174 protein-coding genes and 49 pseudogenes (2 of these 223 cut by a window edge) are annotated in these 230,686 nt (G+C 66.9%); 113 read left to right on the top strand and 110 right to left on the bottom strand.

Going from position 1 to position 230,686, the window contains the following annotated elements; genetic code table 11:
* From OG331_RS02895 to OG331_RS02885, 3 genes and pseudogenes are all read left to right on the top strand, one after another.
* On the top strand, positions 1-34 hold the end of the coding sequence (locus OG331_RS02895; RefSeq protein WP_406191283.1) for a hypothetical protein. Its footprint begins 695 nt before the window's first position; the window shows 34 of its 729 coding nt (coding positions 696-729); the start codon falls outside the window, past its left edge; the stop codon is at positions 32-34.
* Positions 31-1,350: a helicase-associated domain-containing protein gene (locus OG331_RS02890; protein ID WP_406191281.1), complete on the top strand. Its 1,320-nt coding sequence runs from the start codon at positions 31-33 to the stop codon at positions 1,348-1,350. The genes OG331_RS02895 and OG331_RS02890 overlap by 4 nt, the downstream gene beginning before the upstream one ends.
* 233 nt (positions 1,351-1,583) lie before the next feature.
* Positions 1,584-1,970 (top strand): annotated as a pseudogene (locus tag OG331_RS02885) (dihydrofolate reductase family protein); the annotation flags it as partial.
* A 235-nt stretch (positions 1,971-2,205) separates the two neighbouring features.
* On the opposite strand, the pseudogene OG331_RS02880 reads toward OG331_RS02885, so the two are convergent.
* Positions 2,206-2,397: pseudogene (locus OG331_RS02880) on the bottom strand (hypothetical protein); the annotation flags it as partial.
* Positions 2,398-2,619: 222 nt separating this feature from the next.
* On the opposite strand from OG331_RS02880, the gene OG331_RS02875 reads away from it, so the two are divergent.
* Positions 2,620-5,475 (top strand): LuxR C-terminal-related transcriptional regulator, encoded by a 2,856-nt coding sequence (locus tag OG331_RS02875; RefSeq protein WP_406191279.1) that lies wholly within the window; start codon positions 2,620-2,622, stop codon positions 5,473-5,475.
* 30 nt (positions 5,476-5,505) lie between these two features.
* Here OG331_RS02875 and tnpB read toward each other — a convergent pair whose 3' ends face one another.
* Both tnpB and OG331_RS02865 read right to left on the bottom strand, forming a co-directional pair.
* Positions 5,506-6,882, bottom strand: a complete 1,377-nt coding sequence (tnpB, locus tag OG331_RS02870; protein ID WP_406191277.1) for an IS607 family element RNA-guided endonuclease TnpB — start codon at positions 6,880-6,882, stop codon at positions 5,506-5,508.
* Positions 6,883-6,972: 90 nt separating this feature from the next.
* Positions 6,973-7,824, bottom strand: coding sequence for an SDR family NAD(P)-dependent oxidoreductase (locus tag OG331_RS02865; RefSeq protein ID WP_406191275.1), 852 nt, complete (start codon positions 7,822-7,824; stop codon positions 6,973-6,975).
* A 653-nt stretch (positions 7,825-8,477) separates the two neighbouring features.
* Between OG331_RS02865 and OG331_RS02860 the strand changes: the two genes are divergently transcribed.
* Positions 8,478-9,320: an endonuclease I family protein gene (locus OG331_RS02860; RefSeq protein ID WP_406191273.1), complete on the top strand. Its 843-nt coding sequence runs from the start codon at positions 8,478-8,480 to the stop codon at positions 9,318-9,320.
* A gap of 427 nt (positions 9,321-9,747) precedes the next feature.
* Here OG331_RS02860 and OG331_RS02855 read toward each other — a convergent pair whose 3' ends face one another.
* The gene (locus tag OG331_RS02855; protein ID WP_406191271.1) at positions 9,748-10,374 is read right to left on the bottom strand and encodes a hypothetical protein; all 627 of its coding nucleotides are present in this window, start codon (positions 10,372-10,374) and stop codon (positions 9,748-9,750) included.
* Positions 10,375-10,864: 490 nt separating this feature from the next.
* Here OG331_RS02855 and OG331_RS02850 point away from each other — a divergent pair, with 490 nt between their 5' ends.
* The 9 genes from OG331_RS02850 (at position 10,865) to OG331_RS02810 (ending at position 24,559) form a co-directional block, all read left to right on the top strand.
* On the top strand, positions 10,865-11,266 hold the full coding sequence (locus OG331_RS02850) for a hypothetical protein (protein WP_406191269.1): 402 nt from the start codon (positions 10,865-10,867) through the stop codon (positions 11,264-11,266).
* The gene (locus OG331_RS02845; RefSeq protein WP_406191267.1) at positions 11,263-13,383 is read left to right on the top strand and encodes a bifunctional polysaccharide deacetylase/glycosyltransferase family 2 protein; all 2,121 of its coding nucleotides are present in this window, start codon (positions 11,263-11,265) and stop codon (positions 13,381-13,383) included. The genes OG331_RS02850 and OG331_RS02845 overlap by 4 nt, the downstream gene beginning before the upstream one ends.
* A gap of 80 nt (positions 13,384-13,463) precedes the next feature.
* A complete protein-coding gene (locus tag OG331_RS02840) occupies positions 13,464-14,798 on the top strand; it encodes an LCP family protein (RefSeq protein WP_406191265.1) in 1,335 nt (444 codons plus the stop codon).
* Positions 14,799-15,558: 760 nt separating this feature from the next.
* On the top strand, positions 15,559-15,744 hold the full coding sequence (locus OG331_RS02835; protein WP_406191263.1) for a hypothetical protein: 186 nt from the start codon (positions 15,559-15,561) through the stop codon (positions 15,742-15,744).
* Between the two features lie 478 nt (positions 15,745-16,222).
* Entirely contained in the window at positions 16,223-20,701 is a 4,479-nt protein-coding gene (locus OG331_RS02830) for a putative Ig domain-containing protein (protein WP_406191261.1), read from the top strand.
* A gap of 225 nt (positions 20,702-20,926) precedes the next feature.
* Positions 20,927-21,115: a hypothetical protein gene (locus OG331_RS02825; RefSeq protein ID WP_406191259.1), complete on the top strand. Its 189-nt coding sequence runs from the start codon at positions 20,927-20,929 to the stop codon at positions 21,113-21,115.
* A complete protein-coding gene (locus tag OG331_RS02820) occupies positions 21,051-21,278 on the top strand; it encodes a hypothetical protein (RefSeq protein ID WP_406191257.1) in 228 nt (75 codons plus the stop codon). Before OG331_RS02825 ends, OG331_RS02820 begins: the two co-directional genes overlap by 65 nt.
* A 140-nt stretch (positions 21,279-21,418) precedes the next feature.
* Complete coding sequence (locus tag OG331_RS02815; protein ID WP_406191255.1) at positions 21,419-22,126, top strand: transposase; 708 nt, start codon at positions 21,419-21,421, stop codon at positions 22,124-22,126.
* A 1,173-nt stretch (positions 22,127-23,299) separates the two neighbouring features.
* The gene (locus OG331_RS02810) at positions 23,300-24,559 is read left to right on the top strand and encodes an ABC transporter substrate-binding protein (protein ID WP_406191253.1); all 1,260 of its coding nucleotides are present in this window, start codon (positions 23,300-23,302) and stop codon (positions 24,557-24,559) included.
* A gap of 159 nt (positions 24,560-24,718) precedes the next feature.
* On the opposite strand, the pseudogene OG331_RS02805 reads toward OG331_RS02810, so the two are convergent.
* From OG331_RS02805 to OG331_RS02790, 4 genes and pseudogenes are all read right to left on the bottom strand, one after another.
* A pseudogene (locus tag OG331_RS02805) lies at positions 24,719-25,109 on the bottom strand (transposase); the annotation flags it as partial.
* A gap of 444 nt (positions 25,110-25,553) precedes the next feature.
* Positions 25,554-25,982, bottom strand: a complete 429-nt coding sequence (locus OG331_RS02800) for a subtilase-type protease inhibitor (protein ID WP_406191251.1) — start codon at positions 25,980-25,982, stop codon at positions 25,554-25,556.
* A gap of 364 nt (positions 25,983-26,346) precedes the next feature.
* Positions 26,347-26,547, bottom strand: a complete 201-nt coding sequence (locus OG331_RS02795; protein ID WP_406191249.1) for a hypothetical protein — start codon at positions 26,545-26,547, stop codon at positions 26,347-26,349.
* Between the two features lie 67 nt (positions 26,548-26,614).
* A complete protein-coding gene (locus OG331_RS02790; protein ID WP_406191247.1) occupies positions 26,615-27,520 on the bottom strand; it encodes a Fic family protein in 906 nt (301 codons plus the stop codon).
* Between the two features lie 250 nt (positions 27,521-27,770).
* Here OG331_RS02790 and OG331_RS02785 point away from each other — a divergent pair, with 250 nt between their 5' ends.
* Positions 27,771-28,592 (top strand): transposase family protein, encoded by an 822-nt coding sequence (locus OG331_RS02785; protein WP_406209652.1) that lies wholly within the window; start codon positions 27,771-27,773, stop codon positions 28,590-28,592.
* Between the two features lie 17 nt (positions 28,593-28,609).
* On the opposite strand, the gene OG331_RS02780 is transcribed toward OG331_RS02785, so the two are convergent.
* The gene (locus OG331_RS02780) at positions 28,610-31,405 is read right to left on the bottom strand and encodes a helix-turn-helix transcriptional regulator (protein WP_406209650.1); all 2,796 of its coding nucleotides are present in this window, start codon (positions 31,403-31,405) and stop codon (positions 28,610-28,612) included.
* 37 nt (positions 31,406-31,442) lie between these two features.
* On the opposite strand from OG331_RS02780, the pseudogene OG331_RS02775 reads away from it, so the two are divergent.
* Positions 31,443-31,932, top strand: a pseudogene (locus tag OG331_RS02775) (IS6 family transposase); the annotation flags it as partial.
* Here OG331_RS02775 and OG331_RS02770 read toward each other — a convergent pair.
* The 4 genes from OG331_RS02770 to OG331_RS02755 form a co-directional block, all read right to left on the bottom strand.
* Positions 31,918-32,019, bottom strand: a complete 102-nt coding sequence (locus OG331_RS02770; RefSeq protein WP_406209647.1) for a transposase — start codon at positions 32,017-32,019, stop codon at positions 31,918-31,920. The pseudogene OG331_RS02775 and the gene OG331_RS02770 sit on opposite strands and share 15 nt — an antisense overlap.
* A 65-nt stretch (positions 32,020-32,084) precedes the next feature.
* On the bottom strand, positions 32,085-32,504 hold the full coding sequence (locus OG331_RS02765) for a transposase family protein (RefSeq protein ID WP_406191246.1): 420 nt from the start codon (positions 32,502-32,504) through the stop codon (positions 32,085-32,087).
* A gap of 425 nt (positions 32,505-32,929) precedes the next feature.
* The gene (locus tag OG331_RS02760) at positions 32,930-33,271 is read right to left on the bottom strand and encodes a hypothetical protein (RefSeq protein WP_406191244.1); all 342 of its coding nucleotides are present in this window, start codon (positions 33,269-33,271) and stop codon (positions 32,930-32,932) included.
* Positions 33,272-33,856: 585 nt separating this feature from the next.
* Positions 33,857-34,105 (bottom strand): hypothetical protein, encoded by a 249-nt coding sequence (locus tag OG331_RS02755; protein ID WP_406191242.1) that lies wholly within the window; start codon positions 34,103-34,105, stop codon positions 33,857-33,859.
* Positions 34,106-35,086: 981 nt separating this feature from the next.
* Here OG331_RS02755 and OG331_RS02750 point away from each other — a divergent pair.
* On the top strand, positions 35,087-35,272 hold the full coding sequence (locus tag OG331_RS02750; RefSeq protein ID WP_406191240.1) for a hypothetical protein: 186 nt from the start codon (positions 35,087-35,089) through the stop codon (positions 35,270-35,272).
* Positions 35,273-35,467: 195 nt separating this feature from the next.
* Here the strand turns inward: OG331_RS02750 and OG331_RS02745 are convergent.
* The 4 genes and pseudogenes from OG331_RS02745 to OG331_RS02730 all read right to left on the bottom strand — a co-directional run.
* A pseudogene (locus tag OG331_RS02745) lies at positions 35,468-35,588 on the bottom strand (IS3 family transposase); the annotation flags it as partial.
* Between the two features lie 93 nt (positions 35,589-35,681).
* A complete protein-coding gene (locus tag OG331_RS02740; protein ID WP_406191238.1) occupies positions 35,682-36,680 on the bottom strand; it encodes a hypothetical protein in 999 nt (332 codons plus the stop codon).
* 511 nt (positions 36,681-37,191) lie between these two features.
* Positions 37,192-39,168 carry a TIGR00730 family Rossman fold protein gene (locus OG331_RS02735; protein WP_406209645.1) on the bottom strand — a complete coding sequence of 659 codons (1,977 nt, stop codon included), beginning with the start codon at positions 39,166-39,168 and terminating at the stop codon, positions 37,192-37,194.
* Between the two features lie 96 nt (positions 39,169-39,264).
* Entirely contained in the window at positions 39,265-40,011 is a 747-nt protein-coding gene (locus OG331_RS02730) for an isopentenyl transferase family protein (RefSeq protein WP_406191236.1), read from the bottom strand.
* A gap of 575 nt (positions 40,012-40,586) precedes the next feature.
* On the opposite strand from OG331_RS02730, the gene OG331_RS02725 reads away from it, so the two are divergent.
* From OG331_RS02725 to OG331_RS02715, 3 genes are all read left to right on the top strand, one after another.
* The gene (locus tag OG331_RS02725; protein WP_406191234.1) at positions 40,587-40,865 is read left to right on the top strand and encodes a hypothetical protein; all 279 of its coding nucleotides are present in this window, start codon (positions 40,587-40,589) and stop codon (positions 40,863-40,865) included.
* Complete coding sequence (locus OG331_RS02720) at positions 40,862-41,182, top strand: hypothetical protein (protein ID WP_406191232.1); 321 nt, start codon at positions 40,862-40,864, stop codon at positions 41,180-41,182. Before OG331_RS02725 ends, OG331_RS02720 begins: the two co-directional genes overlap by 4 nt.
* 447 nt (positions 41,183-41,629) lie before the next feature.
* Entirely contained in the window at positions 41,630-42,256 is a 627-nt protein-coding gene (locus OG331_RS02715) for a methyltransferase domain-containing protein (RefSeq protein WP_406191230.1), read from the top strand.
* A gap of 136 nt (positions 42,257-42,392) precedes the next feature.
* Here the strand turns inward: OG331_RS02715 and OG331_RS02710 are convergent.
* A pseudogene (locus tag OG331_RS02710) lies at positions 42,393-42,673 on the bottom strand (transposase); the annotation flags it as partial.
* Between the two features lie 42 nt (positions 42,674-42,715).
* Positions 42,716-42,895 (bottom strand): hypothetical protein, encoded by a 180-nt coding sequence (locus OG331_RS02705; protein ID WP_406191228.1) that lies wholly within the window; start codon positions 42,893-42,895, stop codon positions 42,716-42,718.
* On the opposite strand from OG331_RS02705, the gene OG331_RS02700 reads away from it, so the two are divergent.
* Positions 42,894-43,106, top strand: a complete 213-nt coding sequence (locus OG331_RS02700; protein ID WP_406191226.1) for a hypothetical protein — start codon at positions 42,894-42,896, stop codon at positions 43,104-43,106. The two genes, OG331_RS02705 and OG331_RS02700, sit on opposite strands and share 2 nt — an antisense overlap.
* A gap of 27 nt (positions 43,107-43,133) precedes the next feature.
* Here the strand turns inward: OG331_RS02700 and OG331_RS02695 are convergent, their stop codons facing one another.
* On the bottom strand, positions 43,134-43,331 hold the full coding sequence (locus OG331_RS02695) for a hypothetical protein (protein ID WP_406191224.1): 198 nt from the start codon (positions 43,329-43,331) through the stop codon (positions 43,134-43,136).
* A gap of 231 nt (positions 43,332-43,562) precedes the next feature.
* Here OG331_RS02695 and OG331_RS02690 point away from each other — a divergent pair.
* A pseudogene (locus tag OG331_RS02690) lies at positions 43,563-43,694 on the top strand (IS30 family transposase); the annotation flags it as partial.
* A gap of 98 nt (positions 43,695-43,792) precedes the next feature.
* On the opposite strand, the gene OG331_RS02685 reads toward OG331_RS02690, so the two are convergent.
* From OG331_RS02685 to OG331_RS02660, 6 genes and pseudogenes are all read right to left on the bottom strand, one after another.
* Positions 43,793-44,626, bottom strand: a complete 834-nt coding sequence (locus OG331_RS02685) for a methyltransferase domain-containing protein (protein WP_406191222.1) — start codon at positions 44,624-44,626, stop codon at positions 43,793-43,795.
* Between the two features lie 1,050 nt (positions 44,627-45,676).
* Positions 45,677-45,817: a hypothetical protein gene (locus OG331_RS02680; RefSeq protein ID WP_406210898.1), complete on the bottom strand. Its 141-nt coding sequence runs from the start codon at positions 45,815-45,817 to the stop codon at positions 45,677-45,679.
* A gap of 84 nt (positions 45,818-45,901) precedes the next feature.
* Positions 45,902-45,976, bottom strand: a pseudogene (locus tag OG331_RS02675) (hypothetical protein); the annotation flags it as partial.
* A 99-nt stretch (positions 45,977-46,075) separates the two neighbouring features.
* Positions 46,076-46,466 (bottom strand): annotated as a pseudogene (locus tag OG331_RS02670) (transposase); the annotation flags it as partial.
* A gap of 89 nt (positions 46,467-46,555) precedes the next feature.
* On the bottom strand, positions 46,556-49,306 hold the full coding sequence (locus OG331_RS02665; protein ID WP_406191220.1) for a hypothetical protein: 2,751 nt from the start codon (positions 49,304-49,306) through the stop codon (positions 46,556-46,558).
* Between the two features lie 1,777 nt (positions 49,307-51,083).
* Positions 51,084-52,382, bottom strand: coding sequence for an IS701 family transposase (locus OG331_RS02660; protein ID WP_406191218.1), 1,299 nt, complete (start codon positions 52,380-52,382; stop codon positions 51,084-51,086).
* 454 nt (positions 52,383-52,836) lie between these two features.
* Between OG331_RS02660 and OG331_RS02655 the strand changes: the two genes are divergently transcribed.
* From OG331_RS02655 to OG331_RS02575, 17 genes and pseudogenes are all read left to right on the top strand, one after another.
* Complete coding sequence (locus OG331_RS02655; protein ID WP_406191216.1) at positions 52,837-53,583, top strand: DUF642 domain-containing protein; 747 nt, start codon at positions 52,837-52,839, stop codon at positions 53,581-53,583.
* Between the two features lie 395 nt (positions 53,584-53,978).
* Positions 53,979-54,134 (top strand): annotated as a pseudogene (locus OG331_RS02650) (IS6 family transposase); the annotation flags it as partial.
* Positions 54,135-54,330: 196 nt separating this feature from the next.
* Positions 54,331-55,608 (top strand): ABC transporter substrate-binding protein, encoded by a 1,278-nt coding sequence (locus OG331_RS02645; RefSeq protein ID WP_406191214.1) that lies wholly within the window; start codon positions 54,331-54,333, stop codon positions 55,606-55,608.
* A 360-nt stretch (positions 55,609-55,968) separates the two neighbouring features.
* A complete protein-coding gene (locus tag OG331_RS02640; protein WP_406191212.1) occupies positions 55,969-56,133 on the top strand; it encodes a hypothetical protein in 165 nt (54 codons plus the stop codon).
* Positions 56,134-56,191: 58 nt separating this feature from the next.
* Positions 56,192-56,758 (top strand): Uma2 family endonuclease, encoded by a 567-nt coding sequence (locus tag OG331_RS02635; protein ID WP_406191210.1) that lies wholly within the window; start codon positions 56,192-56,194, stop codon positions 56,756-56,758.
* A 142-nt stretch (positions 56,759-56,900) separates the two neighbouring features.
* Positions 56,901-57,115, top strand: a pseudogene (locus tag OG331_RS02630) (IS5/IS1182 family transposase); the annotation flags it as partial.
* Positions 57,116-57,351: 236 nt separating this feature from the next.
* A pseudogene (locus OG331_RS02625) lies at positions 57,352-57,745 on the top strand (transposase); the annotation flags it as partial.
* 117 nt (positions 57,746-57,862) lie between these two features.
* Positions 57,863-58,981 (top strand): tyrosine-type recombinase/integrase, encoded by a 1,119-nt coding sequence (locus OG331_RS02620; RefSeq protein ID WP_406190526.1) that lies wholly within the window; start codon positions 57,863-57,865, stop codon positions 58,979-58,981.
* Positions 58,978-61,230 carry a tyrosine-type recombinase/integrase gene (locus tag OG331_RS02615; RefSeq protein ID WP_406190529.1) on the top strand — a complete coding sequence of 751 codons (2,253 nt, stop codon included), beginning with the start codon at positions 58,978-58,980 and terminating at the stop codon, positions 61,228-61,230. Before OG331_RS02620 ends, OG331_RS02615 begins: the two co-directional genes overlap by 4 nt.
* Positions 61,220-61,660 carry a DUF6262 family protein gene (locus OG331_RS02610; RefSeq protein WP_406191208.1) on the top strand — a complete coding sequence of 147 codons (441 nt, stop codon included), beginning with the start codon at positions 61,220-61,222 and terminating at the stop codon, positions 61,658-61,660. Before OG331_RS02615 ends, OG331_RS02610 begins: the two co-directional genes overlap by 11 nt.
* Positions 61,661-61,736: 76 nt before the next feature.
* A pseudogene (locus OG331_RS02605) lies at positions 61,737-62,081 on the top strand (transposase); the annotation flags it as partial.
* Positions 62,082-62,230: 149 nt separating this feature from the next.
* Positions 62,231-63,439, top strand: a complete 1,209-nt coding sequence (locus OG331_RS02600) for a site-specific integrase (protein ID WP_406191206.1) — start codon at positions 62,231-62,233, stop codon at positions 63,437-63,439.
* On the top strand, positions 63,436-64,365 hold the full coding sequence (locus OG331_RS02595) for a tyrosine-type recombinase/integrase (protein WP_406190751.1): 930 nt from the start codon (positions 63,436-63,438) through the stop codon (positions 64,363-64,365). The genes OG331_RS02600 and OG331_RS02595 overlap by 4 nt, the downstream gene beginning before the upstream one ends.
* On the top strand, positions 64,362-65,351 hold the full coding sequence (locus OG331_RS02590; protein ID WP_406191204.1) for a tyrosine-type recombinase/integrase: 990 nt from the start codon (positions 64,362-64,364) through the stop codon (positions 65,349-65,351). Before OG331_RS02595 ends, OG331_RS02590 begins: the two co-directional genes overlap by 4 nt.
* Positions 65,352-65,441: 90 nt before the next feature.
* A pseudogene (locus OG331_RS02585) lies at positions 65,442-65,580 on the top strand (IS5/IS1182 family transposase); the annotation flags it as partial.
* A 396-nt stretch (positions 65,581-65,976) separates the two neighbouring features.
* Positions 65,977-66,138: a hypothetical protein gene (locus OG331_RS02580; RefSeq protein ID WP_406191202.1), complete on the top strand. Its 162-nt coding sequence runs from the start codon at positions 65,977-65,979 to the stop codon at positions 66,136-66,138.
* A 450-nt stretch (positions 66,139-66,588) separates the two neighbouring features.
* The gene (locus tag OG331_RS02575; RefSeq protein WP_406209641.1) at positions 66,589-67,782 is read left to right on the top strand and encodes a glycosyltransferase; all 1,194 of its coding nucleotides are present in this window, start codon (positions 66,589-66,591) and stop codon (positions 67,780-67,782) included.
* 641 nt (positions 67,783-68,423) lie between these two features.
* Here the strand turns inward: OG331_RS02575 and OG331_RS02570 are convergent.
* From OG331_RS02570 to tnpA (OG331_RS02560), 3 genes and pseudogenes are all read right to left on the bottom strand, one after another.
* A pseudogene (locus tag OG331_RS02570) lies at positions 68,424-68,826 on the bottom strand (IS5/IS1182 family transposase); the annotation flags it as partial.
* A 196-nt stretch (positions 68,827-69,022) separates the two neighbouring features.
* Positions 69,023-69,292, bottom strand: coding sequence for a hypothetical protein (locus OG331_RS02565; RefSeq protein WP_406191200.1), 270 nt, complete (start codon positions 69,290-69,292; stop codon positions 69,023-69,025).
* 287 nt (positions 69,293-69,579) lie between these two features.
* A complete protein-coding gene (gene tnpA, locus OG331_RS02560; RefSeq protein ID WP_406209638.1) occupies positions 69,580-70,047 on the bottom strand; it encodes an IS200/IS605 family transposase in 468 nt (155 codons plus the stop codon).
* A 34-nt stretch (positions 70,048-70,081) separates the two neighbouring features.
* Here tnpA (OG331_RS02560) and OG331_RS02555 point away from each other — a divergent pair.
* Positions 70,082-70,210, top strand: a pseudogene (locus OG331_RS02555) (helix-turn-helix domain-containing protein); the annotation flags it as partial.
* A gap of 9 nt (positions 70,211-70,219) precedes the next feature.
* On the opposite strand, the gene OG331_RS02550 reads toward OG331_RS02555, so the two are convergent.
* Positions 70,220-71,464 carry an ISAs1 family transposase gene (locus tag OG331_RS02550; protein ID WP_406191198.1) on the bottom strand — a complete coding sequence of 415 codons (1,245 nt, stop codon included), beginning with the start codon at positions 71,462-71,464 and terminating at the stop codon, positions 70,220-70,222.
* A 95-nt stretch (positions 71,465-71,559) separates the two neighbouring features.
* On the opposite strand from OG331_RS02550, the pseudogene OG331_RS02545 reads away from it, so the two are divergent.
* Positions 71,560-72,657, top strand: a pseudogene (locus tag OG331_RS02545) (RNA-guided endonuclease InsQ/TnpB family protein); the annotation flags it as partial.
* Between the two features lie 126 nt (positions 72,658-72,783).
* Here the strand turns inward: OG331_RS02545 and OG331_RS02540 are convergent.
* A complete protein-coding gene (locus tag OG331_RS02540) occupies positions 72,784-73,224 on the bottom strand; it encodes a hypothetical protein (RefSeq protein WP_406191196.1) in 441 nt (146 codons plus the stop codon).
* Between the two features lie 518 nt (positions 73,225-73,742).
* Here OG331_RS02540 and OG331_RS02535 point away from each other — a divergent pair.
* The 3 genes and pseudogenes from OG331_RS02535 to OG331_RS02525 form a co-directional block, all read left to right on the top strand.
* A pseudogene (locus OG331_RS02535) lies at positions 73,743-74,161 on the top strand (transposase); the annotation flags it as partial.
* Positions 74,110-74,413: pseudogene (locus OG331_RS02530) on the top strand (integrase core domain-containing protein); the annotation flags it as partial. The pseudogenes OG331_RS02535 and OG331_RS02530, both read left to right, overlap by 52 nt.
* A gap of 66 nt (positions 74,414-74,479) precedes the next feature.
* Entirely contained in the window at positions 74,480-75,397 is a 918-nt protein-coding gene (locus tag OG331_RS02525) for an IS3 family transposase (protein WP_406191194.1), read from the top strand.
* Positions 75,398-76,055: 658 nt separating this feature from the next.
* Here the strand turns inward: OG331_RS02525 and OG331_RS02520 are convergent.
* Complete coding sequence (locus OG331_RS02520) at positions 76,056-77,201, bottom strand: acyl-CoA dehydrogenase family protein (RefSeq protein WP_406191192.1); 1,146 nt, start codon at positions 77,199-77,201, stop codon at positions 76,056-76,058.
* Between the two features lie 862 nt (positions 77,202-78,063).
* On the opposite strand from OG331_RS02520, the pseudogene OG331_RS02515 reads away from it, so the two are divergent.
* Positions 78,064-78,251, top strand: a pseudogene (locus tag OG331_RS02515) (IS5/IS1182 family transposase); the annotation flags it as partial.
* Between the two features lie 402 nt (positions 78,252-78,653).
* Here OG331_RS02515 and OG331_RS02510 read toward each other — a convergent pair.
* A complete protein-coding gene (locus tag OG331_RS02510; RefSeq protein WP_406191190.1) occupies positions 78,654-78,797 on the bottom strand; it encodes a hypothetical protein in 144 nt (47 codons plus the stop codon).
* 336 nt (positions 78,798-79,133) lie between these two features.
* Positions 79,134-79,796 (bottom strand): LuxR C-terminal-related transcriptional regulator, encoded by a 663-nt coding sequence (locus OG331_RS02505; protein WP_406191188.1) that lies wholly within the window; start codon positions 79,794-79,796, stop codon positions 79,134-79,136.
* A gap of 161 nt (positions 79,797-79,957) precedes the next feature.
* On the opposite strand from OG331_RS02505, the gene OG331_RS02500 reads away from it, so the two are divergent.
* Positions 79,958-80,188: a hypothetical protein gene (locus tag OG331_RS02500; RefSeq protein ID WP_406191186.1), complete on the top strand. Its 231-nt coding sequence runs from the start codon at positions 79,958-79,960 to the stop codon at positions 80,186-80,188.
* Positions 80,189-80,299: 111 nt separating this feature from the next.
* Positions 80,300-80,554: pseudogene (locus OG331_RS02495) on the top strand (transposase); the annotation flags it as partial.
* Positions 80,555-80,616: 62 nt separating this feature from the next.
* Here OG331_RS02495 and OG331_RS02490 read toward each other — a convergent pair.
* Positions 80,617-81,039, bottom strand: a pseudogene (locus tag OG331_RS02490) (RNA-guided endonuclease InsQ/TnpB family protein); the annotation flags it as partial.
* Between the two features lie 134 nt (positions 81,040-81,173).
* On the opposite strand from OG331_RS02490, the gene OG331_RS02485 reads away from it, so the two are divergent.
* From OG331_RS02485 to OG331_RS02475, 3 genes are all read left to right on the top strand, one after another.
* Positions 81,174-82,817: an IS4 family transposase gene (locus tag OG331_RS02485; protein WP_406191184.1), complete on the top strand. Its 1,644-nt coding sequence runs from the start codon at positions 81,174-81,176 to the stop codon at positions 82,815-82,817.
* Positions 82,818-82,897: 80 nt separating this feature from the next.
* Positions 82,898-83,206 carry a transposase gene (locus tag OG331_RS02480; protein WP_406191182.1) on the top strand — a complete coding sequence of 103 codons (309 nt, stop codon included), beginning with the start codon at positions 82,898-82,900 and terminating at the stop codon, positions 83,204-83,206.
* A gap of 80 nt (positions 83,207-83,286) precedes the next feature.
* Positions 83,287-84,114 (top strand): IS3 family transposase, encoded by an 828-nt coding sequence (locus OG331_RS02475; protein ID WP_406191180.1) that lies wholly within the window; start codon positions 83,287-83,289, stop codon positions 84,112-84,114.
* On the opposite strand, the gene OG331_RS02470 is transcribed toward OG331_RS02475, so the two are convergent.
* Positions 84,059-84,886, bottom strand: a complete 828-nt coding sequence (locus OG331_RS02470; protein WP_406191178.1) for a hypothetical protein — start codon at positions 84,884-84,886, stop codon at positions 84,059-84,061. The genes OG331_RS02475 and OG331_RS02470 overlap by 56 nt on opposite strands.
* Before the next feature lie 25 nt (positions 84,887-84,911).
* On the opposite strand from OG331_RS02470, the gene tnpA (OG331_RS02465) reads away from it, so the two are divergent.
* The 5 genes and pseudogenes from tnpA (OG331_RS02465) to OG331_RS02445 all read left to right on the top strand — a co-directional run.
* The gene (gene tnpA / locus OG331_RS02465; RefSeq protein ID WP_406191176.1) at positions 84,912-85,340 is read left to right on the top strand and encodes an IS200/IS605 family transposase; all 429 of its coding nucleotides are present in this window, start codon (positions 84,912-84,914) and stop codon (positions 85,338-85,340) included.
* A gap of 533 nt (positions 85,341-85,873) precedes the next feature.
* Entirely contained in the window at positions 85,874-87,031 is a 1,158-nt protein-coding gene (locus tag OG331_RS02460) for a serine hydrolase domain-containing protein (protein WP_406191174.1), read from the top strand.
* Between the two features lie 908 nt (positions 87,032-87,939).
* The gene (locus OG331_RS02455; protein WP_406191172.1) at positions 87,940-88,386 is read left to right on the top strand and encodes a hypothetical protein; all 447 of its coding nucleotides are present in this window, start codon (positions 87,940-87,942) and stop codon (positions 88,384-88,386) included.
* 416 nt (positions 88,387-88,802) lie between these two features.
* The gene (locus tag OG331_RS02450; RefSeq protein WP_406191170.1) at positions 88,803-89,615 is read left to right on the top strand and encodes an alpha/beta fold hydrolase; all 813 of its coding nucleotides are present in this window, start codon (positions 88,803-88,805) and stop codon (positions 89,613-89,615) included.
* A gap of 53 nt (positions 89,616-89,668) precedes the next feature.
* Positions 89,669-89,825 (top strand): annotated as a pseudogene (locus OG331_RS02445) (AAA family ATPase); the annotation flags it as partial.
* Positions 89,826-90,431: 606 nt separating this feature from the next.
* Here the strand turns inward: OG331_RS02445 and OG331_RS02440 are convergent.
* The 6 genes from OG331_RS02440 to OG331_RS02415 all read right to left on the bottom strand — a co-directional run bounded on the left by OG331_RS02440 (position 90,432) and on the right by OG331_RS02415 (position 98,542).
* Positions 90,432-91,151 carry a hypothetical protein gene (locus tag OG331_RS02440; RefSeq protein WP_406191167.1) on the bottom strand — a complete coding sequence of 240 codons (720 nt, stop codon included), beginning with the start codon at positions 91,149-91,151 and terminating at the stop codon, positions 90,432-90,434.
* 316 nt (positions 91,152-91,467) lie between these two features.
* The gene (locus tag OG331_RS02435; RefSeq protein WP_406191164.1) at positions 91,468-91,647 is read right to left on the bottom strand and encodes a zinc ribbon domain-containing protein; all 180 of its coding nucleotides are present in this window, start codon (positions 91,645-91,647) and stop codon (positions 91,468-91,470) included.
* A gap of 367 nt (positions 91,648-92,014) precedes the next feature.
* Positions 92,015-94,171, bottom strand: a complete 2,157-nt coding sequence (locus OG331_RS02430; protein WP_406191162.1) for an ABC transporter substrate-binding protein — start codon at positions 94,169-94,171, stop codon at positions 92,015-92,017.
* 10 nt (positions 94,172-94,181) lie between these two features.
* Positions 94,182-96,467, bottom strand: a complete 2,286-nt coding sequence (locus OG331_RS02425; RefSeq protein WP_406191160.1) for a bifunctional serine/threonine-protein kinase/ABC transporter substrate-binding protein — start codon at positions 96,465-96,467, stop codon at positions 94,182-94,184.
* A complete protein-coding gene (locus OG331_RS02420; RefSeq protein ID WP_406191158.1) occupies positions 96,467-96,958 on the bottom strand; it encodes a hypothetical protein in 492 nt (163 codons plus the stop codon). The genes OG331_RS02425 and OG331_RS02420 overlap by 1 nt, the downstream gene beginning before the upstream one ends.
* A 363-nt stretch (positions 96,959-97,321) precedes the next feature.
* Complete coding sequence (locus OG331_RS02415; protein ID WP_406191102.1) at positions 97,322-98,542, bottom strand: ISAs1 family transposase; 1,221 nt, start codon at positions 98,540-98,542, stop codon at positions 97,322-97,324.
* A gap of 502 nt (positions 98,543-99,044) precedes the next feature.
* Here OG331_RS02415 and OG331_RS02410 point away from each other — a divergent pair.
* Positions 99,045-100,016: an endonuclease/exonuclease/phosphatase family protein gene (locus OG331_RS02410; protein WP_406191156.1), complete on the top strand. Its 972-nt coding sequence runs from the start codon at positions 99,045-99,047 to the stop codon at positions 100,014-100,016.
* A gap of 75 nt (positions 100,017-100,091) precedes the next feature.
* Entirely contained in the window at positions 100,092-100,235 is a 144-nt protein-coding gene (locus OG331_RS02405) for a hypothetical protein (protein WP_406210895.1), read from the top strand.
* Between the two features lie 209 nt (positions 100,236-100,444).
* On the opposite strand, the pseudogene OG331_RS02400 reads toward OG331_RS02405, so the two are convergent.
* The 3 genes and pseudogenes from OG331_RS02400 to OG331_RS02390 all read right to left on the bottom strand — a co-directional run bounded on the left by OG331_RS02400 (position 100,445) and on the right by OG331_RS02390 (position 103,379).
* Positions 100,445-101,105 (bottom strand): annotated as a pseudogene (locus OG331_RS02400) (IS6 family transposase).
* 184 nt (positions 101,106-101,289) lie between these two features.
* Positions 101,290-101,640: a hypothetical protein gene (locus tag OG331_RS02395; protein ID WP_406210893.1), complete on the bottom strand. Its 351-nt coding sequence runs from the start codon at positions 101,638-101,640 to the stop codon at positions 101,290-101,292.
* A 620-nt stretch (positions 101,641-102,260) separates the two neighbouring features.
* Positions 102,261-103,379 (bottom strand): hypothetical protein, encoded by a 1,119-nt coding sequence (locus OG331_RS02390; RefSeq protein ID WP_406191154.1) that lies wholly within the window; start codon positions 103,377-103,379, stop codon positions 102,261-102,263.
* A gap of 95 nt (positions 103,380-103,474) precedes the next feature.
* Here OG331_RS02390 and OG331_RS02385 point away from each other — a divergent pair, with 95 nt between their 5' ends.
* From OG331_RS02385 to OG331_RS02375, 3 genes are all read left to right on the top strand, one after another.
* Positions 103,475-103,723 (top strand): transposase, encoded by a 249-nt coding sequence (locus OG331_RS02385; protein ID WP_406191152.1) that lies wholly within the window; start codon positions 103,475-103,477, stop codon positions 103,721-103,723.
* Between the two features lie 132 nt (positions 103,724-103,855).
* The gene (locus OG331_RS02380; protein WP_406191150.1) at positions 103,856-104,164 is read left to right on the top strand and encodes a transposase; all 309 of its coding nucleotides are present in this window, start codon (positions 103,856-103,858) and stop codon (positions 104,162-104,164) included.
* A gap of 372 nt (positions 104,165-104,536) precedes the next feature.
* Positions 104,537-108,100: an Ig-like domain repeat protein gene (locus tag OG331_RS02375; RefSeq protein ID WP_406209635.1), complete on the top strand. Its 3,564-nt coding sequence runs from the start codon at positions 104,537-104,539 to the stop codon at positions 108,098-108,100.
* 112 nt (positions 108,101-108,212) lie between these two features.
* Here OG331_RS02375 and OG331_RS02370 read toward each other — a convergent pair whose 3' ends face one another.
* The 6 genes and pseudogenes from OG331_RS02370 to OG331_RS02345 form a co-directional block, all read right to left on the bottom strand.
* Entirely contained in the window at positions 108,213-108,635 is a 423-nt protein-coding gene (locus OG331_RS02370; RefSeq protein ID WP_406191148.1) for a type II toxin-antitoxin system VapC family toxin, read from the bottom strand.
* Positions 108,632-108,862, bottom strand: a complete 231-nt coding sequence (locus OG331_RS02365; protein WP_128127157.1) for a FitA-like ribbon-helix-helix domain-containing protein — start codon at positions 108,860-108,862, stop codon at positions 108,632-108,634. The genes OG331_RS02370 and OG331_RS02365 overlap by 4 nt, the downstream gene beginning before the upstream one ends.
* A gap of 314 nt (positions 108,863-109,176) precedes the next feature.
* Positions 109,177-109,703 (bottom strand): annotated as a pseudogene (locus tag OG331_RS02360) (transposase); the annotation flags it as partial.
* Positions 109,642-109,938 (bottom strand): hypothetical protein, encoded by a 297-nt coding sequence (locus OG331_RS02355; protein ID WP_406191146.1) that lies wholly within the window; start codon positions 109,936-109,938, stop codon positions 109,642-109,644. The pseudogene OG331_RS02360 and the gene OG331_RS02355, both read right to left, overlap by 62 nt.
* Before the next feature lie 77 nt (positions 109,939-110,015).
* Entirely contained in the window at positions 110,016-110,375 is a 360-nt protein-coding gene (locus OG331_RS02350; protein WP_406209633.1) for a group II intron maturase-specific domain-containing protein, read from the bottom strand.
* Between the two features lie 99 nt (positions 110,376-110,474).
* A pseudogene (locus OG331_RS02345) lies at positions 110,475-110,732 on the bottom strand (transposase); the annotation flags it as partial.
* Between the two features lie 290 nt (positions 110,733-111,022).
* Between OG331_RS02345 and OG331_RS02340 the strand changes: the two are divergent.
* Positions 111,023-111,478 carry a hypothetical protein gene (locus OG331_RS02340; RefSeq protein WP_406191144.1) on the top strand — a complete coding sequence of 152 codons (456 nt, stop codon included), beginning with the start codon at positions 111,023-111,025 and terminating at the stop codon, positions 111,476-111,478.
* A gap of 128 nt (positions 111,479-111,606) precedes the next feature.
* Here OG331_RS02340 and OG331_RS02335 read toward each other — a convergent pair whose 3' ends face one another.
* Positions 111,607-111,747, bottom strand: coding sequence for a hypothetical protein (locus OG331_RS02335; RefSeq protein ID WP_406191142.1), 141 nt, complete (start codon positions 111,745-111,747; stop codon positions 111,607-111,609).
* A 568-nt stretch (positions 111,748-112,315) separates the two neighbouring features.
* Here OG331_RS02335 and OG331_RS02330 point away from each other — a divergent pair.
* The gene (locus OG331_RS02330) at positions 112,316-112,780 is read left to right on the top strand and encodes a hypothetical protein (protein ID WP_406191139.1); all 465 of its coding nucleotides are present in this window, start codon (positions 112,316-112,318) and stop codon (positions 112,778-112,780) included.
* Positions 112,781-113,461: 681 nt separating this feature from the next.
* Here the strand turns inward: OG331_RS02330 and OG331_RS02325 are convergent.
* A pseudogene (locus OG331_RS02325) lies at positions 113,462-113,597 on the bottom strand (IS6 family transposase); the annotation flags it as partial.
* 164 nt (positions 113,598-113,761) lie between these two features.
* On the opposite strand from OG331_RS02325, the gene OG331_RS02320 reads away from it, so the two are divergent.
* From OG331_RS02320 to OG331_RS02310, 3 genes are all read left to right on the top strand, one after another.
* A complete protein-coding gene (locus OG331_RS02320; RefSeq protein ID WP_406191137.1) occupies positions 113,762-114,139 on the top strand; it encodes an IS3 family transposase in 378 nt (125 codons plus the stop codon).
* Positions 114,136-114,363, top strand: coding sequence for a hypothetical protein (locus tag OG331_RS02315; protein ID WP_406191134.1), 228 nt, complete (start codon positions 114,136-114,138; stop codon positions 114,361-114,363). Before OG331_RS02320 ends, OG331_RS02315 begins: the two co-directional genes overlap by 4 nt.
* Positions 114,364-114,573: 210 nt before the next feature.
* Positions 114,574-114,891, top strand: a complete 318-nt coding sequence (locus OG331_RS02310) for a transposase (RefSeq protein WP_406191131.1) — start codon at positions 114,574-114,576, stop codon at positions 114,889-114,891.
* Between the two features lie 166 nt (positions 114,892-115,057).
* Here OG331_RS02310 and idi read toward each other — a convergent pair.
* Positions 115,058-115,568: pseudogene (gene idi / locus OG331_RS02305) on the bottom strand (isopentenyl-diphosphate Delta-isomerase).
* 663 nt (positions 115,569-116,231) lie between these two features.
* Between idi and leuA the strand changes: the two are divergent.
* The 8 genes and pseudogenes from leuA to OG331_RS02265 form a co-directional block, all read left to right on the top strand.
* Positions 116,232-118,016, top strand: a pseudogene (gene leuA, locus OG331_RS02300) (2-isopropylmalate synthase); the annotation flags it as partial.
* A gap of 192 nt (positions 118,017-118,208) precedes the next feature.
* Positions 118,209-119,429 carry a hydroxymethylglutaryl-CoA reductase, degradative gene (locus OG331_RS02295; protein ID WP_406209630.1) on the top strand — a complete coding sequence of 407 codons (1,221 nt, stop codon included), beginning with the start codon at positions 118,209-118,211 and terminating at the stop codon, positions 119,427-119,429.
* A gap of 11 nt (positions 119,430-119,440) precedes the next feature.
* On the top strand, positions 119,441-120,616 hold the full coding sequence (gene mvk, locus OG331_RS02290; protein WP_406191129.1) for a mevalonate kinase: 1,176 nt from the start codon (positions 119,441-119,443) through the stop codon (positions 120,614-120,616).
* Between the two features lie 20 nt (positions 120,617-120,636).
* Positions 120,637-120,939, top strand: a complete 303-nt coding sequence (locus tag OG331_RS02285; protein WP_406191126.1) for a hypothetical protein — start codon at positions 120,637-120,639, stop codon at positions 120,937-120,939.
* Positions 120,939-121,928, top strand: coding sequence for a diphosphomevalonate decarboxylase (gene mvaD, locus OG331_RS02280; protein ID WP_406191124.1), 990 nt, complete (start codon positions 120,939-120,941; stop codon positions 121,926-121,928). The genes OG331_RS02285 and mvaD overlap by 1 nt, the downstream gene beginning before the upstream one ends.
* Positions 121,925-122,950 carry a mevalonate kinase gene (locus OG331_RS02275; RefSeq protein WP_406191121.1) on the top strand — a complete coding sequence of 342 codons (1,026 nt, stop codon included), beginning with the start codon at positions 121,925-121,927 and terminating at the stop codon, positions 122,948-122,950. Before mvaD ends, OG331_RS02275 begins: the two co-directional genes overlap by 4 nt.
* A gap of 324 nt (positions 122,951-123,274) precedes the next feature.
* A complete protein-coding gene (locus OG331_RS02270) occupies positions 123,275-124,516 on the top strand; it encodes a glycosyltransferase (RefSeq protein WP_406191119.1) in 1,242 nt (413 codons plus the stop codon).
* Positions 124,517-124,646: 130 nt separating this feature from the next.
* Entirely contained in the window at positions 124,647-126,035 is a 1,389-nt protein-coding gene (locus OG331_RS02265) for an IS1380 family transposase (protein WP_406191117.1), read from the top strand.
* Positions 126,036-126,423: 388 nt separating this feature from the next.
* On the opposite strand, the gene OG331_RS02260 is transcribed toward OG331_RS02265, so the two are convergent.
* Together OG331_RS02260 and OG331_RS02255 are read right to left on the bottom strand one after the other, a co-directional pair.
* Positions 126,424-126,735 carry a winged helix-turn-helix domain-containing protein gene (locus tag OG331_RS02260; protein WP_406191114.1) on the bottom strand — a complete coding sequence of 104 codons (312 nt, stop codon included), beginning with the start codon at positions 126,733-126,735 and terminating at the stop codon, positions 126,424-126,426.
* Between the two features lie 290 nt (positions 126,736-127,025).
* A pseudogene (locus tag OG331_RS02255) lies at positions 127,026-127,776 on the bottom strand (transposase family protein).
* A gap of 200 nt (positions 127,777-127,976) precedes the next feature.
* On the opposite strand from OG331_RS02255, the pseudogene OG331_RS02250 reads away from it, so the two are divergent.
* Positions 127,977-128,432: pseudogene (locus tag OG331_RS02250) on the top strand (transposase family protein); the annotation flags it as partial.
* Positions 128,433-128,474: 42 nt separating this feature from the next.
* On the opposite strand, the gene OG331_RS02245 reads toward OG331_RS02250, so the two are convergent.
* Positions 128,475-129,655 (bottom strand): IS3 family transposase gene (locus OG331_RS02245; RefSeq protein ID WP_406191112.1). Its coding sequence is split into 2 segments (ribosomal slippage): positions 128,475-129,391 and positions 129,391-129,655, totalling 1,182 coding nucleotides; the frame shifts between segments, so codons are not numbered across the junction.
* Here OG331_RS02245 and OG331_RS02240 point away from each other — a divergent pair.
* Positions 129,633-130,076 carry a transposase family protein gene (locus OG331_RS02240; RefSeq protein WP_406191110.1) on the top strand — a complete coding sequence of 148 codons (444 nt, stop codon included), beginning with the start codon at positions 129,633-129,635 and terminating at the stop codon, positions 130,074-130,076. The genes OG331_RS02245 and OG331_RS02240 overlap by 23 nt on opposite strands.
* Here OG331_RS02240 and OG331_RS02235 read toward each other — a convergent pair.
* Positions 130,064-131,315: pseudogene (locus tag OG331_RS02235) on the bottom strand (IS256 family transposase). The gene OG331_RS02240 and the pseudogene OG331_RS02235 overlap by 13 nt on opposite strands.
* Positions 131,316-131,580: 265 nt before the next feature.
* Here OG331_RS02235 and OG331_RS02230 point away from each other — a divergent pair.
* Entirely contained in the window at positions 131,581-132,657 is a 1,077-nt protein-coding gene (locus OG331_RS02230; RefSeq protein ID WP_406191107.1) for a family 2 encapsulin nanocompartment cargo protein polyprenyl transferase, read from the top strand.
* A gap of 6 nt (positions 132,658-132,663) precedes the next feature.
* Here the strand turns inward: OG331_RS02230 and OG331_RS02225 are convergent.
* Both OG331_RS02225 and OG331_RS02220 read right to left on the bottom strand, forming a co-directional pair.
* Positions 132,664-132,846: pseudogene (locus tag OG331_RS02225) on the bottom strand (transposase family protein); the annotation flags it as partial.
* Between the two features lie 64 nt (positions 132,847-132,910).
* Positions 132,911-133,378 (bottom strand): annotated as a pseudogene (locus OG331_RS02220) (transposase); the annotation flags it as partial.
* A 106-nt stretch (positions 133,379-133,484) separates the two neighbouring features.
* Between OG331_RS02220 and OG331_RS02215 the strand changes: the two are divergent.
* Positions 133,485-133,661 carry a transposase gene (locus OG331_RS02215; protein ID WP_406191104.1) on the top strand — a complete coding sequence of 59 codons (177 nt, stop codon included), beginning with the start codon at positions 133,485-133,487 and terminating at the stop codon, positions 133,659-133,661.
* Between the two features lie 221 nt (positions 133,662-133,882).
* On the top strand, positions 133,883-135,103 hold the full coding sequence (locus OG331_RS02210; protein ID WP_406191102.1) for an ISAs1 family transposase: 1,221 nt from the start codon (positions 133,883-133,885) through the stop codon (positions 135,101-135,103).
* Here the strand turns inward: OG331_RS02210 and OG331_RS02205 are convergent.
* Complete coding sequence (locus tag OG331_RS02205) at positions 135,075-135,779, bottom strand: IS3 family transposase (protein WP_406191100.1); 705 nt, start codon at positions 135,777-135,779, stop codon at positions 135,075-135,077. The genes OG331_RS02210 and OG331_RS02205 overlap by 29 nt on opposite strands.
* 87 nt (positions 135,780-135,866) lie before the next feature.
* Between OG331_RS02205 and OG331_RS02200 the strand changes: the two are divergent.
* Together OG331_RS02200 and OG331_RS02195 are read left to right on the top strand one after the other, a co-directional pair.
* A pseudogene (locus OG331_RS02200) lies at positions 135,867-136,199 on the top strand (transposase); the annotation flags it as partial.
* 121 nt (positions 136,200-136,320) lie between these two features.
* On the top strand, positions 136,321-136,839 hold the full coding sequence (locus OG331_RS02195) for a transposase (RefSeq protein ID WP_406191097.1): 519 nt from the start codon (positions 136,321-136,323) through the stop codon (positions 136,837-136,839).
* A 223-nt stretch (positions 136,840-137,062) separates the two neighbouring features.
* Here OG331_RS02195 and OG331_RS02190 read toward each other — a convergent pair whose 3' ends face one another.
* From OG331_RS02190 to OG331_RS02145, 10 genes and pseudogenes are all read right to left on the bottom strand, one after another.
* Positions 137,063-138,049 (bottom strand): terpene synthase family protein, encoded by a 987-nt coding sequence (locus tag OG331_RS02190; protein ID WP_406191094.1) that lies wholly within the window; start codon positions 138,047-138,049, stop codon positions 137,063-137,065.
* The gene (locus OG331_RS02185) at positions 137,982-138,428 is read right to left on the bottom strand and encodes a polyprenyl synthetase family protein (RefSeq protein ID WP_406209627.1); all 447 of its coding nucleotides are present in this window, start codon (positions 138,426-138,428) and stop codon (positions 137,982-137,984) included. The genes OG331_RS02190 and OG331_RS02185 overlap by 68 nt, the downstream gene beginning before the upstream one ends.
* Positions 138,429-138,545: 117 nt before the next feature.
* Positions 138,546-138,857 carry a polyprenyl synthetase family protein gene (locus OG331_RS02180; protein ID WP_406191092.1) on the bottom strand — a complete coding sequence of 104 codons (312 nt, stop codon included), beginning with the start codon at positions 138,855-138,857 and terminating at the stop codon, positions 138,546-138,548.
* A gap of 343 nt (positions 138,858-139,200) precedes the next feature.
* Positions 139,201-139,582 (bottom strand): annotated as a pseudogene (locus OG331_RS02175) (IS110 family transposase); the annotation flags it as partial.
* Positions 139,583-139,898: 316 nt separating this feature from the next.
* Positions 139,899-141,113: an IS110 family transposase gene (locus OG331_RS02170; RefSeq protein WP_406209625.1), complete on the bottom strand. Its 1,215-nt coding sequence runs from the start codon at positions 141,111-141,113 to the stop codon at positions 139,899-139,901.
* Positions 141,114-141,498: 385 nt separating this feature from the next.
* Positions 141,499-141,729: pseudogene (locus tag OG331_RS02165) on the bottom strand (IS6 family transposase); the annotation flags it as partial.
* A gap of 188 nt (positions 141,730-141,917) precedes the next feature.
* Positions 141,918-142,666: pseudogene (locus OG331_RS02160) on the bottom strand (transposase family protein).
* A gap of 157 nt (positions 142,667-142,823) precedes the next feature.
* Complete coding sequence (locus tag OG331_RS02155) at positions 142,824-144,266, bottom strand: cytochrome P450 (RefSeq protein WP_406191090.1); 1,443 nt, start codon at positions 144,264-144,266, stop codon at positions 142,824-142,826.
* A 437-nt stretch (positions 144,267-144,703) separates the two neighbouring features.
* The gene (locus OG331_RS02150; RefSeq protein WP_406209622.1) at positions 144,704-144,925 is read right to left on the bottom strand and encodes a hypothetical protein; all 222 of its coding nucleotides are present in this window, start codon (positions 144,923-144,925) and stop codon (positions 144,704-144,706) included.
* 410 nt (positions 144,926-145,335) lie between these two features.
* Positions 145,336-145,548: a winged helix-turn-helix domain-containing protein gene (locus tag OG331_RS02145; RefSeq protein WP_406191088.1), complete on the bottom strand. Its 213-nt coding sequence runs from the start codon at positions 145,546-145,548 to the stop codon at positions 145,336-145,338.
* Positions 145,549-145,915: 367 nt separating this feature from the next.
* Here OG331_RS02145 and OG331_RS02140 point away from each other — a divergent pair, with 367 nt between their 5' ends.
* Positions 145,916-146,146 (top strand): hypothetical protein, encoded by a 231-nt coding sequence (locus OG331_RS02140; protein ID WP_406191086.1) that lies wholly within the window; start codon positions 145,916-145,918, stop codon positions 146,144-146,146.
* Positions 146,147-146,152: 6 nt separating this feature from the next.
* Here the strand turns inward: OG331_RS02140 and OG331_RS02135 are convergent, their stop codons facing one another.
* Positions 146,153-146,359 carry a hypothetical protein gene (locus tag OG331_RS02135; RefSeq protein WP_406210890.1) on the bottom strand — a complete coding sequence of 69 codons (207 nt, stop codon included), beginning with the start codon at positions 146,357-146,359 and terminating at the stop codon, positions 146,153-146,155.
* On the opposite strand from OG331_RS02135, the gene OG331_RS02130 reads away from it, so the two are divergent.
* Complete coding sequence (locus OG331_RS02130; protein WP_406209620.1) at positions 146,264-147,589, top strand: protoporphyrinogen/coproporphyrinogen oxidase; 1,326 nt, start codon at positions 146,264-146,266, stop codon at positions 147,587-147,589. The genes OG331_RS02135 and OG331_RS02130 overlap by 96 nt on opposite strands.
* An 854-nt stretch (positions 147,590-148,443) precedes the next feature.
* On the opposite strand, the pseudogene OG331_RS02125 reads toward OG331_RS02130, so the two are convergent.
* From OG331_RS02125 to OG331_RS02115, 3 genes and pseudogenes are all read right to left on the bottom strand, one after another.
* Positions 148,444-149,040: pseudogene (locus tag OG331_RS02125) on the bottom strand (transposase); the annotation flags it as partial.
* Positions 149,041-149,115: 75 nt separating this feature from the next.
* Positions 149,116-150,873 (bottom strand): transposase, encoded by a 1,758-nt coding sequence (locus OG331_RS02120; protein ID WP_406191083.1) that lies wholly within the window; start codon positions 150,871-150,873, stop codon positions 149,116-149,118.
* A 49-nt stretch (positions 150,874-150,922) separates the two neighbouring features.
* Positions 150,923-151,489, bottom strand: coding sequence for an IS5 family transposase (locus tag OG331_RS02115; RefSeq protein WP_406191081.1), 567 nt, complete (start codon positions 151,487-151,489; stop codon positions 150,923-150,925).
* 125 nt (positions 151,490-151,614) lie between these two features.
* On the opposite strand from OG331_RS02115, the gene OG331_RS02110 reads away from it, so the two are divergent.
* Both OG331_RS02110 and OG331_RS02105 read left to right on the top strand, forming a co-directional pair.
* Positions 151,615-152,058 (top strand): helix-turn-helix domain-containing protein, encoded by a 444-nt coding sequence (locus OG331_RS02110; protein ID WP_406191079.1) that lies wholly within the window; start codon positions 151,615-151,617, stop codon positions 152,056-152,058.
* Positions 152,059-152,190: 132 nt separating this feature from the next.
* The gene (locus tag OG331_RS02105; protein WP_406191077.1) at positions 152,191-152,754 is read left to right on the top strand and encodes a transposase; all 564 of its coding nucleotides are present in this window, start codon (positions 152,191-152,193) and stop codon (positions 152,752-152,754) included.
* A 14-nt stretch (positions 152,755-152,768) separates the two neighbouring features.
* Here the strand turns inward: OG331_RS02105 and OG331_RS02100 are convergent.
* Positions 152,769-152,945, bottom strand: a pseudogene (locus OG331_RS02100) (SpoIIE family protein phosphatase); the annotation flags it as partial.
* On the opposite strand from OG331_RS02100, the gene OG331_RS02095 reads away from it, so the two are divergent.
* From OG331_RS02095 to OG331_RS02080, 4 genes are all read left to right on the top strand, one after another.
* Positions 152,865-153,119, top strand: a complete 255-nt coding sequence (locus OG331_RS02095; protein WP_406209618.1) for a hypothetical protein — start codon at positions 152,865-152,867, stop codon at positions 153,117-153,119. The pseudogene OG331_RS02100 and the gene OG331_RS02095 sit on opposite strands and share 81 nt — an antisense overlap.
* Positions 153,116-153,832, top strand: coding sequence for a transposase (locus OG331_RS02090; protein ID WP_406191074.1), 717 nt, complete (start codon positions 153,116-153,118; stop codon positions 153,830-153,832). Before OG331_RS02095 ends, OG331_RS02090 begins: the two co-directional genes overlap by 4 nt.
* A 345-nt stretch (positions 153,833-154,177) precedes the next feature.
* Positions 154,178-155,470, top strand: a complete 1,293-nt coding sequence (locus OG331_RS02085) for an IS701 family transposase (RefSeq protein WP_406191072.1) — start codon at positions 154,178-154,180, stop codon at positions 155,468-155,470.
* A gap of 193 nt (positions 155,471-155,663) precedes the next feature.
* A complete protein-coding gene (locus OG331_RS02080) occupies positions 155,664-155,807 on the top strand; it encodes a hypothetical protein (protein WP_406191070.1) in 144 nt (47 codons plus the stop codon).
* Positions 155,808-155,811: 4 nt separating this feature from the next.
* On the opposite strand, the gene carB is transcribed toward OG331_RS02080, so the two are convergent.
* The 3 genes and pseudogenes from carB to OG331_RS02065 all read right to left on the bottom strand — a co-directional run.
* Positions 155,812-159,120, bottom strand: a complete 3,309-nt coding sequence (gene carB, locus OG331_RS02075) for a carbamoyl-phosphate synthase large subunit (RefSeq protein WP_406191067.1) — start codon at positions 159,118-159,120, stop codon at positions 155,812-155,814.
* A 265-nt stretch (positions 159,121-159,385) separates the two neighbouring features.
* Positions 159,386-161,116: a carbamoyltransferase N-terminal domain-containing protein gene (locus OG331_RS02070; RefSeq protein WP_406191064.1), complete on the bottom strand. Its 1,731-nt coding sequence runs from the start codon at positions 161,114-161,116 to the stop codon at positions 159,386-159,388.
* 356 nt (positions 161,117-161,472) lie between these two features.
* Positions 161,473-161,700, bottom strand: a pseudogene (locus OG331_RS02065) (IS6 family transposase); the annotation flags it as partial.
* A 232-nt stretch (positions 161,701-161,932) separates the two neighbouring features.
* Here OG331_RS02065 and OG331_RS02060 point away from each other — a divergent pair.
* Together OG331_RS02060 and OG331_RS02055 are read left to right on the top strand one after the other, a co-directional pair.
* Positions 161,933-162,238: pseudogene (locus OG331_RS02060) on the top strand (transposase family protein); the annotation flags it as partial.
* Positions 162,132-162,602, top strand: coding sequence for an ISAs1 family transposase (locus OG331_RS02055; protein ID WP_406209615.1), 471 nt, complete (start codon positions 162,132-162,134; stop codon positions 162,600-162,602). The pseudogene OG331_RS02060 and the gene OG331_RS02055, both read left to right, overlap by 107 nt.
* Before the next feature lie 194 nt (positions 162,603-162,796).
* Here the strand turns inward: OG331_RS02055 and OG331_RS02050 are convergent, their stop codons facing one another.
* Both OG331_RS02050 and OG331_RS02045 read right to left on the bottom strand, forming a co-directional pair.
* Entirely contained in the window at positions 162,797-163,642 is an 846-nt protein-coding gene (locus tag OG331_RS02050; RefSeq protein WP_406191061.1) for a transposase, read from the bottom strand.
* Between the two features lie 119 nt (positions 163,643-163,761).
* Positions 163,762-164,358, bottom strand: coding sequence for a transposase family protein (locus tag OG331_RS02045; RefSeq protein WP_406209613.1), 597 nt, complete (start codon positions 164,356-164,358; stop codon positions 163,762-163,764).
* 117 nt (positions 164,359-164,475) lie between these two features.
* Here OG331_RS02045 and OG331_RS02040 point away from each other — a divergent pair, with 117 nt between their 5' ends.
* A complete protein-coding gene (locus OG331_RS02040; RefSeq protein ID WP_406191059.1) occupies positions 164,476-164,679 on the top strand; it encodes a hypothetical protein in 204 nt (67 codons plus the stop codon).
* Positions 164,680-164,926: 247 nt separating this feature from the next.
* On the opposite strand, the gene OG331_RS02035 is transcribed toward OG331_RS02040, so the two are convergent.
* The 4 genes from OG331_RS02035 to OG331_RS02020 form a co-directional block, all read right to left on the bottom strand.
* On the bottom strand, positions 164,927-166,231 hold the full coding sequence (locus OG331_RS02035; RefSeq protein WP_406191056.1) for a glutamyl-tRNA reductase: 1,305 nt from the start codon (positions 166,229-166,231) through the stop codon (positions 164,927-164,929).
* Positions 166,232-166,417: 186 nt separating this feature from the next.
* Entirely contained in the window at positions 166,418-167,329 is a 912-nt protein-coding gene (locus OG331_RS02030; protein WP_406209611.1) for an oxidoreductase, read from the bottom strand.
* 101 nt (positions 167,330-167,430) lie between these two features.
* Positions 167,431-168,222, bottom strand: a complete 792-nt coding sequence (locus OG331_RS02025; protein WP_406191054.1) for a UbiA family prenyltransferase — start codon at positions 168,220-168,222, stop codon at positions 167,431-167,433.
* 233 nt (positions 168,223-168,455) lie between these two features.
* Positions 168,456-169,706 carry a cytochrome P450 gene (locus OG331_RS02020; protein WP_406191052.1) on the bottom strand — a complete coding sequence of 417 codons (1,251 nt, stop codon included), beginning with the start codon at positions 169,704-169,706 and terminating at the stop codon, positions 168,456-168,458.
* Between the two features lie 234 nt (positions 169,707-169,940).
* Here OG331_RS02020 and OG331_RS02015 point away from each other — a divergent pair, with 234 nt between their 5' ends.
* The 4 genes from OG331_RS02015 (at position 169,941) to OG331_RS02000 (ending at position 173,939) form a co-directional block, all read left to right on the top strand.
* Positions 169,941-171,302 carry a cytochrome P450 gene (locus tag OG331_RS02015; RefSeq protein WP_406191049.1) on the top strand — a complete coding sequence of 454 codons (1,362 nt, stop codon included), beginning with the start codon at positions 169,941-169,943 and terminating at the stop codon, positions 171,300-171,302.
* Positions 171,299-172,234, top strand: a complete 936-nt coding sequence (locus OG331_RS02010) for a terpene synthase family protein (RefSeq protein WP_406191045.1) — start codon at positions 171,299-171,301, stop codon at positions 172,232-172,234. The genes OG331_RS02015 and OG331_RS02010 overlap by 4 nt, the downstream gene beginning before the upstream one ends.
* A 235-nt stretch (positions 172,235-172,469) precedes the next feature.
* Positions 172,470-173,039 carry a hypothetical protein gene (locus tag OG331_RS02005; RefSeq protein ID WP_406191042.1) on the top strand — a complete coding sequence of 190 codons (570 nt, stop codon included), beginning with the start codon at positions 172,470-172,472 and terminating at the stop codon, positions 173,037-173,039.
* Positions 173,040-173,210: 171 nt separating this feature from the next.
* On the top strand, positions 173,211-173,939 hold the full coding sequence (locus tag OG331_RS02000) for a hypothetical protein (protein WP_406191039.1): 729 nt from the start codon (positions 173,211-173,213) through the stop codon (positions 173,937-173,939).
* A gap of 21 nt (positions 173,940-173,960) precedes the next feature.
* Here OG331_RS02000 and OG331_RS01995 read toward each other — a convergent pair whose 3' ends face one another.
* Genes OG331_RS01995 through OG331_RS01980 form a run of 4 tightly spaced genes read right to left on the bottom strand, consistent with a single transcriptional unit; the run spans position 173,961 to position 175,604 of the window.
* Positions 173,961-174,263 (bottom strand): hypothetical protein, encoded by a 303-nt coding sequence (locus tag OG331_RS01995; RefSeq protein WP_406191036.1) that lies wholly within the window; start codon positions 174,261-174,263, stop codon positions 173,961-173,963.
* On the bottom strand, positions 174,260-174,538 hold the full coding sequence (locus OG331_RS01990; protein ID WP_406209608.1) for a TnsA-like heteromeric transposase endonuclease subunit: 279 nt from the start codon (positions 174,536-174,538) through the stop codon (positions 174,260-174,262). The genes OG331_RS01995 and OG331_RS01990 overlap by 4 nt, the downstream gene beginning before the upstream one ends.
* A 17-nt stretch (positions 174,539-174,555) precedes the next feature.
* Positions 174,556-175,212 (bottom strand): IS630 family transposase, encoded by a 657-nt coding sequence (locus OG331_RS01985; RefSeq protein WP_406209605.1) that lies wholly within the window; start codon positions 175,210-175,212, stop codon positions 174,556-174,558.
* A 14-nt stretch (positions 175,213-175,226) separates the two neighbouring features.
* Entirely contained in the window at positions 175,227-175,604 is a 378-nt protein-coding gene (locus tag OG331_RS01980; RefSeq protein ID WP_406191034.1) for a helix-turn-helix domain-containing protein, read from the bottom strand.
* 269 nt (positions 175,605-175,873) lie between these two features.
* Here OG331_RS01980 and OG331_RS01975 point away from each other — a divergent pair, with 269 nt between their 5' ends.
* Positions 175,874-177,007, top strand: a complete 1,134-nt coding sequence (locus tag OG331_RS01975) for an IS630 family transposase (RefSeq protein WP_406191032.1) — start codon at positions 175,874-175,876, stop codon at positions 177,005-177,007.
* A gap of 63 nt (positions 177,008-177,070) precedes the next feature.
* Positions 177,071-178,348: an IS701 family transposase gene (locus OG331_RS01970; RefSeq protein ID WP_406190343.1), complete on the top strand. Its 1,278-nt coding sequence runs from the start codon at positions 177,071-177,073 to the stop codon at positions 178,346-178,348.
* Between the two features lie 99 nt (positions 178,349-178,447).
* On the opposite strand, the gene OG331_RS01965 is transcribed toward OG331_RS01970, so the two are convergent.
* The 9 genes from OG331_RS01965 to OG331_RS01925 all read right to left on the bottom strand — a co-directional run bounded on the left by OG331_RS01965 (position 178,448) and on the right by OG331_RS01925 (position 187,306).
* The gene (locus OG331_RS01965) at positions 178,448-178,663 is read right to left on the bottom strand and encodes a hypothetical protein (RefSeq protein ID WP_406191029.1); all 216 of its coding nucleotides are present in this window, start codon (positions 178,661-178,663) and stop codon (positions 178,448-178,450) included.
* A gap of 191 nt (positions 178,664-178,854) precedes the next feature.
* Positions 178,855-180,090 carry a TniQ family protein gene (locus OG331_RS01960; RefSeq protein WP_406191026.1) on the bottom strand — a complete coding sequence of 412 codons (1,236 nt, stop codon included), beginning with the start codon at positions 180,088-180,090 and terminating at the stop codon, positions 178,855-178,857.
* Between the two features lie 9 nt (positions 180,091-180,099).
* The gene (locus tag OG331_RS01955) at positions 180,100-181,125 is read right to left on the bottom strand and encodes a TniB family NTP-binding protein (protein ID WP_406191024.1); all 1,026 of its coding nucleotides are present in this window, start codon (positions 181,123-181,125) and stop codon (positions 180,100-180,102) included.
* Complete coding sequence (locus tag OG331_RS01950) at positions 181,119-182,669, bottom strand: Mu transposase C-terminal domain-containing protein (protein ID WP_406209602.1); 1,551 nt, start codon at positions 182,667-182,669, stop codon at positions 181,119-181,121. Before OG331_RS01950 ends, OG331_RS01955 begins: the two co-directional genes overlap by 7 nt.
* Positions 182,670-183,211: 542 nt before the next feature.
* Complete coding sequence (locus tag OG331_RS01945; RefSeq protein WP_406209599.1) at positions 183,212-183,883, bottom strand: TnsA-like heteromeric transposase endonuclease subunit; 672 nt, start codon at positions 183,881-183,883, stop codon at positions 183,212-183,214.
* 607 nt (positions 183,884-184,490) lie between these two features.
* On the bottom strand, positions 184,491-185,462 hold the full coding sequence (locus OG331_RS01940) for a hypothetical protein (protein WP_406191023.1): 972 nt from the start codon (positions 185,460-185,462) through the stop codon (positions 184,491-184,493).
* Positions 185,459-186,124 (bottom strand): TniB family NTP-binding protein, encoded by a 666-nt coding sequence (locus tag OG331_RS01935; RefSeq protein ID WP_406209596.1) that lies wholly within the window; start codon positions 186,122-186,124, stop codon positions 185,459-185,461. Before OG331_RS01935 ends, OG331_RS01940 begins: the two co-directional genes overlap by 4 nt.
* Positions 186,125-186,136: 12 nt before the next feature.
* On the bottom strand, positions 186,137-186,289 hold the full coding sequence (locus OG331_RS01930; protein WP_406191022.1) for a hypothetical protein: 153 nt from the start codon (positions 186,287-186,289) through the stop codon (positions 186,137-186,139).
* A gap of 321 nt (positions 186,290-186,610) precedes the next feature.
* Positions 186,611-187,306, bottom strand: a complete 696-nt coding sequence (locus OG331_RS01925) for a TnsA-like heteromeric transposase endonuclease subunit (protein ID WP_406191019.1) — start codon at positions 187,304-187,306, stop codon at positions 186,611-186,613.
* Positions 187,307-187,572: 266 nt separating this feature from the next.
* Here OG331_RS01925 and tap point away from each other — a divergent pair, with 266 nt between their 5' ends.
* Positions 187,573-189,693, top strand: a complete 2,121-nt coding sequence (gene tap / locus OG331_RS01920; RefSeq protein ID WP_406191017.1) for a telomere-associated protein Tap — start codon at positions 187,573-187,575, stop codon at positions 189,691-189,693.
* A 7-nt stretch (positions 189,694-189,700) separates the two neighbouring features.
* Complete coding sequence (tpg, locus tag OG331_RS01915) at positions 189,701-190,258, top strand: telomere-protecting terminal protein Tpg (protein WP_406191014.1); 558 nt, start codon at positions 189,701-189,703, stop codon at positions 190,256-190,258.
* A 167-nt stretch (positions 190,259-190,425) separates the two neighbouring features.
* Here tpg and OG331_RS01910 read toward each other — a convergent pair.
* Positions 190,426-190,557, bottom strand: a pseudogene (locus tag OG331_RS01910) (IS5/IS1182 family transposase); the annotation flags it as partial.
* Between the two features lie 75 nt (positions 190,558-190,632).
* Here OG331_RS01910 and OG331_RS01905 point away from each other — a divergent pair.
* Complete coding sequence (locus OG331_RS01905) at positions 190,633-191,958, top strand: IS4 family transposase (protein ID WP_406191011.1); 1,326 nt, start codon at positions 190,633-190,635, stop codon at positions 191,956-191,958.
* 36 nt (positions 191,959-191,994) lie between these two features.
* Here the strand turns inward: OG331_RS01905 and OG331_RS01900 are convergent.
* Positions 191,995-192,116: pseudogene (locus OG331_RS01900) on the bottom strand (IS5/IS1182 family transposase); the annotation flags it as partial.
* A 178-nt stretch (positions 192,117-192,294) separates the two neighbouring features.
* On the opposite strand from OG331_RS01900, the gene OG331_RS01895 reads away from it, so the two are divergent.
* Positions 192,295-193,278 (top strand): transposase, encoded by a 984-nt coding sequence (locus OG331_RS01895; protein WP_406191008.1) that lies wholly within the window; start codon positions 192,295-192,297, stop codon positions 193,276-193,278.
* Here the strand turns inward: OG331_RS01895 and OG331_RS01890 are convergent.
* Positions 193,226-193,590, bottom strand: a pseudogene (locus OG331_RS01890) (transposase family protein); the annotation flags it as partial. The gene OG331_RS01895 and the pseudogene OG331_RS01890 overlap by 53 nt on opposite strands.
* Between OG331_RS01890 and OG331_RS01885 the strand changes: the two are divergent.
* On the top strand, positions 193,481-194,119 hold the full coding sequence (locus tag OG331_RS01885) for a transposase (protein WP_406209593.1): 639 nt from the start codon (positions 193,481-193,483) through the stop codon (positions 194,117-194,119). The pseudogene OG331_RS01890 and the gene OG331_RS01885 overlap by 110 nt on opposite strands.
* Positions 194,120-194,352: 233 nt before the next feature.
* Here the strand turns inward: OG331_RS01885 and OG331_RS01880 are convergent, their stop codons facing one another.
* From OG331_RS01880 to OG331_RS01870, 3 genes are all read right to left on the bottom strand, one after another.
* Complete coding sequence (locus tag OG331_RS01880) at positions 194,353-194,694, bottom strand: helicase associated domain-containing protein (protein WP_406191006.1); 342 nt, start codon at positions 194,692-194,694, stop codon at positions 194,353-194,355.
* 113 nt (positions 194,695-194,807) lie between these two features.
* Entirely contained in the window at positions 194,808-195,494 is a 687-nt protein-coding gene (locus tag OG331_RS01875; RefSeq protein ID WP_406190792.1) for a transposase family protein, read from the bottom strand.
* Positions 195,495-195,741: 247 nt separating this feature from the next.
* Positions 195,742-196,968, bottom strand: a complete 1,227-nt coding sequence (locus tag OG331_RS01870; protein WP_406191004.1) for a PP2C family protein-serine/threonine phosphatase — start codon at positions 196,966-196,968, stop codon at positions 195,742-195,744.
* Here OG331_RS01870 and OG331_RS01865 point away from each other — a divergent pair.
* The 3 genes and pseudogenes from OG331_RS01865 (at position 196,967) to OG331_RS01855 (ending at position 198,468) form a co-directional block, all read left to right on the top strand.
* Entirely contained in the window at positions 196,967-197,749 is a 783-nt protein-coding gene (locus OG331_RS01865) for a transposase (RefSeq protein ID WP_406191002.1), read from the top strand. The genes OG331_RS01870 and OG331_RS01865 overlap by 2 nt on opposite strands.
* Positions 197,706-197,963: pseudogene (locus tag OG331_RS01860) on the top strand (hypothetical protein); the annotation flags it as partial. The gene OG331_RS01865 and the pseudogene OG331_RS01860, both read left to right, overlap by 44 nt.
* 181 nt (positions 197,964-198,144) lie before the next feature.
* Entirely contained in the window at positions 198,145-198,468 is a 324-nt protein-coding gene (locus tag OG331_RS01855; RefSeq protein ID WP_406191000.1) for a nitronate monooxygenase, read from the top strand.
* Positions 198,469-198,858: 390 nt separating this feature from the next.
* Here OG331_RS01855 and OG331_RS01850 read toward each other — a convergent pair whose 3' ends face one another.
* The 4 genes and pseudogenes from OG331_RS01850 to OG331_RS01835 form a co-directional block, all read right to left on the bottom strand.
* Complete coding sequence (locus OG331_RS01850; protein ID WP_406209590.1) at positions 198,859-211,938, bottom strand: SDR family NAD(P)-dependent oxidoreductase; 13,080 nt, start codon at positions 211,936-211,938, stop codon at positions 198,859-198,861.
* Positions 211,939-212,037: 99 nt separating this feature from the next.
* Positions 212,038-216,027, bottom strand: coding sequence for a type I polyketide synthase (locus OG331_RS01845; protein WP_406190999.1), 3,990 nt, complete (start codon positions 216,025-216,027; stop codon positions 212,038-212,040).
* A 147-nt stretch (positions 216,028-216,174) separates the two neighbouring features.
* Positions 216,175-222,789, bottom strand: a pseudogene (locus tag OG331_RS01840) (SDR family NAD(P)-dependent oxidoreductase); the annotation flags it as partial.
* 167 nt (positions 222,790-222,956) lie between these two features.
* Positions 222,957-224,210 carry a cytochrome P450 gene (locus OG331_RS01835; RefSeq protein WP_406190998.1) on the bottom strand — a complete coding sequence of 418 codons (1,254 nt, stop codon included), beginning with the start codon at positions 224,208-224,210 and terminating at the stop codon, positions 222,957-222,959.
* Between the two features lie 447 nt (positions 224,211-224,657).
* Here OG331_RS01835 and OG331_RS01830 point away from each other — a divergent pair.
* The 3 genes and pseudogenes from OG331_RS01830 to OG331_RS01820 all read left to right on the top strand — a co-directional run.
* Positions 224,658-224,870 (top strand): annotated as a pseudogene (locus tag OG331_RS01830) (IS5/IS1182 family transposase); the annotation flags it as partial.
* Entirely contained in the window at positions 224,859-225,200 is a 342-nt protein-coding gene (locus OG331_RS01825) for a transposase (protein WP_406209587.1), read from the top strand. The pseudogene OG331_RS01830 and the gene OG331_RS01825, both read left to right, overlap by 12 nt.
* Before the next feature lie 32 nt (positions 225,201-225,232).
* Positions 225,233-225,355, top strand: a pseudogene (locus tag OG331_RS01820) (IS701 family transposase); the annotation flags it as partial.
* Positions 225,356-225,443: 88 nt separating this feature from the next.
* Here the strand turns inward: OG331_RS01820 and OG331_RS01815 are convergent.
* Positions 225,444-226,208, bottom strand: a complete 765-nt coding sequence (locus OG331_RS01815; protein WP_406190996.1) for a hypothetical protein — start codon at positions 226,206-226,208, stop codon at positions 225,444-225,446.
* A 590-nt stretch (positions 226,209-226,798) separates the two neighbouring features.
* On the opposite strand from OG331_RS01815, the gene OG331_RS01810 reads away from it, so the two are divergent.
* From OG331_RS01810 to OG331_RS01795, 4 genes are all read left to right on the top strand, one after another.
* On the top strand, positions 226,799-227,131 hold the full coding sequence (locus OG331_RS01810) for a helix-turn-helix domain-containing protein (RefSeq protein WP_406190994.1): 333 nt from the start codon (positions 226,799-226,801) through the stop codon (positions 227,129-227,131).
* A gap of 509 nt (positions 227,132-227,640) precedes the next feature.
* The gene (locus OG331_RS01805; protein WP_406190992.1) at positions 227,641-228,024 is read left to right on the top strand and encodes a hypothetical protein; all 384 of its coding nucleotides are present in this window, start codon (positions 227,641-227,643) and stop codon (positions 228,022-228,024) included.
* 3 nt (positions 228,025-228,027) lie between these two features.
* Positions 228,028-228,231: a hypothetical protein gene (locus OG331_RS01800; protein ID WP_406190990.1), complete on the top strand. Its 204-nt coding sequence runs from the start codon at positions 228,028-228,030 to the stop codon at positions 228,229-228,231.
* Positions 228,210-228,488 carry a hypothetical protein gene (locus OG331_RS01795; RefSeq protein ID WP_406190988.1) on the top strand — a complete coding sequence of 93 codons (279 nt, stop codon included), beginning with the start codon at positions 228,210-228,212 and terminating at the stop codon, positions 228,486-228,488. The genes OG331_RS01800 and OG331_RS01795 overlap by 22 nt, the downstream gene beginning before the upstream one ends.
* Positions 228,489-228,587: 99 nt before the next feature.
* Here the strand turns inward: OG331_RS01795 and OG331_RS01790 are convergent, their stop codons facing one another.
* Positions 228,588-229,217 (bottom strand): TetR/AcrR family transcriptional regulator, encoded by a 630-nt coding sequence (locus OG331_RS01790; RefSeq protein ID WP_406190986.1) that lies wholly within the window; start codon positions 229,215-229,217, stop codon positions 228,588-228,590.
* Between the two features lie 64 nt (positions 229,218-229,281).
* Here OG331_RS01790 and OG331_RS01785 point away from each other — a divergent pair, with 64 nt between their 5' ends.
* Positions 229,282-230,686 carry the 5' portion of an amidase gene (locus OG331_RS01785; protein ID WP_406190984.1) on the top strand. 59 nt of this gene lie beyond the right edge of the window, so 1,405 of the gene's 1,464 nt are visible here — the first part of the coding sequence; its start codon is at positions 229,282-229,284; the stop codon falls past the right edge of the window.

The following is a 230,686-nucleotide window of genomic DNA, read 5'->3' as shown; positions in this document are numbered from 1 at the left end:
CTACCACTACATCCTCGCCTCGGGGCCGATGTGACCCACCCGCACAACACCGAGACATCGCAGATCCGCCTGACCGAACACCGCGCCCAGGCCGATCTGCGGACACTGCTGCAACTGTGCGCCGCAGGCCGGGTGAAGTGCAGTGCCAAGACACTGCGCCCGTCCGCCGCAACCCTCGTCCAGGTGGCCGAGATGCTGGACGCAGGCGACTTCTATCCCGATGAGCCGATAGCCGCCTTCGCCTGGCCCCTGCTCCTGCAGGCCGGCGGCCTGGCCCAGCTGGCTGCCGGTAAGCTCGCGCTGACCGCGCGCGGCCGGCAGGCCCTCACTCAACCCGCAAACCAGGTGCTGGCCGGCCTGTGGCAACGCTGGCTTTCCAGCACGATCCTGGACGAGTTCTCCCGCATCGAAGCAATCAAAGGGCAGCGCGCCGCGAACGTGCTCAGCGCACTCAAGCCGCGGCGCGGCCACGTCGGCGCCGCGCTGGCTGCCCTGATCGCCGGCGAGTGGACCACCGTCGACCAGCTCTTCACCACCATGCGCAAGGCGGGGCACAATCCCTCGGTCGCACGCTCCGAACGCGCCCTGTGGAAGCTCTACCTGGAAGACCCCGAGTACGGCAGCCTCGGCTACGACAGCCACCACCCCTGGACGCTGCTCCAAGGCCGCTACACCATGGCCGTGCTGTTCGAGTACGCCGCACCGCTGGGACTGATCGACGTCGAGTACGTGGACCCGGCCGGGGCACGCGACGACTACCAGCACAACTGGGGCGGCGACTGGCTGGAGCGCCTCAGCCGCTACGACGGCCTGCAAGCCATCCGCCTCACCCCCCTCGGCGCCTACGCCACCGGCCAGACGCCCGCCTACCTCCCCGGGCCGGCCCCCGAACCGGCCACCGCCGGAGGCGCCACAGGGCTGAAGGTCCTAGCCAACCACGACCTGGTCGCCCTCGACGGCCTCCCCCCGGCCCAGGCCCTGCTCCTGGACGCCTTCGCCACCCGCACCGGCGACTGGACCTGGACCGTGAGCCCCGCCTCCCTCCTGGCCGCTGTGCACGCCGGACGCAACCTCGCCGAACTACGCACCTACCTCAACCACGTCACCGCCCTACCGGACACAGTCGCCACGCTCCTGGCCGACGCCGAGCGGCGCGTCGGCCAGGCCCGCGATCTCGGACCCGTCCACCTCATCGAGTGCGCAGACGTCGCCACCTGCGCGCTGCTGGCCAGCGACCGGCGCATCCGCGCGCTCGCCACCCGCCTCGGCGGCCGCCACCTTTCCGTCCCCGTCGACAAACTCGACCGCTTCCGCAAAGCCGCCCTCAGCCTCGGACACCCCGTCACCTGAAAGCCACTCACCCCGCCAACTCCCCAGCCATTCCTCCCACAAGCGACCTCACTCATCGCCGGGAGTGTCATGATTCGTGATAGACCCGCCCCGCCGGATCGGCGGGGCCGCATTGTCTGCTGTTGTGGTCAGGGAGTGAGGTCCAGTACACGGACGGGCTCTCCTGCCCAGCGGTGCGGGGCGGTGGTGGCGATGAGCGCGCCGTCGGGACGGTCCGGGGTGGGCTGCGCCGTGAGGCGTCCGTCGACGAGCTCACGCAGGCGTCCAAGGTGGTGTTCTCCTCCTCACTCGAGGAGCCACTGACGTGGGCCAACTCCACGCTCGTCCGCGACGACGCCGTCGAGGCGGTCCGCGCCATGAAGTCGAGTGGCTCGGGGCTCCTCAGCACGATCGGCAGCCTCAGCCTGTGCCGGTCCCTGCTACGAGCCGGACTCGTCGACCGCTTCCGGGTCGTGATGTTCCCGGTGATCACCGGGGCCACGGGCGAGGAACGCATCTACGACGGCTATCCGGACGTTGCCCTCGAGATGATCGAGCACCGCACCTTCGACGGCCGCATCCAGCTGGTCGAGTACAAGCCCCGCGTGCTCGAGCACCCGCCGCTTCACGTCCCTGCGTGACGTCGCCCCGTCCGCCGGTCTGGACGGGCCGCCAGGCCGGCGCCAGCGGGCGCGGAGCAAGACCTAATAGAGGGCGAACGGCCAACGTCAGGGCGCCCGGTCCAGGTCGTGGCGCGGTGGAGGGCGACAGGGTTCCTCTCGCACCCGGAGGCGGTCCCGGCCTCAGCCGACACGGTCATGTCTGTCATCAGGTGGTACTCCGTTTCGAAGATCCACCGTTGACCGTACAGACCCCCTTGTAGGACTTGCCCTGCGGGCGCTCCCGCAGCTTCCCGAGGCCGCCCTTCACTGTTGCCTTGATGGCGGCGAGCACGGCGGCCATTGCCGGGTCGACCTGCTTGTGCTGCTCCATTGCCGGGTCGACCTGCTTGTGCTGCTCCATCGCCGTGAGGAACTGCTGGTCGTCCAAGAGCGGCATCGCACCGACCCGTCGGCATCGCCCGCGCTAGGCACTGCCCGCTGTGCAACGGCTGGGGAACCGTCGCCGACGGCAGCTGCCTCGTGGCGTGCCCCCACTGCCAACGGCCACAGCCCGGACGGTAGGCGCGCCGCCGCTCACGACGTTCTGGCGGTCGCGGTGATCTCGCCGTCGGTAGGACGTACCCTGGAAAAGCGAGTTGCGGCAGGTGGCGGAAGCTGGTGGCCAGGCATGAATACCGAGTCGCGGGATATGTCCTACGCGGCGGCGGGTGCCTGGGAGCCGGCGGTTGTGCCGGGGGCGGAGGGGGATTTCGCGGGCCGGGCACAGGAGCTTGCGGCGATCGGACAGTGCCGGGCCGAGGCGGTGGCGGGGGCGCCGTGGGTGGTGGTGATCGAGGGCGAGCCGGGGATCGGGAAGACCGCGCTTGCGCGGCGTGCGCTGGCGGCGGGACCGGACGGGATGCGGGTGTGCTGGTGTACGTGCGACCTCTTCGAGCAGGACTACCCCTACGGGGTCGTCGAGCAGCTGCTACGCCGACTGCCTGCGACGAAGTCCGGGATCGGGGAGCCGGTGGCGGCGCCCACGGGGTCCCCGCTCGCTGTAGGCGCGGATCTGCTGGCGGCTCTGGCCGTCGCTGCCGAGTCCGGCGCGCTGGCGGTGGTGATCGACGACATTCCCTGGGCGGACGACGAGTCCCTCAAGGCGCTGTCGTTCGTGCTGCGCCGCCTGTACAGCGAACCCGTTCTGACGGTACTCACGGCCCGGATCCACGACGCCGAGACCTCTGACGGCGTGGCGGCCGCGGCGGGGGATTGGCACACGGTTGTCCGGGGTGCGGCCCGGGTGCTGCCGCTGAAGCTGACGGGCCTGAGCGTGGAGGAGACGGCCCAGATGATTGCCGTCGCCGGCGCCGGGACACTGAGCCGCCAGGCTGTTGACAGGCTGTGGGAACACACCGCCGGGCATCCCTTGTATCTGCGGTCGCTGCTTGGCGAGGCCGGTCCCGGGGCGCTGGCGGACCTGGCTGTGCCGCTGCCGGTGCCGTCCACCCTGGACGAGCTGGTCCGCCACATCCTGGACCGCCTGCCGGCGCAGGCCCGCCGCCTTACTGAGGCTCTCGCTGTCCTGGACGCCGCCACCCCGCTGGCCACCGCCGCCCGGCTGGCCGGCCTGTCCGATGCTGCCGCCGCCCTGGATGCGGCTCTGGCCGGAGGCCTGGTGCAGTGGCAGCCGGACGAGCCCACCACCCCGCTGCGTATGCACCACCAGCTCCAGCGCGACGCCGTCTACCAGGCCATCACTCCCAGCCGCCGCCACGCCCTGCACGCCGCCGCTGCCACCCTGGTCGGCCCGGACCGGGCCTGGGACCACCGGGTGGCCGCCGCCGTCACCACCGACCCGGAACTGGCGGGCCGGCTGGCCGACGAGGCCACCCGGCAGGCAGGAGAGGGCCGTCACCACCGCGCCGCCACGCTCCAGCTGTGGGCCGCCGACCTCGCCCCCACCCGCGAACAGCACGAACACCACCTGATCACTGCCGTCACCCACCTCCTCGCCAGCTGGGCCATCGCCCGCGCCCGTACCCTGCACCCGGCCCTCGAACACTGCGCCCCCAGCCCGGCCCGCGACGCCGCCCTCGGCTCCCTGGCCGGCCTCGGCGGCGACCTCGGCGCCGCCGAGCGGCTCCTCGCGCCCCTCACGGCCTCGGCCGGCGACCTGGCCACCCGCCTGAGGGCCGCCACCTGGCTCGGCGTCATGCACCTCCTGCGGGCCGACGGCCCCCGGGCGGTTGCCGTCCTGCGCCCGGTCGTGGACCGGATGCCGCCGAGCCCGGCGACCTACGAGGTCTACGGCGACCTCGCATGGGCGGTCGGGTATGCCGACGGGGCCCCGGCCGGGCTGGCAGTGATGGCCGAGACCGGCCTGCCCGAGCACGCCGACCGGGTCGCCCACAAAGACAGCTTCTTGCTGAACCACCGGGGCGGCTTGCGGGTGCTGGCCGGACAGCTCGGGGCCGGGGTCGACGACCTGGCCACCCTCGCCGCCCGCATGCGCGCCGACGGCAATCTCGCCGTCACGCCCTCCGTCCACTACATGCTCGGCTTCGGCCGCTACCTCACCGGCCAATGGCCGGATGCCGCCATCAGCGCCGGCCACGCCCTGCTGGTCGCCGACACCCTGGCACTGCCCTACGGCCTAGCTGCCGGCCACACGGTCGCCGCCATGGTGCACGCGCAGCAGGGCCACCGCGGCCAGGCCGAAACCGACCTGGCCGCCTGCCGCGAGGCGGCCGCGCTCTTCCCGGAGCGGAACTGCATCTTCCCGGTGCTAGCCACGGCGGTACTGGCACAGGCCCACGCCGACCGGCCGGCCATCCGCGAGGCCATCCGGCTGCTGGACGACCCCAACGCCATCACCCCTGGAGCGCGCACCGCCCTGCTGGTGCTGTGGGCTCCGCTGTACATCGAGGCCCTCACCGCCCCCGACCACCGACCCACCGCCGACGACCTCCGCCATGCCGAGGACGCCCTGCACGCCTTCGACCGACTCGCCGAGCACGTGCCCGCCCTCACCGCCACCAGCCACTGGCTGCACGGCCGCCTCGCCACCGCCCACGGCGACACCCACACCGCCCTGCACCACTACCGCGAGGGTCTGGCCACTCCGGCTCGCGACGGCGACGACATTCCCCTGCACCGCGCCTTCCTCCACCACCACCTCGCCCGCCACCTCCAGGCCACCGGCCGGCCCGACGAGGCTGCCCACCACCTCCAGCAGGCCCACCACACCTACACCACCCTCGGCGCCACCCCTCACGCCCGGCGCGCCGCCCACGACCTCGCTCCGCTCCACCCCGCCGGCATACCGGCCGATGTACCCGGCCCGGCCGACACCCTGACCGAACGCGAACACGAAGTCGCCCACCTTGCCAGCCGGGGCCTGACCAACCAGGAGATCGCCCGCGAGCTCTTCGTCAGCCCCAAGACCGTCGAGTATCACCTCGGCAACGTCTACACCAAGCTTCACCTCACCGGCCGCCGCCAGCTCCGCACCGCCCTGCAATCCGCCGCCGTCGGAGGGTGAGACCGGAGTGGCAATCCGTTCGCTGGATTCTCAGTGAATCGCAGTGATTCGCCCATTGCTGGACGAAGGTCCCCGTCTTACCCGGGCAGGGGTCGCCCGGTGCGGGGTAGACGCTTCATGGCCACCTGCCCGGCCAGGCGGGGTCTTACGGTCGGCTCCACGTCCGTTTACTGTCTCCGGGCCACTCCCGGCGACGTGCCGCTTCACGAGTGCGGCGAGGTTGAGTGCGGCATTCTCATCCCGGTCCAGGACCAGTCCGCAGTCTTCGCAGATGTAGGTGCGTACCCGCAGCGGCAGCTTGGGTTTCACGTTGCCGCAGGCACTGCACGTTTTCGAGCTGGGGAACCAGCGGTCGGCGACTTCGAGCCGTCCGCTGTTCCAGGCGGTCTTGTAGGCGAGTTGCGGGCGGATCTCACCGAACCCGGTATCCGCGATCGAGCGGGCCGGCTTCCGGTTCTTCACCATGCCGGCGACGTTGAGGTCTTCCACCACCACGGTGCCGTACTCCCCAGCCAGGGAGGTGGTGAGCTTGTGTATGCCGTCCCGGCGCAGCGCGGTGACGCGGTGGTGCACGCGGTTGCGCTGGGCGTCGGCGCGCTTCCACCGGTTCGAGGGCTGCTGTCCGGTGCGCCGGTCGGGCCCTCGGCGGCGGGAGACCGTACGGGACAGGCGGCCCAGCTTCCGCTGTGCTTCGGCCAGGTGCTTCGGGTTCTCGGTGGCCGGGCGCCCGTCGGAGAACACCGCGAGGGTCTTCACCCCGAGATCGACGCCGATCACCGCATCCGGCCGGGTGGGCGTACGCTCCGCGCGCTGGACTTCCACGATGAAGGAGACGAACCAGCGTTCGGCCTCCTGCCCGACGGTCGCGGACTTGATCCGCGCGCTCCCCGCCTCGATGAGGCGGCCGAGCTTGCATGTGGACTCGTGTGTCCTGATCCGCCCCAGCACGGGCAGCACCACATGCATACGCCCGTCCAGCCGGATCACACCCGTGGTGAACCTGACCGAAGGCGTGGCCTTCCGCTTCGACTTGAAGCGCGGGAAACCCATCCGCGGGCCCCTGCGCCTGCCCCGCTTGGAATCGGCCCAGTTCTTCAACGCAGACGCGAGCCGGTCAAGACCGGTGGCGTACGCCTCCTTCGAGCACACCGCCCACCAGGGGGCAACGGCGTCCTTTGCCTGGTTCCACGCCTTGCGCAGCCAGTACATCGACCACGACACCGTAGGCGTCAACTCCGCCTCGGCAATGCCGTAGGAGCGTTCCGCCTCACGCCGGGACAAGTTCGCCTTCACCACGGCCAGACCCCAGTTGTAGGCGACACGAGCCGCGCCGGCATGCCGGAACATCGCACCGGCCTGACGCGGCGTCGGGTCCAGCGCAAACCGGTAGGCGTGCGTCGTGATCACCCCAAGAACCGTACCTGCCCCCGCTGACAACCCGACACCAGCAACCCCAACGATCAAGAGAACCTGACGAAGCTTGCTGCCGTTCGGCGGTCAGCCGACCCAGGCATCGGTGACTCCGTGAACTGCGGAGCCGTCGAGGTCCGCCAGCTTGGTGCTGACGAAGGTGCGAGCCCAGTCGGAGGTCTGGACCCTGAACTTGGGCCGGTCGGCGTTGAGAACCTCCATCACGGCCTCGGCCGCTGCCGCCGGTGTCTGGGCGCTTCCGTCCAGGAACTGGTCTGCGGTGCGGTTGATGTAATGGCGCAGCGTGTCAGAGTAGGGATCGGCGGCGACGGAAACGTCGGCATCGAGGTCGATGCCGATATTGCTCACGAACTTGCTGTCCACAGCTCCGGGTTCCACGACGGACACATGTACGCCTTGTGTCCGCGCGACGGGTGCCAGGCTCTCCATGTAGCCTTCGACGGCGAACTTCGCGGCACAATATGCCTCGTTGAAGGGCTGTCCGACGACACCCCCGACGCTGGTGACAGTGATCAAGCGGCCGCCGGTGGTCCGCAGGTGGGGAAGCGCGGCCTTGGAGACGCTCAGCACACCGAAGAAGTTGACTTCCATCACGTCGCGAATGTCTGCGAGGGAGTCGTTCTCCAGAGTGCCCAAATGTCCGGCCCCCGCGTTGTTCACGACGGCGTCCAGGCGGCCATGATCGGCGATCACCCCGTCAACAGCGGCAGCGACGGACGTCTCGTCGGTTACATCAAGTGCACGGATGTCGAGCTCGATGCCTGCTTCTGCAGCGGCTTCACGCAGCGCGTCGGCGCGGGTGGTGTCGCGAAGGGTGGCAATCGAACGCCAGCCAGCTCGGGCGGCGGCGACGGCGACGGCGAGGCCGATTCCGGAAGAGGTTCCGGTGATGAGAACGGTGCGAGTGGTGGCGGACATGGTGAGCCTTCCCAAGTTGGTGTTCCTGAGCGCAACTTAACTACAGGTGATCATTTTTGACGGAACATCAGATCATCGTTTCGGGCTCGCGGCGTGGCGCCTGTGGGGCTGCTTCCTTCCCTTCTGCCTCTTAGGGCGGAAATGCAGGCAGAGGTTGAGGCTGGAGGGTTGAGCAGCAACTGGCGGATGAGGCCGCGTAGATGGACTGCCATCGGCGAGCCAAGGCGGCCAGTTTTTGTGGTTCATCTCACCTGCCCGGTACTGCAGCCGGAGATGTCCGGTGCATCAACACCGCCCGGCAGTGCCGGTGATGTGGACGGCCCGTCAGGTGCCGGGTGAAGTCCGGGCAGGTCGGGACCTTCCAGCCGGCGTCCCGGGCGACCGTCAGGGGGCAGGGCTTAACGCTGATGGGGGCCTGCCGGCGGTCGTAGGGCTTGCTGAGCCTACGCCGAGCTGCGGCCTTCACCGTCTCGGTACCAGACGGGCGCAGGGTATCCACTTACCGCTCTCTGGTTGGTGGCAAGCTCCTTGCTTCGAACTACCCACCAGTATCCGCCTGTTGGGCACCCGCCCCGCCGTCGGCCGGGCGGGACTGAAGCCGCAGCGATCCTGCGGCGGGCCCGCCCACGTAAGAGAGGACACCCCCCCACTTCATGTCCGCTCACCGTCTGCGCCACCCGTGGCGCCGCCCCGTCCTGGCCGCCGTAGCAGCGGCTGCCGTTGCCGCCCCGGCCGCAGCGTTCGCCACCGACAGCGCCCCGTTTGACGCTCGCGGAGCCGGTCGCCCGGCTGCCCCGGCGGACAGGCCCCAGGGCGACGCCTACTACAAGGACGCCGTCGGCAAGACCGGCGACGAACTCAAATCAGCACTGCACCCGATCATCAGCGAACAGACCAAGCTCTCCTACGACGAGGTATGGGATGCGCTGGAGACCACCGACGAGGACCCGGACAACCCGAACAACGTCATTCTGATCTACAGCGGCCGCTCCCAGGCCAAGGGCGCACACGGCTCGGGTGCCAACGACTGGAACCGCGAGCACGTATGGGCCAAGAGCCACGGCGACTTCGGCACCAGCACCGGACCGGGCACCGACATCCACCACCTGCGGCCGGAGGACTCCTCCGTCAACTCCACCCGCGGAAACCTCGACTTCGACAACGGCGGCGACCCCGTCGACCAAGCCCCCGGCAGCCGCTCCGACAGCGACTCCTTCGAACCCCGGGACGCCGTCAAGGGCGATGTCGCCCGCATGATCCTCTACATGGCCGTCCGCTACGACGGTACAGACAGCTTCCCGAACCTGGAGCCCAACGACCAGGTCGGCAACGGCAGTGCCCCGGCCATGGGCCGGCTGTCCGTGCTGAAGCAGTGGCATAAGGCCGACCCGCCCGACGCGTTCGAGAAGGCCCGCAACGACAAGATCTACGGCATACAGAAGAACCGGAACCCGTTCATAGACCACCCTGAATGGGTCACCGCGATCTGGAAGTAACGTATCTGCGGCCCACGGTGAGAAGGCGCGAGCGCTCACTGGTGGCGGGGAACTCCTCCCGGCGGGCGACGCGCCCGCCGGGAACCGACCATGCTGGTCCGCAGTCACCATGCATGACTGCGACCAGCCCCGGCCACCGTCGTGTACGGAGGCCAGTCCAGCCAGCCGCGCCCCGGGCCCTGTCCGTTACCCGGCTGTGGTGCAGGGGCCGGCCTCCCGTCGGACGACCGGGCCCCGGGTGCGGTGTGACTGCCCGTTGCGGTCAGCGCAGGTTCAGGCTGAAGAAGACACGGGGTTGCATGCACGAAAGCCGGAGGATGCCGTCGGCTGCTGCCACAGCAGCATGCAGGCCGTCGCTGGCGGGCGGTGCCCTGCCGGGCGCCCACCGTCGCGCGCCGATCGCCGATGCTCCCCGGGGCCCCTACTCCTACAGCCACCCGAGCAGGCCGAACGTCGCCAGGCATACCGCGTCGAAGGCGAAGAGGGCGGCGACGACCACGGCCTTGGTGCGCACGCGGGGCAGGTCGTGGACCAGAGCGACGACGACGAAGAACGGGGCATAGCCCAACAGCAGGATCAGGAGGGGGAAGTCGGCCTGCCACCAGGACCAGTCCCAGGTCAGCACGCCCATCCGATGCAGCAGGAGCTCCACACCCACACAGGCGAGCGAGTTCGCCAGCACGAACACTGGTCTGTTGGGCATCCCCAGGATGCGTGTCTGCTTCGGAGGGAGAAGCTTGGCAGCCACTACCCCCATGACCGCGAACATCAGGCAGATCTCGATGTTGAGCCCGACAAGGATCTGATACGCGCTCGGTCCGGTCGCTCCCCAGACCGGCGCCCGGCCGGTGAAGTGGAGCACGAGGGCATTCCAGGTTTCGTTGAACCAGTCCATGCCCCACAGCGCAAGGCCGGCAAAGAAGACGTTCCAGTTCCGGCGCTCTACCTCGGCGGCGTAGACATAGATGACCAGCAGCAGGAGGGCAATGACGTACCACTGAAACTGACTCGCGTCCCGCAGGTGTTCAAGCGCTGAGCGGGCGTGCTCGGTCATGCGGACCCCCTTCGGCCGGTGCGGGCACCGACATCGCTACCGACCGGCAACTATGTGGATCAAGCCCTGCCCCATCAAGGGGCAGACGCCTCAACTGCCCTTTTGTGCAACAAGCGGCCTGTTGCCGTGCCACCCGGGTGCCCGAGTAGGGTCGAGGGGCTGCATGTCGGCTGACGGCTGCACCCCGGGCCTGCCGGCCCTTGTGAGGGCGCATGCGTACGTGCCTTCCTGGCGCAACCCAGGACAGGCGCAGGGCATGTGCGTGTACGGGAACCCTTCGTGCCCGCCGGCACCGGGATGGGGCCTGGACGTCTCACGGGCAGCACAGCGGACCTCCGGGCCCGTACCCCCCACCCACAAAGAGTCGCGCGTGCGCGGCCTCAGATCAGGAGCATCAGTGCAGGGCATCCCCCACATAGCCAGCACTCCGCATGACGGGCGATTGCCGTCCATGCCCCCTGCACGCAGGGCGCAGCACCCAGGGCGGGACATGCCGCAGCGCATGCCGCACCGGGGGGCCGTGCCTCCCGTGACCCCGCAGGCACGGCGTCCCCAGGCCGCCGCCTCCCAACTGCCCGTCTTCATCGACGAGTCGGGCTGGCGCCGGCGGACGCTGCAAGGCGTGGCGCTGGTCTTGGGCTGCGCCTGCCTCGGGTACTTACTGTTCGTCGGCATGCTGATCAGCGGACTTAGGCAGCCCGTCGGCACACATCCGCCGAGTACTGGAGGGCGGGCGGCTTCCGGCCCGGACCGCGGCGAGGAGCTGCACGGTCGCGGCGCACCGGCCCGAGCCGAGGCCTCCCGGCCGCCGGGCAGTGTCCACGCGGACCGCGGCGACCATGACCCGCCGGCCGGTAGATCCGCCCCGTCGGCCGGAGGCCTTGAGCAGTGAGCCGGCACGCCGATGTCCGCCGCCCGCCGCGCGGACACTGGCTCGTCCTCCTGCTGGTCCTCCTGGTGGTCGCCGTCACCCTCCTCTTCGAGGGCTGGACGACCCACCAAGTCGACGCCGCGCGCGCCAAGCCGCCGTGCACCCAGCCCATCCCGCGCGAGGCGGACGACGGGAAGCCGCTGCTGCGGTTCGGTCCGACGGGGGTCGCCACCGCGGCCATGCCGCCGGGGACCGTCGCGCTCACCTTCGACGGCGGGCCCGACCCGGTGTGGACGCCGCGCCTGCTCGACCTTCTGCGCAGGCACCACGCGCGGGCGACCTTCTTCGTCTACGGGAAGGACGCGGCCCGGCACCCGAAGCTGATGCGGCGGATCCTGCGCGAGGGCCACGAGATCGGCTCGTACACCTACAGCGGCGGCGACCTCGGTGTCGCCTCGCCGCTGCGCGCGCGGCTGGAGCTGTCGCTCACCCAGAGCGCTCTCGCCGGTGCGGCCGGCATTCACACCACCTTGCTGCGGCTGCCGCACACCACGGCCGCGGACACGCTCTGCGGCGCCCAGTGGCCGGCCGCGCAGCGCGCGGCGGCGCAGGGGTACCTGGTGGTCGCCTCGGACCACAAGGCCCGCAAGCCGTGGCGGGGAGTGGTGACGCAGCACAGCCAGACCGACCTGGGCTACCACGAGGCCAAGGATCTTCTGCAAGACCGCCGGGTGAAACGGTTCACCACCGTCAGCGGCGGGCTGGAACGTCCCTCCTTCCTTGATGAGGTCACGGTCGCCCAGGAGCTCAAGGGCGAGGGCCTGATCTGGTCGCAGCGGCTCGGGCACGCCTTCCTCACCGTGATGGTGTGGACGCTGACCCTCACGGGCGCGCTCGGCGTCCTGCGGATGCTCCTGTTCGCGATGTTCGCCCGGATTCACGTGCGCAGGCTGCACCGGTACCGGCCCGGCACCCCACGGCTGCGCGAGGTGCGGGACCCGGTGACGGTCCTGGTGCCCGCGTACAACGAGGAGGCAGGCATCGCCTCCACCGTGTACTCGCTGCTCGCCTCCACCCACCCGCATGTGCAGATCATCGTGATCGACGACGGCTCGAGCGACGCCACCGCCGACATCGCCGAGGACATCGACGACCCGCGGGTGACGGTGATCCGGCAGCCCAACGGCGGCAAGCCCAGCGCCCTCAACACCGGCCTGGCACACGCCCGGCACGACATCGTCGTCATGGTCGACGCGGACACCATCTTCGAACCCGAGGCGCTGGCCCGGCTGGTCCAGCCGCTCGCCCATCCGGCGGTCGGCGCGGTCAGCGGCAACACCAAGGTCGGCAACCGGCGCCGCCTGCTGGGTAAATGGCAGCACCTGGAGTACGTCCTCGGCTTCAACCTCGACCGGCGGATGTTCGAGGTCCTGGAGTGCATGCCGACGGTGCCGGGGGCGATCGGCGCCTTCCGCAGGGACGCGCTGATGGGCGTCGGCGGCGTCAGCGACGAAACCCTGGCCGAGGACACCGACCTCACGATGGCGCTCTGGCGGGCCGGCTGGCGCGTCGTCTACGAGGAGTCGGCAGTTGCCTGGACCGAAGTGCCCAGCACCGTGCGGCAGTTGTGGCACCAGCGCTACCGCTGGTGCTACGGCACCCTCCAGTCGATGTGGAAGCACCGTCACGCGGTGACGGAGGTCGGCCCCGCCGGACGCTTCGGCCGTCGCGTGCTGCTCTACGTCACGCTGTTCCAGATCGTGCTGCCGCTGTGCGCACCGGTCGTGGACATGTTCGCCCTGTTCGGGGCACTGTTCCGGGACCCCGTGGAGGCCGCCCTCGTCTGGTTCGCCTTCCTCGCCGTGCAGTTGGTCACCGCCGCGTACGCGCTGCGGCTGGACCGCGAACGGCTGCGCGTGCTGTGGGTGCTGCCGCTCCAGCAGTTCGTCTACCGGCAGTTGATGTACCTGGTGGTCATCCACTCCGTGACCACGGCGCTGCTCGGCACCCGCCTGAAGTGGCACAGCATGCAGCGCACCGGAACCGCAGACCCGTATCTGCTCCAAGCGCCGCCCGCACACAGGCCCGCAGAGCCGCTCGACGAGCCGCCCCCGCGAGGGAGCCTGTCGCCGAAGTGATCCAGGGGCGGCAAGGGACGGACGGGAACCGGCGAGCGGCCGCGCGAGTCGGACCTGGAAGGTGACCAAGGGAGTTGACCATGACAGACCCGCTTGACCAGCGGGCCGGACGCACCATGCCCACGGGGGAGCACGGCTGGAACGGCGACGCCGGGAGCCGTCCCCTGCACCGGGAGCCGGTCCAGATGACGGGCGAACTGTGGCGCTCGGAACCGAGGTCTGGCCGGGAGCCGACACCCGGCCAGACCTCGGCTCCGTACGCCGGCCGGTGGCCGCACCTCGCCCCGGAGCCGTACGCCGATCTGGAACCGTACGCCGGCCAGGGCCCCTACGCGGCACCGGAAGCCTCCGCCGTGCGTGGGCGGTTCGCCCAACGCCCCAGCTCCCGCTACGGACCCCGGCGCGCCCACGCCCGGCAGCCGAAGAAACGCAGGAAACTGCGGCGGGCGATGCTCGCCCTGATAGCCGTTGCGGTCGTCGCGGCAGGCGGCACGTACGGCTGGGCCGACACACAGCTCCAGCGTGACGTCGACCTCGGCGCGTACGGGGACCGCCCGCCGCCCGGCGAGGGCACCAACTACCTCATCGTGGGCTCGGACAGCCGCGACGGGCTTTCCCTGGACGACGTGAAGAACCTGCACGCCGGCGGAGGCGGCGGGCGGCGCACCGACTCGATGATGCTGCTGCACACGGGGGCCCACGGCACCAGCCTGGTCAGCCTGCCGCGCGACTCCTGGATCACCGTGCCCGGCCGCCTCGACACCACGACGGGCAAGACCAAGCAGCCCGAGGGAGACAAACTGAACGCCGCATTCTCCTACGGCGGCCCCGAACTGCTGGTGCACACCGTCGAGAAGAACACCAAGCTGCGCATCGACCACTATGCGGAGATCGGCTTCGCCGGATTCGTGAACATCGTCAACGCAATCGGCGGCGTTCGGATGTGCCTGGACCGGGACATCAAGGACAAGAAGTCAGGCGCCGACCTGCGCAAGGGCTGTCACACCCTGAACGGCAAGCAGGCGCTCGCCTTCGTCCGCCAGCGGCACCAGGAGAAGGAGGGCGATCTGGGCCGGTCAAGGAACCAGCAGAAGTTCCTGTCGACCCTCGCCCACCAGGCCGCCCGGCCCGGCACCCTCTTCGACCCGCGGGAAGTCGGTCCGGCCATACAGGCCGGGCTCGATACGCTCATCGTCGACAAGGACATGAGCCTGCGCGATCTCAGCAGGATGTTCCGCGCCGTGCAGAGCGTTTCGGGCGGACACGGCAAGCAGATCAACGTGCCGGTGTCCGGCTTCGGCGTCCCCACGCCAAAGGGCAACGTACTGAAGTGGGACGCCAAGAAGTCGGCCGAACTCTTCGACGATCTGCGCCACGACCGACCGGTGAAGGCGACGGGGAAGACGTCCCGATAGCAGGACGACTCGCGCGCCATCAGCCCGCAAAAATCGGTCGAGGTCCGGGCTGCTGACCGCAGCCCGCAGTTCGGAGAAGACAAGGCCGACAGGAGACGCGACTCCTGCTGCGGATCTCCCCGCCGACCGTCTCGTACGTCTCTACCACGAATCCGAGGTGGGGCGCGGCGATCAAATTGGGAGCCGTCCGCAGCTTTGCGAGAGAAACGGGGGCTCACGATGCCCACGGAGAAGGATCGGGCCCGAACTGGCGGGAGCAAGAGAGCGCCTACTACACCTTACGGCACACCATCCTGCACGGACGTGTCCTGCGCTCGCACGACCCGGTCGGCGTCGAGCAGGAGATTGTGGGCCCTGCTCACCCCTTCTCCCGGCTCCTGCGCCGCACCATGGTCGAGGCGGCGGAGCCCGTGCCGGGCACCGCCGGCCGCTCCCGGCTTCACCCTCGCCCTCCAAACCACACGTGACCTGCTGGGTATGTGCGCAAGGACTCTTCGAGTAGGGCATCGGGGAGATCGGCCGCCGAGTCCTGTCGGCCCTTGCGCCTGCACGGCGGAGACCCGCGTCAGCACCCGCAAAGTGAAGTCACCCGTCTCCCGCTACGCGGAAAGGAAACCTGACGGCCGCCCCGACGGCAGCCAGGGCGTGACCTCGACGACGATCACTCTCCTGCCGCCCCCCGTCGCCGGAGCCCGCGCTGCCCGCGCTGCCCGCGACGACCGTCCGGGAGAACACCGGCAACGGCAGGACCGGCAGCCGCATGGCACGAGTCCTGGCCATCCTGCCGGCAGACCCCGAACGCCAGTGGCGCTCAAGGGAGATCGCCGCACTCCTCGACGACATCACCTTCGTCGCCGCCTATCGGCAACTCGCTCGCCGCCGGGAGAGGAATCGTCCGCATGGGCCGCTCCACAGCCAACACCCAGATGGCGAAACCATGGCGTGACCTGCGGAAACGCTAACCACCCGGCCTTGGGGAAACGTCACCCCCCGGTCACCCGAGCCGTAACCACTCACGCCCGGGCGAGTGGGCGGGCAGCAAGTGTGCCTGGCGTGTGGGCCGGGAGGGCAGATGCAGGGGGAGGGCGGTAGGGAATTCTGGGGGCCCGGAGTGATCGAGCATCGCCTGGGGAGTTCCGTTGCACGAGCGCGGTCCTGCGGCATGGCCAGTCAGGTCAATTTGCAAGAAAGTTTGGCTGACAATGATGAAAACCGGCTGGACATCCAGAGAAGGCCGTGGGGCGTCGCAGCGCCGTGGGGTTTCGGCCGCACGCACTGGCGTGATGTGTCCTGGGTCTTCCTCTCCGGACAGGGCGCCGGGCCGGTCTCGCGGTCCTCAGCTCCGACCCCCGCCCGTCCCCGCGGGGCCGGGAAGGCTTCTTGCTCTGTTCCTGGCCGTTGTCCTGTCCGTGTCCGGCTTGGTCGTGGGCGCAGCCCCCGTCGCCTCGGCTGCACCGGCCAGCCCTGTCGTCGCCTGGGGCCTCAACGACAAGGGGCAGACGGATGTGCTGGCGGGGCTGAGCGATGCCACGACCATCGCGGCCGGCGTGCACCACAGTTTGGCGTTGAAGGCGGATGGCACCGTCGTCGCTTGGGGCTGGAACGACCAGGGGCAGTCGGCTGTGCCGGCCGACCTGAAGAATGCCGCGACTGCGAAGGTCACCGCCATCGCCGCCGGCTACGACCACAGTTTGGCGTTGAAGGCGGATGGCACCGTCGTCGCCTGGGGCTACGACAATCACGGGCAGTGGGCCGTGCCGGCCGACCTGAAGAATGCCGCGACTGCGAAGGTCACCGCCATCGCCGCCGGCGTAGAGCACAGTTTGGCGTTGAAGGCGGACGGCACCGTCGTCGCCTGGGGCGATGGCAGCGATGTGCCGGCCGACCTCAAGGACGCCGGCACCGCAAAGGTCATCGCCATTGCCGCCGGCGTGCACCACAGTTTGGCGTTGAAGGCGGATGGCACCGTCGTCGCCTGGGGCGACAACGGTAGCGGGCAGTCGGCTGTGCCGGATGGCCTGAAGAATGCCGCGACTGCGAAGGTCACCGCCATCGCCGCCGGCCTTGACCACAGTTTGGCGTTGAAGGCGGATGGCACCGTCGTCCCCTGGGGGAACGACAATGACGGGCAGTGGGCCGTGCCGGCCGACCTGAAGAATGCCGCGACTGCGAAGGTCACCGCCATCGCCGCCGGCGCACAGCACAGTTTGGCGTTGAAGTCGGACGGCACCGTCGTCGCCTGGGGGAACGACGTCTATGGGCGGACGGCTGTGCCAGAGCGGTTGAGTGGGGTCACGGCCATCGCCGCCGGCGGCGGACACAGCCTGGCGCTGAAAGCCAGCACGAAGGTCGCCGCCTGGGGCAGCAACAGCGCCGGGCAGGCGACCGTGCCGGAGGAAGCCGCGAGCGGGGTCACCGCCATCGCCGCCGGCAGCACCCACAGTTTGGCGTTGAAGGCGGATGGCACCGTCGCCGCCTGGGGCTACGACAATGACGGGCAGTGGGCCATGCCAGCAGGGCTGAGCAGGGTCACCGCCATCGCCGCCAGCATCAACCACAGTCTGGCGTTGAAGTCGGACGGCACCGTCGTCGCGTGGGGTGACAACATTGGCCATCAGGCGGATGTGCCTGGGGGACTGAGTGGGGCCACCGCCATCGCCGCTGGTCTCTACATCAGTATGGCGTTGAAGGTGGACGGCACCATCGCCAGTTGGGGCGCCAACGGCGCCCAGGATGAGGTCCCGGAGGAAGCCGCAAGTGGGGTCGTCGCTATCGCCGCCGGCACAAAGCACAGTTTGGCGTTGAAGGCGGATGGCACCGTCGTCGCCTGGGGCGACAACGGTAGCGGGCAGTCGGATGTGCCGGATGGCCTGAAGAATGCCGCGACTGCGAAGGTCACAGCCATCGCCGCCGGCCGTTTCCTCAGTGTGGCGTTGAAGGCGGATGGCACCGTCGTCACCTGGGGCGACAACGACAGTGTCCCAGAGGGGCTGAGCGGGGTCACCGCCATCGCCGCCGGCGAGAACCAAATTCTGGCGTTGAGGGCGGATGGCACCGTCGTCCCCTGGGGCGACAACGACAGTGTCCCAGAGGGGCTGAGCAGGGTCACGGCTCTGGCCGCCTCCAGCCATAATCTGGTGCTCGTGGCGGGGCCGCTGGCGGTGTCGTTTCCGGATTCGCTGCCCGATGCAGTGGTGGGGCAGGACTACCCTGCCACCGAAGTGGCTTCCCCTGGAGGGGGCAGCCCTGACTACACGTACAGGGTCACCAAGGGCAGTCTGCCGGAAGGGCTGTCCCTGAACGAGAGCACCGGGAAGCTCACCGGCATGCCCCCCACCGTGGGTAACGGCCCCTTCACCTTCACCATTACGGTCACCGACTCCGGCTCCGGCACCCTGAAGGATTCCGAAAGCAAGGAGTTCACGCTCCAGGTTTTTGCGAAAATCAAGATCACCAGCGGGAGGGATCTCCCTGCGGGCACGGTGAACAGCCCTTACGCAGACGGGAGCGGAGTCACTCTTGCCGCCGCGGGCGGGAGCGGGTCTTACAAGTACAGCGTCCCCCCGGGCAGTCTGCCGGCGGGGCTGTCCCTGAGCGAGGCAGGGGAGTTGACCGGCACGCCCACCGCCGCCACTGCCGCGGGTGGTAGCACTTTCACCATTACAGTCACGGACTCCGGCCTCGGCGCCCCGCAGCAGTCCGCAAGCAAGGAGTTCAGCCTTACTGTGAACAAGGCCGTCACGACGACGAAGGTCTTGCCCATAGACAGTCCGGTGCTGCCCGGAGCCGATGTGACACTCGTTGCCGAGGTGTCTGGCTACAATCCCGGCGAGAGTGTCACCTTCTTCGACCTCTTCGACGGCGAGACCACCGCCCTGGGCACGGCCGATGTGAACGATGAGGGCCGGGCCTCCCTGACCTGGTCCGCCGGCAGCCCTGGCGAACACTCCATCACCGCCACATACGGCGGCGACCCCAACAACCTGGAAAGCCCCGCCGAGGCCGTAACACTCCAAGTCCTGAAGCAACTCGCGATCACCAGCGGGAGGGATCTCCCTGCGGGCACGGTGAACAGCCCTTACGCAGACGGGAACGGAGTCACCCTTGCCGCCGCGGGCGGGAGCGGGCCTTACAAGTACAGCGTCCCCCCGGGCAGTCTGCCGGCGGGGCTGTCCCTGAGCGAGGCAGGGGAGTTGACCGGCACGCCCACCGCCGCCACTGCCGCGGGTGGCAGCACTTTCACCATTACAGTCACGGACTCCGGCTCCGGCGCCCTGCAGCAGTCCGCAAGCAAGGAGTTCAGCCTTACTGTGAACAAGGCCGTCACGACGACGAAGGTCTTGCCCATAGACAGTCCGGTGCTGCCCGGAGCCGATGTGACACTCGTTGCCGAGGTGTCTGGCTACAATCCCGGCGAGAGTGTCACCTTCTTCGACCTCTTCGACGGCGAGACCACCGCCCTGGGCACGGCCGATGTGAACGACGAGGGCCAGGCCTCCCTGACCTGGTCCGCCGGCAGCCCTGGCGAACACTCCATCACCGCCACATACGGCGGCGACCCCAACAACCTGGAAAGCAGCACCGCCGAGGCCGTAACACTCCAGGTCGTAGCGCCGATCCCGCTCACGGTCGTCACCACCTCGGTCGACGCCGTCGCCGGCCAGCCGTTCACCGCGATGCTGGAGGCTTCCGGCGGCACCCCCGACTACCACTGGGAGATTGTCGAGCCCAGCGAGAGTGCCACGCCCGAGGTTGTTGGTGCCCAGGCGGCGACCTGGGCAGCAGTGGCTGACGATGGCACGATCTCGGGTACGCCTCCCGCGGGCACGGAGCCCGGCTCCTACACGGTCAGCGTGCAGGCAACCGACAGCGCTGTACCCAGCCAGCAGATTACCGCCGACATTGCTATAGACGTCCACGAGCCCGGCACGGTCTTCGTCTCCACGAACAATCTCGATCCGGCCGTCGTCGGTGTTGCGTACAAGCAGACTCTCACCGCCGAGGGCGGTACCGCCCCCTACACGTGGGCGGTCGAGGGTGACCTGCCCGCCGGTCTGAACCTCGACCCCGAGACCGGCATCATCAGCGGAACCCCCGAGAAGGCGGGGGATGCCACCTTCACGGTGACCGCCACCGATGGCTCCGAGCCCGCCCTCAGTGGCAGCGCCGGGCTGGGTATTACCGTCACCGATGCCCCGCCTCAACCCAGCATCACCACTACCACTCTCACCGGCGCCACCACGGGCACCGCCTATCAGCAGACTCTCACTGCCAAGGGCGGTACTCCCCCCTACACCTGGGAGATCACCACAGGTGCACTCCCCGACGGACTGTCCCTGGACACCGGTAGCGGCAACATCACCGGCACCCCCACCACCGCGGGAACCACCGACTTCACCGCAACAGTCACCGACTCCGCCGGACAGACCGACACCCACGACTACACCCTCACCACCAGCACCCCGACCACCAGCACCCCGACCACCAGCGAAAGCCCCACACCCAGCCCCTCCACCTCCGACTCCGCACAAGTCAGTGAAATACCCAAAGGCGCACCCAACACAGGACTCGGGGCGAACAGCTCGGGCTCACTTCCGGCAATAGCAGCGTTGGACGGTTACCACGTGACACTCCCGAAGAGCCCCGCGATCGCTGATCTGAGCGGCGGACGCCAGCACGTCACGGCTGCCGACTGGCAACGCGGACTCACAAGCCCGTGGCCAGCACAGTCCTCATCACCATCAGCGCCGCGCCCACTCGACTCCGAGTCCGGCGAGTGCGGTGAGCTGTGCTCGGGCGAGGCGTTCGCGGCGTTGTCTATGGTTGGCGATCCACACCCCAGTCCGGTGTTCGGTGCCGTCGGGCAGCCGCTCCACACGCCACTCCTTCGCACCGCTGGTTGACGGTGCCCTCAACTCCCGCGCGCAGGGCGTACTTCGTCTGCCACGTCTGTGTCTTCTCCTCGGCCGTGTCCCCGAGTTCATCAGTTGACGGGCACATGAGCCGTTCCGAGGCGGTGTCGTAACAAGTCAGCGCGGCACGGCCCGCTGGGAAGCCGTGGAAGCGCGGGCACACGATATTTTGCTCTGGTCCAGCCGTGGACTGCTTGTCTGTGTAAGTGTGCGGGCGTGTACTTGCGGAAGACCCGCCGCCGGAACAAGGACGCCAGCGTCGTGCGGTACGTCCAACTCGCCAACAACCGGCGGATGGACGGGCAGACGCAGGCCGAGGTACTGGTCAACCTGGGCCGCCATGACCGCCTCGACCTGGACGCTCTGCGTCGGCTGGTCGCCTCGATCGAACCGCTACCTCGGTGAGGACGACGATGTCGCGGCGCCGCTGGGCGCCGAGGCCGGCCCGCTGCAGGTGGAGTCCTCCCGTCCGATCGGCGCGGTCTGGGTGCTGGATCAGCTGTGGAAGCTGCTCGGCATTGATACCGCGCTCGCCCCAGGCGCTGGATGGACGCCGATTCCGCACTGACGTCGAGCGATGCTGTTCACTCCGGTCGCTAACCGCGCGATCACTCCGGGCTCGAAACTCGCCGCCGGCGAAAGGGCCGGCCGCGACGTCGCCACACGGGCCTGCCCGAACTCGACGGCAACAACCAGGCCCTGCGCGCGATGGACCTGCCCATCGAGGGCGACGCGCAAGGCGCCGTGCAGGAAGCGGTGTTCTTCGCCGCCGCCCACCTGCTCAACCCCGAAGTCGACTTGATCTTCTCCGACACCACCAGCACCTGTTCGAGCGCGACCGCGAGGACGCAGAGGCGGGTGATGAGGCGCTTCGCCGGTCCGGGGCACTCCAAGGACCACCGCAAGGACCTGCCGCAGATCGACATCGAGTTCACGGTCACCCGCGAGAGCATCCGGGTCCGCTGCTGGGTCTGGCCCGGCAACACCTCCGACACCACCGTGATCGGGCAGGGCAAGGACGATCTGCTGTCCTGGCGGCTGGGCCGCGTGGTGACCGTCGCCGACTCCGGATACTCCTCCGAGGCCAACCTGGCCTACCTCACCCGCGCCGGCGGCCACTACATCACCGGCCTGAAGATACGCGAGACCAGCAAGAAGGCGGCCGCCGCCCTGGCCCGGCAGGGCCGCTACCAGGAGCTGCGCGACAACCTGCGGGTCAAGGAGGTCCAACTCGACGACGACCCCGGCCGCCGCTGGATCATCTACCACAACCCCGTCGAGGCCGCCCGCGAACAAGCCCGCCGCGATGAACAACTCAGCGTGATAGTCGATGAGTTGGAGAGGATTCCTCAGGCCCGGTCCTCGGATGCGAAGAAGGCCAGGACAAGGCGGCCAAGGCCGCCAAGCGCGCCGTGAAGCCGAACGACGCCGTCCACCGCAAGGCCGAGTGCACACTGCGTGACCATCCCACCCTGAGGCGATGGCTCACGCAGCCCCCGGCCACCGGGCGGCTGTCCGCCGACCGGTCCCAGGTCGCAGCCGAGGCCAGGCGCGACGCCAAGTACCTACTAGCCACCTCCGACCCGGACCTGCCCGCCGAGGACGCCGCACCTGGGTACAAGAACGTGCTGGAACGGAGCGTTCCCTTGCACGATGAAGTCCACGCTCTACCTGCGGCCTGTCTACCACCGCCTGGACGAGCGGATACGCGCCCACGCGCTGCTGTGCCGGCCGGCCCCTGCTGCCGATCCGCGTCGCCGAACGCCGCGCCCGTACCACCTGGCACACCATCAGGAACGAAATCGGCCGCATCCACCAGGCCACCCTCGCCGGGCCCCGCCGGCCGCCTGCAGCAGACCACCCGCATCACCGACGCCCAGGCGAAACTCTTCAAGGACTGCGGCGTGCCGCCTCCACCAAAGATGAGCGGCGTCCAGACCTCCGAATTGCCCCTGAGCTGGGAAAACAGCCGCCGGAGCCGTGGACACACGCCTCCGGCAACTCCGCATGCCATTCTCCCAGGTCACCCCGCGAATCCGCCGATCACGTGTGCCTGCCTCTGATGAAGCCGGGAGCCGGGAGTGCAAAGAATCGAACGAGCGATGCCAGGCCCGGACCCGCAGCACTGTCTCGCGTTGCGGCGTGCCAGGCAGCAGACCGTCACCCGCCTTCGGCATGAGGAGATTGACGAAGCTGTTCTGGAGCCGGTGAGGACCGTCCATCGGCGGGATGGGGCTGACTGGGCACGCCGGTCAGCCCTGGCAGATCGTTCCGAAGCGTTCGCCGCCTCCTTTGCCGAGCCTGCCACCTCGGAAGGCCGCGCCACTGAGCCTTTTCAACTCGGAACTTCGAGGAGGAAGGAAGCCGCCGCCGACCTGGGCAAATCGGTCAGGCATGTCACCCGATTGGTGGCCGCTCTGAAGAGGCTCACTGAGGCAGTCGATGCAGGCGCCGGAACGCTTGGTGGCGACCGCGGGTTGAGCGAAGCCGCGTCCCACGCTGTGGAAGCCGCCCGAACCAGACGGACATGCTGACGAATCTATCCAGGGCTAGACTGACAGACGCACCGGCAAGGGGGTCTTGACCTTCATGAACAGACGTCGGAGAGTGTCCGCGGTGCTGGTCGCGTTCGCTCTGACCGTGGCGGGGTGCAGCGCCGGCGCCGGCGAACGGCCGACCCCCGGCGTGACCGCCGCCACCATCACCATCGGCAGTCACGCTGACTTGACCGGCGTGAGTTCCCCTGGACTTAAAGAGATCCCGCCTGCGGCCAAGGCTTACTTCGACTACGTCAACGATCACGGCGGGGTCTACGGACGCAAGATCATCTACGACTACCGGGACGACAATTACAGACCCGCCAACGCCCTCACGGTGGTGCAGCAGCTCGTCGAGCAGAACAAGGTCTTTGCCATCTTCAATGGTGCCGGCACCGCTCCCCACCAGGCCGTCGCCGGCTACCTCAACGCCCAGAAAGTCCCCGACCTCTTCCCGAGTACGGGCTGGTCCGGCTGGAACGACCCCGCCAAGCTCCCATATACCTTCGCCTGGGCGCTCTCCTACCGCGCCGAAGCCAAGATCCTCGCGACGTACGTCGAAAAGACGTTCCCCGGGAAGAAGATCGCCTACTTCTACCAGGGCACAGCCTCCGGCAAGGACTTTGTCGCGGGCCTGGACACGGTCATTCCAGCCTCCCAGGTCGTCGCGCGCGAGGCAGCCCAGCCCACCTACGACGGCATCAACGCCCAGGTAAGAGCCATCGCCCAAGCCAAGGCCGACGTGATCATCGGGGCCATCGTCCCGGCCTACTGGGCCCTGCTGCGTAGGGCCCAGGAGCAGATCGGCAACACTGCCCAGTTGGTCATCAACTCCAACGCCTCCGACCCCACGAATCTCTCCCGCTTGATGGGGCCCGCACTGATGCAGGGCATCATCACTGACGTCTACCTGCCGCAGGTCACCGACACCTCCAACAGCTGGGTGGCCCTGGCGAAGAGGATCCACGACCGCTACCTGCCGAACGCCCCCTTCGGCCAGAACTTCCTGTACGGCGTGGCCAACGCCTACTCCTTCGTGGAAGCTCTGCAGCGTGCCGGGAAGAACCTGACCCGCCAGTCACTTGTCACCGCATTGGAACAAGGCGGCCCCGTCCCCGGCTTCGGGCTGGTCCCCCTGGACTACAGCCGCACCTCGCACGCCGGCTACAGCGGCGCCCAGATCGGTGTCATCAAAGGAAACACCATCGCCCTCGAGGGCCGACCGATGACCACCGACGACGGCAACGGGCCCGTCGTCCCCTACACCGCACCACAGCCCCCAGCCCCCGCCGACGGAATCCCCGCACCCTAGATGAATGAGTCCAAGGGATTGTTATTGCGGTCAGTAGTCGTAAGCGATCAGTGATCGCTTCACTGACTGGTCGGCCTGGTCGTTGCGCCAGATCGCCGCAGGTAGCGGGTCTGTCAAACGACGGCCCTGTCTCAGTTTCGGTGATAACGGAGAGTGCCGTTATCCGGGGAGGATGCGGTGGCGGAGGAGGGTGAGGCCTGCTCGTCCGTGCAGTTGGCGGGCGATCCGCTTGGTCTTGGTGTTGACTCCCTCGGTGGGGGCCGCTGCTGTACGGAAGCGGGAGCGCGGCGTTCACGCCATCGCAGTCTCCTCCACGCCTCGGGTGACGGCATACAGGTGGGGCAGGTCCACTGCGCGGACCTGGGGCATCCAGGCCGAGAGCACGTCCTGCACTTCCTGCGCGAGGCCTCAGGAGCCGGGCGAGGCCACCGATACCGACGGCCAGTTGGGGCACCTCAGGGCAAGCGGCGGTGAGCTTGGTCAAGAGGTCGTGATATTCGGTCGTGAGGGTGTCGGGTCTGGTGAGGAGCATCCGGGCGAGCGGCGCGGGGACGCCCCGGCCCTGGCACGTCCTGATGCATCCTCAGACGACCACGCCTCCGGCAACATGACAGCACCAACAGAAGGGCTTGGCTCCTCCCGGAACAGGGAGGAGCCAAGCCCTTGCATCGCTGACTGAGGGGGCGGGACCATCAGCGACGAGGATGGTGCGCCGCCACCGAAGGCGGAGCCATCCCGGATTGCTGGGACGTACGTGCTGCGTTGCGGGTCCACCCACGTTTGTTGCCCGCGGACAACAAACGTGTCTGCACCCCAAACTCCGTAACGCCTTAGGGATCTTGGGGCATCCGCCCTGGCTCTCGCAATCTCGCGCAAGTCCTGGCTGATGACACCCCTCAGGGCGCCGCGCTCGGACGCGCTGTCAGGCGACGAGGGCACCGGCCCCGGCTGCGGGGCTCTTCAGGTGCGCAGGGAAACTACACGTCCCGGTCCGTCAGAACCCGAAGACGCTCGTTGCAGAGGCCGTCTTCACGCACTCATTGGCAAAGGTGTGTTCGTAGGAGACGCGCTTGCCCTGCCAGACGCCCTGGGCGGTGACCACGACGGGCTTCCAGATCTTGGCGCACAGCACGTCGTTCCCAGCTGTCAGGGCAGCGAAGTCACCGCTGACACCACGCAGTTCAGCGCACGCCTCGGCAACGGCAGGATGGGTGCCGGTGGGCGTCGTGGCACAGTCGAGGGTGACGGCACGTTCCGGGGTGGCACTGGCAAGACTGTCTCCGTGACCCACAGTCAGGACCAGGGCAGACGGGGCGACGAGCGAGGCGGGGGCCGCCGGAGCGGCGAGGGCGGCCCCAGAGAGGGGTGCGCAGGTGGCGACGGTCAGGCCGAGGATTGCCGACCAGCGAGCGGTGTTCCGCATTGTGTGCTTCTTTCCGTGTGATTCAAGGACGCCGCCCGGTCAGATCGTGACTGGGTCGGCGGGCGAAAGTCTGCCGATGCCGCCGCGGAATCTCACATCGATGCCACCGGTTCCAGAAAGCCTTGTGTGTCGAATCTTTGGCCTGAACTGTCAGATTCCGAATGATCCAACAACAAACCGCCTGTTCTCCAGACGTAAGATCACTTCATCTGGCTAGATTCCCCATGCTCCTCAATTGGCCTAAACCTTCCGATCCCACCCACAGGTGCTGTCACGTTGTCGGTGGCGTGATCGGGTGATGATGGGTCAGGACGTGGCGAGGCCGCGAGTGATCCGTGGTTCAGACACCCCATGTCGTTTGAGGTCACGCGGCGTGGGGGTGAGCGTGGTGTGACCAGGCGATCGCTTCATCGTTGTGGGCGCGGGTCTTGAGGCATCCGTGGAGGATGCCGACGAGCCGGTTGCCGGCCTGGCGGAGGGCGGGGTCCTCACGGTCTCGTTGCTTGTCGTAGTAGCGGCGGGCGCCGGGGGAGACGCGCAGGGCGGCGAACGCTTGGTTCTGCAAGGCGTCGGCCAGGCGGTTGTCGCGGATGAAGCGGGACTGGACGGTGGGGCTGTCAGCGAGACGCCTTTCAGCGGATGTACGGATCGGTCAGCGGCAGCGGCGTCCGAGCCGCTTCCAGAGCTGACTCGGGAAAGGCGGGGCCGGCGGTGTAGAAGCGGGCACGGGTACGGCCGATTGGTGTCAGAACGTCAACCGCGCCTAGGTCCCGCAGGTCGCGTTGGGCCCGCTGCAGGCTCAGGTCCTCCGCTCGTTCGTAGCGTGTACGACGCACCCTCCCGGACATCGCCACGTCATGCAGAGCGGAAACCACCCTCTCCTCTAGCCCCCGGGCCTCTGCGAACTCACCGAGCAGAAGCCACACCCGACTCGAACGGTCCAGGCGGCTGCGTACGGTCTGCGCCTGCTGGTGGTATGCGGTGAGGTTGAAACGGACCCATTCGGAGACGTCCTGGTCGGGGCGGTAGGTGGCTCCTCGACGCTGCAGCTCGCGGTAGTACTCCCAGGTGTTACCGGGGCGCCCCAGCCATGCCTCGATCGAGGAGAACTCGGGGGCCAGTTCTCCCTCTCGCGCGATCATGAGTGTTTGGAGGGACCGGGACATGCGGCCGTTTCCATCCGCCCACGGGTGGATGGAAACGAGGTGCAGATGCGCCATGGCAGCCCGCACTAGCGGGTGGCTGCCGTCGTCCGTGTTCAGCCACTCGACAAGTTCACCCGTCAACGCAGGCACATCAGCCGCGTCCGGCGCCGTGTACGCCGCGATACTGGGGTCGCGGGCATTCGTCACGTACACGGCTCCGCGTCGCCACTGCCCCGCCGGCTGCTGCGGGGTGTTGCGGTGCCCCTGCAGCATCCAGTGGAGCGCATTGAGAAACCCCTTGCCGTAACGGAAGTCCGGGACATCGTGCAGCGTCTGGATGTACGTCATCATCCGCTGGTAGGCAAGCGTCTCCTCACGGTCCTCCTCGGACACATCGACATCCCGCTCGCCCTCTAGAAGATCCTCGACGTCGACCTATGTGAATGCTTACTGAGGTTTTCTCAACGAAATGATCTCGCCGTCGCCGTCGCCGTCGCCGTCGCCGTCGCCGTCGCCGTCGCCGTCGCCGTCGCCGTCGCCGTCGCCGTCGCCGTGGCGTGAGGGCGGCTGCGAACAGGCGTGAAGCCCCTGGTAGGACAGGTCTCACCACAAGATCTTGTCCGTGACTTCCAGAGGCTTCACGTTGGTTTCCTATGCTGCCATGCTCGATGTCCCGCGCCACGTCGTGGAGTTCCTCGCCCGCTTGCCGGCCGGTCACCGCCGCCGGATCGGCACGCCGAAAAGCTCGCGGGCACTGGGACCGTTCCGCCAGGCGGTACTGGTCTTGCGCTGGTTCCGCGAGGGGTCGTGCGTGCACTGCCTGGCGCGCGATGCGGGCATCTCGCAGGCCACCGGTTACCGCTACCTGCACGAAGGAGTGGACGTCCTGGCCGGGCAGGCCCCGGATCTGCATCGAGTTCTCGCCGAGTGCCGGCAGCAGGGCATGAACCACTTGATCCTGGACGGCACGCTGATTGAGTCCGACCGCGTCGCCGGTGTCCACCTGAACGCCGCGGGCAAGGAAGTGGACACCTGGTACTCCGCGAAGCACAAGGCATTCGGGGCGAACGTGCAGTTCGTGTCCGCTCCGGACGGCACTCCGTTATGGGTGTCGGATGGGGAGCCCGGTTCGGTACCGGACATCACTGCTGCCCGCTCGCATTGCCTGCCCGCCCTGTACAAGGCGGCCGCCGACGGCCTTCCCACCCTCGCTGACGCCGGCTACCAGGGCGCCGGCATCGGCATCCACCACCCGTTCAAGAAGCCTCGTGGCAGCTCCCACCTGCGGATTCATCCCGACACTCGCACTCGCAACGCCCTCCTGCGTAGCGTGCGCGCGTTGGGCGAACGAGCCGCGGCCGAGCTCAAAGAACGATGGCGCACGCTCAAGCGCATCACGCTCAGCCCCGGTCGGATCGGCGCAATCGCCAAGGCCGCCCTCGTCCTCAACAACGCATGGCGATGAGTTTCGTTGAGAAAACCTCACTGCTGTATAGCCTCGTGATGGCGGAGCTCTCGACGACCTGTGATGCCGAGTTTGGCGAAAACGTGACTGAGGTGGAATTCAACGGTTTTAGTGCTGACGAAAAGGCGACTGGCGATCTCCCTGTTGGTCAGACCGTCGGCGGCAAGTCGGGCGATATCGTGTTCGCGATCCGTCAGTGGATTGGGAGCAGTGGCCCTCGGCGAGAAGCCGGCATCGGTCCCATTATTCAGTGAGCCTTCGCATCGCTGCAGGAACGGTTTCGCGCCCAGCTTGGCGAACAGCCTGGTGGCGCTCGACCGCAAGGCCTCGGCCGCTTGGTCCTTCCCAAGATTCATAAGCAGACGACTGTATGCATGCTCGAGACGGCTGCGGTGGAAGGGGATATTGGTCGTCGTGGCGGAGAGCATAACTCCATGATCGTAGCTGATTTGCGCTGTATCGGTGTCACTTCGAGCCTCGGCGAGTTGCCCACGCAGGAATGCGCATACGACTTGCAGGCAGGGCGCATTTTCGGCAAGTTTCACCAGGCGGGCAAGTGCTGTTTCTGCGGAATCGAAATCGCCTATGCCGATCAACGCCTCAGTGAGCAGTGGCTGCCAGTACATTGAGGACATCTCGACGATTCCCTGGCCCGGGAGTCGGAACATTGGCTCGAGTGCCGTATACATAGCCGCGTAGTCGCCGCGAGCCTGAGCCAATGTGGCACGGCCGATGGACTGCCAGGGAATCGAGTAATTCGGTATGAATTGGGCCAGCTCTTCGCCCTGACGTAGCAGCTCGTCGGCTGTTTCCCATTCGCCGCGTCCAGCAGGGACAAGACTCCCGAAAGCGCAAGCCATCGCAATGCCCCAAGGCTTGTCCTCCATCACGGAGATGGTGCGGCCACGCTCTACCTGAAGCAAGGAATCGTCCCACGCGCCGAGCAGGTATTGATCCATGGCGAGCACGAGATGTGCATCCTGCGCCCAGATGGGAATGGAATGCTCCCGTGCGAGTTGCAGGGCAACCCAAAGATCATCGGATCCCTGAGTGAGCTTCCCGCCGTAGGACCGAAAGAGGCCACGATATGAGAGAATGAAGGCGTCGGAGGGTGCCACGCTCCCAGCTTCCGGCAGCGGTGCTATCTCTTGCAGGGCACGCTCGGCTGCCGCCGCTCCACCTGTCATTCCGCAGCCGTAGGCGAAATATGACTTATGCTGGGATCCGTAGTCCGCGGCTGACGCTTTGAAGTCCAATGCTCGCTTTTGCGAGTCTACGCACTTCGGGCCATCTGCTGTTGCGATGTATGAAATACCCAGCCAGTAGCTTGCCATTGAAGCGATCCATTGCTGGCTAGGTAGCCTTTCAGTGGCCTGCACTGCTCGGATCAGCAGAGATTCTCCCTCGGTCAATTCTCCCTGCAAGAGTTTGCTTGATCCTAGGACAAGATCACGGGTAGGCGTGGGCTCACACAGCGCGGCTTTCTCCAGTAGTGGCCGGAAGCGGGCGAGTCTCTCGGCCCAGATCAGGTGTGCACCAGCGAGGAGAAGGAGCCGTTCTCGTTCGGCCTGCCCGCTCGCCAAGTCCGATGCCCAGAGCAAAAGCGTTGCCGCCCGTTCGGCCTGGCGGTCGGTGAGCAGCTGTGCGGCTTCGTCCTCCAGGGAGCTCGCGAGCTTGGGGTCGAAGCCGTCTACGGCGGCCACCCTGTGCCGCCAAGAGGCATCCCGAGCCACCAATGGCACCGCATTGGCGTGTAGTTCGCGGCGACGAGTGGGGCTGATCGCCCCCAGGATCGCGTCGCGTTGGAGAGCGTGCGAGACCGTCACAGGGGTGGTGGGCTCGTCGGGCCACCAACGCAGCAGTCCCGCGGCCAGGCACGGCTCCAGGGCCGCTGCAGGATCGCTCAGGCGGGCGACGGCGGCAGCAAGTGCCAAGGGCAGACGGGCATCAAGGATCGCAGCGGCCTCGGCCAGGAATCGAGCGGGTTCGGGCAGGCCGCTCAGCTGCAAGCGGATCGCCGAATCCAGACCGGGCGGGACGGGCAGCGCCTCGTGCTCGTTAGCCAACTGCTCGACCGATAGCTCGGCCAGCAGTGTCTGCAGATACAACGGGTTTCCAGCGGTGTGGCGGTACAGGCGCTCCGCGACAATCTGTGTTATCTCGCGCCCCCCGGTCATCTGGGTCGCGAGCTGCCTCACCTCCGATCGGCCCAGTCCGTCGAGCCGCAGGTGGCACCCTTGCTGAGCGCCGGCCAGGCGCCGGACCTGATCCACGCGTTCTTCAGCGTCTCGCTCGCCCGAACGAAGCACCATCACGGTCAGCACTGCATCGGCTTCCAACCGCCGGAGCACGTATCCCAGTGCTTTTAGCGATTCCTCGTCCGCCCACTGCGAATCCTCGATCACCATCGCCACCGGGCCGGCACTCTGAAGATCATCCAGCGCGGTCAGCAACTGTGCGCCAATCTCCACGGGTGATGCCCCGGCCATGCCGCCCGCTAGGAACGGAATTTTTTGCCGGACGTATGGTTCAATCCTCCGGGCTAGCTGATCGGCCACCCCGAATGCCCAGTCTTGTTCAGTTGTGTCGCAAAATGCGCGGATCGACGAAAATTGCTCGACAGTCGGGTCCGAGAGCCACTGCTGCACCAACGCGCTTTTGCCCACGCCGGCGAGTCCCTCCAGCAGCACCGTCTGCTTCCGACCTGCGGCCACTTCTCGCACACAGTTACTCAGCTGGGCGAGCGGATCTGCACGGCCGACGAACACTCTGCAATCACCTCCTCGTTCCATCAAACTCCCGCTTTCGAGCACCTGCAAGCAAGGATGCTGTCCGGGCGGGGCTGGGACGATCTTTGGGCTGTCCGTCCGGGGAGGGGGTCGTCGTGTGGTGTGGTTGTACTTCCGCTTCTCCCTTAGCTTCCGCGAGGCCGAGGAGCTGATGCTGGCGCGCGACGTAGTCGTCTCCTATGAAACGGTCCGGCGGTGGTGCCCGAAGTTCGGCCAGGCCTATGCCAACGCGCTACGCCAACGACGCCCGCAGCCCGGCGGATAAGGGTCACTTGGACGAGGACGTCATCAAGACCAACGGCGTGCAGAAGTACCTGTGACGGGCCGTTGACCAGGGACGGGATGGTTCTCGACGTCCTGGTCCCCAACCGGCGTGACAAGGCTGCGGCCATGCATTTCTTCCGCCGGCTCCTGAAGACAGGTGCCCAGGGTGATCGTCACCGACAAGCGCCCGCTCCTACGATGCCGCGCACCGTGAGGTGATGCCCTCGGTCGAGCACTGCTCCCACAAAGGGATCAACAACCGGGCCGAGAATTCACACCAGCCGCTCGGGCACATCCCGCCAGGCCACCCCGGCCCGGAACTTCCACACGATCCCGTTGAGCATCGTCCGGTCATCCAGCCGAGGCCGCCCCATCGACGTCCGGGGCAGCAACGGCCGCACGAAGTCCCACTCGGCATCGGTCAGTTCATGGCGACGTATCACCCGACCATGATCCACCAATCAAGATCACATTGACGACAGACCCTAGCGCTCTTGCCGTCCGCCACCAGTCGCACAGGACGGTCACGATCTGTACTGGCAGGCCGCAACAGCACGGCGAGGCCGGCGGGATGCAACTGCTCGATCACCCGGCGGACTGTGTCCATCGACGCGGCCGGCCGCACCCCCAGCGCACCACGGACCGGAAACCCCAGCCGGGCCAGAGCGTCCTGGGGCGCCCGACGCAGCCAGTGACCCACCGCCGCATAAGAACGTGCTCCGGCCGCCACCGCGCAGGCCGCCGCCCTGACCAACGCGACCAGCGGATACCGCAGCCCACGGCGATCGCGCGGATCAACGCTCTCCGCCTCACCATCACCCGACGGGGCGACAGAACACGACAGCACGGACGCGGGCATGGCAGACTCACGAATCACCGAAGCTCCGTTGTTTATAGGCGAGTTGGTAGCTCACCTACATCAACGGAGCTTCGGCGCTTCCGGTCACACCCCAGCCGACCAGCACAATCACAAGATCAAACCGACCTTGCAAGAGCCCTGACTGAGAAGGGCCCCTGAACTGGGTTTTTGGTCAGGGGCCCTTCTCATGTCCGGCAACCGCAACTGCCCGGTGTTCCCACGGCAGGGGCACGGGCAACTTCGGATCCGTAGCTCTACATAGATCGGTCAACGGGGGTCATATAGGCTGCCGTTCGACCCCTGAGAGTGGCCATGAGTCATTGACGGTTGCTGTACCTCGTTGCGGTACTGCCTTCGTCTTCGCCAGCCTTATGATCGGCATATCCCGGTTTCGGGGGTAACGACGGCCGCGACGGGTGCGATGGTCAGGTCGTGCCGTGTGGTGCGGCGTGGCCAGCCGATTCGAGGATGCCCAATATACCCTGCAGGCAGGAGATCAAGCGCGCTTCACGGCCGGGGTCGTCCGTTTGGTTCGGCGTGTCAAAAGTGGGATTCCCCAGGAACGCCTTGAAGTTGTCTATGTCAGACGCCATAAGATTCCCGTTCTGCGGGAGATTCCGGTAAGCGGTAGCCTGCTGAAGGTAAGCCCACCAATAGGCTTGGTCGTGGCCGTTGCCGGGAACGTAATCGTAGGCGCCGGGGATGCCGGTGCCGTCGCCGCAAATCTGCAGACAGTTATCTGCCTCATTGGTAAGGGCAGTGGCCATGGGGATGCTGAAGGTGTATATATATGGCATTTTGCCTCCGCGTGTCATTCATGCGGCCCTGGTGCCTTCGGCTCAGTCGCCGCGGAATTGTACTGCCAAGTCAGCCTTGCAAAAGGACAGTAGCCCGTATGCCTCGGCCGCCCGAAGTCCGCCAGGGCAGCGCACTGGCCTCACTCGTCGGCCCTTCGTGCAACGGCCGGCCCGTTCACGGTCCATGAGGCCGGCCTCAGTTCCCCCCTCTGCGCCTACCTGCCCGGACGGCCTGAGCGCAGCGCCCACCCGGCTCCCGTCCCGTACGCCGTCGACCCACACGTATGTGGAGCCATGGCGTCCAGGTGGAGCGCCCTGCCGGACGTACGACCTGGACGCCATGGGCTGTGTCTGCTCGGCTTGGCCTGGGTCGATGGCATACGGGACGGGAGCGCCCCGCCCGCACCCCGTGAACCCGCGGCCGGCAGCGGCCCCCTGGATCCTGGCGCCGGCCGATCCCCCGCCGGAAGCATCGCCGTGACCGGAGGCTGCGCTCTGTGGTGATCGACCCCTGGCTACCGGTGCTGTCCACCAGCGGGCGCGCTTTCCGGGCAGCTACCATTGCCCAAACTGGACCCACCGGTCCTGTATTTGGAGCACGGCAAGACCCATGCGCAATGTTCCATTGTCGTCCGTGCTGCGAATATCGTATGTTATTTCATTGGACTCTTCCATGAAACTCGCAATTGCATCAGGAAGAGACTCGTCGAATTGCACCCAGGTTCCGTCGGATGCGTTCGGATCCATCTCGCCCTGCCAGCCAGTATGGCCAGGATCGTCATTGCGTATAACCGTCACTCGCATGCTTTCGTCCTTTTCTCGCTGATATTTTCTGCTGTTCGGAGCGCCGAGGTGTGATGAGTATCCCGGCCAGCGCCTATCTCACTCTTGGATCAAAGGCCAGTCATGAAACCAAAGGGTTCTGACCGCAGCGCTTTCTATCCATCGATGCCGGTCGACCAGGACACTTCAGGAGGTCCACGAAAACTTTCTCCACGTTGCACCTCTCGCGCTCTTTGCATCCTCAGCCGGCCGGATGAGCCGTTTCCCCGTAACCTAATGCGGCGCAGCCCCGCCCCCGCGTTCCGGGCGGACAGCATGTCGGGCACAGATCGCGTCGCTCCCGGGCGGCGGTGCGGACGTGGGCTCAGCCAGGATTTCCGTGAAGCCGTTCGTGACGTGCTGATCAACGCAGGGTCTTTGAGGGGTGATCTTGTGTCCGGGTTCGTCAAGTCAGTCCGAGGTCTCGACATGCCCCTCTAGAAACGCCTCCTGCGAGGCCGTCGCATAGACCCGGAGCACAGTCCTGCCCGAGTAGGACATCTGCACGTGAACAGCACGCACTTGCGACACTGCCCGGCCGGATCCAGCCACACGTCCGCGCAGTCGACCTCCGCCTCCTCGCCGGGCCGTTTCTCCTGCGGCACCATCCCTTCGAGATGCCGGCGTCCTTCCTTGGACTCCAGCTCCAGCTGCGGGCGGCGCCTGCGGACATAGTCCCGAGCCGTGGAGTACGACGCCTGCTCGAAGTCATGCTCACCCGCGAGCGGCTCAAGAATCCGGTCGAGAAGGGCGGGGGCTCCGGCGAGGGTCGAGGGCTTCCAGGTGGGTTACATGGGAGGTGACGGGGTGGAACGCCGGGTGCCGTTGGGTCAGGGCCGAAGCCGCCGCCAAGGCAGAGCGTGTTGGGGCCGGTGAAGGGCTTCATCGAGGCGATGCTGCGGAAGGACCAGAAGGCGCCGAGGAACCAAAAAGCACACCGTCCGCTGCCTGAAGGCCGTCACCGTGCCCAGGCTGCCGTTCCCGCACGTCGACCAGGCGCTGCAGATCGTCCGCCGGCGGCGCACGGCGCGCAGCGGGACGGTGACGCTCCAGCGCGTCCACGCGGTCACCAGCCTGGCGGTTCACCAGGCAACAGCCGCTGACCCGGCGGAAACGCGTCCGCCGGCACTGGGCAATCGAGAATCGTGAGCACCACGTCAGCAACGTCACGTTTGGGGAGGACACCGCGTGTGTGCGGACCGGCAGTGAGCTGCGGGCGACGGCTTCCCTGCGGAACCCGGCGATCGGCACGCTCCGCCCGGGCGGAACGGGACAACATCGCCGAGGGCCTGCGCCATCACGGGCGAGACACGGCTCGGCCGCTGGCGCCCCTCGGACTCACGTCACGGCCTTGGTGTAGCAGTCGATGACGGCGGCAAGGAGTACCCAGCCCTCCCAGGTGGGAATGTAGGTGATGTCGCCGACCATTTTTCGCCGGGGGCGCGTCGGTGGTGAAGTCGCGTTTGCCGCCCTGGCCGGGTTTAACGAACTACCGATAGAACTCAAGAGATCCAACGGACCGTCATGAAGTGCCGAGGCTAATGGGACGCGACCGCGATCAGGATTCGCTGACGATCATGCTAAACATCGTTACACTTCGATCGAATGCGAAGAATGCGCCTGGGATGGCAACTCGCCTCACGACCGAACAGGAAACGTCACCCTCGTTCCATTGATCACCCGCGAGTTGGCTGATCATATTTGTGTAACCGCGTAGGAGTATGCCGAGGTCTACAACCTCAAGCGCGGCATGTTGATCAAAAGTTATCCCCTCCGAACTGGCCCGTGGAGCCACATAACGTAGCAAAATATCCGCCACCCTAGCCGGAATCTTGGCTAGCTGGACCAGCAGCGTGAGGGCTTCCAGATCGAGTGACCGTGGGTAGACCTGACCCGTGCTGGTTAGCACCCTTGTAAAGCCCAGAAAGGCGGCCAAGCGGTTCTCCATATTTGTTAGCTTGCCTCTGTCTCCGCCGAGGAGATCCAGCATGTCTTGCGAAGTCCCTGCAGGTCCTTTGATTCCACGCAATGGGTATCTGGTGAGAAAATTATCGATTCGCAGTTGCGCCTGAGCCACTTCACTCTGTATGCCGCGAATCCTTGACTCATCAAGGGAATTCGGCCAATTTTCGGAACCCGCCGAGTGAAGGCACGCGTCGAGTATGCGACATATATCAGCACTTCGCGTGCGAGATATCTGCAAACTCGAGCGAATCTGAGCTTGCTCGATATTATCGTCCAGATCACGTCCTGTAAGACCGTTATGGATGTACTCGTGGCCAGCAAGAGCGTTGAACTCTTCAATGCGAGCCTTGACATCATGCCGGCAGATACGCTCACGCCTGTCAATTGAGTCAAGATCGACCTGGAAGATGTTTTTCTCGTACTCACGTATGACGGCATTTGGAACCAGAAGACCTGCTTCCTGCTGGGCACGCAGAAGTTCGACCCAGAAGAGCCTCTCTGCTATCACTTTATGCTGTGGTGACCATAGGCGGGCAAGACTTCGTGATATCCCGTCGACGGCCAAAACGTGAGCAAAAGCCGGTTTCTCCACTAGTGCGACATTAGTTTCCCGTGATTCGTTGGTGTCAGCTGAAGCTCTTCGTCTCATTGAGCCTGACATGGATGACCTCTCCTCTGAACAGGCCGTGGATGCGGAAGTTGGAGGCGGATCGGCATGCTTGGACCGATGTGGCCCTTCGGGCCCGCATTATGTTGTGGCTGGCGAGGGCGTCGCCGCAAGGGCATTGCCGAACCGGCCGACCTGCGGCAGCGGGAAGGCACATGATGCCGCTGCGGACACTTCGCCCCCATCGCTGAACCAGAATGAGATTCAATTCGAGATCATCACTCGACAGGTAATCCGCCGCGGGACCTTCTCCAGCGTCCATGTTCTGAACAAAGATCCGCGATTATATCGACTCGTGGAACGTGAACGCCAAACCCTTCATCTGGACCGTGACTGCCGGCCCGGCGAGATCCTCGTCAGGGTCTGCGTCGTCCAGACGAACTAAGGAAACTCGTCAACAATAGCGCGAGCCAGCATAAACCGGATCACGGGGCCACTAGGAGTTACTAGATTGACAGGCAATACGCAGAGCGTCCTTCACTGTCGTCGCACGGACCGCCAATTGACTGCCTGCGTCAATGAAACCATTGCAGCGAACATGCTCGAGGAGGGCGAAGAATGGTTCAAAATAACCGGTATCATCCAAGAGCACGATAGGCTTTCTATGCAGACCTAGCTGGGCCGATGTTATGGTGTAGAGAAGTTCCTGAAATGTACCGTAGCCTCCCGGAAGCACGATAAATGCATCTGCCAGACTCTGCATACGAAGGCCGCGGTCGTGCATATCGGGGACACTTATCAGCTCACTTAGGCCCGACCGTGTAAGCTCTCGAACTATGGGCTCATCCAAAGTCACTCCAATGATCTCCCCTTCTGCTGCCAGGACAGCGTCGGCCAAAGATCCCATGATCCCCGAACCACCTCCGCCGTACACGACTGATATTCCTTGCTTCGCACACTCGATACCCAGCTCAGCCGCCATCTGCTGGAACTCAGGACGCCCGCCTTCGGCCGCTCCGCAAAAAACTACTACTCGTTCCTTCACCGGGATATCTCTCCGGGAACTTCTGGAGGAGTAGATGGTCTCAATTTCTCCCCCAGGCCGAACAAGTATATCCTGATCTCGTGGACCTGTAGTGACCGAACTGACAGGCAAATTCAGGTAGTCCGAGATATAGTCAACTAGATTCTGTGCTTGCACCGGCAACTCGCTATACCGGGCTACACCGTTTGTCGAAGTGAGCCATCCGGGAAAGAATCGATAGATCGGAGTGCATTCACTTAGGTACTTTTCGTCCGGCCTGAATTCCAGATCCTCTTCCCCGTGGTAAGCGTAGCCAGTACAAACTCCAATGCTGGAGAATTCATCCAGCACGTCGAGCTTTGTCAGGGCGACACTTGTACACTTATTGCGTCTGGAGGCCCAGAGCGCATGGGGGAGATCGAGCCATCCGCAGCGGCGCGGCCGGCCTGTGGTCGTCCCGCTCTCCTTGCCTACCGTCCGTAGCCTGTCACCTAGGGCTCCGGTGTCCTCAGTTACGAACGCGCCATTCCCCACCATCGTTTGATACGTCTTGAGGACCCCTATCCTGTGATGGATTTGCGAGGAGTCGATTCCCGTGCTGCTCCCTACGGCATGAAATGTGGTTGGACACGTAGTCACAAAGGGGTAGTTTCCGTGGTCTATGTCAATAAGCGGACCCTGCGCACCCTCAAATAGAATCGAATATCCTTCTTCTGTGGCGACTTCCAGAAGGCGGACCGAGTCGACGGCGATCGCGAGCACTTTATCCCGAAACGTCGACAACCATGCGTAATTTTCATGCACAGAGCCGGACGGCAGCCCAAAAAGACGGGCATTTTCTTGCAATCGGAGACGGACAGTTTCCATGTCCTCAAGATCGCAAACCCGTACCCCAGTCCGATTGGCCCTGCTGACGTTCGCCGGGCCGATTCCCCGTTTGGTGGTCCCGATTGCCCCTTCTTGACCCCGATTTGCCTCTTGCAGATGGTCAACAAGACGGTGCATTGGAAGGACCAGGTGAGCGCGGTCGCTAAGAAAAATTCTACCCGAAACATCAAACCCTTCGGAGTCCATTTCATCAATCTCGGTGAGGAGCTTCTCGGGATTAACGAGGACGCCCCCGGTAATGACTCCCACCGTTCCAGGGTGTCGGAGACCGGAAGGGATGAGATGGTTTTTCAGTACAACAGTCTCATTCTTCTCGTTGATGAACGAGGTTGTGTGCCCTGCATTTTCTCCTCCCTGAACGCGCACGATGATGTGATGAAAGGGCGCTAGCCGATCTACCATGGCGCCCTTACCCCCATCCCCCTGTTGCAGATCCCCGATCCAGGTGAGATTGGGAATTTGCGGTACCACGGCATCGCACGCAGACAAGAGCGCCAGCAGATCTTCTTGGCGACTTACCCGTCGGTGGCGAGCCGAGCTGCCGTCGGATACCGAGCACATTACTTCGGAATCTAGAGGGACAATCCCATTTCCGCAATCGTTCATCGGTGGCTCTCTTTCGGAATCGGCGAAATCTGCAATCATCAAATTTCTCAGCTACATAAGGATGTTATCCACACCGCATCCACGTTCGGCGAATGTGTCCAAAACTGCAGCTATCTCGCAGCGCTGCCGTTCAGCATGGTTCATGAATTCGCGATAAATGATCCGGAAGAAGGTAAAGCGAAATGCAGCCTCGGCTGTGCTGTTCATCTCAGTAAGGTCCAATCCTTCCCTCTCGCAGAAATCAATGATTGCGCTATACGTCATTAGTTTTCTCAGTACCGACATGGCTGCAGAGTCGAGCCACAGCGCTCGCAGCTCTCCAATAAGGGTGGGTGCATCGCCTGTATACCCAAGCATTTCTCCGATGCGCGTCTGCATATTTCTGTCATATTCTATGTAGCTCTTCTCCAGGAGTAGTGAAACATGAAGGTCTATTCCAGCTGACCAATCATCACGCTTGGCGAGTTCCTGCAATATCGATATTGAGCCTCCCTCGAAGATCAGATGTTCACCCCCAGAGCTGCGATGGTGATGCACCAGGGCCGCAACTCGTTCTACTGCTGCCTCGGGAGGAAGGAGTCCGACACCTACCGGACGATTGTCGTCCAGGTAGATGCGTTCAGTCCCCGCCAGGCCGGCGGCTTCTGGTCGACCGGATCCCACCGCCAAGTCCGGGTGGCACTGCAGGCGATCAAGCGCTACGACTGGCGAACGGTGTTGCTGCCCAAGGGCTACGGAGCGCCGCGTTTTCCCTACTCCCGTTGGTCCGATCAGCATAAAGACGCGAAAGTTGGACATGTTAGAGATGCCTTTCGGTCGATCCAGTTTTATCGATTATTAGTGCTGGGTCCTGCGAGAGATGCGGGAGCAGATGTCGATTGGCGCCTAGTTGATCACATGGGAAAAGCTTAGATAATCCCCTTAGGCCGCTCTTCAGGGCAGCCGATATTGCACAGAGAGGTACGTGCCGGTAGTTCATCGAACTCGTCGGTATTTGGGTTGACGACAGTGCGGGTTGGCCGTAGGGCCGGTTCCAGGACGGCCTGGCCGGCTGGGCTTACCGGTCCGCGGCGCTGGGGGGTGCGGCCGGCCGCGTCGATGGACATTGTCCGCCGCATCATCGGGCAGCTTCACTCCGGCGGTGTGGCCGCGCTGTCGCGGCCCGCCGATGCGGAGCAGGCCCGCCCCGTGCGGTTGCGGCGGACGGCAAGAGTGCCCGGGGCTCGCGCACCCGGGCCCGGACCGCGGCTCATCTGCTGGCTGTCATCGACCAGGATGACCAGGTCAGCGCCCGGCTGCGGATCCATGACAAGACCAACGGGATTCCCTGCCTGCGCGACGTGCTCGGCATCGCTCGACATGAAGGCGTGTGCGTGGGCGTGGACGCACTGCACACCCAGACGGACACCGTGCGGTTCCCGGTCCAGGACAAGAAGACCCGCTACCTGCTCACCGTCAAGCTCAACCAGCGCATTTTCTGCGCCAGTTGCCGCCGCCTGCCCTGGGACAAGGCCACCGCGAAGTACTGTGACCGCACCGAGGGCCACGGCCGGAAGGAGACCCGGGTCGTGCAGGTACTTTCCGTCTCCCACCTGGACTTCCCCGATGCCCGCCAGGCCGCCCGGATCACCCGGCACCGGATGGACACGTGACGGGCAGGCGCACCCACGAGACCTTCCACGTCATCACTGGCCTGTCCGCACGCCGGGCGAAACCCTACGACATCGCCCTGGGCCTGCGCGGCCACCGGCACATCGAAAACAAGATCCACTATGTGCGCGACACTCTCTGTCGCGAAGACCGTTCCCAGATCCGCACCGGCCACAGCCCCGAGAACATGGCGACCCTGCGCAACACCACCCTCGAACGGCTACGTGCCGCCGGTGCCACGAGCACGACCGGAGCCGTCCGTGACCTGTCCTACGAGCCCTTCAGCGCCCCGCTCGACCTCCTCGGCATCCCCCGATGACCAGCGGAAACGTCAGAGAGAGTCTACTTTGGAGTGGAACTGGTGGTAGCGAGTCAATTGCCATGATGGGGGCTGAAGATGACTACCCGCCGTCCGTGTCCGCCTGCACCGGGACCGTCCGGTGAAGGGGCACGCGGCCCGGTTCGATGACCTCTTCGTCAGCCTGGCCCAGCGCGGGGGCTTCGTGAGTATCTGACCGGGCTGCTGGCGCCGCGGGACCGGAATAAGACGTTGACTTCCTCCCCCTGCCCTTCAGGATGGGGAGAAAGCCAACTCTACTGCCGGGTTAAACGAACTACCGGTACCAACTCACAGCCTAAGCACACGAATTATGCAACGGAGTCGCCCTGACCTCCTGAACCTCACCTGATCATGACAATCCGAGATCAGGTGACTTCGGGAACCCCTGACGTGGCTGATGCGGCGGAACAACCGTATACTGCAATCATGCAAGAAAAGAAATTCTCTAAGACAATGTTGGGCGACAACGTTGCTCTCTATATGAGTGTTCAAGAAGTTGCTGCCCTTCACATAGCCAAGCGCCTCGCACGTTATCAATCATGCGTGGAGCTGTGTACAGCCGTAGGCGCATTGGCAATCCAGGTCGCACGATTCATTCCAAGAGTCACAGGCGTAGACATTGACCCTCGCCGCCTGGAATGCGCCAAGCGAAACGCCGAGACGTATGGTGTAGAAGATAGAATTGAATTCATAGCCGGAGACGTGCTGGACGAAGAATTGCTGAATTCCATCACGGCCGATATTGCCATTCTTGATCCGGACTGGTCGACGGAGGTGGTCGAGAAATCCGCTCATGCGATAGATATCGACAAAATGCAGCCTAGCCTGCGGCAAATGGTACTGCTGACCCGTAAGAGGGTTACGTCTAACATCGTCATGCGCATTCCGAGGTATTTCGACATTGAGACGCTTGGCGAGTTCGGTCCTCACGAACTTGAAAGTATTTTCATTGATGGTCGACTCAGGTTCAAGGTCGCGTACTTCTTGCCGGAAATTCAGTCCGCTCGGGAGACGTCGATCTATTTGAATGGGTTGGGGTGGATATTTCATTAGTGGTGTCCTTGGCTCGATATGTTCCTGTAGTTGGCCTCGAATTCTTGAGCAGGATTCGATTGTGTGTAATTCAGATGGAATGTGACTGTTGGTGAGGGTCTGTCCCGTGAACGGTGTTTCTGGAGTTGTTGGGGATTCAGAGGCAGGCGAGGGAGAGCCGACCGTCGAAGGTGATCTCGAAGGCGTTGAGAGCGGCCTTCCAGCGCTGTGACCAGCGCTTGCGTCCCTGCCTGGTGGGGTCCAGGCTCATGATGGCCATGTAGATGCACTTGATCGCTGTCTGCTTGTTCGGAAGTGCCCACGAGCGAGGACAGCCGTGCGGATGGGCGCGTTCACCGGCTCGATGGCGTTGGTCGCGCATATAGCTCGCCTTATTTCGGTGTCGAATTGAAGGAAGGGGATGAACTGGGCCCAGGCGCAGGGCTTCGGCGTAGTTGCGTGATGACGTCCGGTTCGTGATCATCCGAGGCCCGGTAGTGCGAGGGTGCGGCGGGTGTTGCGGCGGAGGCCGGCCGTGATGTTCTCCACTCCGGCCGTGCGGAGGGCTCCGATGGTGAGGTTGCGCCAGGTGGCCATCGCGCGGGGCGTGTTGCCGGTCCGTAGCTGGGAGGCGTCCAGCGACGGTGGTGTCGCGGGCATGGTGCAGGGCCTCGATCTTCCAGTGGTCGCGGACGAGTTCGGCGACCTGGGACGTGGTGGCCTGCTCGGCGGTCAGGTTGGTGACGGCGTAGACCGTCTTGACGGCGGTCTTGCCGGTCTTGAGGTCGGTGCGCCGGCGCTTGATCTGGACGGCCCGCCGGGCCCCCGGGGAGCTGTTCACGGTGGCGACCTTGATCCGGCGGATCCCTGAGTGGCCGTGGCCGATGCCCCGGGTGCGTCACTGAAGCGGGATGTCCTTCCAGGGAAGGGACTTGAGGCGGCGGTGCAGCTTCTTCTGGTTGCCTTTGACGATCGCGATGTAGTGGGCGCCCTTGGCGAGGAGGTAGTCGGCATGCTCGCGCTGGGGGTGCATCGCGTCGCTGGTGACTACGGCGCCGGCCAGGTCGGCGACGGTGTCCAGCAGCGGCTGGAGCACATGATCTCGTTGGTCTTCTCGCCGACGTCCAGCGGGCGGGCAGGTGGCGCGAGCCTGCCGCAGCAGCGGCAAAGAGAAACGGGAGACCTTCGTCAGGACACCGAAGCGCACCCCACGCAGGGGTGACACCGACACGGACCTTCCAGACGGAAGCGTCTGGAAAGCTGAGAGTCACTGAAACTTTAAGCAACGGAAGTGCCCAAGATCATGGGCCGGGTCACCGGCCGTCGCAAGAGCACCGACCTGAGCGTTCACACCCCAGAGCATCTTGATGCCGTGACTGCCGAGATCAACGGCCGCCCACGCAAAACGCTCGACTGGGAAACCCCGGCCGAGCGCCTGCATAAACTGATCACAGCTTGATCAACACGATACGTGTTGCAACGACCCCTGGAATCTGCCGTTCAGCGAAGGATCGCGGCCAAGCGGCTATATGGGGCGGCCACCGCGGGCGCGAGAGGTCATGCCTCCAGCACGAACAAATTGTACGTCAGCAGGCTCGACGAGAACGCCGGCAGCATGAACTTCTCGCTCCCGGTCGCCTTGTCTGACGTCGACCGCACTTGCCAATAGGGCACGCATGGCGCCGTCAGGTCGACCTCGTTGGTCACCGTCAGCCCGGCCGCCGTAGCAGCGCGCCGGTACTCCGCCGGTGGGCTGATGTTCGTCAGGTAGTGCCGGTCGACCGTCTCCTTCATTTTGTCGGCTTCGGCTCCGCTCCCCGCGCACCACGCGATCACCACGATGCGGCCGCGCGGCTTCAGTGCGCGGCGGAACGACCGGAACAGCTTCTCCAGGTCATCGACATGTTCGGTTGACTCGCACGCCCACACGGCATCGAACGGTCCCGCCGCTTCGGCGTACCCGCCCATGTCGCCGACCGTGAACTGGACGTGGGCGCTAACCCCATGCGCGGCCGCCGCCTCCTGGCCGAACCGCGCTTGCTCGAGGGACAGCGTCACGCCCTCGACGGCGCACCCGTAGTTCTTGTGCATGACGATCGCGCCGCCGCCGGCGCCGCACCCTGCGTCGAGCACGACCGCGCCCGGCCCTATATCGCCTAGGTATTCCTGGCCGACGCGCACCAACTCGAGCTCCATTGCATGTACCAGCTGCAGCCGCCCTTCGTCGTCAGCGATCTTGGGTACGTCACCGATCTCCCCGCCATGCAGCCCGTTGTGGTTGAAGAACAGTCCATCCTGGGAGGCAAGCGCCAGGTTCATCGCGCTGTTGGAGCCGCGGGTTTTCTCGTCGTACAGCTGTGCAACATCGCGCAAATCGTTAAACTGTCCCACAATCAGATTCCCTACTTTTCGGTGCACCGTCACTTGCGGTGCGCTTATCAGTGCGTGGCGCCAGGCGATCCACACACCAGCGGGCGGCTGGGGAGGCGTCTGGCGCTCCTGCAGTGGATGGCGACCCGCATCGGTACGGACACAGGCGTGATTAAATCCGAGGATGTTTCAAGGTCCGGCGCGACCCCTTACCAAGAATGGCGATGAAGCGCGCGATAATATGAGCGCCACCTCTTTCTGCGAGATGCGGCCGTAGTCCTTTGTTGTTAAACCGTTTGACGTTTCCCCGTGCACTGGTACCGGCTTGGCTTTTCCGCGGCAATCTCTTTCGCTTCGGACAACGGGACCGCCCGGACCGGTCCTGCCATTACACTTCCGGAGGCGTGCGGGTGTCACTCCCAGTTCGAGCAGGCGATCGGGCACTCGGAAGTGCACGAACGCGGTACGTTCAGCCTTGATCTTGGACGGCGATTTTCTATGCTTGAACGTACTCAGGTTGAACTCGCTGAGTCGCGGCTGCTGATCTTTAAGGCTGTTCTTGACGATCTGTCAGGGCGCATGAGGGCGGTATGGGGAAATCGAATGCAGCGCGTTGCGGGCCGGCTGAGCGAGAGGCGCGGCGGATGCAGGCTGCCGCTGCTCGGACAGGGGGTGAGGCAGGTGCAGGTCAGAGCTCTTGTAAAGGTCGTCGTGATCTTGTGAACGTGCTGGTCGACGGGGGAGTGACCGGGTACGCCGAAGCTCCGTTGGTGTAGGTGAGCTACCAACTCGCCTGCAAACAACGGAGCTTCGATGATCGGTTTTCTTGAGCGCAGGCCCCGTCCTTCAGGGGGGCTCATTCTTGTAACGGAGCCGCGCAGAGGCGGAGTTCACTGAGTTGTCAGTGGCCTCCCACTATGGTGATCACGTTGTTTCGAGAGGGGGTGTCCTGGTGCCTTCCAGCCGCAGGTACCGGCACGAGCTCACTGCCGAGCAGCTGCAATGTGTGAGGAGTTTGGGAACATCTGCCGTGCGGTGTGGAATACCGGACTCGTGCGCAACGAGGCACCACTACATAACCGGGCAGGGGTGGAGACCCCTGCCGCCGATGGCGTCCCACTTCGTGGTGTAGGTCTGCTGGGAAACGTCGGCTCCGTACACCTCGGCCAGATATGCGGATATCTCACCGTGGGTGAGGCCCTTCGCGGACATTGAGCTTCTTCAGCGTTGCTTCTCCAGGGTGAGGACGGCTTTGACCCTTGACGTGAGGTGGTTGGGGCTGACGCGGGCTATGCGGAAGATCCGCCAGGTCTTGAGTCTCGCGAAGGATCGCTCTGCTGGTGAGCGCAGTCGGGCGTGTGCCCGGTTGACGGGCTTCTGCTTGATGGTGAGTTCACGGCGCGGCCGGCGTTTGACTGGTGTCGCGACGTTGCACCGGCTCCCTGGTAGGCCTTGTCCGCGAGAACGGGGATCCTCCCCGGTTAGGCAGCGTTGCCGCTTGTTGACGATCTGCGGCTCGAACGGGCCAGCCACGTCCCGCGGCTCCTTCAGCTCGACCGGGCCGAAGTCGGTGAGCACGGTCTTCGTCCGCGTGCTCTTGCGGCTGTTTGCCAGTGTTCCGGTCCGTCGCGTCGGGCTTGTCGCTCCGCGCTTGGCCGGTGACCTCGCCCTCCAGGGCGGACTCCGGGACCGCTTGGTCAGCTGCTGCTGCAGCCCACCCTCACCGGTCAGCGGCAGCCCGTCACTGCGGGCTCGGTCGACCGGCATCGCGACCAACCAACTGCTCGTGCGACACCGCCTCCGCAGCCGACTCGACGACCGGCTCCTCGATGGCCTCGTTTTCCACAATGGTCTCGCTCACGAGGCGTCTTCTTGATCATCGGATCCGCCGTTGATTAGACACCCCCGCAAAGGCGCCTGGGGTCGAGCACCGGGCGAGCCATGTGCGGGTCACATGAAGTCGATCCGGACGTCGGGGGCGTAGTTCGTCATATGGTCCGTCATGTAGTCCCGGAAGGTCTGCTCATGCTCGGCGGGTAGGTCGCCGACCATGAGTCTGTAGCCTGCCTGGTTTTCGTCCGCCACCTTGTAGAGGAAAACTTGGACCCACTGGCCGTTGCTGTTCTGGAAGCGACTGTACAGATCCGCGCTGTTGTAGAAACTGGTGTCTCCGTACATCACCAACATGGTTCCGGTGAAGTAGGCCCACAGAGGGTTTCCTGAAGGGCTGCCCCCATCGTCCACTCCGTTGAAGGGCGCATCCTGCAGGAGAGCGTCGTTGTGCAGGGAGACATGCGTCATGCTCAGGCTGTCGCCGGTTCCGTCCGCGGGGAGCGTGAGGTTCTGCTGGTTGAGTTCCCGCTGCTCCCTCACGTAGGCGTGGGTCTCCTCGGAGAACAGGCTGTCGCCGGTTCCGTCCGTGGGGAGCGTGAAGCCCTGCCGGTTGAGTTCCCGCTGCTCCCTCACATAGGCATGGGACTCCTCGGAGAACATCGACATGCGCTCCCGGATTGCCGGGAGGCTCGTCAGCTCCCTGGAAGCCGGATCCAGCTCTCTCGCAAACGCGGCACGCTTCGAGACGGGACGGGGATTGTCTTCGGAGCCCACGACGAAGCAGTCGACCGAACCGCATGGGGGCTCCTTGTACAGCGACATGTCGACTTCGAACACCTGCGTCGCCGGTCCGTGACCGACAGCGTAGATACACAGATCGCCCGAGATGGAGTTGATCATTTCGGCCCTCGGTAGTCCCGTGACCCATGCATTCCAGGCGGCCGACGACACCAGCAAGGGATTGCGTCGGTTGACGGCGAGCCCTGTCATCACGCCTTTCACTGTCACTACGAAGCATCCCGGAGTGCCTACCGCGATTACCTCGGCCTCGGACTGCCTGGCTATCTTTATCCAGGTAGCCTCGGTCATCGTGTATGAAATGGTTTCGGAGCCGAACCGTACGGTGGCCGTTCGCGATGAGTATGCGGCACGCGGAAGACCTTCGATCCACTTCTTCACTTTCGGTGAGGTCAATATGAAGCTCACTCCGAATTCCTTTTTCTGGCTGCGCGGATCGACGATCAGAGTTTCCCCTCCCTTTTTCATGGTGTAGCACTCTGACAAATTCCGCGTCAGGTCGTGCTCGGGTAGTTTTTTTGGTAGTGCAAAATGCATCTCGCAGCCTTCGGATCCGAGATTTATGGAGATGGATGTATTGTCCATTTTCACGGACGGGATACTTTTAAGGATTTCTTCCCATCTCGTCTTTGTTCTCAGCAGATCGGGGTGCGCGGCAGGATCGATGGCCACCGGGGGCAGACTGACGCCTATGTTCGATGGGTCGAACTTGAAACATCCCGGGGTTCCCGGAAGGGTGCGCTGTGACAGCTGCAGGAGTTTTTCGTGATAACCTCGGGCGACCACGTACATCTCTTTACCCTCGCCGACGTTCAGGGTCAGCGTGCCGTGGGGAAGCAGCCTTCCGACCGCCTTGGGTAGCGTGTCCATCCAGGTGTGAGCCAGCCCCTTTTTCGGGTGCACCTTGATGAAAAAGTCGGGTTTGTCGATTTGGGCAATGAAGACGCCGTCGGATGCAAGGATTCTGTGGTATCCGGGCCCCTTCTCGGTGGGCTCGTCCGGCCATACCCCCTTCCAAATGTATTGTTGCCCGCTCGGCAGGGTTACGACCTCGCCTTTCAGTTCGGCCTCGGGAAGACTCTTGATCCAGTCATTCCATTGTGCTTCGGTCTGAAGCCCAAGTTTTGGATGCGTGGGCTGCACCACGTATGTTTTGTTTCGTATCTCGACCCTGAAGACCGCCGGTGTCTGGGCGGGATCGAAATTCCGTGAAATCTCCCGCGAAATACTGATGAGTATTTTCTTCTGCATGGGTGTGACTCTGTAGTTCTGTCCGGGTGTGCGCAGCATGCCGTAGGAAAGTTCCGCCTCGGGTAGCTCCAGTATTCGCTGGAGGATTTCATCGACAATCAGTTCTTTTTTCAGTCGCCGTTTCGCGACAATGAACGGCACGGTGTGCCGTTTGATGACGATGAAATCTCCGTGCGCCGCCATGGAGAACGCCTTTTCTGTCCACTTCCCTTTGATCATGGCGGTGTTGATTGCTGAAGCAGGAAGCGCGTACAGGTGCTCCCCATACCTGACCATCCAGGCGGTGGGGGTCACTCTCTCGACCTGCCCCACCTCCGATGTATTCTTTAGAATTCTTGCCAGGCTTCTCCTCCTCTCGCTCTCCTTCAGCGCCTCCGCCGCTTCCTCTTCTTTCGTCTTGGGCCAGTTATTCTTCTGTTCGGTCAGCCACTCGTTGTACTGTTGAAGCTCGGTCTGGTGTGTGGCATGCATCTTTTCCATGGCGTCCGGCCATTCCTCCCGGAAAAGCCTGCAGATTTTGCGCATCTCGTCTTCATCGGCCAGCCACTCGCCAACCTGCTCCTGCAGCCCTGTGGCCACATAATTCACCACCGGCCCGGCCTCGTAAACGTGCAGAGTCTTGCCCGACAGGACGTTGTCGATCCCATCAGGAGAAGCGTGCGCTTTCCCGGATTTATTTTCGACGGAGATGTGAAAAGGTTTGTTCTCCGCCTTGTAAAAACTCCATGTCTTGTTTTCGGTTTCCGCTCTGATCCACTCCTGATTGTCTACGGTGATTTTTGGCGGGCTGGATTGGCGGACCGGTTTGATCATCTCCATGGTGGAACCTCCTGGGTTCGGCTGCCCTCGACCGTGGTCGGCTCAAGTCTGTTCCCGGACGGCCGAGGTGAGCAGTCTTGAAAGGGCAGCCTTCGGGGCTGAGGGGGTGGTTGCGATGTCTCGGTTAGAGGGTGGTGGTGTACGAGACAGTGGGCTCTGGCGTGTTCTGGCCGGGCAGGTTTTTTTTCGGGTCTGGGATCACCGTCTTGGTCTTGAGAGATCGGTAGAGGATCGCTGTCTCGGGGGTGTGTGACGCTGTCAGTTTCGTGAGTTCTGATCCATGGGCCGGGTGGGGATTGGTGTGATCGTGGGGGTGGACCAGGAAGCGTGGGACCCGGCTGTGGCGGGTGCTGGTGCCCAAGCCGCTTTGCCGGCTGTGTCGGTCCGGGCGTTGCGGGGACAGGCGGTACGCCTCTCGACGCCTGCTGGCTCTGCGCCGGGAGGGGAAGCTCACCACCACGTGAGAGGGTGGCGGCGGACGCCTTGAGTGTGCGAGAGCGGGCAGTGTGGCGGTGGCTGGCCGCGGCTGAACAGGACGAGGGTGTAGTCCGGGCACCGGGGGAGCGGTCTGCGTATCCAGGGCGGTTCACCGTCACCGTGGAAGTGAGGGCTCTGCTCGGGCTGGGGAAGGGGAAAATTTGCCGCTGTCCACCGTGAGCTGACCGCTCACGCGGCGAGGGTGGTCCGCCCCCGTCGATCCCGACGCTGCGCTGCGCGCTGCGGTGGCGCGCCAGGAGCCGTTCCGGCCCCCGGGCGGCCTGCCCGAAAAGGTCCGCATGGACCAGGGCAAGGACTTCCTACCGAGGACGGTGACCGCCGCGTTCAACGCTCTCGACGTCACCGTCGAGGACCTGCCCCCGTACACGCCGCACCTGAAAGGCGCGGTGGAGGGGCTGAACCGGGCGGTGGAGTCGATGTTCCTTGCCGCGCTGCCCGGCTGTGTACGCCAGCCCCGGTCGGGCCGGCGCCGGGCGCGGCGGCGGACGAAGTGCTCCTGGACGACTTCGAGGACTTCACCACCCGCCTGTCGGACTGGGTGGCCTGGTGGAACACCTCCCACCACCCTGGGCCCTTGCAGGGCCGGTCCCCGCTTCAGTTTCGCGCGGTGGCCGCTCGATGCCCCGTCGAGCCCCCGGCCTGGTCACGTCGGCAAACGACCGACGCTGCCGCGGCGACAACCGTAAAGGCAGCCAGCACGACCATCGCCGTTCTCGCTGCTATCACCGGCCGGGCCTCGGCCTGACGAGCGCTCAGCCCACACGGCACCCTCCCCGGTGAGGGCGAACGTTTCCCCTCCACTTCCAACGCTGGTGCCTGCGCGTCCCCTCCCACCAGTGGCACACCATGCGCACGTGTCCTGTTCCAAGGTGGCCGATCGAGAATTGGGGTCCGGATTCGCGTAGTTTCCGCAGGCTTCCACAACTCGCTCAACGACCCAAGCCCGGCTGGGCAGTCGGCACATCACTCATTCGCCGCACTGCTCCGTGCACCGCGGAGCACACCACGAGGGCCTGGCGCGATGGCGGGGAGCCAGGCCCTCGGTGCGCCGGGGATGGCTCATGCACCATGGCACTGGACGAGCTGGCTGGCCTACGGCGCGCGGAGGCCGTTCCTCCTCGTCCCCCGGTTGGAGGACAGCACCGTCCAGCCGTGACCGACGTACTCGGCTCGAACGCGGCAGCCTCGTAGCTGAAGTCGCAGGAGCCCGGCCGCCTCGTCCACACCAAGGGCCGGGCCGCACGCGCCGCGAATCAGCCACGGCAGCTGTAGTTCTTGATCACGGCTGGTCGTGGCAGCGGTGTCGTTGCTGGTGGCAGGCGGTTGCGACGGCTTGGTGACGGCGCCTCCAGGCGATCCAGCGCAGGACATGATCACGGTCGCGGGCGGCTGGGGGCAGCACGATGGCCCGCAGGAGACGGATGAGCTCGGGACAGGTCGGCGGGACGAGTCCGGGTTGCCGCTCGGAGCCCTCATGGATGGCTGCGGCCGTGAGAGCGAGGACGACGGCGGCGAACAGGGAGAACAGTGACCAGCGCATCCAGGAGTTCCAGCAGGTCACCTGACCCTGGTCGAGCCCGGTGAAGCCCTTTGTGAGCTGGAACGTTTCCTCGATCCGCCACCTGCGCGAGATCACTTCCATCAGTGTGGCGAGGGCGACGTCGCCGGGTGCCCAGCAGCGGAAGTAGGACACCTCGCCGGTGTAGCGGTGCCGCCGCGCGACCAGCACGCTCGTCCCCGCCCCGGCCGCGTTCTCGTTCTCGTTCTCGTTCTCGTTCTCGTTCTCGTCGGGAGTGTCGTCGGGGCGGACGTCGAGCCAGGCCCAGTCGTACTCGCGGGTGCCCTTGGTGCCGTGTCCGGTCTGCCGGCGCATCCACTGCTCGGGACGCACCTTGTTGATCAGTTTGCGGGCCTCCCACCGGCGGCCGCCCCCGTCGGTGACCTGGTACGTAGCGGCGATGCCGACCGTGTAGCCCAGACCCAGTGAGCGTATGCCCCGGCGCAGTTCACGCCCGCAGTACACCTCGTCGCCCGCGAACCAGCGTGCCTCGATCCCCGTGGCGAGTGCGCCGGTGACCATGGACAGCGCCTGCTGCGGCTTCGTCGCGAACCCGACCTCCTCCGGCACCCCGGCGACCTCGCGGCGTTCCTCGTCCGCGGCCCAGTCCGCCGGGAGATACAGGGCCCGGTCGATGATCACCTTCGTGGTCGCGGAGACCGCCGCCAGATGCACCGCCACCTGACACAGACCGACACCGCCGATCGCACCCGAGTACTGCCGTCCGGCTCCCACACACTCCGTCGAGGACTTCGCATCGCCCGTCTCGTCCACCACCAACACCACGTCCTGCCCGGCGAGTTCACCGGCCACCAGGCGGACGATCTCCTTCCCCGCCCGATCGTGATCGAACCGGGCACGGGACAACAGGTGCTGCAGCCGGTGAGGGCCCGGATGTCCCAACGCCTGCCCGAGCGTCCAGCAGTTCCGCGTGTCCACCTCCAGCAACAGTCCGGCGACCAACTCGGCGGCTGTCGCCCGCGTTTCACGCCGTGTGAAACAGCCCGCGACGGTTGCCATGACCCTCCCGAATGTCTCGCCCCACGTCTGCTCCGCTATCGTGGCCTCCGCGGCCACCGTGTCTTGATACGTCGTCACAAACGTTCATGATCGCGGTGGCCGTCCTCATGCCCGCACGCACCCCCGACAAGACACTGACCAGCCCAGACGCTGGAACTACAGCTGCCGTGTCAGCTCCTCGACCTCGCGGAAGCTGAGAGGGGTACAGCCGCCACACGCAGTGCGAGATGATCTCCACCGGATACAGGTGGTTCCTGTACGACGCACCCCGGACTGCGCCACCGGCGCTCCCCTCCCACACGATCAACCTGAAGACATCCCACTCGGGCACCGACAACGTGACAGTCCCTATGGCGCACATTGAGCCGCCCCAAAGCCGGCCCTGGCGGTTATGGGTGGGGGAACCGGGCCCACGCGAGGATGGAGGCAGACCAACTGGCTTGTTCGCCAGGCGATGGAAGTGCAGCCGCGCCCGATCGGCGTGGTCGCCTGTCTGAAAGGGTATAGCGTGACATCACCTATTCGTGTCGGCATCATTTCCGCGGCCGTTCTTCTGTGCGCAGCTTCCACTACAGCAGCTGCATCCGGCGTTGGTGCGCATAATTCGATCTGGAACTGGCGGACTCAGGCCAAGGCATTTTCAAACGGCAGCTTCGAGAGTCCGCAACTGCTCGCCTCCGAGACCTTTGTGGACGCGGACCTGGAGTTCAACAATTGCGCGAGCCCCAGCAACCCGTGTCGAAATTCGATCGGGCCATGGGAAGTGACGCAAAGGACGGTTGACCTGGTCCACGACGGATGGCCGGCTCCCGACGGATCCCATCAAATTGTGGATCTGAACGGAACCAACCCAGACGACCTTAACAAGACTCAGCCAGGGGCAATATCGCAGCGGTTCGCCACAAAGACGGGAGCCGCGTATTCGGTGACATTCAAACTTGCTGCGAACTTCCAGCGCGGACCGACTGTCAAGACCGGAGAAGTGCTCATCAATAATCAGAAGGTGCAGACCTTCGCCGTTGACGCGACTGGGAAGAGCGCCACCAACATGGGGTGGGAGGAACAGCGCGTCACCTTTGTAGCCGTTGGCAAGGCCACGACTCTGACATTGGCCAGCACGACCGGAGATGCGGTGCATCCCACACCCAGTGGTCCCCTCGTCGACGATGTGAAGGTCCAGCGCCTCCATCTCAAGAAGTGACGTTTTGCCACGACGTGAGAACTCCACCAGAGCAGGGTCGTTGAGCTGGAGCCCTGCGCCAGGGCTGGACGACGTCAATGACGGCCTGGTGGTGCGGGGCCACCAGGAGCCTCTTTCACTTGTACGGCTGGCGGGTGGGGCGCCGGCGGCGTGCTGACGGTGGCGTGTCGAACGGGGCATCCCGCTGGTTCGGAGGGCAAACAAGCCTCACCTGCGGAGATGTCCCGTGTTCTCCTATCCTGCAGGATGCGATGTCGACGACGATGTCCTGGAACTGGTCACGATGGTGCTTGCCTCGAGTGTCAACCCCCAGAAACCAGGGCTGGGACTGCCACGTTGTCGGTGCCGCAGTGGGATGATCTTCAGGTTGATCGTGTGGGACGGGAGCCGGTGGCTCGGCCGGCGGGGCGCAGCGGTTCCTGTCCACGTTCACCGGGATCTCACCCCACTTCCGGCCCGGACGCCCCCTTATGACCGCCGGCCGTCACCGCCTCGAGATGATCATCCGCCTCGCCATCTGGAGCCGGATCACCGGCAACACCGACCCGCCCGGTCACGGCCTGAATTACAGACCACCCCGGCCCTGGCACGTCCTGATGCATCCTCAGGCGACCATGCCTCCGCTAACGTGGCAGCTCCCGCCCCGGTTCACAACGTGACAGCTTCCCTGGACTACTGCTCATTGGAACGACACGCCAGACCGCCGAAGCCGATCATGGCCCTGATGAAGATCGGAGCCCGCTCGTCATGAACAAGGCCTTTCGCTTCATCGCAGCACTGGCCGCCCTGGTCTTCGCAGCAGCGGGCTGCAGCACCGACACAGACAGCACCACCGTGCCGGGGGTGACGGACACTACGGTCACCATCGGCAGCCACCAGCCTCTGACCGGGCCGGCTGCCGCATACAGCGGGAGTGCACCCGCAGCAGAGGCGTACTTCGACTACGTCAACGACCATGGCGGCGTTCATGGCCGTAAGATCATCTATTCCTACAGGGACGACGCCTTCATCCCCTCCAATACCGTCAAGATCGTCCGCCGGCTGGTTGAGCAGGACAAGGTGTTTGCCATCTTCAACGGCTTCGGCACTCACACCCATCAGGCCGTCGTTGGCTACCTCAACGCTCAGAAAGTTCCGGACCTGTTCCCCTCGTCCGGATGCCCCTGCTGGAACAACCCGACCAAACTGCCTTACACCTTTGGCTGGCAGACCGACTACATCCGTGAGGGCAAGATCCTTGGCGCCTATGTCGCCAAGTCCTTCCCCGACAAGAAAGTCGCGTACTTCTACCAAGACGACATCGGCGAGGACGCTGTCATCGGCCTGGACAAGCAGATCCCGGCCTCCCAAGTGGTGGCCCGGCAGTCGTACCAACCAGGCTACAACGACGTCGTCCCGCAGATGGAGGCCATCGCCAGAGCCAAGGCCGACGTCATCGTCTCCTTCGCGCCGGCCGCGTACACGGCACTTCTTCGGCTGGCCCAGCAGAAGACCGGCAACGCCGCGAAACTGGTCGTCTACGTTGGTGGATCCGATCCGCCGACACTGTCCGGCTTGCTGCCGCCCCCCGGCACAAGCGGTCAGGGAAACCCGCTGATCCAAGGCATCATCGCCAGTACCTACTTGACGCCGCTCACCGCGACCTCGAACGGCTGGGTCGCTCTGGCGAAGAAGATTCATGACCGATACCTGCGGTCCCGGCCGCTGAATTTTTCTGTCATGTACGGAGTGGCCACGGCCTACACATTCGTCCAGGCGCTTCAGCGCGCCGGGAAGCACCCGACCCGCGAATCCCTGGTCGAAGCCTTGGAGCGGGGGAAATTCTCACCTGGCCCCGGACTGACGCCGCTCGAGTACAGTCCCACCTCACACGCGGGCTACACCGGTGCCCAGATCGGAATCATCAAGGGCAATGGCCTCGTCCTGGAGGGTCCGCCGATGACCACCGACGCCGGTGACGGGCCCATCGTTCCCTACACCTCCCCGCCTGCCCAGGCACCTGCCAATGGCCTCCCGCCCCCCTGACCCAGCGGATATGGACGCCCGCCGGAACACCCTCAGCTTGGCGTTTAGCGTGGGCGGGCTTGGTGTTCCTTGATCGACTCGGCGCGTTTGGCCGTCTTACCGACGTCGTGGTGCCTGGCCCGGTGTGTGTTTCATCGAGCCGACAAGCCGTCCAAGCCCTGGCCGGGACGGTCTCGGTGCGGCCGCCGGACGGGCCGGAGGCTGTCGCACGGCTCCTGCCGGGTGAAGGGCAAGAGCGATTCGTTGTTCGGTTCCGAGGATCAGGGAGGCATCGCAAGCTTGGCTGGTGGGGCCGAACCGCGAACCGCCGAGTGGACCACTCCCACCGTTGCGCCGTTCGTACGACGCCACCGTGCCGCCTTGAACTCGCTGTTCGTGCAGGTGTTGTCGCTGTGCGGCCGACGTGGCCTGGTCGATCCTTCGGCGGTGGCCGTGGACGGCTCACCGATGGAGGCGAACGCCTCACGCGACGCCAACCAGCGGCTCGGGCGCCTGGAGGAGACCATGAAGATCGAGGTCAGCTGAAAGCCAGTGTGAGGCAGTAGGCTGCACTTCAGCTTGAGCAGACTCGGGGAGGTATGCCATGACCGCCGAGATGGTCACGCCCGCGTGGATGCATGCGCAGGTTTCTGCGGAAGAGTACAACTCCTGGTCCGAGGAGCAGTGCGCGGGTATCGAGATCGTGGACGGGATGGTCGTTGTGAGCCCCAGCGCGTCCAAGCGGCACAATCGCCTGGCCCGGATCCTGGCGAATGCTCTCGACACCGCCGCCGGCCCGGAGTGGAATGCAGATACAGACTTCGATGTCCGTCTGCAGGATGTACCGCTCACCAACCGCCGTCCAGACGTGATCGTCTACCGTGCCGACACGATCGACATCATGCCCACCCGTCCCGAGCATGTGTTGCTGGTCGTCGAGGTCGTCTCACCGGGCTCGGAGACCACCGACCGAATCGTAAAGGTGGACCAGTACGCCAAAGCCGGGATCTCCTTCTACTGGCGGGTTGAACAAGCCGCTACCGGAGTCCCCCTCGTGTACACCTATATCCTCGATCCTGCGAACAGGGTCTACCGCGGCGGAGACATCTTCCCTGGCGTGGTGAAGTCTGCCGTGCCATTCCCTGTTGAGATCGACCTCAGCGCGAACTGACCGGCGCCGTTACGCTGCGCGGGGATGGGCATCAGCAAGAAGGACGCCAAGGCATGCGTCCAGGGTGCTGTCAGTTGTCGGAGGCGTGGTCGTCTGAGGATGCATCAGGACGTGCCAGGGCCGGGGCGGTCCGTTGGGGAATCGGAAAGGGCTCCGCGAGCGAGACGTCACACCCCGCATCGCCCGCCGCGGCACCGACACCTCACAAAGACTGGGCCGACACCGCTGGGTGGTCGAGCGTCCTGGCTCGCCGGCTGCCGCCGCCTGCACCGCCGCTACGAATGCAAGCCCGAGCACTTCCTCGCGTTCACCGCCATCGCCACCAGCCTCATCAACTACCGACGACTCACCAAGTGAAGCGGTGTCTTATTGGTCCGGCTGGCGGTCTGGTGTTGCTGGGGCTAGCGGGCCGAGAATTAATGCTGAGGCAGGAGGTAGTGTGGCGTCTGGGGCAGAGGTCGGCTTGCGCCTGTCTCATTCCAGGACGTCCGGTTCCGTCCCGTGCCTCGACCGGCCGAACGCGCGCCTGGGCGCACGCCCCCGCACGGCGGTATCCCCAGGTCATGACCGACTGACGTGCGTATCCGAGTGATCTGTCGGATGCCCGCTGGGAGTTGGTCGAGCCTGTGCTGTCCGCGTGGCGCTATGAGCGCCACGGCCGGGCCCTGGGGTTTGGCCGACCGCCCGAGCATGACCTGCGCGAGATCATGAATGCGATTTTGTATGTGGACCGCACCGGGGTGCAGTGGCGCTACCTGCCGCATGACTTCCCGAACTGGAACACGGTCTACGGCTACTTCGCCAAGTGGCAGTCCGACGGCATCTTTACCCAGCTCAACGGCCTGCTGCGGGAGTTGGTGCGACAACAGGAGGGGCGGAACGCGAAGCCGTCGGCCTGCGTGATCGACGCGCAGAGCGTGAAGACCTCCACCAGCGTTCCCGCCACGAGGCAGGGGCACGGACAACGCCAAGAAGATCGTGGGCCGTTATCTTGAGCCAGTACGAGCGTGTCCTTCATGTGTGTGAAGCACTCTGAAGTTCCCCCAACTTCCGTCGTGGATGCGGTTATCTGCCGCCGTCCAACACGGAAGGGCCGGATGCGTAGTGCGTGTACAGAGGGTGCTGGCACCCGGGTCGGCGGCGGAGTCGTGGACGCTGCTGGGGGATGATCTGCGGCCGGTCGATCCGGTCGAGTCGTTCCTGGCCTACCTGACGGCGATCGAGCGGTCACCGAACACCATCAAGGCGTACGCCCACGACCTCAAGGACTGGTGGACCTACCTCAACGGCCGCAGCCTCGACTGGAAGACGATCGATCTGGAGGCGGCGGCCGCGTTCGTGGCCTGGCTGCGGCTGCCGCCCATGGCCCGGAACGGGGTGGTGGCCGTGCTGCCGACGGCCGAGCACCACTGCACGGCCTCCAGCGTGAACCGCAAGCTTGCCGCGGTCAGTACGTTCTACGAGTTCCACGCCCGCAGCGGTGTTGAGGTCGCCGGCCTGCTGGTGACGATGCGTCCGGCCGGGCGGCACTGCGCGTCGGCCACCTCCTACAAGCCGTTCCTGCAGCACATCGCCTCTGGCAGGCCCGAGCGGACCAGGACCATCAAGCTCAAGTCCGGGCGGAAACGTCCCCGTGTCCTGACCGCCGTCCAGGCCCAGAAGATTCTGGATGCCTGCAAGCATCTGCGGGACCGGCTGCTGTTCGCCCTGCTGCTGGACACGGGGGTCCGTATCGGTGAGGCCCTGGGGATGCGGCATGACGACATCGAGATCGCCGAGAAGCAGGTGACGGTGGTGCCACGGCAGAACGACAACCGTGCCCGCGCTAAGGCCGGCCGCACGCGGGCCGTCCCGGCGAGTGCGGAGTTGATGCGGTTGTACTCCGACTACCTGCACCGCGAATACGGCGCCCTGGACTCCGACTACGTCTTCGTGAACCTCTTCGCCGAACCGCACGGCCGTCCCTGGGCCTATCCGGCCGTCTATGACCTGGTCAGACGGCTGCGGAAGACCACCGGGATCGCGTTCGAGCCCCACCAGTACCGGCACACCTACGCGACCTGGCTGCTGCGTCGCGGGGCGGGCATGGAGAACGTCAAGGAACTCCTGGGACATGCCTCGATCAGCACCACGATCGACACCTACGGTCACCTGACCGTCGAGGACGCCCGCCGCACCCTGGAGGACGCGGGTTGGTTCACCGGACGGGAGGTCCGGCTGTGACACCTCATGCCCTGCCTGCCGGACACGGCCGAGCCGGACTGCTGGAGAAGCTCCTGGCCACGGTCCGGGCCGAGTTCCGCACCGAGATCTACCGCCCGGCCCCCGACGACCCGGTGTTCGTCGCCCCGGCCTGCGCCGTTGCCGACTGCGACCGCATCGTCAGCATGCGGGGGCTCTGCAACGGACACGTGATCCGCTGGCGCCACCGCGGACGCCCGGCGATGGAGGAGTTCCTCGCGGATCCCGGCCTGCCCGTTCGCGGGCGCCAGGCCCTGACGGTCTGCACGATCACCGGTTGCCGCTACGGGAACTCCGGGAAGGGCTTGTGCGCCAAGCACTACGACCGGTGGGTCCGGGCCGGACGGCCCGGCCTGGACCTTTGGGATGCGCCGAATCTGGTGCAGCCCGGTGACGACCAGGCCGAGTGCCGACTGTCGTTCTGCACCCTGCGGGCGGAGGGCCCGCAGATGTTGTTCTGCCGCAGCCACCATGAGCGGTGGGCGAACGCCGGCCGCCCGGATGCCGAACGGTTCGCCCTGGACGCCGAGTTGACCGGCACCGCCCACATAGATCTGCGTGACCTGCCCCGTCAGCTGACGCTGGAATTCCAGTACGGGCTACAGTGCCGGTCCGATGCCCACCGCCGCACGACGCCGCCTCGCGTCGTGGCGCAAGCTGTCCGGCTCACCCGGGCCCTCGGGGTGTCCTCCCTGCTCGACCTCACCGAAGAGCAGTGGCGGCACGACGCGTCCTCGGGCCGCGTCCGTGAGCCGGGGCTCTTCCTGATCGAGGTCCGGGACGCCGTCGAGGTCCTGCGCGACGGCGCGGGCTGGGAGAGCGAATACCCGCGGGACGTGTGGCGGCTGGAGCGGCTGCCGGGCATCACCACCCCGGCCACCGCCACCGTCCCCCGACCCCGCGTTCGCCTCCATCTTGAGCGGATCACTCAACCGTGGCTGCGTGACCTGGCCAAACGATGGCTGCGGCTGAGGCTGACCAGCGGGCTGAGCATCACCGCGGCCCACACCGGCCTGGACGCGCTGGTCTGCTTCGGCGACTTCCTCGTGCACGTCGGCGTCGACCGGCTCGCCGACATCGACCGTCCGCTCCTGGAACGGCACCTCGCCCACGTCGCCTCAGTGCCTGGCGGGCACGGACTGAAGAAGGGCCGGATCAGCAACCTGAACCTGTTCTTCCAGGCCATCCGGCAACACCGCTGGGACGACTCCCTGTCGGGCACCGCCGCGTTCTACCCCGGCGACATCCCGCCGGAGCCGGCCGCCACGGTCTCCCGGCGGCTGGCCGAGCACGTCATGGCCCAGGTCGAGTCCGAGGCGAACCTGGACCGCTGGGACAACCCGTCCGGCCGCCTGATCACGCTCATCCTCATCCGCGGCGGACTGCGGATCTCCAGCGTCATCTGCCTGGATTTCGACTGCCTCCTCCACGACGGCCAAAAAGCCCCCTACCTGCGGTATTTCAACACCAAGATGAAACGTGAGGCGGCCGTCCCGATCGACGAAGAACTCGAACAGGCCATCCGCGACCACCAGCAGCGCGTCCTTGAACGCTGGCCCCAGGGCACCGGCGTCCTCTTCCCGCGACCGCACGCGAACGCGTCGGGACGGCTGCGGATCGCCGACGGCAGCTACCGGCAGATGCTCCGCCGCTGGCTGGCGACCTGCGACATCCGCGACGAACACGGCCAGCCCGTCCGTTTGACGCCCCATCAGTGGAGACACACCTTCGCCTGCCGGCTGATCAACCGCGACGTCCCGCAGGAAGTCGTACGCGTTCTCCTCGACCACGAATCGTCCCGGATGACCGCCCATTACGCGCGGATCACCGATCAGACCGTCCGGCGCCGCTGGGAAGCGGCGATGAAGGTCAACATCAAGGGCGAGCGCGTCACGCTCGACGCCGACGGGCCGCTCGGGCAGGCCCAATGGGCCAAGACCCGCTACGGCCTCGCCACCCAGACCCTGCCCAACGGCTACTGCGGGCTGCCCGTCCAGAAGACCTGCCCTCACGCGAATGCCTGCCTGACCTGCCCGGTCTTCCTGACCGGACCCGAGTTCCTGCCCGAGCTGCGGGAACAGCACACCCGCACCCTGACGTTGATCGACAATGCGAAGGGCTGCGGCCACACCCGTATTGCCGAGATGAACCAGCAGGTCGCCGACAACCTCGACCGCATGATCGGCGAGCTGGGAGACTGCCAGGACGAGGGGGCCGCAGATGCCGGCTGACAACTCCCACCTGATCGTCACTGCGGCCCGTCGACGGGCCGCAGCAACCCGCCGACGCGCGGTCTCCGCCTTGCGGCGGCTGGACACCACCGGCGGCGCGATCACATTCGAGACCGTCGCCCGCGAAGCGGGCGTCTCCCGGTCCTGGCTCTACAACCAGCCCGACCTCAGAGCCGAGATCGAACGCCTCCGGGCCCGCCACCGTGTTCCTGGGGCCCGGTCCGTTCCTGACCGGCAGCGGGCATCCGACGCCTCCCTGCTGCGACGTCTCGAAGCAGCCACCCAGCGCAACCGTCAACTGGAGGAAGAGAACCGGGAGTTGCGGCAGGCGCTCGCCCTCGCGCTCGGGGAACGACGCACCGCCGACCTGCCAGACCGCCGCGGCGACACACCGAGGAAGAAATCTTCCGCCGTCATCGGACCATGCTGACGAACACGTTGAGGACACCGTCCACCACACATCACGCCAGGTCAGCAGCACGCGAGTCGAGCGAGCTCAAGATAACGGCCGCAAGCGGAGCATCGTGACCGACACACTCGGCCTCTCCTCGCGGTGCTGGTCACCGCCGCCGGCGTGCAGGACTCCGTGGCCGGCGCCCAACTGCTCGACCAGGTGGCCGCCGACCAGCCCGGCATCCGCAAGGGCCTGGGTCGATGGCGGCTACCGCAAACACTTCGTCGAGCATGCCGCCACCCTCGGCATCGACATGGAAATCACCGTCCGCACTCCCGGGACCAGGGGATTCACCCCGATCCCGAAACGCTGGGTAGTGGAGCGGAGTATCGGCTGGATCATGATGCACCGCCGACTGGCCCGCGACTACGAGTTACTCCGAGCTCGGAGTAATTCGTACTATTCCGCGCTTCGCGTTATCCCGACCTGACACGAACCGCGCAGGCTGAGGCGGTGAACGGGTACGGGGCGGTCGGAATAATGCAGGGGTCGCGTTCTGCGGCTTGGACTGCCTGACTGGTTGGGAGCCCAGTCTGGAGGGCGGTCATGTATGAGCGTGATCCGTCGCGAGTAGTGGTGACGGGGCCGCTGGCTCCGTACGCGGTCGGCTTGTGTGCCGCGGTGCTGCACCAGGGCTACACCCCCAAGTCTTCCTGTGAGCTGATGCAACTCACGGCCCACTTGAGCCGGTGGATGGGTGCCCGGGGCGTGGAGCCGGAAGCCTTGGCAGGGCCGGTGATCGCGGAGTTCCTCGCCGTTCGTCGGCGGGACTACCGGAAGCGAACGAGCTCGCGTGCTCTCGTTCCTCTCCTCGCCCATCTGCGCTCGGTCGGGGCAGTGCCGGAGGCCCTGGTGCCCGTCGACGACAGCGAGGTGGGGGTGTTGCTGAGCGAGTACCGGCAGTACCTGCGGGACGAGCGTGGGGTGGTTGAGGTTTCGGTCCGCCGCTATCTGCCGCCGGTACGGGCGTTCTTGTCCACGGTGCCGCTGGCGCAGGGCCTGGCCGGTCTGACCGCCGAGCACGTCACCCGGTTCGTCCTGGAGGGGGCTGCGTGCCGCAGCACCGCCGATGCCAAGAAGATGGTGACCGGTCTGCGGTCACTGCTGCGGTTCTTGTTCGTCACGGGCCGCATCAGCAGGCCGCTGGCGGGGGCGGTGCCCACGGTGGCGAACCGGAGACTCGCCACGTTGCCGGGCCGCTTGACAGCCGACGAGGTGAACACGCTTTTGTCCGGATGCGACCGGAGCACCCCTGCCGGGCGGCGCGACTTCGCGGTCCTGACCGTCCTGTCGCGGCTCGGGCTGCGTGCCTGCGAGGCCGCCGCGATCGAGATCAACGATGTCGACTGGCGGTCCGGTGAACTGACCATCCGCGGCAAGGGCGGGCTCACCGACCGCCTCCCGCTGCCGGCCGACGTCGGCGAGGCCCTGGCTGACTACCTGATGCACGGCCGTCCCTCCGACTCTTCCACCAGCCGCCTGTTTCTCTCCGGGCGTGCCCCTCGCCAGTCCGTCACCGCCAGCGGCATCCGTGCCCTCGTCGCCCGTGGCTGCAAGCGGACCGGCCTGCCGCGGCTGGGCGCCCATCGGCTGCGGCACACGGTGGCCAGTGACTTGCTGGCCGCCGGAGCACCCCTGCCCGAAGTCGGCCAAGTCCTGCGGCACCGGTCCCAGTTGTCCACGGCGATCTACGTCAAGGTCGACCGAGTACGGCTGCGGGAATTGGCCCGGCCCTGGCCCGGGGAGGCGTCATGACCAGTCTGCGCGAGCACGCGGGGGACTACCTGACCATGCGGCGGAACCTGGGGTTCACGCTGGAGGGCCACGGCAGGATGCTGATGGACTTCATCAGCTACCTCGAAGGCGTCGGCGCCATCACCATCACCACCGACCTGGCGGTGGCCTGGGCTACGCGGACCGCGCCCGGCGTGAACCCGGCTTCCTGGAACAAGCGACTCACCGTGGCACGGATCTTCGCCCGGCATCTGCAGGCCCTCGACCCGGCCACCGAGATTCCGCACCCGGATCTGATGCCCCTGCGCTATCGCCGCATCGCCCCGCACCTGTTCGCCCCGGACGAGATCGTCGCACTGATGGCGGCCGCCACCGGGCTCCGCCATCCGCTGCGGGCGCTCAACTACGCCACCCTGATCGGTCTGCTGGCCGCCACTGGCATGCGCGTCGGTGAAGCCTGCGGACTCGACCGCTCCGACGTCGACTGGGACGCCGGGGTGCTCACTATCCGGGCGGGGAAACTCGGCAAGGCCCGCGAGGTCCCCGTGCACCCCAGCACGATGCAGGCGCTGCACGTCCACGACCAGCGGCGCGACCTGCTCCAGCCCGTGGTGTCGACCCCGGCGTTCTTCGTCAACACCCGCGGGGATCGCCTGGACGCCCATCACGTCCCCGAGACCTTCGCCCGGCTCCGCGACGCTGCCGGCATCCGTCCAGCGGCGGGCGGCCGGAAGCCCCGCATCCACGACCTGCGGCACACCTTCTGCATCGCCACAATGCTCAACTGGTACCGCACCGGCACGGACGTCCAGGCACAACTTCCACTGCTGTCCACCTACTTGGGCCATGTCGATCCGGTCTCGACCTACTGGTATCTCCAGGCGGCCCCCGAACTGCTCGCCCTGGCCGCAGGCCGGCTCGACGCCTTCCTCGGAGATCTCCCATGAGCTCACCGGCACCCCTCGTCCAGGGCTTCTTCACCGACCGGCTCGCCCACCAGCGCCAGGCAAGCGGCCACACCGTCGTCGCCTACCGCGACACCATCCGTCTGCTGTTTCGCTATGCGAGCCAGCAGACCGGCAAACAGCCCACCGACCTCGACCTCGCCGACCTCGACGCCGCCCTGATCGGCGCGTTCCTCACACACCTGGAGAACACGCGGGGCAACGGCACCACCACCCGCAACGCGCGACCGGCCGCGATCCACTCGCTGTTCCGATACGCGGCCTTCCGGTCCCCTGAGTACTCCGCCCTGATCCAGCAGGTGCTGGCCATCCCCTCCAAACGCACCGAGCGACGCGACGTCTGCTACCTCACCCGGGACGAGATCGAGGCCCTGCCGGCCGCACCCGACCTCAGCACCTGGTGGGGGCGCCGCGACCACACCCTTTTGCACCTGGCCGTCCAGACCGGTCTGCGCGTTTGCGAACTCACCGGCGTCCAACTCCAGGACATCTACCTGGGACGCGGCCCGCGCGTCCTTTGCCACGGCAAGGGCCGCAAGGACCGCGCCACCCCGCTCACTCGCCACACGGTCACCGTCCTGCGCGGCTGGCTCGCCGAACGCGGCGGAGACCCCACCGACCCGCTGTTCTGCACCCACCGCGGTGGCCGGCTCAGCCCGGATGCCGTCGCCCGCCTCGTCGCCAAGCACACCGCCGCCGCGTCCGTGGCCTGCGCGTCTCTCCGCACCAAGAACGTCACGCCCCACACCCTTCGGCACACCGCGGCGATGTCCCTGCTGCACGCAGGGGCCGACACCTCCGTGATCGCCCTCTGGCTCGGCCACGAGTCGCAGGAAACCTCGATGATCTACCTCCACGCCGACATGACGCTCAAGGAACGAGCCCTCGCCCGCACCACACCACCCGACAGCAAGCCGGGCCGCTACACCGCCCCCGACCCCGTCCTCGCCTTCCTCGACAGCCTCTGACCGCGCCCGTTATGCCGAGCACCAGCACCTCGCAACTCCGCTGACCTGCACGGTCGGTGTCAGCTCGGGATAACTCAAAGCGCGGAATAGTACGAAACCCTGCCCGCCCGATCCGAAAGCCATGATCCACCTGGCCATGACCGACCTCATGGCCCGCCGCCTCACCGGCGAGAGCACCGTCTCCTGGCGCGACCCGGCAAATGCGAATCAACTACCCATCACTGGATGAAACAGTGGGAGAAAGCGATCTTAAGGAAGTCAAGCTTTCGCCATACCGCACGGGTCCCCCGGCGCACCGCCCCAGGCGCGGACCCAGCAGACCTCCCTGCGGTGCAGATCGCGGTGACCGACCGCACCGGCGGCGTCGTGTTCAACGAATTTCTGCGCCGCACGCGGCCATCGAGCCGTGGGCTGTAGCCGTACACGGCATCACCCTCACCGCGTCGCGCAGGCGGCCGTCTTCGGCCCGGCTGCTGCCGCGGCTGGCTGTGTTCCTGCACGGCCGTGCCGTGGTGGCCTACGACGCCGCCCTCGGCGGGGGCGTGTTCGAGAGGGAACTGCACCGCCCCTCGCCGACAGGTGTGCCGCACGGGACTGGCTCGGCCGCATCCGCTGGCACGATGCCATGACGCCCTGTGCGGCATGGCACGGCCTGTGGTCGGCCCGGCTCGGCACCTGGTACAGCCGGCCGCTGGGTGAGCCTCATGACGCCCTTGCCGGCTGCCGCCTTCTCCTCCTGGACGAACTGCAGGCCATGGCCCAGTCCGCCTCCGCCGCCCGCTGGTGACAGAACCGACGGCTCACTCAGGCGTACAGGCGTGACTGCCTGACCGCCTCGCTCGTTCACGTCGCGAGGTCCGGCAGGGCTGCCAGTGCCGGCCCCACTCGCCCCGCCGGAACCTCCCAGCTGCTGTTCCAGGGCCCCGGGCTCCTTTCCTGGAACGCAGCCGGGCCGGCCTGCACCTTCTCCACTCCGGTGCGGGCCGGCCGCCAGCGAAACGACAGGTACAGGCCGCGCCGCGGGCCGGCGTGTCCGTGCGGCTGCCGGCTTCTCACGCGCTGCCCGGGATCCGTGCCGGGCCCGGGACTGCTGTCAGCCCGATGAGGCAGAGCAAAACACGCAGTTCATTGCGCGAAGCAGCTGTATAGCCTCATGTCCGCTAATCCGGATTTCTCCGGTGCGAATGGCTATGGGCGTAAAGCGAGTGATGGAGTGGGTATGGGGCGCGGGCTTCGAGTGCTGTCGGTCTATGAGGGGTTCTTCTGCGGAGGGGCCCGGATCCTGCACAGTGATGTGGTGCTGGGACTGCGGGAGGGCGGCCAGCAGCACCAGGTGCTGAGCGTGCACAGGGAGGTGTACCGGGAGGCCGCCCGCCAGCGGATGGAGGACGACACCTGCTACCGGACGCTGACCGCGGCGGGCGTGAGCGTCACCTCACTCGGCCGCACGTTCGACACCGGGGGCATGGGGCCAGCTGCCTTCACCGGCCGCGAGCTGGCCGACACTGCCCGCGCGATGGCCGGCGCGGACGTCGTCCTCTCCCTCAAGGAACAGCCCCTGGCCCTCCTCTCCCAGCCGGGACTGCCGCGCCGCCCGGTCGTGGTCTGTCTGCACCGCTCCGACCCGCACAACCAGCCCCGCGCCCTGGAGGATCTCAAGTCGGCGATCGCCGCCGGCACGGTCGTGGCCTGCGTGTGCTGCGCCGAGTCCACCCGGGCCGCCTACGAGAACGCCGGGATACCCCCAGCTCTCCTGCACGACATCCCCAACGGCGTCGACCTGGCCCGTTTCCGCCCCGATGCGGCCGGGCGTCTGGCCCTGCGCACCTGCCTCGGCATCACCCCGCCCGCCCCGGTGGTCGTCTTCGCGGCCCGCTACGACGGCATGAAGAACGTGCCGCTGTTCCTGCGGGCGGCCCGGGCCTGGCTCGCCGGGGTGCCGGACAGCCACGTCCTGATGTGCGGCGCGGGCATGACACCGGCGAACCCAGGCCTGGACGCGGACATCACGGCCGCGTTCGGTCATCACCGCGGCGATCTGTCCTCCCGTCTGCATCTGCTCGGGGTGCGCCGCGACATGGAGACGGTGTACGCGGCCGCCGATGTCGTCGCTCTCACCTCCTCCTGGGGCGAGGCGGCCCCCCTCTGCCTCATCGAGGGCATGATGTGCGGCGCGGTCCCGGTGGCCACCGACGTCGGCGACAGCGCGGCGATCGTCCGCGGCAGCGGCATCGTCACCCCGCCCGACCCGCAGGCCATAGCCAGGGCCTGGACCACGGCGACGGCAGCCCGCGACACCCTCACCCCGGCCCTCACCGCAAGCCGCGAACGCTTCAGCCGCACCCGCATGACCGCCTCCTACGCAGCCCTCCTCGACCAGGTCGCCGCAGCCGCCGACCGGCCGGTACGATCCCAGCCACTCGGCCGATGACAGACCCGCCCGGCACAGGACCAGGCGGCAAGTTGGGGACAGCAGGCCGGCGACGGCGGCGCTGGCCGCCCCGGCCAGGGGTCGTGCTGCGGCCTGAGGTGAGCCGTGATCCTCAACCCGCCCGGGCTCGGGGCCGGTTCGGCACAGCGGCTGCCGCACTGGCCCTATGCCCAGGCCGTCGACGAAGCCCTCATCGGGCGGGGCATCCCTCCCGGCGCCGTCCGCACCGACCGCACCTACCCCCGACACGGCGACACGATGTACCTCGTGCTCGGTGGGACGTCAGCGGCACCGGCGCGTGGGCGGCCTCCGCTTCAACTAGGAGGAAGACAGCGGCTGGTCCTACGCGCTGCTCGGGGCCAGCCCGTCCATCGCGACCCCGACCCAGCCGCTCCCCGCGCTGCACCGGGTCTTCGCAGCCCCGGACGACGTCGCCGCGGTGGCCGAACACCTCGTACGCCCACCGACGCGTACGGTGCGGAATGAGACCAGGCAACACACGTGCGCGCTTGCGGCCCTGCGCCGCGACCTTGCTGCTCACTTTGTTGGTCGATCTTGGACGGGGTGCACGGTGACCTAGGTGGACAGGCAGCCACGGGGACCGCCATGAGACCGTCAGACCACCGTCATGGGGCCGCCACCGAGTGGTACGGCTCGTCCGTCTCGCTCCGGTCGGTAGGGATCAGCGTCCCGTCGACGATGACGAAGTCGCCCTCGCTCAACCCGACGAGGGTCTCGTGCGGGCCAGGCACCCAGGAAGCCAGGGCCTCGAGGGTCTCGTCCATATACCGTCAGGCCGTGGCCTGTGACCCCGAACCCGCCCTCACCTGCGCGAACGTCTCATTCTTGGGTAGATGCGCGAGCGTGAGGAGGGCTTGCCAAAAACAACCCGGGCGGCGCCAAGGCGAGTTGATCTCTTGTCGCCGGGCGTAGAGCAGCCAGGCGACATGCTCAACAAGCTCATACGGGACATCGAGCATGCAGAATGCGGAACCAACAGGACAGGGCCCCTCCGGTCACCGGTGTGATGAGTGGTATCACCACGCCAACGATGAGGGGCCCTGCCTTGTCACCACACGCTCTGACCAGGCCCTTTCACTCCCACGAGACAGGATGAAAGAGGTTCAGTGGGTTTGTGGACGTAGAGTAGGGAACCGAGCTTAGCCGTCCATTCGTAGACGGCGTTCACCTTTCCCCTTTGAGGTGCGACCCCATAGACTCTGGCGGCCTGCCTACCTGTTCAGAAGCGTAGGAACACTACGTTACTATTCTCCCAATCGCAAGCATGGCATGCCGCCCCGATAAAGCTACTCAAATCGTCATTCAAATAGATGCTGAAGTTGCTATTCAGATTCGCAATTTGCGAAGGAATCCCCTCCGGGAAGTGCACCCAGACCTCGTCTTCCCCTCCTGCATCGGGATCGCAAAATCCAGTCCAGGACATGTTCCCAGCTTCTGTAGGGCTGGCGTTAAAAAACATGACGGTCGCCTTGACGGTGTTGTTTTCCATACGTTCATCCCTAGCAGTGCCATAGTATCGAGTGGGCGGTGAGGGACAAGTATCGCGAGTCAGCTGAAGTCTTTGACGGGTCAAAAGGCCAGAGCGCCACACCAGGAGTCCCTCCCTTTGGGGCAAGGCCGTGAAGTTATGGGTTGATGGGTCGGTGTCTACAGAACCGGATCTGCGGGATCGGGCCGGATAGAAGCGGAGCCCCGGTAGAACTGGCAGTTGACCAAGACAGCCGTTCATAGCACCGGAGGCTCCGCTGTCCGATCAGGGTGTCATCACGAGTGAAATCACGGTAGCCAAGGGCCTGTTCGCCCCCGGGCTTCTCGGGAACTCACCCGGATCGTCCCGTTCGAGATGGTCGATGCGGGCCTAAGTGGTCTGCGTCGTAAGTCCTTCGGGGGTTGACTTCGAAGCTGATTGTCGGAGGAGCCGGACCAGAGCCGTTGCGCCCGCCAGTAGTGCCGCACCAGCTCCGGGTATTCCTGGCGGAGTCGGCGTGAGCTGACGCCCTTGAGCGAGTTGACCAGCTTGGACAGGGCGACCTTCGGAGGGAAGTTCACGAGCAGGTGGACGTGGTTGTTCTCGCCGTTGAACTCCACGATCTTGCACTCGAAGTCCTTCGCCACGTCCCGCATAATCTCCTCCATCCGGCGGAGGTGGGCGTCAGTGAAGACCTTGTGACGGAACTTCGTCACGAAAACCAAGTGGGCATGGAGGGCGAAGGTGCAGTGCCTGCCTGTACGAATCTGCTGCATGTCGGCCATAAACCAACATGGTACGGTGCTGATCATGCAGCTCAGGTACTCCTTCCGGATGTACCCGAACGGTCCCCAGCGTTCCGCGCTGGCCAGGGCGTTCGGGTGCTCGCGGGTCGTCTACAACGATGCGCTCCGCGCTCGTGAGACCGCCCGCACGGCCAGGGCGGCTTCAGGTTCCCGGTAGGAGTGGGCTGTCGGTGATGCCCCAGATCCAGATGGCGTGTTCGGGTGCGTCCCGGATCGCTCGGGTGGTCTTGGCGATGTTGTCCGCTCCCAGCAGCCGCAGCCTGCCGATGGCCAGATTCCGCAAGGCCGCCATCGCTCGCGGCGCGCTGCCGGTGTGGACGGTGGAGGCGTCCTCGACGAACACCACATCTCTGACATGGTGGCTGGAATTCTCGATTCCCCCAGTGCCCGCGGACGTATCCGCCCAGGTCAGCAGGGCTGGCCTGGTGGGTATCGAGGCTGGTGACGGCGTAGACCGTCTCCCGGGTCTGCCGCTTGCCGCTGTCCCGGCGGCGCCCGTGGATACACAAGGCCAGCCGTGCTTCCGGAAAAGCGATCCCGCCCAGGTTCGCCGCGATAGCCATCGCCTCGACCGAGCGGGACTCCCGCCGCCCGTGCCCGTCCCGGAGACGGTGTGCGCTATCGGCACCTGCTCCCATGGCAGGGCTTTGACCTGGGCGGACGCGGTCGGCTGGTTTCCTTTGATCACGGCGATGCAGTGGGCTTTCTTCTCCTCCACCAGCCAGCGCACCTGGTCCTTGACACTGTGCAGGGCGTCGAAGGTGACCACGGCACCGGCCAGATCGAGGGTTCCAGCAGCGGCCGTCTCGTTGGTCTTGGCCCCCACCTCCCGCTGGGCCAGGGTGACGGTGGGGGCGTGGGTGACGGCGGACAACAGGGGCCGGTGGCGCTGCTGTCGGTGCGCGGAGCCGGACAGCGCCTTGCCGTCCACCGCGATCGCCGGCCGCGGCACCGAGCCGGTGCCGCCGACATCGGTGTGGTCGTGTTCGGCCAGGTAGGCGCCGATCACGGCGTCCAGGGCATCGCCGTCGAGGGCGGCCAGGAGCCGGGTGAGGGTGGCATGGGATGGGGCGCGTCGACGTCCGGGCAGGTGGCGGCGGATGCCGAGCTGTTCCAGCACCGTGGTGCTGGCGCGCTGTCCCCACTCGGTGATCTCGGTGATGGTCCGGGCGCCGGAGACGACTGCGCAGGCGCAGATCAGCAGCAAGCCGGCCAGGGGATACCACCGCCCGCGACGCGAACGGGGGTCGGGGAGGCGCTGGAGGTGGGTGCGCAGACGGCCGGTGTCGCACTGGTGAAAGGGGGCCCAGTTTCGCCAGGACGGCAGGGATCGTGGAGGACGGAGCGGCAGGCACGGGACCTTGATGTGATCAGCAGGCGTAGACACCCTGATGATCACCGGTCTCGTGCCTATGCTGTTGCCCCGTCAACTCCCGCTGGGGCGGACGATCCACTCGATCCCGGAACTTGCAACCGCCCTGCCGCACGGCAGGGCTGCCGTTCGTGACCTCGGCCGAGTTGTCGAAGCAGGTCACGGCCGCGAAGAAGACCGAGGAACGAGCCTGGCTCGGTGAAGTCTCGGCGGTCGTACTCCAGCAGTCCCTTCGCGACCTGGACACCGCCTATCGGAACTTCTTCGACGGGTTGAAGGGAAAGCGCCCGCGCATGGGTGCGCCCCGGTTCAAGAGCCGCAAGGACAACCGGCAGTCCGTCCGGTTCACCGCGAACGCGCGGTGGAAGATCACGCCCGGCAGGGATCTGTCGTTGCCGAAGATCGGTGACGTGCGGGTCAAGTGGTCCCGCACCCTGCCGTCTGTACCGTCCACCGGCACGGTCGTCAAGGACGCCGCCGGCCGGTACTTCGCCTCGTTCGTGGTGGAGACCAGCGAGGACGAGACGCTGCCCAAGGCGGCCGGACAGGTCGGGATCGACCTGGGGGTGACGCATTTCGCGATCCTTTCCGACGGCACGAAGATCGACAGCCCCCGCTTTCTGCGCCGGGCCGAGAAGAAGCTGAAGCGGGAACAGCGCCGCCTGTCCCGTAAGGCGAAAGGCTCCAGCAACAGGACGAAGGCCCGGCTCAAGGTCGCCCGCGCTCACGCGCAGGTCGCCGACGCGCGGCGCGAGTTCCACCACCAGCTCTCCACCAAGCTGATCCGCGAAAACCAAGCGGTCGCAGTGGAAGACCTGTCGGTCAAGGGACTCGCCCGTACGCGCCTCGCGAAGTCCGTCCACGACGCCGGATGGTCAGCGTTCGTCACGATGCTGGAGTACAAGGCCGCCCGGTACGGGCGCACCCTCGTACGCATCGGGCGCTTCGAGCCAACCTCACAGGCGTGCTCGCAGTGCGGCGTCAAGGACGGACCCAAGCCCCTCCACGTCCGCGTATGGGAATGCGGAGCGTGTGGGGCCTGGGTCGATCGGGACATCAACGCGGCGGTCAACATCGCCAAGGCCGCAGGACTTGCGGTATCAGCCTGTCGAGCGCGGGTAAGACCGGGACGTGTCCCGGCACAGCGCGAAGAAGCAGGAACCCACCGAGACGGTCAGCCGACCGTGGTAGGAATCCCCTCCCTTTAGTCTTTAGGGAGGGGAGCGGAAGTCAACCGGGCCGAGACCGTCCGAACACACCGTCGGGCCATCGCGGTGGACGGCAAGTGCCTGCGCGGCGCCTGCCGCGTAGACGGCAGCCGTCTCTCCGCAGAATCAGCAGGTCAAATGCGGCGGGCACGTAGTCGAGCTGGCGACCACTGCGGCTTCTTCGGGCTTGGTGACGTTGCCGTAGCGGACCTCGATGTGTTGCGCGGCCAGGTCAGGAGAGAAGATGGCCCCCCTCCAGCTGCTGACGGTGCTCACCTGGACATCGTCTCCCACCGAGAAGCGCCCGGCGGGGGAAGCAGTGTCGGGGTTCCACAGGAAGTAGACCCCGCCCGGCTCGACGGCCGGCTCTTCCTGCATACGCAGCATCCAGATGGTCGTGCCGCTCATGGACAGCGTCGGTGTCCACATGAGGTTGTTCAGCTGCCGCCCGGTGGCGCTCTGCCTCGGCGTCGAGATTCCAGGCGAGTCGGCGGAAGCAGCAGGCGCAGATATTCCAGTCAGAACGGCTGCGGCGGCCAGTACGGCCGTAACGTAACGCTTCATCATTTTCCTTTGCCTTTTTGTTTGGTGTGCTTTCACTTGGTGCCGACACGGGTGCCGCGTCTGGACAAAGGCGGCGCATTCCACTCGTGAAAGGCGTGATCAGTCCCGCTTCGGGAAACGAGCCATGGACGATTCGGTGGCTGGAGGCGCAGGTCATCGAAGGCTGCAGCCCACAGGACGGGGCACCATGACGGACCTACCGGCGCTGGTCGAGTGCCAGCTACCTGAATGCGCGATCGCATAAGAGTCAAGACACCGTATGAGGGTGCTCCACCTATCAACCCTTCAATCCTCGCGGTTCGTTGAACTCAGAACCCTCCGCCGCCACTGATCGCCACCAGAGTGGCACGCGCTACGTGAGACGCCAAACCATCATGATCTAATTCAGCCAGTCGAAGAATGTTCAACCGACTTGCGACCGTTGGTGAGGCAGTCAGGGGTCCATAACGAATTAGGCGTGGTTCGTCTGTTTGAACCGCTCCGGATTCGGTAGAGACTCGATCGTTTGAGAGGATCGAGTTATGGCACGTCCTTCCCAGTACCCGCTTGAGCTGCGCCGTCGTGCGGTGCGGATGGTCGCCGAGGTGCGGCCGGAGTACGACACCGAGTGGGCCGCGATGAAAGCGGTCGCCCAGAAGCTGGGCATCGGCACGACCGAGACGCTGCGCAAGTGGGTGCGGCAGGGCCAGATCGACACCGGCTCCCGGCCAGGAACGACGAGCGAGGAGTCGGCCGAGCTGAAGCGGCTGAAGAAGGAGAACGCCGAGCTGAAACGGGCCAACGACATCCTCAAAGCCGCGGCGTCTTTCTTCGCGGCCGAGCTCGACCGGCCACACACACGCTCGTAGCGTTCATCGACGAGCACAAGGACCGCTTCGGCGGCGTCGAGCCGATGCCGGATCGCAGTACACGTCGTTCGCGCTCGCCGAGCACCTCGACCGGGCAGGCATCGCCGCGTCGATCGGATCGGTCGGCGACGCCTACGACAACTCCCTGATGGAATCCACGATCGGCCTGTTCAAAACTGAGCTGATCAAGCCCCGCCGCCCCCTGGAAGACGCTGTCCGAGGTCGAGCTGGCCACCGCCGAGTGGGTCGACTGGTACTGCCACCGCCGACTCCACGGTGAGATCGGGCACATCCCACCCGTCGAATACGAGACCAACTACTACAACGAGACCGCAAAACACTAGGTCACAGTCAAGATCTAGAGTCTCGATCAAACCCGGAGCGGTTCAGCTCGACCCGACCCGGCCCAGGTGACGGCGCTCGTCGACGAGCATCCCCGCCTGGGAGTCGAGTGCGTCCTGCGGGAACTGCACATCGCCTCCTCCACCTACTACCGCTGGCGCCGCGCGGAGAAGGAGCCGTGCGAACGGCGGCGCCGCGACGTCGAGCTGACCGAGCGGATCAAGGAGATCCACGCGGAGTCCGGCGGCAATTACGGCTCGCCGCGCGTGCACGCCGTCCTCAGACGCGAGGGCACGCGGGTGGGCCGCAAGCGGGTCGAGCGGCTGATGCGCGAGGCCGACATCGCGGGCGTCGGCCCGCGGCGGAAGGGCTTCACGCGCCGCGATCCCAAGGCCACGCTCGCCCCGGACCTGGTCAACCGGGACTTCACCGCACCGGCGCCGAACCGGCTGTGGGTCACCGACCTGACGATGATCTCCACCGGCGAGGGACCGTTGTGGCTCTCGGCGATCCGTGACGCCTTCTCCCGCCGGGTGGTCGCGTGGGAGACCTCTGCCCACGCGGACGCCGACCTGGTCCTGACCACCCTGGAGTACGCGCTCGCGTCCCGTGAGGTCGAGCCCGGCAAGCTCATCCATCACGCCGACCACGGCTGGCAGTACACATCCATCAAGCTCACAACTCGGCTGCTGCGAGCGGGAGGTGAAGCATCCATGGGGTCCGTCGGGGACTCGTACGACAACGCCCTCGCGGAGAACCTCTGGATGCTCATCAAAACCGAATGCATCCGCGGCCGCACCTTCACCACGAGGGCCGAGGCCAACCTCGCGCTCTTCGAATACATCGACGGCTTCTATAACTCCCGCCGCATCCAGGAACGGCTCGGCTTCCTCAGCCCGATCGAGTTCGAGGAGAAGCACTACGCCGAGCAGGCGACGGCCGAACCAACGAATCTGAACACCCATCAACCCCTGCTGACCAGCTGATCAGCACCTCCCACATGACGGGGGAACCTCAATGATCCGCACACGCACGCCGTTGGTGGCGGTGGTCGAGAGCACGGCTAGGACACGTGGACGCCGGAGCGATCATGGCAGCCTGGCTGATGGAACACTTCCTCCCATTCGCCGCACCGTTCGTGCACTGCGAGGGCCTGGCACTGACGGCTGGGAAGCCAGGCCCTCGGCGCGCCGGGGAGGCTCATGCACCATTGCATTGGATGGGCTGGCCGGCCATTTGGGCGCGCGGACACGCTTCCTCCTCGTCCCTCGGCTGGCGGACAGCACAGGCCAGCCGGGGCCGGGCTGCCGGCCCCGCCCGGAGCCGCCGTGGTGCGTAGGAATGTTGACGCTGACCTCCACCTCGTTCTTCGGGATCGCCAGCACATAGCGGACCTGGTGTTTCTCCAGCCAGCATCCGCGTCCCAGGACGCCCCAGGTCGCGGAGTCGGCCGGGCATGCCTCGCCGGGGGAGGGATCACCCCGGCTCGGTGTCTACCGCTTTACCGGAAACGTACGCAGGGCGACAGCGCATGCCAGTCGGTGAAGGGTATCGGAAAGCCGTGTGCGGCAGAATTGCGCGCACGGCTTGAAGCGGCGGGGACTGGAAACGGAGCGTCAGCAACCGCGCCGGTCCCCGACCCTATTAGGGACGGGGCGAGGCGAGGGCCTGCGAGCCGCGCTTGAGTAGCTCGCTCGCGGTGATCAGGCGTTGGATGGCGCAGGCGCCCTCCCAAATACGGTCGACGCGTAGTTCGTGAGCAAGACACTCGTCGCGCACGGTGCGCTCATGGCCGCGGCCGGAGACGATCTGACTGCCCGCCGTGTTCGTCCAGGGCTTTCCCATCACCTGCCTGGCGGGCAGATCGGGGCGGTCATAAGCGCGTGACTGATCGGCCTCCCAAGCAATTTTGCGGGTATATGCGCGGTTGGCGGCGACGTCGACGGCGCAGTCGGCGAGCATGGCCTGCACACGGCGAAGGTCCGCGGCGGAGCCAGATTGGCCTCGTTCGCCAGCCCAGGTACGGGCATGCTCCAACGCACGTTGTGCACCGCCGGTGGCTCGGGCTGCGATCATCAGTCGCTCGGCGGTAAGCCATTCTTGGATGAGGTCGTTGCCGTTGCCGATGCCGCCGAGCACGTCATCGTCGGACACGAAAACTTCGGTGAAGCAAAACTCACTCGTCCCGTTGGCTGTCGCGTGCGGCGAGCGGGGCATGCGCTCGCTCTGAACACCCGGTGCGTGGATATCCACGAAGAACAGAGCCGACGTCCGCTGCGGTCCCGCATCGGCCTGCACGATCAGGAAGTCGGCGACGTGGCCGCGCGTCACGAACCACTTCTTTCCCTTCAGCAGCCAGCCACCCGCCGTGCGTTCCGCGGTGGTGGCTGAGCCAGAGTTGCGCCGTGCGCCTGGTTCAGCCGCCGCGAACGCCTCGAAGCGCTCACCACGGATCACGGGCAACAGGTACTTCTCCCGCTGCGCCTTCGTGCAGTACGCCAGAACGCTGGCGGGCCGCCAGCACAAGTCCCATAGGCCGCTGTGCACCGTTCCGAATTCCTCTTCGACTATGACCTGGTCCAGGAGAGATAGGCCTAGCCCGCCCCACTCGGCGGGCATATTGATCGCGTAGAGGCTGGCGCCGATGGCAGCGCGCGCTAGTTCACGAAGGGGGGCAGGAAGCAATCCGCCCGCTTGTGCAGCTTGGTCCTCGTACTGCATCAACTGTTGGACGTAGGTGGCTGCCCTGGCTTTGAGGGCTGCCTGCTCAGGTGTGCAGGGAAAGTCCATGACGATCCTCCAGGATCGAGGGAAGAGAGAAAAGGAGAGGGACATCTAACGGCTGCGGGCAGCACAGCCTCCGTTGGAGGCGGTACACCGCTGGGACAGGGGCTGGCCCTGGCACGTGACGTGGTATCGGAGTCGTCGGGACAGCAATCACCGACGACACTGCATGGCGCCTGCACCGCATTCAGGGCCCGATGGCCGCCCGCTGCTGCACCATGCCCGCCTGCCGGTCACCCGGCACCGGAGCTGTTAGCCGCAGCCATCCCCCAAGCAGCAACCGTGGCGAAGAGACCCAACCGAACGGCCGCGCTCGTGCCCCAACATGCTGCGTTCAGTGGCCGCACATACGGAGGGGCGGTTACCACGAGCTGCACACCAGCGATGCGACCCGCGGGCGACGTGCATACCCCGGCTGTGGGGGGCGGACCCGGTCCGTACCAGACTCCGACGACCGCTCATGCGTGCCTCCGGCAGACAAGGGGGATGTGGCCGGCATAGCTTGCCCGGTCACCGCATACCAGCCGACAAACGGCACACCGTCCAGCACTCCGCTGCCGGGGTGACGTCGCGAGACATCCGGGAGAGGGTGGTCCCGCCCCGGCGTCAATCAGCGTCGTGGAGCCGTACGGCGCATCACCGTGACGCTGACGCAACTCCAGACTAACTAACTAATTAGTCAGTCCACAAGATGGTCGGCAGAAAAGGTCCGCCGCAGGCCGCCCACCCCAGCCCAACGCCAGCACAGAGCAGGACGCAGGGGACCAGCCGGCCCAGTCGAAAGCCTCCCAGACACCGCTCGCGTGGCGACACTGCGCACCCCGCACCCTCTGAATGCGGGGTGGGGGCCTTGATGTCAGACGGCGGGAGCGAACGAGCCTACGCAGGCAAGCTCGTGACCTGGGCAAAGAAGCCCCTGAAGCTCACGAGCAAGACGGTCGCCCGTCCCAAGGACACTTCCGGCTTCGTCCTCTGCCCCGCCGCCGGGGCGTGGAACGAACGGCCTGGATGATGAACGTCCGCCGGCATACCCGCGGGTACGAGAGGCTGGTCCAGTAACTCCGAAACCCGGACTGGGGGACTGTGGGGCTGGCAGCTGTTGAGTAATCCATCAGTGTGTCTCGGTCTCTGTTGTCTTGTGCCGTGACGGTGTGCGGTTCTCCGAGTGGGGATCGGTTCACCTCGCCCCGCGCCGCTGGTGTGGGGCGGAGACTGGGCCGCACCGGGGCGGTGGCAGAGGTGTTCGGTATCGAGCCGGCTCTGCTCAACGACGACCGCCCGGCCCGGGCCCTGGACACGATCGCGCCGGCATTGGAGAGGATCGCGGGGACGGTCGGCGCGCGGGCGATCACCGAGTTCGGGGATCGACGTGTCCAGGCTGCACTGGGACATGACCAGCATGTCTGTCCATGGTTCCTTCCCCGTCGAGGACCAGGACGAGCAGTATCCGGTCATCAGTTACGGACGTCCCAGGACCGGCGGGTGGACCTGAAGCAGGTCCAGGCTGGGCTTGCGGTGTCCGGCGACGGCGCCGTCCCCGTCCACTGCCGTGTCTTCGACGGGGGTGCGGCCGAGGTCAGCGGCGCGATGAAAGAAGCTCATCGAGCGACAGGTCAGACGCGCTCTGGGGGCCGAACAGACCATGGTCGGCCTCTACCCGGACCAGCGCCGGGTCCGCCCCACCGATCGCATGATCTTCTACCACCTCAGCGAACTCACTCTGCGGATCGGTAGCTCCACCGATCCGCCCACCTGCAGATCACCCGCGGCATCCAACTCCGCCTCCTCGACCTTCTTGGAACAGACATCACGAGAACCTGCCGGCCACAGACCTGAAGCGACGACCTGCGAAGTCCGGGTGTATAGGCAGCCGTGTCCGCGCCCGGTGGGTGGGCGTCGTGGGAGCGACGCTCATTTGACTGACTCGGTGTCAGCCCGTCAGGAGTTCAAGTACGTGAGAACCGCGAGAACGCGCCGGTGATCGCCACCGCTCCGGGACAGCCCGAGCCTGAGGAAGATGTTGCTGATGTGCTTCTCGACGGCGCCGTTGCTCACCACCAGCTGACGGGCGATCGCGGAGTTGGTCCGCCCCTCGGCCATCAGTCCCAGCACCTCCCGCTCCCGCGGAGTGAGCCCCGCCAGCACGTCCTGCTTGCGGCTGCGGCCCAGCAGCTGGGCCACGACCTCCGGGTCGAGGGCCGTGCCGCCCTGGGTCACCCGTACCACCGCATTCACGAATTCGCTGACCTCCGCGACGCGGTCCTTGAGCAGATAGCCGACCCCGCGGCTGGAGCCGGCCAGCAGCTCCGTGGCGTACCGCTCCTCCACGTAATGCGAGAGGACGAGGACCCCGAGTCCGGGGTGTGATTTACGCAGCTGCACGGCCGCGCGCACGCCTTCGTCGGTGTGCGTCGGCGGCATCCGAACGTCCGTCACCACCACGTCCGGCAGCTCGCCCTGTGAGTCCAGGTCCGTGACGGTCTTGATCAGCGCCTCGCCGTCCCCGACCCCCGCCACGACTTCGTGCCCACGGTCGGTCAGCAGCCGGGTCAGCCCCTCCCTGAGCAGCACCGAGTCCTCGGCAATGACCACCCGCACCATCCCCGGCGCCACCTCTCGTCCAAGCTCTTCGGGCCCGCTGCCCTCGCTGCAGTCATAACTGTGGACCCCTCGACGCGCCGGCGAAAAAGATGAGAATTGCCCGTTTCGCCCCCTCCGCCTTCACGTAGCAGGACCCCAGCATTCCCGCGAGCCAGCCTCAAATGACGGCCCCATCGGCCCTACATCCGGGCACACGACTGTCGACCGGGGCCGGGGCGGACACCGCGAGTGACCACATCGACATCCACGGCGGCAGCGCGGCAGCCGTCCACCCGCCGCAGACGCAAGGCCCCCTTCCGCGCCAACAGGGCCGGCTCACGAAGGAGTGGCTGGCCTGGATCACCAGCGGCGGCGGGAACAAGGCCAACAGATGGGAGTACCCGGTCGGCTGAGACGTTCCGTCACGCGCGTGTGTCTCAGGCGGTGTTGGGCGCGAATCGTGTCGGCCCGGTCGGCCCACCGCAGGTCAGCGACCAAGTCGGTATCTACGCGTCAGCTGGTCGCACCCCGGCCGCTTTCGCTCCGAGGCCGCCTTCGCATCCTTCGCCGGTGTCTCGCCGATCCCGGCCTCTTCCGGGCCCACGAACCGCCACCGGATCAACCGCAGCGGTGACCGGCAGCTGAACCGAGCTCTGCACACCAACACGCACATCCACATGCGGCTGGACCCCGCCACGAAGACATACATCGCCCGCAGGATCAGCGAGGGCAAGACCTCCCACGACGCACAGCGTTGCGTCAACTTGACCCGGGCCTAAAGGGCCGGGCTTGGAGGTAGCGCCCAACTGGCTGCTGGGTTGGCTCCTCCGTCCGGACACCCTTACTGGGTGGCAGGGACGCGTGACTCACGCCCCGCATTCCACACGCTCTCGCCACGTGCGGCGATGTTGTGGGAAGCGTTCCGGTCGGCGTGGGCAACGACCCCGCACCCCCGGCAGATGAAAAGCCCCTGGTCGACACGGTTGCGCTTGTCGACGTGGCCGCACTCGGCGCACGTCTGCGACGTGTACGCGGGATCGACGAAGACCAGGGGCACCCCGGCCCGCCTGGCCTTGTAGACGATGAAGTCTCCGAGCTGGGCGAAGGCCCAGGAATGGAGTGCGACCCGTTGGGGCTTGCGGAGCCGTACCCTCTGCCGGATTCCCTTGAGTTCTTCCAGGCAGAGTCCGGCAAAGGTGCGTTCAGCCTGGGTCACGATCGTCTTCGCGATGATGTGGTTGGTGTTCTTGACGTGCCGCTGTTGTGAAGTTCCCCCAAGGCCGGGTAGTTAGCGTTTTTGCAGGTCACGCAAGGGAGTTGAGGAAGTCCTGACACGGAGCAACGGAGCTCGTTGGTACAGGCAGTCGTCCAAGACAGCTTGTTCCCGAAGGAGCTCCGTTGCCCGGTCATTGTGTCCTGCCGTCGCCACTGGCGACCATCACCCGTACGGTCACTGTGGCCGCGGGCCGGTTCGCGCCGGGTCATCTGGGGGAGCTGACGGCGATCGTGCCGTTCGAGCTGGTTGACGCGGTCTTGTCGGAGACGAGGGTCGTGCAGCGGCGGCTGCGTGATCTGCCCTCGCGGGTCGGGGTCTACTTCTTGTTCGCGATGTGCATGTTCCCCGAAGTCGGCTACCGGCTCGTGTGGGCCAAGCTGACAGCCGGCCTGTCCGGGATGGCGGTGGTCTGCCCGACCGGGAAGGCATTGCGTGACCTGCGCCGGCGGCTCGGAGTCGCGCCGGTGCGTGCGTTGTTCGAGGTGTTGGCCGGGCCATTGGCCCGGCCGACCATGCCGGGGGTGCGGTTCGGCCCGTATCGGACGGTGTCGTTCGACGGCTGCAGCTCGATCAAGGTGCCTGACAGCGAACGCAACCGGGGCTGGCTGGGGCGGTGCCCGCACGGTGGGTATCCCCAGGTCGAGCTGATGACGCTCGTCGAGACCGGCACCCGGGCCGTCATCGCGGCGGTCTTCGGTCCCACCCGGGAGGGCGAAACCTCCTACGCCACCAGGCTGTTGCACCATCTGGGCCCCGAGATGCTGGTGCTGTGGGACCGGGGCTTCGACGGCAACGACTTCCTCTCCGCCGTGCACGCCACCGGCGCACAGGTCCTGGGCCGCATCCGCCGGCGCCGCCGCCCACCAGTCCTTCAAACTCTCGCCGACTTCTCCTATCTCTCGGTCATCGGCGGCGTCCCGGTGCGCATCATCGAAGCCCAGGTGAGTATCACCTGCACCGATGGCAGCAACTTCGAGGGCTCTTACCGTCTGGTGACCACGCTCCTGGACGCCCGCCGCCACCCCGCCGACCGCCTCGTGCACCTGTATCACGAGCGTTGGGAGCACGAGAGCGCCTACTACGCCTTGCGCCACACCATCCTGCACGGACGTGTCCTGCGCTCGCACGACCCGGCCGGCGTCGAGCAGGAGATGTGGGCCCTGCTCACCCTCTACCAACTCCTGCGCCGCACCATGGTCCAGGCGGCGGAGTCCCGGCCGGGTACCGATCCCGACCGCTGCGGCTTCACCGTCGCCCTCCAGACCGCCCGTGACCTGCTGGTAGGTGCAGAAGGAGTCTTCGAGCAGGGCATTGGAGAGATCGGCCGGCGCGTCCTGTCAGCGCTGTCGCCCGCACGCCGGGGCCGCGTCAGTACCCGCAAGGTGAAGTCCCCCATCTCCCGCTACGCGGAAAGGAAACTGGACGGCCGCCCCGACGCCGGCAAGGCCGTGACCTCGACGGTGATCACTCTCCTGCCGCCGCCGACGCCGGAGCCCACACTGCCCACGACCACGGTCCCCCAGTACGTCGGCCCCGGCCAGACCAGCAACCGAATGACACGCGTCCTGGCCATCCTGCAGGCAGAACCCGAACGGCTCTGGCGCTCAAGGGAGATCGCCGAACTACTCGGCGACGTCACCCTCGTCGCCACCTACCGACAACTCGCCCGCTGGACCGAGAAGGGAATGATCAAGAGGGTTCGCACGGGACGCTACACGGCAGTCGCACCGGAAAGGACCCCCTTGCGTGACCTGCAAAAACGCTAACTACCCGGCCTTGGAAGTTCCCCCGTTGATCTGGACAGGTTGATACTGGGACGGTTGGGTCCCGGAGGAAGCAGTTCAGGTTGAGTGGCAAGAGCAATATGAGCAAGCGGTATACGGCCGAGTTCAAGCGCGACGCGATCGCGCTCGTCCGTTCGTCGCCGCATCGGAACGTCACCGAGATCGCCCGGGAACTGGGGGTCAGCCCCGAAGGACTTCGCGGCTGGGTCAAGCAGGCAGAGATCGATCGGGGTGAGGGGCCCGCGGGCGCCCTGACCAGCGATGAGCGCGACGAGCTTCGGCGCCTGCGCCGCGAGCTGGCCGAGGTCAAGAAGGCGAACGAGATCTTGGTAAAAGCCGCGGCCTTCTTCGCGAAGGAGATCGTGAAGTAGGTGATGCCTGCCTCTTCATCGATGCGGAGAAGGCCACCGAGGACAACCCCGATGGCTACAGCGTGGCGCGGTTGTGCCGCGTGCTGGGCATCAACCGCTCCACCTACTACGCGTGGCTCGCGTCGCGGCCCGACGCCGTCGAACGGCAGTGTGCCGAGGAGGAGTTGGCCGGACGGATCCGCGCCATCCACGCGAAGTCCCGGGGCGCCTACGGGGCCCCGCGCGTGCATGCCGAGCTCCGCCGCAAGGGGCATGCGATCAACCGGAAGAAGGTCGAGCGGATCATGCGGGAACGCGACATCCGCGGTATCACCCGCCGCAAGCGCCGCCATCTCACGAAGCAGGACACCAAGGCCGCCCCGGCCCCGGACCTGGTCGGCCGCGACTTCACCGCCGACAGGCCGGGCACGAAACTCGTCGGGGACATCACGTATCTGCCGACCCTCGAGGGCTGGTGGTACCTCGCGACCGTTATAGACCTGGCCACCCGCGAGGTGATCGGTTACGCGATGGCCGAACATCACCGCGCCGAACTGGTCACCGACGCCCTGCGGATGGCCGCCGGCCGTGGGGACCTGCAGCCCGGCTGCATCATGCACACCGACCGCGGCAGCGAGTACACGAGCGCCGAATTCCGCTGGGAGACAAGGAAGTTGAACCTGAGGCAGAGCATGGGGCGAACCGGTATATGTTACGATAACGCCGCGGCCGAGAGCTTCTTCGGCCTGCTGAAAGCAGAGATCGGCACTACCGTCTGGGAGAGCCGCGAAGCGGCCCGTGCCGACATCTTCCGCTTCATCGAGGTCGAGTACAACCGCACCAGGCTCCGCAAGCACCCCGAGTTCGGGTACCTCACCCCACTCGAAACACGAGCCAGGCTACGACAAGACTTCGCCCCTGCAGCGTAAGCACCCGCTGTCCAAGATCAGGGGGGAACTTCAGTTCACGGCGAGAACGCTCCTTGAGCCTGCGCTTGGCGGACTTGGTGCGCTTGGTCTGGAGCTTGGCCCGCAGGGCAAGTTGACGCTTGCGGTACCGATTCAGGCCGCGCCCGGCGGCCATGTAGCCGGTGGACGTGGTGGCGACGTTGACGATGCCGAGATCCACGCCGATGAAGCCGCCCGGCTCGTAGGTCTCCGCTTCGACAACGTCGCACGTGGCGATCGGATAGAAGTCGCCGTCACGTTCGATCAGATCCGCCTCGCCCTTGCGGTACTCGCGCAGTGTCCTGAGCGCGTCGGTGGAGCAGGCGAAGCGGACGTTCTTGATGCGTCCGGCGGTGGTCCAGATGGACACGGTCTGTGCGTCGTACTGCCATGACAGGCAGCGATCGTCATACGGCTGCGCGGCAGTGGGACGGAACGTGATCGGCTTCGAGACGGCCTTGGTCCGGCGCTTCGACTTCGGCTTGCCCAGGTTTCCGGCGCGAATGTTGGCATGCAGCGTCGTGTACGCGTCGCGCACCTTCTTGATCACGTGCTGCGCTGCCTGCGCTCCGAGCCCTTCGGCCTTGAGGTGCGCGTAGGTGTGCTTGCGCAGTTCGTACTCACGCGGCACACCGTTGGCGAACGCCACCTCGGACACCCAGCACGCCGGCTCATTGACCGTACGCAGCGTGGAGCGCAGCGCGGCGGCCTGGTCGGCCTCCGGCATCAGCTTCACCTGCGTCACGATCTTCATGCGCTCATCGTACTACAGTTGATCTATGTCACCACGCTGGGAGCCAAACCCCAATATTCGCAGGGGTCGTACGGTCGTCCACACCCTCCACACCCATTTGGTCTTCACGCCCAAGTACCGGCGCGGACCGTTCACCGACGAGATCCTCACGCGCTGCGAAGAGATCATGCGGGCCGTGTGCGCGGACTTCGAAACCGAGTTGGTGGAGTTCAACGGCGAACGCGATCACGTACACCTGCTGGTGCACTACCCGCCCAAGGTCGCCGTCTCCCGGCTGGTCGGCTCCCTCAAAGGCGTGTCCGCCCGCAGGCTGCGCCAGGAGTTCCCCGGCCACATTCGCACGTACCTGTGGGGTGATCACTTCTGGTCCCCGTCCTACTTCGCAGCATCCTGCGGCGGAGCGCCGTTGGCGATCATCAAGGAGTACATCGAGAACCAGAAGCGTCCCGACTGAGGTCAACAGCGCAGACCCGTGCGCCTGTGCGGGTCACACCTATCTTGAGAAGCGATTCCTCCCGGGCGTGAACGCACGGGGTTCCTCGCTAGATCATGCTGAAACGAGCCGTCGCCCGTCAGCGTTTCAAGATCCTTGAACGCTCAGATCGAACCCCGGCGAAATCCTCCGAACAGCTTGACGCGAAATAGCAGCCTCGGGGGGGCTGGCCCCACCCCCGATCAACCGGGCAGCCGGATGGCCGGGGAAATGCCGTGTCGGCGACAGTTGGGCTGCCCGAGCAAGTCGCCCGACAGAGAAAACAAGATCGTGCACATTGTCACGGCGACCGACGTCACGCTCGGGCCCTCGCCGGCCAAGCCAGCACTGGCGACATACCGGCGGCTGCCGCCGGCGCTGCGCCGAGTCGTCCCACAGGGGGTTGGCGACACCGCACCATCGCATGTGGGCTGTCGACCGCCCTGTGTGGAGCCGCGGCGATCCCCGTCCCTGGACCGGCTCAACAGTGAGCACACCGAAGAAAGTAGGAAGCCATGACTGTACGTACATCCCGTGTGGTCGCGACCCTGGTGGCGACGGCGGCCCTAACGCTGTCCGCCGTTGTGGCGGTCCCGGCGTCCGCGGCGGCCCGGGCCGAGAAAGGCACCCACGACGCGACCCGCCGGGCGATCGCGGCCGCCATCGAAGACGGCGTGCCCGGAGTGACCGCCACGGCCAAGGACAGACGCGGCACGTGGTCGACGACCACGGGAGTCGGAAACATCAGGACGGACGAGCCGCGTTCGCCTCACGACCGTTACCGCGCGGGCAGCATCACCAAGACCTTCGTGGCCACGGTGCTGCTCCAGCTGGAGGCGGAGGACCGACTGTCTCTCGACGACACCGTGGAGAAGTGGCTGCCGGGTGCCGTCCGCGGCCACGGCCATGACGGCCGCCGCGTCACCGTCCGCCAGCTCCTCAACCACACCAGCGGCATCCACAACTTCACCGACGACGAGACCTACGTTCAAACGTACCTTCTCAAAGACGGCTTCTTCGAGCACCGCTACGACCGGCTGACGCCCGACCAGCTCGTCGCGATCTCCATGTCCCACGAACCAGACTTCGCGCCAGGCACATCCTGGAACTACTCCAACACCAATTACATCCTGGCTGGCATGGTGATCAAGAGCGTCACGGGCCGTTCGTTCGCCACCGAGATCCGCCAGAGAATCATAGAACCCCTGCACCTGACCGCCACGTCGGTCCCCGGCAACCGTGTCACCATGCCACAACCCAGCAGCCGCGCCTACTCCAAGTTGGCGGAGACGACCACGGGTCCCACGTACGACGTCACGAACTGGACCCCAGGGCTCGCCTCCTCCGCAGGCGAGATGATCTCCAGCTCGGCCGATCTGAACCGCTTCTACACCGCACTGCTCCGCGGCATACTGCTCCCGGCCGAACAGCTCAAGGAGATGAAGACCACGGTGACAGTCGAGGCCATGCCCAATGCCGGCTACGGCCTGGGCCTGATCGACCGCAAGCTTTCCTGCGGCGTACACGTCTGGGGCCACAGCGGCGGCGTCCCCGGCTCCATATCGGAGGCCGTCACGACAGCGGACGGCCGTCACTCCCTCGCCTTCAACTTCAACGGGGACTGGTCGGGAGACACCGACACAGTGATCGAAGGGGAGTTCTGCAGGAATTGACGTACTCCCCGCCCTAAAGTTATCGGCGGGTTCAGCTAGATCGATCGTGTCTTTGCTGCTCAGATCGATGGGGCGAATCTCGTCGGAGCGTTGTTCACTGCGCTTCGGTTGGGCCGGTCCGTCCTCGGCGAGTGAGTTCGCGGCGGAGTTCGAGGTTCTCGCAGTGGGCCTGTGAGCCGCACCGGCTTGGTGCCTAAGGTGTTGCCCTTGCGCTGGAGAATTAGGTGGCGCGGCTGGATGCTGGGGAACTGCTCGGTGAGCCAGCGTTCCACTTCCGACCCCACCGCCACCTGATGACCGCCGGATGCCACCGCCTCGACATGACCATCAGATTCACGATCTGGAACCAGATCCCGGGAGCACCAGCCTGCCCGTCACGGCCTGAATAACAAACCGCCCCGGCCCTGGCACGTCCTGATGCACCCTCAGACGACCACGCCTCCGACAACGTGACAGCACCCCCCACGATCAAAATTGAGTCAAGTGTGATCACTGGCGTGCCCGGTGAGGCGGCAGGTGCCGCTTAACTGGCGGGAGCGCCGTACCACTTCGCTCGCGGCCCGAACGGGGTGCGCTCGGGGTGCGCGCTGTTACAGCTGGGGACGCGTTCCCGTCGGTGGAGCCCCCGGGCGCGGTCGCCGGTCCCTCACGCCGAGACCTCGGCAAGCCGTACCGGTTGCCGGTACCGGTGCGGAACCGCTTCTTCCGTATTGAGGCAGGCCGGAGCAGTCTTCCCCCCTCGACGGCCTCTCAGCTGCCCTGTGGCCAGATCCCGCCGATGGAACTGGCGTGCGGGGGGTTACTCGCTGCACGGTAGGCGGGACAGAGGATCAGCAGGTTGGATCACCGGGTCGCTGCAGACTCTCCGCTGGAACAGGCAAACAGGCAACGATTCGAAAGAGACTGACATGGCTTTACCCAAGCGATACATCATGGCGGCAGCGGCTGCCGCGTTCATTGCCGGCGGCATCTCCGCTCCTGCCGCGCTCGCCGCACCGGACGCCGCCCACGCCTCCGCGCCCGCAGCCGCCGCCCAGGGAGCCGAGCTCGACAACCTCCGCTGGACCCCGGTGCGCACCATGGGCGGCGGGACCACCTGGATGCTCCGCGTCAGCAGCGACCCGGACGTCGAGCCCGGCGGCGTCTACTTCCTGTACGACCCCGATGCGTCGTCCGTTTCGGGCAAGTTTTCCGTCGGTGACGACGTCCATGTCAGCACCGTGAGCGAGTGGCCTGGCGCCATCTTCGCGCCCGCCCTGGACCACCGCCGCACCGAGGTGCGGTACGGGAGCCTTCAGGACCCCGCCGCAGCCCAGGTCGTCGGCAGTGTTACCAACGGCTGGATCAGCCAGTAAAGAGCGTCCGCCGGTAGGTCATCGGACGCGGGGGCGTGCGGGGGCGGGTGTCCGCGGCAAGTTCAGGTGCGGCGCGCGGGGCAGCGGACGTTGAGGGCGATGGTTTCCCATCGCCGTTCGGTCCCGAATTCCACGGTCGAGGATCGCGTCTGGTACTCGCAAAATGCTGGCTGAACTGCGCACACGCCGGCGTGCTTGGCCTGGAAGGCCGTCGGGCCGAGGTCACCACCGGCGATGTCTTCGTCTGTCCCTGCTCCAAGGCCACCCGCGGCAACATCCTCGTCGAGCCTGTCGTCGAGTTCCGGCCCGACCGCGCCGCGGCAGCCCGGGCGCTCCCTGCAACACCCTTCCCGAGGTGTCGCCTCAGAACCGGACAAGCCGGACGGCGCCCTCCTTATCGAATCGAGCAACACACCGTGAAGAAGACCGCCCTGGCCTTGTCGGCACTCACCGTCGCCGTGGCCGCCGTCACGACCTCCGCCTCCGCCTCCGCCCAGGCCTCCAAGGACACTGCAAAGCCCACGATCGTCCTGGTACACGGTGCCTTCGCCGACGGATCCAGCTGGACCCTGGTGACGAAGAAGCTCCAAGCCTCCGGCTACCGAGTCGTGGTCCCGGCCAACCCGCTGCGCGGCCTGGAGAGCGACTCCGCCTACCTCGCCCACGTCCTCAAGACCATCCAGGGCCCCGTCGTCCTGGTCGGCCACTCCTACGGTGGCGAGGTCATCACCAACGCAGCAGCATCGAACCCGCAGGTCAAGGCACTTGTCTACGCGGCCGCCATTGCCCCGGAGAAGGGCGAGAGCGCCAATGACATCCTCAGTAAATTCCCCGGCAGCCGGCTCCCCGAGGCGCTCAACCCCGTCACCTACCCCGCGCCCAGCGGTGGCGAGGGCACTGACCTCTACGTCAAGCCCGACAAGTTTCGCGCCGTGTTCGCCGCCGACGTCCCCTCCTCCGACACCGCCGTCATGGCCGCGGCCCAGCGCCCCATCGACGCCTCCAGCCTGGAAGCCAAGTCCGAGAACGCAGCCTGGCACTCCGTCCCGTCCTGGTACCTGGTCGCCGCCGACGACCAGACCATCCCCCCGGCCGCCCAGCGCCACATGGCCGACCGCGCAGGCGCCCGCACCACCGAGGTGGGCTCCTCCCACGCTGTAGCCGTCTCCCACCCGGTCGAAGTCACCCGCGTCATCACCAACGCCGCCCAGGCCACTGCCGGAAAGTAACGACCCGAGGGAAATGATCGGGAGACGCGGCTGACGTGCCGGACTGCGCCGGCGCCTCCAACGAGTCGTTCGGCGGGTGGGCCAGGACGTTCACCGATCCGCGGCTCTGCGCGACCGCCTCACCTTCGGCGGAACATCATCGAGACCGGTACCGAGTCCTACCGACTCGCCGGCACCCGGGTCGCCCGGGTGCCGCAGGCTGACCACTGACCACCAGCGTTCCCGCTGCCCTCACGACGATGTCCGTCCTGGAGTACCGTGGCAGCCCGGCGTCGTGGACAAGACCACGAACAAGAGCAGAGGAAGAGACCCGTCTTGTCAAAGATAGCCGGATGGGCCATCGGTGTCGGCGCAGTCCTCGTGTCAGCCGGGGTGGTGTTTGTCTGTGTGGTGTTCAACCTCATACGGACGCGTGCCGCCGATGAAGTGGCATGGAGCCAAAGAGACATGGTGCTGCCTCCAGGTGACCAGGACCACGAAGAGCCGCCGAAGTAAGCGAAGTAAGCATGGGTGGAGGGCACCGCCACCGAGTTCGCTCACGAACACGGCAAGCGCCGCTGCCGCTACCGGGGCAGTCGAAGACCCACCGCAATGCGTCTGCACGGCCATCGCCGTGAACATCGTGCGCCTCAGCTGTCTGTGCCGACCGGCGAAGCAACCCCGCCCCAGCCACCGACCGTCTTCCAGGACTTCCTGGACCGGCACGGGATCCCTCAGCTGAAGCCCTGACGGCCACTGGCGGCGCACCTCGACGACTGCAGATACCCGGCAGTCAGGTTGATGCCGTGACCGGGCCGCTTGCATGCGCGGGATCGCTCAGCTCTCGTCAGGGGGAAGGAGGCGGGTGCGGTCGGTGTTCGGGATCCATCGGCGGTCCATGGGTCCGTCGAAGACCTCACGGGGCAGGAGCAAGGCGGTACCTCCCAAGGTTTCGAAGATGTGCAGGGAGCGAGAGCCGCCCTGCGGGGCTTCAAGAATCTCCGCCACCATGGCGTCCATCCCTTCCCGGGTCGAATCGAAACTCTCCGGACGGGCCTCGAACCGGTCTCGAAGCCACTGGTGGGCATGGCTGTTGTGGACCACCACCGCGACCGCACTGATGTGGGGGTGGGCGTCCACCAGCCTTCGCTCCGGCCGCTCGTCACCGCGGGGCGACCAAGGACTTTGGGGCGGGTCGTCGTACAACTCTCTGGGCACGTCGCCGTGCAACAGCGTATCGAGCAGCCGATCGCCTGGCGTGGGGAAGAACAAGCTGTCCGGGTCGCTCTCCACAACGACCACAAGGGGCAGACCTTGGTTGCGCAGACTCCCCAGTCGGTCTGCCGCCTCCTCGAATCCGTCCAGGAACGCATAGAGGTTGAAGGTCTGTTCCACTGTCATCACGGCGCAGGCCACGGTGTGGCCTGCGGCGCTGATCAGACAGCCAGGGCCCGAAGCGGTGGCAAGGCCAGGTTCGCTACTGAAGGCGTAACCACGCTCGCGGAGGAAGCGGACAAACCGCGTCGGCTCCGCAACCGCAGACTGACTCTCGTCCACTCCCCGGCTCCCCCTTCGCCCGCAGAAGAACGCTCCTGGGGCTGGCGAGGTTCCCGTTCTTCCGTTGCTCAGAGTCTCAGTGACTCTCAGCTTTCCAGACGTTTCCGTCTGGATGGTCCGTGTCGGTGTCACCCCTGCGTGGGTTGTGCTTCGGTGTCCTGACGGCGGTCTCCCGTTTCCTTTGCCGCTGGTGCGGCAGGTTCGCGCCATCTGCCCGTCCGCCCCGGCCGGTGTTTGGGCCGGGGTGTTGGCGACGGGTCTCACGGTCGGCTCCACGGGGTTTCGACACGCGGGGCGTGTCCTGGTCTCCGGCCACTCAGGGACCAGTCGTGCGGGCTGCTGCGAGGGCGGCCAGGTTGCGGGCTGCGTTCTCGTCCCGGTCGATGACCAGGCTGCAGAGATCGCAGGTGAAGACTCGGACGTGCAGCGGCAGTTTGGCTTTCGTCGCGCCGCAGTCCGAGCAGGTTTTTGAGCTGGGGTACCAGTGGTCGGCCACGATGGTGGGGCAGGCGTTGCGCCGGCCCTTGTAGAGCAGTTGGCGGCGGATCTTTTCCGAACCCGGCGTCGGCGACGTGGCGGGCGAGTCGCCGGTTGCGGAGCATTCCGGCGGCGTTGAGGTGGGAGGGGTCCCGTGGTGTCGTCCAGGGTGCCGTCGTACGCGAACCGCTTCGTGATCTGGAGCCACGTCACCGGCGTTGCCGGCGCGCCCGCCACGGTCTGAACCAGGGATCACTCGCGGCCTCGCCACGTCCTGACGCATCATCACCCGATCACGCCGCCGACAACGTGACAGCACCGCCCGGACCGCAGACCTATCGCGATGCCGAGAAGTGAACTCCCGCAGTTGAGGTAGGTGGCATGGCTCACGCTGTGATGTTTCGGTAGTCGCCCAGACAGCTGTAGGTGCCCCCCGTCACCCGGAACAGGTACATCGCGTCTGTGTAGCGGTAGCTGGACGGGTCATAGTTCAGCCGTTTGGCGATGCCGTGGTAGTCCGTTTCGTGCAATCGGCCCACGATTGCGTGCCGCTCGGGGCGGGAGGAGCCAAGAGCCGTCAGGGTGCGCGCGACGAACAGCGTCGCGTCGTAGGCCTCGGCGGAGTACCAAGGCGGGACGGTGCCGAAGCGGGCGCGGTAGGAGGTGACGAACGACTGCGCTGCCGTCGCCTTCGTCGGATCGAGGAAGGCGGTGGCGAACACCCAGCCCTCAGCGGCGTCCTCGGCTGAGGTGAGGAAGTGGGGGGTGAGGGAATGCTGGGTGGCTAGCCGCGCACCGGTGTAGCCGGCGGAGCGCAGCGCTTGGGCGAGTTGCGCGGCCCGCGTGTCTTGTCCCGCGAACAACACCGCGTCCGCCCCCGCATCCATCACTGTCCGGGCAAGGGCACGAAAGGCGTCGGTTGAGCGGTCCTTGGCGGCGAGAGTGTGTCGGATGGTGCTGTGCCGCCCTGAGCGTAGGGCCTCCTCTACGCCTGCGCACAGACGCCAGCTGACGTCGCCTTCGGCGGCGTCGTCGATCAGCATCGCCTTGTGGGCCTTGGCGGTGTGGACGAGGTAGGCGACGATCGGCGCAGCCAGGGTCAGGTCACTGGGACGGGTGGCTGCGTAGACGCGGTAGGCGGTGGGGGACACATCGTCCAGTCCGACCGACACGGTGACCATCGCCAGCAAGGCTTGTTGGTAGAGGCCGAGGGCGGCCTTGGCGCAGGCGTCTGTGGTCGGTCCGAGCACAGCCCGGATCCGGTGGTTGGCCGCCAGCCGATGGGCGACCTGTCGCGCTTGACTGGGGCTGCCCTCGTCGTCGTGCACGCTGAGCTGCAGCTCGAAGCTGCGGCCCTGACGGGAGTTGAAGCGATCGACAGCGAGCCGTACGCCGTTCTCCTGGGCCCGGCCCACCGTGCGGCTGCTGCCGCTCAAGTCGGCGTGCAGGCCGAGGACCAGCTGGGGTAGCCGGATACTGCCCGGCCGGGCAGGACTGCAGGCGGTCCACCACAGCGCCGCTCCTCCGGCCGCCAGCACCCCGGTGGACGAGCCGAGGACCAGCAAGCGGCGGCGCGTCATGCTGTCCGTACCCGCGGCCGTTACACCGTCAAGCGGTGCCGCGGCTGCTGGCTTCGCGGACACCTCGGTCGCATCGACGGCGGGGAGGGCGAGGACGTCTGCCGTGCGGCGCGCGATCATCCGGGTGACGGGCTCGGGCAGCCAGCCCCCGTCCTCGTGCGCACCATGTAGGGCGCGCAACACCTCAGCCACGGCGGGCCGGGAGCCGGGCGCCTTCGCCAGGCACGCCTTGAGCAGCGGCAGCAGCGAGTGAGGTACGCCGTCCAGATCCGGCTCGTCGTGAACTGTGTGCATGAGGGTCGCTGCCGCGGAGCCCCGCCCGAAGGGACGCCCGCCTGATACGGCATACGCCAGCAGGCAGCCGAGTGAGAAGACGTCACTGGCCGGCCCGATCTCCCGCCCTTTGCCCTGGGCCTGTTCGGGAGAGAGGAACCCGGGCGAACCCACGACCATGCCGCTGGCGGTGAGCGCAGTGTCCTGAGGTATCCGGGCGATACCGAAGTCGATCACCCGCGGGCCGTCGACGCCGAGCAACACGTTGCCGGGCTTGATGTCCCGGTGGACGAGGCCGGCCCCGTGCACCGCATCGAGGGCCTCGGCCAGCCGCGTCCCCAGCGCACGGACGCTTGCGTACGGCAGGGGACCGCATTCCTCCACGGCTTGTGACAGGGATGGCCCTGGCACGAACGGCGTGGCAAGCCACGGCGCGTCCGCATCGGGGTCGGCGTCGAGCAGCGGTACCACCCACGGGCTGGCGACCCTGCCCGCAGTCTGCACCTCCCGGCGGAAACGGGCCCGGAATCCTGCGTCGTCCACGTATGCACTGCGAATCACCTTCACCGCGGCGAGTGCGCCCTTGGGGGATCGGGCCAGGTACACCACGCCCATGCCGCCCGCACCCAGTCGGCTCAGCAACCGGTATCCGGCGATCCTGGCCGGGTCGGCGCCGCGCAAAGGCTCCATCCGCGTCCCCTCAGTTGGACGAGGACTGGTAGGACGCGGCGCCCTGGTATACGAATCGGCCGCCGTCGACCTTCCACAGGTAGACCCCGCTGCCGTCGATGACCAGCGTCCCGGTCTTCTTGTCGAACGCCAGGTTTCTGCTGATGCCCTGATGTGTGGCCGAACGCAGCGCCGCCGTCAGGTTCTGCCGCGTGCGGCGAGCGGCCGTCAGCGAGCGAAGGGTCCTCACGGCCAGCTGCGCCACGTCGTACGCCTCAACGGCGTACCGCTCCGGTTCTGCGTCGAAATGCTTGCGGTAGGCGGCCGTGAACGCTTTCGCCGTGGGCGCAGCGACGGCGTCCATGACCGGGGCGACGATCACCCAGCCGTCGGCTGCGGCACTGGCCGCTGACAAAAACCGCGCGTCGAGCACCCCTTGGGCGCCGGCCCGGGCGCCGGAAAAGCCACGGCGGCTCAGTTCCCGGGCCATCAGCGCAGCACGGTCGTGCTGGCCGGCGAACACTACCGAATCCGCGCCGCCGTGCAGCAAGGCGTCCAGGACCGGTGCGAAGTCGGTGCGAAGAGCACTGACCACCTTCGGTACGGCGGGACGTCGCTGATCCCGCAGGATGTTGGCGAGAGTGCTGCTGATCTCCCATGCGTAAGCGTCTGCCGCCCGGTCGTCGACGATCCCGACCGTGCGTGACGTGGTGCCGCGCAGGTAGGCGTCGAGGTAGAACGAAAGGACCGTGTCTGTCACCCGGGCGTGCAGAAGGGTTCGGCTGCCCATCACGCCCAATGCGGTGGCGCCGGGCGACACTGCGATCAAGGGCAGCGCGGCCGCGTCGTACGTGGCCAGCGTAGTCAGGGCGGTGGCGTCCGTGGTGGGACCGATCACGGCCAGCACGGAACGGTCGGCGGCCATCTCCTTGGCCGCTTGCGGTGCCCTGGCCGAGTCACCACCGTCGTCCACCGTCTTCACGGCGAGTGTGAAGGGCTTGCTGGCACGGGCGTTGAACTGTTCAACCGCCAGTCGCAGCCCGCGCTCCTGGGCCCGGCCGACCGCCTTGTGATCACCGGTCAGGTCGCCGTGCAGGCCGAGGGTGTACACGGCGCCGGTGGCCGCCTGACCGGGGCTTTGGTTGTTGTCGCCGCGGCCGAGCGCCGCCCACGTGGCCAGCCCGCCCCCGGCTGCGACGACCGCCGCGCCCCCGGCCAGGAGAAGGCGGCGTCTGCTGACAGCGCGGTCGGACGACACGGCCATCTCGGCGTCTGCAGTTGGGTTGTCGAAAGGAGCGGGGGAGACCTCGGTGGCCTCGACCGAGGCCAGAGCGAGCCCCGCGGCCGACCGCTCAGCGATCAGCCGTATCAGCGGTTCAGGCAACCATGCCTCGTCAGCGCGGGCCTGCTCCTTCGCGTCGGGCAGCTGTCCCGGTTCGCCGGGAGCAGACTCCTCGGGCCTCATCGGAGGTGTCGCTCGAAGAGCCTCCCGCGGGTCGGGCCCCGGGGCCCATACCGTGGCGGCAAGGGCGTCGGCGAGTGTCTCGGCGGGTGGCCTCAGCTGTGGGTCCTTGTTCAGGCAGTTGCTCACCATCTCGGTGAGCTCCGGCGCAAGACCGTCGAGGTCCGGCACCTCGTGCACGGTGCGGTACAGCAGTGCCTCGAGCGACCCGTAACCGAACGGGGGCCGGCCGGTGGCCGAGAAGGCCAGGACACAGCCCAGCGAGAAGACGTCACCAGCCCGCCCCGGAGTCTGCCCTCCCGTCGCCTGCTCCGGTGGCAGGAAACCCGGCGTGCCCACTACCACGCCGGTCGAGGTGAGTGAGGTGTCCTGCGGATCGCGGGCCACACCGAAGTCGATCAGCCGTGGTCCGTCGAGCGCCAGTAGCACATTGGCAGGCTTGACATCGCGGTGCACAAGTCCGGCGGAGTGCAGCTCCTTAAGCGCCTCAGCGAGCCGCGCTCCCAGCACCTGCACACTGCGCACGGGCAGCGGCCCGTGCGCAGCGACGGCCTCGGCGAGTGAGGGGCCGGGAACGAAGGCGGTCGCGAGCCAAGGCTGGGCCGCCTCGGAGTCCGCGTCCACCACTGCGGCCACCCACGGGCCGGTCATCCGGCGGGCCGTGTCCGCCTCACGCCGAAAACGCTCCCGGAAAGAGCTATCCTCCGCGTACTCGGCTTGGATCACCTTCAGCGCGACCACGGCCGCACCGTCCGAGCGGGCCAGGTACACCACGCCCATGCCACCCGCGCCGAGCCGTCCGAGTAGCCGGTAGCCCGCCAGCCTGGCAGGGTCAGACGTGCGCAGCGGTTCCATCACTTCTCCCTCAGCTGCTGCTTGATGCGTTCCAACATCTGAGCGACGGCCCTGCTGCCAAGTTCGTTGAGTTCCTGCTCGGTGTTCCCGGCGCCGCCTGTGACCGAGACGGCCACGACGACCGTGCCAAGCCGGGCGACCATCCACCGGTACGGCTGTGCGTCACCGCCGTTCCCGACGAGCTCGCCGGCCTCGAGCACAGAGTCATCGGCGTATTGCTGCTCGCGGGCACCGAAGGGAGTGCCGAGCGACATCAGTCCTGTGATCCGTTCATCGGAGCGTCGTCCCTGCTCCGGGCAGCGCAACACCTCTTCGAGCGTTGTGCTCAGCTGCTCGTCCGCGCTGAGCACGGAAGCGTGCACAGTGGCCACGGCTGTCACCTCGACCGCACCCTTGCCTTTGCCGGCCGGCAGCAGGCTGTAGCGGGAGGTGCTCGCCAGAACTCCGGGCGAAAGCGCCTCCCGTTCCCAGCGGCAGCTCTTTTTCAGCACGGCCCAGGTCCCCGGGGCGCTTCGGGCAGGCGTCTGGGCGACAAAGCCGCGGCCCCAGTCGTCTGGGGTGAACACAACGGACTCCGCCAGGCGGCGTCCCTCCCTCGAAGTCCGGGGGACGAGGGAGTCGTCGGGCGTGAAGACGGGAGGCGAGGCGGGCGAGTTGTCCGACTGGGCCGGTCTAGCCGTTGATGAAGCCCCAGTCGAAGGCGATTCGCTTCGCTGGGGCACCCCATCGGGGCCTCGCTGAACCGAGCACCCAGTGGCTGCCAGCCCCACAACGAGCAGTGTCGCCCAAACGCCCCGCAGCCTATGGACGTTGCCTGTCACTCAGTCCCCTCGACCCGTTTCGTCAGGGCTTGATCAAGTTCCGTAGGTGTCGCGGTTGTTGATGATGCCCAGGATCGGGAGTGCTCGTTCGGGTTCGTCGCGGATGGCCCGGGTGGTCTTGGCGATGTTGTTGGCTCCGAGGACCTTCAGCACGCCGATGGCGAGGTTGCGGAAGGTCGCCATGGCCCGGGGCGCGGTCCCGGTGTGGACGGTGGAGGCGTCCTCGGCGAAGGTGACGTCTCTGATGTGGTGCGAGGAGTTCTCCACTCCCCAGTGCCCGCGAATCGCGGCGGCCAGGTCGGCCGGGCAGGCCTGGTGGGCGTCCAGGCTGGTCACGGCGTAGACGCTCTCACGACTCTCGCGCCGGCCGGTGAGCTTGCGGCGGCGGTGGATGCGGATGGCCAGGCGGGCGTGGGGAAACGGGATTCCGCCGAGTTCGTCGGCGATTCCGCAGGTTTTGATCGAGCGGGACTCCCGCCGGCCGTGCCCGGTCCCGGAGGCGGTGTGCTGGACGGCGATGTCCCGCCAGGGCAGGGCCGCCAGCCGGCGGTGGGCGGTCGGCTGGTTGGTCTTGATCACGGCGATGTAGTGCGCCTTCTTCGTCTCGACAAGCCAGGAAACGTTCGCCTTGACCGAGTGCAGCGCGTCGAAGGTGACGACAGTGCCGGCCAGGTCCAGCGGCTCCAGCAGCGGGCGGAAGTGGGTGGTCTCGTTCGTCTTCGCGCCGACCTCCACCTGGCCGAGGGTCACGACTGGGCCGTGGGTGACCACCGACAGCAGGTGCCGGCGTGCCGAGGTGAGACGGGCCGAACCCTTGAGCGCTTTGCCGTCAAGGGCAAGGACGCGCAGCCGCCCGGGCGCGGGTGCCGCCGGCTGCCCCGTGGCCCTGGTCGCGGTGCCGGTGACGGCGTGGTGCCGGTCGGTCAGGTAGGCGCCCACCGCCCGGTCCAGGGCATCACCGTCCACGGCGCCCAGCACGCGCCCGATCGTCACGGGCGAGGGGGTGCGCCGCCACCCGAGCAGATGACGGCGGATACCCAGGGCCGCCAGTAGCCTGCCCGAGGCCCTCGCACCCCATTCGGCGAGCTCGTCGATGCTCTTCGCTCCCGAGACGACCGCGCAGGCACACACCAGCAGGATCGACGTCAGCGAGTACCACCGGCCCCGCCGCGAGCGTGGGTCGGGGATGGAGTCGAAGTAGGGACGCAGGTCGGCGACCTGGCCGACGTCCAGCGACCCCAGATTCCCCAGCACGGCAGGGATCGGAGAAGATACAGCGGCAGGCACGGGCCACCTCATGATCATCGGGCGTAAGACACCACAATGATCACGAAGCCCGTGCCTGCACTGCTATCTACCCCTCACGCAACAACTGCCGCGAGCATGGAACTTGAAGCCGCCCTGCCGTTTCGTGCCTACCGAGTCGGAGCCTAGACACCAGGTAAGTACCGTGCCAGAGTCTGCCGAATGACTGCCCGAAGGGGCAACGCTCCTGCTGGAGCGCGACGTTGCAGTGGGGGAATACCGTTTGGTCGCAAGGGACGGCCCTGGAGCCTGCCGCTGCATGACCAAGAGCCCGGAACGCACAGGCGCCGCCGCATGTAATACCGACCCCAAGAGATCCTCGAACGCCTCGCCGGCCAGCTGAAAGAATTCCTGACTCAGAAGACCAGGCTGGGCCGTCGCAGTGTTCCCGTAGTTCATTGCGTAATGCCACGGATACGGAGCCGTGCCGTACTTGACGTATCGTGCTCCGATGCGGTTTGCGACCTTCAATGTGCTGCACGGCCGGACGCTCCAGGAGGGCAAGCCTGTTTCCGTCCCGTCCTCGGATGTCGGGCTTGCGCTGGCTGAGGCCGTCGCGTCGCTGGGTGCCGACGTCTTGGCGCTGCAGGAGGTCGACCGCCTCCAACAACGGTCTGGTTTCGTGGATCAGGCGCGCGTCGCGGCCCAAGCAGTAGGGGCATGGGATTGGCGGTATGCGTCGGCGGTCCATGGAAGGGCGGTGCCTGGCAAGGGGTGGATGCTCGACCCAGCCGAGGCGGGGCTGCGGGTGTACGGCCTGCAGGATGCGGCGGCACAGGGGGAGATTCCCTCGCACGGCATCGCGTTGCTGTCTAGACTTCCCGTGCGGGAATGGAGGGCCAGGCGGTTCACCCCGGCTCCCTTCGGCCTGCCGCTGCGCGTGGCTGGGAGGCCCGGACTGACCCTGGTCCGCGACCAGCCGCGCCCTGCTCTTGCCGCCGTGATAGCAGGTAGGCAGGAGCTGTTCACGGTGGTGGCGGTTCATCTTTCGTTCGTCCCTGGGTGGAACATCCGGCAGTTGCTCGCGATCCGCGACTGGATCGCCGACCTGCCTCGGCCGTACATCCTGCTGGGTGACTTCAACCTGATCGGCCCGGTCCCCAGGGTCGTGCTCAGTGCGGCCGAGTTCGTCGCCCCTGTGACTGCTCGGGCGTGGCGAGGGCGGCTCGGCGGGCAGGAGGGGGCGGCGCTGTGCGCCGGGTCGTGCCCGCTTGGCGGGGTTGTCGCGCAGCCCATTCGGCCATCGATGCTGGGTGGCTGGCGGGACCTGGCCCGAGTTGCGACGTATCCCTCGCACCGTCCTGTGGTGCAATTCGACCACGTGCTCGCGGCGGGGACATGCCGGTGCATCCCGGTCGGCACAGGCGCGCCGCAGATGCCGGTGTCGGATCACCGGCCTGTTGTCATTGATCTGCTGTGGTGATTTTTTCATGGCCCGCAGGTGGAAGCGGGAGTCATCCCTGGATTGTCTGGCCGTGTGAGGCCGAGGGGAGAGGTTGTGGCTGAGGAGAGGCTTCACCAAGAGCACGACTACGACGAGGCCACTCAGAAGTACGTCGAACGCCGCACCAGCGAAGGCAAGTCGAAGATGGAGATCATCCGTTGTCTCAAGCGGTACGTCGCCCGCGAGGGCTACTTCTGATCAGGCAGGACAGCACCCCGAACAGGTCGGTCCAGAGGGGTTGACATTCAGGAGAGCGTCGACGGCTACCATCACGACGCTCTGCTCTTTTGTCGGCAGGAGGCCGAACCACCGCTCGACCTGGTTGAGCCAGGGGGTGCTGTCACGTTGCCGGAGGCGTGGTCGTCTGAGGATGCATCAGGACGTGCCAGGCCGGGGTGGTCTGTTATTCAGGCCGTGACGGGCAGGCTGGTGTTGCCGGTGGTCATGAGGTGGCGTCCGGGCCGGAAGAGGGGTGAGATCCCGGCGAACGCGGACAGGAACCGCATGCGTCCCGCCGGCCGAGCGGAACCCTCATCGCGCGTTCACGCTGCCTCGTCGGTTGGTGGGAGTTCTCCGCGCGGTTGTTCAGTCCCTCGGTGGAGCGATGCTCCACCGAGGGCGTTGCCTCTCGGTGGGCGGCACTGCTAGGAACGGAGCTTGTCCGTGACGATCACCCGGGGCACCGACCCGGTCTTCTTGATCAGCTGGCTGGAGAAACGCTGGCCGCAGCCTTGTCACGACAGGCCTGCACGAGGATGTCGAGGACGTTGCCGTCGGCGTCGACGGCCCGCCACAGGTACTTCTCACCGTTGACTTGAGGAAGACCTCGCCGAGATACCACTTGTCACCAGGCCGTGGACGCCTGCGGCGCAGGCTGTTGGCGTAGCCTGGCCGAACTTCAGACACCACCGGCGGACCGTCTCGTAGGAGACCACCACGCCGCGGCCCAGCATCAGCTCCTCGACCTCGCGGAAGCTGAGCGGGGAACCGGAAATACAGCCACACGCAGAGCGAGATGACCTCCACCGGGTACCAATGGCCCTTGTACGACGGTGAAGTGGCCGACACGAACAAGCCCTCCCCAGCGTGATCAACCTGAAGTTCATCCCACCCCACGGCCAAGGTGACAGCACCGTTGGAGGCGATGGCGCGACGAGTGTGGTCGGATCCCGCCAAACACCACCCCGACGGCCGCGGATTTCCCGCCATGTGCGGGGCCCGACGGCGCCGTGCAGCTGTCTCGCAGAACGGTTCACTGCTCGGTGAGCGGGAGTCCGAGGACCCCGCAGTCGTGTCCGACGATCACGTCGGAACCAGCAGTGGCCAGGGAGGTGACCGCCACGTCCAGGGCGATGTGCCGCAGCGTATCGGTCTTCGGTTCCCATATCCGCAGGCCCCGCCCCTGATTGCTGCCGATGACGAGGACTGTGCGCCCGCCATGGAGTGTGGTGGCAGTCATGGTGGTGAGGAGGCTGCCGGTGATGTCGGCGGGGAGTCCGTCGCCGACGGGGGCACCAGTTGAGGGGTCCCACAGCATGACTACGCCGTTGCGGTCTCCGGTGGCCAGCAAGGTACGGCCCTGCACGGGCACAGCCACCACCACTGCCACACGGTGGCCGATGGCTGCGAGTACACGGTGGCTGAGAGGGACGGCCGCGCCTGACTCCCAGGGATCGTCGACGGCCGGATCCCACACATGAACGCCGCCCTGTGCGTCCGAGGCCGCGATCAAGGTATGACCGGCAGAGATTGGAATGGTGGCGATCGATGCGATCGGATGAGCATGGGGGTTGAGGCGTGCAATCGATTCACCCGTGGCCGGATCACGCAACCGGACCGCGCCTCGGGGGGTGGCTGTGACGAGTAGGGTCCGGCCGTCCGGCATGGTCGCGGTACACATCCCGCTCACTCCGCCGAGCCAGTTTCCCTCCGGTTCGCGGATCGGCCGCCCTCTGACCGGGTCCCACAGGGCGATCGTCCCGCTGTCGCCTCCACTGGCCAGGACGGTGTGCCCGTTGGGCATGGGCAGGACGGTCATTGACGAGATACGGTCAGGGTGTCTGGGCAGCAGGCCATGGACGAGTCGGCCGTCGGCCACATCCCACAGGCACACCCTGCCGCTGTCCCCAGCGCCAGCCACAAGCGTGGGGCGGCCGGGCCGGGTGATGACCGCCAGCGCGTTGACGCCGTCAGGTGAACCGGGCGGGGCATCGGTAAAGGGTGTTACGTCGCCCCATGGTGTGCCGTCGGCCGCGAGTAGAGCGCTCCCCTCCCGCCGGAGCCGGGTCGTTGCTTCACCGGCTGGGTCGGCGCGAGTAGAGCGCTCCCCTCCCGCCGGAGCCGGGTCGTTGCTTCACCGGCTGGGTCGGCCACCGACCCCACCGGGGTGGCCGGCCCATCGGCGGCTGTCCGCACCTGCACGTCATGACTCTGGCGCCGCGCACCGTCCGGGTCTTCCACCAAGCCGTCGACGATCGTCCATGTCTGCTCGCAGTCCGGGCAACGAAAGTATCCCGTCAGCAGCGTCAGTTTCCGGGCCCATTCCCTCCCCGCCCACGTCGGGGTGCCCTTGGCCGCGACCATGCCGGCGACCAGACTCAGGACGGCCTGTCCGGGCGTTTGGGCGGGTACTCCTGCCACCGCGACGGCACGTGCCACCCGTAGGAAGGGCTCCCACCCTTCCCCGAGTGCCTCTTCATGCAATACTGCGGCGACTTCACCCCAGGGATGCTCTCCCTCACGGACTTGGGCGGGATCAGGCAGCCGGGGGGCCTCGAAGGGGGGACGCACCGGGTCCACGAAGAACTCGGGGATCTCCGTGTCGATGCCGCAGCCGGGGCACAACAGCATGACGTGACTTTCCCGGGAATCGAAGAACTGCCACAGCGTTGCGGCAGCGTGATGACCGGCGAAGGCGACACAGCTGAGTGCAAGACTGGCGCAGAGCGTTGCAGGAGTGCCAGGGGTAAGGAAGCTCCGGGCAGCCGCCCGCTCGGCCAGGCGGAGTGCGGCGATGAACCCCGCCTCGAGATCGGCAGGGACAGGAGGTCTGTCCTCCGCGGTCACGATGAGCCCCATGTCCACCCAGAAATCCGCGGACTGCCCCGGAGGCAACGCCGCTGCCGCCTCGACGAGATGAGGCAGGGCCGCATAGGCCCCGTTGGAGACGGTTCCCTGGTGTATCAGGCCGTCGGCCACGAAACTCCAGGTCTTACTCCATGCCTCGTTGGTATCGGAGGCAGTAGTGGAGGCCATCTCCTCCAGAAGTACCTTCACTTCCTCGACTGCTACACCGTCAAGGTCACGCCAACGCGGGCTGGTCAAAGTTAGCTTCGGAATCATGTGGTAAGGCTCGCACAACAGTGGTGGTGGTCAGGGAGTGTGGGGTCCGGCAGCCTGTGCCTGCGGGCGAGTCCACACCGCCGCCCGGCCGGAGGGTGCCAGGACGGGCCGGGCGGAGTACGGGCCGAACCTGCGGGCCTACGCCGCCTACCTGGGAAGCCAAGTGCTACCTGCACGTCCACTGCACCGGGGCGGTCGCCGTCTACGACCGCTACCACAACTACGACGGCACCCAACTGGGCAGCCTGAACCACCAGCTGTGCCTGGCGCACGTCCTGCGTGGCCTCGCGTCAGCGGCCGAGCTCTACCTCGACGACACCTGGCCCACCCAGCTCGCCGGCTAACTGCGGGAACTGATCCACCGTGCCAACCAGGCCCGCACGCGCGGCGAGATCGCGCTGCCCCAGTGGATCAAGGACCTATGCGTACGCGGCCTGCGGGCCGCTGTGCGGATTGGCCTGGGGCACACCGAGCACATGGATGATCACCGGCCCGGCGTCCGCAAGGCCCGCCTGCCGCTGAAAGCCTTCCACCAGCGCGAGGACGACTTCTTGCGCTTCACCACTGACCTCAGGATCCCGCCCACCTCCAACCAGGCAGAACGCGACCTGCGACTGGCCAAGATCCAGGAGAAGGTCTCCGGCTGGCTCCCTAACCCCGACCGGGCCAGGGACCGCTACCTCATGCGCGGCGTGCTCCACCGTGGTCAAGCACGCGGTCAACCCCCTCACCGTGCTCCGCGACGCCTTCACCGGAACTACCTGGCTCCCGCAGCCCACGCCTGACACCCCGCCAGCCGACAACCACCACGGTCACCGGCCGTCACCCCGCACCTGAGACCGTCACGCAACGCGACTGCGGTGGATGCTTACACGGCCGAGTCCGACTCGAGCTCCTTCAAATCTGGACCTCCTCAGAACGGGACCATACCCCCATGAAGATCGGCGACGGATTCTGCTCATGCATACGCCGGCAACAGGCTCGACTTGGCCCAGAAACTTGCCCAATAGGGAAGGGCGGTGATTTATCTGTGGTTTATGTTGAATACGTCAGTGTTGTTCTTGGCGCTCCGTCGACACTGGTCAGGCGGCTTGCCTTGCGTCATTTGGAGCAGCTGGTCGCGCGGCTGATTTTTCACGAGAATTGGCAAGTTGTTCATGCGATCAAAGAAGATCCTTCCCCTGTGCCAAATGATTCGTGCGGTGAATTTCCCGCACTTCATCTCTTCGTGGCTGACTGCCGCGATAGTTGTCGCGGCAGCCACGCTTTCCTTGATCGTCGTAGCGTCTCCGGCCGAAGCTGAATCCTTCACTACCAGCAATCCGGATGAAACGACTCTAAGCGCGACCGCGGAAAGTTTGGCGGGGGAGATCAAGGTCACCGTGTCGGCAGGTTATTTGCACCCTTGGTATGGCGGTCCTGGCAGCGTCAGCAGATATGCGTCAGTGGAGAGCGATGGTCAACAGATTTTGGTTGACATGGGCACACCGGAAAGTGGTGGCAGTAGCTACTCCTTCGGGCTCAGAGGTTCCGGGATTTTGAAGGACATGTCAGCCGATTCCCATGAAATCACCGTGCGATGGTCATATACGGGCGGGCATCTTTGCCCGTGTGTTTCGCCCATGGAATTGACTTTCACTGCTAAAGCAGGCCCCAAGTATCCAATACTGAATATATCCCCAAATTCTGCCTCGGTGGGCGAGGAATCTATCTACACCGCCACCTTCCCGAATAGCGATCAAATGCCGACGGGGCGTGTTTTCTTCTCGACATCGGATAGTGTCGAGGGGTCCTTCGCGAGTGCCTCTATTGCTTCTGACGGGAAAGCTTCGGTGGCGTCGAAAGCATTGAGTGGCAGCGCCGGAAATGTGAAGGTATGGGCAATCTTCCTAGGTGACGCGAGCCACCCGATGTCGACATCTGTCCCGATGCCACTGACGGTGGGATCAGTAAATCCGTTGTCAGTCACCACTAGCGGGCTGCCAGGCGCCACTGTGGGGAGCGAGTACCGTCATGAACTCACCGGGTCGGGAGGCTCTGGGCACTACACATTTTCTGTGTCGGGTCTGCCGGAGGGGATGACGTTCAGTGAATCGGGGGAGATCACCGGAACCCCGGTGGAGAGGGCTGACGCGAGTGTGACGGTGAAGGTGACGGATGCGCAGGAGCCGGCGCGGACGGCGTCGAAGACGTTGAATTTGCGTGTGGCGGGTGCTGCCAGTAAGGCAGCGGTTACGGTGTCCCGCGTCACGGCTGCAGGGGACGTGGTCGGTTCTGATGGTCGGGTCACGATCGACAAGGGACAGAGAATCAGGGTTGATGCGGACGTCACGGACAGTGAGGGGAAACCTCTTGGCGGGACGGTGAGTTTCCGTGCGGTCAATGATGACGACAGGACGGCGTCACCTGACCTGGGGACTGTCACATTGGACGGCGACGGACACGCCTCGGTGACGAAGGACATCACGGAAATCGGTTCGTTCAAAGTCGTCGTCTCCTACAGCGGTGATCGCACCCACGAGCCGTCGGTGTCGGATCCGGTGCCGTTGACGGTGCACTCTCTGCCGGTGATCACGACGGGATCGTTGCCGTCCGCCCGGTTCGGTTCCCCGTACTCCCAGCAGCTCACCGCCGGGGGCGGCACGCCGCCCTACACGTGGCGTCTGGTCGAGGGCACCTCGCTTGCGGCGGGACTGGAGCTGAATGAGTCCACCGGCGTCATCTCCGGAACCCCGACCGCCGTCGGAACCGACTTCTCGACGACGTTCATGGTCACCGACTCCCTCGGCGGTTCCGACCCCCGACCGGGGGCAGGAACCCGCCAGATACTGTTCAACGTCGGCCTGGCCGAGACGCAGGTCGTGCTGGAGCCGTCCCGGAGCCCGGCTGTCGCCGGCCAGAAGTTGACTGTTACGGCCCATGTGACGGAGAAGAACGGCGGGACCGCCGTCCCGACCGGCACCATCAACTTCGCCACAAGCGCCGACGGTGTCGACTTCACGTTCCTCGACCCCATCGCCGTGGACAGCCACGGCATGGCCGAAATCTCCTACACCCCCGGCAAGACGCCGTACACGATGTTCGAGGCCCGCTACAACGGCGACACCAACAACTTCCCCTCGGACACGGCCCGTCTGACGGTCAAGACTGTGCCCGCACTGGACGTCACCTGGGCAGACCTACCGGCCGGCACCGCAGGCCAGTCCTACCCGGACACCAAGGTGGCCTCACCCAGCGGCGGCAGCCCCAACCCCGACGGCACCACCTCCTACACCTACAGCCTCGCCACCGGCACACTGCCCCCAGGCCTCACCCTCGACAAGACCACCGGCATCATCTCCGGCACCCCCACCACCACCGGGGAGAGCACCTTCACCCTCACCGTCAGCAGTAACGGATCGCCCCAACAGTCCGCACCCAAGGACTACGAGCTGCTCATAAACGGCACCGTGACCACGTTGTCGGCCTCGCAGAACCCGGCCATCGCCGGCCGGGAAATCAACCTTGTCGCCCAGGTCACGACCACCGGCGCTCACCCACCGACCGGCACCGTCACCTTCGCCTACACCGAAGACCCTGATGGCGCCGGGCCGCAGACGGCCCTGATCGGCACGGCCACCCCGGACGCCGCCGGTCTCGCGAAACTGCCCGTCACCCTCGCAGCGGGAACCCACCTCATCACCGCCTCCTATGACGGCGACCCGGAAAACCCGCCCGGCGCTCCAGCCGCCACACTTTCCCAGATCATCGTCCCAGCACTGGACGTCACCTGGGCAGACCTACCGGCCGGCACCGTCGGCCAGTCCTACCCGGACACCAAGGTGGCCTCACCCAGCGGCGGCAGCCCCAACCCCGACGGCACCACCTCCTACACCTACAGCCTCGCCACCGGCACACTGGCCCCAGGCCTCACCCTCGACAAGACCACCGGAAAGATCTCCGGCACCCCCACCGCCGCCGGCACCACCTCCTTCGCGCTCCTGGTAAGCGACAACGGGACAGGAGCAATGCAGCAGCAGTCCGCACCGCACCAGGTCTCGATCACAGTGGACAAGGCCACCACCAGCACCAAGATCTCCAGCTCGGCGAACCCGGCAGGACCCAGCCAGAAGATCACCCTGACCGCCACGGTCACCGGCACGAGCCCGACCGGGAGGGTGACGTTCAAGGACGGCACCACCACGATCGGCACCATCCCACTCAACAACAGAGGCCAGGCCAGCCTCCTCAAGACCCTGACCCGCGGCGAGCACAAGATCACCGCCGTCTACTCCGGTGACAGCCGCAACACCGGCTCCACCGCCGACGCCTTCACCCAGCGGGTAGTGCGCTCGGACGTGAAAACCACCCTCACCGCCAACCCCACCAGCCTCACCTCCGGCGGCAGCCTCACCTACACCCTGACCGTCACCAACAACGGACCCGACACCGCCCACGCCGTCCAGGCCGGCCTCAACCCCGCACCCGGTATCACCATCAAGAACACCGACCGGCAGACCACCGGCACCCCCACCACCATCAACGGCACCACCTACCCCACCGCCTGGAATCTCAGCGACCTCACCCCCAGGCAAACCATCACCATCACCATCAAAGCAACCGCCACCGGCAAGGCCAAAACCAAACTGACCACCACCGCGACCGCCGCCCCAGCCAACCCCCAAACCGACACCACAACCACCAACAACACCAGCAAAACCACCATCACCATCAAGAAATAGGGGGCGTGAATCAACGGCCCTGTCGGGAGTGTCATGAATTACGCTTTACAGACCCGCCGTTGATTGGACAGACCCATCGAGGCTAACCCCTGCATGTTGGTGTCGCTGGGGGTCAGGTGCTGGAGGCCGCGAAGGTCTCAATGGTGCAGCGCGCTGCCCCGCTGCGCTCGATTCTGGCGTCGCTGGTGATCAACGGAACGCCGAGGCTCTCGGCGAGGGCCACGTAATGCGCGTCGTAGACGGAGAGGTTTTTCGACAGCTGGCGTACGCGCTGCCACAGGACCAGCGTTGGGTGCAGTTCGAGAGCGAGGGCCTGGTAGTCGGTGATCGCCTTCAGTACCTCCTTTTCCGTGATCTTTGGCTTGCCCCCTCGCCGGCCGCGGGCCAGCCCGAAGGCGGCCGAGGTGATTTCGTAGTCCAGCAGGCCCGGCGCTGCGAGAGTGTCGGCGCGGCCCAAGCGCTCACGGATCGCGGTTCCGGTCTTGCCGTGGTCGAGGAGGAAGTGCACAAGGCTTGAGCAGTCAACGACGATCAACGTCGATCCCGCCCGTCCTCGATGGCGTCGAGGATGTCGGTCGTACTGAGCTCGGTGCGGGTTTCACGCTCCAGGCGTGTGGCCATCTCCGCGAGGGTGGGCTTGGCAGCTTCCCGGGAGAGCAGGTCTAGGGTGTACGCCTGCAACGACTTGCCCGCCTGTGCGGCGCGGACCTTCAGAGCGTTGACTGTGTCGTCCGGGACATCCCGGATCGTGATCGCGGTCATGCCGACATTTTAGCAGCAGTGCAGGCGATATGCAGCAAGGTGCTGCGAGGCTGATCCTTTGGGGGCGTTGTCAGACATCTCTTCTTTTTCTCGTGTCAAGCGGACGTGGGTTGAGGTTGGGCGTGGTGGGCCCAGGCGGTGGCTTCGTCGTAGTGGGTGTGGGTCTTGAGGCAGCCGTGGAGGATGCCGACGAGGCGGTTGCCGACTTGTCGCAAGGGGCGTTGTCACGGCGTTGTCACATTGTCGGCGGCACGATCGGTTGACGATGCGTCTGGATGTGTTGGGCCGGGAGGGCGCCGTTGTTCAGGCTGTGGTGGCAGGCTCGTGACGCTGGTGATGTGGTTCCAGATGATGAAGCGGATGATCATCTCGAAGCGGTAACGGCCGGCTGTCATGAGGTGGCGGTGGGGGGCGGAAGTGGGGTGAGATCCCGGTGAACGCGGACAGGAACCGTTGTGATGATCCGACGGACCGGAATCCTTTCATCGCGCGTCGCTCTGCCTCGTCGGCTGGTGGGAGTTCTCCGCCCGGTTGTTCAGTCCTTTTGTGGGAACCATGCTCGACCGAGGGCATCACTCACGGTGAGTCGCGCCGTGACAACCACCCTCGGCACCTGCCCAGTGGTAGTGAGGAGCCGGCGGAAGAAACGCCCGGCCGCAGCCTTGTCACGCCGGTTCTGGACGAGGATGTCCAGGACCATCCCGTCCTGGTCGACGGCCCGCCACAGGTACTTCCGCTCGCCGTTGATCTTGATGAAGACCTCGTCCAAGTGTCACGTGTCACCGGGCTGCGGGCGCCGCCGGCGCAGGCTGTTGGCGTAGACCTGGCCGAACTTCAGACATCAGCGGCGCATAGGCGTCGATCGGATCGGACTTGCCGATCCTGCGACGCTCGGCCTTGTCTGGCCGGTTGACCTCGACCACGGTCAGACCGGCCTCGCGGGCCGGGTGCGTAAACCCCGATCCGTAGGAAGACGTGCCCTCCACGCCGACGGCGGCAACGGTGCCGTGAGCAGCCAGGAAAGCCAGGGGGGGTGCCTGTTGAGTCGGCACGGAGCGCGGTGCCGGTGTTGCCACCGGTCCGTTTCTCCGTGCCGCTCGCCGAACCCGGCGTACCCGTCTCCGAGTACCGGGCTCTCCACGGACTCTGCCGTTCAGGCGTGGTTGGGGCGGGTCCAGGGGTTGGGGATCGTGTTGCCTCTGTAGCGGTAGCGGGTGACCGCCACCGCTTGGAGGTCGAACAGTTCGATCCCGTCTGCCGAGGGCCTTTGCCACCGTCCGGTGTGGTCGGTGAGGCGTCGGCGGACGTCCTTCCACTTCCAGCGGTGCAGTGCCATCCACCAGCTGATCACCCGGTGCCAGGTGAAACTGGCCAGGGAACTCAGGGTGGCTTTGCAGACTGCGTGCTTGAAGTAGTTGGCCCAACCGCGCATGATCTGGTTGAGCCTGATCAGCACGTCCCTGGGGTTCTGCTGCGACGTTCTGTTCGTCAGGGCGCGGATCTTGTCCTTCAGCTGCCGGATGGGCCGGTCAGCGATGAAGGTGTAGACGTGCCACTTGTCCGTTCCCCGCTTGCGGCGCCACTGGATGCGGAACCCAAGGAAGTCGAACCCGAGGTAGGCGACCTGGCAGCCCGCGTCGCGGGCGACGGTCAGAGGCAGGGCGCCGATGGAGGCGGGCTGGTCCACGATCACCAGGACGGTGCCGAACTTCGCGGTGAGCTTGTCGAAGACGGCCCGAAGCTTCGGCTCGCTGTTGGGCAGTTGCTTGTCGAAGACCTTCTTCCCGGCCGGGGTCAGGCCGTGCCCGTGGTGAGCGGTCTTGCCGACGTCCAGGCCGAGGAACACACCCACGTCTTCGGTGTCGAACATGACGCCCCTCCCAGGGTGTTGAACGTGCCGGCCTCGGCGTCGGTGTCGTACTCGCGCATCCACGTTATGCAGACCTGCCATCCGCGAGCTGTACGGCGTTGCGCCGGACCGGGTGGCGGCCGGACCTCTGATCAGCGTCTCCGACGGCACCTCCCGGGCCCGGTGACACCACCCCCCAGGTCATCGACTTCGACAGGGGGCAACAGTCATGCCGGGCCCGGAGGCCAGCGGCCCTCTTGCAGGACCGCGAAAAACATAACGGGGCCGGCGCTGCTGTAGGCGATGGTGTGGTGGTCCCAGTCGATGAAGGCCGTCACTGCGGTTGTCGACTCTGCGCCTGTGACGAAGCGGACAACGCCCAGCGCATCACCTATTGGCTCGCCCCCGACCGTCGTGTCGTTCCGCTCACCGTCTTCCGCGAGACGAAGATGCGCGAGACCGCGGAGGTGGCCCGCGCTCACGCCGCCCAGGCCGCATGCGAGGCCAGCCATGCGCCGGCACCGAACACGACCTTTACAGCCGCCCGATGGAGGAACTGCCACAAACACGCTGAGTGGAAGACCCGCCGCCACCGCAAGCTCCTCGGCGAAGCAGTGGAGGAGAACACCCAGTACGACCGCCTGTATGAGGAGGCCGAACTGGCCCATGACCTTGGTCAGCTGGTCTACGACCGGCGCACAGCCCTGGGCCTGTCCCAGGAACCGTACCCACCATCCCGCTCCTGCGATGCCTGCACGCGCCCTTGACGCCGACCTGACCATCGATCTCACCCCACATCATCAAGCGGCCTGAGCAGCGCCTGGCGGTTGTCGGCATCAGGGGCGGGCCCGCCGAGCAGTCCGGCGAGTTCCTGCTGGTCCGACTCACGCGGCCTTCAGCGCTCGGGTTGCTCGAGCCTGGTGACACTCGGATTGAGGGTGAGGGCCCGGGGCTGGGCAGCCGAGGCGAGGGCGTACTCCAGCACGGTGAGGACCAGGTCGGCGTCCGCCTTGTGGGAGGTCTCCCAGGCGACCACGCGGCGGGAGGCGTCGCGGATCGCTGACAGCCACAGTGGCCCTCGTGGGTGGGGATCAGAGCTTCCTCCGCCATCCGGGCAGCCAACCGGCAACTCGCGGGTAGGGGCGGATATACGGACCGCCGCATCCGACACTGGCGACTGCGCCGGATGAGTAGTCGCAGACTCTCCGCGGCCAGGGCCGCCCGCGGAGCGCGGACAACGGTCACACCACGGGCAAGATCACGATCTACAGCTGAAGGGTCAGGTGCAGGGCATCTTGCGCGTTGACGCGGTCGTACACGTTCTGACGGATAGTCATAAAGGGTCAACGTTAGACTGTTTGCCTGTCATATGTCAAGGATTAAAGGAACTTACGGTCCAAACAGGCAGTATCGACGATTTGGTCGGTACTGGAAGGGCACGAGCCGTCCAGGGCCCTTGTGCCCCAATGGATTAGTGCCATGCTGTGTCCCGCGTGGATCAAATACCGCACTGCAGCGGTTCGATGGGCTTGGGCTGCCCGGTTGGCAGCACGGAATCAACTATTTGCCAGCCATGAGTTGTCCATTTACGAGAGGGGCCTGCCGTGGGGTTGGTCAAGTCGGGGCTTGTCGCAGGTCTGGCAAGCATGCTTCTGACTGCTGTAGCAGCAACACAACCCGCGTACGCGTCTTATAACTACACCACCACAATCAACGTATTCAACTGCACTCCCTACAAGTTCAATCTCGCAAACACGTCGTACAGCGGTGCCATGGTGAAGGCGCCGCCGAAGCAAATTTGGTGGCCGGGCGACTGCACCGACAGCTGGTACGTCGGCACGTGGACGACGGCGACTGGTGGTCTCATCACCAGCTCTGACGTCTACTACGACATGGTCGATAATGACGGCACGCACAGGGGGCGTATCGGATTTGCTGCCACTACGGGGTGGGGGTTGCCGAATTATGTCCACGGAAATTGCATGGAGTCTTCACCTGTGCTGCAGTGCAGGTGGAACACCTACCTCAGTGGCGGTGCGGGAGTTGTGAACTTCTATGTGTCGTACTGATCTTTAGGGCTGCCCTTGACGATCTGCCTGAGTGGGCATTCGAGCGATATGGGGACTTTGTATGCCGCGCGTTGGCAGGGCGGTTGCAAGTTCCGGGGACGTACGGCTGGTCGGGTTGTGACCGGTTGGGGTGTATGGCAGGGCTCTTGCAAGGTCGGTTTGATCTTGTGATTGTGCTGGGACCGGGGGGCCGAAGCTCCGTTGATGTAGGTGAGCTACCAACTCGCCTACAAACAACGGAGCTTCGGTGATTTGCGAGTCGGCCATCGCGCCGCCAGTACTCACCCTCCGGCTCCAGCACTCGCAACCTGACGAACCGGGCCAGCTGCGCCGGATCACGCGGGCTGGAGAACTTCAGCAGCTCCCGCGCCCCCGCGCTCACCGGATCCGCCGGCTCGCTGCTGTTCAGGTTCTCGACGGCATCCAAGAATTCGCCTGAACTGACTCCAGCCTCGTCCGCCTCAGCATCCTCAGCGACCCATCGCGGATGTCCACGCACACGACCTGATACTGCGCGATCAACCGTTCCTAACCAGTGTCCTGGAGTGACATTTGCTGCCGGCTCCGGGAACTGCGCGCATCCCGAACGGTGTTTGATGCGCTGGTCTCCCGCGTTCGCTGTGTCTCCGTCCGGCTGCGTGCATCGTGTGCACGCTCCGTGACGGGTGGGCGGGTTCCCTCCTCGTAGGAGACGACGACACCCCGCCTCGAGCATCAGCTCCTCCTCGCGGAGGCTGAGGGGGAAACGGAAGTACAACCACACACAGTGCGAGATCACCTCCACCGGATACCGATGGTTCGCGTACGACGGCGGCACATCCGACGGTGCTGTCACGGTGACGGTTTGCGTGATGTTACCCGTGTGTCTCGGGGAGCCAGGGCGGAGCCATGGACGGATCGCGGCGACGGACCCTGCGATCGATGCGTCTCGCTGGGCTGCCGCCTTGGGCCCGGCGGGCCCGACCTGCGCACACTGGAACTATGCGCGAATTGATCGTCGGCGAGACGGCGAAGCGTGAGGATCTGCTCGCTGCAGCCGTCGTCGAAGCCGTCGAAGGAACCGGCGCGTGCGCGCGGCGGGTGCGGCAGCGTGCGGAGGATGAACTCGTTGCGGACATACGGGTGTTGCACGCAGCCTCGCGCGGCGCTCACGGGGCTCCGCTCATCCATGCGGCCCTGGCGCGGGCAGGACGCAGGGTGAACCGGAAGAAGATCGAGCGGCTGATGCGCGAGCATCGCGTGACCGGGATCACCCGGCGCGGCCTGACGCGGCAGGCGCAGCGGGCGGTGTTCGCCGCGGACCTCGTCCGGCGGGACTTCCCGCATCGCGCCCCGGGATACGGCTGGTCGGCGACATGACCGAGCTCGTCACCGCCGAGGGCAAGGCCTGCCTGGCGTCCTGCATCGATCTCGCGACGCGGGAGGTGATCGGCTGGGCCATGGCCGATCACCACCGGGCCGAGCTGCCGGTGACGGCCCTGCGGATGGCGGCCGGACGCGGACAATACACGAGTGTCGAATTCCGCAGCGAGATACGGAAGTTGGGAATGCGGCAATCCATGGGCCGTGTCGGATCCTGTTAGGACAACGCCGCGGCGGAAAGCCGGTTCGCCCTACTGAAATCCGAGATCGGCACCAACACGTGGGCGACACGGACAGCGGCCCGCGCCGACGTCTTCCGCTTCATCGAGGTCGAGTACAACCACAGCAGACTCCGAAGACATCCCGAGTTCGGATACGTCACCCCACTGGAAACCCGGGTCCGATTGCGACACGACTTCACCCCCACAGCCATGCCGCACGCCCGCCTCGGCGGCCACCCCGTCACGCTCATATGGGACATCTGCTCCAGCCACACGAGCGCCGAGGTGCGTGAGTGGGCCGAGGGGCAGGAGCGCTGGCTGCGGATCGTCCAGCTGCCGCCGCACGCCCCCGAGCTGAACCCGGTGGAGCTCCTGTGGAAGATCGTCAAAGATCTCCTCGCGAACCGTGTATTCCGTTCGATTCGTGAGCTGGCGGAGGCCGCCGAAGCAGCGCTCAGGAAGATCAAGAAGGCGCCGCATCTCCTGCGCGGATTCCTTGCCGGAACCGGGCTTGCGTTGCTGGAGTGACCGTCAAGCGCTGAGATAAAGATCAATAGACACACGCCGAAACAGTCGGCGGAAGTGTATTGCAGAAGGTCAGACAGCCTTTTCGTGGACTAGAGCGCCGCACAGCTGCGGAACCCCGGTGAAGGTGTGCTCTTGGTGAAGTGCTCTGGCTCTGTCCGGGGCGGCGTCAGCCGGTTGTCCAGTTGCTGGTGGGGAAGAGCGCGTGGACAGCGGGCAGGGCTGCTTCGAAAACGACCGGGAACCAGGCAGAGAAGGGATGGCTTTGCCTGAGAGAGAGCAGCTGGTCGGGGGTGACGAAGCGTGTGTCGAGGGCTTCCAGTGGGTCCGGGTCGACTGCGTCCGGGTCGGCCGTGCCGATGAAAAGGTGGTTGTATTCCTTCTCGACCAGATCCGTGAGCGGGTCGGGGAGATCGTAGACAACCGTGCCGGCCGCTTGGAGTAGGGCCGGAGCACAGCCCAGCTCTTCGATGGTGCGCCGGACGGCGGCGAGGAATGCTGGTTCCCCGGGGAGGGGATGCCCGCAGCAGGTGTTTGACCACACACCCGGGGGAATGGTATTTCCCGGATGCCCGCTGCTGGAGCAGCATGCGCCCTGACTCGTCGAGCAAGAATACGGAGAAGGCGCGGTGGAGCTGTCCGCCTTCCCGGTGAGCCGAGAGCTTTTCGGCCGTGCCGATGGTATTTCCCCGGAGGTCGACCAGTTCCAGCATTATTTCATGCATCACTATTGATTTCTCTCCTCATGTATTTCCGGACCACAAGACCCGGCAGCGGACGGCAGGCGGTGTCATTGAGGATAAAACAGTCGCCCGGCGTGGACTGGCCCCTCACTGTAACTGTTGCCTGATCGTCCATCTCGGCCCGCCCGTATCGACCGCGGCAGGCACAGAGTCCGGCACCGTGGTTGCATCTTTGTCCACCCAAACGGTCACGTCTTGCCGATGACAGGGCCCTTATGGTGGATCTTCCATATCGGTAGGGGTGGCTGAACTGTTTGTACCTGTTACGGCCCAGCCGCCCTGCGCGTAAATCTGTCATGAGGCTTCGTGATGAGGCGTTATCACTTTTCTGTAATTTTCAATAGCGGTCCTCGGGCTCTGGCCAGGATCACGGCGCTGTGCGCCGGCCGCGGGTACCAGATCTGTGGTCTGGAGACGTGTGCGACGTCTTCTGCTGGTGTGCAGAGGATGAATCTGTCTGTGCAGGCCGATGCAGGTGTGCAGCAGGTGGCTGCCCAGCTGGAGAAGCAGGCGGACGTGCTGCGGGTGGAAATGATGCCGGCGGGGGATGAGCAGGAGGTTCAGCCGGCCGGCCGGCACGGTGCCTATGCCGTGGGGGCGGTGGCGCCGGGTGCAGGTTGTGCCGGGCAGAGGCAGGCGGGGGCGCTGGGGCGCCCCACCCCGGTCACCGCCGCGAGCGTCGCGCAGCGGCCGTCCGGGATGCCGTTTAGCCGCTACCGGCCGTTCCCTGTTGTGGATCTGCCGGACCGTGCGTGGCCGTCCAGGGTGATCACGGGGGCGCCGCGCTGGCTGTCGACCGATCTGCGGGACGGTAACCAGGCGCTGGCCGACCCTATGTCCCCGGCACGCAAGCGTGCCATGTTCGACCTGCTCGTGCGCCTGGGCTACAAGGAGATCGAGGTCGGTTTCCCGGCCTCCGGCGCCACTGACTTCGATTTTGTCCGCTCGATCATCGAGGACGAGGCTGCCATTCCCGATGACGTGACCGTGTCGGTGCTGACGCAGGCCCGCGAGGACCTGATCGCGCGCACTGTTGAGTCGCTGCGCGGCGCCCGCAGGGCAACGGTCCACCTGTACAACGCCACCTCGCCGATGTTCCGCCGGGTCGTGTTCAAGGCATCGAAGGAGGACGTGAAGAACATTGCCGTGGACGGCACCCGCATGGTCATGGAGTACGCCGGGAAGATCCTGGGCGACGGCACGGTCCTCGGCTACGAGTATTCGCCCGAGATCTTCATCGACACCGAACTGGACTACGCGCTGGAGGTCTGCGAGGCGGTCATGGACGTCTGGCAGCCGGGTGAGGGCCGCGAGATCATCCTGAACCTGCCGGCCACCGTCGAGCGGTCCACCCCCAACGTCTACGCCGACAGGATTGAGTGGATGTCGCGCAGCCTGTCCCGCCGCGAGTCCGTCTGCCTGTCCGTTCACCCGCACAACGACCGCGGCACCGCCGTCGCCGCCGCCGAGCTGGCGGTCATGGCCGGTGCCGACCGCGTCGAGGGCTGTCTGTTCGGGCAGGGCGAGCGCACCGGCAACGTCGACCTGGTCACCCTGGGCATGAACCTGTTCTCGCAGGGCGTCGACCCACTGATCGACTTCTCCGACATCGACGAGATCCGCCGCACCTGGGAGCAGTGCAACCAGATGGAGGTCCACCCGCGCCACCCGTATGCGGGCGACCTGGTCTACACGTCCTTCTCCGGCTCTCACCAGGACGCCATCAAGAAGGGTTTCGACCAGCTGGAGGTCGGCGCCGCTGCGGTCGGCGCCGACGTCTGCGCCTACAGCTGGGACATGCCCTACCTGCCGGTCGACCCCAAGGACGTCGGCCGTTCCTACGAGGCGGTCATCCGGGTCAACAGCCAGTCCGGCAAGGGCGGCATCTCCTACGTGCTCAAGTATGACCACAAGCTGGACCTGCCGCGCCGGATGCAGACCGAGTTCTCGAAGATCATCCAGGCCAGGACCGACGGCGAAGGCGGCGAGGTCACCCCGGCGCAGATCTGGGCCGTCTTCGAGGACGAGTATCTGCCCACTTCCGCCAACCCGTGGGGCCGCATCCGGCTGCGTTCGTACCAGGCGTCCCCGGCAGCGGACGGCACCGAGACCATCACGGCCGACGCGGTCGTCGACGGTGCGGAGATCACTCTGGGCGGCACGGGCAACGGCCCGGCCGATGCGCTTGTCGCGGCACTGGGCCAGATCGGCGTCGGCATCCGCATCCTCGACCACACCCAGCACACGCTCAGTGAAGGCGCCGACGCGGCCACCGCCGCATACTTCGAGTGCGAGGTGGACGGCAAGACTGTCTGGGGCGTCGGCATCGACATCGTCACCGCCCGCGCCTGCATCAAAGCCATCGTCTCCGCCGCCAACCGCGCCTTCAGCCCCCACGCCGCCGACCGCGCGGCCGGCCCACGTGCCACCGGGCGCGCGGAGGGTGGCAGTCCGACGCGAGTCGTAGAGGCCGGGCTGCCTGGCCAGTCCGGGCAGGACCCCCAGCCGGGCAGGACGCGGGCGCTGCCGTCCCAGGGAAACGGGCGCACACCGAGGGTCCCGCACACGACGGCCCCCGTGGCCGCCGTCCCGGCCACGGGGAGGGATGAGCTGATTTCACGTCATCCCGGGTTCCACCGCTTGCCCATGGGCAAGCGGGTGCAGCTCGTTGCGGAAGCGGCCGGGCTCGGCCCGCGCGATCGGGAGCTGCTGGAGAGTGATACGCCGCTGACCCTCTCCCAGGCAGATTTGATGATCGAAAACGCGGTCGGGGTGTTCGGGCTCCCTGAGGGCGTCGCGGTCAACTTCACCGTCAACGGCCGTGACCGGCTGGTGCCCATGGTCGTCGAGGAACCCTCCGTCGTCGCCGCCGCCTCCAACGCGGCCCGGCTGACCCGGCAGTGCGGCGGGATCAGCGCGGACGCGGACCCGTCGCTGATGACCGGCCAGATCCACATCCTCCACGTGCCCGACGCCGACACAGCAGCCGGCCGTGTCCGTGACGCCGCCGACCGGCTGGTTTGCGAGGCCCGCCGGCTCCAGCCGGGCATGGTGGCACGGGGCGGCGGGACCCGCGAGGTCAGCGCCCGGGCACTGCCGGACGGCAGCGTGCTGGTGCACGTCCTGACGGACGTGGGCGACGCGATGGGCGCGAACGCGGTCAACACCCTCCTCGAAGCCCTCGCCCCCCAGGTGGCGGCCGTGACCGGGGGCGAGGCCGGGGTGAGGATCCTGTCGAACCTTGCGGACCAGCGCCTGGCCCGGGCAGACGTCGAGATCCCCGAACAGCTGCTGGCGGCCGCCGGCTGCTCCGGCGCGGAGATCGCGGAGCGTATCGCGCAGGCCTCCGCGCTGGCGGCGATGAGCCCGCACCGGGCGACCACGCACAACAAGGGCGTGATGAACGGCATCGACGCGGTCGCCGTCGCCACCGGGCAGGACTGGCGTGCGATCGAAGCCGGCGTGCACGCCCACGCCGCTCGCGGCGGCACCTACCAGCCCGTCGCGACCTGGCACCACGAAGCAGGATTTCTGCACGGCAGCTTCGAGGCCCCGCTCGCGGTCGGCACGGTCGGCGAACGCATCCGGGCCAACCCACGCGCCGCCCTCTCCCTGAGACTGCTGAAGGTCACCGGCGCCCGGGAACTCGCCGCAGTCATGGCCGCAGTCGGCCTCGCGCAGAACCTCGCCGCCCTGCGCGCCCTCACTGGTGACGGAATCCAGCGCGGCCACATGGCCCTGCACCAGCGCTGCCTGCCCTTTTCCGCCGCCGATGCGCAAGGGGCTGACGTCCGTTGAAAGAACGAAGCGTGCAACATGTCCCGGGAAAGATCATCCTGATCGGGGAGCATGCGGTCCTTCACGGCCAGCCGGCGATCGCGACCCGCATACCGCTCCAGCTGACGCTGTCCGCCACGATGGGACCGCCCGGCCGTGCAGGCCTTCATGACACGCGCTCGCGCGACGCGCTCGCCACCGCGGCGGCGTTCTTCGGCCTCGACCCCCACCACATCCAGATCCGTACCCGGTCCCAGCTCCCCGTCGGGGGAGGGCTGGGCAGTTCGGCGGCGCTCAGCGTCGCGCTCGTCCGCGCGCTTGCCGAGCTGTGCACCGCCGACATAGAGCAGGCCGAACTGCTTCGGATGGCCACCGAGGTCGAACACACCTTCCACGGCTGCTCCTCCGGCCTCGACATCCATGCAGTCGCCTCCCACGGGCTGATCTGGTTCCAGCCAGGCCCCCAGCCCCAGGTGTCCCCGCTCACCGTTCCCGCGCCCCTCGACTTCATCGTCGCCCTGTCCGGCAAGCGGCGATCCACCGCGGCACCAGTCAGCGCACTCGCACCCGTCGGGGGCTCCGTCGTGGCCATGAGGCGGCTGGGCGAACTCACCGACCAGGCCCGCACCGCACTGATCAGCGGCGACACCAGCACTTTGGGACACGCCATGAACGGCGCGCACGAGGAAATGAGCGCCCTGGGTGTGTCGGCACCTGTCCTCGACCGCATGGTCGTCCTCGCCCGAGCAGCGGGCGCTCTCGGCGCCAAACTCACCGGAGCCGGCCATGGAGGCGCTGTCATCGCCCTCGCCCCCGACTCTGCACGCGCCCGCCAGGTCGTTCTCGCTCTGCGCACCGCCGGGTTCGACGCCCTCCTCCTGCCCGTGCCGGAGGGGGCTGTCGACGGCTCGCCGCGTGCTGCCTCCGGCCGCCGCCCCACGCCGTCTCGGGCGGCCCTGACACCGGCGGCCGACCGGCTTCAGGGGCCGGCGGCGCTTCGGCGGATTCGAGCGGGCCGGGTGGCACAGGGGCCGGGAACGGCTCCGCCGCGCACCCGGCAACCGGAGGAAGCCCGCATCCCCCTTGATCACACGATCACGGACGCCACGAATCCCGTGGCTGTGTTCGTGAACAGTAACCGGGAGGCTGCCCCTTCGGGCGGTCGCCGGGCGGGTCGTGGTGGGGACAGTGGAGTGGTTGCGGGGTGAGGTTTGCGTGGGAGGTCGAGATGTCCTGGACAGACATGGTGGAACGCGTGATCGCGGATGAGTACGTGCAGATCGCCCAGTGCTTCCCCGCGAGCGACCGTGGACTGGCGGCGTTCCGCGCGCTGTGGCTCGCCTCGGTGGCCGAAGAGCTCGCTCCCGCCGCGGACCCGTCCGGCACCGCACCCGTTCCCCGGCCCTTCGACATGCTGCTGCGTGCCTTTGTGGCCGACACGGGCGGACAGCAGGCGTCCTGTGCAGCGGACGAGCCCGCCCGGCTCCACGGGGCGATCAAGGACTTCGTGGACCGGGTCGGGGCGCTGTGATGTGGGCGACGGCCAACGCGAACCTCGCCCTGGTCAAGTACTGGGGAAAGAGCAATGTTCCGGGCAACCAGGCCGCGAACGCCAGCCTCTCGGTCACCTTGGAGGGCCTGATCTCCCTGGCGGCCGTACGGGAGCGCCGGGACGCAGACATTGACCGCGCCGCATGGAGTCCCCCGGGGCCCGTGGAGGACCTGACCCGGTTCGTCGGGCAGGCCCGCACCGCACTGGGCATCCGACACCCCCTGGACGTCGCGGTCACGTCCAATTTCCCGGTCGGCGCCGGACTGGCCTCCTCCGCCTCGGCCTACGCGGCCCTTGCCACCGCGCTTGCGGCCGCGGCCGGCCGACCCGACGCGGACCTGAGTGCACTGGTGCGCAGCGGTTCGGGCTCGGCCTGCCGGTCACTCCTGGCCGGTTTCGTGGAATGGCAGCCCGGCGCGGGCAAAGGCGACGTGACGCAGGTTGCTCCCCCTGCCCACTGGCCCCTGTGCGTGATCGTCGCGGTCACCCGCGAGCAGCCCAAGCGGATCTCCTCACGCGAGGGCATGCGACGCACCGCCGTAACTTCACCGTTCTACGACGCGTGGCTGGCGGCCAACCCCGAGGACATGCGAGCCGCCCGCGAAGCGGTCCGCCACCGCAACCTGGACAGCCTCGGTCCGGTCATGGAACACAACGCGATGCGGATGCACGCCACCGCGCTCGGCGCCGACCCGCCGCTGCTGTACTGGGAGCCGGCCACCCTCGCGGTCGTCCACGCGGTGTGGCGACTGCGGGAGTCCGGAACCCCCGCCTACTTCTCCATCGACGCCGGCCCGCAAGTCAAAGTCCTGTGCGAACCCACCCACGCCGATGAAGTGGCTGAAACGCTCGGCGAGGTTCCAGGCGTGTCACGCCTGATCCGCTCCCGGCCAGGACAAGCGCCACGCGTGGTCACACACCCGCCCTCCTGGGCCCAGCTGCCCCCGACCTGGAGAGACTGGCAGTGACACCGGACGACGGCTGGCTCGTCTTCGCGCCCGGGAAGCTGGTGGTCATCGGCGAGTACGCCGTGCTCCACGCGGAGCGCGCCATGGTGACGGCGGTGGACGTGGGCATCGAATGCCATTGCAGCCCTCGCCCCGAAGGCTGGTGGCTCAGCGCCCCGGACCTGGACGTCGACGCGCCCTTGGCACAAGCAGCCGACGCTCCGGGCGCAGGGCTGCTGGCAGCGGCCGCCACCGCCGGCGCGGCCACCTTCCCGGAAACCCCACCGCACCACCTCACCGTGCGCGGCCGCGGCAACGGCGCGGAACGCAAGACCGGCCTGGGCTGCAGCGCGGCCAGCACCGTCGCCATCCTCGGATGCTTCGCCGCGGCCAACGGGCACGACCTCGCAGACCCCCGCACTCGCGCCGACCTGTTCGACCTCGCCCTGCGCACTCACCGGGCCCACCAGAACGGCCGGGGCAGCGGCATCGACGTAGCCGCCAGCGTCTACGGCGGATGGCTCGCCTACACGCTGACAAACGCCCGGCCGCGGATCGAGCGCGCGGACGTCCCGGACGACCTACGCCTCGCGACCGCCTGGACAGGCTTCACCGTAGACACGCCAGCAGGCCTCACGGATTTCGGGCGCACCCCACACAGTCCCGAGCTGCTCGGGCAAATGCGCGCGACCCTGGAGCGGTTCTGGACAGCCGGCCGGACCGGCTCCGGGCGTCAACTCCTCGACGCAGTCGCCGCCTACGGCCGCATCCTGGACTACGTGTCCTGGGAATTGGGCGGCGGCCTCCTCGGTAAGCGCACCAGGGAACTCGTCCAAGCAGCGACCGAGTGTGGCGTGGCCGCGAAGGGATCCGGCGCCGTGGGCGGCGACTGCGTCATCGCACTCGACACCCACCCCGCCCGGCTCGACGCCGCGCGCAGCGCCTGGCACCAGCTCGGAGCCACGGTCCTGGACCTCAACCCGGAGCCACACGGGGTACGCCCCCTGACCCCCGCCACACCACCAACCCCCGCGAACACGTAACCGGGGCCTGCGCCACGGACCACGTGACCGGCATCGTCCTTGAGCGCGCTAACCCGGGACCGTGCCACGTGCCAGCTGCCGCCGGCGCGGCGACATCAGTGGTTGCGGCGCGCCACTAACCGAGTCAGCAAGCCGATCCTTGCGTGTTCACGCCAGTGCTGCTCATCCTGCCCGCAAACTCGCCTCTCCGCGCAGAAGCGGACCACAAACGCGGAGAGAGGATGTACCAGCCCACTGGAAGCTGCAGATGTTCCACGAGACCGGCCTGTGGATCGGATCGGACGCTTCCGACCGTCTCAGTCCGCACCGGACAAGGGAGCGTCCTTGAAGATCCTCGCCCTCGCCGTTGGCACCCGGGGTGACGTGGCACCCTTCACCGGCCTCGGCACGCAACTTCGAAACGCCGGGCACCAGTTCGCCATCGCGACCCAACCACGCTTCGCCAGCCTCGTCACGGCCGCCGAGATCGAATACCACCCCTTGCCCGCCGCCTTCCTCCCCTTTCCTGGTGCAGGGCTGGTCCACCAACTGAAGCTGTTCCGCCATGCCGCCGACTTCATCCACGAGATGGGGCGCGGCATGATGCCGTTGGCTGCGGTCGATGCGGATGTGCTCTTGTGTCCCGCGATTACTGCGCCGCTGGGTTGGCAGCTCGCCGAGGCCACGGGGGCGTTGGCTGTCGGTGCGTACCTGCAACCGAATCACCCGACCGCCGAGTTCGCTCCCTCGTTTGGCAGTGGGCGATCGCTCGGCGGTTTGGGCAACCGTGCCGCCGGCTACCTCACCTTGGTCCTCCATAACCGGATGTACGCCGCCGCTGTCAAGGAGCTGCGCGCCGAGCTCGGGCTGCCGCCAGCATCCGTCAGGGCCATGCGTCGACGCCGGGAGCGGGCCTGCTGGCCGGTGATGTACGGCTACAGCGCGGCTGTCGTGCCGCGTCCCGCGGACTGGCGCCCCGGCCTGGAGGTCGTTGGCAACTGGTGGCCGTCCCAGGGGGCCTCGAACACTCGACTTCCCGAGGAGCTGGAGGAATTCCTTCGGGCTGGACCGCCCCCGGTCTTCATCGGCTTCGGCAGCATGGGCGCCGGAGAGGGCGAAAGGCTGAGTGAGATCGCAGTGGGCGCTTTGCGGCTCGCCGGGGTACGCGGTGTCGTCCAGGCGGGCTGGGCGGGGCTCAACGCCGTGGGCCGGGACATCCTTACGGTCGGCGAGTTCCCGCACCCGCTGCTGTTCCCCCGTACCGCCGCGGTGGTCCACCACGCGGGCGCAGGCACCACGGCGGCCGCCCTGCGCGCGGGAGTGCCTGCCGTCACCGTTCCGATGATGGCCGACCAGCCGTTCTGGGCCCGCCGCATCGCCGCCCTGGGCGTCGGCCCCGCCCCGATCTCGTTCGAACGACTCACCGCCGAGCGTCTGGCCCACGCCGTCACTGAAGCGCTCGGGCACTCCGGCTACCGCGCCCGCGCCACCACTCTCGCAAGCCGACTGGAAGCAGAGGACGGCGCGGGGAAAGCAGTCACGCTACTCGAACGGTGGGTCAACGAATTCTCACGCTTGAGGGAATGAGCGTCTGAGCCCGGATCCACCGGCTTGATGTCTGTGGACAGTTGCTCGGGAACGAAGAAGTGCCTTGTGACCTGCGATGATGGGGTTTCTCTAGGACCACATCAGGCACGATCAGCAAGGCACTTCCGAGATGCAATCTTCCCATGCCGCAGCGGCGGTCTCATCCGCGTTCGACGACCCGAACCTGATCGCGTACGGCGGCCTGGAGCCGGTGGTGCGGTTGGCCGAGCGGTGCGGTCTGCCCGCACTGGTCGGGGAGTACATCCGTCTGCCGGCCTCCAAGGACGGCACCGGTGCCTTCCCCGCGGCGAAAGTGATGTCGCTGGTGGCCGGCATGGTCGCGGGCGCCGACAGCATCGACGACATGCACCGGCTACGGCACGGCGCGATGGGCCGCCTGTTCTCACGGGTCCGGGCCCCGTCCACGCTGGGGTCGTTTCTGCGTTCCTTCACGCACGGGCATGTGAAGCAACTGCACGCTGTGGCCCGCCGGTTCCTTCCCGAACTGGCCCGTCATACCCCGCTGCTGCCCGGCGCGGACCAGGTCGCCTACGTGGACATCGATGACACCATCCGCCGCACCTACGGCTACGCCAAGCAGGGCGCCGGTTACGGATACAGCAAGGTCAAGGGCCTGAACGCGCTGCTCGGCATCGTCTCCACACCCCTGGCCGCCCCGGTGATCGCAGCCACGAGGCTACGCAAGGGACCATCGAACTCCGCGCGCGGGGCGGCAGCGTTCGTCGCCGAGACCATCCGCACCGCCCGGGCCTGCGGCGCCAGTGGCCTGCTGGTGATGCGCGCGGACTCCGCGTTCTACAGCGCCGACGTCGTCAACTCCTGCCGGGCGCTGGGCGCACGCTTCTCCATCACCGTGCGGATGAACGCCTCCGTCAAGGCCGCCATCGCCCGCATCGACGAGGACGCCTGGACGCCGGTCAAGTACCCCAAGGCGGCCCGGGACGAGGAGGGCCACTGCTGGATCTCCGACGCCGAGATAGCCGAGACCGGCTACACCGCCTTCACTTCCAAGCCGAAGAAGCAGCAGGTCACCGCCCGTCTGATCGTGCGCCGCGTCAAACGCCCGAGCACTGGCACCGTTCCCGCCGGACAGGGCACGCTGTTCGACACCTGGCGCTACCACGCCGCGTTCACCGACTCCCCGCTCTCCTTGAAGGACGCCGAGCGTGATCACCGACGGCACGCCGTCGTCGAGCAGGTGATCGCGGATGTCAAGAACAGCGCCTTCGCCCACGCGCCCTCCGGGCATTTCCAGGCCAATGCCACGTGGCTCGCCCTGGCCGCCCTGGCGCACAACCTGACCCGCGCCGCCGGCGCCCTGGCCGGCACGTTCCATGCCAGAGCGACCACCGCCACCATCCGTGACCACCTGATCAACGTGCCCGCCCGCCTGGCCCGCCCGGCCCGCCGCCTCACCCTGCACCTACCCGAACGCTGGCCCTGGCGCACGGACTTCACCCAGCTCTTCAGCATCGTGCACGCGCCACCAGCCCTCTGACACTCCCTGACCGACCTGCCCGAAAGGGCCAGAGACCTGCGGAAAAGTGGAAAGGCTGGGCAGACCAGCGGCCACCCCACGCCCGAATCCGCAACTCAGCCCCGACACGCCCTCCACGACCCCGAACCGATCACACCACAATCAAGCCGGTGGATCCGGGCTGATACGCACGTCGTTCGGTCATCACATAGTCAATACAGCCCCGAAGCGCGGCCCGCTACGAAATCATGAAGACGCGTCCATCTCGCTTCGCGGCAGATCGGACGGATAGGGGGATACCCCTACCGAACACCCTCTGAGGACAGCTGGATCTATGGCCAAGCATTTCCGCCGCTTCCTGCAGCGAGCCGGCGGCCACTACGTCCTCGGCGAGAAGATCTACTGATCTTTATCTCAGCGCTTGACGGTCACCGCGTAGCGGACCAGCCGCCACGAGGGCAGGCGCGATCGCCTCCTCATCACGCTGGAGGGCCTGCGTCCTCGGGACCTGCCACGACCAGCCCAGACGGTCCATGAGGTACCACACACCCGGCACCGAGAACCGCACCCCGCACTTCTCCTCGATCACCCGTGCGATGCGCGACAGCCTCCAGCCCTGGCCCTCCCAGCCGCGCGCCGACGCCCCCAGCCACAACCCACGCAGCAACTCCTGCTCCTGCTGCGGCGTCAGATACGAGCGGGACCCGTTCGCACGCGCCACCCTGCCTCACACCCTGTTCGAACGGGTCGGCAGCCTGCATCCGCCGCGCCTCCCGCACAAACCGGCCCCCAACGCGCTGCATTCGAAGACCCCATGCTGCCTTTATGCTCGACCTGACAGATCGTCAAGCACGACCATAAACATCAATAGACGAAGACTCCACGCTCCCAGGGGATTGCCAGACCCGAAAAGGCGAAAGCACCCCTCTCTGCCGGGCGTGTAAGGGACTTTGTGTAAGTCCTTGTCGTTCATCGGATGTTGAGCCGGTCCTCGAAGAAGAGTGAGGTTCTTCAGCGGTGCTTCTCCAGGGTGAGGATGGCCTTGGCGATTGACGTCAGGCGGTTGGGACTGCAGCGGGCGCGGCGGAAGATCCGCCAGGACTTGAGTAGGGCGAAGGCCCGCTCGACCGGGCTGCGGAGCCGTGCGTGCGCGCGGTTGACGGACTTCTGGTGCGCGGTCAGCTCACGGCCGCGGTGCCGTTTGTATGGTGTGCAGAAGGTTTCCGCCGGCTCCTTCGTAGGCTTTGTCCGCCAGGACGGGAATCTTCAGGCGTTCACATACGGTGATGATGCGGTGGGTGCGGGCGGCGGTGATGTCCACCGTGCGGCCCGGCAGGGCTGGCGAGTACCAGATCAGCTTGCCGGTCGGTCCGGTGACGGCCTGGATGTTCACTCCGTGCCGTCTGGCCTTGCCGGAGTAGTCGCGTTCGCCGTCGCCGACCCGGTCGCACTCGGCGATGGTGCCGTCCACGAGGACGTGGTCGGGCTTGGCCCGCCGCAGTGCGCGGGTGAGAGACGGGGCCATGTCCGCCAGCAACGCGGTGACGCTGTGTACATAGGCGTGGGCGGTGGCTTCGCTGATCCGGAAGCCCGCGGCGATCTTGGCGAGGGTGGTGTGCTCGCGCAGGTACACCAGGGCCACCATGGCCCGCTGGGAGGGGCGCAGCTTGCAGCGGCGGTCACCCTCGCGGGTGACGATCAGCATGGTCACCCACTCCACCAGTGCATGCGGCAGGTCGAGTGCGCGAGGATAGGTCACCAACGAGGCCCCCTGGCTGGCGAGTCGAGACGTGAGACATCTCGCTCAACAGCCCGAGGGCCTCGCCTGTTACGCCCCGCCGCCGGTCACCCGATCAGTGGCCACTCTGAAGAACCTCAGTGAGCCGTTTTCATCCTGTCTCTGGGGGGTGAACTGGCAGGTCAGTGGGGGTGGGTAACGAGTCGAGGCCCCTGGTCGTTGCGGTGGTGTTCTCTACGCACCACGCATCGCCCGAGGAGCCTCGCTTGGTCCCGTATCGTGCCACGGTCGACGTCCCGCATGAGTTGGTTGAGCACGTTTCCTGGCTCATCTACGCACGAAGGTGTGAACGCCGTACGAGGTGGCGGAAGCTGGGCTGCTTCAAGCAGGCCTTGCTCGCCCTGGTGCACCTGCGCAAGAACGAGACGATACCCGCGCCGGCGGCAGGCTTCGGTGTCTCGACAGCCACTGCGTGGCGCTACGTCGACGAGACCCTGGACGTCCTTGCGGCCTGGGCGCCGGGCCTGCAGGAAGCCCTGGCCGGGCTGGGCGAGGGCGACTTCGTCATCGTCGACGGCACCTTGATCGCCACCGACCGCGTCCACGCGGACGAGCCGTACTCCTCCCAAAAGCACAAGCAGCACGGCATGAACGTCCAGGTGATCGCACGTCCCGACGGCTGAGGGGCCTCGTGTTTTCCGGACAGGCATCTGACTATTGACTCACGCGACGATTCGCAACTTCTGGTACGCGGCGTGGACTTCGCGGGGAGGACGGTAACCCACCGCCGAGTGAAGGCGTTTGTGAGTGTACCAGAATTCGATGTAACGGGTGATGTCCTGCCTGGCGATGTCGCGGGTCAGGTAAGTCACCCTCGAAACGCGCTCGTTCTTCAGGGCGCCGAAGAATGATTCGGCCATGGCATTGTCGAAGCAGATCCCGGTACGGCCGGCAGAACGCCGCAGGCCGAGCTCGCCCAGAACCGCAGCATACTCGGCCGACATGTAGTTGCTTCCGCGGTCCGAGTGGAATATTGCGTTCCTGGCGAGTTTCCTGTTCCGTGCTGCGTTACGGATGGCTCTGGCTATGAGAGGGGTTTGAAAATGGTCGTCCATCGCGTAGCCGACAACCTCCTTCGTGCAGCAGTCGATGACGGTCGCGAGATACAGCCAGCCCTCTCCGGTGGAGATGTAGGTGATGTCCCCGACGAGTTTTTCACCCGGAGCGTCGGCGGTGAAGTTCCGGCCCACGAGGTCGGGCACGGCGGCGGGCGCGCCTCGGGTGAGGCCGAAGCGTCTGGGCTTCGGCTGGCAGGGCTCAAGTCCCAGCTCCCGCATGAGCCGGCGGACCAGCTCCGGGCCCGCGGCGTGGCCCCAGCGATGGAGCTGGGCGTGGATGCGCCGATAGCCGTAGGTGCTGTCGGAATCGTCGAATGCTTTCTTGATCAGCAGTTTCAACTCCTCGCGTCGCTGCGCCGTCGCGGATTTCGGGCGGCCCCGCCAGTCGTAGTAGCCAGATGTGGATACGCCGAGTCGTTCGCACATGAACTCGACGGGATATGCGTACTCCGTTGTGTCGAGTCGCATCTCATCGATGAACTCGTACTTGCTCGCTACCGGGGATCCTTCGCGAAGTACGCTGCGGCTTTTTTCAGGAACGCATTCTCCATCTCGACTTCACGGATACGGCGTTCAAGTTCCTTCAGGCGAGCGCGTTCATCGTGGGACAGCTCGGTACCGGCAGGAGGTTCGTTCCGTTCCTTATGCTTCTTCACCCAGCCCCGGAGGGTTTCGGGGTTCATACCGAGTTCACGGCCGACCTCGGTTACGGTCTTGCTGGAAGCCAGCGCGATCCGGACGGCTTCCTCACGGAACTCAGGCGTGTACTTGCTCGGTGGTGCCACTTCGATTCCTCGTTTCCAGTTCAGACGATCCTATTGGACGCCTGTCCGGAAACTTCGGGGCATCCCAGGCACACCGCTCTGGTTCTCCCGGGCCACGCCAGGACGCACCCACGATCTGACCGCCGCCCGTGTTCACGGCATCATCCAAGCCTGCCTCACGAGACAGATCCTCGTGCTCGCGGACCGCGCCTACCAGGGCGCCGGCGCCACCGTCCGCACCCCATACAAGAACCACCGCGAACAACCCGCGCGCTACCAGGAGTTCAACCGCGATCACGCCCGGCTGAGGGCGCCGGGCGAACGCGCCTTCGCACAGCTGAAGTCCTGGCGACTGCTCCGGCGGGCCAGATGCTCCACCCGCCGCATCGGCACCATCGTCCAAGCCGTCCACACGCTGATGACCTGCAGCTATTCAGGATGAAAACGGCTCAGTGAGAACTGGTTCAGCGCCTTCTTCCAGTGTGCGGCGACGTGGTTGACATCGCGCGCCTTGGGGGTGATCAGCTCGCGGACGGCGAGGTAGAGCACCTTCAGTGCCGCTTGCTCGGATGGGAAGTGCCCGCGGTTGCGGGTGGCCTTCCGCAGCCGGGCGTTGATCGACTCGATCAGGTTTGTCGAGTTGACAACCTTCCTTGTCTCCGGCGGGAAGGCGAGGTAGGGGGTGAACTCGCTCCAGGCGGCCCGCCAGGTCCGCACGATCGCCGGATAGCGTTGACCCAACTCGCCCGCGGCGAAGTCTTCCAGGGCCTGCTGGGCAGCTTGTTCAGTCGATGCCGTGTAGATCTGCTTCAGCGACGCCACCAGCGCGGGGTGGTGCTGTTTGGACGCCGGCCGCAGCGATGCGCGGATCAAGTGGATCACGCACGTGTGGACCGTGGCCCTGGGCCACGTCGCGGTGATCGCGTCGGGCAGGCCCTTCAACCCGTCGCAGGCGACGATGCACACGTCCTCGATGCCGCGGTTGCGCAGCTCGGACAGGACCGTCATCCAGGTCGTGGCGCCTTCGCCCTCATCCCCGACCCACAGGCCCAGAACGTCCTTGCAGCCGTCCATGTCGACGCCGACCGCGAGGTAGACCGGCTTCGAAGCGACCGGTCCGGAGCGGATCCTGATCCACAAGGCGTCGATGTAGATGACCGGCCAGATGGCATCCAGCGGCCGCATCTGCCAGGCCGCGAGCTCGTCGGCGACGGCGTCGGTGACCTTGCTGATCAGGTCCGCTGAGACCTCCACGCCGTACATACCGGCGAGGTGGGAGCGGATGTCGCGCCCGCTCATGCCACGGACGTACAGCGACAGGATCTGCTCGTTGAAGCCCGCGAGCCGTCTGGCGTGCTTGGGCACCAGCTTCGCTGCCGTCCCGGTCTCGTGGGACGGCCACGGTGACCGCGCCGGCGTCGGTCAGCACGGTCTTCGCCGAGGTGCCGTTGCGGCTATTGCCCGAACCGCGACCGGCCGGATCGTGCTTCTCGTAGCCGAGGTGTTCGGTCATCTCCGCGTCCAAGGCCCGCTCGAGCACGGCGCGGGTCACCTCGGTCAGCAGCCCTTCACCGAGCAGCGCCGCCCCTGAGGCGTCGACGCGGTCCATCAACCGCTCGACGACCTCATCCACCAATCTCTCCTCGACCGCCTCAGCGACCGTGGTCTTGTCATCCGTCATGTCCGTCCGTCCCGGCCGGCCAGGGCCGAAGGCTGCGGCCTCGGCCAGCCTGTCAGATTACGGACTTACACGATCTTTCAGACACGCTCTCTCTGCCTGGAAAGGATGGGGTTTTCGATGGTCTCTTTCGTTCCATCGCGCCTTCGAAATGCATGGTGGGCTGGCGAGAGTTCTCTGCTCGTTTCAGCCCTCCATGCTTTGCCCTTTCTGCTGCGCTGCCGGATCTACTCTGACAGCTGGGTTGTGTGGACGATGAGACTTTCGTTTGCTTGTCGATCCGAAGCAGGTGGATGTTATGGCGGTTGTTCCGGTGGAGGAACTGCGTTCTATTTCTGAGGCTCGAACACTCGTTGCTCCTGCACTGAGGGACGCGGTGGACCGACTGCCAGCGCCGGTGCGGCACATTGCTGGATATCACTTCGGTTGGTGGGATCAGCACGGTGAACCTGCTGAGAGCCATGCGGGCAAGGCGATCCGTGCGGCGCTTGTGCTGCTCGCGGCCCGTGCTGTCGGCGGTTCTGCGGCCGAGGGTGTTCCTGCTGCTGTTGCTGTGGAGTTGGTGCACAACTTCTCGCTGATCCACGACGATGTGATGGACGGGGACCGAACCCGGCGCGGTCGTGCGGCGGCGTGGTCTGTATTCGGTTCGGCTGAGGCGATTTTGACCGGGGACGCGCTGCTTTCCTTGGCCTTCGCCGTGCTGTCAGAGGCGGATGCACGCACCAGTTCTGCTGCCGTGGCGAGCGGGAGGCGCGGTTTGCCGATGCTCACTGAAGCGGTGCTTGAGCTTGTCGAGGGGCAGGGGCAGGACCTGGCTTTCGAGAAGCGCGACAATGTCACTCTGTCCGAGTGCATGGCGATGGCATCAGGGAAGACAGCTTCCCTGTTGGGTTGTGCGTGCGGGCTCGGCGCCCTGTTCGGCGGCGCGGAGCCGACGCGGATCGAGTCGATGCAGCGTTTCGGACGTGACCTCGGTTTGGCATTCCAGCTGGTTGATGACCTGCTGGGCATCTGGGGGGACCCGAAGGCTACAGGAAAGCCTGCTTGCTCGGATCTGTTCAATCACAAAAAGTCTCTACCTGTAGTGGCTGCGTTGATGCACAAGACCGGTGCGAGCGAGGAGCTGGCACAGGTGTATCTGGATCGCCGGCCGTTGGAAGCCGACCAAGTCAGTCGAGTGGCTGAACTGGTCGATGCAGCAGGAGGCCGGCGGTGGGCCGCTGGTGAGGCAGAGCTGCGCCTCCAGACAGCGGCTTCGCACTTGCGTGCGGTCCATCCGGAGGCCCAGGCGGCCGATGAGTTGCGCGAGCTGACTCAGTTGGTAGTCCGCCGGGACCACTGAGCTTGTTCAGCGATGAGTTTCGAGGGTGAGGATGGCTTTGACTATTGACGTCATCCGGCTGGGGTTGCAGCAGGCTTTGCGGAGGGTACGCCAGGTCTTCACCGAAACGATGGATCTCTCGACGAGCCACCGCAGATGCGAGTGCGCCCGGTTGACGCACCTCTGTTTGACTGTGAGGTCCTTGCCCGGCCGTCGCCTGGGGGGTGCCCCCTATCTCTTTCGTCAAGGGGCGGGTCGGTTGGTTAGTGATGTTTTAGGCGGCTTGGGGGACGGCTTGAGGTTCGAAGAACGTGCCGTCGCGGAGCATGGCGAACAGGACGTCGACGCGGTGGCCAGCGAGGCACATCAGGGCCTGCTTGTGCCGCTTGCCCTCGGCCTTCTTGCGCTCGTCGTAGGCCCGGAAGGCCGGATTGGACAGCGCGGCGAACGCGGCCAGGAAGAAGGCCCGTTTGAGGTGCTTGTTGCCTCGGCGGGACGGGCTCTCGCCTCGGATCGAGGACTCAGATCTTCGAGTCACCGGGGCGAGTCCGCCATAGGCGGCGAGGTGGCCTGCGGTGGGGAAGGCGGTGCCGTCGCCGACGTCGATGAGGATCCTGGCTCCGGTCCTGACGCCTATCCCCGGCATCGACGTCAGGAGCTCGGAAAGAGGGTGCGGGTGCGACTTGGGCAACTTCTCGATGTCCAGGGCGAGTTCCTTGCGCTGGTCGAGCAGTGCGGTGAGGTTCTTGTCGATGACCTGGACTTCCCGTACGCCGCCCAGGTCGCGAGGATCACCCGGCACCACATCAGCCTCAAGACCGGGAAAACGGACCCGCGAGACCGCCTACGTGATCACCGACCTCACCAGCCGGCAGGCCTCACCGGAGCGGACCGCCCGCCTTGTGAGATCCCACTGGGTGATCGAGAACCGGCTGCACTTCGTCCGCGATGTCACCTTCGGCGAGGACCACTCCCAAGTCCGCACCGGACACGGCCCGGAGAACATTGAACCGCTCCGGGTTTGATCGAGACTCTAGATCTTGACTGTGACCTGGTGTTTTGCGGTCTCGTTGTAGTAGTTGGTCTCGTATTCGACCAGGGCGGCTTCAAGTTCCATGCTCGCGGCAGTTGTTGCGTGAGGGGTAGATAGCAGTGCAGGCACGGGCTTCGTGATCATTGTGGTGTCTTACGCCCGATGATCATGAGGTGGCCCGTGCCTGCCGCTGTATCTTCTCCGATCCCTGCCGTGCTGGGGAATCTGGGGTCGCTGGACGTCGGCCAGGTCGCCGACCTGCGTCCCTACTTCGACTCCATCCCCGACCCACGCTCGCGGCGGGGCCGGTGGTACTCGCTGACGTCGATCCTGCTGGTGTGTGCCTGCGCGGTCGTCTCGGGAGCGAAGAGCATCGACGAGCTCGCCGAATGGGGTGCGAGGGCCTCGGGCAGGCTACTGGCGGCCCTGGGTATCCGCCGTCATCTGCTCGGGTGGCGGCGCACCCCCTCGCCCGTGACGATCGGGCGCGTGCTGGGCGCCGTGGACGGTGATGCCCTGGACCGGGCGGTGGGCGCCTACCTGACCGACCGGCACCACGCCGTCACCGGCACCGCGACCAGGGCCACGGGGCAGCCGGCGGCACCCGCGCCCGGGCGGCTGCGCGTCCTTGCCCTTGACGGCAAAGCGCTCAAGGGTTCGGCCCGTCTCACCTCGGCACGCCGGCACCTGCTGTCGGTGGTCACCCACGGCCCAGTCGTGACCCTCGGCCAGGTGGAGGTCGGCGCGAAGACGAACGAGACCACCCACTTCCGCCCGCTGCTGGAGCCGCTGGACCTGGCCGGCACTGTCGTCACCTTCGACGCGCTGCACTCGGTCAAGGCGAACGTTTCCTGGCTTGTCGAGACGAAGAAGGCGCACTACATCGCCGTGATCAAGACCAACCAGCCGACCGCCCACCGCCGGCTGGCGGCCCTGCCCTGGCGGGACATCGCCGTCCAGCACACCGCCTCCGGGACCGGGCACGGCCGGCGGGAGTCCCGCTCGATCAAAACCTGCGGAATCGCCGACGAACTCGGCGGAATCCCGTTTCCCCACGCCCGCCTGGCCATCCGCATCCACCGCCGCCGCAAGCTCACCGGCCGGCGCGAGAGTCGTGAGAGCGTCTACGCCGTGACCAGCCTGGACGCCCACCAGGCCTGCCCGGCCGACCTGGCCGCCGCGATTCGCGGGCACTGGGGAGTGGAGAACTCCTCGCACCACATCAGAGACGTCACCTTCGCCGAGGACGCCTCCACCGTCCACACCGGGACCGCGCCCCGGGCCATGGCGACCTTCCGCAACCTCGCCATCGGCGTGCTGAAGGTCCTCGGAGCCAACAACATCGCCAAGACCACCCGGGCCATCCGCGACGAACCCGAACGAGCACTCCCGATCCTGGGCATCATCAACAACCGCGACACCTACGGAACTTGATCAAGCCCTGGTATTCGACGGGTGGGATGTGCCCGATCTCACCGTGGAGTCGGCGGTGGCAGTACCAGTCGACCCACTCGGCGGTGGCCAGCTCGACCTCGGACAGCGTCTTCCAGGGGCGGCGGGGCTTGATCAGCTCAGTTTTGAACAGGCCGATCGTGGACTCCATCAGGGAGTTGTCGTAGGCGTCGCCGACCGATCCGATCGACGCGGCGATGCCTGCCCGGTCGAGGTGCTCGGCGAGCGCGAACGACGTGTACTGCGACCCGGCGTCGCTGTGGTGTATCAACTGGCCTTTCTGGTGGGGGAGTTGGTCCCGATCTCGTTGCCATAGAGCCATCTCGAGAGCGTCCAGGACGAGGCGTGTTTCCTTCGACGTGGCCGCGGACCAGCCGACGATGCGGCGGGAGAAGGTGTCCACGACGAAGGCGACGTAGACGACGCCGGCGAACGTGGCGACGTGGGTGAAGTCGGCGACCCAGCAGCGGTTGGGGGCCGGGGCGACGAAGTCACGGTCCACCAGGTCCGGGGCCCGCTGAGCGCTCACGTCGGGAATCGTGGTAATCACCTTCTTGCCACGGACCGCGCCGGTGATGCCCATGTCGCGCATGAGGCGTTCGACGGTGCAGCGGGCCACCGAAACGCCCTGCCGGTTCAGGTGCGGGTGCGCCGGCATGTCTGGAGCCTGTTGCATCTGCGGCGGGGCGGGTTCCCGTGGCTGACGGTCGCCGGAAAGCGGCTGCATGGCTGGGTGGTGACCGGCATGGACGCCATGATCATCACGGCGGCGTCGAAGAAGCAGGGTGCCGCGGCGACCTGGAGGAAGCCGTTCGGTTTCCATCCCCTGGCCGCGTGGTATGCGAACACCGGCGAGTGTCTGGCGATGTGGCTGCGGGCGGGCAACGCCGGCTCGAACACGGTGGCTGACCACATCCGGGTGCTGCGTGAGGCGCTCGCCCAGGTCCCCGGAGCCTCGACGGCGAAGATCCTGGTGCGGGTGGACGGCGCGGGCGCCACCCATGGCCTGCACGAACACCTGCGGGATCTGAACACGATGCGGCGCACGGCCGGCTTCGCCACAGGCTGGACCATCACCGACGAGGACGAGAAGGCCATCGCCCGCCTGCCCGAGAGGGCCCGGGAGACCTCGCTCAAGCAGAACGGAAGCCTCCAGGAGGGCTACTTCGCGGCCGAGTTGAGCGGGCTGAACCGCCGGCATGGCTGGATCAAAGGGGATGCGGCTGATCGTCCGCAGGGTCAAGCCGTCCGGCCGGCACACGAAGGACCTCACCGCCTTCGAGAAGAAGACCGGCTGGAAGTACTCGATCACCGCCACCAACATCTCCAGGATGGCCCGGATCGCCGGCTCCCGTCAGATCCAGTGGCTGGATGCCCTGCACCGCCACCACGCCGTGGTCGAGGACCAGGTGAAAGCGAACAAGGCGATGGGCCTGCACAACCTGCCCTCCAAGTCCTGGCAGATCAACGAGGCATGGATACTGAGCGCGAACCTCGCCGCCGACCTGGACGCCTGGCTCCGTCTGCTCACCCTCCACGATCACCCCGGCCTGGCCGACGCCGAGCCGGACACCATGCGTTTCAGGCTCTACCACCCCCCGGCCCGCCTCGCGAACCACGCCCGCCGCCGATGGCTGCGGATCGAGACCACCTGGCCCTGGGCGAACGCGTTCACCACCGCCTGGCGGCGGCTGACCGACCTCCCAGGCACCACCTGACCCACCAGCACCCACCCCAACGCGAACTGGGAGGAGAGGCGCACCACCCCGACAGACAGACGTGGAACCCCGGCGCACCCCGCAGCGTCACGGGACGCCCCGCCCTCGAACAGCAGAGGACATTACGGGCGAACCGCCGAGACGAAAAACGACAAGCCCCAGCTGACGGATCGAGGTCAACGCCTCAGTGGTCCACTGTGCACATGAAAAAGGCTGCTTGCGGCTATGTCTCGGAGCGCATAGGGGCCAAACCGGCTTCGCGCCACCATTCTCGGATCCGACGTGGGATTTGGGCGGTTTCCGCGTCTGCGCGAGGCTGGTCACAGAGGACGGGTGGCCCGTCTGGGGGCCACGCATATCTGGCTACGCGAGAGTGGAACACTATGTTTCCTGCAACTGCAGCCTCGATAAAATCCGCCCAGCGCGCGAAAGATCCGCCTCGTTCTCGACATTTATGAGCTATGGCCAGGAAGACCGTCATGATCTGGTCATGCAGACGCGATGTCTCATGGACGGCTTCATCAAGGTTTGTATTATATTCGCGTTCGACCACTTCCACCAGGTTTATGTTGCTTGTGCCTGCAGCACGTTCCTTTTCATAGGATGCCCATTCGTTGTATATCATTGGCAGGGACCAGCCGGACAGTATCAGTGCCTGCGCCAGACTGGTTTGCCAGGTGGGCTCGTCAAGATCGAGTCCGCTGCCGGGAGCAGCCAGGACCGTCGTGAGCCAAATCGCGACATTATCGATGCGGCCTTTGAAGAAGGTGTCGAGCGTGGGAACTGATCCTCGCTGGTCGACTTGCCAGCGCTGGCCGCGCACAAATTGACGCCACCCATCAACGATGGAATTGATGACTACCGGCGGGTAGTGGCGGATGACGTCATGGGCGAAGTCGCGCATCGCCAACGTCAGTGGCGCATTGACCCCAGGGGTGCTGTCGGGATTTTCCAGTGCTTCGATGAGGGCGAGGGCCATGGTGTCGAAGGAAGTAGCGTCTCTGTTGCTTGCATTCTTGCTGCTGATCCCCTCACAGTACGCGTCATCAAAGATGAATGTGATGGCGGACCATCGCGCCATGAGCTGGTGACCCAGAGTGTCGGAGAAAGGAAAAGAATCTATTGCAAACCATGCGCTTGACTCAGCGTACTCTGGACGCTGTTCCGGTGCGGCTAGGTCGAACGCTTCGAGCCATTCGAGGGTGTCCAATTCGGTCGCTCTCGGGCTCGTTTTGAATTGTGGTATCGGGCAGTATATCCCTGGCACATCGGCTTGGCTTGATTTTATCAAACGCATGGATCCTCACCTTTTTCGTGCTCAACAAGCCGTGGTGCCCGGTAGATCGCCGCCCGACTCCGGGGCGGTCGTCGCGCATCTGGCAGGCTTCGCCCAGCGGCAGAGCAGACGCGGAAAGCCCCTGCAGCAGTGCGTCGTCGGCGTCGGCCACGGTGGCGCCGAGGTGAATAGGGCGTTCGATCGTGTACTTGGCAGTCTTGTGGCGGATGGTCTGCAGTGCGTCCGAGACGGTGTGAGGCTGGTGAGCAAGGATGATGTCCAGGTACTGGCCGTACATCAACTCGGTCCGCATCACGGTCGACCAATGGCAACACGTGCATGAGCTGGTCGGGTGTGAGGCCGGCGGTGTGCAGGAGCTCGTCCGACCAGCACAGAGCGATGTCCCCAATGAGGATTGCGCAGTTTTCTCCTACACGCCGTGCGATCGGCGCCGTCTGCATGCTCTGGGCACGCTGCCGATCCTGGTGCTTGGCGGAGAGTTGGCGATGGAGGGTGGCCGGCCGCGGCGAGTGGCGGAGTCGTCCATGCCGTCGTCGTGCACGAGTGCGAATGCGTGGAACGTTTCCAATGCCGCCGCTGCCCGCACAAGGCTGGCGGGCGGCGTTGCGAGAGTGCCGGAGGCAGCATGCCAGCCCGTGACACACAGCAAGGGCCGCAGGCGCTTCCCGCTGGCCGTCAGGAACTCCCGCCAAGAGATCGGTGGCCTCGTCCGGCAGTCCACTGTCGGCCGCTCTCATGGCCTTGCGGTTCAAGAAGGCATGCAGGACTTCGTCGACGGACGTATGGACAGCATCGAAGTCGATCCCCGTATTGGGACGATGCGTGCGGGCGGGAGTGGGGTTCATGCCGAGTCCTCCCGGTGGGCGTGTCCGGGGTGTCGGTCAAGGTAGCCAAAGCCTCCTACCTCCTCCAACCAACCTTACTCAGGTTGAACTGGATATGCGCATGGGGGTGTTCCTCGATCCCTGCGGTATGCCGTGGTGAGGTACCCACCCCCGGGATGCGGCTTGCCGCCGGTGGGCTCACCGCATGCTGTTCAGCAGGGCCTTGAGCCGGTTGGTGGTGCGGGTGCGGTCGGCGACCAGATCGACGCGGCGGTCAGTCAGCAGCCGCAGATCGATCGTGGCTTCGTCGCCGGGAGGATCGGCTGCAGGTCGCGGCGCATCCGGGCCTGATCGGCGATCACGCGGGCGTCGCGGGCGTCCGTCTTTCCTGGCCATGGCTGACCAGCAGGGCGATCAGCAGGCCGGGCTCGCCGCCGGTCATGTCCAGCGCCCAGGTTGTCCTGCCACCGTCGGCGAGGTCCAGGACATCACCGATCAGCTTCAGCAGTTCCGGCTCGTCGTTGGCCACCCGACGCGACAGCAACGTGTCGCCCTCGCTGTCCAGTACCAGGCAATGATGGTGGATCTTGCCGCAGTCGGTCCCCGCCCATATCCGGCTCATCATGCTCCAGTTGTCGTCGTACTTGCCTTGCGTACCACGGACGACCTCGCCGGCATTGCTCTACTCAGCGACTTGTTCGCACTTCCCAATCGGCGGCCGAGTCGTCGTGGGGAGCCGGGGGGTGCCCCTATCTGTTTCGTCAACCCTGGCGGGGTTGACTTGTAGGGGTTCGTGATGGTTTTCGGGAACGTTCCGCGAAGCGGGACGTTCCCGGTGAATCGGGTGCGGTGCGGGCAGCCTGGTGGCCGCCTGGCAGGGGTGGACGTGCCGGTGGCGGGGTGGAGCGGGCTGGAACAGGTAGGGGGTGGTGCGGGTGTCAGGCGGCGAGACCTAGGGTGCGGGGTTCGTAGAGGGTGCCGGTGCGGATCATCGCGTGGATGACGTTCACGCGTTGCCTGGCCAGTCGCAGGATCGCCTGTGTATGGGTCTTGTTGCGGGCGCGTTGGCGGTCGTAGTAGATCCGCGAGGACGGATCGGACTTGCAGCCGATCGCGGCGAACGCGGCCTGGAACAAGGCGCGTTTGAGGAGCCGGTTGCCGCGGTGGGGTGCGTGCTCGCCGCGGATGGAGGTGCCCGAGGACTTGGTGGCGGGGGCGAGTCCGGCGTAGGAGGCGAGGTGTCCGGCGGTGGGGAAGCCGGTGCCGTCACCGATCGCGACGATCACGGCAGCGGTGGTCCTGACGCCCATGCCGGGCAGCGACGTCAGGAGGTGGAAAAGAGGGAGGGCCTCCAGCAGGGCGGCGATCTCCCGCTCGGTGGCCTGCCGCCGGCTGTGGGCGGCGGCGAGCTGGGCGGCCAGGCCGGGCACGATCAGCGCGGACGTCTCGGTGCCCGGGACGATCAGGGTCTGCTCGGCCAGTGCCTCGAAGATCTCCTCGGTCAGGTGCTTGGCCTTGCGCGAGCCATGCGCGGTGAGTAGGGCCTGGCAGCGGGCCCGGCCCAGCTTCCTGATCTTCGCGGGGGAGCCGTGCCGGGTCAGGAGGGCCTGGACATATGGGTAGGCCAGGCGCTTGCCCAGGACGCGTTCCAGGGAGGGGTGGATCTGGGAGATCAGGCCGCGCAGCCGGTTGGTGGTGCGGTTGACCTCGCCGGCCAGGTCGTTGTCGTAGCCGGTGAGCATGGTCAGCGCGGCCAGCGTCTCGTCGTCGCGGTCGATCGCGCGCAGGGTGTGCGGCAGGGTGCGGGCGGTGTCGGCGATGACGAACGCGTCGCGGGCATCGGTCTTGGCCTCGCCGGGATACAGGTCGGCAGCCCGCCGCATCGAGAGTCCGGGCAGGTAGGCCACCCGGCAGCCCGCCGCGCGGGCCGCGGTGATCGGCAGGGCACCGATATTGGCGACCTGGTCGACCACGACCAGAACGGTGCCGAACTTCGCCACCAACTTGGTGAACAGCTCGATCAGCTTCGGCTCGGTATTCGGCAGCCGCTTGTCGTGGACGGTCTTGCCCTGCTCGGTCAGACCATGGGCGTGGTGGAACTCCTTGCCCAGGTCCAGACCGAGGAACAGACGTATATCGACGGTGTCGACCATGCTCACGTGCCCCCAGATCCTTCTACGCGTACTCGATGTGCAGTTCCTGGCCGTCCCTGCGGCACCACACGCCGGCAACCACGTTACGCAGACATGCCACCCGGCAAGCGGCCCGGCGTTGCACCGGACCCGGGCGGTCGTCAGGCCCCTCATCAGCGGTCAAGCGGTGCCCCGAAGCCCGGCGGCAACACCCCCCAGGTCATCACCTCGACAGGGGGCAAACAGCCATACCGGACCCGGGGGCCAGGCGCCCCGTTGCAGGGCCATGAGAAAGGTAACGGGGCCAGGCACCTGAAGCCACGAACGGCAGCCACTTGTCACACCCAGCTCCCCTGGGTGTCCTCACCCTACGAATGGGAGAACCAACCCGTTCAAGAAGGTAGAGCCACTTGTCACCGGGCTGCGGGCGCCGCTGGCGCAGGCTGTTGGCATAGACCTGGCCGAACTTCAGACACCAGCGGCGCACGGTCTCGTAGGAGACGACGATACCCCGCTCAAGCATGAGCTCCTCGACCTCGCGGGGGCTGAAGGGGAAGCGGAAGTACTCACACACACAGTGCGAGATGACCTCGACCGGGTACCGGTGGTTGCTGCACGACGGCACCACAGGTGACACGACCACTTCCCTCCCCGGACACGAACACCCCGAAGATCATCCCATGCCCCACCCGAAAACGTGACAGAACCCAGGGGACTGTTCGTGACCGCGGTCGTCGACCGCGACACGCGATTTCGACACGCTCGGCGATGTCGTTGGGCATGGCCATCAGATCGACAGGTGCGAGACAGGTCCCTGAGCCTTTTTCACGTGTAGATCATGAGGGTGAGGATCGCGGCAGCCACTGACGTGAGTCTGTTCGGACTGATGCGGGCATGCCGGAAGATCCGCCATTGCTTGATCCGGGAGATGGTTCGCTCGACGGGAGCACGCAGTGCGGCGTGGGCCTTGTTCGACGCTTTGTGCTTGTCGGGCAGTTCGGTTCCGGGCCGTCGTTTGATCGGGGTGATCACAGTGCCGCCGGCCCCGACGTACCCCTTGTCCGCGAGGACCTCGAGGTCCAGTCGCGCGCAGGTGTCGAAGATGGCGTGCTCGCGGGCGGCGGTCGGCATCGTGGGTGCCGCCCGGAAGGGCGGGTGACATCCACAGCAGTTTGCCGTCTTCTGCCGCAATGACCTGCAGATTCACGCCCTCGCGGCGGACCTTGCCGGAGAAGTGCCCAGGCGCCTGAACCCGGTCGGTCTCCGCGACGGTGCCGTCCAGCAGCACGTAGCCGTCCGTGTGATGACTGGTGAGCGCCTCGGTCAACGACGGCGTGCTCCGCAAGTTGCCCGATCGTGTGGTTCACGTAGCGCCAGGCGGTGGCCGTGCTGATGCCGAAGCCTGCGGCGGTCTGTTCGAGGGTGTCGTGCTTGCGCAGGTAGACCAGGGTGCACCGGGCCCGGTCGTACGGACGCAGTCTGCAGCGCCGGCCGGCTTCGCAGGACGCGATCACCATCGTGACCAGTTCCAGGAGCTCCGGGTCGGCATCGCATCCGGCAGGATAGGAGAACACGGGGCATCTCCGCAGGTGAAGGTTATGTTTGGCGACTCTCCAAGCCAGCGGGATGCCCCGTTCGGCACGCCACCGTCAACACTTCACCGACGCTCACCCGCAGGCCTTACAAGTGAAAAACGCTCCCTGTCTGGGCCCCCGAAGCACTGTGCGGAGCTCAAGGGAGTTGTGGCAGGCCTGCCCCGGAGACGCTGCGGCCCTGGGCGTCGGCCGCGGCGTCGGGGGCCGCGGCGCTTACCGGCAGGCGATCGAACACGCGCACGGCCAGTCCCTTCGACGGATGGACTACGACGCTCGGGACTTCCTTGATCCGCTTGGGTGACGTCGGCTCAACGCGCCAGCGGCCGACGAGGGTGGCGAGAACGACGGTCATCTCAGTCATGGCGAGAGTGTCTCCGATGCACCGCCGGTTTCCTTGGCCGAATGGAACGAATGCACAGCGGGGCAGGTCCGCGATCTCAGGTTGAAGCCATCGCTCGGGATCGAAGCAACTGGGATCGGGATACCAGGCCGGGTCTCTGTGCAAGATCGCCGGGCTGTACAGGACCTCCGCCCCGGCCGGGATGGGCGTGCCTTCGATGCTGACCGCCTCCGTGCTCTCCCGGATCAGCCAGAGGTTCGGCGTATGGAGCCTGAGTACCTCGTTGATGAAGGCACGCATGTACGGCAGCGCATCGAAGTCCCCGGGCGTGATGGGTCGTCCATTCAGTGCGTGGTCCACCTCCTCCGCGAGCCGCCGAGCGATATCCGCGTGAGTGGAAAGGACATGCATTGCCCATGACAGGGTGGTCGACACCGTCTCGATCCCGGCGATAAACGCGGTGATGATCTCATCCCGCAGTTCGTCGTCCTTCAGTTGGATCCCGGTGCCTGGATCCGGCGTCGCCATCAGCAAGGAGACGAGGTCACCATGATCGCTTGAGTCCGTTCGGTACGCGTGGATGAGGTCCTCGGTCGTTCGCCGGAGCCTTGCACGGGCAGCTTCGAAGCGGCGATTTCCAGGGGTTGGAATCCATTTCGTCAGTTCGCCCAATCCAAACACTCGCCACGTAAGCCCCGAAATGATCACGGGAAGCGTGTCCTCGACGGCAGAGGCGAGGACACGTGCACGCTCGCCCGAGAACAGTGATGCGGAAAGAATCTCCCCCGCCAAGTGACGCATCTCGTGCTCCACCGAGACCGCCTCGCCTGGTGGCCAGGCCGCGATACGGCGATGCGAGATTTCCCTCATGTTCTCGACATACTGAGCTACCTGGTTGCGATGATATGCTGGCTGCATTGCGCGCCTCCGGCGCATATGCAGTTCTCCGTTCGATGACATGATCCCGTTGCCGATGAACATGCTGATCTTTTTGTACAGGCGCCCTTTCGAGAATTTCCGGGTCTGTACCTGCAGGAGCTGGCGAACAGCCTCGGGGGAATTCAAGACGTAAACAGGCCTCGGACCGACAAAGATGCGCACCACGGGGCCGTGGAGACGCAGAGACTGCATGAAGGACATCCGTGCAGGACCGACCAGCTGCGGGAGATGGCCCACCAACGGCAACCGGCCAGGTGCTGTGGCTGCAGGCGAGCCTCCGGGAGGAGGAGTCGTGTTCATTGGCAATTCACCGATTCACCTCAGAGTCGTTGCTGCGTTCCCAGGGGCGTTCTCGCCTGGTGATATCGAGTAGGTCACGTGGCGAGACCGAGTAGGTGGAGCCATCGGCGGCTGGTCCGCGATTGTCGTGATAGTGCGGTGTTGTATCTGGTGCCATGAGGCAGGATGTTGCGCCATTTCCCCAGGCAACTGCTGCCAGTGTCGACCTATTTTGCGTGGCCCAGTCGCCGAGTCTCAGCAAGGTTCGCGGCCACAGTCTTATCTGCATGCTGCCCTCTTTTATTTTTGTGCATCAGCACCCGTAAGGAGGTGTTGGTGATTGCAGCGAATCACCTAAGTGTCCGGCTGGGTAAAATGGGAGAAGCCCGGGAGCTCACAGCGACCTTCCGGGGAACAGGATATCGAGGTGTACGTCTGGCTGGGGACCCCGACGGCAATTAAAGCAAATTGGGCAGGGAAATGATAGCGGGCAATGATGCAGATACATTTGCCCGGATGTATGCCTTGAAGGGATTCTGAGCAGAGGAATCAAAGAAGAAGAGGGCATTCAGGGCGATTGGAAAGTCCTTTTGTCGCACATCGGCGCAGGTCATTTGCCAGGACTGTTGGTTGCCCAGGTCGTTCTTCAAGTTCGCCCACACGCCTTCGGTCGGGTTCAGGTCCGGCGCGTAGGCCGGCAGCCGGAAGACGGTCAGCCACCGTTCCCGCGCGGCCGGTAACTTCGCGCATCAGTGCGTCCTTGTGCTGTGTGGAGTTGTCCCGGACCAGCACGATCCTTCCTCCGAGCTGCTGGTGAGCGGCCTCCAGCAGGTCAGCGAAGTCCCGTTCTTTGAAGCCGTTCCTCTCACCGCGCCGGCCGGGGTGGTGGGTGAGTATCCGGTGGATCAGGCGGGTCCGCTCGCCCGGCTTCGCGCAGACCATCCCGGCGACCGAGACCCGCCCCGATCCCTTCCCCGACACTTTGACCTGCGGCGGCACTCCGTACAGGACCGGGTGCGGGCCTTGGGCGGACGGAGCGCCTGGCCCGACTCGTCCTCGAACACCAGCCACACGCCCTGCTCCCTCACTTTCATTCCACGCGCGCCCAGGTCTCTATTCGCCACAGCCGCATCTGCTCCTCGTCCCGCTGCGCCGCACAACGCACCCGAACCTGGACGGAAAAGCCCATCTGCCGCAGGATCCTCGACAGTTGTGGCCGGCTGAAGCGCACGTGGAACCGCCGGGCGACCAGAAGCGAGACCCGGGCGAGCGTCCACCGCTGGTCTTCCGCCCTGCCGTGCACGGCCGGTCCCTGCTCCAACGGGCCTGGTCGGCCAGGCCCGCCGGCCCGGCTCCATCCGCGACGCCACTCCCGAGAGCCCTCTGGAACGCAGGGCGTCCATGCCGCCTCCCACCAGGCATACACGGACTCCCGTGACACCCGTAACACCCGCGCGACCTGCGGCGGCTTCATGCCGGCCACCCACACCTCGGCGGCCTGGAACCGCACCCGTTCCCGCCGGGCCCGCTCCACCGCGGTCAGGCCACCCCCATCGGGATACCTCACCCCACCGGCATACACCCACCCACGACAGCCTCGTCACCCAAAGCGAAAACCTGGGAGTGTCATGAATGAATTAGGTGGGTTCCTTCCTCGGAGGAGTCATCTGATGGGTACGACGACGGGTCACACGATCGGGATGGCCGGCGGCGTGTCGCTGGGCCCAGATCACCGGCACCACTGGCCTACCCGCCGGGCTGGCGCCGAGGGGTCGACCCAGCGGGCAAGGGACTTCGTACGGGAACGCCTCGCCGCCCTGCTTCCCCAACCGCCCCAGGTCACGGCCGGTGAGGTCGTGGCACACGGACACACGCCGGGCTGGAACGCGAGAATGGTGTAATCCTGATCAAGGAAGTGCACCTGATGGCAGACGTGAGTGCCACCACATCGACCACCGGCAGGTGACGCGCAGATGATTACCACCGAAGAAGGCCGCACTGACCGAATCCGGCGGCGGGTGATCGTGGTCGGTGCGGGGATCTCCGGCCTGACCGCTGGATGGCGGCTGCGGCAGGCCGGGTTCGACGTCACCGTTCTGGAGCGCGACGATCATGTCGGAGGCCGGATGCGGACCATCGACCGGGACGGTTACCGCCTCGACGTCGCGGCGAGCCTCCTGTCCACGTCTTATCACGAGATGTGCGACCTGCTGCGCGATCTGGCGCTCACCAACGACGTCCGGCCGACCTCCGACCTCTTCGCCTTTGTGCAAGGCGACGCGATCCACCGGCTGCGCACTCACGCCAGGCGCGACCTGCTGGCGACGCGACTGTTCGGGCCCCGGACGAAGATCGCCATGGCCAAGATCATGATCGATATGGTCCGGCACCGTCGCGTCCTCGACTGGACCGATCCGTCTCGGGCCGCCGCACTCGACGTCGAGAACATCCCGGCCTACCTGCGGCGGCGCCGCATCCCCACACAGAGCCTGAGCGCATTCATCGAACCGTTCAGCATGGGATTCAACCTGGTGCCGGCCGAGGAACTATCCGTGATCAACCTGTACTTCTACCTGCACGCTATGGCTGGCAAGGGGCTGTTCAATTCGCGACAAGGCATCCAGTTCCTGCCGAACCACCTGGCCGACCAGCTGCGTGTGGAACTCACCGCGCGTGTCACCAGCGTGACCATCGACGGCGACGGCTCCGTCGCCGTCCGCTGGCAACGCGCCGGACAACCGGAACAAGTGGAGCGGGTCGACGGAGCGATCATCGCCGTGCCGGCGCATCACGCCCTGGCGATTTATCCGCAGTTCGACGACGATCAACGCCAGTTCCTCCAGGAACTGCGCTACTCACGCGGAATCACCGTCGCCCTGGGACTGCGCCGTGTCCCGTCCGAAACTGCCGTGTGGTTGAGCATCCCTACCGGTGCCCACCCCGACCTGGTTGGCGTGCTCCTGGAGCACAACAAGGCACCCGGCCGCGCGCCTGCCGGACATGCGCTGCTGTCCACCTATTGGCAGCGTCACTGGCACGAACAGCACTGGGACGCTACCGACGAGGCCATCCAGGACAACGTAGTCAACGCGGTCTCAACGTTCCTGCCGGGCATCGGTGACGACATCGACATGTGCCACATCCAGCGCTGGAACCCCTACGCCCTAGCCTGGCTGCCGGGAAGCTTCGCCGCGCTCCGACGGTTCCTCGCCAGTCTGGACACCCGCGCCCCGGTCCAGTTCGCGGGCGACTACTTCTCCTTCCTCTGCACCAACAGCTGCCTGGCATCCGGTGAACGAGCCGCCCGACAGCTCACCGCAACGCTGGCCTCCCGGATGGGGTGACCGAACATGGAAGCGGAAGTACAGCCACACACTGTGCGAGATGATCTCCACCGGATACCCGGTGGTTCCTCTGCGACGGCGGGGCGTCCGACACGACCGGCTCCGCTTCCCAGACACCAACCCGAAGATCATCCCACTCCGTCACTGACAACGTGATGCGATGAAGGAGCGGGGCCTCCCGCTCCGGCCGGGGTGCGGACGATGCCCGGTTTAGGAAGAGAGATTCCGTTCATGGGTAGGAGGGCCCCTGATGGACCGAGAACAAGCCTACGCCGTGCTGTCCGCCAGCGGGGGGATCGGGAGGTAGTGCGTCCGCGAGCCCGCAGGCCGGCCGGCCCGTCCAGTGCAATGGTGCATGAGCCTCCCCGGCGCGCCGAGGGCCTGGGGCTTCCCAGCCGTCAGTGCCAGGCCCTCGCGGTGCACTCCGCGGGGCGCGAGCGGGTGCGGCGAAGGGGTGATGTGTCGACTGCCCAGCTGGAGTTGGCTCGTTGAGCGGGGCGGTCGACAGGCCAGGAAGGAGACCGGCGCCTGCGAGATCATCGCGGACCGGTGCCGGTCCCGCCGGCCCAAGGCGGCAGCCCAGCGAGACGCATCGATCGCAGGGTCCGTCGCCGCGATCCGTCCATGGCTCCGCCCTGGCTCCCCGAGACACACCGGTAACATCACGCAAACCGTCACCGTGACAGCACCATCGATCCCCTCCCCGGACACACACACCGCGAAGATCATCCCACCCCACCACCGACAACGTGACAGTGCCAATGATCATCCGATTCACCAATCTGGAACCACATCACCGGCGTCACGAGCCTGCCCACCACAGCCTGAACAACGGAGTCCCTCCCGGCCCACACATCCTGACGCATCGTCAACCGATCGCGCCGCCGACAATGTGACAACGCCTCGCCGGTGGTGTTGGTGGCGAAGGCGGTGAGCCGTAGTCCGTCGGCGCCGGTGAAGCGCAACTGAGCTCCGGGGTGGGGCCGTTCCTCGCGGACGATCAGCCGCATTCCATTCGGCCTGCCCTTGAGTGCGTCGCCGTCGAGTTCGGCGGCCCAGGCGCCGTCGCGGATCTCGCCGCCCGGCTCGACGGCAGGCGTCCACGCGGTGGGCGGGACCTTGAGGGCGGCCTCGTGGATGGCGTCGGTGATGGTCATACCGACCGAGTACGACAGTCACCGGCGCCGCTTCGCGAGCCAGGCGGCCAACTCGTGGGTTCCGCCTGCGGAGTCGGTACGCATCAGCGTCTGACGTCCACGCCGGTATTTCTTGTGCAGCTGGGCCAGGGCGAGTTGGGCGGTGGTGATGTGGTCGGCGGCGGTATTGCTGCCTGCGTTGCCCGGCCTGAGCAGGCCAGCCACCGGCTGGGCGCCGCCACCACTTCCGTGATCGACGAACCCCATCAGAGCTTGGTGCCCGTAGGTCTTCTTCCAGGTCGCGGTGGCGTCCTGCTACTCGGAGTGCGTGACGGCGGCCATGACAAGCGGTTTTGATCCACTCTCTGACTCTGGTGCGCAATTCGTGCGTCAGCCTGCGAGTTGGTAGCTGAGCCGGGTGAGGCGGCTGCTGCGGGTACGGTCGAGCGGGTGTCCGCTCCAGTAGGCGTCGAGCCGCACGACGTTGATCGCGGTGGCGGAGAAGGCGTGCTGGAGACGGACCTTGGGCAGGCCGCGGTAGCGGGCTCTGCGCATCCCGGTGACGTCGAGGGCCTGGTTGATGGTGCCTTCCACGCCGGCCCGCAGCCTGTACCGGGCCTTGTAGGCGTCGGTCTGCTGTTCGGCGCGGGCGGCGGCGAGGGTCTCGTGCAGTTCGCGGGGGCGCAGGGTGAGCATCCGGCGGCCCTGGCGGGAGGTGGTGCACCGGTCGCGGAGAGGACAGCTCCCGCAGGTTGTGGCGGCGAAGGTGACCACGATGGCGTCCCTGCGGTGCTGTTGGACGGGGTTCCAATTGCTGCTGGTGCGTCCGGCCGGGCAGCGCGCCTGGCGGGCCTTCCAGTCAATGGAGAACGCGCTCTTGTCGAAGCCCTCGGCGGCCCTGGCCTGCCGGGAGTGGTCGAGCAGGGCGGGGGTCACCATTTCGGTGCCGAGCTTGGCGGCGGCGTGGATGAGGTCGGCGGAGGGGTAGCCGGAGTCGAGGTAGTGCTCGCCGGACGGCAGGCCGTGCTCGCGCAGCCGCTGCTGGATGGGTGCGGTGGCCTGCACGTCGGGGACGGCGGCGTGGGTGGTCATCACATCCGTGATCAGGTTCGGCGGCAGTAGCCCGCCGTCCTCCTCCCCGCGTCCTTCCCTGTCCCTGTCCCTGGCTTCGGCTTCGGCTTCGGCTTCGGCTTCGGGGGGAGTGTGGCAGGACTCGGTCAAATGGACCTTGTAGCCCAGCCAGAACAGTTCCTCGCCCTTGGCCGCCCAGCGCGCATCGGCGTCGTAGGGCGAGGCCAGGCGGATACTGCCGGGCGGGACTCCGTCCGTGTCGGCCTCCCGCTTCCTGACCACCTCCCGCCCCCGGTTGTCGGTGTGGATGTAGTAGGTCTGCACCAGCACCTGCCGCAATAGCTGCACGGCCTCGATCTCGCGGATCCACGGCGGGGTGGCATCGGCCCAGGCCGCCCGGCACAGTGTCAGCGCGTCCTGCCCGAACACCTGGGCGAGCCGTTCACGCTTGGTCTTGGACGTGGGCATCGTCCAGCCGTTGATCCGCTCCCCGTAGCGGTGCGCGAACTCGGCGATGTCGACTGCCTCGGCGAGCCAGGCGGGGGTGGCCACCGCCAGTGCCTCCAGGGCCGCCCGCACGCTCTGGCCGGCCAGCTCGGTGCGGTTCAGGTCCCGGACCGCGCTGATGACGTGGGTGGCGTCGGTGCGCTGCCTGCCGCCGGCGGCCACCAGCCCGGCCTCCTTGCAGTGCTCCAGCAGCCGGTCGAAAACCGTGCGCTCCAGGCCGTGCTCGGCCAGCCTCGTCCGGAACCGGGGCAGCACGCTGTGGTCGAAGCCGGTGTCCGCCAGCTCCATCCCGAGGGCGTATTTCCAGTCGATCGCGCGTATCGCCATCGCCGCCGCCTGCCGGTCGGTGAGGTTCTCGGCGAACTGCAGCACCGTAACCAGCGACAAGGCGCCCGGCGAGAGGCCCGGCGCCCCGCGCACCCCGAACGCCTCGGCGAACGGCTCGTCGGCGAAGACTTCCGCGAGCCGGTCGCGGACCCGTATCGCCAGGGTGCCCTTGGGGAACGCGGCGCGGGCCACCGCCGCGGTCTGCTCGGGAACCGGTGGCAGGCCCTTGGGCCGCATCGACATCTACATCACCCCCGCGGCCGCACGACGGGAAAGGCGACCGCTCAGGCGATCATCGCGTACTCAGCCGACCCCGCGTCAGGAATTGCGCACCAGAGTCCTCTCTGTGGAGCGGTGACTGGGCGTCACGGGTGCCTGGAAGGATGGGCGTTCGTGTGACTGCAGCATGTTCTGGGCCGCCTTCTCCCACCTGTCGACGGTGGACCTTGGTGGTCAGTCCGCCTCGGGATCGGCCGAGGGCGTGATCGTCCGGTTCGTCCGGCTGGTGCCGCCCCCCTTTTCGGCCGGTGGCGGCGGGGTGCTGATGGGCGCGGACGATGGTGGAGTCGATCTGGACGAGCCAGTCGATGCCGTCGGCTGCGTCCGCGTGGGCCTGGATGGTCTGCAGGGCTCGGGTGAACACGCCGTCCAGGGCGTAGCGGCGGAAGCGGGTGTAGACCGTCTTCCACGGTCCGTAGCGTTCCGGCAGGTCGCGCCACGAGATCCCGGTTCGGATCTTGTAGACCATCGCGTTGATGACGTGCCGGTCCTCCACGCGAGGCCGGCCTGTGGCAGCCCGCGGTATCAACGGAGCGAGTAACTCCCACTCCTGATCGGTGAGTTCATGACGACGTATCACTCCACCATGATCCACCAGCCGATGATTGGACAGACCCGTAGCGTGTCGCTGCTTAGCTATGGTGTTTCTGGCTGGGATGTTCGTGACGACAGGGTCTTTCCTCCTTGCCGGACAGGGTTGTTGTCATGGGTTCGCAGAAGAAGTATCCGGTCAGGTTGACTGCGCGGGATCGCGAGGAGCTGGTCCGGGTGACCACGACGGGTGTGCGCAGAGCCTCGATGATCATGCGTGCGCGGGTGTTGCTCGCGCTGGACACCTCGGTGGGTGAGGTGGACTCCAAGGAGGTGATCGCGACCCGGCTCGGTGTCTCCGGTGAGACATTGCGGCTGGTCGCCAAGCGCTTCACCGAGACCGGTGGCGATGTTCACGCCACGATCGCACGGAAGAAACGCGACCTGCCGCCGGTGCCCTCGCCGGTGACCGGCGAGGTCGAAGCCCGACTGATCGCGATGGCATGCTCCCTGAGCCCCCGGGCCATGCGCGGTGGTCCTTGCGGCTACTGGAGAAGCACGTGGCACTCGTCGACGACATCCCTGATCTGGACCACTCCACCATCGGCCGGGTCTTAAAAAAACGGAACTGCGTCCTCACCTGAAGAAGTGCTGGACCATCCCGCCCCGAGCGAACGCCGAGTTCGCGGCGCGCATGGAGGACGTACTGGCCGTCCATGCCCGGCCCTATGACCCGGCACGTCCGGTGGTGTGCATGGACGAGAAGCCCTACCAGCTCCTCACCCATGTCCGCGACCCCCACGGGCCCGGCCCGGCCGCGACGCGTGCCAGGACAGCGAGTACATCCGCTGCGGCACCTGCTCCGTCTTCGTATGGACCGAACCCTTACGCGGATGGCGTCGCACGCAGGCACTGTCCCGGCGGACCCGGATCGACTGGGCCGGCCAGGTCAAGCAGCTACTGACCGTGGACCACCCCGACGCCGCGACCGTGGTGCTGGTGATGGACAACCTCAACACCCACACCATCGCCTCCCTGTACGAGGCATTCGAACCAGAAGAGGCCTTCGCCCCGGCCCAGCGCCTCGAGATCCACCACACACCCAAACACGGCTCCTGGCTCAACATCGCCGAGATCGAACTCTCCGCGCTGACCCGGCAATGCCTCGACCGCCGGATCGGCGACCTCGACACACTCAACACCGAACTCTCGGCCTGGCAGAACGCCACCAACACCGACCAACGCCAAGTGAACTGGCAGTTCACCACCCATGACGCACGCATCAAACTGCGCCACCTTTATCCCAAGAATTAGCCACGACAGTCTACTAGTGGTGGGTCGGTGGCCTGGTCGAGGAAGGTCACGGTGCCGTCGGGATGGAGCAGGGCGGGTGGGGGGTGGCCGGCGCTGCTGTAGGCGATGGTGTGGTGGTCCCAGTCGATGAAGGCCGTCACTGCGGTTGTCGACTCTGCGCCTGTGACGAAGCGGGCAACGCCCAGCGCATCACCTATTGGCTCGCCCCCGACCGTCGTGTCGTTCCGCTCACCGTCTTCCGCAAGACGAAGATGCGCGAGACCGCGGAGGTGGCCCGCGCTCACGCCGCCCAGGCCGCATGCGAGGCCAGCCATGCGCCGGCCACCGAACACGACCTTTACAGCCCGATGGAGGAACTGCCATGAAACACGCCGAGTGGAAGACCCGCCGCCACCGCAAGCTCCTCGGCGCAGCAGTGGATGAGAACACCCAGTACGACCGCCTGTACGAGGAGGCCGAACTGGCCCATGACCTTGGTCAGCTGGTCTACGACCGGCGCGCAGCCCTGGGCCTCCAGGCCGCCTACTTCGTGGCCGAGCTGACCGGCCTGAACACCCGGGAGGGCTGGCCCGACGGCACCCGGCTGATCGTCCGGCGGGTCAAGCCGTCGGGCCGGCAGATCAAGAAACTTACCGGCTTCGAGCGCAAGACCGGCTGGCGCTACAGCATCACCGCGACGAACATCGGCCGGATGTGGGGCATCGCCGGCTCCCACCAGCCTCAATTCCTCGACGTCCTCCACCGTGATCACGCTGAAGTGGAGGACCGGGTGCGGACGAACAAGGCGATGGGCCTGCACAATCTCCCATCCAAGTCCTGGGATGTGAACCGCGGCTGGATGCTCGCCGCGAACCTGGCCGCCGACCTCGACGCCTGGCTGAGGCTCCTGGGCCTGCACGACGTCGACGACCTGGCCGACGCCGAGATCGACACCATGCGCTTTCGCCTCTACCACCTGCCCGCCCGCCTCACGAAACACGCCCGCTGCCGCTGGCTCCGCATCGACTCCACCTGGCCCTGGGCCAAGGCGTTCACCGTCTGCCGGCAGCGACTCACTGGACTTCCGGCCCTCACCTGACGGACCGGCTCCGTCCCGACGAAGACCAGAACGGAGGAGACCCCCACCACCCCGGGCCCGTGGAACCGCGGAGCCGCAGCGTCACGCGACGGCCCACCCCCGACCGGCAGGGGACATTTCAGGCGAACCGCCGAGCCACTCAGCGACCAAACCCCGCTGACGGATCGAGGTCAAACACGGCAGCTGTAGTTCCAGCGTCTGGGCTGGTCAGTGTCTTGTCGGGGGTGCGTGCGGGCATGAGGACGGCCACCGCGATCATGAACGTTTGTGACGACGTATCAAGACACGGTGGCCGCGGAGGCCACGATAGCGGAGCAGACGTGGGGCGAGACATTCGGGAGGGTCATGGCAACCGTCGCGGGCTGTTTCACACGGCGTGAAACGCGGGCGACAGCCGCCGAGTTGGTCGCCGGACTGTTGCTGGAGGTGGACACGCGGAACTGCTGGACGCTCGGGCAGGCGTTGGGACATCCGGGCCCTCACCGGCTGCAGCACCTGTTGTCCCGTGCCCGGTTCGATCACGATCGGGCGGGGAAGGAGATCGTCCGCCTGGTGGCCGGTGAACTCGCCGGGCAGGACGTGGTGTTGGTGGTGGACGAGACGGGCGATGCGAAGTCCTCGACGGAGTGTGTGGGAGCCGGACGGCAGTACTCGGGTGCGATCGGCGGTGTCGGTCTGTGTCAGGTGGCGGTGCATCTGGCGGCGGTCTCCGCGACCACGAAGGTGATCATCGACCGGGCCCTGTATCTCCCGGCGGACTGGGCCGCGGACGAGGAACGCCGCGAGGTCGCCGGGGTGCCGGAGGAGGTCGGGTTCGCGACGAAGCCGCAGCAGGCGCTGTCCATGGTCACCGGCGCACTCGCCACGGGGATCGAGGCACGCTGGTTCGCGGGCGACGAGGTGTACTGCGGGCGTGAACTGCGCCGGGGCATACGCTCACTGGGTCTGGGCTACACGGTCGGCATCGCCGCTACGTACCAGGTCACCGACGGGGGCGGCCGCCGGTGGGAGGCCCGCAAACTGATCAACAAGGTGCGTCCCGAGCAGTGGATGCGCCGGCAGACCGGACACGGCACCAAGGGCACCCGCGAGTACGACTGGGCCTGGCTCGACGTCCGCCCCGACGACACTCCCGACGAGAACGAGAACGAGAACGAGAACGAGAACGCGGCCGGGGCGGGGACGAGCGTGCTGGTCGCGCGGCGGCACCGCTACACCGGCGAGGTGTCCTACTTCCGCTGCTGGGCACCCGGCGACGTCGCCCTCGCCACACTGATGGAAGTGATCTCGCGCAGGTGGCGGATCGAGGAAACGTTCCAGCTCACAAAGGGCTTCACCGGGCTCGACCAGGGTCAGGTGACCTGCTGGAACTCCTGGATGCGCTGGTCACTGTTCTCCCTGTTCGCCGCCGTCGTCCTCGCTCTCACGGCCGCAGCCATCCATGAGGGCTCCGAGCGGCAACCCGGACTCGTCCCGCCGACCTGTCCCGAGCTCATCCGTCTCCTGCGGGCCATCGTGCTGCCCCCAGCCGCCCGCGACCGTGATCATGTCCTGCGCTGGATCGCCTGGAGGCGCCGTCACCAAGCCGTCGCAACCGCCTGCCACCAGCAACGACACCGCTGCCACGACCAGCCGTGATCAAGAACTACAGCTGCCGTGTCAAACGCTACGTCGCACGAGAGATCTACCGACTCATCGTCCCAGCAGCACCTCAGCCAATAGCACTGACACCGCCGGAGCCGTCGCTTGACATCCATAGGGGCATCAGCACCTCTCACCTCACTTCCGGCCCGGACGGTATTTCATGGCAGCCGACCGGTGCCGCCTCGAAATGACCATCCGCTTCACCATCTGGAACCACATCACCAGCACCACCGGCATGTCCGCCACCGGGCTGAACACAGACCACCGCCAGCCTCGCAATGCCCTCAGTCAGCACGCCCCGAACGTGACAACGCCCCCGGCGCGCACGTGAACGATCAAGGCAGGATCTTTTCATGGCCGCCAACGTGGCAGCACCCGCCTGACGCTGCTTCCTGAAGGGAAACCCACTGCAGATTTCTGTGTACCAGTGCGTCGATGGCTTGTACCGCTGCATGCATCGCGCGGAACGTGGTGAAACAGGGAACGGAACGACTGGCAGCCGCCGCGCGGATCTCATCGACCCTGCGACTATTTGAAATATTAAGGACCAGGTCAATCTCCCCTTCACGGACCAGATCGACGACGGTTCGCCCGCTCTTGGGATGCTCTCCATTGTTTTGCTTAAGCACGATCGTCGCCGAGATGCCATTGCGCCACAATATCTCGACGGTGTCACTGGGGGCTATGATCTCGAAGCCCAGACGGGCCAGGGCTCGGGTAGGGAGAACCAATCTGCGCTTGTCACAGCAGGCAACTGAAACGAACACCCTGCCGCTCGTCGGCAACGCGCAGTACGCGCTCGCCTGTGCCTTAGCATAGGCACTACCGATGGTAGAGCTAATTCCCATGACTTGGCCAGTGGAACTCATCTTATGGGGCATGTGCAGTTCGCGTATGTTAAGGTCGCCGCGAAAGCGCAACCACGGCATGATGGGCTGCAGGATTGCGGTGAGGTCTTTCAATGCGAATCTGCCTCCGTCTCTATCAGGCAGGATTCCGTCCTTCCGTAGTTCGGTGATAGTCGCCCCAAGGGAGATCCGGGCGGCCGCCTTGGCCAGGGGTATGCCGGTGGCCTTCGAGGAGAATGGGATGGTATTCGAGGCGTACGGGTAAGCCTTCAGGACGTATAGGTCGCGGGTTAGTGCGAACCGAACGTTGATCAGGCCGCGCACCCCGACGCTGCGCGCGATGCCCTCGGTGGCCGCGCGCAGGCGGTTCATGTCGTAGCCGCCCAGCGTGATCGGGGGCAGCGCGCAGGCGCTGTCGCTGCTGTGGATGCCGGCCTCCTCGATGTGCTCCATGACGCCGCCGAGGTAGAGTTCCTCGCCGTCGAAGAGGGCGTCAACAGTCAGTTTGATCGCGTTGTCCAGGAACTGGTCGACGAACACCGGATGTCGCGGGCTGACTTCCTTTGACTCAGCAATGAATGCGCTCAGGTGGGTCTCGTCGTAGACGATCTCCATGCCGCGGCCGCCCAGCGCGTACGAGGGGCGGGCCAGCACCGGGTAGCCGATCTCGTCGGCGATCGCCTTGGCCTCTTCGAAGGAAGACGCCGTGCCGAGCTTGGGCGCGGGCAGACCGGCGTCGGCCAACACCCGGCTGAACGCGCCGCGCTCCTTAGCGAGGTGGATCGCCTCGGGTGAGGTGCCGACGATCGGCACGCCGTTGTCCTTGAGTGCCTGGGCGAGACCCAGCGAGGTCTGGCCGCCCAGCTGGACCAGCACGCCCGCGACCGGACCGGCCTGCTGCTCGGCGTGGACGATCTCCAGCACATCCTCGAGTGTCAGCGGCTCGAAGTACAGCCGGTCGGAGGTGTCGTAGTCGGTGGAGACGGTCTCAGGGTTGCAGTTGACCATCACCGTCTCGTACCCGGCGTCGCTCAGCGCGAAGGAGGCGTGCACGCAGGAGTAGTCGAACTCGATGCCCTGGCCGATGCGGTTGGGCCCGGAGCCCAGGATGATGACAGCGGGCTTCTCGCGGGGGGCGACCTCCGTCTCCTCGTCGTAGGAGGAGTAGAAGTACGGCGTCTGCGCGGCGAACTCGGCGGCGCAGGTGTCGACCGTCTTGTAGACCGGGCGGACGCCCAGGGCATGGCGCACCTCGCGCACGACGTCCTCGCGCAGGCCGCGGATCTCGCCGATCTGCTGGTCGGAGAAGCCGTGCCGCTTGGCGTGGCGCAGCAGGCCCGGGGCGAGTTTCTCGGCCTCGGCGATCTCCTCGGCGATCTCCTTGATCAGGAAGAGCTGGTCGACGAACCACGGGTCGATCTTCGTGGACTCGAAGACCTCGTCGGCCGTGGCGCCGGCGCGGATCGCGTCCATGACGGTGTTGATGCGGCCGTCGGTCGGGCGCACGGCCTTGGCGAGCAGCTTCGCCTTGTCGCCCACCGGGGAGACGAAGTCGAGCTGGCTGCCCTTCTTCTCCAGCGAGCGCAGCGCCTTCTGGAAGGCCTCGGTGAAGTTGCGGCCGATGGCCATGGCCTCGCCGACCGACTTCATGGTGGTGGTCAGCGTGGAGTCGGCCTGCGGGAACTTCTCGAAGGCGAAGCGCGGGGCCTTCACGACCACGTAGTCGAGGGTCGGCTCGAAGGAGGCCGGGGTCTCCTTCGTGATGTCGTTCGGGATCTCGTCGAGCGTGTAGCCGACGGCCAGCTTGGCCGCGATCTTGGCGATCGGGAAGCCGGTCGCCTTGGAGGCGAGAGCCGATGAACGCGACACACGCGGGTTCATCTCGATGACGATGACCCGGCCGTCCTCCGGGTTCACCGCGAACTGGATGTTGCAGCCGCCGGTGTCGACGCCGACCTCGCGGATGACCGCGATGCCGATGTCGCGCAGGGTCTGGTACTCGCGGTCGGTCAGCGTCATCGCGGGCGCGACGGTGATCGAGTCACCGGTGTGCACGCCCATCGGGTCGAAGTTCTCGATGGAGCAGACGACCACGACGTTGTCGTGCTTGTCGCGCATCAGCTCCAGCTCGTACTCCTTCCAGCCGAGGATGGACTCCTCCAGGAGCACCTCGGTGGTGGGAGAGAGGGTCAGGCCCTGGCCGGCGATGCGGCGCAGCTCCTCCTCGTCGTGGGCGAAGCCGGAGCCGGCGCCGCCCATGGTGAAGGACGGGCGCACGACGACCGGGTAGCCGCCGAGCGTGTCGACGCCCGCGAGGACGTCGTCCATGGAGTGGCAGATGACCGAGCGGGCGGACTCGCCGTGCCCGATCTTGGCGCGGACGGCCTCGACGACGTCCTTGAAGAGGTCGCGGTCCTCGCCCTTGTTGATGGCCTCGACGTTGGCGCCGATCAGCTCGACGCCGTACTTCTCCAGGGTCCCCGCCTGGTGCAGCGAGATCGCCGTGTTGAGGGCCGTCTGGCCGCCCAGGGTGGGCAGCAGCGTGTCCGGCCGCTCCTTGGCGATGATCTTCTCGACGAACTCGGGGGTGATCGGCTCGACGTAGGTGGCGTCGGCGATCTCCGGGTCGGTCATGATCGTCGCCGGGTTGGAGTTGACGAGGATGACCCGCAGGCCCTCGGCGCGCAGGATGCGGCACGCCTGGGTGCCGGAGTAGTCGAACTCGGCGGCCTGGCCGATGACGATCGGGCCGGAGACGATGACCAGGACGGACTGGATATCGGTGCGCTTAGGCACGCTGGCCCTCCGAGGATGACGATGGTTCCAAGCACTGCTTGCGATGGATGCCACGTTCCGGCGCGTCGCTCGCCCTCACTCTTCCGCTGCAATGCATCACCAAGGCCGCCTGCTGTGACGAACGCGATTGGCGCGCGGCAACGCGCCGGGCCCAGATCGTAGGTATGCATGCGCGCCGCATGTAAGTGGACGGCTGTGGCCGGTCAGTGCATTGGTGTTGCTCTCACCGTCAGCGTGATTCTTTTCGTTCGGGTTGCACGATGGATTAGATGTCACTCCTCCTAAAAAGAGTCCCTTCTGACCAGACGTAATTGATTCGCCCCCATTCGGTCGCGGTAGCAGCATCGGGAAAGAATCCTCGTCCATTCAGGTTCGCACTTGTATTGCACAGTACTGGAATCCCACTGAGGCGCTCGTATTCTGACAACAGCTTGCTGATCGGAGTCCCGTCAGAGGGGTCTACTGTCTGGAGTCGAGCGGTGCCGTCCAAATGTGCGACGGCTGGAATTCTCTGCTCCCATTCAGGCCTGATGTGATGCTCGAAGAGCATGTAAGGGTCAGGCGTCCCCGGGGAAAAGACTTCAGGGGCGTGAGAGGAGAGACAGATTGGCGCCACCGGACGATAGCCTGCCCGTCCTTTCGCCGCATTCAGCCGATCCTTCATCCGGACATCTGTTGCAGGGGCAAGTATGCTCCGTCCACCCAGAGCTCTCGGACCAATCTCAGCTCGACCGGATAGAAATACGACCGGCTCACCAGTAACGACAAGCAACTCTGCAAGCTGTCTTTCGTCGCACGCCTCTGAACACCATCCCTCCGGGATCGATCCCACGGTCAAGCGGGGGCCGCTATAAACATTCCAGTTGAGGCGAGAATTACGAGCCTTTGAGAACATCTCACAGCAAGCAGCACCGATAGCCGCTCCCGAGTCGTTTGGAAATGGAGGCGCCCACACTTCAGAGAATAGACCGGAAGCGCGCAACTTAGTATTCCATTTGATATTTAGAGCGCAGCCACCCGCGAGGGCGAGGTTCGGGTACGAGCCGCTATAGTACTTCTGCACCACCGCAGTCACTTGCTCAAGTATCAAATTTCCGATATACGCTTGAAGAGTTGCAATTATGTCTGCGCTAGACATTCCCGGGAATAGAGCGTCTTGGTCCGCAGCTACTTTTCCGCCAAGCATCATGGCTTGACCGGCGAGCTCAATTGCGTCGTTCGACTGAGTGAGTTGCGAGAGAAGTTCGCGAAGGACTGGGAATGCAGACTCCTCAACCGTTCCAAGAGCAGCGTACGCCATAGCCTTTCCAGCAACTGAAAGTATCTGCATCTGCAGCTCGGCCTGGGTGTTGGCGTTTACGTCCTCCAGCGCGCTCGCGGCGCCCTCGATTCGAAAGGGATCAAAGTTGCAGCAGATGGCCGAGAACAGATGCCCTGAGAAGGGAAGGATTGTTGCGACTTGCCGGAGCCCTGGAGGATTGGCAGTTGCATGGTAGAGTCGGCTAGTGGTGCCACCGTCCCACGTCAATACGAGCGAGTCCTCCCCTCGCGCGGCGAAGGGGCTAGCGCAGTACGACGCGAGCACGTGGCCGGTCGAGTGATGGTAGCTGGAATACCCGATGCTGTGCGACGAGAAGTTGTGCTCCGTAAAATCGATGGATCTGGTGGGGTCACCGCGGTTTTCCGTCCTCCTTCCCAGCATCTCTTCGGCATAAGACGCCACCGGAAGACGAAGTTCTCGAGCACCGTCTCGCGCAGGTACCTCGGTACGTCCCGTTATGGGGTCGACGAGCCATCCGTCGACTACGAATCTGTCAATTGCGGCGAGGTCGACGCCTTCGCCGGACAAGATTCTCTCAACTCGCGCCAGATTGTCGATGGGGCTATAGCGGGGTAGGTTTTCTAGCTTTTCCATCTCGATACTAAATATGAGCCGGTTCCCGTCAATGACGGCAATTCCGCCATCGTGTGTCATCTTCAGTCCGCAAATTAGCATAGTCCCTGACCTTCCGCGCGGTATGGGGGTTTTGAGTAGAGCGTTGGATACACGTAGCCACGCCGAGAGGCGAGCCGGACATGGCGACGTGGCGGTGTGGTTGACAAGGGCTGGGTATGGTGTCGGCCGATGCGTGGCCAGAGGCGGCCGAGTCGCCCACTGGGCTACGACACCTCAAACCGGCGGTTCGGCGTTCCACCAATATCAGAGTCCCTCTCGGCTGTGGCGGAATCGCCCGCGCTGACCGTTCAATGCATTGTTGTCAGTCTTACCGTTGAATGGCTCGCCGTTCCCTCCGTTTCGGGCAGCCCTCTGGGCAGGCGGGCCTTCCCGATGCCGTGCGTCGGCGTCGGCGGCCGCCACAGGTACTTCTGCTTCCCGCCGGCCTTGATGAAGACCTCGTCGGGGCACTTGTCACCGGGCTGCGGGCGCCGTCGGCGCAGGGCGTTGGCGTAGGCCTGCCCGAGCTTCAGGCACCAGCGGCAGACGGTCTCGTGGGAGACGATGACGCCGCGCTCCAGGATGAGCGGCTCTACCTCGGTAGCTGAGGGGAAGCGGAAGTACCGCCACACGCAGTGCGAGATGACCTCGACCGGGTAGCTGTGCTTCTTGTACGAGGGCCCGCGTCCGACACGACCGGGTCCCCCTCCTCAGACGCCGACCCGGCGAGCATTCCACCCCACCCCCAGGGCTTCGGCGTAGTCGCGTGACGTCCGGTTCGTGATGTTCTGCCGGCTTGCCGGTGCCCCGGAACGTGACAGGCACGGCTTCCAGGATCATGGAGTTCTCTACGCCCCGTGATCCGAGTGGAAGACCGTGCCTGCCGACGCATCTTCGCTGATCCCCTCTGCCCTTGACCAGCTCCGTGAGCAGCCCGAGGCCGTATCCGCCGAGGTCCCGCGTCTGCTGGAGCAGCTGGCCGGGTACCCCGGCCCGCGAGACCCGCGCGGCGTACGGCACGCTCTGGTCGCCGTCCTCGCGCTGACCGCGTGCGCGGTTCTGGCGGGGGCGACCTCTGTGCCGGCAGTCAGCGAGTGGATCGCCGACGCCCCGCCGCACATCCTTCAACGCCTCGGCATACGCCTCGGCCCGCTGTTTCCGAAGCGGTTGCTGCCTGCGGAAACGACGGTCCGGCGGCTACTGGCCCGCATCGACGGCGACGCGCTGGACCGGGCGGTCGGACGCCGGCTCGCCGACCGACGCCCGAAGGCGACCGGGCTGCGCGGCCAAGGCGAAGGGCCGCAAGATCCACCTGCTCGCCGCACTGGAGCACACCACCGGCCTGGTCCTGGCCCAGCTGGACGTCGGCGAGAAGACGAACGAGATCACCTGCTTCCAGCCGCTGCTGGACACCGTCGCCGACCTGGCAGGAACCGTCGTCACCAACGACGCGATGCATACCCAGCGCGAGCACGCCGACTACCTCCTCAGCCGGGACGCCCACTACATCGTGATCGTCAAGGGGAACCAGAAGAAGCTGTGCTGACAGCTCAAGTCACTTCCCTGGAAGGCCATCCCGCTCCAGGGACGCACCCGGGGCATCGGCCACGGCCGCTCGGAGATCCGCCGGATCAAGGCCGCCACCGTCAACAGCCTCCTCTTCCCCGGAGCCCGCCAGGCCGTCCAGATCAAGCGCCGGCGCACCGACCTCAAGACCGGCAAGACCGCCGTCAAGACGGTCTACGCCGTCACCAGCCTGACCGCCGAGCAGGCCACCGCGTGCCAGCTCGCCGAACTCGTCCGCGACCACTGGAAGATCGAGGCCCTGCACCATGTCCGCGACACCACCTTCGCCGAGGACGCCTCCCAGCTACGGACCGGCAGCCGGTGGACGTACTTCTTCACGACGCTCTCGCCACCGGTGTAACCGCGCGCACGTATTTCCTCGAACAGACGGCGGGCGATGGTGCATCCCTCGGCCCACCGCTGGTGGAGGTGGGGCTTGTAGGGGTCGAGGATGCTGGTGCGGCCGGTCCACTGGCCGACCAGAAGCTCGTCCAGGCTCGCCGAGTAGGCGAGGCGACGAACGGTGTTGCGGGCCAGTCCGAGGTCTCGGCCGATCGCTCGCAGCCCAACTCCCTTGCAGAGGAGGGCATGGACGGCCGCGTGCTGTTCCCGGATTCGGTCGCACAGGCGGCCTGCTGTCCGCGGCCCCGGCGCGGCGTGCGGTTCGAGTTCCATCGTCTTCATGGCCGCACTGATGGGTGTGGCGGCGGAGTCGTGCGGTTGACGGAGAAGAGCGCGGTGCTGGACGACGGTCTTCTCGACGGCCTCGGCAAGGTTGGACCAGATGTGCCAGCGATCCGCGACATGGACCGCTTCGGGGGCGCCGATCCGCCCGGCCTCGGCAAAAGCGGTCGAGCGGTCTCTGCAGATCACTTCGACACCAGGGTGATCGGTGAGCCACCGGGCCACCGTCGTCGTGGTCCGGTCCGGCAGCAGGTCGATGGGCTGACGGGTCTCGATGTCGATCAGGATCGTGCCGTAGTTGTGCCCCTTGCGCAGCGCGAACTCGTCTACTCCCAAGACGCGCGGTGTGGTTGGTTTGGGCTCTGGCAGGCGGCGGATCAGCCGCAGCAGCGTCGACTTGCTCACCTGGGTCGTCAGGACCTCGGAGAACCGGGCTCCGGCCCGACCAGCCAGCATCACCGCGAGGCGTTCAAGTACCTTCTGCAGACCCGCACTTCGCCCCAGTGCCGGAAGCCCGAGTTCGACAGTTGGTGGGCATACGCGGTACCCCGAGTTGCTGACCTGCGCCGACGCCGCCGATCTCGCATGCCCACATGAGGGTGGCGGGGCGGGTTTCTCAACAGCGAATCACAGGACGCGATGTGACGATTTGTCAATAACCCGGACGAACCGTCAGATCCTGTCGATCCGGATGGGGAATCTGGAAGAGCAAACTGCACTCGATCCCCCAGGTCACAGCCTGAGGAAGGGCTCGTAGGCACACGTCTGCCTGGCGTATCCCAGCAGGTCGCGGGACCACAGGGCTCTCGCGTGCCCATCGACTGCGGAACTCGGGGGAAGGTGAGCCCGTCGACCTGCTCGGCGAAGGTTGCCTGTCGGCAGGCACGTTCACGGCAACGGAACCGCCGCACCTGTAACTCGATCAGCACCCGACGGCTGCCGACCGCACTGTCGGCGAGCCGGCGTACGTACCGGCTGTGAATCCGGGACGACAGGGTCCCGCATGCCGGACACGCGGCCTGCTCCGCGCCTGTCCGGGCCCGGACGGTCACCAACTCGCCTTCGGACACGGCGTTTTCTACCTCGACACCCTCGATCTGGTGGAACCACAGGTCCTGGATGAGTACATCACTCACGGCCGTTCATGATCGCGGTTTCGGTGACCCTCCGTGGCCCTGGCACTGAAAGTGATCCAGAACCAGCGTTCGGCCGTCGTCGAGACGCCGTCCCAGCCGGACGAGCAGGAGCTGCTGGACGTGTTCCTCGCTTCCTCTCCCGCTGTAGCTCCATCCACCGTGCTGGGTGGCCGCCCGGAAGACCCCCTGGCTGCGACGCGCGGCATGCGGCCGTATCCGGATTGCGTGGGGCAGTGACGACTCTGGGCCATGCGGGTCATGGCAACTGCTTGGTCTGCAAAGCAGCGTGGCTCCCGACGGTGTCCCCGGAAATGACCTACGTGCCGATCATGAAGCACGGTGCTGTCACGTTGTCAGTTGGCCTGGGATGATCTTCGGGGTTGTCCGTCTGGGGAGAGGGGCTGGTCGTGCCGGATGTGGTGACGTCGTACAAGAAGCACCGCTACCCGGTGGAGGTGATCTCCTTGCATGCTCGTCGGACCTGTCATGAGATCGTCCTGGTGGTACTGACCGCCTCAATGGCCATGGGATCGAGGTCGAACAGTTCGCGCAGCGCCGCCGCATAGGAGGCGCCGCCGGGTTCCCCGGCCAGCTGCTTGATGCGAACGGTGGGCTGGTGGAGCAGCTTGTTCACCACGCGGCGGACGGTCTGCTGGATCTCCGCCCTGGTGTGGTCCTCCAGCCCGGGGAGGCGAGCGTCCAGGCGCTCGAGCTCGGCATTGACCAGCGCGGAGGCCATCGCCCTGAGGGCGATGACGCTGGGGGTGGTCGCCGCCGCACGCTGGGCCGCGCCGAAGGCGTCGACCTCCTCGGCGACGATGCGGCGGACCGCGTCAATGTCGAGGGCGCCGGAGTCGGCGTCCTGGGCCGCGGTGGCAAGCGACTCCAGGTACACCACGTGGACGCCGGCCAGCGTGTGCGCGGCGGTGTCCACGTCGCGGGGCATGGCCAGGTCGAGCAGGGCGAGCGGCGCGGCGACGGCGCTGCGCTTCTGCGCGGCGGCTTCGATCGCGTCGGCGGTCAGCACGATTCCAGCCGCCCCGGTACAGGAGATGACCAGGTCGGTTTCGACCAGCGCGGTCCCGAGCTCGGTGAACGGCACGGCGGTGCCGCCCAGCTGCGCCGCGACACGCTCGGCCTTGGCCAGGGTCCGGTTGGCGACGACCAGCTCGCCGACGCCCTCGCCGTGCAGGGTGGCCGCAGCCAGCGAGCTCATCGACCCGGCGCCGACGACCAGCGCGCGCTTGCCCGCGATCGGGCCGCAGACCTCGGCGATCTGCTGCAGGCCGAAGATGACCAGGGTCTGCCCGGCCTTGTCGATCCCGGTCTCGCTGTGGGCGCGCTTTCCGACCCGCAGCGCCTGCTGGAACAGCTCGTTCAGCGAGCGGCCAGCGGTGTGCTGGTCCTGCGCGGTGTTGAGGGCGTCGCGCAGTTGGCCGAGGATCTGCCCCTCGCCGACGACCATCGAGTGCAGACCGCAGGCCACCGAGAAGAGGTGGTGGACGGCCCGGTCTTCGTAGTGCACGTAGAGGTGCGGGGTCAGTTCGTCCAGGCCGACGCCGGAGTGCTCGGCGAGCAGGGTGGACAGGATCTCCACACCCGCGTGACAGTTGTCCACCTCCGCGTAGAGCTCGATCCGGTTGCAGGTGTTGACCAGTGTGGACTCGGCGACCGGCGCGGAGGCCGAGGCGTGCAGTAGCCGGGACGGCTGATGCCCCGTTAGGGCGGCGCGCTCCAGCAGACCGGCTGGCGCGCTGCGGTGGCTCAGGCCAACGACAAGCAGGCTCATCCTCCCGGCCTCCTCGAACTTCTGCCGCGCGGTGCCGAGACGTCGACCGACCGACACGGAGGGAATAGGAACCACCGCCTCCTCCCGCCGGGTCGTGCGGGCACAACGCCAATACTGATAAAGTCCTCGCCCACCGTGTGCTGGGCGAGGAGCGGCAGTGCCCCGGGCTGATCCGACAGGTCAGCCTCAGACCGGGAAGCCGACCCCCGTCAGCTCCTGCGACACCGTCCAGAGTCGCTGCTGTGCGGCGGTGTCGTAGGAGACTGGGGTCGACCGGACCAGCTGGGGCGCGCCGCGCGTCTGTTGGAAGCCCCTCGGACCGTAGTACTGGCCGCCCTGCGCCTGGGCATCCGTCGCCGCACGCAAGCTTGGCAGCGCACCCTGCTCGGCGGGCTGCGCCAGCAGCGGCTCAACCAGGACCCGGCTGGCCCGCTGCATCCAGGCGGGCAGATGCCGGGTCAGCTCGGTGCTGGAGCAGCCGGGGTGGGCCGCGACCGCGACCGTCCGGGCCTCGGCGGCGGCGAGCCGGCGCTGCAACTCATAAACAAAAAGCAGGTTGGCCAGCTTGGACTGGCCGTAAGCGCCGATCCGGCTGTAGCGACGCTCGGACTGCAGGTCGTCGAAGTTCATGCCGCCGCGCGCGAACCGGTGGACTAGGCTGGCGACGACCACGACGCGCGAGCCAGGCACCTCCAGCAGCCGGTCCAGCACCAGGCCGGTGAAGGCGAAGTGGCCCAGGTGGTTGGTGCCGAGCTGGAGTTCGAAGCCGTCGGCGGTCTTCCCGTAGGCGGGGAACATCACACCGGCGTTGTTGAACAGCAGGTCGACGCGGTCGAAGCGCTCGCGCAGCTCCGCGGCGGCAGCGCGCACCGAGTCCAGCGAGGCGAGGTCGAGCGCGAGCAGCTCCGCCGTGCCGCCCTGTTTGCCTACCACCCCGGCGGCTGCCGCGGCGCGCTTCGGGTCGCGGCAGGCGAGCACCACGGTGGCGCCGCGGGCGGCCAGCACCTTGGCTGTCTCCAGGCCGAGCCCGCTGTTGGCGCCGGTGACGACGGCCACCCGCCCGTTCTGAGTGGGGACGTCGGCCGCGCTCCAGGCCATCGCGGGCTCTCCGGATTCCACCAGAGAAGTCGCGTACGGCGCGGTTGGACTAGTCATACCGCCCTCATTCTGATCCACCTCAGAGTTTGTCTTCAAATGCATCAGCCTATGTATCCCGTGATGACCAGGGGTTGCAGGAGAAGTGCCGAACACCACCAGAAGCAGAAGAGTTGGTAGCTCCAGTGGTCAGATCTTGGATTCCGGAAGAGAAGAAACCGCGTTGCGCTGAGCCAAATCAAGGCGCACGGAATCCCGAGGCATATCAATAGTGCGGCGCTTGGGGGTGGCCATGGCAACACCGCGTACTGAATCACGGGGGTGGAGAACAATATCAGCACCGCGGCCGCGCGGGCATTTCTCTCACCCCACGCGACAGACATTGTCTTACGTCTGACCAGCCGATCGCCGACCACATCGCGGATGTCCTGGCAGTTGCACCCGATTCCAGCCAGCAGCGACGTCACGCAGATCCACGCCCATGGCAGCGCGGTAGGCGCGGTAAGTCCCCAAACGGCGGTAAGTTCGACCCCTGCGCCGAGGCTTATGAATACAACGTTCTTGAAGAACCAGTGCCGATATATCCGGTCGAAGATGTTATGGAGGTGAATAAGGGCCAGCCACGTCAAGGTGGGCCAAGGAATCGAAAAGAGAAACCCAATAGTGATGAACAGGGCATTTGTTGCGACGGCACGTCGAATCATCCATTGCCGCGTGACGATTCCCTTGGCCAGCGGGCGATGAGGTTTGTTTGCAGCGTCCTCTTCGCCGGAGGCAAGCTGGTTGACAGTCGTGAATGCATAAATGTACAGGAATCCATAGGTCAGGATTTTAAGTAGGACTACAGGAAGCTCGCGTGCCGGAAGTCCAGCCGCTATGAATGTGCTGGTCGCCACGCACAGATAGGGTATTACCGTCGCCGGGAAGTCTCCGACTGTTATTCTCCACGCCATGACAATTTCGAACAAGAGCCGACTCGGGATCCGGTACATCCGAATGGCGAGACGACTCCAGCGATCTCCTGACGGGTGGATATCGATATCGGCCACAGAATGTCCGCCGGCAGGCGGATCCGACCCTGCTACCGCTCCTGCGGGACCAAAACTGCCGTTTCGCATTTCCTGTCGCGTCATGTAAGCAGCCTCAATTCGGTCAGGGCCCGCAGCGGAAAAATGGGGTGATAGCTGCGGCTCGCCTCTGGTGCCAAAGTGAGCTGAGGTAGACCAGCGGCGAGTTCCTCCATGGCAATGGTCAGTTCGAGGCGAGCGAGCGGAGCACCGACACAGAAGTGGGAACCCAGACCGAAGGACAGATGCGGCGAGTCGAATTTACGTTCTACGTTGCGCTGTGTCGGGTTCTCATATCTATTCTCGTCGTGATTGCCAGAACCGCACAGGAGCAGCAGCCGGCTTCCTTCCGCCAATTGTATTCCTCCTACCGTGACCGGTCGCTTGGCCGTGCGGAACACACCGAACAAGGGCGCCTCAAGACGCAGACTTTCCTCGATCATCCCAGCAATAGGAACGTGCCCGCCGCTGAGCTCGGACCAACCACCGGGGGAGTCCAACTGATCGGACACGATGAGAGCCAGTGCCTGGGCCGATGTCTCGTGGCCGGCCGAAATAATAGTGGGTAGAAGTGCCACGACCTCAGTGGCGGTCAAGCTTCGTTCACTTTGGCTATTGTGCAGCATGTGGCTGATGACGTCGTCGCGTGGCCGGGACTTCCGTTGAGCCACCATATCTCTCGCGAAAGAACCAAATTCCCGTAGACTCTGCGCAGCCTGGCGCGCAAAAGCGCTGTCGCTGAGATCTGGATGGTTCAATTTGAGTGCATGCCAATGCTGAGACCATCGTCGACACCGATCCTGAAACTCATCAGGAATTCCCAATATCTTTAGAATGGTGTTCAATGTGAAAGGGATCGCGAATTCAGAGATGAAGTCGATGTCACCCCTGGCGACCAATCTTGCTGTCAACGCGGCTGCCGTCCCTCGGATATCGGATTCGAACGGTGACAGGGCGCGCTGGGTGAATTGAGCGCCCGCCACGGCGCGCATTTTGGTATGGTCTAGTCCATCCCAGCGTGTTGCTACCGACTCCTCGTCACCTCGCCACGTTGCTAGGGTTTCAAGCACATCCGGGGGCAGCTCTGCGTTCAGCGGGGCAGGTTTGTGATCTCGAGCAGAGAAGTTCTGTTTATCCCGAAGAATCGTGACGATGTCGTCGTACCGAGTGACACACCATCGGTCAAATTGCGGCGCGTAGAAGACGGGCTGTTCTCGACGTGCGCGCGCCAGGAACGGGTGGGGGTCGTTACGATGGACGCCTGCGGGATCGAACAGCTTCGCGTGCGGACATACACGGTTGCTCTCCGGCATGAACTCTCCCATCATTACAAAGCGTGATGCCGGGCGGAGTCACCCAGTACCAGTTCGATACTGGAGCGTATAAGTGCGATTCGAGGTACGGAATCCTTTTGGTAGTTCTCTGCCTCTGCGCCTTGGGCTGGCACCCCAAGGAGTGCCCCAAAGGGTCGCCAGGCACATCGGCCTGCCCCTCACGATGGACGGAACGGAAACGAATCGCTGCATGGATCCTGGAGGCATGACAACATGATCAACCCCCTATCCACCACAACCAGCGGTCTGCAGTCCGGTCGGGCCCCAGGCGCCATACCGCTGCTCGGGCACACACTCGCCCTGCTGCGCGACCCCCTCGGCTGGATCGCGTCGCTAGCCCAACACGGAGACCTGGTGGAAGTTCAGTTCGGACGCGCCAGGATGTACGTGCCATGCCATCCTGAGCTCATGCACGAAATGCTGCTCGACAACCGCACCTTCGACAAGGGTGGTCCGGTTTTCGAGACTATGAGGGATGTTTTCGGCAACACAGTCGTCACTTCAACCCACGCGGATCACCGCGGGCAGCGGCGCCGGCTTCAGCCATCGTTCAGACATCAGCATTTGGCAAACTACGCTCCGGTTATGACGGCAACGATCGAGGAGATTATCGGTGGGTGGACCAACGCACAGTCCATAGAAGTCGGCCCAGCGATGTACGCAATCAGTCTCAAGACGACGCTGCGTGCGCTATTCGGTGCTGACGATGTGCCGGGATCGGTCGAGCAGCTGCGGCGCGCCATCGCCGCCGTAGTGCGCGATGTATACGTGCGATATGCCTCGCCGACACCTCTCATCAAAAGGCTTCCTATCCCCGCCAACCGGCGGTGTGAAGCGGCGATGGCGGTATTGACTGCGGCGATCGACCAGTTGCTCGCTCAACACCGCGCGTCGCGCCCTGGCCACGAAAATGTCGTGTCCGCGCTGATGGCCAGCGGCATGAGCGAAAAGGAACTGCGCGACGAGTGCATCGCCCTGCTGGTGGCGGGCGCCGAAGCAACCCCAGCCGCCCTGGCCTGGGCCGTGACACTTCTGGCTCTGCATCCCGATGCCGAACGACGCCTTCACGCCGAAGCACGTGCGGTCCTCGGTGATCGAATCGCCGGTGGGGACGACCTTCCCCGTCTTACGTTTACCCGGCAGGTGGTCAAGGAGACCCTAAGGCTCTACCCGCCAGCCTGGTTCAGCACCCGAACAACTACAACCGATGCCACGCTCGCCGGCACCGCGATCCCCCGAGGATCGACTGTCGTGTTCAGTCCTTACGTCGTCCAGCACCATCCCGGTGTTTACGAACACCCTGATGTATTCGACCCTGACCGTTGGAATCCAGAAAACGAGCGCAGCCTCCCGCGAGGTGCCTTCGCCCCGTTCGGGGCTGGGCCGAACAAGTGCATCGGCTACGAATTCGCCGCCATGCTAATCGAACTCACCCTCGCCAGCATCATTGCACGCTGGCGCCTCAGGCCCGAACCCGAGGCCGACCTCCGCCCCTCGCGATCGGCCATTCTCCATCCCCGAAATCTGCTGGTACGCCTGCAGGCGCAGTCCAATACGGATGGACCAGCACGATGATGATCGAGGAGCTCGATGACCCCACTGGGGCGGGAGGGCTGGAGAAAGGGTCATGGGATATCGATAGAATGTGTACAGCGCTAGATCCTTTGGCAATCGCCGACGCAGCGGCAATGTCGATATCGATTGCCCAAGAACTTGAGACGTGGGTTCGTTCCACTGCCTTGCCGGTTCGCCAGGAGCAGATTATGCCCGCAGCCATCCTAGCCGCATTTATTGCTCCCTGGCTTCCATCGGATCAATGCTCCCTCTTCGCGCAGGCGATCCTTTGGACAGCCCTGATAGACGTCTTCGTCGATGATCTCAAATCAGAATCCGACCGAGCCGTCGAAGCCTGCTTGCAGGACTGTAGATCCGTAATAAGCATCAAGAATGCAGATCCTACTCATTCACTCTCGCTGGCACTGTCAACAATACATGAACGTTTTCTGAATCAACCGGCCGGTCCCAGCCTGTATTCTTTTTTTCAATCTGCAACCGATTCGTTCTTGAGCGGACAGAGCTTCGAACGGCGAGCGGCGCGAGCGCTCACCGGGGGGGCCGAATTGCCAACAATTCAAGAATATCTTAAGCAGGGCGCAAGAAGCATCGGAATGCATTTCGTGACAGCTGTACTTTGGTCCACGATCGAGAGCGCAGACGCCTCCCCAGCAGCAACTTCACTGGGGGATGCCCTTGACGATGCGGCATTGGCCGTACGGTTGGCTAACGATCTAGCAGGACACGACCGTGAAACAGTTGAAGGTTCTGTTAATGCCTTGGCTCTTGGTCTGCAGCCTGACCACGTGGCACATCTACTGTCACAATGTGCACACCGATGCGTTGAGAAGTTGAACAATTTTCCCCCAGCCGGCCACCTGCTAACGCTAGCTTTGGAACGGCAACTACTCTGCTATCTTCGGATATATCAAAGAATCGACGCCTCGCATTGATGGGCGTCAGAATGTCGGTGCCCGGACGTGTACTGATCTTTGAGGTGCCGTTTGTCAGCGGGTATGTGTGCGGCATAACGGATCCATGAGGACTCGAACTCGCCGGAGCCCAGCTGAGCTGGAGCGGCGGCGGTTGCAGGCAGCGGATTTGTTCGAATAAGAAATGCGGCCGGTCAGGTCGCGGAAGTGCTCGGCGTGACCCGGCAGGCGGCCGGTCTGTGGCATCGGGCCTGGCGTGAGGGCGGCGGAAGCGCTCGCCGTGGACCTCGTCCGGCGGGACTTCACCGCATCGCGCCCCGGGATACGGCTGGTCGGCGACATGACCGAGCTCGTCACCGCCGAGGGTAAGGCCTATCTGGCGTCCTGCATCGATCTCGCGATGCGGGAGGTGATCGGCTGGGCCATGGCCGATCACCACCGGGCCGAGCGGCCGGTGACGGCCCTGCGGATGGCGGCCGGACGCGGACAGCTCGCGCGACGCCGCCTGGAGGATCCCGGCAAACGCGACTACTACCTGGGCCGGGGCCCGACCGACACCCCGGTCGAGGAGATCGTTTTGGTGCCGGGTGCGCGCCGGCGGGTGGAAGAGGCGATCAAGCTGGCGAAGTCCGCCTGCGGGATGGCTGACTACGAGGTCCGCTCCTTCCACGGCTGGTACCGGCACGTCACCCTCGCCCAGCTGGCCGCCGCGTTCCTGGCCGGCTGCGACGCAGCCACCGCCCGCGAGAACGGCCCGCCGGCCCGGACCCGCTACGGCCGGCCCCCGCCGGCAGCGCCCGTAGCCGAGAGAGGGGGACCCGCCTGATCCCAGCAGCCCGCCCGCCCCCGTCCGCTTCACCGCCTTCGAGATCAGGCGCCTGCTCAGAAGCTGTTGTCTTTCCGTACTTGATCGCTGACTTTCCGCTGGTCAGGCATGGTGTGGCTGGTTCTGTGGCAGACAGGACTCATCGTGTCGTGCTGGTTGTGGAGGTGCTCGGTGGCGTCGGTCGTCGGTTTGTTGGAGGAACGGGAGCGCGGGGCTCGGCAGCGGGTGGAGGTGCTGCGTGAGGAAGCCGACCGGGTTCTGGCCGAGTTGCGGGATGCGGAGCGTTTTTGGGAGCGGTTCGTGATTGCGCGGGAGGCCCTGGTGGAGGTTCTCGCTGATCCGACCGCAGGCGCCCAGGCGGAAGAAGGCGCGGTGCCGGTCGCACAGAACGCTGCCCCGTCGCCGTCGCCGTCGCCGTCGCCGTCGCCGTCGAAGGGCGCGGTGGTTCCGGCGTTTAGTGAGGGGTGTCAGGTGACGGTGCTGTCCGCGGAGTATCAGCGGATTGTGGAGGTCCTGGCGTCTTCGTCAACGCCGCTGGCTTGTAAGGAGGTTGCCGGGAGGCTGGGGGTGGAGCTGGTGGCGGCGAAGCTGGAGGGGCTGCGGTCGAAGGCGAACCGGAGAGCGGGCGCGCTCAGCCGGTCCGGAAGGCAGAGGTCGGTCTTGGGGCAGTGCACGGGCGTGCCCGCGGTAGGCCGTGCGGAAGACCAACAATGCCCAGAAGGCGGGACCTTCGTAGGCCGAGGAAGCGCTGTACGTGCTCATGCTGTCCAGCGTCCAGCCTTCCCGCTCAATGCCCTCGATCGCTGGGGACAGCAGGTGCTCGTGCGCCTGTTCCGAAGTTGCGGGGTGACTCACGGCACGCTCACGGAGAACACCTTCGCCTGGGCGCTGCGTGCTTGAGCGGTGATCGTGTCCAGCCACTTACTCGCGCTCCGGCGGCAGCCCGGTCTCGATCTCCACCAGGCAGTGTTCCCACCGGCAGGCCGCCTCGGCGACCTTCTTCGGCAGCCCTTCCAGCAGCCCCTGGAAGGTCAGCGGCGGCACCGGCGCTGAGCCGACCACCTCGAAATCCGGCGCCGCGAACAGATAGGCCACCAGCACCGTCGACGGCTCACCAGCAGCCGACAGCAGCTGCACCGTCGTTCCGGCGACGGCCACCACGGTGTGCTCCAGGCCGACGAAGACCACCCGGTCCCCGACCTTCAGCAGCGGGCGCGGCCTCACCGCCCGTCCTCCGCCGCGCGGTCACCGAGCAGCACCGACAAGTCGCTGAGAAGTTCCTGGCGCCACATCAGGTGAAAGAGCACCGGCAGCACGGCGATCGGATCGCCGGCTTCCTCAGCGCCCTCCATGAGCCGTCCCGGCGCCGCGAAGAACTCCCGCAGCCGTGCGGCGACTTCGGCATTGAAGCAGCGCAGATGCCGGTAACCGGCGAGCCAGCGCAGATTCACGGCCTCCACCGGGTCCAGCTCGCCCCACGGGGCATAGCTCCAGCCGATCTAGTAGACTGTCGTGGCTAATTCTTGGGATAAAGGTGGCGCAGTTTGATGCGTGCGTCATGGGTGGTGAACTGCCAGTCCACTTGGCGTTGGTCGGTGTTGGTGGCGTTCTGCCAGGCCGAGAGTTCGGTGTTGAGTGTGTCGAGGTCGCCGATCCGGCGGTCGAGGCATTGCCGGGTCAGCGCGGAGAGTTCGATCTCGGCGATGTTGAGCCAGGAGCCGTGCTTGGGCGTGTGGTGGATCTCGAGGCGCTGGGCCAGGGCGAAGGCTTCCTCCGGTTCGAATGCCTCGTACAGGGAGGCGATGGTGTGGGTGTTGAGGTTGTCCATCACCAGCACCACGGTCGCGGCGTCGGGGTGGTCCACCGTCAGTAGCTGCTTGACCTGGCCGGCCCAGTCGATCCGGGTCCGCCGGGTCAGTGCCTGAACTCGACGCCATCCGCGCAGGGGTTCGGTCCATACGAAGACGGAGCAGGTGCCGCAGCGGATGTACTCGCTGTCCTGGCACGCGTCGCGGCCGGGTCGGGCGGGGATTGGGCCGCGGACGTGGTCGAGGAGCTGGTAGGGCTTTTCGTCCATGCACACCACCGGACGTGCCGGGTCGTAGGGTCGGGCATAGACGGCGAGGACGTCTTCCATCCGGGCTGCGAACTGTGCGTTCGCTCGTGGTGGGATGGTCCAGCACTTCTTCAGGTGAGGGCGCAGTTCCGTTTTTTTAGGATCCGGCCGATGGTGGAGTGGTCCAGATCGGGGATGTCCTCAACCAGTGCGACGTGCTTCTCCAGTAGTCGCAGCGACCACCGCGCATAGCCTGAGGGCGGCTGGGAGCATGCCATCGCGATCAGCCGGGCTTCGACCTCGCCGGTCACCGGCGAGGGCACCGGCGGCAGGTCGCGTTTCTTCCGTGCGATCGTGGCGTGAACATCGCCACCGGTCTCGGCGAAACGCTTGGCGACCAGCCGCAACGTCTCACCGGAGACGCCGAGCCGGGTCGCGATCGCCTCTTTGGAGTCCACCTCACCCACCGAGGTGTCCAGCGCGAGCAGCACCCGCGCACGCATGATCATCGAAGCTCCGCGAACACCCGTCGTGGTCACCCGGACCAATTCCTCACGGTCCTGCGTGGTCAGCCTGACCGGCCGCTTCTTCTGCGAACCCATAACAACAGCCCTGTCTGACAAGCGAGAAGGATCTGACAGATACCAGCCTCCCAGACATGACACAACTAAGCAGCGACGACCTACTAGTGCCGCATCAGAGAACCTTTGCCCTGTGGTGATGTGACGCGCCGTTCGGATGCTGGTCCGGACGGCGCGGTGTCGGCCAAGCTGTCTGGGTGGCAGAACGAGTACGCGTCCGTGAGATCGATGACGACGAGGGGCAGCGCCTGCTGCGGATCATCCGTAGAGGCACGGGGTCGGTGGTGACCTGGCGGCGGGCCCAGATGGTGCTGCTGTCCGCGCAGGGCATGCCCGTGGCGAAGATCGCCGAGGTGACATTCACCAGCGCGGACCGAGTCCGGGACGTGATCCACAACTTCAACACCGACGGCTTCGACTCGCTCTACCCGAAGTACAAGGGCGGTCGGCCCAAGACCTTCACTCTCCCCGAACGCCGGGAGATCAAGAAGACCGCCAAGTCCAAGCCCGCCGAGCACGGCCTGCCGTTTTCGACCTGGAGCCTGGCCAAGCTGGCCGACTTCCTGGTCGCCGAGGGGGTGGTCGACGACATCAGCCACGAGGGCCTTCGGGTTCTGCTCCGTGAGGAGGGCGTCTCGTTTCAACGCATAAAGACCTGGAAGACCTCCCGCGACCCCGACTACGCCGCCAAGAAAGCGCGCGTCGAGCACCTCTACGCCATCGCCGACGGCGAGGTCATACCCGACGATGGCGAACCAGAAGTCGTCTTCTGCCTTGACGAGTTCGGCCCGCTCAACCTCCAGCCTCACCCCGGCCGGCAGTGGACCGAGCGCGGCGGGAAGCACAAGGACCCCGACCGGGAACCCCGCCCCCGCCGACGGGCCACCTACACCCGCCCGCACGGCGTCCGCCACCTCTTCGCCGCCTATGACCTGGCCCGGGACAGGCTCTACGGCCACATCAAGCCGAAGAAGAACCGGACGAGGTTCCTGGAGTTCTGCCGCTACCTGCGCAGCCTCTACCCGGCCGAGACCCGGATCGCGATCGTGCTCGACAACTTCTCCCCGCACCTGACCACCAAGAAGGACACCCGCGTCGGCGACTGGGCCACGGCCAACAACGTCGAATTCGCCTACACCCCGACCAACAGCTCCTGGCTCAACCGCATCGAGGCCCAGTTCACCGCCCTGCGCTACTTCGCACTCGACGGCACCGACCATGCCAGCCACAAGGAGCAGGGCAGCATGATCCGCCGCTACATCATCTGGCGGAACAAGCACGCCGCCGACGAACGCCTGCGCAAGGTAGTCAACAGGGCGAACGTTGCCTGATACGGCACTAGTAGGACTCCGTTATGTCTGCCTGTCGGTCCTGTTTGGGGGAACGCTGAAGGTGTGGATACACATGAAGTGAACCGGGCTCGGGCGAAGTTGGCGTTATTCGTGGCTGATGTGTTCGCCTCGGTGCCGCGCAAGGACCAGCGGGCCAAGAGCGACTGCTATCTGCGGGGACTGATGGTGGACGGTCGCCGCAAGTCCATCCAGGCCATGGCGCAGCGGCTGCCGGACGGCAACGAGCAGAATCTGCAGCAGTTCGTGAACCAGTCGACGTGGGATCCGCTGCCGGTGCGGCGGCGGATTGCGCAGCGGATGGTGCCGCTGGTCGGTCCGGACGCGTGGGCGGTCGATGACGTGTCGTTTCCCAAGGACGGGAAGATGTCGGTGGCGGTCGCCCACCAGTACTGCGGGGCGCTGGGCAAGCAGGCCAACTGCCAGGTCGCAGTGAGTGTGCACGCGGTCTCCGACACGGCGTCCTGTCCGCTGCAATGGCGCCTGTTCGTGCCTGAGGAGTGGGCGCACGATCCGGTTCGCCGGCGCAAGACCGGGATGCCCGACGAGATCGGGCACCGGGAGAAGTGGCGTCTGGCCCTGGACACCATCGATGAGCTGGCCGGATGGGGTCTGGTGCCTCCGGTTTTGGTGGCCGACGCCGGCTACGGACAGAACGCCGACTTCCGCGACGGCCTGGAACATCGCAGCATCGACTACGTGGTGGCGATCCGCTCGGATGTGACCGTCCACCCGCATGATGCGATGCCCATGGCCCCCACCTGGTCCGGCAACGGCCGCAAGCCGCAGCCCCGCTACCGCGACAGGCCGACTCCGGTGGCCGCGCTGGTGGCCGGCCACGGACGGCAGGCCTTCACCGAGGTGACCTGGCGGGAAGGATCCCGCGGACCGCTGCGCTCACACTTCCTGTCCCTGCAGGTGCGGCCCGCCGGGATCAAATCCAAACGCCTCGCCCAGGCCGCCGCCCTCGCCTCACACGGCCACTGGGACGGCGTCCTGCCTGAGGTCACACTGCTGGCCGAATGGCCCGACGGCGCCGAAGCACCCACCGGCTACTGGCTGTCCAACCTGCCCGCAGACACCCCAATCGCCGAACTGGTCCGCCTGGCGAAGATCCGCTGGCGCATCGAGCACGACTACCGGGAACTCAAGCACGGCCTCGGCCTGGACCACTTCGAGGGACGTTCCTGGAACGGCTGGCATCACCACGTCACCCTGGTCACCGCCGCCCACGCGTTCCTCACCGAACAGCGACTGGCCCCAAAAGCCGATACAGCCAACTCACCCTCTACCAGACCCTCGACGCCATCCAGGACCTGCTGAACTGCTGGACCGGCACCTGCACCACCTGCCACCGCCCCCTGCCCAGAACATCCACCACCAGCCAAAACCCCAGAGCCAGAGCAACCTAACGGAGTCCTACTAGGTGCAGGCCCGACCGGTCGCGGCGAACTTCGCCAAGTCCCGTGCCGGACGCCGGTTCTCAGGCCGGGAGTCCACCAGCAGCACCGAGCCATCAGAGCGACGCACGAAGTAATCCGGCGCGTGCGAGACGGCCTTGCCCCGCTCGTTCTCCCAGAACAGCCACAGCGGCTGCGAGGCCAACGCGGTCACAGCCGGATCGAAGTCGAGAGCCATCGCGTGATCGCGCTCCAGACCGGACGCCCGTCCTCGAACCGCACCCCTGCGGCCCTGGCCAACGGCACCCGGCGTTCCACCCCGTCACCTCGTATGTAAGCCACCTCGAAGCCCTCGACCCTCGCCGGAGCCCCGCCCCTCATACTTCGCAATCGAGTTGTCACCCCACCGGGCTCGCCACCTGTCCTGTGTCACCGAGTCGTCCCTGACGCGGTCGCTCTGACCTGCGGCGAGGAATCTTGAGTGGCGAAGTGGCCGTGAACCGCGGGTGCCATCGTTCGGAGATGCGGAGAGTCTTCGCCAGTGGATCTTGCTGGATCGTGAGGATGCTTGGCGAGTACTGCTGCGGCGAGTTCGATGGCGTCGGGGTAGATCGCGGCGTGTGAGTAGGTGTCGAGTTCGGTCGGGATGCCGCGGTGGTGATTGTGGGTCTGCAGTGCGAGGAGCCGGTATTTCCAGTGGTGCGGGACGGCGGCTGGGGAGGCCGGCCAGGGCGGGACGGCTTCGACCGCAGTTTGGTGGGCGAGGGTGAGTTGCTGGGGTGTGAAGCGGCGTAGGAGTCGGTTCGCCCGGCGTTGGGCGGTGGTGATCTCAGGGCATATGGAGAGGTCGAGGTGGGGTTCTCCGAGATCGCTGAGCCAGATTCCGTGCTGTGTGCAGACCTTGTGGTGAATCGGGAGGTGGACGGGGACGGGCTGGCGGATGCCGAGGCGGGCAGTGCACCGGTGGCAGGCGGTCGTGGCCCGGACAGGGCTTTCGTCGGTGCCGAAGGCGGGGAGCGCGTGGGCAAGGCTGGCGGAAGTGGTGCTGGTGAGGTGAGCGAGTTCGTGCAGGGCCTGGGTGGCTGCGGGGGCGAGCATGTGGTGCTGGGCTCGGTCGTCGATGTTGTTGGTCTTCGTGGCGAACCAGGTGGGCAGTACTGCCAGTACCTCGGTGACGGTGAGGTGGTTGGCCTGGGCGATCCGGGCCAGGTAGGAGTTGAGGGTTTCTCCTGCGATCGGGGCGACTGGCTGTGGCAGCACCGGTGTCCGCTCGTGCCTGCGGGCGAGTGTGCGGGACATCTCGGATGGGACCGGGGGATCCTCCTCCTGTGAGTTGGTCTTGCGGCGGTCGGCCAGGACCAGCAGGCGGCGGTCCAGTTCGCGGTAGAGGGTTGCCCGGCTTCCCTGGAAGCCGAGGTCGGCTACTTCTTTGAACAGGACACTGGTCCGCAGGTGCGGATCCTCGGTGAGTCGCTGGCGGCAGTAGCTGGCGAGGGGTTCGGTGAGCAGGCTTGGCCGTGGGGCCCGAGTCCCGGGCGTTCTGCGGCCGTTGATGTAGTCGCGGATGGTTTGGTGGCTGTGGCCGATGTGGTCAGCGATGGCCTGCACTGGCCATCCGGCTGCGTGCAGGGTGAGGATCTTCTCGGCTCGTTCTCGGGGCAGCATGGGTGTCGATCACGCGGCGGGTGGCCGCGGGGACTGGGAAGTGAAGTCGGCGTCGACGGCGTCGAGGGCCTTCTTGGTGATCTTCTCGGTGCCGTCCAGGACGGCGCTGATGGCCGCGCCGCGGATCAACCAGAGCAGGCTTCCGATCATCCCGTGGGTGCGCTGGTGCAGGTAGCGGTCGAGTCTGGTGAGGGCGCCGGGCCGGTGGCGGTGGAGCCTAAGACTGTCCTCCAGGGCTGCGATCAGCGCGGTCCACTGCTGGTTCTGGCCGAACGGTCCGGTGCGGACCATCCCGAACCGGCCGGCGATCTGTTCTCCGCGGGCGCCGGAGAGCAGTCCGGTCCGTTCCAGGCTGATTCCGGCGTAGACGAAGGTGACCGGGATGCGTTCGGAGAAGTACTTCAGGGTGTCGGAGGCTTCGGCGCCGGCGCGTGTGGCGGTGTTGAGGTTGTGGAGTTCGTCGACCGCAACGAGGGTCACGTGGGCGTCCGTACTGACGCCGCAGACTGCGTCGGCGATGTCGGTGATGTTGCTTCTGGTGGAGATCGGCAGGTCGAAGAACCGGGCGAACTCCATGGCGATCATCTTGGGGGTGGCGGCGGGTGGGACGGTGATGTAGATGACCGGGATGTCGCTGGAGGAGTTCGGGTGCCGCCGTCGGTGGATCACCTCGACGGTCTTGCCGAGTTGGGTGAGCGCGGTGGTCTTGCCGGTTCTGGCGGGGCCGGACACCATCAGGCCGCATCGTCCGTAGTGGGCGTTCTTGTTCATCTGGATCAGGCTGCGGCCCGAGGTGATGACCTGGCGGATCGTGGGAGTCTGGACCACCAGCAACTGTGAATGGTGGTCGATGCGGTCATCGTCGTAGCAGACTCGTTTGTCGTCCGCGAGAGCCGACCAGACCGCCTCGGGCAGCAGCTCCGGCACTGCGGGTATCTCGGTGACGAACCCGCGCCACCCCGGCAGGGTGGTCAGCTGCAGATGCCCGTACCCATCTGCGGGATCCCCACCCCGCCCCGGCCCCTGACTCACCACCGCTTGTCCGCTTCGGTGAACGGGTCGAAGATCGGCATCGGTATCACCTTGGCGATGTTCTCCTCGGGAACGTCGTCGGCCTGGCCCGTTTCTCTGTCGGCAACCCGGTCGGCAGGGGGTGCCTCGGGCGCGATCGGGGTGGATGGCGGACTGGATTTGGTGCGGGCGGCGACACGCCGGTCCCGGCGGCTGAGTCCGGCTCTGCTGCCTGTGTCACCGCGGTCAGCGGGTCCCTGATGGGCGCGTCGCAGCAGGTCGGCGACGGCATCGGCGAGTTGCTCCTCGCTCGCTCCGGGCAGGGTGTGGCGGGTGTGGTCCCAGGCCAGTTCGCCGAACGGGGCGGCGACGCGGTGCAGTTGTTTCCAGAACAGGGTGATCCAGCCGCCCCTGCCATGGTCACGGACCCAGATGCGGGACACGTCGTAGGGGTCGTAGTGGATCTCCCACAGATCCTTGCGATCCTTGACGCCCGACCGCTGCTGCCGCAGCGGGTTGAGGGCCTGGTCGTCGTAGGTCCGGTGTTTGATCTTCACGCCGTAGGCGTTGATCGCCCGCCAGGTCGCGGGCAGCAGCTCGATGTAGTCATCAGCCGACAATGCGACCGGGACATAACCGGCCGTCTCGACGAGAGCGGCGTACTTCTCGTTCGGGCTGAACATCCGCCCCGGGTGTAGGGGGTCGCGCAGTCCGTCGTGGGGCCGGCTCTGCCAGACCACGATCCACTCGTCCAGGAGTTCCTGCAGCTCCAGCAAGGACCAGAGCGGCTGTTGTTCGACGTGCCGGCCACGGCGCTCGGCGTTGAAGCCGGTGTAACCGGCCACGAACTGGGCGAACAAAGTTCCGACCGAACCCAGCATCCGCTCGATGTGGCCCTTCTCCCAGCCCGATGCATCGTGCACCGGCTGGAAGTTGATGCCCAGGAAGTTGCAGGAGGCCCGGAAGTTGCGGGAGATGAACACCGTCCCCTGGTCGACCACGATGGTCTCGGGCACGATGACCGGCCGAGCCGCGGCGTGCTCCAGACGCGCGTCGATATCCAGCAACCGCCTGAACGGCAACGCCGAGCGTGACATCGCCAGCGCCTGTGCCCAGCCGGGCCGCATCGGCTCGGGGGTGACGGTGCGGGCCAGCAACACGCTGGCGTCCACGGACTTGGTCGTCGGCCGCAGCACCGCTGCGGTCAGGCTCCTGGTCGCGACATCGATCATGCCGGTCAGATCAACCCGGGCGGGGACCCCGTCGTCCAGGCGGACCAGCACGTCCAGCGGGGTGGAGTCCATCTGCATCAACTCGCCCGGCGCCGCCGCACTTCGTTCGCCGAACGGCCCGTCGGGCCGGTCCGCCAGCGACCGGCGGGTGCGGGCCGATCCGGTGGTGTGCTTGCCCGCCGACAGCTTCTCCAGCAGCCGGTAGAGACTGCGCTGAGACGGCAACTCCACCGAGCCTCGGCCGTGATCCGCCTCCAGGATCTGACCGGTCCTCCAGAACAGATAAGTCGCAGTCCGGGTGGAACCCTGGGCGGCCTCGGCGACCGCCCTCTGCATCGCCTCCACCACCAGCGGGTCCACCCGGCCGTGCGCGCTGACGGGCTTGCCGGACCGGTGGTCGGCCATCCCGACCACTCCGCGGGCCTCATAGCGGCGGCGACGCTTGGCGATCGCACTCGCCGTCACCGGCCGCCCCGCAGCGGTCAGTTCCGCCGCCTTCGCCAGCTCACGGCGGGTCAGCGACACCACCGCCGGGTCGTACTCCGGCTTCGGCCTCGTGCCTGGAGGCGCCTGCGGCGGAACCCCGCGCAACACCTCCACGATGTGCTGTTCCCACCACAACGCCTCCGCCGCCACTGCCTCCGGCAGACCCTCCAACGGCGTCGCCGGCGGAACCGGCGTCCGCGACGACGCGCGTACCACCTCGAAATCCTCGGCCGCCGACAACTCGATCAGGCCGATATCGGTGACCACGCCGTCCGTGTCCGCCAGACGCACGGTCTTGCCGGACACCGCGATCACCGTGCGCAGGACCCCGGCCACTCGTACTCGATCACCGATCGACACTCCGGCAGGCCGCAGCGGCCGATGTCCCGCGTTCACCACGATCCCCCAACCGAACCAGCGGCCCGCACCAGTGTGCTGGGGCCCAGCCGCTCATGCGCGAGATCGGCCACCAGTTCCTGCCGCCACATCAGGTGAAACAGTACGGGCAACACCGCCAGCCGGTCCCCGGCGTCCTCGGCTCCCGTCAGTAACGGCGTCGGCACTGCGAACACCTCCCGTAACCGGGCTGCGATCTCAGGTCTGCCGGCGCAGCGCGGATGCCGGTAGCGGGCCAGCCACCGCAGATTCGCCATCAGCGCAGGGTCCGGGACACCAACGTGCCTGAACTCCCAGCCGACCCCCGAACAGGCCCGCTCGGTGGCTGCGAATGCCTCGGCGGTCCGCTCGTCGACCTGGTCCTCGGCGCGGACATCGACCACGCGAGCACGGCCGTCGGCGAGCCGTACGAAGTAGTCCGGGGCATGACGCCGCTTCTCTTTCCCGTTATGCCAGTGCATCCAGAACGGCTGCGAAGCGATCCCCACAACATCCGGATCGAAGTCCAGCAGGACCAGCCGGTCCTGTTCCAGCCACGACTCGAACCCCACATGACGTCCAGTCGATGCGGCCCACCACCAGCCTGGGAAATGCCCAAGTCCGCGCGACCAGCGAAACGTCCGTACCGGAGTCGCTTCCTCCCACGCCAGCCCATGGCACTGATCCAACGGAACAACCCGCTCGTGGCCTCCAGCACCGGCGAACCGGAGCGTGAATCCGCCTCCGGCGGTGTCATGCTCTAACGCACCCGCAGTGCTCACCCGGCCACCTCGCCCCCAATCGAGTAAACCGTAGTGGCAACAAGCCGAGCTTGAGCAAGATTCAGTGGCAAAGAGGAAGATCGACTGTCACAGGACACCACCTCAGATGAGAACTCGCCACCGCCTTCGCCAGATCTCATGTCCGGTCGCAGATATCTCCGGGTGCAACGCCTCCTCGACCTGCGGTGCCCGGACTTGAGTGAGACACCCAGCGCACCCTGCGTCCCGGAGAAGTCCGGGCAGTCGTTCGTGCGGTGGGTCGGGTCGGAAGAGTCGCCGCGCTCGCGACCGGCGCGAATGCCGAGAGGTGCCCGGACTTGTGCGGGACGCCCGGCCAGATGCCCGGAGATCTTTGAGACTGCCCGGACATCACGGAGACCGGACATCTCATGCGAAATCGTCAGGTCACGTGCGACTCGACAGAGTCTGTTGGTTCTCTTCTGAGCTGGCGAGCGAGTGGCTCCGGTGAGCTGGGGCTCGCCATTTGCGGTGAGATCTCCATCGGTTGTCTTTCTCATTCGAGGTGGCGACTTTTGGGTAGGGGCGGTGTCGGGATGCCCCTCAGCGAGCAAGCTCGCCGGGTGGGTGCCTGTGCTCGGCTTGCGTAATGGGAGCGCAGATTCTTGACCCACTTGCAAAGCGAGTCGTCACGGCCGTTGTCGGCGGTTAAGACTTCGTAGTCGGTGCCGATGGCGTGGGCGGTGTAGCGATAGACGGCGCGCAGCCGCCAGGCAGCGGACAGACCGACATGGCTCCGCCAGTCGGGGTCCACCAGCAGCTCGGCGAGCTGGATCATCTCCGGGAACCTGGAAGCGGCGGAGCCGGGGCCCGTCGCACCGATGCTCAGGGCGCGGGCCGTCCAGCGCTGGAGCAGGGCCGTGTGACGTCGCTCTTGCAGCCAACCGCTGGTGACGTTCCATGCCTGGAAGAGGCCGGAGAAGGCCTGGCTCTGGTCGTAGCGGGCGGCGAGGTGGTCGTACTCGTGCTGGGCGGTGACGATCTCGGGGGCCGCGGTGAGGTGGAACTGGGGGATGCTGTTGATCCAGCGGCGGTGTGTGGTGCAGACGTAGCGGGCGTAGTCGCGCTCGCGGTGCTCCCAGGCAACGGCGGTGGCCGGACCGTGCTGAAGCGTGCAGGTTCGGCAGACGAGCATCGGATAGGGGAGGCGAAAGAACCGAACGGTCGGGGTCGCGACCGGGAGTGGGACGTATGCGGGGGTGTGGCTCAGCCCCGGCAGTGCTCGTCTGAGGTGGTCGGCCGGGGTGCGGGAAACGATGCCGAGCCGGTCTATGGCGGGGGCGTTGAGGATGGCGTCGCGGTGCAGGACGTGCTTGCCGGGGACGCAGTCCCCGATGATGCGGAACAGGAGCGTGGGCGGGAAGTCGTTCGCGGCGGCGAGCCGCATGACGAAGGAGACCACCGATTCGTCCTGCATGGGCCGGGCCCGCAGCGGCAGCGGTCGGACGGTGCGTTGCCAGCGCTTCATGAGCGGACCTCCTCGGCAGCGGTGTCGAGGACGACGGCTTCGAGGTGCCGTTTGGTGATCTTTTCGGTGCCGTCGGCGATAGCGTCGTTGGCTGCTTCGTAGATGAGCTGGTCAAGGCTGCCGATCATGCCGCCGGTGCGTTTGTGCAGGTAGGGCTCGTGCCTGCGGAGGGTGCCCGGGGTGTGCCGGTGCAGACGGAGGGTGGATTCCATGGTCAGGACGACGCGTTCCCAGTCCTCGCGCTGCTGCGGGGTGTCGTGCTCGAACGGGCCGGTATTGAGGGTGATGAAGCGTCCGGCGAGCTGGCGGCCGCGCAGGCCGGAGAACAGGCCGTTCTCGGTGACGTTGACGCCTGCGTAGACGAACGTCGCCTGGATCTGTTCAAAGAGGTATTTCAGCTGGTCGGATGCGTCCTGACCGTTGCGGGTGGTGAGGTCGAGATTGTGGATCTCGTCTACGACGATCAGTCGGCAGCGGACTTTGTGCAGGACGGAGATCACGTTGTGGGTGATCGCCTGCGGGCTCTCGCGGGAGGCGTAGGGCAGGCCGAGGAAGGCGGCCAGTTCGACCACCAGGTCGCGAGGCTTCACCGCAGGCGGGGTGACGATGTAGACGACCGGGATGCGCTCGCCGGAGGTGTCGACCGGGGCCGTGCGTTCGATCTTGAGCTGGTGCTAGCGGCCGTCGACCAGACCCCACAGCCCCTGTTCCCGGTAGCGTCGGCGCATCCGCTGGATCGTGCGCAGGCCCGTCCGCTGCCCGGCTGCCGACAACTCGTCGGCCTTCGCCTTCTCCCTGCTCGGCCAGAGACCGTGACGCCGGGTCATACTCCGGCCGCGGAACGGCGCCGGCCGGGGCGTCCGGCGGCAGCCCGGTCTCGATCTCCACCAGGTGGCGTTCCCATCGGCAGGCCGCCTCGGCGACCTTCTTCGGCAGCCCATCCAGCAACCCCTGGGAGGTCAGCGGCGGCACCGGTGCGGAGCCGATCACCTCGAAATCCGGTGCCGCGAACAGATAGGCCACCAGCACCGTCGAGGGCTCACCAGCGGCCGACAGCAGCTGCACCGTCGTTCCGGCGACGGCCACCACGGTGTGTTCCAGCCCGCCGAAGACCACCCGGTCCCCGACCTTCAGCAGCGGACGCGGCCTCACCGCATGTCCTCCGCCGCGAGGTGCACCACCGTGCGGTCACCGAGCAGAACCGACAGGTCACAGAGCAGTTCCTGGCGCCACATCAGGTGGAACAGCACCGGCAGCACGGCGATCGGATCGCCGGTCTCCTCGGCGCCCTCCATCAGCAGTCCCGGGGCCGCGAAGAACTCCCGCAGTCGTGCGGCGACTTCGGCGTTGAAGCAGCGCGGGTGCCGGTAGCCGGCCAGCCAGCGCAGGTTCCCGGACTCCACCGGGTCCAGCTCGCCCCACAGGGCATAGCTCCAGCCGATCTCGGCGTAGGCCCGCTCGGTCGCGGCGAACTTCGCCAAGTCCCGTGCGGGACGCCGGTTCTCGGGCCGGGAGTCCACCAGCAGCACCGAGCCGTCGGCGCGGCGTACGAAGTAGTCCGGCGCGTGCGAGAGGGACTTGCCCCGTTCGTTCGCCCAGAACAGCCACAGCGGCTGCGAGGTCAACGCGGTCACAGCCGGGTCGAAGTCGAGGGCCATCGCGTGATCGCGCTCCAGCCACGACTCGTACCCGACGTGCATGCCGGCCGTCGCAGACCAATACAGGCCCGGGTAGTTCCGCTGCCCGCGGTACGAGGGGAACTCGCGCACCGGACGCCCGTCCTCAAACCGAACCCCTGCGGCCCTGACCAGCGGCACCCGGCGTTCCACCCCGTCACCTCCCAAGTAACCCACCTCGAAGCCCTCGACCCTCGCCGGGGCCCCGCCCACCACGCTTCGCAATCGAGTTGTCACCCGATCAGGCTCGCCACATCAGATGAGAACTCCCCACCGCCTTCGCCAGATCTCACGCGAATTCGTCAGGTCACGTGCGACCCGACAGTCAGCCCGCTCCGTGTCCACACTCCGCCGCAAATCTACTTAGTCAGGGTTAAAGAAGCGGGCTAAATAAACGGATAAACACTGTTAGTGTTCGGGGTGGAGGTAGACGCATGGCATCAGAGGAAGAGCTTTTCGCGTCCGTCGACGCACTGCTGGAGGAGGAGCCGCAGCTCCCACCCCCGGCGGAACGGGCCCGGCTGCGGGAGGCAGCCGGCATCACCCAGGCCCGTCTCGCGGTCGCGCTGAAGACGTCGACGCAGACGGTGAAGAACTACGAGAACGGCCGCTCCGAGCCGAAGTCGCCACGCCTGGAGGCGTATCAGCGGCTGCTGAAGGGTTGGGCGGCGAAGTACCCCGCGCACGGCGTCCCCACCGCGCCCGCCCCGGCCGTCGCGCCGCAGCCGGCCGTGCGGGCCACGTTCACCGGCCCGGCCACCCGTGCGCCGGAGACGGGGGCTGTCGCACCGGGACAGGCCCCCACCGCGGCGGCCGCGCCCGAACAGTCGGCCGCGCGCCCCGCGTCGTCGCGCCGCCCGGCCGCGAAGAAGGCCACCGCGCCCGCGCTGGACCCGCGCTTCCCCCACGGCCCGCTCGCGGTGCTGGACGGGGATGGTTCCGCGTACGGCGTCGACGGGATCGTGCTGGACTGCCCGGCGACCACGGTGGTGGAGCTGGTGGAGTGGACGCTGCGCGAGTCCGGCCTCGGTGCAGCAAAGCTCAACCGCTACGGCAAGGACTCCGACCCGCTGATCGTGCTCACCGCCGCCGCGGCCGTGACGTTCGGCCTGCCGGAGCGCCTGGAAGGCCACGAGCAGCGCCGATCGCTGCGCCTGCCCGAGGATCACCCGGTCGTGAAGCAGGTCGTGAGGGCGAAGTGGCAGCTGACGCAGCGCGGGTTCGGCCCGTGGGCGCGCATCTACCGCAAGGCCCAAGGGGGCGAGCGGCAGTGCGTGCAGCTGGCAATCCTGTCCTGGGACGCTCTCGATGAGCGGGCCTGGCCCGGCGTGACGGACATGGAGCCGGCCGACATCGCCCAAGTCCTCGGCGTCTACGCTCAGCGGGTCATCACCCCGCGTGGGTCGACGGCCGTGTCGGGGCTGGAGTTGATGACGGCGCTGCGTCCGTCCACGCGCGCCGTACGGGACGAAGCGACCGGGAACTGGGTGTCCGGCCACAACCCGGGCTCGCTGGGCACGGAGCCGATGGACCCGGCGCCGCCGGAGGCCACCGCCGAGCATCCGGTCGTCGTGGACTCCGGCTGGGCGGGTGGCTTCCTCAATGAGGAGGCGTACCAGTGGGTGCGGTCGGTGGACTTGCTCACCGATGAGGAGTGCACGCTCCCCTTCGCGGTGGGCCTGGACCTGAACACGGCGTTCCTCGCGGCCGCGGCCCGTCTGGTCGTCGGCCTGTCGGAGCCGGTGCACTTCATGAACCCGCCGTTCAACCCCAAGGTGCCGGGCAGTTGGCTGGCGGACCTGTCCCACGTGGAGCTGGACCCGCGCCTGCCCTCGCCGTTCACGCCGACCGGGGAGCGCCCGACAGACCCGGCCTGGTACCAGACGCACACCGTCGCCTACGCCCAGGAGCTCGGCTACAACGTCGCCCCGATCGAGGCGTATCTGCGCCAAGCAACCGGCGCGTACTTGGATCCGTGGCACGACCGGCTCAAGACCGCGTACGTCGACACCCTCGCCGACCTCGGTGTCACCAAGGACCTGGACGACCGCCAGTTCCTCGCCGCGATGGAGCAGCACAAGCAGGTCGACCCGGCGATGGCCGCCGTGCTCACGGCCATCAAGGCAACCGTGAAGGGCGGCGTCGGGAAGCTGCGGGAGCGCCCGCAGGGCAAGTCCTACAAGGAGGGCGAGCGGTGGCCGGCCCTTCAGCGGCCGACCTGGCGCCCGGACATCCGCGCCGCCGTCATCAGTAAGGCCCGGGTCAACATGCACCGCAAGCTGCGCAACATGGCGACGATGACGGGCCTGTACCCGCTCGCGGTGCTGTCCGACTGCGTCGTCTATCCCTCGCCCGGCCGGAGCCCGTTGGGCTTCTTGCCGTACGCGGCGTCCGGTAAGCCGCAGCCGGGCGGGTTCCGTCTCGGGCCTACCCCGGGCCTGGCGAAGCTGGAGGGCGTGCAGTCGATGCTGTGGGCGGTCGACTTGATGGAGCAGGGCCTGAACCCGGCCCGGCATATCAAGGGCGGCGACGCTGTCCTGGACGAGGGGGAGTAGGGCTGTGGTGGGAGAGATCGACGACGCGATCGAGCGTGCCGGCCGGGAGAGCTTCACCCGGGAGCCGCCCAAGACCCTCAAGGGCCAGATCGGCTACCTGATCCGGCAGTTGGGCAGCGCGAAGGCCGTTGCGCAGGAGATCGGTGTCACCGCCGACTCCGTCAACAGGTACCGCAGGGGGGCCCGCAAGCACGCCCGCGCCGACATCGCCGCGAAGATTGACAACGCTGTGAGGGCTCGCTGGCAGCCGCAGGTGCGCAAGCGCCGGCAGCGCCAGGCCGCCGCCACGGGCGGGATCACGGTCGAGACGAGGGCCCGGTTCGGGTACACCGCGCCCATCGGCACGACCGACGACGGACGGTTTAGGCGACTCACCGTGCACCTCCCCCCGGCGTACGCACAGCGCCTCTTCGACGCCCGCGACGCAGGGGCCGGCGACCAGGAAATGCGTGGGATCATCGCCGAAGGGTTCAAGGACGTCTATTTCCAGGACGGCGGCGCACGTGCCATGGGACTGTCGGACGTGGAAATCAACGACATTGACTACCTGGATCTCGACTACTAATTCAGAGCCCAATTTATGGCGAGCTCGAAAGCCGCCCAAATTCCTCGACGGAGAAGGAGTTGCAATGACGCTGACGGACACCGCCGATGAGATTGCCCAGCGGCCGCGTGAGGCCGTCGGCGAGATCCCCGACGACTACTGTACGCGTCAGTGAACCTCTTTCATCCTTAATACGTGCAGGTCATGAGGGTGTGGACGGCCTGGACGATGGTGCCGATGCGACGAGTGGAGCATCTGGCCCGCCGGAGCAGTCGCCAGGTCTTCAGCTGTGCGAAGGCGCGTTCTCCAGGAGCCCGCAGCCCAATGCCACTTAGATAAGTGACTGATTTCCAGTCGTCCACTTTTCCACAGCGACACGCCCGGGCTGCCTGTGGATGGTCAACTATCCAAGTACCGGTGCTTTGTTGTTTCCAGGAGACCGGATACCTTCCTCGCCTATGGGTGGGGTGCTGGAGGGCTCGGCGGCAGTTTCGGGCGTGCGTCTAACCGACCGGGTGGGTGTTGGTGTTCTGACGCGCCTGGTCGACCGTGATCTGGTCGATGAGGTTCTCGTCGAGACGGGCCGGATGGAAAAGCGGTCACGTCTGCTCCCGGCGCGTGTTGTTGTCTATTACGTGATGGGCTTGTGTCTGTTCTTCGGCGAGTCGTACGAGGAAGTGATGCGGCTTCTCGTCAACGGTCTGCGTTTTCTGGGGACATGGCGCAAGGACTGGACAGTTCCCACGACGGGTGCGATTTCCCTGGCGCGCCGGCGTCTGGGACCGGAGCCGTTGCGGGTGCTGTTTGAGCGGGTGGCACTGCCTTGCGCTCGGCGGGGCACGCAAGGGGCGTGGCTGGGGCGGTGGCGGCTGATGGCCATCGACGGTTTCGTGCTGGATGTTCCCGATACCCCTGCGAATGACGCGAGGTTCGGCCGGTCCGGAGGGACGAAAAATCCGGCGCCTTTTTCCCAGGTGAAGATCGTGGGGCTGGGCGAATGCGGGACCCATGCCGTGGTAGCAGCACGGCTGGGGCCCTGGCGCGTGGACGAAGGTGTTCTCGCCGAGGAACTCGTCGTCGATTTCGAACCGGGCATGCTGGTTACCGCTGACCGGGGATTCTATGCGTACCGTCTGTGGGAAGCTGCCGCGGCTACCGGCGCGGATCTGCTGTGGCGCATGCCTGATGGGCCTCACCTGCCAGTGGTGCGGCCCCTGAAGGACGGGTCGTACGAGTCGTTCCTGCTCGACCCGAAGGTCCGTCATCGGCGCGCGGTCCAGCGACACCGCGGATCGGCGAACATCGAGGAACCGTCCGGGCTTCCGGTCCGGGTCATCGAATACGAAGTGACAAACCGTGAAGGCAAGGGAGAGATCTTCTGCCTGATCACCACCATCATGGCCCCCGACGAGGCAAGTTCCGCTGAACTCGCGGCCGCCTATGCCGAACGCTGGGAATTCGAATCCAGCCTGGACGAGATCAAAACTCATCAGCGAGGCCGCGGCGGCGTACTGCGCTCGAAGACACCGGACATGATCGAGCAGGAGATCTGGGCACTGCTCCTCACGCACTACGCGGTCCGGCATCTGATGTGCGAGGCAGCCGACCAGGCCGACATCGACCCCGACAGACTGTCCTTCATGCGGTCACTTCGCATTATCCGACGCCAGGTCACAGACCAGGCGGGCTTTTCCCCCTCACCACCTCATGAATGCCCTTGAGACGGCACACGCAGAAATCATCGAAAGACTCAACCCCCGCCTTCGGGCGTAGATGAGCCAGGAGACATGCTCGACGAGCTCATACGGGACGTCGAGCATGGAAGGATACGGAACCAACAGGGCCCCTCGGTCGCCGGTGCGATGAGTGAGATCACCACGCCAACGACGAGGGGCCCTGTCCTGTCACGCCCCCGCCCACCAGGTCATTTCCCCCTGCGGGGCAGGATGAAAGAGGTTCAGCCTCGGGTATTCAGCTGAATTCGGCTGCGTGCGGGGCCGGTTGACGCGAAAGGTGCCCTGACCTGCGAGGATGCGACTGTCGAGGAAGCATCTGGAATGCAGGAGCGGGGCACCTTTCTGGTGAGTGAGTCTACGGGGTGGGATCGGCGGCTGTCCGTGGCCGCTGATGGCAAGGCGCTGATCGGGCATGCCGGGGCGGTGCTGCTGCGGAAGCTGGCGGACCGTACGGGGTTGACGAGTGCGCTGGCGGGCGCGCTGCCCCAGGGGGCGGGGTTCGGCTGGCGCGATCGCGCGGTCGTGGTCGTACAGCTGGCCGTGGCGATCGTGCTGGGAGCAGTGAATCTGTCCGATGCCGAGCAGATGCAGGCCCATCACCAGGGCCTGTTCGGGCCGACGGTGTCCGACTCGACGACGCGCCGGACGCTTGCGGCGATGGACGAGCGGGTGCTGGCGAAGATCGCGGCGGTGCGGGCTCGGGTGCGTCGGCATGTGTGGTCGCAGCTGGCCCTGCGGCCGGGCGGGTTTCCGTGGCTGACCGTCGCGGGGAAGGTGCTGCACCGCTGGGTCGTGATCGATATGGACGCCACGATCATCACCGCGGCGTCGAAGAAGCTGGGCGCCTCGGCGACCTGGAAGAAGACCTACGGCTTTCATCCGCTCGCCGCCTGGTGCGCGAATACCTCCGAGTGCCTGGCCATGTGGCTGCGAACCGGTAGCGCCGGCTCCAACACGGTCGCCGACCATTTGCACGTGCTCGGCGAGGCGCTCGCCCAGGTCCCCGGCGCCTCCACCGCCAAGATCCTGGTACGCGTCGACGGCGCCGGGGCCACCCACGGCCTGCACGAACACCTCCGGGACCTGAACACGATGCGCCGTACCGTCCGCTTCACCACCGGCTGGACGATCACCGAAGAGGACGAGAAGGCCATCGCGAAGCTGCCGGAGACCGCATGGGAGACCTCGATCAGACAGGACGGCAGCCTCCAGGAGGGCTACCAGGTGGCGGAGTTGACCGGGCTGAACACCCTTGAGCGAAGGCGCGTTCTCCCGGTGCCCGGAGGCGGGCGTGGTCGCGGTTGAACTGCTGGTACGGCAGTAGGGGGTGCGTACCGTGGCGCCGGCGCCACGGTGGGCGCGGTCGGCCAGGACGAGGATCTGCCGGGTCAAGCAGGCTTGGACGATCCCGTGGGCACGGGCGGAGGTCAGGTCGTGAGTGCGGCCGGGTGTTGCTCGTGAGAACCACAGCGGGGTGCCGTTCGATGCGGCGATGACCTGCACGTTTATGCCGTGCTTGCGGTGTTTCTGCGAGTACGGCTCATCCGCACGGACGCGGTCGGCCGGGATCAGGGTGCCATCGACGATGACGAAGTCGCCCTCGCTCAAGCCGACGAGGACCGCTCACCTGATCCGCGAACTGACCGCTGCCGAAGAGGACTTCCCCGCGCAGAGGTGGCACCAGCAGATCCGGTGGGCCCTGGCCGGCCTGAACACACAGGCGATCAGGGTGCGCTCCGGCGAGATCAGTGAGATCGCACCCGAGGCCCTGCTGCTGCACTTCGAAGCCTTCCACCGAGGCATCGCCGTCGGGCTCTCGCTCCATCCCCGCGCGCCGGGACGGAAACAGACTCCGGCCCGCAACCTGCTGGAACGTCTGCGGGACCAGGCGCACGCCGTGCTCCGCTTCGCCGACGCCCCCCGGCACGTGCCCTTCACCAACAACTGCGGCGAACGAGCACTGCGGCCGGTCAAGACCCAGCTGAAGATCTCCGGCTGTCACCAGTCCGCCGACGGCGCCATGGCCTGGCTCGCCGTGCGCTCCTACCTCGACTCCGCCCGCAAACACGGGCTGAGCGCCTTCGAGGCCATCCACCGCGCCTTCACCGGCAACCTCTGGATGCCCCCCATCACGCAAACCACCTGACCAGCACGCCTCACACACCGTCACCGATCAGCCGCATTCCTTCTGAATGCGTACCCCCGACGCCGCTCGCGCTGCCCGTCCGTCAGGGCCTCCCAGACCTTTGGCGTCCGCTGCCGGGCCAGCCACTTCCCGACGTCCATCCCATGCACGGTGAGGCCGGGCAGGACCTCGGTCTGGCCGGCCTGGCCTTCTTCGTCGGCCACCAGCTCGCGCAGCGCGGTGTAGTGCCGCTGTCACTCGGCCGGCCACGACCGGTTCCAGTCCTCGTCCAAGGCCTCCAGCGCCGACTTCCACTCGGGGTGGCCGTCCAGCGCGCCAGGGCGGCGGAGGTTGGACAGCCACTGCCCCACCGGCCGGTCCAGCATCGTTGCCGACCTCGGAGCACATAGGGTCCAGTGCTGCTGGTAGTACGCCTTCGCGGCTTCCAAGTTCTCCTGGAACCGCTCATCCGCCAGGCTCCACACCATGCCGAGCTTCTCCAGCCGCGCCGCGCGCTGGCCACTCATCTGCCCCGCCCCGCGTTTGCCGTTGGGATAGTTGCCGCCGTCCTTTCCCGTCGGATTCCTGGGCGCCATGGTCGGCGACAGCGAAACCGCAGCGTTCTGGACCGCGTTTTGCAAGGGCCAGGCGGCACCGGTGCGGACCCTGTCGCAAATTGCGCGAGGCTGGGAGGTCTATTCACGGGGTCTCACCAGCCCTTCTTGTAGAAGGTGAGGGCGGTGACGGTTTTGGCAACGAGGGGGAACTTGGCCAGGGGGCCGCGGTAGCGGGTCGCGAGAATCTTCCAGTCTTTCAGGTGTGCGATCGCTCGCTCGATGGCGGCGCGGAGTCTGCTGATGCTCCCGTTGTAGACGTTGTCGCCAGTGGGACGTTCCTGACCAGGTGGTCTGCGTCTCGCGGTGAGCATGCCGGAGCCCACGTAGCCAAGATCGCCCATGCTCTGCCGTTCCGCGAAGGTTTCCGGGAAGTGGGACCGGCGCCAGGCGTACATGTCGTGCCGGGAGCCCGGGACGGGCTCGGACACCGCGAGCAGGTCCCCGGACAGCGTGGCCGCAACCTGCAGGTTGAAGCCGGTGTCGCGGTGCTTGCCGGAGAACAGGGTGGTGCCTTCGCTCGCCCAGTCCCACGTGGTGACCAGGGTGCCGTCGATGAGCACGATCCGGCCGGCGGAGGCCTCCACGGGATCGGGGACATGCCCGGCGAGGGCCTTCTCCACCACCGGAAGCAGCCCCGTCCACCGCCGGGAAACAGTGGCCTGGCTGACACCGAACAGCTCCGCCGCCGCCTCCTGGACGGGGTTCTGCCGCAGTAGGAACAGCACCAGGACCACCGACCGGTACAGGCCCAGTGACCACATCCGGGCCGGAGACACCACAGGATCAGGATCCGTCATGAGTATCCGATGGACCCGCACCACCAGCCCGTCCAGTTGATCCTTGTCCAACCCTGCCGTAACGTTCCAGCTCAACGGCCCTGCCCCGGTTCACTTCTGACGTTGTCGCAGACATCAGACTACCGAGCAGGGCCGTACTGATGATCAAGGAACCCAGGCGCCCCACCACCCCGTGAATAGGCCTCTGGCTCTCGTAGTTCGTCCTGTGCCAGGTTGCCGGTTCCACGGGTTATAGGCGGATGACGACGAGGGCGATGTCGTCGGTGTTGCCGGTGGGTGGGAGGAGATCGGCCAGGAGGTCGTCGGCCAGGGTTTCGGGGCTTGTGTGCCGGTGGTGGGTGAGGGAGTCGGCGAGGCGGGCCAGACCGGTATCGATGTCCTCGTGTCGGCGTTCGATCAGGCCGTCGGTGTACAGGACCAGGGTGGCGCCCTCGGCGAAGGGTGTGCGGGCCTGCGGGCGGGGGATGTGTTCGGGGCGGGCGCCTAGTGGTGGGTCGGTGGCCTGGTCGAGGAAGGTCACGGTGCCGTCGGGATGGAGCAGGGCGGGTGGAGGGTGGCCGGCGCTGCTGTAGGCGATGGTGTGGTGGTCCCAGTCGATGAAGGCCGTTACTGCGGTTGTCGACTCTGCGCCTGTGACGAAGCGGGCGTACAGGCCGAGGGCTTCCAGGGCGCGGGCCGGGCCGTCGGCGACGCGGCAGGCAGCGCTCAGCGCGCTGCGCAGCTGGCCCATGACGCCGGCCGCGGTGAGGCCGTGGCCGACGACGTCGCCGACGGCGACCGCGATGCTGTCACCGGGCAGATCGGCCAGGTCGTACCAGTCGCCGCACACGTTCAGGCTTGTGGTGGCGGGCTGGTAGCGCACGGCCGCCTGGTGGTGCCCTACGGGGCTGGGAGCGGGCAGCATGGCTTCCTGCAGGGCCAGGGCCACCTCGCGTTCACGGGCGTGCGCCTGACGCAGGCGCTCGTTGACCTCCTGCAGTTCACGAGAGCGGGTGTAGAGCTCAGCCTCCAGGACCTGTGCCCCGTCGCCGCCGGCCTGGCCGCCGCGAGCCCGAAGGAGTTCGGTGATCTCCTCCACTCTGTGCAGGATCAGCACCACCTGCCCGTCCGGCCCGAGAACAGGAGCGTTCACCGGGCTCCAGTAATGCTCCTGCCAAAGCCCGGGCCGCTCGGGATCCTCGATGTCGTAGCGGAGCAGTGCCATGGTGTCGCGTTCGGCGGTGGCGACCACGCGGAGCATCGACGCCTGGGTCTCCTGTATACCGGCCGCGGCCGGATCGTTCGGGTTCTCGGGAAAGACGTCGAAAATGTAGCGGCCGACCAGCTGCTCGCGGGTACGCCCGGCCAGCCGCTGGAAGTCCTCGTTCGCGTCGGCATACACCAGGTCCGGTGCCAGCAGCGCCACCATGCCAGGCAGGGCTTGGAAGACCGCCTCGTAATCGATTTGCGGGTTCATGCGCTGCCTGCCTCGACGCCGACCGTCACTGTGCTGTTTTCACGGTAGACCGCAACACAACACCAGGCCCGGCCACAGTCCCTTTCACCCCACAGCAGTCACCTGGCCAGCCCTGTCACGTAAACATCACCCGATCAATCCGGCGGCCACGAATCCGCTTCGTGGCACGCAGCTTCCTGAGCAATACAGGCCGCGATCCGCAGGCATCCCAGGTGGTGTGCATGGACGAGAAGCCCTACCAGCTCCTCACCCATGTCCGCGACCCCCACGGGCCCGGCCCGGCCGCGACGCGTGCCAGGACAGCGAGTACATCCGCTGCGGCACCTGCTCCGTCTTCGTATGGACCGAACCCTTACGCGGATGGCGTCGCACGCAGGCACTGTCCCGGCGGACCCGGATCGACTGGGCCGGCCAGGTCAAGCAGCTACTGACCGTGGACCACCCCGACGCCGCGACCGTGGTGCTGGTGATGGACAACCTCAACACCCACACCATCGCCTCCCTGTACGAGGCATTCGAACCAGAAGAGGCCTTCGCCCCGGCCCAGCGCCTCGAGATCCACCACACACCCAAGCACGGCTCCTGGCTCAACATCGCCGAGATCGAACTCTCCGCGCTGACCCGGCAATGCCTCGACCGCCGGATCGGCGACCTCGACACACTCAACACCGAACTCTCGGCCTGGCAGAACGCCACCAACACCGACCAACGCCAAGTGAACTGGCAGTTCACCACCCATGACGCACGCATCAAACTGCGCCACCTTTATCCCAAGAATTAGCCACGACAGTCTACTAGTGTGGTGCGCCGGGAGGCCGGCACGTCTTGGCGAGCTCCTCGGCATCGAACTGCCTATCATCCAAGGGCCGTTCGGCGGCGGACTGTCTTCCGTCGAGCTGGCCGTGGCGGTGTCGGAGGACGGCGGGCTCGGCTCGTACGGGGCCCACATCCTCCTCTCGGAGGAGATCGGGGATCTGGTAGCACGGCTGAAAGCGGGCACGGACCGGCCGTTCGCGGTGAACCTGTGGGTTCCGCTCGATGGTGAATCTGAACTCCAGCCGTCCGACACGGACCTGGCCTCTCACGTGGCGCGGCTGCGGCCGTACTACGAGGAACTCGGCGTCGCCGCCCCCACCGCCGCCGACGTGGCCGGACTTCGGCGCGCAGGTGAATGCCTTGCTCACCGCCGCCCCGCCGGTCATCAGCCTCGTGATGGGGCTGCCGCCCCGACGTCTGGTCGAGGAGGCCCGGCGGCTCGGCATCGCGTTGATCGGTACGGCGACGACCATCGAAGAGGCCATCGCCCTGGAGATCTCGGGCCTGGACGCGATCGTCGCCTCCGGCAGCGACGCGGGCGGCCACCGGGGAGCCTTCCTGCGCCCCGTCCGGGAGTCCCTGGTGGGCACGTTCTCGCTGGTCCCGCAGGTGGCGGACACGGTCGCGGTGCCTGTGTCACCTTCGTCCATCGTCCGACGGCTCGTCAGTCGCCTGCCGCAGTAAATACCGGATTTACTGCGGCAGGGCCTCTATCACCGCGACCTGCGGCGGGGCGATTCGGCCGCCGGGGCGAGGTGTACGCATTTACTGCGGCAGGACCAGAAGGGCGGGACGGGCATGGCGAACGAACCAGTGGCCGAACTCGGGAGCGGGGTGCGCTCAGGTTGCCGCGCGCCCGGGTGGGGCCCCTGTCCGTCTCGCCGTCGTCGTACACCGCGGCGGTCGAGCGGTACATCACCGGCGCCGGCATCCCGAAGTCCCCCGCCAGGGTCTATCGGATCTCGCTGACGACGTGGGGGTGGATGTTCGCTGGCGAACCGGCGCCGACCGGGCCCGCCCGCAGGGGAGGCGACCATGGAACTGATGGCCAGTGCGCTGGGAATCGGCGTACCCCTATTCCTCCGTATGGCCGAGGACGTTGTCGATGAGGTCGAACATCTCGTCGTCCGAGGCAAGGACGAGATCGCGCCCCTTCGCCGCGTCGGCCTGGACGCGCTCCTGCTCCCGCCATTTCAGGAAGATAGTCTCCAACAGAGTGTCGATCTCCTCTCTGCGCTCGTCCCCGGCGGGAATCGCGGAGAGCGCGGTCTGCAGTTTCCTGAGCTGGGCCATCACGGGACGGACCACATCGCCCCGCTGGTCACCGATGCCCGCGGCCAGATGCCGGGCCAGCGCGGTCGGTGTGGGATGTTCGTAGGCGACCGTGGTGGCCAGCCGCACGCCTGTGGCGGCGTGGAGGCGGTTGCGCAGCTGGATGGTGGCGAGTGAGTCCAGCCCCATCTCCTTGAACGCCTGGCTCGCCGGGATCGCCGCGGTCGCGTGTCCCGACACCGCCGCGACGTGTGTGATCACCTGCCGCAACAGCTCGTCCTGGAGTTCGTCGGAGTGCAGGGCGGCCAGGTGTTGGGGTGAGGGAGTGCCGTCGGCGCTCGTTCCGGACGGGGGCTCACCGACGCCCGCGGAGGTGAGGTCGGAGAGCAGGGAGCCGGGCCGGCCGGTCGTATGGGCGAACCGGTCCCAGTCGACGTCCGCGATGGCGTAGAAGGAGCCCGGCCGGGCGAGGCTGGAGGCGAAGGCGTCCAGGGCGAGGGGTGCCGGCAACGGGGTGAGGCCGTCGTGGTGCCGGAACTGGGCCACCGCGGAGGTGAACATCCCGGTATCGGCCCAGGGGCCCCAGGCGAGCGAGGTCGCGGGAAGCCCGAGCCCCCGCCGGTGCTGGGCCAGCGCGTCGAGGACTGCGTTGGCGGCGGCGTAGTTGCCCTGCCCGGGCGAGCCGACGGTACCCGCGAGGGACGAGAACAGGACGAACCGCTCCAGCGGATGGTCACGGGTGAGTTCGTGCAGATGCCAGGCGGCATCGGTCTTCGCCCCGAAGACCGTGCCCAGGCGTTCTGGGGAGAGTGAGGCGATGAGTCCGTCGTCGAGTACCCCGGCCGCGTGGACGACGCCCGTGAGCGGTGTGTCGGCGGGCACGGTGCGGATCAGGCGGTCCAGCGCCTCACGGTCCGTGATGTCGCAGGCGGCGATGGTGACCGTCGCCCCCAGCTCGACGAGTTCCGCGCGCAGGCTGTCCGCGCCCGGGGTGTTCGGTCCCCGGCGGCCGGTCAGGAGGAGGTGTTCGGCTCCGCTGCGGGCCAGCCAACGGGCCACATGGGCGCCCAGCCCCCCCAGCCCACCGGTGACCAGTACCGTACCGCGCGGGCGCCAACCGGTGAGCCCGTCCGGGTAGGTTGGGGCCGGGAGCCCGGTACGGGTGAGGCGGGGGACGTATATCCCCGAGGAGCGGAGAGCCAGCTGGTCATCCCCGCCCTCGGCCGTCAGCGCGTCACAGAACCATGACCAGGACCGCTCGTCCATCGCCTCGGGCAGGTCGATCAGCCCGCCCCACAGATGCGGGGCCTCCAGGGCGATGACCCTGCCCAGGCCCCACACTGCGGCCTGGCCCGGCCGGAGCACCGGGTCCTCCTCGCTGATGCCGACCGCACCCCTGGTCACGCTGCGGACCGGCGCGTCGACCCCGAGGTCTTCCAGCGCCTGCACCAGCCCGAGAGTGGCCGTCACCGCCCGGGGCACCGAGGGTTGCGCGGGATCCCTCCGTTCGTCCAGCGACACCAGCGACACGATCCCGGCCAGTGGAGCGGGTAGCGGAGTGCCGGTGAGCAGCTGCCGCCAGGTCTCCCGGTCGGCACCGGTGGCGCGCGACTCCACGGCCACCGCGCCACGCTCTCCCAGCGCTCGCAGCAGGGCCGAGACCGTCTCGTCGTACGCGCCGTCCGACGGTGCGATGACCAGCCAGTGACTGGCCGTCACCCCCGGCGGCGCCACCGCCGGGACCCAGGGGCGCCAGCCCATCTCGTAGCACAGCGGATCCCCCGTGGCCCCCGCCGTCGCACCGCCCCGGTCCTCTCCGGTCGCCGGTGCGCCGCCGTCCCGCAGCCAGTATCGCTCGCGCTGGAAGGCGTACAGGGGCAGGTCGACGGTCCGGCCCCCCGCACACCAGGCGGCCCAGTCCACCGAAGCGCCCCGGGTGTGGAGGACCGCCAGCGCCGCCGGCAGGGTTTCGGTTCCGGGGCGTCCCTCGCGCAGGCATGACACCAGCTCGACGGCGTCGGGATCGCCCGGCTGAGGGGCCAGGTTGTGCTGGCCCAGAGCCGTGAGCGCGTGGCCCGGACCCACCTCCGCATACAGGCCCACACCGGCCTTCGACAGCCAGTCCAGGCTGTCCTGGAAGCGGACGGTCGCGCGGGCGTGGCGCGTCCAGTAGCCGGGTGAGCAGATCTCGGCCGCGGTGACCGGTGAGCCGGTCACCGCGGAGACGATCGGTACCGTGGGCGGCTGGAACCGCAGTGTGGCCAGCGCCTCGTGGAACGGTTCGAGTACCGCGTCCATGTGGTGCGAGTGGAAGGCGCGATGGACGGCCAGCCGGGTCGTACGGTGTCCCTGGGCTGCCATGCGGTCGGCACAGTCGAGGACAGCTTCCTCGTCGCCGGAGATGACCACCGCCTCGGGGCCGTTCACCGCGGCCACCGCGACCTCGTGCTCCCGGCCCGCGATGAGCGACCGGACGTCGTCTTCCGACGCGGCGAGGGAGACCATCGTCCCGCCGGGCGCCAGGGTGTGCATCAACCTGCCGCGCGTGACGACCAGTGTGCAGGCGTCGGCCAGGGACAGCACCCCGGCCACATGCGCTGCGGCGATCTCGCCGACAGAGTGTCCCGCCAGGAAGTCGGGCTGGACGCCGTGGTGGGTCAGTAGCCGGAACAGCGCCACTTCGATCGCGAACACGGCGGCTTGGGCGTAGTCGGTGCGTTCGAGCAACCCTGCCTTGTCGGTGCCCTTGGCAGCGAACACCGCTTCCTTCAGGGGATGTTCGAGCTGTCCGTTCAGCTCGGCGCAGATCGCGTCGAAGGCCTCCGCGAAGACGGGGTACGCCCGGTGCAGGTCCTCTCCCATGGCGGGCCACCCGGTGCCTTGTCCGGGGAAGAGGAAGGCGGTGGTGGGGTTGGGGGTGGTGCTGCTCGTGACCGTGCTCGAGGTGGCGGAGCCGTGGGCGATGTGGGTGAGTTCCGTGCTTAGTTCGCCGATGTTCGGGGCCAGGACGACGGCGCGGTGAGGGTGGTGTTTGCGGGTGGTGCCGAGGGAGTGGGCGAGGTCGAGGGGATCGGTGTGGGGGCCCAGATGCCTCAGGAGTTCCCGGGCCTGGCTGGGGAGCGCCCCGGCGGTGGTGGCGGAGAGGGCGAAGGGGAGCACGGGGGCGGTGGAGCGGTCGGCTGGCGCGGTGGTGGCCGAGGCGGCGTCGTCCGCGGGGGGCTCTTCGAGGATGAGGTGGGCGTTGGTCCCGCTGATGCCGAAGGAGGAGACGGCCGCCCGGCGCTCGCGTTCGCTGGCCGTCCACGGCTGAGCCTCCGTCAGCAGCCGTACGGTCTCGCCTGACCAGTCGACCTGTGGCGTGGGGCTGTCCACATGCAGGGTCTGGGGCAGCAGCTCGTGCCGCAGGGCTTCGATCATCTTGATCACACCGGCCACGCCGGCCGCGGCCTGGGTGTGGCCGAGGTTGGACTTCGCCGAGCCCAGCCACAGCGGCCGGTCCGCGGGGCGGTTCTCGCCGTAGGCGGCCAGCAGCGCCCCCGCTTCGATCGGGTCGCCGAGCGAGGTCCCGGTGCCATGCGCCTCGACCACGTCGATCTCGTCGGCGCACAGCCGGGCGTTGGCCAGGGCGGCCTCGATCAACCGCTGCTGGGCCGGGCCGTTGGGGGCGGTGAGACCGTTGCTGGCCCCGTCCTGGTTGACGGCCGAGCCGCGGATCACCGCCAGCACACGGTGCCCGTTGCGGCGGGCGTCCGAGAGGCGCTCCAGCACGACCAGGCCCGCGCCCTCGGAGAAGCCGGTGCCGTCGGCGGCGGCGGCGAAGGGCTTGCAGCGGCCGTCGGGAGCGAGGCCCTGCTGCTGGGAGAACTCGATGAAGTGGGCGGGGGTGGCCATGATGGTCGCCCCGCCGGCCAGAGCGAGGGTGGTTTCGCCGTTGCGGAGTGACTGGGCGGCGAGGTGGATGGCAACCAGGGAGGAGGAACAGGCGGTGTCGATGGTGATGGCGGGGCCCTGGAGTCCGAGGGTGTAGGAGAGTCGGCCGGAGGCGACGCTGCTGGTGTTGGCGATGGACCGCTGGCCGATGAGGTCGAGGGGAATGCCCGGGTGGGCGGCGTACTCGCCGGGGATGAGCCCGGTGAAGACGCCGGTGCGGGTTCCGTGGAGGGTGCTCGGGTCGATCCCGGCGGACTCTAGCGCGTGCCAGGCGACTTCCAGTAGGACCCGCTGCTGGGGGTCCATGATCAGTGCTTCGCGGGGGCTGATGCCGAAGAAGGTGGGGTCGAAGTCGGTGGCGTCGGTGAGGAACCCGCCGTGGCGGGCGTAGGTCCTGCCGGGTTGCGGGGTGGCGCTGTCGGGGTCGTAGAGGGTGTCGATGTCCCAGCCGCGGTTGCGGGGGAAGTCGCAGACCACGTCCCGGCCTTCGCTGAACACCTCCCACAGGTCCTGCGCGGAGCGCACCCCGCCGGGGAACCGGCAGCCGGTCCCCACGATGACCACGGGATCGTCGTCGCTCGCGGCGGTGGGCAGCGGCGTCGGCCGGCTGGCCGGCGCGGACACCCGGCCTGAGAGATAGTCGGCCAGCGCTGTCGGCGTGGGGTGGTCGAAGACCGTGGTAGCGGGCAGCCTCAGCCCCGTGGCGGCGCTGAGCCGGTTACGGAGTTCGAGCCCGGTGAGCGAGTCGAAGCCCAGGTCCCTGAAGGCGCGGTCGTCATCGATCCGGTCCGGTGCCGCGTGCCCGAGCACGGTGGCCACGGTGGTCCGGACCAGTTCCATCAGTGCCCGGCCGTCCGAGAAGGCGACTGGACCTGCGGGATCCTGAGGTGAGAGCGCGGGCGGGCGCGAGGCGGGCAGCACCCGCCGGCTGGCGCCGAGCAGTGAGGTGAACAGCGCGGGCACCGTGCCGTGCGCGGCCTGCATGCGCAGTGCCGCCAGGTCGAGCCGGGCGGGTACCAGCAGCGCGGAGTCCAGCGCGAGTGCTGCATCGAAGAGCATGACACCTTGCTCCTCGCTCAGCGGTACCAGACCGCCGCGCGCCAGTCTGGCCCGGTCGGTGCGGCCCAGATGTCCGGTCATCCCGCTGTTGCGGTCCCACAAGCCCCATGCCAGGGATGTCGCCGCAAGCCCCCGGGCCCGGCGATGGTGGGCCAGCGCGTCCAGGAACGTGTTGGCGGCGGCGTAGTTGCCCTGGCCGGGAGTGCCGGACGTTCCCGCGACCGACGAGAAGAGCACGAACGCGGAAAGACTGAGGGACTCGGTCAGCCGGTGCAGGTTCCAGGCGCCCACCGCCTTGGGACGCAGTACGCCCTCCAGGCGCTCCGCGTCGAGCGATTCCACGGTGCCGTCATCGAGGACGCCCGCCGCGTGGATCACCGCCGTCAGCGGGTGCTCGCCGGGTACGCCCGCCAGGACGGCGGCGAGCCGCTTGGCGTCGGCCGCATCGCAGGCCGCGATGGTCACGTGGGCGCCCAGCGCGCCGAGTTCGGCGTGGAGTTCGGCCGCTCCGGGGGCGTCCTGCCCGTGGCGGCCGGTCAGCAGCAGCCGCCGTACACCGTGTTCGGTGACCAGATGACGGGCGAGGAGACCGCCCAGGGTCCCGGTGCCGCCGGTGATCAACACAGTGCCGTTGGGGTCCCAGGGGGCCGGGCGTCCGGCCTCGGCCGGGGTGGCCCGGCTCAACCGGGGCGCGATCAGCTGCCCGTCGCGCACGGCCAGTTGCGGTTCGCCGGACGCGGCCGCGGTGCGGAGCAGGCCGATGTCGGTGCCCCCGGCATCGGTGTCGACGATCAGGAAGCGGCTCGGGTGCTCGGACTGGGCGGTGCGCAGCAGGCCCCACACAGGCGCATGGGACAGGTCGGGTACGTCCTCACCGGGGGCCGCGGCGATTGCGCCCCGGGTGACGACGACCAGGCGCGAGGTGGCGAACGCCTCATCGGCCAGCCAGCTCTGGAGGAGGTCGAGGACACCGGTCGTGGCCGCGCTCAGTGCGGCGGGCACCGCGGGCGCACTCCGGTTCTCTGGTGCCGTGTCCTGGCCGTCAGGGACGGTCCGGCAGGCGATGACCACGACGTCCGGTACCGTCTCGCCTCCCTCGACCGCCAGGCGCAGCGACGCGAGGTCGGGATGGCATGACACCGCCGGGTCCGCGATGTCGAGGCCGGAGCCGTCCGGCCCGAGTACCGCCCATCGGCCGCCAGAGGCGGCGGAGGCGGGACGGGTCACATCGACCCAGTCGACCTGGAACAGCGACCGCTGGTGGTCCCGGCCGGCGCCCGCGTGCTCCGGCCTCACCGGCCGCAGGGTGAGGCCGTCGACGGACGCCACCGCGAGCCCGGTGCTGTCGGCGGCCGTCAGCGAGAACTCGCCGTCGCCGGTCGGTGAGAGCCGTATCCGCAGCGCGGTGGCCCCCGTGGCGTACAGAGACACTCCCGTCCAGGAGAAGGGCAGTTGGATCATGTCACCGTCCGCGCCGGGTTGCGCCCCGGTCAGCAGCGGGTGCAGGGCGGCGTCGAGCAGCGCTGGGTGGATGCCGAATCCGGGCGCGTCCTCCTGGAAGCTGGCGGGCAGGGCGACCTCGGCGTATGTGTCGTGGCCCAGTTGCCATACGGCCGTGAGCCCCTGGAAGGCCGGACCGTACTCGTACCCGGTCTCCGCCAGGCGCTCATAGGCGTCGGTGAGGTCCAGCGGCTCGGCGTCCGCCGGCGGCCACGGACCGAGGTCCTCCTGACCGTCGGCGCCGCTGATCAGAGACCCGGTCGCATGCCGGGTCCACACCGTCTCGGGCAGCGCGGCGCGGTCGGCGGCGCGGGAATACACCGAGACCGGGCGCCGGCCGGACTCGGGCGCGCCCACGGTGAGCTGGAGTTCCACGTCGCCCTCGTCGGGCAGGACCAGGGGCGTCGCCAGGGCGAGTTCCTCGACCCGGTCGCAGCCGGCCTGTCCTCCCGCGTGCAGGGCCAGTTCGACGAAGGCCGTACCGGGCAGCAGCACCGTGCCGTTCACTGCGTGATCGGCCAGCCAGGGCTGGGCGCGCAGCGAGAGCCTGCCGGTGAAGACCAGGCTGTCGTCGTCGGCCTTCGCGACGGCGGCGCCCAGCAGCGGATGCTCGCAGGCGAGCAGCCCGAGCCCCTGGGCGTCTGCGGCCGACGTGGTCGGCAGCATCCAGAACCGTTCGGGCTGGAAGGCGTAGGTCGGCAGATCGGTGTACTCGGCGGTGCCGGGCCGGAAGGCCTCGGCCCATCGTGCGTTCAGCCCGTGCACATGCGCCTCGGCGACGGACGCCAGGAAGCGGTCCAGACCGCCATCGTTGCGCCGGAGCGTGCCCAGGGCAGTGCCGCCCTCGGTGGTCTCGTCCAGGACCTGCTGAACGTCCATGGTCAGCACGGAGCGTGGACTGGACTCGATGAATAGCCTGTGGCCTTGGTCGGCCAGCGTGTGGATCACGCTGTCGAACTCCACGGGGTGGCGCAGATTGCGATACCAGTAGTCCGCGTCCAGCTTGGCGGTGTCGATCAGGCCGCGGGTCAGCGTGGAGTAGAAGGGCACGTCGCTCGACCGGGGTGTGATCGGGGACAGCTCGGTCAGTAGCCGCTCACGCAGTTGTGCCACCTGACTGGAGTGGGAGGCGTAGTCCACGGGCAGCCGGGACCACCGGACGTCCGATCCGGACAGCTCCTGGCTCAGCTCGTCCAGCGCCGCCGGCTCACCCGAGACCACCGTCGACTGGGGGCCGTTGACCGCGGCGATCGAGATGCGGTCCCGCCAGGGCCGGATACGCTCCTCTGTCTCCTGACGCGGTAGCCGGACCGACATCATGCCGCCCTGCCCGGAGAGGGCGCGCAGCGCCTTGCTGCGCAGCGCCACCACGCGGGCACCGTCCTCCAGGGACAGCCCCCCGGCCACCGTGGTGGCCGCGATCTCGCCCTGCGAATGCCCCACGACCGCCGCCGGCTCGACTCCGTACGCGCGCCACGCGGCGGCGAGGGAGACCATCACGGCCCACAGCGCCGGCTGCACCACGTCGACTTCGGCCAGCGCGCTCTCGTCGGCCAGGACATCGGGGAGGGACCAGTCGATGAACGGTGCCAGGGCCCGCCCGCAGTCAGCCATCCGCTCGGCGAAGGCCGGGGAGGTGGCGAGGAGGTTCACCGCCATGCCGGCCCACTGGGTGCCCTGTCCGGGGAACACCAGCACCGGGCGGTGCCCGGTACGGGCCCGGCCGGAGCACACTCCCGCGGCCGGTGTCCCGGCGGCAACCGCGTCCAGACCCTTCAGCAGGGAAACGCGGTCCCGGCCCACGATCACCGACCGGTGGTCGAACACGGACCGGCCGCTCGCCAGGGTGTAGGCCACATCGGTGAGGTCCAGGTCCGGATGGCGGTCGAGGTGGGCCCGCAGACGCGACGCCTGGTCGCGCAGCGCCGCTTCGCTCCGGCCCGAGAGCACCCAGGGCGTCGCCGCCTGCAGGCCGCCGTCCCCGGCAGGGGCAACCTCCGTGGCGGCCGGCGCCTGTGCGTGGGGTGCCTCCAGCACCAGATGGGCGTTGGTGCCGCTGATGCCGAAGGAGGACACGGCGGCGCGGCGGGCACGTCCGGTCCGGGGCCACTCGGTGTCCTCGGCGAGCGGGGTGACCAGGCCGCTGCTCCAGTCGACATGCCGGGTCGGCTCATCCAGGTGCAGCAGCTTCGGCAGCAGCCCGTGCCGCATGGCCAGCACCATCTTGATGACGCCGCCGACGCCCGCCGCGGCCTGGGCGTGACCGATGTTGGACTTCAGGGAACCGAGCAGGAGCGGTCGGTCCGCGGGGCGGTCTTGGCCGTAGGTAGCCAGCAGGGCCTGAGCCTCGATCGGGTCGCCCAGCGGGGTGCCGGTGCCGTGCGCCTCGACGGCGTCGACCTCGGCCGCTGCCAGCCTTGCGTCGGCCAGCGCTTCGCGTATCACCTGTTCCTGCGCGGGGCCGCTCGGTGCCGACAGGCCGTTGGAGGCGCCGTCCTGGTTCACCGCCGAGCCCTTGATCACCGCGAGGACCCGGTGCCCGTTGCGGTGGGCGTCGGAAAGCCGTTCCAGTACCAGCAGTCCGGAGCCCTCGGCCCAGGCGGTGCCGTCCGCCGTCCCCGAGAACGACTTGCACCGGCCGTCCGGCGCCAGCCCTCGCAGCCTGGAGAACTCGACGAACATCTCCGGGGTCGCCATGACGCTTACCCCGCCGGCGAGCGCCAGGGAGCACTCGCCTCGGCGCAGCGCCTGCGCCGCCAGGTGCAGTGCCACCAGGGAGGACGAGCACGCCGTGTCCACGGTGACGGCGGGCCCCCGCAGGCCGAAGACGTATGCCAGACGGCCCGACACCACGCTCGAGGTGTTGCCGGTGACCAGGTGGCCCTCGAGTCCTTCCGGCACCGTGTGGACGCGTGGTGCGTAGTCGTGGTGCATCACACCGGCGAAGACGGCGGTGCGGCTGTCCCTGACCGATGCCGGATCGATGCCCGCGCTCTCGAACGCCTCCCAGGCGGTGGTCAGCAGCAGTCGCTGCTGCGGGTCGGTGGTCAGTGCCTCGCGCGGCGAGATCCCGAAGAACGCGGCGTCGAAGTCGGCCGCGTTGTGCAGGAAGCCCCCGTACCGGGTGTAGGACTTCCCGCGCCGGTCCGGGTCGGGGTCGTACAGTCCTTCGACGTCCCAGCCCCGGTCCGTGGGGAAGCCGCCGATCGCGTCCGTGCCGGAGGCAGCCAGCTGCCACAGCTCCTCCGGCGTCGACACGTCACCGGGATAGCGGCAGGCCATGCCGATGATGGCGATCGGGTCGTCCCGGTCGGCGGAGGCCGCTGGCCCTGCCTCCGCCGCGGACACCGGGGCCGATGGGGTGTCGGGCAGCTGGGCGAGCAGTCCGTGGGCCAGTCCCGTCGGCGTCGGGTGGTCGAAAAGCGCGGTCGGGGACAGCGGCGACTGTGCCGTCTCGCCGAGCCGCACCAGCAGCTCCGCGCCCATCAGCGAGTCGAAGCCCAGGTCCTGGAAGGTACGGGTCGGATCGACCTGGTCGGCGCGGTACTCTCCGAGTACGTCGGCCGCGTGCTCCAGCACCAGTTCGAGCACCGCACGGTTCTGCTCGGCGGCGGGCAGCCCGGCCAGTCGGGCCTGCAGTGAACCGGTCGCTGCGGGCTGCTCGCCGGACGGCCAGGCGGGCGCGTGCGTGGGCGTATCCGCGGGTGTGTCGGCGGGTTCCTGCGGCCTGCCGCTCTTCCACCAGTGCCGCTCACGCTGGAACGCGTACGTGGGCAGCCGGACCGGGCGTGCGCCGCTGTTGGCGAAGGCCGTGGTCCAGTCCACCGTGACGCCCCGGGTGTGCATTGCGCCCAGGGCCGTCAACAGCGTCTGGGACTCGGGGCGGCCGGCCCGCAGCGTGGGGACGACGGCCGCGGTGTTCCCCGGCGCAGCGGCCACGCAGTCGCGCGCCATGGTGGCCAGTGAGCCGTCGGGGCCCAGCTCGACGAAGACCGTCGTGCCCGAGGCGAGTAGGGCCCGCACGGCCTCCAGGAATCGCACCGGCTCTCTGGCCTGGCGCACCCAGTACTCCGGGGTGCTCATCTGCTCCGGCGGTACCGGTTCACCGGTGAGCGTCGAGACGATGGGGACGCGTGGTGGCTGGAACGTCACCGCCGCGACGGCCGCGCGGAACTCCTCCAGCACCGGCTCCAGGTGGGGGGAGTGCAGGGCGTGGGAGACCCGCAGCCGCTTGGTCTTGTGGCCCCGCGCCGCGAGGACGTGCACCACCTCGGCCACGACGTCCTCGTCGCCGCTGAGCACCGTGGCCGCCGGGCCGTTGACCGCGGCCAGCGACAGCCGGTCCTCGCGGCCGGCGAGGAGGTCGCGCACCTCGTCGGCGCCCGCCCGCACGGACACCATCGCACCGTCCGTCGGCAGGCTCTGCATCAGCCGCCCACGGGTGGCTACCAGGGCTGCCGCGTCCGGCAGCGAGAACAGCCCGGCGACATGCGCGGCCGCCAGCTCGCCGACGGAATGCCCGGCGAGCTGGTCCGCCCGGACACCGAACGACGTCAGCAGCCGGTAGAGCGCCACCTCCAGGGCGAAGACCGCCGCCTGGGTGTACAGCGTCTGGTCCAGCAGGGCCGCTTCGGGTGAACCCGGGGCGGCGAACACGACCTCGCGCACCGGCCGTTGCAGATGGCTGTCCAGGTACCGGCACACCTCGTCGAAAGCCGCCGCGAACGCGGGGAACGCGACGTACAGTTCCCGGCCCATGTCCAGCCGCTGGCCGCCCTGTCCGGCGAACAGGAACGCGACCCGGGCGTTCGGGTCGACCACGCCCCGGGACACCCGCACGGGCTGGCGCCCCTTCGCGAGCGCCCGCAACGCCACCAGCAGCGTGGTCCGGTCGGACGCCGCCGCAACGGCCCGGTGCTCGAAGGCGGTACGGGTGGTGGCCAGCGAGTGGGCGAGGTCCACCGGATCGACCTGGGGGTGGTCCTCGACGAAGGCCGCCAGGCGCTCGGCCTGTGCGCGCAGGGCGGGCCCGGTGCGTGCCGACAGCAGAGCGGGAACTACCTGGGGTCCGGTCGTCTCAGGCCGCGGTGGTGCCGCGGGGGTGTGGGCCGGTGCTTCGGCGAGCACCAGATGGCAGTTGGTGCCGCCCATGCCGAAGGAGCTGACGCCCGCCACCAGAGGCCCGCCGGAGCCGCTCCATGGCTTGAGTTCGGTGATGACCCGCAGCCGCAGGGACTCCAGTGGGATCTGCGGATGCGGTGTCTCGAAGTTCAGGCTCGGGGGCAGTTCACGGTTCCGGAGCGCCAGCGCCGTCTTGATCAGGGAGCAGATGCCGGCAGCGGCTTCCAGGTGCCCCAGGTTGGACTTGACCGACCCCACCGGCAAGGGGTGCCCGGGGCTTCGCCGGGCACCCAGCACGGCACCCAGGGCGGCGGCCTCCACCGGGTCGCCGACCCTGGTGCCCGTTCCGTGCAGCTCCACGTACTGGACCAGGGCTGGATCGACACCGGCGTTCCGGTACGCCAGCCTCAGCAGCTCTTCCTGGGCGTCCTGGCTGGGCACGGTGAGGCCCTCGCCGCCGCCGTCGTTGTTCACCGCGCCGCCGCTGATGACGCAGTGGACGCGGTCGCCGTCGGCGAGGGCCTTCGCCAGTGTCTTCAGCACGACGACACCACCGCCCTCGCCGCGCACGAAGCCGTTGGCCCGGGCGTCGAAGGTGTAGCAGCGGCCGTCGGGGGAGAGGCCACCGAAGGCCGCCGCATCCTCCTCGCTCGCCGCCGCGAGGTTGAGGTTCACACCGCCGGCGAGCGCGATCTCCGACTCGCCGGTCAGCAGGCTCTGGCAGGCCAGGTGAACGGCGGTCAGGGAGGAGGACTGCCCGGTGTCCACCGTCATGCTCGGGCCGCGCAGACCGCAGAAGTACGAGACGCGGTTGGCGATCAGGCTGCGCTGCAGCCCGGCGAACGAGTGGTGCGTCCGCAGATCCGGCCCCAGGCCCTGGGCCAGCCGCGCGTAGTCGTCCCGCATCGCGCCGATGAACACCCCGCAGCGTTCGCCCCGGAGCGTCGCCGGGACGGTGCCCGAGTCCTCCAGCGCCTCCCAGCTCAGCTCCAGCATCAGCCGCTGCTGCGGGTCCATCACGGCGGCTTCGCGGCGTGAGACACCGAAGAACCCGGCGTCGAACCCCGCGACATCCGCGAGGAACGAGCCCCACCGGGTACCCGCTCCGCCCGCCGCGGACCCGTCGCGGTCCCAGCGGCCCTCGGGCACCTCGGTGACGGCGTTCCCGCCGGTCCGCAGCAGGTGCCAGAAGGCGTCCGGGCCTGCCGCCTCCGCGAAGCGGCAGGACAGTCCGACCACCGCGACCGCGTCCGCCCGGCCGGATTCCGCCATGCCGGTACCCACCGTTGTCTCGTCCACAATTCACCTCATGAAGAAGGGGCCGCCAAGAAGGGCCGGCCGGTTAGCCGGCGCCGCGTCTGCCGGGCGCGGCTACACCGTCGCGGTGAGCCAGTCGTGCAGAACCTTGCCCGCAGCCTCGGAATGCTGGGACAAGAGGGTGAAGTGATTGCCCGGGAGGCTCACCGAGGTGTGGCACAGATCGGCCGGGAACAGGCCCTCGGGTACCTCACCGGTCAGGCCGGAGAGCAGCTCGGACGCCCTGATGTGCAGGGTGGGCGCGCTGATCCGGCCGGGCCGCCAACCGTCGAACAGGCTCATGTAGTGACCCATGGCGCTCAGTTCATGGCCCTGCGGGGCCGACCTGCTGTCCGGGGTGAGCGGGCCGTCGCCACCGCCCAGCCGTGCCTGCTCCCGCATGAACCGGGCGCGCGCCTCGTCCACGTCCGACGCCGGCGGATAGTAGTCGAAGAGCACCACCGCCGCAGGCGGCCGGCCGAGGGATTCCAGGTAGGCGGCCAGCCCATGGGCGACCCACCCGCCGGACGAGTAGCCGACCAGTACGATCGCCTCCCGGTCTACCTGTTCGGCCAGAGCCCTGCGCTGCGCCTCGAAGAGGTCGGGAAGGCCGACGGGCAGCAGCTCGCCCTCAGCGAACCCCGGCGGCCGCAGGGTCCATACGTCCCGCCGTGCGGGCAGCGCGGGAGCGAGGAAGGAGTACGCCGCGTCCGAGATCGGCGCCACCGGCGCCGTCGTGCACACCAGCGGCGGCGTGTCACTCCCGGACATCAGCCGGGTGAGGACGGCGGTGGTGCCGTCCGTCTCCGCCTCGAAGGCGGGGCGCAGACGCGCCGCCATGCGCACCAGGCCCATCGCCTCGCCGGTTTGGCCGCTTTCGACCCCCTGCAGGTAGAGCGCGGCGATGCTGTCCCCGGGGGCCGCGGCGTCGTCGCGGGCGGGCGAGGGGGTAGGCGGGACCGGCTCCGCCTCGGCAAGGCGTTCCCCGATCAATTCGGCGAGGTCCATGACGGTGGGGTAGTTGAGGACATCGGTGAGCTGGACGTCCACTCCGGTGGATTCCACGATCCGGTTGCGCAGCGCCACGGCGGTCAGCGATTCGAAACCCAGGTCGCGGAAGGTGTCCTCGACCGGGACCTCCCCGGCCGAACGGTACTTGAGCACCACGGCGACATGGCCCGCGACCAGGTCCACCAGCGCCTGCTCACGTTCGGCGGGGGACAGGGCGGCCAGCCGCTCCGCCAGCGAACCGGGCGACTCGGCCGCCTGCGGCTGCGCGGTCGTGGGGACGAACGTCGGCAGCACCGGGTCCAGCCAGTAGCGTTCGCGCTGGAAGGCATAGCCGGGCAGTTCCGTCCGGCGGGCGCCCGTGCCATCGAAGACCGCGTGCCAGTCGATCCCGACCCCCGCCACGTGCGCCTCGGCCAGCGCGCACAGGAAGCGTCCCATGCCGCCTTCGTTGCGGCGCAGCGTTGCCAGGACGGAGGCGGAGACGCCACTGTCGTCCAGGGTCTCGCGGACGGCCGGAAGCAGCACCGGATGCGTACTCACCTCCAGCAGCAGCCGGTGCCCGTCGGCGATCAGGCTCGTCGTCGCCCGGTCGAAGCGGACCGGCTCGCGAAGGCTGCGGTACCAGTGGTCAGCGTCCAGCGGATGGCTCTCGGGCTCGATCAGCTTCCCCGTGAGCCCGGAGACGTACGGCACCTCCGCCGGCTTCGGAGCGATGGCCGACAGGTCGCTCAGGACCTGGTCGCGGATCTGTTCCACCTGCGGTGCATGCGACGCGTAGTCGACCGGGACGCGCTGCGCCCGTACGTCCCGTGCCGCGCACTCCGCCAGGAGTTCGGTGAGTGCCTCCGGGTCGCCGGAGACCACGGTGGACCGTGCGCCGTTCACCGCGCCGACGGTGAGCCGGCCCTTCCAGCGCGCCAGCATCTCTTCCACCTGCTGCTCGGGCAGCGCGACCGAGGCCATGCCACCGAGGCCGGACAGCTTCGTCAGCGCACGGCTCCTGAGCGCCGCCACCCGCATGGCGTCCGGCAGCGACAGCGCGCCGGCCACCCAGGCGGCGGCGATCTCGCCCTGGGAGTGCCCGGCGACCGCGGAAGGTGTCACACCATAGGAGCGCCAGAGTTCGGCCAGGGAGATCATCAGCGCCAGCAGGGTCGGCTGCAGCACATCCACCCGGTCCGTTGACGGGGCTCCCGCAGCGCCTCGCAGCACCTCGGTGAGCGACCAGTCGACGAACGGAGCCAGAGCGCTCTCGCACTCGGCCATCTTCGTGGCGAATACCTTGGAGGAGTCCAGCAACTCCGCGCCCATCGAGGCCCACTGGGTGCCCTGTCCGGGGAAGAGGAAGGCCGTGGTGGTGTTGGGGACGATGCGGCCGGTGATGGTGTCGGCGGAGGGTGTGCCGTCCGCGATGCGGGTGAGTTCGGTGATGAGCCCGTCGACGGTGGTGGCCAGGACGACGGCGCGGTGCGGGTGGTGGGCGCGGGTGGTGGCGAGGGAGTACGCGAGGTCCAGCAGGCCGGAGTCGGGGGTGAGGTGCTCCAGGAGCTGTCGGGCCTGGGCGACGAGGGCCTTGGGCGTGGTGCCGGAGAGGGCGAAGGGCAGCAGCGGGAGTGCGGTGCCACTGGCGGGCGCGGTGGCGGTCGCCGCCGGGGCGGCGTCGTCCGCGGGGGGCTCTTCGAGGATGAGGTGGGCGTTGGTTCCGCTGATGCCGAACGAGGACACGGCGGCGCGGCGGGGGCGGCCGGCGTCGGGCCAGGAGGTGTGCTCGGTGAGGAGTGCCAGCGGTGTGGCGTCCCAGTCGACGTGGGGGCTGGGTGCGGTGAGGTGCAGTGTCCTTGGGAGCTGGGCGTGTTGGATGGCGAGGATCATCTTGATGGTGCCGGCGATGCCCGCGGCGGCCTGGGCGTGGCCGAGGTTGGATTTGGCGGAGCCGATCCACAGGGGGCGGTCGCGCCGGGGGCCGAAGACGGGGTCCAGCGCGTGGGCTTCGATGGGGTCGCCGAGGGGGGTGCCGGTGCCGTGGGTCTCGATGGCGTCGATGTCGTGCGGGGTGAGGCGCGCGTCGGCCAGGGCGTCGTGGATGAGCTGCTGCTGGGCGTGGCGGCTGGGCGCGGTGAGCCCGTTGGAGGAGCCGTCCTGGTTGACGGCCGATCCGCGCAGGACGGCCAGTACGCGGTGGCCGGCTGCTCGGGCGTGGGAGAGGCGTTCGAGGACGATGAAGCCCGCCCCTTCGCTCCAGGAGGTGCCGTCGGCGTCGGCGGCGAAGGGCTTGCAGCGGCCGTCGGGCGCGAGGGCGTGCTGCTGGGAGAACTCGATGAAGCGGGCGGGGCCGGCCATCACGGTGACGCCACCGGCCAGGGCGAGGGTGGTTTCGCCGTTGCGGAGCGACTGGGCGGCGAGGTGGATGGCGACCAGGGAGGAGGAGCAGGCGGTGTCCAGGGTGATCGCGGGTCCCTGGAGGCCGAGGGTGTAGGAGAGCCGGCCGGACGCCACGCTGCTGGTGTTGGCGATGGACACCTGGCCGACGAGGTCCTCGGGTATCTGCTGGGCCTGGCTGGCGTAGTCGCCGTGGATGAGGCCGGTGAAGACGCCGGTGCGGGTGGACTGCAAGGTGGTGGGGTCGATCCCGGCGGATTCCAGCGCGTGCCAGGCGACTTCCAGCAGGATCCGCTGTTGGGGGTCCATGACCAGGGCTTCGCGGGGGCTGATACCGAAGAAAGCGGGATCGAAGTCGGCCGCGTCGGAAAGGAATCCGCCGTGGCGGACGTAGGTCTTCCCCGGTGGTGTGCTTTCACTGTCCGGGTCGTAGAGGCCGTCGGTGTCCCAGCCGCGGTCCTCGGGGAAGTCGGAGATCACGTCCCGGCCGTCGCGGAACACCTCCCACAGGTCCTGCGGGGAGCGGACCCCGCCGGGGAACCGGCAGCCCATTCCCACGACGACCACGGGATCGTCTGCCGCTGCGCGCTCGACCGCGCGCAGCCGCTCTCGGGTTTCGTACAGTTCGGCCGTCACACGCTGGAAGTATTCGACGAGCTTGGGGTCATTCGACATGTGGCACCGCTTTTGAGATCGAGATGGCAGGTGTGAATCGGGCTGTGCGGCCCTGGGCCCTGTCCGGGCGCTCTTCTCGGGCTTCTCCTCCGCCGTGCGACGAACCCGACGCCGCGGGCCGCTCCTCGAAGAGCGCCCGGACCGGCCCTAACCGCGTCCGAACTCGCGGTCCACGAAGTCGAACAGCTCGCTCAGCGTGGCCGACCGCAGGGTGTCCGAGTCGGGGGCGTCGGCGCTCGGGGCGTCTTCCAGTCCGGACAGCAGGGCGCGCAGCCGCGACCGGACGGTGGCGCGCAGCTCGTCGTCGTCCAGCGCCGACACGCTGCTCTCCAGCGTGCTGAGCTCCGCCAGGACGGTCGCAGTCCCCTCGGCCTCGGGCTGCGCAGGGCCAGAAGCGTTCGGGGCGATCTCCGCGCCGAGGTGCTCGGCGAGGGCGGCCGGCGTCGGCTGGTCGAACACGAGGGTGGCGGGCAACTGGAGCCCGGTCGCCCCGTTGATGCGGTTGCGCAGTTCCACGGAGGTCAGCGAGTCGAATCCCAGATCGCGGAAGCTGGCGTCCACCGGCAGGTCCTCGGCCGAGGCGTATCCCAGCACCGCGGCGACATGACCGCGGATCAGTTCGAGCAGCCTGCGGACTCGTTGCGCGGGTGGCAGGGCGCCCAGCCGCCGGGCCAGCGCCTCGGGGGACTCGGAGGGAGCGGAGGGCTGGCGGCCGCCCGCACTGCGGCGCACCGACGTCCGGACCATGCCCCGCAGCAGGGACGGGACGGACTCGCCGAGCCCGGCGACCACGGCGAGATCGAGCCGGACGGGAGCCAGCAGCACGCGGTCGGACTCCCGCGCCGCGTCCCACAGGGCCAGGCCCTGCGCGGCGGTCAGGCTCAGCACGCCCGTGCGGTTCATCCGCGCCCAGTCGGCGGCTGCCAGGCCGCCGGCCATGCCGCCGCCGGACGCCTCGTCCTGACCCGGAGCCCACAGGCCCCATGCCAGCGAGGTTCCCGCCAGCCCCTGGGCCGCCCGGTGGGCCATCAGCGCGTCCACGAAGGAGTTGGCCGCCGCGTAGGCGCCCTGCCCGGCCGCGCCGAAGATTCCCGCGGCCGACGAGAAGCACACGAACGAGGCCAGATCGAGGTCCCGCGTCAGCTCGTGCAGATGCCACGCCCCGTCCACCTTGGGCCGCAGGACCGTGTCGATCTGCTCGCCCGTCACCGACGCCACGACGCCGTCGGACAGCACGCCGGCGGCGTGGATCACCGCGGTCAGGGGGTGTTCGGCGGGGATGCCGGCCAGCACCCGCTCAACGTCACCCCGCTCGACGACGTCACCGGTGGCGACCGTCACCTCGGCTCCCTCGGCGGACAGCTCGGCCACCAGCTGGGCGGCGCCCGGGGTATCCGTGCCCCGGCGGCCGAGCAGCACCAGGTGCTTCGCGCCCTGCCGGACGAGGTGGCGTGCCATCAGCCCGCCCAGCCACCCCGTGCCACCGGTGATGAGAACCGTGCCTTGCGCCAAGGCCGGCCGGCGCGGGACGGTGAGCACCACCTTGCCCACGTGCTGGGCCTGGCTGACGTGCCGCAGCGCTTCCTTGGCCCGCCTGATGTCCCAGTCCCGGCGGGGCGGCGCGGTGAGCGCGCCCTCGCGGAACAGGGCGAACAGCTCGTGCAGCATCTCCTGGATCCGCGGCGCTCCCGCGGACGCGACCAGATCGAACGCCTGGTAGGTGATGCCGTACTGGGTGGCCATCTCGTCGGCGTCGCGGATGTCGGCCTTGCCGATCTCGATGAACCGTCCGCCTTCGACGAGCAGGCGCAGTGACGCGTCCAGGAACTCGCCGGTGAACGAGTTCAGGACCACGTCGACTCCCCGGCCACCGGTGGCCTCACGGAAGCTCTGCTCGAACTCGACGGTGCGCGAGGACGCGATGTGGGCGTCGTCCAGTCCGAGCCCGCGCAGGAAGTCCCACTTGCCGGGACTGGCGGTGGCGAACACCTCGACACCGAGGTGCCTGGCGATCTGGATGGCCGCGATGCCGACTCCGCCCGCGCCCGAGTGGATCAGTACGGACTCGCCCGGTCGCATCCCGGCGAGATCGGTGAGCCCGTAGTAGGCGGTCAGATAGGTGATCGGCACCGACGCGGCCAACTCGAACGACCAGTCCTGTGGCATCGGCGCGACCAGCCGGGCGTCGGTGACGGCGACCGGGCCCAGCGCGCCGGTGAAGACGCCCATCACGTGGTCGCCGGGGCGCAGGCCGGTCACCGCGGAACCGACCTCGCGGACCACACCCGCGGCCTCGGCTCCCGGAACGGCGCGGCCGGGATACATGGCCAGGGCGATCAGCACGTCGCGGAAGTTCACGCCCGCCGCGCGCACTTCCACCCGCACCTCGTCCGGTGCCAGGTCTTCAAGGACCTCGGGGCAGGGCAGCAGCGCGAGGTTGTCGAGCGCTCCCGGAGCGGTGGAGTCCAGACGCCATGCCCGTTCGCCGGCGGGGACGGGGAGCAGCGCGTCGGAGGTCACCGGGTGCAGCCGGGGGACGAGCGGTTCCCCCGCACGGAGCGCGAGCTGCGGTTCCCCCGCGCCCAGCGCGGTGGCGACCGCGGTCCGCACGGTGCTCGCCGGGACGGCGGGGTCGTCGACGTCCACGAGGAGCAGCCGGCCCGGGTTCTCGGCCTGCGCCGACCGGGCCATGCCCCACAGCGGTGCCCTGGTGAGGTCCACCGGGCCGCGTCCCGACGTGGTCACCGCGCCGCGGGTCAGCAGGACCAGGCGCGCCGCCGCGAACCGTTCGTCGGCCAGCCAGGCCGCGAGCTCTCCCGTCAGATCCGTGAGAGCGGTGCGTACCTGCCCCGGTACCTCCCCGGCGGCTTCGGTCGCCGGGGCGACAGGACGGAGCACCACCTCCGGTACGGGCAGGCCCATGTCGATGGCGGCGGCCAGCGACGCCAGGTCCGGGAAGGACTCCGCGCCCTCGAAGGAGTCGCCGATCACGGCCCATGGGGCGGCGGAGTCCGGCGCCGCCGCCGGGGGTGCCGGGACCCAGTCCAGCCCGAACAGCGACTCCTCGGCGCTGTGGCCCGTCAGCTGCGTCCGCTCCAGCGGAACCGGCCGCCAGGCCAGGGAGCCCACCGACGCCACGGGGAGGCCGTCGCTGTCGGCGAGGGTCAGTTCCACCTGCCCGTCGGCGCCCCGGATCCGTACCCGCAGTGCAGAGGCGCCCCAGGCGTGCAGCGACACCCCCGACCAGGAGAAGGGCATGCTGCCCGCTCCGTCGTCGACAGCCTGGAGGAACGGGCCGAGGCCGACCGCGTGCAACGCCGCGTCGAGCAGCGCCGGATGCATCGCGTAACGATCCGCCTCCCCGGCCGCGTCGGTGGGGAGCGAGATCTCGGCGAACAGTTCGGTGGCGCCCTGCGCGGTCTTCCTGCGCCATACCGTCCGCAGGCCCCGGAACGCGCCCTCGTAGGCGTAGGTGTGGGACGACTCGGGCTGGTCGTAGACCTCCGGGCCGGCGATCTCCTCGGACCCGGGCGGCGGCCACTCGACCAGTTCGGGTTCGGGGAGGGCGGCCCCCCGGACTGCCAGGAACCCGGCGGCGTGCGGCCGCCACCTCCCGCCGCCCGCGTACTGGGCGCTCTCGGGCTGCGAGAACACCCGTACCGAACGCCGCCCTGCCTCGTCCGGGGACCCGACCAGGATCTGGACGCGGACCGCGGCGTCCGGGGGCAGCACCAGCGGGGCTTCCAGGGTCAGTTCCTCGACCAGGTCGCAGCCGACCCGGTCACCGGCGCACAACGCCAGTTCGACATGGGCGGTGGCGGGAAGGATCACCGCGCCCATCACCTGGTGCCCGGCGAGCCACGGCTGGTCGCGCAGGGACAGCCGGCCGGTGAGCACCAGCCCCTCGCTGTCCGCCATCCCGAGCGCCGCACCCAGCAGGGGATGGCCGGCGTGGGACAGCCCCGCGGATTCCACGTCGGCGGCGCCGGTGGTCGGGGCGAGCCAGTACCGCTCCCGCTGGAACGCGTAGGTCGGCAGCTCGATCCCGCGCTGCGCGGCGGCGGCGAACACCGCGTTCCAGTTCACCTCGACGCCGTGGGTGTGCAGCGCGCCCAGAGCCAGGACGACGCTCTCGGCCTCGTCCCGGTCCTTGCGCAGCGCAGGTACGGCCACGGACTCCCCGGCGGCCCCGCCCCCCTGCGCCAGTGCGGAGAGCACGCCGTTCGGACCGAGTTCCAGCAGGGTGTCGACGCCCCGGGCGTGTACGGTCCGCAGACCGTCGTGGAAGCGCACGGTCCGGCGCACGTGGTCCACCCAGTAGCGTGGTGAACGCAGCTCCTCCGCCGAGGCCACCTCACCGGTGAGGTTCGACACCACGGCGATTTCGGGTTCCTGGAAGTCCAGGCCCTGCACGACCTCGGCGAAGTCCGCGAGCATCGGCTCCATGTGGGGGGAGTGGAAGGCGTGGCTGACCGTCAGCCGCTTGGTGCGGCGGCCCTCTTCGGCCCACAGCCGTTCCAGCCGTGCCACTTCCTCCTCATCACCGGAGAGCACCACGGAGTCCGCGGAGTTCACCGCCGCGACGGCTATCCGGTCCTCACGGCCCGCCAGCAGCGGCATGACCTCGTCCTCCGAGGCCCGCACCGACAGCATCGCGCCACCGGCGGGCAGCGCCTGCATCAGCCGGCCGCGGGCCGCGACGAGACGGCACGCCTCCTTCAGCGACCACAGCCCGGCCACATGTGCCGCGGAGATCTCGCCGATGGAGTGCCCGAGCAGGACCTTCGGCCGTACGCCCCAGGACTGGAACTGGCGGAACAGGGCGACCTCGACCGCGAACAGCCCCGCCTGTGCGTAGTCGGTCCGGTCCAGCAGCGCCGACTCCTCGGAGCCGGCGGGAGCGAAGAGCACGTCCCGCAGCGGCCGTTCCAGGTGCCCGTCCAGCTCCTCGCACACCGCGTCGAAGGCGGTCGCGAAGGCGGGGTACGCCTCGGCCAGCTGCTGTCCCATGCCCGGCCGCTGAGAGCCTTGGCCGGTGAACAGTATGCCGAGCGACCCGGCCGCGGCCACGCCCTCGATCACCTGTGCGCCCGGTGTCCCCTCGGCGAGATGGCGCAGCCCGGCAGTGAGGGCGGCCCGGTCCTGTCCCAGCACCACGGCCCGGTGGCGGAAGCTGCTGCGAGTGGTGGCCAGAGACCAGCCCAGTTCCGCCGGGTCCGGCGCGTCCGGCCGTTGATCGGAACGCTCGACGAAGGCCAGCAGCCGCTCGGCCTGGGCCCGTAGGGCCCGCTCGCTCCTGCCCGAGACCAGCCACGGCACGAGCGGCAGGGGGTCCGCCACGCCGGGGGCCTTCTCGGGCGGTTCCTCGCTGGCCCCGTACTCGGCGGGCGGCTCTTCCAGGATGACATGGGCGTTGGTGCCGCTGATGCCGAACGACGAGATGGCGGCGCGGCGCGGTCCGTCCGTGCGGGGCCACTCGACAGGCTCCGTCAGCAGGCTGACCGAGCCGACTCCCCACGCCACCTTCGGTGTAGGGACATCGACATGGAGGGTCTGGGGCAGCAGGCCGTTCCGCATCGCCATGATCATTTTTATGGCGCCGGCGACGCCCGCGGCGGCCTGTGTGTGGCCGATGTTGGACTTCACCGAGCCCAGCCACAGCGGCCGGTCCGTCGGCCGGTCCTGACCGTAGGTCGCGACCAGCGCCTCTCCTTCGATCGGGTCACCCAGTGCGGTGCCCGTGCCGTGTGCTTCCACTACGTCGACGTCGCGCGGCGTCAGGCCCGCGTCGGCCAGCGCCGCCCGGATCACCCGGCGCTGCGCTGCTGCGTTGGGCGCGGACAGGCCGTTGCTCGTGCCGTCCTGGTTGACCGCCGAACCCCGGAGAGTGGCCAGCACCCGGTGGCCGTGGCGGCGCGCGTCCGACAGGCGCTCCAACAGCAGCAGCCCGGCGCCCTCGGCCCAGACCGCTCCGTTCGCCGCGCCCGCGAAGGACTTGGACCGAGCGTCGGGCGACGTCACGCCCTGCCCGCAGAATTCCACGAAGGTGGCTGGAGTGCTCATGACGGTCACCCCACCCGCCAGCGCCAGGGAGCACTCGTCCTCACGCAGTGCCTGCGCGGCCAGATGGAGCGCCACCAGCGACGAGGAACACGCGGTGTCGATGGTGACGGCCGGTCCCTCGAAGCCGAAACAGTACGAAACCCGGCCGGAGATGACGCTGGTGCTGTTTCCGGTGATGCCGTGCGGCGAGTACTCCTTCGAGGCCTTCCACAGCGTCTCGTAGTCGTGGCCGGATGCCCCCACGAAGACCCCGGTGCCGCTGTCGCGCAGGGACTCCGGGTCGATTCCGGCGGCTTCCAGGGTTTCCCAGGCGACCTCCAGCAGCACCCGCTGCTGAGGGTCCATCACCAGTGCCTCTCGTGGCGAGATGCCGAAGAAACCGGCGTCGAAGTGGCCGGCCTCGGAGAGGAAGCCCCCTTCGCGCACATACGACCGGCCCGACTTGCCCGCCTCCGGGTCGGGGTCGTATAGCTTCTCGACATCCCAGTGCCGGTCGTCGGGGAACTTCGATATCGTGTCATCGCCGCGTTCGACCAGATCCCACAGATCCGTTGCGGACCCCACGCCGCCGGGGTAACGGCAACCCATTCCGATGATGGCGATGGGGTCGTCATTTCGCTTCTCGACCTCGTGCAGTCGTTCTCGAGTGCGGAGCAGCTCGGCCGTCACCTGCTTCAGATATTGCCGAATCTTGTCGTCTTCTGTCGACACTGGGTCTCCTGGCACGGTTCGAGGCGGAAGGCGAAGGTGAATTGCGCCACGCAAAGAGAGAGGCGAAAATGCGCACGCGAAAATAACGGCTGCAGATGTGCAGTGCGAAACCGTGAAATGTGGGGGTGAAGATGAAAGCGAGAGAGCCCGGGGATTTAAGGGCGGCGGCGGACGGTCATGCTCTGCAGACCGCGGGCGACGACATGCGGCCGATAGGTCAGCGAATCCTCGTCCACCGTAAAGTCGGTGAGCCGTTCAGCGAATGCCTTGAGGGCAATCTCCGCCTCCAGCTTGGCCAGGCTGGCACCGAGGCAGAAATGCGGCCCGGCGCCGAAAGCGAGCCCGATCCCCTTGGTCTTCCGGTTGCCCTGGAAACGGTCGGCCTGGGGGAATTCCGCCTCGTCGCGGTTGCCGGCGGCCAGCAGCAGGATCACGATCGTCCCCGGCTCGACGTCTATCTCGCCGACACATGTGGAGGACAGCGCGACCCGTGCCGTGACATGCACCGGTGCGTCGTACCGCAGAACCTCCTCGACCAGCAGCGGGGCGATCGATGGGTCGTCGCGCAACAGCGACAACTGGTCCGGGTATCGCGACAGTATGAGCATCCCGCTGGAGATGAGGTTGGTGACGGACTCATGAGCCGCGGCGAAAAGGTTGAGGAGCACATTGGTCACCTCATGCCTGGTCAGCGAATGCCCCTCCTCCTCCGTCTGGATCAGACTGGAGATCAGGTCCTCGCCGGGCTTCTTGCGCCGTTTGTGGATCAGGTCGGCGAAGTAGGCGTGTATCGCCATGGAGGTCCTGTCGAAGCCGGCCAACTGCTCCGCCGAGAACATCTCCGAGTTGCGGAAGGCGGCCACCAGCGTGGGCAGCTCGGTCGCGAGCGCCAACTGGTCGGACCACTCCTTCAGCATGGGCACATCGCTCGGCGGAAGATCCATCAGCTCGCAGATGGTGCCCATCGACAACCGGTTCGCATAGTCACGGACCCCGTCGAAGGAGTCCTTGTCCGCGATCTCGGAGATCGCGCCGTCGACGAGGCCCTGGATCCAGGGTTCATACCGGGCCGTGATACGGGGCGTGAAGGCCTTGGAGATCAAGCGCCGCTTGCGGGGGTGGTCGGGCGGATCCATGAAGAAGATGGAGTCGAGGACCGGCGCTTCGGATTGCGGAAGCACCCCCTTGAGCCAGGACGATTTCAGGGTGTCGCTGCCCAGGGCCGGATTGCGCATCGCCGCTAAGCAGCTGCGGTAATCCCCGACGATCACCAGACCCTCATCCACTCGGAGAGGGCTGGACTCGCGGAGTTCTGCGTGAATCCCGTAGGGATCGGGGCGGACCTGAGGATCCAGCAAAGCATGGAGCGGATTGGTCTGGATATTGTCGATCACAAAAGCATTGCTCACGTGCTGGGTTCCTCTGTAATCGTTCGTCCCGGCCGGGATCCTGCAGGAAAGTACTCGTTGAAGTATAGGGGGTGCATACGGGTGAGGGCGCACAGCGAAAGGCAGAGTGCTGCGTATCACGTTACGTGCGAGTAGTTATTGATCAGAAAAGCAATGGGTTCCCGTTCAGGACGTAGCCGACGTGTGAGCCGCCGAAGTAGCCGCGGACGATGTGAGGCTGTCGCTGGAGTCGTGACCCACCGCCGGCTGCGCGCCTTGGGCCTGAGACCCGGCGGCCACCACGGCACTCGTATGACACCGCGGGTTACGCAGGGCCAGGTTCTGCCGCATCGAATTGGCAGTCCCGACTCTGCTGACTGAAAAAGGTCTGCGTGCCTTGATCCGGGAATGGCGGCCGGAGGAGATATTCACACCTACATGTCACCAATGCGGCTGCCCCGAAATGACATGGGTGTGGTGATCTCAGCGGATGATCCGAAGTGGATCGAACCGTTTTCCGGGTTGACCGAGGTGCAGTTCGCCAGGCTGGTGGCGTTGGTGCGGCGTCGTGGCGGCGACGTTCAGCGGGGCCGCCCCTGGCGGCTGCCGCTGGCAGCCCGCGTCCTGTTGGCGGCCACGTACTGGCGCACGAACCTCACGTTGCGGCAGGTGGCACCACTGTTACTTCAGCGACACCACGCGCTCTTGTGCCGGCTCCACCTTGAACGCATCGACCACCTCGGCGCGATCGGCGAGCTGTCCGCGCGGATCGAGGAGGAGATACTCCCTTTCTGCCGCGAGCTTGAGCTGTTGCAGACCATCCCCGGCGTCGGCCAGGGCGTCGCTGAAGTCCTCATCGCGCAGACCGGCGGTGACATGGCCCGCTTCGCGACCGCATGCCACCTCGCCTCGTGGGCCGGAGTCTGCCCTGGCCACCACGAATCCGCCGGCAAGCACAAATCCGGCAGACGACGCCACCACCTGAACACAGCCCACCAGTCACCTCACTGACCTGGGATCAGCTTTCATTTTCGGACCAGACCCGGAAGAACAGCTGGACGCTGGCGGAGGAAGCCGGCCACGAGGGTCCGGACCGTATCCACCGGATGCTGAACCGGATCGAGTGGGACGCGGATGAGGTGCTCGACGACGTGCGACAGGAAATACCCCGCTGCCTTGTGTGATCGAGGCTCACGACCGGGTGGGTGGGCCAGCTCTTGAACGACTGGCCCACCTCAGGACCGCGTCACGGAATCAGTCGGTGCAGTCTCCCGCCTGCACTGGCCGGGGCTTGGCGAGGGACACCTGATCCTTAACCGTCGCGTCGGAGGATCCCTTTACCGGGGAGGTCGCCGTGAAGTCTGTAATGGCCCAGTAATGGTGGCCGTGGCCCTCCATGGGTCCGGTGCCAGTGTGCTCGTAGTCGATCCACAGCACGCCAGTGACTTGCTGACGTTGGTAACGGTGCTGCAGATGTGCCTTGTAGCCCTTGGGGACGAACGCGGTGAAGCTCTGCGTCGTACCGGTCGACGAACCCCAGGTGTGCTGGAAGTTTGTATCGATCGAGACCTGGACCAGCTCGCTGAGCCCGATCTCGACACTGGCACCGACTGTCACACTGTTGGACGTGGTGTATTCGTTGTGGTCACTCCATTCGATGTTGTTGAGGTCACCGCCTCCGCCGTAACAATTGGTGTAGTCGGAGGTCAGCGGCTCCCATTTCCCGAACCCCACGACCTCGGGCTCGCCGTATGGGTAGAAGCCGCACGACACCCCAGGCGCGTCGGCCTGCCTGTCGACCGCACAGTCCTCGACTATCTGTTGTGCAGTGATCTGGGTCTCGCTCGGGGTCTCCGGGTAAGTCTCCTCCGGGCCACCGAAGACGGTGCCGTTCTCCAAGCAGACGTACATGTCCCCACAGAACGTGGGAGTCTCGGCGGAGGCGGTCCCGGCAGCCACGGCGCCAAAGGAAAGAGTGGCTGTCGTGAGCGCGATCAGCCGGGCCTTGCGATGTGTCATGGACGGTCTCTTCCTAGTCGATTCCCCACTGAGCACCAGGGCACTGCCCCGCCCCGCACGTTCCGACGACGGCGCCAATTGAGTGGCTGTGGGTGGACACGCCCCGCCTGAATTCCTGTACGCGGCCGGGGCAGCGGGTGGGGGGGCTTGTGGCCAAAGTGCCGCTACGTAACGGGGGTTGACGCCAGGATGACAGGTTGCCATGGACGCTGACGGCAGATCCAAGGTCACTGTGAACCTACGGGCAGCGGGACCGCCCCATTGGGCAGTGGTGGGGGCGCTGAGCCCTGTCACACTGTCGGGCCGAGTATGAGGATCTACGCGAACCACCGGTTACCGGCCATAGTCTCACTGTGTATGGCGTACTTCCGCTTTCGCTCAGCTTCCGTGAGGTCGACGAGCACCTACTCGAACGCGGACTGGCCGTCTCCAACGAGACCATTCGTTGCTGGTGCCTTAAGTTCGGGCAGGAACAGCCAACGCGCTGCGCCGTAGGTGTCCGCGGCGTGGTGTTACTGACTTCAGCTCGGTGGGGTGAATCGTCGCGAAGTCCCTGATGGGTGTGAGTGGGTGACTGTATCCGTGGTGGGATGAGATATGCGGATGGCGGCGGGCTGACTCCGAGGGGGCCTCAGCGTCGGGAGTCGTTACGGATGCAGGCAGCTGTACTGCTCGAGCAGCAGATCAAGCCGTCGGAAGTCACTCGGCGGCTGCGGGTGAGCGTGAAGTCGGTTTATCAGTGGCATCAGTTGCGGCGGGACGGTGGTGTTCAGGCGCTGGCTTCCCGGGGGCCGAGCGGGTCACGGTGCCGTCTGTCCCCGCGGTGTCTGGACAAGCTGGCTGTGTATCTGGAGGAGGGGCCGGCCGCGCATGGCTGGGTCGAGGACCAGGTGTGGACCGCATCGAGGGTGGCCACCCGCTGATCGGCAGGAAGTTCCACGTCTCCTGCAGCGTCTCGGGCGCCGCGCCACCCGGTTGATGCACCGGCTCGGGTTCGCCCCGCAGGTTCCCGCCCGGCGGGTTGCTATTTCCCTAAATCACGTATCTGTGTCGGATCGTGTGAACTTCCGGACTGTGTCTGCGTGTTGACGAGGATCGTGCCTGGTGTGCGCCGCGTGCGCGGCGTCGGTGTCAGGGGGGTGCTCTATGGGCGGGGTGGAAGCGCTTGGCTCCAGCGGTGCGGTTTCCCGGGCGGAGATGTCCTTTGTGGTGGGGGAGCGGCGGCTGGGTCGTGAGTAGGCGGTGTCCCGGTTGCTGGCACCGGACGGGCGCGGGGAGCTGACGACAGAGCATGTGCGGCTGGTCGCGTCGTCGGCGGGGGGTGTCATTCCGGACGGTGTGGGGGCGTACGGGTCCGGTTCAGCGGGAGCGTTTCCGTATCACTGATGACTTGCATGGGCGTCTGGTGGCGTGGTGCGGGAACGCGGCCGCGGTGCACCGGGATCTGGTGGCCGAGGCTGCGCGGGCGCGCGCCGAGGGCAATCAGGTGCCCGATGTGCCGTCGTTGGCGACGCTGCATCGGGCGATCCGCCTCGACCTCAACCCCGGGCAGCGTGCGGCGCTTGCGGTCGGGGAGCCGGCCCGGCGGCGTCACGATGTGCATCTGTGGCGGCCGAGGCTGTGGCGGAATGCCTGCCGGGAGGCGGATCATAAGCATGTGTCGGTCGAGGTGTTGCTGGACGGCGAGTTGGTGTTCCCGTGGGTGACATGGTTCATCGACTGTGCGACCGAGGTGATTCCGGGTGCGGCGATCACGCCGCATCAGCCCTCGAGGGACGCGATCCTGGCCGGGCCGCGTTGCGGATCGCGCTGGTAAGGGATGAGGAGCCCGACGGGCCCGTACGGGCCCGTCGGTGGCCTGCCCTCGCTGGTGCGTATCGTCCGCGGCGCCGACTTCCTCTCCGCGACGGTCTCCGATGCGTTGGGGTATTTCGCGGTGCCGGTGCAGGACCTGCCCGCCTACCGGCCGGATTTGAAGGGGTCGATCGAGAATCTGAACCGGTGCGCGGAGCGGATGCGTTGAGGCTGCGCCCCGGCGCCCGCCCCGGCCGCGTGGACGAGGCGACTGCGCTGCCGTTCGCCGAGTTCGTCCGTCTGCTGCTGGAGTGGATCACGTGGTGGAACACCGAGCACTCCTCGCAGGCCCTTGAAGGGCGTAGGCCGCTTGAGGCGTGGCGGGCCGACCCGACCCCCGTCGAGGACGTGGACCGCTGTCTGCGGCACCGGTTCACGCTCGCCGACGACGGCCGTTGGGTCTGCCCTCGTATCGTGGAGTCGTGACCGTAGGGGTAGTTGAGGGTCAGGGCGGAGAAGGCAAACGCCTCAAGACTGACGCGCGCGAAGCGCACTTTACGCCACAGACCACCTCTGAACGCCCACTCAGGGACGGGCCGACCGTCCCGCCAGCTCAAGCGCGAGTTCGACCTTCCCGGCATCCAAAAGTCCGCCGAGGAAGAGAGCACGGACGCCTCGCAACAGCGCGTCCAGGTCCACCCGGTCCGGCGCCGCGAGGCTGTGCAGCATGTAGCCGTGGATCAGGGCCAGGAAGGCCCCGGTGTCAGCGTTGTCGTCACCCAGACTGGCCGCGGCCGCGGCCGCGACGCCACGCCCCATGTCGACCGCCTCGACCACGACCTGCCGAAGTTCGGGAGCGCGGGCGGCGTGCAGGAATGCTTCGATGAAGGCCATGGCTTCGACACGGGGCAGAGCGCCTGCGGCCGCCGCGAACGCGGCCGCCACCTCATCAGGGCTGCTGTCCTGCTGTTTCAGCTTCTCGGCGAGGACGCCCATGCTCTCCGCGTCGGCGGCGACCCTCGTCCGGAGCGCCTCGACTGCCAGATCGTCGATCGACTCGAAGAAGTAGCCGACGGTCGCCAGCGGCAGCCCGGCCCGTTCCGTCACCGCCCGGTGGGTGACGCCCGCCATCCCCTTTTCTGCAGTCACTTCGACGGCCGCCTGCATCAAGGCGGCCCGTCGTCGCTGCGCGTTCTCACCATGGCGTCGCTTCATGGAGCCATCTTAAAGTCTGTAAGAAGTTCTAGACTTCTTGTCGGCTTGCTCCTAGCGTGACGCCATGAACAAGCCGACCCGCGTCCACGCCTTCACCGACGACGCCCTGGCCGACCACGACGCCGTTGCCCTCGCCGCCCTCATCCGCAGCGGGGAGCTCAGCGTGCAGGAGGTCGAGGCCGCAGCGATAGCACGGATCCAGCACGTCGACCCGTTCCTGGCCGCCACCGCCTACACGGCCTACGCGACACCCCGACGCTCCAGCAATACCGAGGCTCCCCTCTACGGCGTACCGACACTGGTGAAGGACAACACCGATGTCGACGGCATGCCGACCAACTACGGGACCGACGCCTTTCACGCCAAGCCCGCCGCCCGGACCGGCCGCTACGCCCAACAGCTGATGGGAACCGGTCTTACAGTCCTGGGCAAGAGCCGCACACCGGAGTTCGGGTTCAATGCCACGAGCGAATTCCGCAGCGCACCTCCCATCCGCAACCCCTGGAACACGACCCGCTCCATCGGCGCCTCGTCCGGCGGGGCAGCCGCGCTGGTGGCCACGGGCGCCCTGCCGATCGCGCACGCCAACGACGGTGGCGGATCCATCCGCATTCCCGCCGCGGCCGCCGGCCTGATCGGTCTCAAGCCTTCCCGAGGCCGGCATCGCGACGGAGAGCTGGCCCGCACCATGCCGATCAACATCGTCTCCGAAGGGGTCCTGACGCGCACAGTCCGCGACACCGCCGCCTACATCGCTGCGGCTGAGGGATACTGGCGCAATCCCCGCCTCGCGCCGATCGGGCTGGTGGAGGGCCCGGCCCGAAGGCGCCTGCGCGTCGGCCTGCTCCTGACCTCGGTCACCGACGCCGTCGTCGACGAGCAGACTAGGAACGCAGTGGAACACACGGCCCGGCTGCTTGAAGCCCAGGGGCACGTCGTCGAACCCATCTCGATGCCTGCAGCAGACGATTTCGGCACAGACTTCATCACCTACTGGACCCTCCTAGCGGGGGTGATCGGAGGTGCGGGAAGGTTCATGTTCGACCGCTCCTTCGACACCACGCTCCTCGACGGGCTGACCAAGGGACTCCGCAGGCAGTTCACCCGAGGAGGATGGGTCAAGGTGCCGGGAGCGGTGAGGCGGTTGCGCCGCGCCGCCTACATCTATGCCCGGGCTTTCGACCGTCATGAGCTGATCGTCTCCCCCGTCCTCGCACACGTGCCCCCGCCACTCGGCCACATTGGCCCTGAGGTCCCCTACGACGAGCTCCTCAACCGGCTCCAGCAGTACATCGCCTTCACCCCCCTGCAGAACATCGCGGGCACACCGGCCCTCTCGCTCCCCATGGGCATGGCCGAAGAGGGCGTACCGATAGGTGTCCACTTGGCTGCCGCGCACGGCGACGAACGCGTTCTTCTGGAAGTCGCCTTTGCCCTCGAGGAGCAGACGGCGTGGCCCTCGCTCCGAC

This window comes from Streptomyces sp. NBC_01017 (genome assembly GCF_045162795.1).
Lineage (GTDB): Bacteria > Actinomycetota > Actinomycetes > Streptomycetales > Streptomycetaceae > Streptomyces > Streptomyces machairae.
The sequence above is the reverse complement of the archived record's forward strand: the minus strand, read 5'-3'. Positions and strand labels throughout refer to the sequence as shown.

Coding starts and splice junctions, on each gene's coding strand:
- OG331_RS02875 (WP_406191279.1), top strand. CDS start 2,620: ATGAATACCGAGTCGCGGGATATGTCCTACGCGGCGGCGGGTGCCTGG.
- OG331_RS02865 (WP_406191275.1), bottom strand. CDS start 7,824: ATGTCCGCCACCACTCGCACCGTTCTCATCACCGGAACCTCTTCCGGA.
- OG331_RS02860 (WP_406191273.1), top strand. CDS start 8,478: ATGTCCGCTCACCGTCTGCGCCACCCGTGGCGCCGCCCCGTCCTGGCC.
- OG331_RS02855 (WP_406191271.1), bottom strand. CDS start 10,374: ATGACCGAGCACGCCCGCTCAGCGCTTGAACACCTGCGGGACGCGAGT.
- OG331_RS02850 (WP_406191269.1), top strand. CDS start 10,865: ATGCCGCAGCGCATGCCGCACCGGGGGGCCGTGCCTCCCGTGACCCCG.
- OG331_RS02840 (WP_406191265.1), top strand. CDS start 13,464: ATGACAGACCCGCTTGACCAGCGGGCCGGACGCACCATGCCCACGGGG.
- OG331_RS02835 (WP_406191263.1), top strand. CDS start 15,559: ATGGCACGAGTCCTGGCCATCCTGCCGGCAGACCCCGAACGCCAGTGG.
- OG331_RS02820 (WP_406191257.1), top strand. CDS start 21,051: ATGACCGCCTCGACCTGGACGCTCTGCGTCGGCTGGTCGCCTCGATCG.
- OG331_RS02815 (WP_406191255.1), top strand. CDS start 21,419: ATGGACCTGCCCATCGAGGGCGACGCGCAAGGCGCCGTGCAGGAAGCG.
- OG331_RS02810 (WP_406191253.1), top strand. CDS start 23,300: ATGAACAGACGTCGGAGAGTGTCCGCGGTGCTGGTCGCGTTCGCTCTG.
- OG331_RS02800 (WP_406191251.1), bottom strand. CDS start 25,982: ATGCGGAACACCGCTCGCTGGTCGGCAATCCTCGGCCTGACCGTCGCC.
- OG331_RS02770 (WP_406209647.1), bottom strand. CDS start 32,019: ATGGGGCGGCCTCGGCTGGATGACCGGACGATGCTCAACGGGATCGTG.
- OG331_RS02765 (WP_406191246.1), bottom strand. CDS start 32,504: ATGCCCGCGTCCGTGCTGTCGTGTTCTGTCGCCCCGTCGGGTGATGGT.
- OG331_RS02760 (WP_406191244.1), bottom strand. CDS start 33,271: ATGGCCACTGCCCTTACCAATGAGGCAGATAACTGTCTGCAGATTTGC.
- OG331_RS02755 (WP_406191242.1), bottom strand. CDS start 34,105: ATGCGAGTGACGGTTATACGCAATGACGATCCTGGCCATACTGGCTGG.
- OG331_RS02735 (WP_406209645.1), bottom strand. CDS start 39,168: ATGTGCTCGGTATCCGACGGCAGCTCGGCTCGCCACCGACGGGTAAGT.
- OG331_RS02730 (WP_406191236.1), bottom strand. CDS start 40,011: ATGTCCAACTTTCGCGTCTTTATGCTGATCGGACCAACGGGAGTAGGG.
- OG331_RS02715 (WP_406191230.1), top strand. CDS start 41,630: ATGCAAGAAAAGAAATTCTCTAAGACAATGTTGGGCGACAACGTTGCT.
- OG331_RS02700 (WP_406191226.1), top strand. CDS start 42,894: ATGGTGCAGGGCCTCGATCTTCCAGTGGTCGCGGACGAGTTCGGCGAC.
- OG331_RS02705 (WP_406191228.1), bottom strand. CDS start 42,895: ATGCCCGCGACACCACCGTCGCTGGACGCCTCCCAGCTACGGACCGGC.
- OG331_RS02680 (WP_406210898.1), bottom strand. CDS start 45,817: ATGTCCGCGAAGGGCCTCACCCACGGTGAGATATCCGCATATCTGGCC.
- OG331_RS02665 (WP_406191220.1), bottom strand. CDS start 49,306: ATGGAGATGATCAAACCGGTCCGCCAATCCAGCCCGCCAAAAATCACC.
- OG331_RS02660 (WP_406191218.1), bottom strand. CDS start 52,382: ATGGCAACCGTCGCGGGCTGTTTCACACGGCGTGAAACGCGGGCGACA.
- OG331_RS02655 (WP_406191216.1), top strand. CDS start 52,837: ATGGAAGTGCAGCCGCGCCCGATCGGCGTGGTCGCCTGTCTGAAAGGG.
- OG331_RS02645 (WP_406191214.1), top strand. CDS start 54,331: ATGAACAAGGCCTTTCGCTTCATCGCAGCACTGGCCGCCCTGGTCTTC.
- OG331_RS02635 (WP_406191210.1), top strand. CDS start 56,192: ATGACCGCCGAGATGGTCACGCCCGCGTGGATGCATGCGCAGGTTTCT.
- OG331_RS02610 (WP_406191208.1), top strand. CDS start 61,220: ATGCCGGCTGACAACTCCCACCTGATCGTCACTGCGGCCCGTCGACGG.
- OG331_RS02600 (WP_406191206.1), top strand. CDS start 62,231: ATGTATGAGCGTGATCCGTCGCGAGTAGTGGTGACGGGGCCGCTGGCT.
- OG331_RS02595 (WP_406190751.1), top strand. CDS start 63,436: ATGACCAGTCTGCGCGAGCACGCGGGGGACTACCTGACCATGCGGCGG.
- OG331_RS02590 (WP_406191204.1), top strand. CDS start 64,362: ATGAGCTCACCGGCACCCCTCGTCCAGGGCTTCTTCACCGACCGGCTC.
- OG331_RS02580 (WP_406191202.1), top strand. CDS start 65,977: ATGACGCCCTGTGCGGCATGGCACGGCCTGTGGTCGGCCCGGCTCGGC.
- OG331_RS02565 (WP_406191200.1), bottom strand. CDS start 69,292: ATGGAAAACAACACCGTCAAGGCGACCGTCATGTTTTTTAACGCCAGC.
- tnpA (WP_406209638.1), bottom strand. CDS start 70,047: ATGCAGCAGATTCGTACAGGCAGGCACTGCACCTTCGCCCTCCATGCC.
- OG331_RS02540 (WP_406191196.1), bottom strand. CDS start 73,224: ATGATGAAGCGTTACGTTACGGCCGTACTGGCCGCCGCAGCCGTTCTG.
- OG331_RS02520 (WP_406191192.1), bottom strand. CDS start 77,201: ATGGACTTTCCCTGCACACCTGAGCAGGCAGCCCTCAAAGCCAGGGCA.
- OG331_RS02510 (WP_406191190.1), bottom strand. CDS start 78,797: ATGAGCTTCTTTCATCGCGCCGCTGACCTCGGCCGCACCCCCGTCGAA.
- OG331_RS02505 (WP_406191188.1), bottom strand. CDS start 79,796: ATGGTGCGGGTGGTCATTGCCGAGGACTCGGTGCTGCTCAGGGAGGGG.
- OG331_RS02500 (WP_406191186.1), top strand. CDS start 79,958: ATGACGGCCCCATCGGCCCTACATCCGGGCACACGACTGTCGACCGGG.
- OG331_RS02470 (WP_406191178.1), bottom strand. CDS start 84,886: ATGAAGATCGTGACGCAGGTGAAGCTGATGCCGGAGGCCGACCAGGCC.
- tnpA (WP_406191176.1), top strand. CDS start 84,912: ATGTCACCACGCTGGGAGCCAAACCCCAATATTCGCAGGGGTCGTACG.
- OG331_RS02460 (WP_406191174.1), top strand. CDS start 85,874: ATGACTGTACGTACATCCCGTGTGGTCGCGACCCTGGTGGCGACGGCG.
- OG331_RS02455 (WP_406191172.1), top strand. CDS start 87,940: ATGGCTTTACCCAAGCGATACATCATGGCGGCAGCGGCTGCCGCGTTC.
- OG331_RS02430 (WP_406191162.1), bottom strand. CDS start 94,171: ATGGAGCCTTTGCGCGGCGCCGACCCGGCCAGGATCGCCGGATACCGG.
- OG331_RS02425 (WP_406191160.1), bottom strand. CDS start 96,467: ATGGAACCGCTGCGCACGTCTGACCCTGCCAGGCTGGCGGGCTACCGG.
- OG331_RS02410 (WP_406191156.1), top strand. CDS start 99,045: ATGCGGTTTGCGACCTTCAATGTGCTGCACGGCCGGACGCTCCAGGAG.
- OG331_RS02390 (WP_406191154.1), bottom strand. CDS start 103,379: ATGATTCCGAAGCTAACTTTGACCAGCCCGCGTTGGCGTGACCTTGAC.
- OG331_RS02380 (WP_406191150.1), top strand. CDS start 103,856: ATGGATGATCACCGGCCCGGCGTCCGCAAGGCCCGCCTGCCGCTGAAA.
- OG331_RS02375 (WP_406209635.1), top strand. CDS start 104,537: ATGCGATCAAAGAAGATCCTTCCCCTGTGCCAAATGATTCGTGCGGTG.
- OG331_RS02365 (WP_128127157.1), bottom strand. CDS start 108,862: ATGACCGCGATCACGATCCGGGATGTCCCGGACGACACAGTCAACGCT.
- OG331_RS02320 (WP_406191137.1), top strand. CDS start 113,762: ATGCGCGAATTGATCGTCGGCGAGACGGCGAAGCGTGAGGATCTGCTC.
- OG331_RS02315 (WP_406191134.1), top strand. CDS start 114,136: ATGACCGAGCTCGTCACCGCCGAGGGCAAGGCCTGCCTGGCGTCCTGC.
- OG331_RS02310 (WP_406191131.1), top strand. CDS start 114,574: ATGCCGCACGCCCGCCTCGGCGGCCACCCCGTCACGCTCATATGGGAC.
- OG331_RS02285 (WP_406191126.1), top strand. CDS start 120,637: ATGTCCTGGACAGACATGGTGGAACGCGTGATCGCGGATGAGTACGTG.
- mvaD (WP_406191124.1), top strand. CDS start 120,939: ATGTGGGCGACGGCCAACGCGAACCTCGCCCTGGTCAAGTACTGGGGA.
- OG331_RS02265 (WP_406191117.1), top strand. CDS start 124,647: ATGCAATCTTCCCATGCCGCAGCGGCGGTCTCATCCGCGTTCGACGAC.
- OG331_RS02205 (WP_406191100.1), bottom strand. CDS start 135,779: ATGCCGGCGCACCCGCACCTGAACCGGCAGGGCGTTTCGGTGGCCCGC.
- OG331_RS02195 (WP_406191097.1), top strand. CDS start 136,321: ATGGCTGGATCAAAGGGGATGCGGCTGATCGTCCGCAGGGTCAAGCCG.
- OG331_RS02185 (WP_406209627.1), bottom strand. CDS start 138,428: ATGCGGACCGAGTTGATGTACGGCCAGTACCTGGACATCATCCTTGCT.
- OG331_RS02170 (WP_406209625.1), bottom strand. CDS start 141,113: ATGGTCGACACCGTCGATATACGTCTGTTCCTCGGTCTGGACCTGGGC.
- OG331_RS02155 (WP_406191090.1), bottom strand. CDS start 144,266: ATGAACACGACTCCTCCTCCCGGAGGCTCGCCTGCAGCCACAGCACCT.
- OG331_RS02140 (WP_406191086.1), top strand. CDS start 145,916: ATGGGTACGACGACGGGTCACACGATCGGGATGGCCGGCGGCGTGTCG.
- OG331_RS02135 (WP_406210890.1), bottom strand. CDS start 146,359: ATGATCGTCGCGCTCCAGAACGGTGACGTCGAACCCGGCCTGCCGCAG.
- OG331_RS02120 (WP_406191083.1), bottom strand. CDS start 150,873: ATGTCGATGCGGCCCAAGGGCCTGCCACCGGTTCCCGAGCAGACCGCG.
- OG331_RS02110 (WP_406191079.1), top strand. CDS start 151,615: ATGGGTTCGCAGAAGAAGTATCCGGTCAGGTTGACTGCGCGGGATCGC.
- OG331_RS02090 (WP_406191074.1), top strand. CDS start 153,116: ATGAAACACGCCGAGTGGAAGACCCGCCGCCACCGCAAGCTCCTCGGC.
- OG331_RS02085 (WP_406191072.1), top strand. CDS start 154,178: ATGGCAACCGTCGCGGGCTGTTTCACACGGCGTGAAACGCGGGCGACA.
- OG331_RS02080 (WP_406191070.1), top strand. CDS start 155,664: ATGACCATCCGCTTCACCATCTGGAACCACATCACCAGCACCACCGGC.
- OG331_RS02070 (WP_406191064.1), bottom strand. CDS start 161,116: ATGCTAATTTGCGGACTGAAGATGACACACGATGGCGGAATTGCCGTC.
- OG331_RS02035 (WP_406191056.1), bottom strand. CDS start 166,231: ATGAGCCTGCTTGTCGTTGGCCTGAGCCACCGCAGCGCGCCAGCCGGT.
- OG331_RS02030 (WP_406209611.1), bottom strand. CDS start 167,329: ATGGCCTGGAGCGCGGCCGACGTCCCCACTCAGAACGGGCGGGTGGCC.
- OG331_RS02020 (WP_406191052.1), bottom strand. CDS start 169,706: ATGCCGGAGAGCAACCGTGTATGTCCGCACGCGAAGCTGTTCGATCCC.
- OG331_RS02015 (WP_406191049.1), top strand. CDS start 169,941: ATGATCAACCCCCTATCCACCACAACCAGCGGTCTGCAGTCCGGTCGG.
- OG331_RS02010 (WP_406191045.1), top strand. CDS start 171,299: ATGATGATCGAGGAGCTCGATGACCCCACTGGGGCGGGAGGGCTGGAG.
- OG331_RS01980 (WP_406191034.1), bottom strand. CDS start 175,604: ATGATCATGCGTGCGCGGGTGCTGCTCGCGCTGGACACCTCGGTGGGT.
- OG331_RS01965 (WP_406191029.1), bottom strand. CDS start 178,663: ATGGCTCTCGACTTCGATCCGGCTGTGACCGCGTTGGCCTCGCAGCCG.
- OG331_RS01960 (WP_406191026.1), bottom strand. CDS start 180,090: ATGCTGCCCCGAGAACGAGCCGAGAAGATCCTCACCCTGCACGCAGCC.
- OG331_RS01950 (WP_406209602.1), bottom strand. CDS start 182,669: ATGCAGAGGGCGGTCGCCGAGGCCGCCCAGGGTTCCACCCGGACTGCG.
- OG331_RS01940 (WP_406191023.1), bottom strand. CDS start 185,462: ATGAAGCGCTGGCAACGCACCGTCCGACCGCTGCCGCTGCGGGCCCGG.
- OG331_RS01930 (WP_406191022.1), bottom strand. CDS start 186,289: ATGACCCGGCGTCACGGTCTCTGGCCGAGCAGGGAGAAGGCGAAGGCC.
- tap (WP_406191017.1), top strand. CDS start 187,573: ATGGCATCAGAGGAAGAGCTTTTCGCGTCCGTCGACGCACTGCTGGAG.
- OG331_RS01905 (WP_406191011.1), top strand. CDS start 190,633: ATGGTCAACTATCCAAGTACCGGTGCTTTGTTGTTTCCAGGAGACCGG.
- OG331_RS01895 (WP_406191008.1), top strand. CDS start 192,295: ATGCAGGAGCGGGGCACCTTTCTGGTGAGTGAGTCTACGGGGTGGGAT.
- OG331_RS01885 (WP_406209593.1), top strand. CDS start 193,481: ATGCCGTGCTTGCGGTGTTTCTGCGAGTACGGCTCATCCGCACGGACG.
- OG331_RS01880 (WP_406191006.1), bottom strand. CDS start 194,694: ATGGCGCCCAGGAATCCGACGGGAAAGGACGGCGGCAACTATCCCAAC.
- OG331_RS01865 (WP_406191002.1), top strand. CDS start 196,967: ATGCGCTGCCTGCCTCGACGCCGACCGTCACTGTGCTGTTTTCACGGT.
- OG331_RS01870 (WP_406191004.1), bottom strand. CDS start 196,968: ATGAACCCGCAAATCGATTACGAGGCGGTCTTCCAAGCCCTGCCTGGC.
- OG331_RS01850 (WP_406209590.1), bottom strand. CDS start 211,938: ATGGCGGAATCCGGCCGGGCGGACGCGGTCGCGGTGGTCGGACTGTCC.
- OG331_RS01845 (WP_406190999.1), bottom strand. CDS start 216,027: ATGTCGAATGACCCCAAGCTCGTCGAATACTTCCAGCGTGTGACGGCC.
- OG331_RS01815 (WP_406190996.1), bottom strand. CDS start 226,208: ATGACACATCGCAAGGCCCGGCTGATCGCGCTCACGACAGCCACTCTT.
- OG331_RS01810 (WP_406190994.1), top strand. CDS start 226,799: ATGAGATATGCGGATGGCGGCGGGCTGACTCCGAGGGGGCCTCAGCGT.
- OG331_RS01800 (WP_406190990.1), top strand. CDS start 228,028: ATGAGGAGCCCGACGGGCCCGTACGGGCCCGTCGGTGGCCTGCCCTCG.
- OG331_RS01790 (WP_406190986.1), bottom strand. CDS start 229,217: ATGAAGCGACGCCATGGTGAGAACGCGCAGCGACGACGGGCCGCCTTG.